Genomic DNA, 225418 nt, shown 5'->3' with positions numbered 1-225418 from the left:
GAACCTCCCGGAGTACGACAAGCTCGCCACGGGGAACCCCATCTTCAAGGCCCGCATGCAGGACATCGGCTACCTCGACCTGGCCGGCTGCATGGCCCTCGGCGCCACCGGCCCGATCCTGCGCTCCGCCGGTCTGCCCCACGACCTGCGCAAGGCACAGCCGTACTGCGGCTACGAGACGTACGACTTCGAGATCCCGACCGCCGACACCTGCGACGCCTACGGCCGCTTCCTGGTCCGCCTGGAGGAGATGCGCCAGTCGCTCGGGATCGTCGAGCAGTGCCTGGACCGGCTCCAGCCCGGACCGGTCATGGTCGCCGACAAGAAGATCGCCTGGCCCGCCCAGCTGGCCCTCGGGCCGGACGGACTCGGCAACTCCCTCGACCACATCAAGAAGATCATGGGCACCTCCATGGAGGCCCTGATCCACCACTTCAAGCTGGTCACCGAGGGCTTCCGGGTCCCGCCCGGGCAGGCCTACGTGGCCGTCGAGTCACCCAAGGGCGAACTCGGTGTGCACGCCGTGTCCGACGGCGGCACCCGCCCCTACCGGGTCCACTTCCGCGACCCGTCCTTCACCAACCTGCAGGCCATGGCGGCGATGTGCGAGGGCGGCCAGGTCGCCGACGTCATCGTCGCCGTCGCGTCCATCGACCCCGTGATGGGAGGCGTCGACCGGTGACCACCTCTTCTTCGGAGCGCGGTATCAGCCTGGGCATGCCCGAGCTGCCCGCGCCCGCGTACCCGGACGACGTCCGGGCCCGCCTGGAGACGGACGCGCGCGACATCATCGCCCGCTACCCCGACTCCCGGTCCGCCCTGCTGCCGCTGCTGCATCTGGTGCAGGCGGAGGAGGGCCATGTCACGCGCACCGGGATGCACTTCTGCGCGGACGTCCTGGAGCTGACCACGGCCGAGGTCACCGCCGTCGCCACCTTCTACACCATGTACCGGCGTAAGCCCTCCGGCGACTACCAGGTGGGCGTCTGCACCAACACGCTGTGCGCGGTCATGGGCGGCGACGCGATCTTCGAGACCCTCCAGGAACACCTCGGCGTCGGCAACGGCGAGACCACCGGCGACGGCAAGGTCACCCTGGAACACATCGAGTGCAACGCGGCCTGCGACTTCGCGCCGGTCGTGATGGTCAACTGGGAGTTCTTCGACAACCAGACCCCGGCCAGCGCCACACGCCTGGTCGACGACCTGCGCGCGGGCCGGGACGTCGAGCCCACGCGCGGTGCCCGGCTGTGCACCTTCAAGGAGACCGCCCGGATCCTGGCCGGTTTCCCCGACGAGCGCCCCGGGGCCGTCGAGGAGGGCGGCAGCGCGGGACCCGCCTCACTGGTGGGCCTCCGCCTGGCCAAGGGCGAGACCGCACCCGCGCGCGTGGTCCATCCGCGTGCCCAGGGATCCCAGGAAGCACCGCCCGCAGAGGAGGGGGAGTGATGACGGTGGCATCCGAACTGAAGGACACCAGCCCCGAGAAGCTGCTCGCACCCGTGCTGTCGGCCTTCTGGGACGAGGACCGCTCCTGGAGCCTGGACGTCTACCGAAGGCACGAGGGATACGAGGGGCTCCGCAAGGCGCTCGCGATGTCACCGGACGACCTGATCGCCTACGTCAAGGAGTCCGGACTGCGCGGCCGCGGCGGCGCGGGATTCCCCACCGGGATGAAGTGGCAGTTCATTCCGCAGGGAGACGGCAAACCGCACTATCTAGTTGTCAACGCCGACGAATCGGAGCCCGGGACCTGCAAGGACATCCCGCTCCTCTTCGCCAACCCGCACAGCCTCATCGAGGGCATCGTGATCGCGTGCTACGCCATCCGGTCGTCTCATGCCTTCATCTATCTGCGTGGTGAAGTCGTCCCCGTCCTGCGGCGGCTGCACGAGGCCGTGCGCGAGGCCTACGCGGCCGGCTACCTCGGCGAGAACATCCTCGGCAGCGGACTCGACCTCACCCTCACCGTGCACGCCGGCGCCGGCGCGTACATCTGCGGTGAGGAGACCGCACTGCTCGACTCGCTCGAAGGCCGCCGCGGCCAACCGCGGCTCCGTCCCCCCTTCCCTGCCGTCGAAGGGCTCTATGCCTGCCCGACTGTTGTGAACAACGTCGAGTCCATCGCCTCGGTTCCCGCCATCCTCCACAAGGGCAAGGAATGGTTCAGGTCGATGGGGAGCGAGAAGTCGCCCGGCTTCACGCTCTACTCCCTCAGCGGCCATGTGGCGAGCCCCGGCCAGTACGAGGCACCGCTCGGCATCACCCTGCGCCAGCTCCTCGACATGAGCGGCGGGATGCGCACCGGCCACCGCCTGAAGTTCTGGACCCCGGGTGGCTCCTCGACACCCATGTTCACCGACGAGCACCTGGACGTCCCCCTCGACTACGAAGGAGTGGGCGCCGCGGGTTCCATGCTCGGCACGAAAGCACTCCAGTGCTTCGACGAGACCACCTGCGTGGTGCGCGCCGTCACCCGCTGGACCGAGTTCTACGCCCACGAGTCCTGCGGCAAGTGCACTCCCTGCCGCGAAGGCACCTACTGGCTGGTGCAGCTGCTGCGTGACATCGAGGCGGGCAAGGGCGTGATGTCCGACCTCGACAAGCTGAACGACATCGCCGACAACATCAACGGCAAGTCCTTCTGCGCCCTCGGCGACGGCGCAGCGTCCCCGATCTTCTCCTCGCTGAAGTACTTCCGCGAGGAGTACGAACAGCACATCACGGGCCGGGGCTGCCCCTTCGACCCGGCCAAGTCGACGGCCTGGGCGGACCGCCCGGAGGTGAACGCATGACCGTGACCACGAGTTCCCCCTCCTCGGGGGGAACGGCGGCGGTCCCGCCGCAGGACCTCGTCACGCTGACGATCGACGGCATCGAGATCAGCGTGCCCAAGGGCACCCTTGTCATCCGCGCCGCCGAACAGCTCGGCATCGAGATCCCGCGCTTCTGCGACCACCCCCTGCTGGACCCGGCCGGCGCCTGCCGCCAGTGCATCGTCGAGGTCGAGGGCCAGCGCAAGCCCATGGCCTCCTGCACGATCACCTGTACGGACGGCATGGTGGTGAAGACTCACCTCACCTCGCCCGTGGCCGAGAAGGCCCAGCACGGGGTGATGGAGCTGCTGCTCATCAACCACCCGCTGGACTGCCCGGTCTGCGACAAGGGCGGCGAGTGCCCGCTGCAGAACCAGGCGATGTCGCACGGCAACGCCGAGTCCCGCTTCGACGGCCGCAAGCGCACCTACGAGAAGCCGGTCCCGATCTCCACCCAGGTGCTCCTCGACCGCGAGCGGTGCGTGCTGTGCGCCCGCTGCACCCGGTTCTCCGACCAGGTCGCCGGCGACCCGATGATCGAGCTCCTGGAACGCGGCGCGCTCCAGCAGGTCGGCACCGGCGAGGGCGACCCGTTCGAGTCGTACTTCTCCGGGAACACCATCCAGATCTGCCCGGTGGGCGCGCTGACCTCGGCGGCGTATCGCTTCCGCTCCCGGCCCTTCGACCTGATCTCCTCGCCGTCCGTGTGCGAGCACTGCTCCGGCGGCTGTGCCACCCGCACCGACCACCGGCGCGGTAAGGTCATGCGGCGGCTCGCCGCCAACGACCCCGAGGTCAACGAGGAGTGGATCTGCGACAAGGGACGCTTCGCGTTCCGGTACACGCAGCAGAAGGACCGCCTGGAGACCCCGCTGGTCCGCAACTCCCTGGGCGTGCTCGAACCCGCCTCCTGGCCGGAGGCCCTCGAAGCGGCCGCGCAGGGCCTGGCCGCCGCCCGCTCCCGGGCCGGCGTCCTCACCGGCGGCCGGCTCACCGTCGAGGACGCCTACGCGTACAGCAAGTTCGCGCGCGTGGCCCTCGACACCAACGACATCGACTTCCGCGCGCGCGTGCACAGCGGCGAGGAAGCCGACTTCCTGGCCGCCCGGGTCGCCGGGCGCGGCCGCGACCTCGACGGTACGGGCGTCACCTACACCTCCCTGGAGAAGGCGCCCGCCGTCCTGCTGGTCGGGTTCGAGTCGGAGGAGGAGGCACCCGGCGTCTTCCTGCGGCTGCGCAAGGCCTGGCGCAAGCACAAGCAGCAGGTGTTCTCCCTCGCCACGTACCCCACGCGCGGGCTGGAGAAGGCCGGCGGCACGCTGCTGCCGGCCGCGCCCGGCACCGAGACCGAGTGGCTGGACGCCCTCGCGAGCGGCGTCGGCCTGGAGGAGCCCGGCTCCCGGGCCGCCGAGGCGCTGCGCACCGACGGCGCGGTGATCGTCGTAGGCGAGCGGCTGGCGTCGGTCGCCGGCGGGCTCACCGCCGCCGTACGGGCCGCCACCGCCACCGGCGCCCAGCTGGTGTGGATCCCGCGCCGGGCCGGTGAGCGCGGCGCGGTCGAGGCCGGTGCGCTGCCCTCGCTGCTGCCGGGCGGCCGTCCGGCCACCGACCCACGCGCGCGTGAGGAGGTCGCCGCCGCCTGGGGCGTCTCCGAACTCCCGCTGCGCTACGGCCGCGACACCGGCCAGATCGCCGAGGCCGCCGCCCGCGGCGAACTCTCCGCCCTGCTGGTCGCCGGCGTCGAGGTCGCCGACCTGCCCGACCCGGCACGCGCGCGTGCGGCACTCGAAGCCGTCGGCTTCCTGGTCTCGCTGGAGCTGCGGCCCAGCGAGGTCACCGAGCACGCCGACGTCGTCCTGCCGGTCGCCGCGGTCGCCGAGAAGGCCGGCACCTTCCTCAACTGGGAAGGCCGGGCGCGTCTCTTCGAGGCCGCCCTCAAGCCCGAGCAGATGACCCGCCGGCTCCCGCCCACCGACGCGCGCGTGCTGCAGATGCTCGCCGACGCCATGGACGTCCACCTGGGCCTGCCCGACCTGCGCACCGCGCGGGCGGAGCTGGACCGGCTCGGCGCCTGGGACGGAACCAAGGCCTCCGACCCGCTGGAGTCGGCGGTATCGCTGCCCAGGCCCGCGGCCGGGGAGGCCGTGCTCGCCGGGCACCGGCTCCTCCTCGACCAGGGTGTCCTCCAGGAGGGCGACGAGGCACTGGCAGGCACCCGGCACGCCGCACACGCGCGCGTGTCCGCCGCGACCGCCGCCGAGGCGGGCGTCGAGAACGGCGGCCTCCTCGCTGTCACCGGAGGCTCCGGCACCGTCGAACTCCCGCTCCGTATCACCGAGATGCCCGACCGCGTGGTGTGGCTCCCGCTGAACTCGGTCGGCGGCGGCGTCGCCTCCGACACCGGGGCGCTGCCAGGCTCCCTCGTCCGCATCGGCCCGGCGGCCACCGCCGGCGAGGCTCCCAAGGAGGTGGAGGCATGAGCCCGTACCCGTACCTCGCCGCTGAAGACCTCTCCATGTTCGGCCGCGACCCCTGGTGGCTGGTCGTCCTCAAGGCGGTCTTCTGCTTCGCCTTCCTGATGGTGACCGTGCTGATCTCCATCGTCATGGAGCGCAAGGTCGTCGCCTGGATGCAGCTGCGCGTCGGCCCCAACCGGCACGGCCCCTGGGGCATGCTCCAGTCGCTCGCCGACGGCATCAAGCTGATGCTCAAGGAAGACGTCGTCGTCAAACGCGCGGACAAGGCCGTCTACATCCTTGCGCCGATCGTCGCGGCGATCCCGGCGTTCATGGCCATCGCGGTCATCCCGTTCGGCCCGGCCGACAACGAGATCTCCATCTTCGGCCACCGCACCACGATGCAGCTCACCGACCTGCCGATCGCGATGCTCTACATCCTCGCGGTCGCCTCCGTCGGCATCTACGGCATCGTTCTCGCCGGCTGGAGCTCCGGCTCCACCTACCCGCTCCTCGGCGGTCTGCGCTCCTGCGCCCAGATGATCTCCTACGAGATCGCCATGGGCGCCGCGTTCGCCTCCGTGTTCCTGTACTCCGGGTCGATGTCGACGTCCACGATCGTCGACCAGCAGCAGGGCCGCTGGTACATCCTGCTGCTGCCGGTCTCGTTCATCATCTACGTCGTCACCATGATCGGCGAGACCAACCGGGCCCCCTTCGACATGCCGGAGTCCGAGGGCGACCTGGTCGGCGGCTTCAACACCGAGTACTCGTCGATCAAGTTCGCGATGTTCATGCTCGCCGAGTACGTCAACATGGTGACGGTCTCGGCCGTGTCGACCACCCTGTTCCTCGGCGGCTGGCGGGCCCCGTGGCCGATCAGCACCGTCTGGGCGGGCGCCAACCACGGCTGGTGGCCGATGCTCTGGTTCGTCGCCAAGGTCGTACTGCTGCTGTTCGGCTTCGTCTGGGTGCGCGGCACACTCCCGCGCGTGCGCTACGACCAGCTGATGAAGCTCGGCTGGAAGGTCCTCATCCCGGTCTCCGTCGTCTGGCTGATGCTCGTCGCGACCGTCCGGACCCTGCGCAACCAGAACTACGGCTTCGCCGACATCGCCCTCTACGTCGGCGGCGGAGTCCTCGCCCTGCTGCTCCTGTCCTTCGTCGTCGACATCTTCCGCGACAAGGGCAAGGAAGCCCCGCAGCCGGCCGCCGGGCCGACCGCGTTCGACCCGATGGCGGGCGGCTTCCCCGTACCGCCGCTGCCCGGACAGGAACTGCCGCCGGTGCCCCGGCGCAGCCCCCGCCGGGAGCGGGAGCTGATTGTCAGTGGCGGGACCGACACTGTGAGTGACGGATCTACGGATGGAAAGGAGGCGTCCGATGGCTGAGGAGCCCAAGGAGACCAAGCCCGGTTTCCAGAACCCCGTGGCCGGCTTCGGCGTGACCTTCAAGGCCATGTTCAAGAAGCGGCTGACCGAGCAGTACCCGGAGCAGAAGAAGACCACGGCTCCGCGGTTCCACGGACGGCACCAGCTCAACCGCCATCCGGACGGCCTGGAGAAGTGCGTCGGCTGCGAGCTGTGCGCCTGGGCCTGCCCCGCCGACGCCATCTACGTGGAGGGCGCCGACAACACCGACGAGGAGCGCTACTCGCCGGGCGAGCGCTACGGCCGCGTCTACCAGATCAACTACGCCCGCTGCATCCTGTGCGGCCTGTGCATCGAGGCGTGCCCCACGCGCGCGCTGACGATGACCAACGAGTTCGAACTGGCCGACACCAGCCGCGCCAACCTCATCTACACCAAGGAGCAACTGCTCGCCGGTCTGGAGGAGGGCATGGTCGACACCCCGCACTCGATCTTCCCGGGGACCGACGAACAGGACTACTACCGGGGTCTGGTCACCGAGGCCGCGCCCGGGACCGTACGCCAGGTGGCCGTCTCCAAGGGCGAGAAGCCCGAGGACCAGGACCAGGACCAGGGGGTGGAGGCATGAGCCCGCAGCTCGCCGCCTACGCCACCTCCACCGGCGAGGCCTTCCAGTTCTGGGTTCTCGGCACCGTCGCGGTGATCGGCGCCCTGTCCACCGTCTTCATGAAGAAGGCCGTGCACAGCGCGTTGTCGCTCGCCGGAACCATGATCGTCCTGGCGGTGTTCTACCTCGCCAACGGCGCCTACTTCCTCGGCATCGTGCAGATCGTCGTCTACACCGGCGCGATCATGATGCTGTTCCTCTTCGTGGTGATGCTGGTCGGCGTGACCGCCGCCGACTCCCTGCAGGAGACCATCAAGGGCCAGCGCTGGCTGGCCGTGCTCTGCGGGGTCGGCTTCGGCGTCCTGCTCCTCGCGGGCATCGCCAACGCCTCCCTGAAGAACTTCGCAGGCACCGGCCAGGCCAACGCCAACGGCAACGTGGAGGGCCTCGCCGCCCTCATCTTCACCAAGTACGTCTTCGCCTTCGAAATCACCGGCGCCCTGCTCATCACCGCCGCCGTCGGCGCCATGGTGCTCACCCACCGGGAGCGCACCGAGCGCCCCAAGACCCAGCGCGAGCAGTCCGAGCAGCGCGTCCGCGACGGCAAGCACCTGCCGCCGCTGCCCGCCCCCGGCGTCTACGCCCGGCACAACGCCGTGGACATCGCCGGCCTGCTCCCGGACGGCACCCCGTCCGAGCTCACCGTCAGCAAGACGCTCCGCGACCGCGGCCAGGTCCGTGACGTGTCCGCGGAGGCGCTGGGCGACCTGAAGGCCCTGGAACAGCGCTCCGAGGAGCGGCTGGAGCGGACCCCGGTCGAGCCCGCGCACTTCAAGCGCAGCGAGGAGGCGTCGAAGTGAACCCCGTCTACTACCTCTACCTCGCCGCCCTGTTGTTCACGATCGGCGCCACCGGTGTGCTGATCAGACGGAACGCGATCGTCGTCTTCATGTGCATCGAGCTGATGCTGAATGCCTGCAACCTCGCGTTCGTCGTCTTCTCCCGGATGCACGGCAATCTCGACGGCCAGATCATCGCCTTCTTCACGATGGTCGTCGCCGCCGCGGAGGTCGTGGTCGGGCTCGCGATCATCGTGTCGCTGTTCCGTACCCGCCACTCGGCCTCGGTCGACGACGCCAGCCTGATGAAGCTGTAAGGGGCGCTGGACCGTATGAACGCAGAGAACCTGATTGCGCTGCTGATCGCGGCGCCCCTGCTCGGAGCGGCCGTCCTCCTGGTCGGCGGCCGCCGCCTGGACGCAGCAGGACACTGGATCGGCACCATCCTGTCGACGACGTCCTTCGTGTTCGGCGTGATCCTCTTCGCCGACCTGCTCGGCAGGAACGCCGACGACCGCACCCTGATGCAGCACCTGTACACCTGGGTCCCGGTGGCCGGCTTCCAGGCGGACGTCACCTTCCGCCTCGACCAGCTGTCGATGACGTTCGTCCTGCTGATCACCGGCGTCGGCTCGCTCATCCACCTGTACTCGGTCGGGTACATGGAGCACGACGAGCGCCGCCGCCGCTTCTTCGGCTACCTCAACCTGTTCCTAGCGGCGATGCTGCTGCTCGTCCTCGCCGACAACTACCTGCTGCTGTACGTCGGCTGGGAGGGCGTCGGCCTCGCCTCGTACCTGCTGATCGGCTTCTGGCAGCACAAGCCCAGCGCGGCGACGGCAGCCAAGAAGGCCTTCCTCGTCAACCGCGTCGGCGACATGGGCCTGTCGATCGCGATCATGCTGATGTTCACGACGTTCGGCACCTTCGCCTTCGGCCCGGTCCTCAGCCACGTGACCGACGCCTCCGAGGGCAGGCTCACCGCGATCGGCCTGCTGCTGCTGCTCGCCGCCTGCGGCAAGTCCGCCCAGGTGCCGCTGCAGTCCTGGCTCGGGGATGCCATGGAAGGCCCCACCCCGGTCTCCGCCCTCATCCACGCGGCGACCATGGTGACCGCGGGCGTCTACCTGATCGTCCGCTCCGGAGCGATCTTCAACGCGGCCCCCGACGCCCAGCTCGTCGTCACCGTCGTCGGCGCCGTCACCCTCCTCTTCGGTGCGATCGTCGGTTGTGCGAAGGACGACATCAAGAAGGCCCTCGCCGGCTCGACCATGTCGCAGATCGGCTACATGGTGCTCGCCGCCGGCCTCGGCCCGATCGGCTACGTCTTCGCGATCATGCACCTGGTGACGCACGGCTTCTTCAAGGCCGGGCTGTTCCTCGGCGCCGGCTCGGTCATGCACGGCATGAACGACGAGGTCGACATGCGCAAGTTCGGCGGCCTGCGCAAGTACATGCCGGTCACCTTCATCACCTTCGGCCTCGGCTACCTCGCCATCATCGGCTTCCCGGGACTGTCCGGCTTCTTCTCCAAGGACAAGATCATCGAGGCGGCGTTCGCCAAGGGCGGCACCGAGGGCTGGATCCTCGGCACCTGCGCCCTGGTCGGCGCGGCCATCACCGCGTTCTACATGACGCGCGTGATGCTGATGACGTTCTTCGGCGAGAAGCGCTGGCAGCCCGACGAGCACGGCCACGAGCCGCACCCGCACGAGTCCCCGAAGGTCATGACCATCCCGATGATCGTCCTGGCGATCGGCTCGGTCTTCGCCGGTGGCTTCTTCAGCATCGGCGACCGCTTCCTGCACTGGCTGGAGCCGATCACCGGCCACAGCGAGGGCGACTCCCCGATCAGCGCGGGCGTCGTCACCGGCGCCACCATGGTCTGCCTGGTCATCGGCGTAGGCATCGCCTACCTGCAGTACGGCCGCCGCCCCGTCCCCGCCGTCGCCCCGCGCGGTTCGCTGCTCACCCGCGCGGCCCGCCGCGACCTCCTCCAGGACGACTTCAACCACGTCGTCCTGGTCCGCGGCGGCGAACACCTCACCCGCTCCCTTGTATATGTCGACCACACCCTGGTTGACGGCGTCGTCAACGGCACGGCGGCGGGCTTCGGCGGGCTCTCCGGCCGACTGCGCAAGCTCCAGAACGGCTACGCGCGCTCGTACGCGGTCTCGATGTTCGGCGGCGCTGCCCTCCTGGTCGCCGCGACCCTGCTGATGAGGGCGGTCTGATACCGATGTCCTTTCCTCTGCTGACAGCGACGGCGGTCCTCCCGGCCGTCGGCGCGGTCGCCACGGCCGCCGTACCGGCCGCCCGGCGCACCGCCGCCAAATGGCTCGCGCTGCTGGTCTCGCTCGCCACGCTCGTCCTGGCGATCGTCGTCATGGTCCGCTTCGACCCCGGCGGCGCCCGCTACCAGCTCACCGAATCGCACGCCTGGATCAGTGACTTCGGCGTCCGCTACGAACTGGGCGTCGACGGCATCGCGGTCGCCCTGCTCGCCCTGACCGCCCTGCTGATGCCGTTCATCATCCTGGCCGGCTGGAACGACGCCGACCCGCTGGAGACCGGCAGCAAGCGGTGGCGGCCCACGCAGGGCTTCTTCGCCCTGATCCTGGCCGTCGAGGCGATGGTGATCATCTCCTTCGAGGCCACCGACGTCTTCCTCTTCTACATCTTCTTCGAAGCCATGCTCATCCCGATGTACTTCCTCATCGGCGGCTTCGGGGACCGCGCCCACGCACAGGGCGAGGAAGCGGCGTCCACGCAACGGTCGTACGCCGCCGTGAAGTTCCTCCTCTACAACCTGGTCGGCGGCCTGATCATGCTGGCCGCGGTGATCGGCCTGTACACGGTCTCCGGGAACTTCTCCCTCGCCGAGATCGCGCAGGCCCGCGCGAACGGCACCCTGCACATGGCGACCAGCACCGAACGCTGGCTGTTCCTCGGCTTCTTCTTCGCCTTCGCGGTGAAGGCCCCGCTGTGGCCGCTGCACACCTGGCTGCCCAACGCCATGCAGGAGTCCACCGCCCCCGTCGCCGTCCTCATCACCGCGGTCGTCGACAAGGTGGGCACGTTCGCGATGCTCCGCTTCTGCCTCCAGCTCTTCCCCGAGGCGTCGAAGTGGGCGACACCCACCATCCTGGTCCTCGCGCTGATCAGCATCATCTACGGCGCACTGCTCGCCGTCGGACAGCGCGACATCAAGCGGCTGGTCGCCTACGCGTCCATCTCGCACTTCGGGTTCATCATCCTGGGCATCTTCGCCATGACCAGCCAGGGCCAGTCCGGCGCCACCCTCTACATGGTCAACCACGGCATCTCCACCGCCGCGCTGATGCTGGTCGCCGGCTTCCTGATCTCCCGGCGCGGCTCCCGGCTCATCGCCGACTACGGCGGTGTGCAGAAGGTCGCCCCGGTCCTCGCCGGCACCTTCCTGATCGGCGGCCTGGCCACGCTCTCCCTGCCCGGCCTCGCCCCCTTCGTGAGCGAGTTCCTGGTCCTGGTCGGCACGTTCACGCGCTACCCGGCGATCGGGATCATCGCCACCTTCGGCATCGTCCTCGCCGCGCTCTACACCCTCGTCCTCTACCAGCGGACGATGACGGGCCCGGTGAAACCGGCGGTCGCCGCAATGCCCGACCTGAAGGCGCGCGAACTCCTCGTGGTCACCCCGCTGATCGTCCTGCTGATCTTCCTGGGCGTCTATCCGAAGCCCGTCACGGACATCGTCAACCCGGCGGTCAAGCAGACCATGTCGGACGTACACAAGACCGACCCCAAGCCCGCAGTGGAGGCGGCCAAGTGAGCACAGCAGCCGTCCACAGCCTGTGGACAACCGCGGCCGAGCCGATCTCCAAGATCCCGGCACCGAAGATCGAATACGGACAGCTGTCGCCCACCCTGATCGTCGTCGGCGCGGCCGTCGTCGGGGTGCTGGTCGAGGCGTTCGTCCCGCGCAAGTCCCGCTACTACGCCCAGGTGTTCGTCTCCGCCGTGGCCCTGTGCGCCGCCTTCGCGGCGGTCGTCGCCCTGGCCGCCGACGGATACGGCACCACCAAGGCGCACATCGCCGCCATGGGCGCCATCGCCGTCGACGGGCCCTCCCTGTTCCTCCAGGGAACGATCCTGCTGGCCGGCCTCGTCGGTCTGTTCACCTTCGCCGAACGCCGCCTCGACCCCGAGGCCCACGGCAACCGCGTCGACTCCTTCGCCGCCCAGGCCGCCTCCGTGCCCGGCAGCGACAGCGAGCAGGCCGCGGTGAAGGCCGGCTTCACCACCACCGAGGTCTTCCCGCTCCTGCTCTTCGCCGTCGCCGGCATGCTGGTGTTCCCCTCGGCCAACGACCTGCTGACACTCTTCGTGGCCCTGGAGGTCTTCTCCCTCCCGCTCTACCTGCTGTGCGCCCTGGCCCGCCGCAAGCGCCTCATGTCGCAGGAAGCCGCCGTCAAGTACTTCCTGCTCGGCGCCTTCGCCTCCGCGTTCACCCTGTTCGGCATCGCCCTGCTCTACGGCTACGCCGGCTCGGTGTCGTACGCCACCATCGCCCAGGTCGTCGACGGCACCGTCACCAGCGTCGACCCGGCCCTCGCCGACACCATGGGCAACGACGCGCTGCTCCTCATCGGCGCCGCGATGGTCGTCATGGGCCTGCTCTTCAAGGTCGGAGCCGTCCCCTTCCACATGTGGACACCCGACGTCTACCAGGGCGCGCCCACCCCGGTGACCGGTTTCATGGCGGCCGCCACCAAGGTCGCCGCGTTCGGTGCGCTGCTGCGTCTGCTGTACGTGGTCCTGCCCGGCATGCGCTGGGACTGGCGGCCGGTCATGTGGGGCGTCGCGATCATCACCATGCTGGGCGGCGCGATCGTCGCGATCACCCAGACCGACATCAAGCGGCTCCTCGCGTACTCGTCGATCGCGCACGCCGGATTCATCCTCGCAGGTGTCATCGCGACGTCGAAGGACGGCGTGTCGTCGGTCCTCTTCTACCTGGCCGCGTACTCCTTCGTGACCATCGGAGCGTTTGCCGTGGTCACCCTGGTGCGCGACGCGGGCGGCGAGGCGACCCACCTGTCCAAGTGGGCGGGGCTCGGCCGCCGCTCACCCCTCGTGGCAGCCGTCTTCGCCGTGTTCCTGCTGGCCTTCGCCGGTATCCCGCTCACTTCCGGCTTCGCCGGGAAGTTCGCCGTCTTCAAGGCGGCGGCGGAGGGCGGGGCGGTCCCGCTGGTCGTGATCGGTGTGATCTCGTCGGCGATCGCCGCGTTCTTCTACATCCGCGTGATCGTGCTGATGTTCTTCAGCGAGCCGAGGCCCGAGGGCCCGACGGTCGCGGTGCCGTCACCGCTCACCATGGCGGCGATCGGCGTCGGCGTGGCGGTCACCCTGGTGCTCGGCGTGGCACCGCAGTACTTCCTGAACCTGGCGAGCCAGGCGGGAGTGTTCGTGCGCTGACCCGCCGTCCCGTACGGCCATGGACCCCGGTTCCCGCGGAGGAGCCGGGGTCCACGCGTGCGTACGCGGCAAGGCGCTACCGGCACATCGGCACACCGGCACGGCGGATACGGCGGGTAGGGCTACGGGCACGTCACCGTCGGGTTCCACGGCGCGAACAGACCGCTCGGATTGTCCTTCCAGATCCAGGCGCGCAGCGTGTACACGGGCCCCATGACACCCGGAACCGTCGTCGGCCCCTGGAACGGCTGCCCGAACAGCGTCGGCGCGGCGGTCCCGCTGCCCGCCCGTACGATCCACTCCACCGCGACCAGGGCACGGCCGCCGCCGGCATCGGTCTCGTAGAGGAGACCCGCGGGCTCGGCCGGGTCCAGACTGCCGAGGCCGGCGGTCCTGACGTAGTGGTAGCCCGCGCCTCCCTGGCCGTTCCGGGTGTCCTTGTCGCAGGTGTCGGACCGGGCGTACCCGTCCGTGACCGCGAACGGCTCGTACTGGTAGTCCGCCGTCGCCGTGTACGTCGGGGTCAGATCCGTCCACACGAACGGGTCGGGATCGGGGACGGGATCCGCGTCGGCGGGCACCGCGGCCAGAGCGAACGGCACGGCAAGCGCCAGAGCGGCACCGGCAGTGCGGGACCTGAGAGACATCCTGATGCTCCTTGGGGCGGAAGAGGCACGCGATTGCGACGCCTCCGTACGACGCGGGCCTCCCCCGGTCCCGCCCGTGCAGCATGGCCCGCGCCGCTTCCGGGTCGCCACGCGAAGACCGCCAAAGGGCTGAGGGCACCGCCGGACGGGGGAACCCCGCGCCCGCACCCCTTCCGGGCGGCCAGCCTGTGGATAACTCCGGCGCTGTCGGTCCGGACCCCTATCGTGGTGGCAGTGGTCGACGGACGACGTACGGGGGACACGACGATGGGCGGGACGGGCGGAACCGACGAGATGCCAGGGACGACCGAGACCCCAGGGGCGCAACAGACGCCCGGACCGACGGACAGCGAGGCACTGGCCACGCTGCACCGGGTCTTCGGGTACGACGCCTTCCGGGGCGAGCAGCAAGCGATCATCGAGCATGTGGTGGCGGGTGGCGACGCCGTCGTCCTCATGCCGACCGGCGGCGGAAAATCACTCTGTTACCAGATCCCCGCCCTGGTCAGACCCGGTACGGGCATCGTGGTCTCACCGCTCATCGCCCTCATGCAGGACCAGGTGGACGCCCTGCGCGCCCTCGGCGTCAACGCCGGGTTCATCAACTCCACCCAGGATTTCGACGAGCGGCGCGTAGTAGAGGCCCAGTTCCTCGCGGGCGAACTCGACCTGCTCTACCTCGCCCCCGAGCGGCTCCGACTGGACTCCACACTCGACCTGTTCACCCGCGGCAAGATCGCCGTCTTCGCCATCGACGAGGCGCACTGCGTCTCCCAGTGGGGCCACGACTTCCGGCCCGACTACCTCGCCCTGTCCCTCCTCGGCGAGCGCTGGCCCGACGTCCCGCGCATCGCGCTCACGGCCACCGCCACCCACGCCACCCACGAGGAGATCACCCAGCGGCTGCACATGCCGGCCGCCCGGCACTTCGTGGCCAGCTTCGACCGGCCCAACATCCAGTACCGGATCGTCCCCAAGGCCGACCCCAAGAAACAGCTCCTCACCTTCCTCCGCCAGGAACACGAGGGCGACGCGGGCATCGTCTACTGCCTGTCCCGCAAGTCCGTCGAGTCCACGGCCGAATTCCTGACCCGCAACGGTATCGACGCCGTCCCCTACCACGCCGGCCTCGACGCGGGCACCCGCGCCGCCCACCAGTCCCGCTTCCTGCGCGAGGACGGCCTGGTCGTCGTCGCCACCATCGCCTTCGGCATGGGCATCGACAAACCCGACGTCCGCTTCGTCGCCCACCTCGACCTGCCCAAATCCGTCGAGGGCTACTACCAGGAGACCGGCCGCGCCGGCCGCGACAGCCTGCCCTCCACCGCCTGGATGGCCTACGGCCTCAACGACGTCATACAGCAGCGCAAACTCATCCAGTCCGGCGACGGGGACGAGGCCTTCCGCCGCCGCGCCCAGGCCCACCTCGACTCCATGCTCGCCCTGTGCGAGAGCGCCCAGTGCCGCCGCGGGCAGCTCCTGAACTACTTCGGCCAGGACCCCGACCCGGCGGGCTGCGGCAACTGCGACACCTGCCTCACCCCGCCCGAGACCTGGGACGGCACCGTCGCCGCCCAGAAGGTCCTCTCCACCGTGGTCCGGCTCCAGCGCGAACGCGGGCAGAAGTTCGGCGCCGTCCAGATCGTCGACATCCTGCTCGGCAAGCGCACGGCCAAGGTCATACAGTTCGACCACGACCAGCTGTCCGTCTTCGGTATCGGCACCGACCTCGACGAGGGCGAATGGCGGGGCGTCGTCCGGCAGCTGCTCGCCCAGGGGCTGCTCGCCGTCGAGGGCGAGTACGGCACCCTGGTGCTCACCGAGGCCAGCGGGACGGTACTGCGGCGCGAGCGGGAGGTCCCGCTGCGGAAGGAGCCGAAGAAGCCGGCGGTCTCACGGTCGGCCGGGGGCTCCGGTTCCTCCTCCGGCAAGAGCAAGGCGAAGGCGGCCGTGGCAGAGCTGCCCGAGGAACTGCTCCCCGCCTTCGAGGCCCTGCGCGCCTGGCGTGCCGAGCAGGCCCGCGAACAGGGCGTACCCGCCTACGTGATCTTCCACGACGCCACCCTGCGGGAGATCGTCAGCCGGTGGCCCGAGTCCATCGCCGAACTCGCCACCGTCGGCGGCGTCGGCGAGAAGAAGCTCATGACGTACGGAGAGGGCGTACTCGGAGCGCTGGCCGCCCTGAAGACGGCGCCCGCCTCGGCTCCGCCCGCCCCGGCTCCGTCCGCCTCGGCTTCACCCGCCCCGGCTTCGGCGGCGCCGCAGAGCAGGGACGAGGACTACTGGCCCGAGATGGACGCGGAGCCGGAACCGGAGGACTGGATGTAGGGCCCGCGGCGGCGGGGGAGCCGCTCACCGCCCCCTCGCCGATCCGGCCGAAGCGTCCTAACCGAGCGCGGTCAGCCCCGGTGCGAACATGATCAGGAGCGGCAGCAGGGGGACCAGGGCGGCCACCGTCGTCGTGAGGGCGCGCTGGCGGCGCAGCAGCCGTGGTGGTGGTTCCAGCAGGCGGTCGACCCGTTCGCCCAGCAGCCGGCGGCTCGACGCGCAGGACAGGACTCCGCGGTGCTGGTTCAGTTCGATCAGGGCCAGCGCGGTGGTGAGGTGGCCGCAACGGCGGGACGCGGTGTCGTCCGCGGCGAGTTCGACGAGCCGGTGGGTCTGGTCGCAGAAGTGGGAGAAGAGCGGCACGCGCGGGAAGCCCGTGGCCAGGGCACTGGACAGGTGGAGCAGCCAGTCGTGGTGGGCGCGGGCATGGCCCCGTTCATGGGTGAGCACGGCGTCGAGCTGGTGGTCGGTGAGGCGGTGCAGTGCCCCCGTGGTCACGACCAGCTGTGGCGGATGGCCCGGCATCCACCAGGCGTCCGGGTACTCGTCCTCAAGTACCAGCATCGGCCCGCGTGCCGCAGGCAGCCCCGCCGGCAGTTCGGGTGCCCGCTCGCGCAGGTGTGCGCGGGTCCGGTCGCGGCGCCGCCGGGCCTCGACGAGTTCGCGGGCGAGCATCGCCGTCGTCCACGCGGCCCCGCACGCCAGCAGCATGGTGAGGGCGACCGCCCACAGGGGCGCGACGGAGAGGTCGTACGCGGCGGTGACCGCCGGTGGCGCCGGCGCGAACACCCGGTCGCGCACGGTGTGGAAGACGGCCGCCGCGCCCAGGGTAAGCGCGGTCAGGCAGCACATCAGCACGGTGGCGACCAGGCACTGCCATACCCACAGCGCGACCACCGGTTCCCGCTCCGGCCACAGGGACCGCACCAGGGCGCGCGGCGCGGGTACGGCGGCCGTCAGGGCGACGGCGGTCAACAGGAGCAGGCAGACGGTCATGCCGGGGCTCCGTTTCCTGATCGGAGATATGTGCGGGTGGCAGGTGATGCGGGGTGATACGCCGTCGCGTGACATGGCGCGTGCGCCGGCGCGTCACGATGCGCGTGCGCCGACGCCTCGCATGGTGCGCGTGCGGGCGCATCGCATGGTGCGTGTCCCGTCAGTATGACGGTGCCGGGTGCCCCGAGTCAGGTGCCGACGACGATCCGGGCGCCCCGCTTCCCGGCCCGCCTCGGCGAGTCGGGCGGTACCTGCCGCCGTTCCCTCACCCCGTCACGATCCGCCCCCTGACCTCCCCGAGCCCGATCCGGCTGCCCCCCGGCCCGGGAGCCCACCCCGACAGCGTCACCACGTCGCCGTCCTCCAGGTACGTCCGCTTCCCGTCCGGGAGTTCGAGCGGATCGCGGCCGTTCCACGTCAGTTCCAGCAGCGACCCGCGTTCCCCGGGCTCCGCGCCGCTCACCGTGCCGGAGCCGTACAGGTCGCCGGTGCGCAGTGAGGCGCCGTTGACCGTCAGGTGGGCGAGTTGCTGGGCGGCGGTCCAGTACATGGTGGAGAACGGCGGCTCGGACACCGTGTGCCCGTTGATCGCGATCGAGATCCGCAGGTCGTAGCCGGCGGGCTCCTCCGCGGCGTCGTCGAGGTACGGCAGCAGCGGGTGCGTCCGCCCCGGCGGGGCGATCCGCGCGTCCTCCAGCGCGTCCAGCGGGGTGATCCACGCCGAGACCGAGGTGGCGAACGACTTGCCGAGGAACGGGCCGAGCGGGACGTACTCCCAGGCCTGGAGGTCCCGCGCCGACCAGTCGTTCAGCAGGCACAGGCCGAACACGTGCTCCCTGAAGTCGCCCAGCGCCACCGGCCTGCCCTGCTGTGAGGGCGTGCCGACGACGAAGCCGACCTCGGCCTCGATGTCCAGCCGTCCTGACGGGCCGAACACCGGTGCCGGGTCCGACGGCGCCTTCCGCTGTCCCGAGGGCCGTACGACATCCGTCCCGGACACCACGACCGTGCCCGCGCGGCCGTGGTAACCGATCGGCAGGTGCTTCCAGTTGGGGGTGAGCGGGTCGACGGCGTCGGGGCGGAAGATGCGGCCGGCGTTCCGGGCGTGGTTCTCGGAGGCGTAGAAGTCGACGTAGTCGGCGACCTCGAAGGGAAGGTGCAGGGTCACCTCGGGCAGCGGGTGCAGGAGAGGGGCGAGTGTCTCGCGGTGCCCGGGCACGGTCACCCAGGCGGTCAGGGCGCGCCGTACGTCCGACCAGGCGGTGCGGCCCGCGGCCAGCAGCGGGTTGAGGGTCGGGCGGGCGAGCAGGGAGGCGTACGGGGAGCCGAGTGCGAGGGCCGCTGCACCGGCGTCGAGGACGTGGTCGCCGAGGCGGACGCCGACCCTCCGTTCCGTGCTCCCGGAGGTCGAGAACACGCCATACGGAAGGTTGTGCGAGCCGAAGGGGTCACCCTCGGGGACCTCGAAGGGGGGCAAGGGGGGCATGGGGTGACTGCCTCGCTCTCATCCGTGCCGCGCGGGGGACGGCCATGTGGCGACGTCACTATGGCGTTGCGCGGCATTCCATGTGGTCGCGCCACACGTTACGGGTGAGTTGGCTGTCGTGGCAGTGTCTAAAGAGTTCGCAATGTCCTAATAGCCCTTGTCGGAGGGGGCAATTCCGGCTTAGCGTCCTTTGGGGGACACGGACGGGGTGGGTCCGGTCCGTAGAGGGGGACACGTGGGGGGACCCGTGGCCAGGAATGCCGTCAGCGTGCCGTTCGAGGCGGACCGCGACGTGCCGGGCCTGATCGTCAAGTTCGGCGACTATCCGCTGCATCACGGCGGAGTCGGCGCTATTCGCAGTCTGGGCCGCCTGGGCGTTCCCATGTACGCGATCACGGAGGACGCGTACACGCCGGCGGCCTCGTCCCGTTATCTCAGACGGGCGTTCGTGTGGCCGACAACCGGCGCCGAGGAACCGGACCATCTCGTCGAGGGACTGCTGCGCATCGGCCGCCGTATCGGTCGTCCGACCGTGCTGATCCCCACCGACGAGGAGGCCGCCGTCCTGATCGCCGAGCACCAAGACGCGCTCGGCGACCGCTTCCTCTTCCCGCGCGTGGACCCGGAACTGCCGCGCCGGCTGGCGAGCAAGCAGGGTTTGCACGAACTGTGCGTGGAACACGGCATCCCGAGCCCGGCGGCCGCCTTCCCGGACTCGTACGACGAGATCGTCGACTTCGCGGAGAAGGCCCGCTTCCCGATCGTGGCCAAGAACCGCGAGGCGTTCGTCCGGCGCAAGCAGCCCGCCGTCAACGGAACGACGCGGATCGCCACCCGGGAGGGACTGCTCACCCTCGCCCGTGACTGGGGCACCCATCCGGGTGTCATCCTCCAGGAGTACCTCCCGCGGGAGGAGGCCGAGGACTGGATCGTGCACGCCTACTTCGACGCCGACTCCAATCCGCGCGCGCTGTTCACCGGCGTCAAGGTCCGCTCCTGGCCGCCGCACGCCGGCATGACCGCGAACGCCTACGTCGTCGACAACCCGGAACTCGCCGACCTCGCCGCGCGTTTCATCAAGGAGATCGGCTTCACCGGCATCATCGATCTCGACCTGCGCTTCGACCGGCGCGACGGGCAGTACAAGCTGCTCGACTTCAACCCGCGCATGGGCGCCCAGTTCCGGCTCTTCGAGAGCGAGTCGGAGGTGGACGTCGTCCGGGCCATGCACCTCGACCTGACCGGGCGCCGCGTTCCGGAGGGGGAACAGCGCGCCGGCCACCGGTACGTCGTGGAGAACATCGACCTGCCCGCCCTCCTCGCCTACCGCCGCAGCGGCTATACGACGCCGCACGCGCCGAAGCGGCCGAGCGGGACCGAGCTGGCCTGGCTGGCGGGTGACGACCCGCTGCCGTTCGTCACGATGCTCGCGCGCTTCGTACGGCCGGGCGCGAAGCACCTCTATCAGCTGTGGCGCACCAACCGCCGCGGCTCCAGCACCGCCACGAAGTAGGACACCACGTTCCTGGGGGAGGAACTTCGTGATCGAGCCGGTAGCAGTCATAGGTGCCGGGCCCTTCGGCCTGTCCACCGCCGCCCATCTGCGGGCGCGCGGCATCCCCGTCCGGGTCTTCGGCGATCCCATGGTCAGCTGGCGCGACCACATGCCGGCCGGGATGATCCTGAAGTCCACCCCGGCCGCCTCCAGCCTGGACTGCCCGCAGCGCGGGCACACCCTCGCCGACTACTGCGACGCGGCGGGCGTCCGCCGGCTGGTCACCGACGAGGACGTCATCCCGGTGGAGACCTTCATCGGCTACGGCGAGTGGTTCCAGCAGAAACTGGTGCCCGAGCTGGAGCGGGTGCGGGTGGTCTCCGTGGACCGGCACAAGACGGATCAGCGCAAGGCGGGAGGCCCGGCGGGCTTCGAACTGAAGCTGGACTCGGGGGAGTCGTTGACGGCCCGCGCGGTCGTCGTCGCCACCGGCCTGTCCGGGCTCGCCCGCCTTCCCGCCGAGCTTGCCGGGGCGGGCGCGGACGGACCGGCGGGGCCGGTCTCGCACAGCTCCCAGCACCACGACCTGACCCGCTTCTCCGGCAAGGAGCTGATCGTCGTCGGTGCCGGGCAGTCCGCGCTGGAGACGGCGGCCCTCGCCGCCGAGGCCGGCGCCCGGGTGCGGGTGGTCTCGCGAGGGCGCGGCAGGGTGGCCTTCGGCGCCCCGCCCTGGGACCAGCCGAAGCTGCGCCCCGAGTCGCCGTTCGGCCGTGCCTGGTCCCTGTGGGCGCTCAGCTACTACCCGCACCCCTACCGCTACCTCCCGGCGGGGACCCGCCACTACCTGGTCCGCCGGGTGCTCGGCCCGCTCGGCGCCTGGTGGCTGCGCGACCGCTTCGAGGGCAAGGTCCAGGTCCGCGAGGTCGCCGCGGTGACCGGCGCCGACACCGCGGACGGCGCCCCGGTCCTCACCGTCCGCACCCACGAGGGCGGCACCGAGCGCCTCACCGCCGACCACGTCATAGCCGCCACCGGCTACCGCGTGGACATCGCCGCGATGGACTTCCTCGGCCCCGGGCTCCGCACCCGCGTCGCGGCCAGCCGGGGCGCCCCGAGACTCGGCGCCGGACACGTCTCCTCCGTGCCCGGCCTCTACTTCACAGGGCTCCCGGCGGCGGCATCGTACGGCCCGGTCATGCGCTTCGTGTGCGGTACGGAGTTCGCCTCACCGCGCCTGGCCGGGCACCTGGCGGCGGCCCACGCCTGACACGCCGGGGCCGGAGCGTCACCCGGCCCCGAGGCGCAGCCCCAACAGCTTGCGTGCCGCGTCCAGTTCGGCGCCGTCGCCGTCCCCGTCGAACCGGAGTCCGAGCCGCCGGACCTTCTCGGCGTACAGCGCACCGCCGGCCGGGTCCCCGGGGCCGTTGCCGAGCATCTCGAACCCGTCGAGGAGCCGGCGCGCGAAGTTCCAGCGGGCCTCGCCCGGGACCTCGGGGTGTCTTTCGGCCTCGTACCGGATCTCCGGGTTGTGGCCGATCGCCACATATGGTCCGCGGTCGTCGTCGTCCACCCGCCAGGTACGGAACGACAACCCGTGGATCTCCGGCCGCAGTTTCCCCGGGAGGCGCTCCGGCACTCCGGTCGCCGCCTCCTGCGGATACGTCCGGAAGTCCCCCCGTCCGTCCGTCACGACCAGCACCCCCGTCGGATCAGCGAAACCGGCTCACCCCAAACGTAACGCCCGCCACTGACAACGGCCCCATCACGGAGGCGGCGGGCGCCACTTGAGGCCGAAACGCACAGTGAGTCCCAGGGGCGTGCTGTCCGTATTCTCTGATCATGGTCGCACCCTCCCCGTACTCACTGATCGCCACCGACCTGGACGGCACGCTGCTGCGCGACGACGACACCCTCTCGGAACGGTCGCTCGCCGCGCTTGCGCGGGCCGTCCGGGCCGGTGCCCGGCACCTCGTGGTGACCGGCCGTCCCGCGCCGAGAGTGCGCCCGCTCCTCGACGACCTCGGCTGCACGGGACTCGCGGTCTGCGGCCAGGGCGCGCAGGTGTACGACGCCGGCGCGGACCGGCTGCTGTGGTCGGTCACCCTGGACCGGGAACTCGCGGAGACCGCGCTCGGCAAGATCGAGGCCGAGGTCGGCCAGGTGTACGCGGCGGTCGACCAGGACGGCGTGGACGGGCTCACGCTCATCGAGCCGGGCTATCTGATGCCCCACCCCACGCTGCCCGCTCTGCGCGTCGCCCGGCGTGACGACCTGTGGTGCGCGCCCATCAGCAAGGTGCTGCTGCGCCACCACACCCTGTCCGACGACGAACTGGCGGCGACCGCCCGTTCGGTGGTCGGGTCGCTGGCGACGGTCACCATGTCGGGGCCGGGGACCGTCGAACTCCAGCCCTGCGGGGTGACCAAGGCGACCGGGCTCGCGCTGGCCGCCGGCCATCTGGGGCTGAGCCCCGGACGGGCCATCGCCTTCGGTGACATGCCCAACGACATCCCGATGTTCGAGTGGGCGGCCTACGGGGTGGCGATGGCAAACGCTCACCCCGAACTCAAGGCGCTGGCCGACGAGATCACGACGTCGAACGAGGACGACGGCATCGCCGTCGTCCTCGAAAGACTCTTCGACTGACGTGGGACGTCGGTCAGTACGCGCCGTGGACGTTGTCCATCGAGCCGTACCGCGCGGCGGCGTAGTTGCAGGCGGCGGTGATGTTCGCGACCGGGTCGTAGATGTCGAACGACGTGCCGGCCACGTGGTAGGTCTTGAACGTCGGGTCGATGACCTGGAGCAGGCCCTTGGACGGGATGCCCTTGGCCGCGTTGGAGTCCCAGAGGTTGATGGCCCGCGGGTTGCCGGAGGACTCCCGAATGATGTTGCGGTAGATGCCGTGGTAGGTGCCCGGGATGCGCTTCTCCCTCATGATCGCGAGCGACTCGCGGATCCAGCCGTCGAGGTTGTTCGGGTACCCGGCGAGGGTGGTCGAGGCCGTCGAGGTGGAGGACCCGGCGGCGGAGGCGGCGGTCGCCCCGATGAGCGGGAGGGCGAGGACGGCGGCGCCGGTGCCGGCGACGACGAGCGTGCGGATGATGCGGTTACGGCGGGGAGTGCGGTGCTGGTCGGCAGCAAGCATGGCGTTGTTCCTCTCCGTCGCCTGCGAGGTGAGCTGTCGGGTTCGGGCCCGGGGAGTGCCCGGCCGCATCGCCCGAAGGCGATGCGACTTCACCCCTAGCCGTTCCGGAACGACGTCTGTCCGATGACGTCGGCCGCCCGGTCCGGCGACTTACCTGGGTCCCCCGCTCCTGCCGTGCGAATGAACTCGTCGATGGGTTACGACGGGCGGCGGCAGGATTCGGCGTCCGCCCGGCGAGCGGGAACGTATGCGAGGGCACATGTCCGGAACAAGTACCTGATTCACAGAACACACCGATTGACCTTGCGATGAGGCGTATGGGGTACTTGATCCTTTGCAGCTGCCAACCCTCAACTGGCCCACGGGGAAAGGGAAGGAAGGGTCCCCTTATGGACCTTGCGCCATCCAGGTCCACGTGACCTACTTCACGAAACCGCAATAACGGCAAATCGGGCATGAGGGATTCTTGGAATCCGCCTTTTTCCTGGTTCGACGGAAAACCGCCCCGCTTTCATTCGTGCGGATTGCCCCGGTCGGGGGCGGCGGAGTGGGTACTTATGGGGGTGATTTCAATGAGTAGTCCGAATTGTCTGACCAGGTGCTTCTCGGGGCGCCCTCCGTCGGCCTAGGAGGCTCCGGGTGTGCGCGTGCCACTGACCCGCCGGGGGTGGGAAGTTGGGTGCGCAGACGAAGCGCGTCGCGTCGAGGGAAGGGTGATGGGGCGTCGTTCCGTCGGTCGAGGGGGTGACGGCCGAGGGGGTGCCGATCGGGGGAATGCTGAGGAGCGGAGGAAGGGTGTACGGGTGTGCACGAGGTGCCGCCGTTCGTGCACCGGGTGTCCCCGGTGGAGTCGGCGGGTGGCGGAGGGGGTGCGCCCGGGCAGGTGATGTCGGCCGGGGGAGCTCTGGGGCCGTTTCCGGGCGGCGGCCGGGTGGAAGGTCTGCGGCCGGTACGGGACACGGCCTGTGCCCTGGTTCGGGACAAGTGCCCGTACTTCCTGTTAAGTCAGGGGATGTCAGGTCGTATCGGCTGATCAAAAACATAACGGTCGTGATCCGATAGCGCCCGGGGTGTAACCGTGGGCGCTATCGGTGATCGAAACCCGACCGGATACGCTGACTTGAGTGAGGGCAGCGACCTATCGACAAACCGCGTAATCGCCAGTAGACACCAGCAGACAGGAGACCCCTCGTGACCGTCGTCGGGCCGTTCGGGCTGAGCGTGCGGGACCAGGCTCTGGAAGCCGATGTCCAGGCCGGATTGACGGCTGTCGAGGAAGGCTTGCTAGAAGCCACCAAGAGCGAGGTCCCGTTCATCACGGAGGCCGCGCAGCACCTCGTGCGGGCCGGGGGCAAGCGGTTCCGCCCGCTGCTGGTGATGCTCGCCGCGCAGTTCGGCGACCCGTACGCGCCCGGTGTCGTGCCGTCGGCCGTCGTCGTCGAGCTCACCCACCTGGCCACGCTGTACCACGACGACGTCATGGACGAGGCGTCCGTGCGGCGCGGGGTCGACAGCGCCAACACCCGCTGGGGCAACTCGCTCGCCGTCCTCACCGGCGACTTCCTCTTCGCGCGCGCCTCCCAGATCCTCGCCGACCTCGGTCCCGAGGCGGTCCGGGTCCAGGCCCTCGCGTTCGAGCGCCTGGTGACCGGTCAGATCCTGGAGACGGCCGGCCCGTCGGACGGCCGTGACCCGGTCGACCACTACCTCGACGTGCTCAGCGGCAAGACCGGCTCGCTGGTCGCCGTCTCCTGCCGCTTCGGCGCGATGCTGTCCGGTGCCGACGAGACGGTCGTCGACGTCCTCACCCAGTACGGCGAACGGCTCGGTGTCGCCTTCCAGCTCGCCGACGACGTCCTGGACATCGCCTCCGACTCCCACGAGTCCGGGAAGACTCCGGGGACCGACCTCCGCGAGGGCGTGCCCACGCTTCCGGTGCTGCGGCTGCGGGAGCTGGCGGCCAGGTCGGGGCTGGCCGAGGACATCGCCCTGTGCGAGCTGCTGGACTCCGACCTCACGGACGACGCGCGGCACGCGGAGGCCCTGACGGCCCTGCGGGCGCACCCGGCGCTGGAGCTGGCCCGCCGGGACGCGGTCCGGTACGCGGAGGAGGCGCGCGCCGCGCTGGCTCCGCTGCCGGAGTGCGACCCCAAGGCCGCGCTGGTGGAGCTGTGCGACGCGGTGGTGCACCGGGCCGGATAGTCTCCGGCGGGTCGCGCTCATGTGATCCAGGTCGCATCATTGGACTGAGTCTAATCCAGGATCTGTTCCGTACTCCTCGCCAGAAGCCGACGCAGGGGGCGTCGGCTGACACAGGGGGAGAAAACGGAATCATGGTCATCGACGCAACGCGCCGCAAGAGCCTCGTCGCCGCAGCCATCACCGTCACCGCTCTCGGCGGTGCCGCCGTCCCGGCATCCGCCGCCACCAGCCACAGCTCCGCCACCAGCCACAGCTCCGCCGCCTCCGTCGTCCTCGCCGCCAGTCTGCGCGGTGCCAACGAGGTACCCGTCGCCGGTGGGCCCGCCGTCGGGGACAAGGACGGCGCCGCGCTGGAGTTCATCCAGGTCAAGGGGGACAAGGTGACCGTCGCCGTGACCTGGCGCGGCACCGCCGAGCCCACCGACCTGCACATCCACCAGGGCGCCAAGGGCACCAATGGCGGCGTCAAGATCGACTTCGGGAAGCTGCTGAAGAAGGCCGAGGGCCACAGCGTCACCGGCAGCGTCAAGGTCACCGACAAGGCCCTGCTCAAGCAGCTCACCACCGACCCCGGAGCCTTCTACGCCAACCTGCACACCGCCGAGTTCCCCGGCGGAGCCCTCCGCGGCCAGCTGCACGCCGTCACCACCGTCTCCGACCTCAGGGGCGGCTTCCAGGCCTCCGTCGTCACCGGCAAGCAGATCTACCAGTGCAAGCCCGCCGACGGCGGCGGCTACGCCTTCGCCCAGCGGGATGTCAGCGCCAAGCTCGGCGGCGGTATCCGCCACTCCTTCGTCGCGCCGAACTCCGGCACCCCGCAGTGGGTCGCACCCGACGGCACCGCGGTCACCGGAGCCGTCCTGACCAAGACGCCGAACGGCACCGGCAACATCCCCGAACTGGACCTCAAGACCACCCGGTCCGGCAAGAAGCACGGGCTGCTCGCCCACACCGGCGAGATCCTGCGCCTCAACACCGTCGGCGGCGTCGCCCCGGCCGGCTCCTGCACCCCGGGTGCCGTCGTCGGTGTCCCCTACTCGGCGGACTACGTGTTCGTGCAGCACTGAGCCGACACGGCACGTGACAGGAGGCGCCTTCGCCGCCCGACCCCTACGGGTCGGGGAAGGCGCCTCCACCCTTGTGTCATACCGCAGGTGTACACGGAGTTGGCTCCGTGGTCTGACGCTTCTCCGCCCCCGATTTGGTGAGATGGAAACCACGGAAATCACCACCACTCACCGATTCGGGTGAGAATGGCGGCTCAGGGTGGGACACGTGCGAGGACGGCCGCCGCCGACTACGGAGGTAGGGCACACATGGCACCGTACGAATCCGACGACAGCACGGGGGCCGCGCAGGCCGACGACGAGCTGCGCGCCGAGTTGCGCACCGAGCGGCGGCGCAAGGCCGCACGGTACGTCGTCCCGGTCGCGGTGGTGGGCGTGGCCGCGGCCACGATCGGCCTGGTCCCGGCACTCGCCGACTCCGGCGACCCCAACCTGCCGAAGATCACCGCGCAGGAACTCATCGACAAGATCGCCAAGTCGGACGTGCAGCAGCTGTCCGGCACCGTGAAGGTCAGCACCGACCTCGGCCTGCCCGACCTCGGCGGTCTGGAGAGCAGCCTGCTGTCCGGGGCCACCCAGGGCAGCGGCGACGGCTCGTCGGCCGACCCCACCAGCAAGCTCACCGAGCTGGCCTCCGGCACGCACACCCTGCGGGTGGCCGCCGACGGCCCCGAGAAGCAGAAGGTGTCGGTGCTGGAGAGCGGCGCCGAGTACAGCCTCATCCACAACGGCACCGACGTGTGGGGCTACGACAGCAAGTCCAACGAGGTTTACCACTCCACCGCCGCCGACTCCGGCAAGGCCGAGCAGCACGAGACCCCGGCCACGCCGAAGGACTTCGCCGACGAGGTCCTCAAGTCGGTCGACGACACCACGTCGGTGACGGTCGACGGCACCGCCCAGGTGGCCGGCCGGGACGCCTACCGCCTGGTCATCAAGCCCAAGCAGTCCGGTACGACGGTCGGTGCGATCAGCATCGCGGTGGACGCCAAGACCGGTACGCCGCTGAAGTTCACGCTCACCCCGTCGAGCGGCGGCGCTGCCGTGGTCGACGCCGGCTACACCCAGGTCAGCTTCGCGAAGCCGGCCGCCTCCACCTTCGACTTCACCCCGCCCAAGGGCGCCAAGGTCACCGAGGGCGACAAGGCCGGCAAGGACAGCAAGACCGACGGGTCGGACAAGGGCGGCAAGGCCTCCGAGACGCCCGGCCACGGCTCCGCCAAGGGCCTCGACAAGTCCGGCTTCGACGTCCTCGGCAAGGACTGGAACTCCATAGCCGTCCTCGACACCGGCAGCAAGGCCGGGCTGCCCACCGGCTCCGCCTCCGGCGGCGGCGACCTGAGCGGCTTCCTCGGCTCGCTCGGCGACCCCGTCTCCGGCAAGTTCGGCAAGGGCACCGTCTTCTCCACCCGGCTGATCAACGCCCTGATCACGGACAACGGCAAGGTGTACGTCGGCGCCGTGGACAAGGCGGCACTGCTGAAGGCGGCCAACGCGGGCTAGCCCGGGGTGGCACGGGTGCGGTAAGCAGCCTTTGCCGTACGACGAATCGAGGGAGCCGATGGACCGACCGTCCGCCACGGAACGGGAGCCGGAGGCCCCGGAGGACCCCGGATCCCCGGGAGATCCCGGGGATCCGGGGGAGCGCGCTCCGGTGGGAGCGGGTGTCATCGACACCCGCGGCCTCACCAAGCGCTACCGCGGCGGACAGCTCGCCGTGGACGGTCTCGACCTGTCCGTCCCCGCGGGCAGCGTCTTCGGCTTCCTCGGCCCGAACGGCTCCGGCAAGACCACCACCATCCGCATGCTGATGGGCCTGATCGCGCCCACCTCGGGCACCGCCCGCGTCCTCGGCCACCCGATGCCGCGCGCGTCCCGCGTCGTACTGCCCCAGGTCGGCGCCCTCATCGAGGGCCCGGCGCTGTACGGCTTCCTCTCCGGCCGCGACAACCTGCTGCGGTACGACGCCGCCGACCCGGCCGCCGACCCCCGCACCCGGCGCGCACGCGTCGAGGCCGCGCTGGACCGGGTCGGCCTCGCGGCCGCCGCGGCGAAGAAGGCGAAGGCCTACTCCCTCGGGATGAAGCAGCGCCTGGGCCTTGCCGCCGCGCTGCTCCAGCCCCGCAAGCTGCTGGTCCTGGACGAGCCGACCAACGGCCTCGACCCGCAGGGCATGCGGGAGATCCGCGCCCTGGTCCGGGAACTGGCCGGGGACGGCACGACCGTGTTCCTCTCCTCCCACCTCCTCGACGAGATCGAGCAGGTCTGCACCCACGCGGCCGTGATGGCGCAGGGCCGGCTGATCGCCCAGGGCGCGGTGGCCGACCTGGTGGCCGGGGCCCGCGGCCGGCTCGTGGTGACCACCCCGGACCCCCTGGAGGCGGCCCGGGTGCTCAAGGAACAGGGCGTCGCGGACGTCGTCGTCGCCGAGGACCGGGTGACCGGCGAGCCGCCCGAGCGCGACCTCGCCGAGGTGAACGCGGCGCTCGTCACGGCGGGCGTCCGGGTCCGCGGCTTCACCGTGGAACGGGCCTCGCTGGAGGACGCGTTCGTGGCACTGACCGGAGAGGGCTTCGATGTCGCAGGCTGACCTGGCCGTCGTCGAGACAGCGGCCGTGCGGCCGAACCCGCTGTGGAGCCTCGGTCTGCTGCGCAGCGAACTCGTCACCACGTTCCGGCGCTGGCGCACCCTCGTGCTGCTGGGCGTACTGGCGGCGGTGCCGATCCTCGTCGGCGTCTCCGTCAGGATCGAGACCCGGGGCGGCGGGCAGGCCGGCCGCGGCGGCGGCGAGGGCCCGGCGTTCATCGCCGAGGTCACCAACAACGGACTGTTCCTGGTGTTCACGGCGCTGGCCGCGACCCTCCCGTTCTTCCTGCCGATGGCCGTCGGGGTGGTGGCCGGGGACGCGGTCGCGGGCGAGGCCGACGCGGGCACACTGCGCTATCTGCTGGTCGCCCCGGCGGGCCGCACCCGCCTCCTGCTCGCCAAGTACGCGACGACGATGGCCTTCTGCCTGGTCGCGACCCTGGTGGTGGCCGCCTCCGCGCTCGCCGTCGGCGCGCTCCTCTTCCCGCTCGGTGACCTGACGACGATCTCCGGCACCCGGATATCCTTCGCCGACGGCCTCGGCCGCGCCCTGCTGATCGCCCTGGTGGTCGCCGTGTCCCTGGCCGGTATCGCCGCCCTCGGCCTGTTCGTGTCCACGCTGACCAACAGCGGCATCGCGGCGATGGCGACGACCGTGGGCCTGCTCATCACGGTCCAGATCCTCGACCAGATCCCCCAGCTGCACGCGCTCCAGCCGTACTTCTTCTCCCACTACTGGCTGTCCTTCGCCGACCTGATGCGCGACCCCGTCTACTGGGACGACCTGGTCAAGAACCTGGAGCTGCAGGCCCTGTACACGGCGGTGTTCGGATCGGCGGCCTGGGCGCGGTTCACGACGAGGGACATCACCGCCTAGCCCCGGGCGGGGAGGTACGTACGTTCGTACATGTTCGTACGTCCGTACGGTCCGGGTCCGCGGGCGCCCCGCCGGGTGTCCCTTCCTGGTGCGAGGCTGTGACGTCGCGGTGACGTGGGAGCCGCGCCGAGCGGCGAGACTGGACAGTACGCACGAGTACGACCGGACGCACGACCGGATGGTGACGCCGGGGGAATGAGGGCCGATGTCCCGACTCAGCCGCGAGGAGAAGCGGGAAGTCCAGCAGGAGGGGCGCCTGGTACCGGTCGACGTCCGGGTGGCGGGCGCGGCCGCGTCCGTGGACGGCGTACCGCTGCTCACGGGCCCCGGCGAGGAACCCCAGCAGGCGGTCCTCAACCACCTCCAGCGCCTCGCCCGCGCCACCGGCCGCCCGGTCCTCGCCACCGTCCACGACACCCGTATCGGTTACGTCGTCCCCCTCCAGGTGGACCTGGACGGCTCCAGCAGCTTCACCGGCGACCCGGTAAGGCTGGCCGCACCGGCCGCCGAACCCAAGGGGCAGTCCGCGCCGAGGGAAGCCGCGCCGAGGGAGCCCGCGCCGGAGGCGGCGCCGGCGTTCCCCCTGCGGGCGGTACCGCAGCCGCCCGCCGCCCCGCCGGCACCGTCCGTACCGCCGGCCCCGCCCCTGCCGCCCGCGCCGGGCACCGTCCAGCCCCCTACCGGCGTCTTCGGCCCGCCGCCAGTGATGAGCACCCCGGCCCCGGCCCCGGCCCCTGAGGCGGCCCCCGTTGCCGCCCTCGTAACCGAAGAGCCGCCCTCCGACCCGGACCTCGACCTTCGCTCCACCCCCACACCCACCCCCGCCCGAGGTTTCGACGCGGTCGCCGAGGAGGTGCTCGGGGACGAGCCCGTGACGCTGACGGCGGAAGGGGCCGCGCTGCTCACCGAGCCGGTGGCGCGGATCAACGAGGCAGTCCGGACGGGCCGTATCGAGGCGGCGGCCGAGCTCGCGGAGCGCACCGTCGCCGAGGCCGCCGCGGTCCTCGGCGACGACCACACCGAGGTGCTGCACCTGGGCGAGCTGACCGCGTACATCTCCTACCTGGCGGGCGATCCGGAGCGGGCCTTCCACCTCTCCCTCGACCTGGCCCGGCAGCGCCGGCAGGCGCGGGACGGCGAGGCGGCGTACGGGAATGTGCGGAGCGCGGCGACCGCCTGGCGCGCGGTGCGTGATCCCGAGCACGGGCTGAGCCTCGGCCGCGAGCTGATCGACCTGTGGTCGCGGCTCACCACCGAGGACGGCCCGGCGGCCGACGACATCGAGGAACTGGAGTCGGCCCGCGCCCGGATGGCCCGGCTCACGGAACGCGCCCGCCGAGCCGCCGCCCGGAACGCCTGAGCGCCGTCCTCACAACCCCGTCGTCACAGCACGCAGAACTCGTTGCCCTCCGGGTCGGCCATCACGGTCCACGCGCCGGCCGGCTCGGAGACGTGCCGCACCACGGTCGCGCCCAGCGCCTCAAGGCGTGCCACCTCGTCCGCCCGCTTCCCGTCCCCGGCGTGCAGGTCGATGTGGAGCCGGTTCTTCCCGGACTTCGCCTCCGGCACCCGCTGGAAGAGCAGCCGCCGCCCCAGCCCGGTCCCGCGCTCCTCGTCGTAGGGATCGTCCGGGTGCCGTACGGCGATCAGGTCACGGAAGGCGGCACGGCCGTGGTACTCCAGGGTGGCCGCGCCGGGCAGCGCGCCCAGCTCCAGGAGTCGTTCGACGAGCGCGCTGTTGTCCTCGGCCACGTAGTGCAGCGCGGCGGCCCAGAAGTCGGCCTGCGCGTGCGGGTCGCGGGCGTCGATGACGAGCTTCCAGTGCAGGGGTGCGGGCGTCTGCGTCATGCCGCCCACTTATAGCCGACGGCTCTGACAGTCACACCTGACTTGCGGGAGTCTCCGCGACCGGGGCCGCCGGCCGTGGTACGGGCGCCGCCGCGAGTGCCCGCGCGGCCCGGCGGGCGGTGCGCAGCGCGTCCCAGGTGAGCAGGGCGAGGGCGAGCCAGACCAGGGCGAAGCCGGCCCAGCGCTCGGCGGGCATCGCCTCGTGGAAGTAGAGGATGCCGAGCAGGAACTGGAAGACCGGCGCCAGGTACTGCAGCAGGCCGAGCGTGGAGAGCGGGACGCGGATCGCGGCGGCGCCGAAGCAGACCAGCGGGACGGCGGTGACGATGCCGGTGGAGGCCAGCAGGGCCGCGTGCCCGGCGCCGTCGTTGACGAAGCTGGACTCGCCGTGGCCGGCCAGCCACAGCAGATAGCCGAGCGCGGGCAGGAACTGGATCGCGGTCTCCGCGGCGAGTGACTCGATACCGCCGAGGTTGACCTTCTTCTTGACGAGCCCGTAGGTGGCGAAGGAGAAGGCGAGGACGAGGGAGATCCACGGCGGCTGCCCGTAGCCCACGGCCAGCACCACGACGGCGGCGAAACCGACGCCCACCGCCGCCCACTGCGCGGGCCGCAGCCGTTCCTTCAGCAGCAGCACGCCCATCGCGATGGTGACGAGCGGGTTGATGAAGTAGCCGAGCGAGGCCTCGACCACGTGCCCGGCGTTCACGGCCCAGATGTAGACGCCCCAGTTGACGGTGATCACGGCGGCGGCGACCGTCACCAGGGCCAGCCGGCGCGGCTGCCGCAGCAGTTCACCTGCCCAGGCCCAGCGCCGTACGAAGACGAGTGCGACGGCGACGAAGACCAGGGACCACACCATCCGGTGGGCCAGGATCTCGATCGACTCGGCGGGCTTCAGCAGCGGCCAGAACAGGGGGACCAGCCCCCACATCCCGTAGGCCGCGAAGCCGTTCACCAGTCCTGTCCGCCGCTCACCCTTCGATATGTCGGCCACCGGCCCTCCTCACGCCCAGCTTCTTCAGCACACCGGGATGAAGGTAGCGCCGAGCACCCCGCTCTGTCATGGCCGTATCGGTATACGGTCATGACAGAGCGGGGTGCGGTCTTCTCGGACCCGGGCGGCTTACTTGAGCGCGGCGGTGATCGCCTCGGAGATCGGGGAGGTCGGGCGGCCGGCCAGGCGGGAGAGGTCGCCGGAGTCGACGACCAGCTCGCCCTTGGCGATCGACGCGTCGACGTCGACCAGGATCGCGGCAAACGGCTCCGGCAGGCCGGCGCCCGTCAGGATGCCCTGGAGCACCTCGCCGGGCACGGAGTTGTAGGCGATCTCCTTGCCGGTCTGCTTCGTGAGCTCGGCCGCGTACTCGGCGAAGCTCCAGGCGACGTCGCCGCCCAGCTCGTACGTCTGGTTCTCGTGGTCCTCACCGGTCAGCACGGCGACCGCGGCGGCCGCGTAGTCGGCGCGGGAGGCCGAGGAGACCCGGCCCTCGCCGGCGGCCGTGACGACGGCGTCGTGCGCGAGGACCGGGGCGAGGTTCTCGGTGTAGTTCTCGTGGTACCAGCCGTTGCGCAGCAGGGCGTACGGCAGGCCGGAGGCGAGCAGCACCTCCTCGGTGGCGCGGTGGTCGTCCGCCAGCGAGGCGTGCAGGCTGCCCGGGGCGCTGGTGTACGCCAGCAGGGCCACGCCGGCCGCCTTGGCGGCGTCGATGACGACCTTGTGCTGGGCGGGGCGGCCCTTGTCGAACTCGTTGCCGGAGATCAGCAGCACCTTGTCGCCGGCGGCGAAGAGGCCGTCGAAGGTCTCGGGGGCGTTGTAGTCCGCGACGGCGATCTTCACGCCCGCGGCGGCGAAGTCGGCGGCCTTGGCCTCGTCGCGTACGACGGCGGTGATCTGCTCGGCCGGGACCTTCTCCAGCAGCTGCGTCACGACGTGACGGCCGAGGTGTCCGGTAGCTCCGGTGACAACGATGCTCATGGTGTGCGATCTCCTTGTGGGGTTCCGATATCACTAACCCTAGGGGGTGCGCTAACCAGAAGAAAGTACCCACTTTGAAGTAAGGTACCGGCATGACCGTAAGTGCCGCTGAAGTCGATCCGCCGAAGGCCGGGAAGTACGTCGTCGGCGCGGAGATGTGCCCGTACCGCCTGGTCCTGGAGCACGTCACCAGCCGCTGGGGCGTCCTGGTCCTGATCGAGCTCCTCGACCGCCCCCACCGCTTCAGCGAACTGCGCCGCGCGATCGGCCGGGTCAGCGAGAAGATGCTCACCCAGACCCTGCAGACCCTGGAACGCGACGGCCTCGTCCACCGGGACGCCAAGCCCGTCATCCCGCCCCGCGTCGACTACTCCCTCACCGACCTCGGCCGCGAGGCCGCCCAGCAGGTGCGGGACCTGGCGCTGTGGACCGAGCGGCGGATGGCGGACGTGGAGCGGGCCCGGACGGCGTACGACGACGCGAAGCGCGCCTGAGGCCGCTTGAACCCCGGGGACACGAGTGGGGCCCGGACGGCACGGTCCGGGCCCCACCCAGGGCTTCCTCGGGTCCTCGGGTCCTCGGGTCTTTGGGGCCTTGGGTCAGCCCGCGACCGTCCAGGTGTCCCCGCCGGCCAGCAGCGCCGCCAGGTCGCCCTTGCCGTGCTGTTCGACGGCGGTGTCCAGCTGCTCGGACATCCGGACGTCGTAGACGGGCCGTTCCACCGAGCGGAAGACGCCGAGGGGCGTGTGGTGCAGAGTGTCGGGGTCGGCCAGCCGGGACAGCGCGAAGGCCGTGGTGGGGGAGGGGGAGCGGGCGTCGTGCACGAGGACCTCGGACTCGTTCTCCGCGCTCACGTCGACCACTTTCAGATCGCCGGTGAGCCGGTCCCGTACGACACCGCGCGCACCGTCCGCGCCGAAGCGGACGGGCTGCCCGTGCTCCAGACGGATCACCGCCTCGTCCGCCGACTGCCTGTCCTTGAGAGCGTCGAAGGCGCCGTCGTTGAAGATGTTGCAGTTCTGGTAGATCTCGATCAGGGCCGTGCCCGGGTGGGCGGCGGCCGCGCGCAGCACCTCCGTCAGGTGCCTGCGGTCGGAGTCGATCGTGCGTGCCACGAAGGACGCCTCCGCGCCGATCGCCAGCGACACCGGGTTGAACGGGGCGTCCAGCGAGCCCATCGGCGTCGACTTGGTGATCTTGCCGACCTCGGACGTCGGCGAGTACTGCCCCTTCGTCAACCCGTAGATCCGGTTGTTGAACAGCAGGATCTTCAAGTTGACGTTGCGGCGCAGGGCATGGATCAGGTGATTGCCGCCGATGGACAGCGCGTCACCGTCACCGGTCACCACCCACACGGACAGGTCCCGCCGGCTGGTCGCCAGCCCGGTCGCGATCGCGGGAGCGCGGCCGTGGATGGAGTGCATTCCGTACGTGTTCATGTAGTACGGGAAACGTGACGAGCAGCCGATGCCCGAGACGAAGACGATGTTCTCCCTCGCCAGTCCCAGCTCCGGCATGAACCCCTGCACGGCCGCCAGGATCGCGTAGTCACCGCAGCCCGGGCACCAGCGCACCTCCTGGTCGGACTTGAAGTCCTTCATGGACTGCTTGGCCTCGGCCTTGGGGACGAGCTGCAGCAGTCCGTCGGTGGCGTCGGTCATGGCGTCAGTCATGGATGGCCTCCTTGAGCGCCGTGGCAAGCTGCTCGGCCTTGAACGGCATGCCGTTGACCTGGTTGTACGAATGCGCGTCCACCAGGTACTTCGCCCGGATGAGGGTGGCGAGCTGACCGAGGTTCATCTCGGGGATCACCACCTTGTCGTAACCCCTCAGCACAGAACCGAGATTCCTCGGGAACGGGTTGAGGTGGCGCAGATGCGCCTGCGCGATCGGCTCGCCGGCCGCCCGCAGCCGCCGTACCGCCGCCGTGATCGGCCCGTACGTCGACCCCCAGCCCAGCACCAGCGTGCGCGCCCCCTCCGGGTCGTCCACCTCCAGATCCGGTACGTCGATGCCGTCGATCTTGGCCTGCCGGGTGCGGACCATGAAATCGTGGTTGGCCGGGTCGTAGGAGATGCTGCCCGAGCCGTCCTGCTTCTCGATACCGCCGATCCGGTGCTCGAGACCCGGCGTGCCCGGGACCGCCCACGGCCGGGCCAGGGTCTGCGGATCCCGCTTGTACGGCCAGAAGACCTCAGTACCGTCCTCCAGGGTGTGGTTCGGTCCGCTCGCGAACTGCACCCGCAGATCCGGGAGCTCCTCCAGCTCCGGGATCCGCCAGGGCTCGGAGCCGTTGGCCAGATACCCGTCGGAGAGCAGCATCACGGGAGTCCGGTACGCCAGCGCGATCCGCGCCGCCTCCAGCGCCGCATCGAAACAGTCCGCCGGCGTCCGCGGCGCGATCACCGGGACCGGCGCCTCACCGTTACGCCCGAACATCGCCTGCAGCAGGTCGGCCTGCTCGGTCTTGGTCGGCAGCCCCGTCGACGGCCCGCCCCGCTGGACGTCGATCACCAGCAGCGGCAGCTCCAGCGAGACCGCCAAGCCGACCGTCTCCGCCTTCAACGCGATTCCCGGACCCGACGTCGTCGTCACGCCCAGCGCACCGCCGAACGCCGCGCCCAGCGCCGCACCGACACCGGCGATCTCGTCCTCCGCCTGGAACGTACGCACACCGAAATTCTTGTGCCTGGACAACTCATGCAGAATGTCCGACGCCGGGGTGATCGGGTACGACCCGAGGAACAACGGCAGACCCGCCAGCCGGGACGCGGCAACCAGCCCGTACGCCAGCGCCAGGTTCCCGGAAATGTTCCGGTACGTACCCACCGGGAAAGCGGTGGTCGCCGGGGCGACCTCGTAGGAGACGGCGAAGTCCTCGGTCGTCTCGCCGAAGTTCCAGCCCGCCCGGAAAGCCGCCAGATTCGCCTCGGCGATGGCCGGCTTCTTAGCGAACTTCCGCCGCAGGAAGGCCTCCGTGCCCTCGGTCGGCCGGTGGTACATCCATGACAAGAGGCCGAGCGCGAACATGTTCTTGCTGCGCTCGGCCTCCTTGCGGGTGAGGTCGAATTCCTTCAGTGCCTCCACGGTCAGCGTGGTCAGCGGCACCGGGTGGAGGCTGTAGCCGTCGAGTGACCCGTCCTCCAGGGGTGAGGTGTCGTAGCCGACCTTCTGCATCGCCCGTTTGGTGAACTCGTCCGTGTTGACGATGATCTCCGCCCCGCGCGGCAGGTCCCCGATGTTCGCCTTCAACGCGGCCGGGTTCATGGCCACCAGTACGTTCGGCGCATCGCCGGGGGTGAGGATGTCGTGGTCGGCGAAGTGCAACTGGAACGAGGAAACCCCCGGCAGAGTGCCTGCGGGGGCCCGGATCTCGGCCGGGAAATTCGGAAGGGTCGACAGATCGTTGCCGAAGGACGCGGTCTCCGACGTGAACCGGTCACCGGTGAGCTGCATACCGTCACCCGAGTCCCCCGCGAACCGGATGATCACCCGATCGAGGCGCCGGACGGCCTTCACGCCGCCCGGCTTGCGCTGCTCTCCAACGACGGTTCCGTCGGCCTGTTCCGTTGTCCTGCTGACCTGGCTGGTCACTGAACTGGACCTCCTTCGAGGCGGCTGTCCGGGAGCGGTCGTCCCACGGACCATCCCGTAATCAACCCTACGTCGGTTAGGGTCGCCTTCTCGTGCCCGCTCGCATGCTGGACGGGGATCTGAGACGACCTGTCGCCCTGACTTGTCATGATTTTCCCTCCCCCTGGCTGCCTTCCGGTGCCGACACGGTGCCGTCGGCCCGTCAGGAGTTCAGATACGTCAGAACGGCCAGAACACGACGGTGGTCACCGTCGCTCTGGGAGAGCCCGAGCTTGAGGAAGATGTTGCTGACGTGCTTCTCGACGGCTCCGTCGCTCACGACCAGCTGCCGCGCGATCGCCGAGTTCGTCCGCCCCTCGGCCATCAGCCCCAGCACCTCCCGCTCCCGCGGGGTGAGGCCCGCAAGGACGTCCTGCTTCCGGCTCCGGCCCAGCAGCTGTGCGACGACCTCCGGGTCCAGCGCCGTACCGCCCTCGGCGACCCGCACCACGGCGTCCACGAACTCCCGCACCTCGGCGACCCGGTCCTTCAGCAGATACCCCACGCCCCTGCTGGAACCGGCCAGCAGTTCGGTGGCGTAGCGCTCCTCCACGTACTGCGACAGCACCAGCACCCCGAGCCCCGGATGCGCCTTCCGCAGCCGTACGGCGGCCCGCACACCCTCGTCGGTGTGCGTCGGCGGCATCCGCACATCCGCGACGACGACGTCCGGCAGCGCGTCCTGCGCATCCAGCTCCGCGATGGTCTTGACCAGCGCCTCCGCGTCCCCGACGCCCGCTACGACGTCATGCCCCCGGTCGGTCAACAGCCGGGTCAGCCCCTCCCTGAGCAGCACGGAATCCTCGGCGATGACCACCCGCACCCTGTCCTCCACGATCTCCCGGCCCCCCACACCCCGTCCGGCGTACATGCCTGCCCTGTCCGAAAGTCCAGCATTCCAGCATTCGGATCGGAGCGCGTGCGGGTAACGAGAGGAGGCGAACCAAATCAGGCCGCCCGCAGAGTGAGACCGAGAGCCGGCCCGCACCCCGACCGGCCCGTTCGGCGTTTGAGACCGAGAGCCCGCCCGTACCCCGACCGGCCCGTTCGGCGTTTGATGACGAGAGCCGGTCTGCACCCCCGTCTGGCCCGTTCGGCGTTCGAGGACGAGGCCCGGCCGCACCCCCCACCCACCGGCCCGTCCGGCGTTTGAGGACGAGGCCGTTCAGGCCGATGCGGGGGTGCGGGGGCGGCAGCCCCCGGAACGGGCGGTCGAAGGGGGTCCACCCCCTGGAGGACGGGACGGGTAGGGGCGGCGGGGGCGAGAACCCGCCCTCAGCCACGCCAGGGCAGCTCCGCCGTCACCCGCGTAGGCCCACCCGCCGGCGAGTCCACCACCAGAATCCCGTCGACCGCGTCGAGCCGCTCGGCCAGCCCCGCCAGCCCCGACCCCCTCGCCGTGTCCGCACCCCCCACCCCGTCGTCCACGACCTGCAGCATCAACCGGTCCTCACTGCGCCACACATCCACGGCCGCCCCACTCGCCCGCGCATGCTTGCTGATGTTCTGCAGCAACTCGGACACCGTGAAGTAGGCGATCCCCTCGATCGCCGCCGCCGGCCGCTCCGCCAGATCGACCTCCACCCGCACCGGCACCGTGCACCGCGAGGCCACCGCGGACAGCGCCGCGTCCAGCCCCCGGTCGGTCAGCACGGCGGGATGGATCCCGCGGGCCAGGTCCCGCAGCTCCTGCAGCGCGGTCTTCACCTCACCGTGCGCCTCGTCCACCATCCGCGCCGCGGCCTGCGGATCCTCCTGCAGCTTCTCCTTCGCCAGCCCCAGATCCATGGCTAGCGCCACCAGCCGCGCCTGCGCCCCGTCGTGCAGATCCCGCTCGATCCGCCGCAGATCGGCGGCCGCCGCGTCCACGACGATCCCCCGGTCGGACTCCAGCTCCACCACCCGCGACGCCAGCTTCGACGGCCCCAGCAGCCCGTGCACCATCAGCCGGTCCACCAGCGTCAGCGCCCGTACGATCCACGGCGTGGCCAGCGTGAACAGCAGTCCCACCAGCGACGTCACCGTGATCTCGAACGGGTTGTCCAGGTAGACGCTGTGGTGCGCGTCGCCGTACAGCTGGAGCCCGCCCTGCCCGGCCCACACCGGGAACACCCAGAACCACAGCGGGTACGTCAGCAGGGCCCAGCCGTACGCCCAGAAGTTGAGGGCGACGACGAAGGAGAACATCGACCAGGGAAACTGGAGGACCGCGTACAGCAGATGACGCCAGGACGTGCCGCTCTTCAGCACCGCGCCGACCCAGGCGAAGAACCCGGGCTTGCGCATCCGCAGCGGCTCCGGGTCGGCCACCGTCAGCTTCAGCAGCCCACGCGCGCGTGCCCGTTCCAGCGCCCCGAAGCCACGGCATCCGGCGAGGGCCACCGCCAGCAGCGGGATCCCGATGAAGGTCACCAGCAGACCGACGCCGAGGGACAGCATCGTCACGGCCCAGACGAACAGCGTGACGCCGACCGGCAGACCCAGCAGGACATAGCCGAACTCACGCCAGCTGCGCGCCTCGAACGGCGCCCGCAGCACGGCCGGCACCCGATGCCGACGCTCACCGTACGGCTCGTACGGCTCGTACGGCTCGTACGGCTCGTACGGCTCGTACGGCTCGTCGCCGTACCCCTGCTCCTGCGCGTACCCGTGTCCGTACTCCGTGGCCATCGGCGTCGTCCCGTCCCGTCCTGTCCCAGTCTCACCGGCCCTGTCCTGCCGTACCTTCACTCTGCTGTGCCGCAGGTCGAGGGACCATGGAGGTCATCGGAGTCTTGAGAGGGGGGTTTTCCCCACCCCCTGCGCTACGCCCGGTCGCGCCAGGGCAGCTCCGCGGTGACCGTCGTGGGACCGCCGGCCGGTGAGTTCACGACGAACAGGCCGTCCACCGCGCCCAGCCGCTCCGCGAGCCCGCGCATCCCGGAGCCGCTGTCCAGGCTCGCCCCGCCGCGCCCGTCGTCCCGTACCTGGATCAGCAGCCGGTCGTCGGCCCGCCACACGTCCACCGAGGCGGTACGCGCCCCGCTGTGCTTGCTGATGTTCTGCAGCAGCTCGGAGACGGTGAAATAGGCGATGCCCTCGATCGCGGGTGCCGGTCTGGACGGCAGGTCGGCGGTCACCTGGACCGGCACCGTGCAGCGCGAGGCGACCGACGACAGCGCCGCGTCCAGCCCCCGGTCGGTCAGCACCGCCGGATGGATGCCCCGGGCGAGATCCCTGAGTTCCTGCAGCGCCAGCTTCACCTCGCCGTGCGCCTCCTCGACCATCGCGGCGGCCGCGTCGGGATCCTCCAGCAGTTTCTCCTTCGCCAGGCCGAGCCCCATCGCCAGATTGACGAGCCGGGCCTGCGCGCCGTCGTGCAGATCACGCTCGATGCGCCGCAGGTCGGCGGCGGCCGTGTCGACGACCACTCCCCGATCCGACTCCAGTTCGGCGATACGGCGTTCCAGCTCGTCGGAGGGCGACAGCAGGCCGCGCACCATCGCCCGGTCCACGTTCGCCAGCCCGCGCGCGACGAACGGCAGAACCGGCCACAGCACGAACAGCGAGACCAGCGTGACGCAGAAGGTGAGGACGCCCCACGGCAGCCGGATGAAGTCGTACAGCAGCGTCCGCCAGCCCACCGGGTCCTTCAACGTCATCCACAGCCGCTGGGTGCCCGCACCGCGCCTGGCCCACGGCAGTGGGGTCGGCTCCTCCACCCGCACCCCGAGCAGCGCACGCGCGCGTCCCCGCTCCAGCTTCCCCAGCTGCCGGGCGCCCAGCAGGGTCGCGGCGAGCAGGGGTATGCCGATCACCGTCAGCGTCAGGACACCGCTCACCCACACCGTCGTGGAGACGTACACGAAGCCGAAGAGCGACATCGGCAGGTTCAGCAGGAGGTGCGCGATCTCCTTCCAGGTGTGAACGTCGTAGGCGAAGCGCACGGGCGGCAGCCGCTCGCGGTCTTCTCCGCCGTCGGCGAGACTGAGGGATCGGGGTGCTGGTGCGGTCATATGCGCCAGCGTGCCGTGTGCCGTGGCGCGACGCCATGGAGTTCGCCGCCCGGGCCGTCCTGGGGAAAACCCCACCAGCCGGCCCCCGTCCCGTGCCCCACGCTGTCCCACCGTGTGACGGCCCGCTTACCGTGTCCTTATCAGGGCCTAGACTCCCGTGCGTACAGATCGTCGAATCAAGAGTTGACTGAGGTCACGGCACCGGGCCGGTCGGGCCTATGGTCTGTCGAGGGAGTGAGGGACGGGCGATGCGGGAGACGGTGGGCGGTGAACCGACCGCGGTCGTCGCCGCGGACTACTTCGCGTCCTACTCGGTCGTGGGACTGCTGATGCTCGTCGGCGTGCTCTTCGTCGCCGTCGCCTTCGGCGCCGGCCGGCTGCTGCGCCCGGTGGTCCCCACGCCCGAGAAACTCCTCACCTACGAGTGCGGTGTCGACCCCGTCGGCGAGGGCTGGGCCCATACCCAGGTCCGCTACTACGTCTACGCCTTCCTCTACGTCATCTTCGCCGTCGACTCGATCTTCCTGTTCCCCTGGGCGACGGTCTTCGCCGCCCCCGGCTACGGCGCTACCACGCTCGTGGAGATGTTCATCTTCCTCGGCTTCCTCGCCGTCGGCCTGCTGTACGCATACAAGAAGGGCGTCCTGACATGGACGTGACGCCGGAGCCCGTGCCGCTGCCGGAGCCGCAAAGGCTGGGCGCGCTCGCCCGCCTCGCCCCCGAACCGATGAAGGTCGTCCTCAACTGGGGCCGCCGCTACTCGCTCTGGGTCTTCAACTTCGGTCTCGCCTGCTGCGCGATCGAGTTCATCGCCGCGTCGATGGCCCGCCACGACTTCATCCGCCTCGGCGTGATCCCCTTCGCACCGGGCCCCCGCCAGGCCGACCTGATGGTGGTCTCGGGCACGGTCACGGACAAGATGGCCCCGGCGGTCAAGCGCCTGTACGAGCAGATGCCCGAACCGAAGTACGTCATCTCCTTCGGCGCCTGCTCGAACTGCGGCGGCCCCTACTGGGACTCCTACTCCGTCACCAAGGGCGTCGACCAGATCATCCCCGTCGACGTCTACGTCCCCGGCTGCCCGCCGCGCCCCGAGGCGCTCCTCCAGGGCATCCTCAAACTCCAGGAGAAGATCGCCGCGGAGTCCCTGAGCGAGCGCTACGGCACGCCCCGCCCCTCCGCCGCGGCCCTCCAGAGCGGCCTGGTCCGGCCCCCGGCCCCCACGGCGAACGACGGCGAGGGGGACACGCCATGACCGCCCCGACCGGCTGGCTGCCGGCCCCAGCCGAGGAACTCTTCGGCAGCGACGCCACCGCCGACGAGTCCTACGACGTCCTGACGGTCGACGTCCCTCCCTCCTCCTGGCTCGCCGCCCTGGAGATCGCCCGTACGACCCTCTCCTGCACCTACTTCGACTGGCTGAGCGCGGTCGACGAACCCGGCACCGGCTTCCGCGTCTCCGCCCACGTCGTCGCCCTCGCCCCGGTCCGCCGCCTGCTCCTGCGCACGACCGTCCCGCACTCCGCCCCCGAACTCCCGTCCGCCGTCGGCGTCTTCGCGGGCGCCCGCTGGCACGAACGCGAGACCCACGAGATGTTCGGCGTCCGCTTCACCGGCCACCCCGGCCTGGACCACCTCCTCCTCCCGGAGACCTTCGAAGGCCACCCCCTCCGCAAGGACTTCGTCCTCGCGGCCCGCGTCGCCAAGGCCTGGCCCGGTGCCAAGGAACCGGGCGAGTCCGACCACGGCGGCCCCAAGCGCCGCCAGATGCTCCCCCCAGGCGTCCCCGACCCCAATGAGTGGGGCCCCCTCAAGGGCCAGCTCCCGGCCGCCCCCGCCCGCCCGGCGCGAGCCGCAGCGGGCCGCGCCGCCGGCGACCGCCCGGCCCGTGTGACCGGCGACCGGCCGGTACGCCGCTCACGTACGGCCGGGGAGGGCTCGGCGAGCCAGACCGCCGGGGCGACCGAGCCGACCGAGGTGGCCGAGCCGGCCAAGGCGGCAGAGACGGCTGCCGAGGGCACTGCGGGACCGACGGCCACTCCACGCCGGGCACGGAGCGCGAGCGAGGGATCCGCTACCCAGCGGACGGTCTCCGGTACGGAGACAGCGCCTGCTGAGGGGAGCGCCGCGGAAGGCACCGGTGTGGAGGCGACCGCCCCTGCCGCCGGGCCGTCGGCTGCTCCCCGGGGGCCGCGCCGGGCACGTACTGCCTCGGGTGGCTCCGCTTCGCAGCGTGCGCAGGAGACCGAGACGCCGACGCCACCGGCCACCCCGGCCCGCCCCGCGACCTCCCGCAGCTCGGACGCGCCGTGGCACCACGCCCGTCCGGCCTTCGAGGAGCCGGGGACGGGGGAGCCGACGGCACCGGGGCCGGCCGAGTCGAGCCCTGCCGCACCCGAAGAGCCCGAATCGGCCCCGGCCGAACCTGAGGCATCCGAGAACGCCGAACCTTCGGCATCCGAGGACACCGGCCCTGAACCGTCCGGCGCTGAACCGTCCGGCTCCGAGGCCCCGGCTTCCGACGCCCCGCCCAACCCCGACGCCCCGAACCCCGCCGCCGGCCCCGAACACCCAGCCCCCCACGACGACCCACCAGGAGGTCCGCAGTGAACGTCGCCCTGCGACTCCTCGTCGTGTTCGTCGTCTTCCTCACCTTCCCTCTGATCGTCGGTCAGACCGAGCACAAGGTGATGGCCCATATGCAGGGCCGCCTCGGTCCGATGTACGCCGGTGGCTTCCACGGCTGGGCCCAGCTGATCGCCGACGGCGTGAAGTTCGCGCAGAAGGAGGACGTGGTCCCGGCGGGCGCGGACCGCCGTGTCTTCCAGCTGGCCCCCGCGGTGTCCCTCCTTCCGTATCTGCTCGTGCTGCTCGCCATCCCGATCGGCCCCGGGGAGGGCGCGGTCGGCCAGGTCCTGGACGCGGGTGTGTTCTTCGTGCTGGCCGTGATGGGCGTCGGCGTCCTCGGCTCGCTCATGGCCGGCTGGGCCAGCGCCAACAAGTTCTCCCTCCTCGGCGGCCTGCGCACGGCCGCCCAGCTCCTCGCCTACGAACTCCCGATGCTGCTCGCCGCCGCCTCCGTGGCGATGGCGGCCGGTACCGTCTCCCTGCCGGGCATCGTGGGCTCCTTCCACTGGTGGTGGCTGCCCTGGCAGCTCACCGGCGGCTTGGTCTTCTTCGTCGCCGGCCTCGCGGAACTCCAGCGGCCCCCGTTCGACATGCCCGTCGCCGACTCGGAGATCATCTTCGGCGCGTACACCGAGTACACCGGCCTGCGCTTCGCCCTGTTCCTGCTCGCCGAGTACGCCGGGATCGTCGTCTTGTGCGGCCTGACCACCGTTCTCTTCCTGGGCGGCTGGCACGGCCCGTGGGGTGCCGACGGCCTCGGCTGGCTGTGGACCCTCCTGAAGACGGCGCTCCTCGCCTTCGTCGTCATCTGGCTCCGCGTGACCTACCCCCGGCTGCGCGAGGACCAGTTGCAGAAGTTCTCCTGGACCCTCCTTGTCCCCCTTTCTCTCGCCCAGATCGCCCTCACCGGCATCGTCAAGGTGGTGATCTCCTAACCGTGGCTCCCATTCCCGGCAGTGGCCTCGCCAAGGGCCTGGCCGTCACCCTGCGCACGATGACCCGGAAGTCGGTCACCGAGCAGTACCCGGACGCCCTTCCCGACCTCCCGCCCCGCACCCGCGGTGTGATCGGGCTGTTCGAGGAGAACTGCACGGTCTGCATGCTCTGCGCCCGTGAGTGCCCCGATTGGTGCATCTACATCGACTCCCACAAGGAGACCGTCCCGGCGGCGGCCCCGGGCGGCCGCGAACGCAGCCGTAACGTCCTGGACCGCTTCGCCATCGACTTCTCCCTGTGCATGTACTGCGGTATCTGCATCGAGGTCTGTCCTTTCGACGCGCTGTTCTGGTCCCCGGAGTTCGAGTACGCCGAGACCGACATCCACGAACTCACCCACGAGCGCGACAAGCTCCGCGAGTGGATGTGGACGGTCCCGGCCCCGCCCGCCCTCGACCCCGGCGCGGAGGAACCGAAGGAGATCGCCGCCGCACGCAAGACCGCCGAGAAGCTCGCGGCCGCGCAGACCCCGCAGGCCGCGCAGACCCCGCAGGCCGCGCAGGACGAGTCGGCCGCCGCCCCGGCCGAGCCGCGGGAGGGGGAGCGGTGACTCCTCTCGCCCAAGCACCGCACGGCTTCCTGTCGCCGACCGGTGTCGAGATCGCCTTCCTCCTCGTCGGCCTGGTCACCTTCGGCGCCGCCCTTGTCACGGTCACCACCCGCCAGCTGGTGCACGCCGCCCTGTGGCTGGTGGTCGCCCTCGGCGGGCTCGCCGTCGAATACCTGCTGCTCACCGCCGAGTTCATCGCCTGGGTGCAGGTCCTCATCTATGTGGGTTCCGTCGTCGTCCTCCTTCTCTTCGGTCTGATGCTCACCAAGGCCCCGATCGGCCGCTCCCCGGACGCCGACTCCGGAAACCGCTGGGTCGCGCTGGTCGTGGCCGTCGCCGCCGCGGCCGCCCTGGTCTGGGTGGTCGTGGACGCCTTCCGCACCACCTGGATCAACCTGGACGGCGCCGCCGCCGGCTCGACGAAGGTCACCGGCGCGAGCCTCTTCCAGAACTGGGTCCTGCCCTTCGAGGCCCTCTCCGTCCTCCTCCTCGCGGCCCTGGTCGGCGCGATCGTCCTGTCCCGGAAGGCGAAGGCGGAGTCGGCCCCGCCCCCTGTGAACGGCCGGGCCGTCACGCAGAGTTCCCCATCCGTCACCGGTTCCGGGATTCACCCGATCGTGCAAAGGGCCGAGAAGAAAACCGAGAAGAAAACCGAGCAGGAATCCGAGCAGGAAGGCGCCCGCTGATGCACCTCGCCTATCCCGCCGTTCTCTCCGCTCTCCTCTTCTGCACCGGCCTGTACGGCGTCCTCGCCCGCCGCAACGCGATCCTGGTCCTGATGTCGGTCGAGCTGATGCTCAACGCCGTCAACCTCAACCTCGTCGCCTTCGACGTCTGGCTGAGCAAGACCGCCCGGGACACCCTGCACTCCGGCCAGGCCCTGACCCTGTTCACCATCGCCATCGCCGCCGCAGAGATCGGCATCGGCCTGGCGATCGTCCTCGCCGTCTACCGCAACCGCGGCACCTCCGACATCGACCGGCTCCGCGACACCGCCGAGGGCCACGAGGACGGCACGCCCCCGGACGAGGCGGCCGACGAGAAGGCTGAGGCCACCGCGTGACCACGACCACCCTCGCCGTCCTCGTCCCCCTCCTGCCGTTCCTCGGCGCCGCCGCCGGTCTGCTCCTGGGGCGCACCGCGCCTGGTTTCGTCCGCCCGCTCGCGGTCCTGCCGGCGCTCGCCGCGCTGGCCCTCGCCTGCACGGTCGCCGCCGACCAGGGCGGCGGCCAAGCCGTGGACGCCCACACCGAGCTCACTTCGACCGGCTCGGTCCCGATCGAACTCGCCCTGCACATCGACGGCTTCGCCGCCCTCGTCGCCGTCCTGGTCGCGTTCGTCGCCACCTGCGTGCAGATCTACTCGACCGGCTACCTGCGTGACGACCCGCGCTACCCCTCGTACGCGGCCCTCGTCTCCCTGTTCACCTCCGCGATGCTGCTGGTCGTCTACTCCGGCGACCTGATCGTGCTGCTGGTCGGCTGGGAAGTCATGGGCATCTGCTCCTACTTCCTGGTCGGGCACTACTGGGAGACCCCCGAGGCGCGCGCCGCCTCCGTCAAGGCCTTCCTGGTCACCAAACTCGGCGACGTACCGTTCCTGATCGGCCTGTTCGCGCTGGCCACCGACGCCGGGTCGTTCCGCATCACCACGGTCCTCGCCACCGTCGCGAACGGCGGGCTGCACCATCCCACCCTGATCGGCCTGCTGCTCCTGTGCGGTGTGGCCGGCAAGTCCGCGCAGTTCCCGCTGCACACCTGGCTCCCCGACGCCATGGCCGGCCCGACCCCCGTCTCCGCGCTGATCCACGCCGCGACGATGGTCGCCGCCGGCGTCTACTTCGTCGCCCGTCTCCTGCCGGTCTTCGAGGCCAGCGCGGCCGTGATGGTCGTCCTCGCCGTCATGGGTGCCGTCACGATGGTCGGTTCGGCCCTCGCCGCGCTCGCCCAGGACGACATCAAACGCGTCCTCGCCTACTCGACGATCGGCCAGCTCGGCTACATGACCGGCGCCCTCGCCGTCGGCGACCGCGGTGCCGCCGTCTTCCACCTCCTGTCCCACGGCGCCTTCAAGGCGCTGCTGTTCCTCGCGGCCGGCGTGATCATCCACGCCGCCGGCACCAACTCGCTGGCCGTCATGTCCCGTACCTCCGGCCTGCGCGACCGTGTCCCGGACGCCTACTGGACGATGACCGTGGCCCTGCTCGCGCTCGCCGCGATCCCTCCCTTCAGCGGCTTCTTCTCGAAGGAGTCCGTCCTCGGCGCCGCCGAGCACGTCGCCACCGGCCACACCGAGCACGCCCCCGGCAGCGCCGGCTGGATCGTCCTGGTCGCGGGCCTGGCCACCGCCCTGCTCACCGCCGCGTACGCGACCCGGCTGTGGCTGCTCACCTTCCGGGGCCGAGGGGCCGAGGCACCTGACCACGGCAGGCAGCCGCGGTCCATGACCGTGGTCCTGTGGGTCCTGGCCGTGCCCTCCCTTGCGTTCGGCGGGTTCGCCTACCGGTCGCTGCCCGACTGGTTCGACGGCCGCACCCTCACCCCGACCCTCACCACGTCGGTCCTCGGCACCGGCCTCGCGCTCGTCGGCGGACTCGTCACCTACGGTGCCTGGCAGCGCACCCGAGCACTGGCCGCCCGCACTCCGCTGGGTGCCGTCGCCGCCCACTCGGAGGCCGACGCCGGACTGGTCGAAGCCGAGGTCATCGCCGCCCACAAGCCCGTGTTCGGCGACGTGGCCTACGCACCCGACCCGGCGGATCCCGGCCGACTGCTGCTCGGTCCGCTGTACCGGCACGCGGCCGAAGGCTTCCACCTGGACGCCGTCTACGACGCGCTGTTCGTCCGCCCGGTACTGGCCGCCGCCACTCTCGTCCAGTTCCTCGACCGCGAGGTCGTCGACACCTACGTGCGTGGAGCGGGCGCTCTACCCCGCCTGCTCGGCGCCGCCGTACGGCGAACCCAGACAGGCAACGTCCAGACCTATGTGAGCGCGCTGCTCGCCGGCACCGTCGTCCTGGCGGTCGCCGTCCTCCTCGTCGCCACGGGAGTGTGAGCAGGCGTGATCGATATCAGCGAGTCCGTGATGCAGTTCCTTCTGGCATTGATCGTCGTCGGCCCGCTTCTCGGCGCCGTCGCCGCCCTGCTGCCCGCCCCGCCCGGGCTGAAGGGGAAGTCGCCCGAGCAGGCCGTGCTCCGCCACGGCGTGACCGTGACCGGCGCGATCCTCATCGCCGCGATCGTCCTCGCGCTCGGCTTCGACCAGGACCATCCGTCGAGGATGCAGGCCACGACCGACATCAGCTGGATCCCCGCACTCGACGTGCGCATCCACCTCGGCATCGACGGCATCTCCCTCCCCCTCGTGGTCCTGACCGCGCTGCTGACCTTCCTCTGCGCGCTCTACTCGTACTTCAACCCCCCCGCGGGCCCGTCCCCGAAGGCCTTCGTCGCACTGATCCTCGTCCTGGAGTCCGGCACCCTCGCGAGCTTCGCCGTCCTCGACCTGCTGCTGTTCTTCCTCGCGTTCGAGACCGTGCTCATCCCGATGTACTTCCTCATCGCCCGCTGGGGCGGCGCGGGGCGGACCCGGGCCGCCTGGAAGTTCATCCTCTTCACCCTGCTCGGGTCCGTCGTCATGCTGCTCGGCCTGCTCCTGATCGGAATCAAGGCGGGCACGTTCGACATGGTGGCACTCGCCACTGACAACGGCCGGTCGCTGACCACATCCGTGCAGGTCATCGCCGTTCTGGCGATCGGGATCGGGCTCGCGGTCAAGACCCCGATGTGGCCCCTGCACAGCTGGCTGCCGGACGCCCACACCGCCGCGCCGACCGTTGGCTCGGTCCTGCTCGCCGGTGTCATGCTCAAGATGGGCACGTACGGGTTCGTCAGGATCCTGCTGCCGGTCGCGCCGGACGGATTCCGCACCTTCGCGCCGTACCTCGCCGCCTTCGCGGTCGTCGGGATCATCTACGGGTCCCTGGCCTGCCTGAACCTGGCCAAGCGGGGCGCGAAGGGCGACCTCAAACGGCTGATCGCCTACTCCTCCGTCGGCCACATGGGCTTCGTCCTGCTCGGCATCGCCACCATGACCCCGACCGGCGTCAACGGCGCCCTGTTCGCCAACATCGCCCACGGCCTCATCACCGGCCTGCTGTTCTTCCTGGTCGGCGGCCTGAAGGACCGCACCGGCACCACCGACCTGGACACCCTGGCCGAGGAGACGGGAGCCGCGCTGTACGGCAAGGCACCGCGGCTCGGCGGACTGCTCGCGTTCGCCGCCGTCGCCTCGCTCGGCCTGCCCGGACTGGCCGGGTTCTGGGGCGAGATGCTGGCCCTCTTCGGCGCGTTCAAGCCCGCCGCCGGCCTCAGCCGCCCGGCCTTCCTGACCTTCATGGCGATCGCCGCCTTCGGCACCCTGCTGACGGCCGCCTACATGCTGGCCGTGGTCCGCCGCGTCTGCATGGGCGCCGTACCGCAGGACACGCCGGAACTCGCCGACGTCCGCACCTACGAGTTCGCGGCCTGGACCCCGCTCGTCGCCCTCACCGTCGTCGCCGGACTGTGGCCGAAGGCCCTGCTCGGTCTGACCGACCCGGCCGTGCAGCAACTCCTCGCAGGAGGCACCCGATGAGCGCCCTGGCCCAGCCGCTGGCCGCGAACCTCGTCCAGTCCGTCGACTGGCTCGCCATCGCCCCGCCCACCCTCACCGCGGTCGTCGGCCTGATCGTCCTGGTCGCCGACCTGTTCGTACCCGAGGCGAGGAAACCGCTCCTCGGCTGGGTCTCGGTCGCCGGACTCGCCGCGGCCGCCCTCCTGCTGCTCCCGCTCCTCGACCACGACCGCAGCACCTTCTGCCTGACCGGCACCACACGCGCGTGCAGCTACACGGCCGACCGCTTCACCCTGGTCGTGCAGTTCCTCGTCCTCGGCGGCGCACTGCTCACGGCCCTGCTGTCCGTCACCACCCTGAAGGACGGAAACCGCCGCTACCCCCAGGGCGAGTTCTGGTTCCTGCTGCTCTCCTCGGCCGCCGGCGCCGCCCTGCTGCCCGCCTCCCGCGACCTCGCCACCCTGATCGTCGCCCTGGAGGTCGCCTCCCTGCCCGCCTTCGCCCTCGTCGGCATCCGGCACGGCGACAAGAGGTCCTCCGAAGCGGCCCTGAAGTTCTTCCTGTCCTCGGTGACCGCGACCGCCGTCAGCCTCATGGGCGTCAGCTTCGTGTACGCCACCACCGGCAGCCTCTACCTCACCCAGGTCGCCGACCGGATCCAGCACGTCGACGGACAGCTGCACACGCTCGCCCAGACGGGTGTCGTCCTCACCCTCGTGGGTTTCGCGTTCAAGACGGCCGCCGTCCCGTTCCACTTCTGGGTGCCCGACACCTACGTCGGCGCCCCGCTCCCGATCGCCGCCTACCTGTCGGTCGTCGGCAAGGCCGTCGGCTTCTCGGGCCTGATCCTGGTCACTGTCGTCGCCTTCCCGTCGTACGCCGACGTCTGGGGACCCGCGCTCGCCGCCCTGGCCGCCCTCACCATGAGCGTCGGCAACGTGGCGGCCCTGCGCCAGCAGGCCACGCGCGCGTACAGCGCGGTACGACTGCTCGCCTGGTCGTCGGTGGGCCAGGCCGGCTATCTGCTGGTGCCGATCGCCGCCGCCGGATACACCGAGGACGCCCAGAAGGCCGTCGGCTCCACCGTCGCCTACGCCCTCATGTACGCGGCCGTGAACCTCGGGGCCTTCGCGGTGGCCGCCGTTGTCGCCCGTACCGCACGGCTCAACCGGATCTCCGACTACCGCGGCCTGTACGCCAGGAATCCGCTCACCGCGCTGCTCCTCACGTTCTTCCTGCTGTGCCTAGCCGGACTCCCGCCCGGCATCATCGGCCTGTTCGCGAAGGTCACCGTCTTCTCGACGGCCGTCGACGCCGGCCTCGGCTGGCTCGCCGTCGTCATGGCCGTCAACGTCGTGATCGCCCTCTACTACTACCTCCAGTGGACGGCCCTGCTGTTCCGCGCCCCCGAGGGTGAGCCCGCCAGGCACCGTCTCCCGGCCCCCCTCACGGCCGCGCTCGCCCTCACCGGCACCCTCGGCGTCGTCCTCTCCGGGGCACCACAGCTGGTGCTCCGCTTCGCCGCCACCGGCCTGTTCTGACGTTCGCCACGCGCGCCCGGTGCGGCTCTCACCCGGACGGCTCACCCGGCGCACAGCGGGCACAAGGGAACTAGTGGCCGTCGCCTGGCGTTGACCAGTGCGAAAGGGTCCACTGGACGTGACACCACGACACCGGTGGCATCGCAGATCGGAAGGCAGCACCGCAGGCAAAGGGTTCCCCTGCCGCACGACTTGGAGGGCGTACCGTGCACCGCCGGCACAACGGGCTCAGGACCGCAGTTCTCCTCGGGGGACTGTCGGCACTCATCATCGTCATCGGCAGCTTCTTCGGCCGAACGGGTCTGATCGTCGCGGTCCTCGTCGCCCTCGGGACGAACGCGTACGCGTACTGGAACAGCGACAAACTGGCGCTACGCGCGATGCGCGCGCGCCCGGTGAGCGAATTCGAGGCCCCGGCCCTGTACCGGATGGTCCGCGACCTCTCCACCCAGGCCCGCCAGCCCATGCCCCGCCTGTACATCTCCCCGACGGAGGCACCGAACGCCTTCGCCACGGGCCGCAATCCGCGCAACGCCGCCGTGTGCTGCACGGAGGGCATCCTGCGCATCCTGGACGAGCGTGAACTGCGCGGTGTCATCGGCCACGAACTCAGCCACGTCTACAACCGCGACATCCTCATCTCGTCGGTCGCCGGCGCCCTCGCCTCGGTGATCATGTTCCTGGTCAACTTCGCGTGGCTGATCCCGGTCGGCCGTTCGGACGACGACGACGGCCCCGGCTTCCTCGGCCTGCTGCTGATCATGATCCTGGGCCCGCTCGCCGCCAGCCTCATCCAGCTCGCCATCAGCCGCTCCCGGGAGTACGAGGCGGACGCCTCCGGCGCCCAGCTCACCGGGGACCCGCTCGCCCTCGCCAGCGCCCTGCGCAAGCTGGACGCCGGCACCAAGCAACTCCCGCTGCCCCCCGAGCCCCGGATCGAGACCGCGAGCCACATGATGATCGCGAACCCCTTCCGTCCGGGCCAGGGACTGTCCAAGATGTTCTCGACGCACCCGCCCATGGCGGAACGGATCGCCCGGCTAGAGAAGATGGCAGGTCGCCCGCAGTGAAGACCATCCTGAACATCATTTGGCTCGTCCTGAGCGGCTTCTGGCTGTTCCTCGGCTACCTGCTCGCGGGCGTGATCCTCTGCATCACGATCATCGGTATTCCATTTGGCATAGCGGCGTTCCGTATCGGCGTGTACGCCCTGTGGCCCTTCGGGTACACGACCGTGGAGCGACGCGACGCGGGTGCCCCGTCCTGCATCGGCAATGTCCTGTGGCTGGTCCTCGCGGGCTGGTGGCTGGCCCTCGCCCACATCGTCACCGGCATCGCCATGTGCCTGACGATCATCGGGATCCCGTTCGGCATCGCCAACTTCAAGCTGATCCCGGTCTCCCTGCTCCCGCTCGGACGCGAGATCGTTCCCACGGACCAGCCGTTCGCGACCCGCTGACCGCTCCTCGTCCCCCCAAAGAAAACCGACCTCATCCGACGTCTCCGGCCGAGGAGTTGTCCACAGGCCGGAGCGTCGGCGGGAGGTTGTCCACAGGCCGGCCCGGTTGTCAGTGGCGGCCTGCATCATGAAGCCATGACCGAGATCGAGCAGTTGCTGACACGGGTGACCGAGCAGGCCCGCAACTCCCGCCCGTGGGGCTGGCCTTCGCTCCCCGCGCCCGTCGACGCCGCCACGCTCGACCGCGCCGGTCAGGCCCTGGGCTTCCCTCTGCCGCCCCTCCTCGCCGCGCTCTACGAGCGAGTGGGCGACGGCGGCTTCGGCCCGTCGTACGGCCTGCTGCCCCTGCTCGACGCAGCGCCCTCGGGTGAACCGGCCGCCGTCGCCCAGTACCTCAGCAACCGTGAGTACGGCCGCAGGAACCCGGACTGGCCCTGGCCCGAGGGCATCCTGCCGATATCCCACTGGGGTTGCGGTATGTACGCGTGCGTGGACTGCCGGACCCCGCAGGCCACGGTCCTGCTCTACGAGCCGAACGCCGACGACGCCGACGGCGCCTGGTTCGTGGACGCGCCCAGCCTCACCGACTGGCTGTGCGTATGGCTGGAGGGCACGGGCTGGTACGAGGAGACCGACGAGGGCACGGACCTGGCGCCCTGGGCCGACTTCCGGATACGCACGGCCCCGCAGCAGACCTCCTGAGAGACGGGACCTTTCGAGCGCGGCCGCCACCGTCCTGCGCCGGAGGCCGCGGCAGCGGTAGCGGTCACCGTGGCTACCGGGCCGCAGTCCACCGCCGTACGGCGTACGCCGCCGCACCCACCGCCAGTACGGCCGCCCCCGTGGCCACCGACGTCACCGGCAGCGCGAACGCGAGGATCACGCACCCCAGCAGTCCCACCACCGGAACCAGCCGCGCCCGCGGCGCCGGATCCAGCGTCCACGCCGAGGCGTTGGCCACCGCGTAGTACGCCAGCACACCGAAGGAGGAGAACCCGATGGCCCCCCGGACGTCCGCGGTCGCCGCGACCACGGCGACCACCGCGCCGACGGCCAGTTCGGCGCGGTGCGGGACCTGGAAACGCGGGTGCACGGCGGCCAGCGCCGGAGGCAGATGACCGTCGCGGGCCATGGCCAGCGTCGTCCGCGACACGCCCAGGATCAGGGCCAGCAGCGAGCCGAGCGCGGCCACCGCGGCCCCCGCCCGCACCACGGGCACCAGCCCCGGCGCCCCGGCCGCCCGCACCGCGTCGGCCAGCGGCGCGGCCGCCCGCCCGAGCCCGTCCGTGCCCAGCACCGAGAGCGCGGCCACCGCCACCCACGCGTACACGACCAGCGTGATCCCCAGGGCCAGCGGGATCGCACGCGGGATGGTGTGCGCCGGATCCCGCACCTCCTCGCCGAGGGTCGCGATCCGCGCGTACCCGGCGAACGCGAAGAACAGCAGGCCGGCCGCCTGAAGCACCCCGCCCACGCCCGACGACAGCCCGATGTCCAGCCGCCCCGCGTCCGCCGCCCCGGACGTCAGGCACACGACCACCACGGAAGCGAGGACCGCCAGCACCACGGCCACGATCACCCGCGTCAGCCAGGCCGACTTCTGGATGCCGCCGTAGTTCACGGCGGTCAGCGCCACCACGGCCGCGACCGCCACCGCGTGCGCCTGCCCCGGCCAGACGTACGCGCCCACGGTGAGCGCCATCGCGGCGCAGGACGCCGTCTTGCCGACGACGAACGCCCAGCCAGCGAGATACCCCCAGAAGGCGCCGAGCCGCTCCCGCCCGTACACGTAGGTGCCGCCCGACTGCGGGTACCGCGCGGCCAGGCGCGCCGAGGACAGGGCGTTGCAGTAGGCGACCAGGGCGGCGACGGCCAGACCGGGAAGCAGCCCGGACCCGGCCGCGCGGGCCGCGGGACCCAGGGCGGAGAACACGCCGGCCCCGACCATCGAGCCGAGTCCGACGACCACGGCGTCGCGCACGCCCAGCGTGCGCCGCAGACCGGAAGAGGAGGAAACCACGAACCGCACCCTACTGATCACCGCAACCGCGCAGTGTCGCCCAGGCGTCCTCGTCATCGACAAGGCACGAACACACGCGCGACGGACACATATGGACGGCTCGGACAGCCCGTCCGGCGCAACCCGTCCGGCACAGCCGGCCCAGACCGAAGTCACAGGGCCGGAACAGTGCGAACACAGCGCGGAAGGGCAGGTTCAGGTCATGGGCATCATCAGCTGGATCATCCTGGGACTGTTGGCCGGCGCCATCGCCAAGGTCCTGCTGCCGGGACGCGACCCGGGCGGCTTCATCGGCACGACCCTCATCGGCATCGTGGGTGCGTTCCTCGGCGGCTGGATATCGGCCCGCTGGCTGGACCACCCGATCACCAAGAACTTCTACGACGGCGCGACCTGGGCGGCCGCGATCGGCGGCTCGCTGGTCCTGCTGATCGCCTATCGCATCCTGTTCGGCAACTCGCGCGACTGACCACCCCCGGCCGGAGCCGGCGCACGAGAGGGCACGGGAAGGGCGGGCACCACGAGGTACCCGCCCTTCTCGTGCTTCGACGGCGCTGCCTACCGGTAGTTCACGAACTGGAGCGCGAAGTCGAAGTCCTGGCCCTTCAGGAGCGCGATCACGACCTGGAGGTCGTCGCGGCTCTTGGAGCTGACACGCAGTTCGTCGCCCTGGACCTGGGCCTTGACACCCTTGGGGCCCTCGTCGCGGATGATCTTCGCGACCTTCTTCGCGTTCTCCTGGGAGATGCCCTCCTCGATCGACGCGAAGATCTTGTACTCCTTGCCGGAGAGCTGCGGCTCACCCGCGTCCAGCGCCTTCAGCGAGATGCCACGCTTGATCAGCTTCGACTGGAAGACGTCGAGGATCGCCTTGACCCGCTCCTCGGAGTTCGCCTGCATCAGGATCTTCTCGCCGGACCAGGCGATCGAGGCGTCCACACCCTTGAAGTCGTAGCGCTGCGAGACCTCCTTGGCGGCCTGGTTGAGGGCGTTGTCGACCTCCTGCCGCTCGACCTTCGAGACGATGTCGAAACTGGAGTCGGCCATGTCCTGTGGCTCCTTGTATCGGGGGGCGTAACGGGATGCGTTCCGGCGCGCGGCGGCAGCCGCCGAGCCCGGTGCGGGGACCGGGCCGCATCCTCACCAGCCTAGCCATCCCGCGTCCCGCGGGCGGCGATCAATCGGGTGGCGGAGCACCCCTGTGGATCGGGTATTGTTTACGTCGTTGCCAGGGAGCACCGCCAGAAAGCGGTTCGAGCTGGTGGCAAAACCCCGGCGGTGTGCCCGAGCGGCCAAAGGGAGCAGACTGTAAATCTGCCGGCTCAGCCTTCCCAGGTTCGAATCCTGGCGCCGCCACACGGGAACGAAGGGCCCGTGACCTGCTGTCGAGCAGGTCACGGGCCCTTCGTCATGTGTCCGTGTGTACGCCTTCACGGGGAACCGGGCCGCGTGGACGCGGGGGCATGCGAAGGCGTGATGAAGATCATGTAGGTGCTTCGGCGGTGCTGCGGCCGCGGGCCGGTGGACCGTCGTGTGGGCCACGCTCCGGGGCACACTGAACGCATGTCCTCCCTACGTAGAACCTGCCCGGTGTGCCGCCGTGAAATCGCCGTCGTGGCGGGCCGTTTCACGCGGCACGACCCGCCCGGGGCGCGTGAGAACGGGGAACTGGTCTCGTGCTCGGGCTCGCGGCAGCAGGCCCGGATCGATGCCGTACAGCCCGTGTTGGACGGTTACGTCGTGCCCGAGTTCCCCGGACAACTGCCGTTGTTCTGAGAACGGGAACTCAGTTCCCGGCCACCGACTTCACGGCCACCGTGACCGGCGTCGACCCGCCGATCAGCTCCAGGGTCAGGCCGGCCGTCGCCGAGGTGTCCACCAACTCCGCGAGTACGGCGGCCACGTCGTCGCGCGGGACCGCACCCCGGCCGGTGTGCGCCTCCAGACGTACCAGACCGGTGCCCGGCGTGTCCGTCAGCGCACCGGGACGCAGGATCGTCCAGTCCAGGGCACTCTGCCGGGTCACATGCGCGTCGGCCTCGCCCTTGGCCCGCAGGTACGCATCGAAGACCTCGTCACCCTGGTGCGCCGGGTCCGCGCCCATTCCGGAGACGACCACGAAACGGCGTACGCCCGCGCGCACGGCCGCGTCCGCGAACAGCACCGCCGCGCCCTTGTCGACCGTCTCCTTGCGGGCCGCACCGCTGCCCGGGCCCGCGCCCGCCGCGAACACCGCCGCGTCCGCTCCCTGCAGATGCGTCGCGACCTCCTCGACCGACGCCGACTCCAGGTCCAGCAGCACCGGTTCGGCACCGGCCGCCCGCAGGTCGTCGCCCTGCTCGGCTCTCCGGATGATCCCAGCGACCTCGTCTCCGCGCGCGGAGAGCAGCCGCTCCAGCCGCAGCGCGATCTGACCATGACCACCAGCGATGACAATGCGCATGTCTCAGACCGTACGCCCGAAGCCCCGCATCCGCCGCACGACTTCATGCGCCCCACACGCACGCGTGGTTCCACCGAGCGCGCCCGTCCGGTTCGAGCTTCCTGCGGGGGCGCCTCGCTCCGTGCCGCGCGCTCCCGTGCCCCACCTGCCCGCCGACGCCCGCGCTTCCGCCATGCGCCCGCGTCGCGCCCGCGTCCCTCAGGACAACTCGCCCCGCCCCTGCCGCGGCAGGCCCAGCTCCGCCGCCACCGCCGAGTTGCAGTACTCGCGGACTGCGCTCGTGCGTGCCACCACGCGCCCCCGGTGCACCACGATCCGGCTGTAGGCGAGGGAGAGCGCGCCGGCCAGGTGGTCGCCGCGTACGGCGAGGAGCTCGGCGGGGAAGCCGGCCTCCACGCGGACCTCGGGGAGGCCGAGGGCGGCGCGGGCGGCCGCGCTCACGGTGTCGTAGGCGTCCTCGGGGCGCAGGCCGTGGCGGGAGGCCAGGAGGTAGGCCGCCTCCAGCGGGTCGCCGCGGCCGACGGGGTTCGACAGGTCGCGCAGGGCGCCGCTGCCGGCGGCGACCCGCACCCCGGCCGCGCGCAACAGCCGTACCGGGGCCGTGCCGCGGCGGTCGACGGAGCCGCAGCCGCCCTGTGGCAGGCACACCACCGTGATGCCGGCCGCGGCGAGCTGGTCCGCGACCCGCGCGGCCACCTCGGCGGGCAGGCGTGCGAGCCCGGCGCACGGGCCGAGGACCACGCCGGGGCGCATTCCGCCGGCCATCGCCGCGAGCCTGGCCAGCCGGGCCGGATCGGCGGCGTCCGTGTGCAGGTCGACAGGGCAGCCGTGTTCGGAGGCCACCTCCAGGACGGCTTCCGCATAGCCCGTCGGATCGGGGTCCAGGTCCGGGCAGCCGCCCACCACGGACGCGCCCATCTTCGCGGCGTCCCGCAGTATCGCGAGCCCCTCGGCGCCGGCGATCCCGGTCAGCACGCGTGGCATGGCGACCGCCGTGAGCTCCGCGAGTCCGCGCAGCGAACGGCGCGCCTGGAGGACGGCGGCAAGGGCGCCGAGCCCCTGGACGTCGCCCATGCGCACGTGCGCGCGCACCGCCGTCGCGCCGTGCCCGAGTTGGAGCAGGGCCGCCTCGGTGGCGCGGCGCTGGACGTCCTCGGGTTCGTAGGAGACGGGGCCGCCGTGTTCGGCGGAGAGCGCGGTGTCGCCGTGGGCGTGCGGTTCGGCGGGGGCCGGGAGGAGCAGGTAGCCGGTCAGGTCCACACGCGTGCCGCCCGCGCGGGGCGGGCCCGGTGTCAGGCTGCCGGCCGTACCCACCGCCTCGATGCGTCCGCAGCCCAGCCGTACGTCCACGGTCCGGCCGTCGGTGAGCCGCGCCCCGCACAGCAGGAGCGCGGCCGGGTCGGACTGGCCCGAGGAACCCTGCGGGTCGGACGACGACGAGGGCGGCTGCGGCTGGCTGTCGGGCATCGCGCTCCATGAGGGTCGGTCCAGGCATGGGACTCAAGATCACGCAGAGTGAGTCGAGCCTAGGACGGCGAGCCGCGTGCGGCGGGGAGGAGCGCAATAGTCGTACCGCAGCCGTCGGACCTGCGGGGAACGGTTGGCCGCGCGCGTGCGGGGAGTTCCGGAAGGGGTCCGGGAGGCTGCCGTGAGCCGTGCGGAAGGGGCCTGGAAGGGCGGCGGGAAACGGATTTGGGTGAACGGCGGCCGAGCGTGTAATGTCTTCATCGCTCGCCCCAATAGCTCAGTCGGCAGAGCGTCTCCATGGTAAGGAGAAGGTCTACGGTTCGATTCCGTATTGGGGCTCTGGTGTGAGAGGTTCCCGTCGCGAGACGGGGGCCGATCTCATCAAAGCGGTGTAGCTCAGTCGGTAGAGCAAGCGGCTCATAATCGCTGTGTCACCGGTTCAAGTCCGGTCACCGCTACTGACAGTAGCCGATTGCGGGGTCGGTCCTTCGATCGGCTACTCTTTTATGCGTTAAACCATCCCACCCGTTCGTCAAGGAGCACTCACGTGGCTGCCACCGACGTCCGCCCGAAGATCACGCTGGCCTGCGTGGAGTGCAAGGAGCGGAACTACATCACCAAGAAGAACCGGCGTAACAACCCGGACCGTCTTGAGATGAAGAAGCACTGCCCGCGTTGCAATGCGCACACTGCGCACCGCGAGACGCGATAACAACAGGCTCGTTCGTGAGGCCGTCCCCACTCGGGGGCGGCCTCACGGCGTTTCGGGGGACGGCTTTCCCGCTAGTTTGTGGGGCATCACAGCAGACATCAGGAGGTACCGGGCCAATGGCGCTCGACCAGTCCTTCGTGGGACGGACCTACCCACCCACCGAGCCCTACGAGGTGGGGCGGGAGAAGATCCGTGAGTTCGCCGAGGCGGTGGGCGACGCCAACCCCGTGTACACGGACGCGGAGGCCGCCAAGGCGCTCGGCCATTCCGATGTGATCGCCCCGCCGACCTTTGTCTTCTCGATCACCTTCCGCGCGGCCGGACAGGTCGTCGAGGACCCGCAGCTCGGCCTGGACTACAGCCGGGTGGTGCACGGCGACCAGAAGTTCGCCTACCGGCGCCCGGTGCGCGCCGGCGACCGGCTGACGGTGACCTCGACCATCGAGGCCATCAAGTCCCTCGCGGGCAACGACGTCATCGACATCCGCGGCGACGTCCACGACGAGGCGGGCGAGCTCGTGGTGAGCGCCCTGACCAAGCTGGTGGCCCGCGCGGCGGACGTGGAAGAGGGGGCGTGAGGATCCGATGACGGCGAAGATCGCTTACGAGGACGTCGAGGTCGGCACCGAACTCCCGGCGCAGACCTTCCCCGTGACCCGCGCCACGCTGGTGCGGTACGCGGGCGCCTCCGGGGACTTCAACCCGATCCACTGGAACGAGAAGTTCGCCAAGGAGGTCGGCCTGCCGGACGTCATCGCGCACGGCATGTTCACCATGGCCGAGGCGATCCGGGTGGTGACCGACTGGACCGGCGACCCGGGCGCGGTCGTCGACTACGGCGTCCGCTTCACCAAGCCCGTCGTCGTCCCGAACGACGACCAGGGCGCCCTGATCGAGGTCAGCGGCAAGGTCGCGGCCAAGCTCGACGACAACACCGTGCGCGTCGACCTGACGGCGATGAGCGCCGGGCAGAAGGTGCTGGGCATGTCGCGTGCGGTCGTGCGGCTGGGCTGAGCCCGGCGACTCGGTAAGGGGCGCCCTCCATTGCGGGGCGCTCCTTACGCGTATGCGGTCCCCGTAGTGCAGCGGTCGGGACCCCCTTGACGTAGTTAGTGATTGAGTACTAACTTTCTCGCATGGTCAGGATGAGCGCAGAGGAGCGGCGCGAGAGCGTCATCCGCGCGGCGATCGCAGAGTTCGCACAGAGGGGCTACTACGGCACCTCCACCGAGGCGATCGCCAAGCGGGTCGGGGTCTCGCAGCCGTACCTCTTCCGGCTCTTCCCGGGCAAGAAGGCGATGTTCGCCGCGGCTTCGCAGCGCTGCATCGACGACATGCGCGAGGTCTTCGAGAAGACGGCCGAGGGGCTGAAGGGCGAGGAGGCCCTGCGCGCCATGGGCGAGGCGTATGTGCGGCTGATCCAGGAGAGGCCGGAGCGGCTCCAGATGCAGATGCAGACGTACATCACCGTCGCGGCCGCGGAGGCGGAGGGCGAGCACGAGTTCGGTGAGCTGGTGCGGGACGGCTGGATGCGGCTCTGGGACGCCGTCCATCTGCTCTCGGGGGTCGACGTCGACGCCACCACGGCCTTCCTGGCCAAGGGGATGCTCATCAACACCTACTCGGCCATGGGGTTTCCGCCCGAACACCGGGTCTGGCAGGGGATGTTCCCGGATGCCGGGGCCACGGGACGGCTGGAGAAGTGCAACGACGGGTGACGGGGCGGTCCGCCTTTCCCGACCAGGGCCTTTTCTTGGGCCAGAAATTTAGTGATCACTAACTAACCAACGCAGAGCATGCTCTGGGGGAGCGATGTCACAAGAGACCGCACGCCGCGGGGGCGCCGGATGGGCGCTCGTCATCACCAGCGTCGCCGGATTCATGGCGGCCCTCGACAACCTCGTCGTCACCACCGCCCTGCCCTCCATCCGCAAGGACCTCGGCGGAGCCCTGGACGACCTCGAATGGACCGTGAGCGCCTACACGCTCACCTTCGCCGTCCTGCTGATGTTCGGCGCCGCCCTGGGCGACCGCTTCGGCCGGCGCCGGCTCTTCCTCGCCGGGCTCACCGTCTTCACCGGCGCCTCCGCCGCCGCGGCCATGGCGCCCGGCATCGACTCCCTGATCGCCGCCCGCGCGGTGCAGGGCGTCGGCGCGGCGATCATGATGCCGCTCACCCTCACCCTGCTGACGGCGGCCGTGCCCGAGGCCAAACGCGGGATGGCGTACGGCATCTGGGGTGCCGTCAACGGGCTCGCGGTCGCCTCCGGGCCGCTCATCGGCGGCAGCCTCACCGAACACGTGTCCTGGCACTGGATCTTCTGGCTGAACGTGCCGCTCGGCCTCGCCCTGCTGCCGCTCGCCCGCCTCCGCCTCGCCGAGTCCCACGGCACCGGCGCCCCGCTCGACATACCCGGCACCCTGCTCGCCAGCGGCGGTCTCTTCGGGATCGTCTACGGCCTGGTGCGCGGCCCCGCCGACGGCTGGACCGGCCCGCTCGTGCTCACCGGGCTGTTCGCGGGCACCGCCCTGCTCGTCGGCTTCGTCTTCCACGGCAGCCGCGCCAAGAACCCCATGCTGCCGATGCGGCTCTTCCGCTCCCGCGCCTTCTCCGGGATCAACGCGGCCAGCCTGCTGATGTTCCTCGGGATGTTCGGGTCGATCTTCCTGCTCAGCCAGTACATGCAGGGCGTGCTCGGCTACTCGCCCACCGAGGCGGGCCTCAGGATGCTGCCCTGGACCGGCATGCCGATGATCGTCGCGCCGATCGCGGGCATCCTGTCCGACCGCGTAGGCGGCCGCCCGGTCGTCGCGGCCGGACTCTTCCTGCAGGCCGCCGGGCTCGGCTACCTGGCCTCCGTCGTCACCGCCGACGCCTCCTACGCCGCCCAGCTGCCCGGCCTGATCATCAGCGGCATCGGCATGGCCCTGTACTTCGCCCCGGCCGCCAACCTGGTGATGTCCGCCGTACGGCCGCAGGAACAGGGCATCGCCTCCGGCGCCAACAACGCGCTGCGCGAGGTCGGCGGCGCACTCGGCGTCGCGGTCATGTCGTCCATCTTCTCCGCCCAGGGCGGCTACGAGAGCGCCCAGAGCTTCGTGGACGGACTGAAGCCCGCCCTGTTCACCGGCTCGGCCGTGGTGGTCCTCGCCGGGATCGCGGCCCTGGCCATCCCCGGCCGGCGGCGCGCCGCGCGGCTCGTCGCCGAGGGGGAGCCGGCCCCGGCGCTGGAGACCGTCGGCGGCTGACGACGGCTGACGGCACGCGCGCGTGGGGCCCCGTTCTCGGCGGACGGGGCCCCACGCGCGCGTGCCGCTCTTGGCGGTGGGACTGTCGGTGGCGTCTCGTAGTCTTGGGCGCGTGCAGGAACTCCACGACGCCCCCCTCGCCCCCCTCACCACCTTCCGGCTCGGCGGCCCCGCCACCCGGCTGGTCACCGCCACCACCGACGCCGAGGTCGTCGCCGCCGTCCGCGCGGCCGACGACAGCGGGACCCCGCTGCTGGTCATCGGCGGCGGCTCGAACCTGGTCATCGGCGACAAGGGCTTCGACGGCACCGCCCTGCGCATCGCCACCACCGGCTTCGAACTGCGCGGCACGACGCTGGAGCTGGCGGCCGGCGAGGTGTGGACCGACGCGGTCGCCCGCACCGTAGAGGCCGGCCTCGCGGGCATCGAGTGCCTCGCCGGGATCCCGGGCTCCGCCGGGGCCACGCCCATCCAGAACGTGGGGGCGTACGGCCAGGAGGTCTCCGCGACCGTCACCGAGGTCGTCGCGTACGACCGGCGGAGCGGCGAGACGGTGACGCTGGCCAACGAGGAGTGCGCGTTTTCATACCGGCACAGCCGCTTCAAGGCCGACCCCGAGCGCTACGTCGTCCTGCGCGTCCGGTTCGGACTGGAGGACGCCGGCGGGCTGTCGGCGCCGGTGCGGTACGCGGAGGCCGCGCGAGCGCTCGGGGTGGAGCCGGGGGACCGGGCGCCGCTCGCCGAGGTCCGCGAGGCGGTGCTCAAGCTGCGCGCCGGGAAGGGGATGGTGCTGGATCCCGAGGACCACGACACCTGGTCGGCGGGGTCCTTCTTCACCAACCCGATCCTCACGGACGAGCAGTTCGCCGCCTTCCACGCGCGCGTGCGGGAGCGGCTGGGGGACACGGCCGAGCCACCCGCCTACCCGGCGGGGGACGGGCGTACCAAGACCTCGGCGGCCTGGCTGATCGACAAGGCCGGGTTCACCAAGGGGTACGGCAGTGGCGCGGCCAGGATCTCCACGAAGCACACGCTGGCGCTGACCAACCGGGGCGGGGCCACGACCGAGGATCTGCTGGCGCTGGCTCGGGAGGTCGTCGCCGGGGTCCGGGAGGCCTTCGGCGTGACCCTGGTCAACGAGCCGGTGACCGTCGGCGTGAGCCTCTAGAGAGGGCGTGAGCCTCCAGAGAGGCAGGAGCCGCGAGCCGGAGGCTCAGTACGCCACTCCCACCCCCTGCTTCACCGTCCCGGCGTCCTCGATCATCGCCAGCATCGCGTGGGCCACGTCCGCCCGCGCGATGAAGCGTCCCTTGCGCGGGAAGCCGCCCACCACCGTGCGGTAGGTACCGGTCAGCGGCTTGTCCTGCAGGCGCGGCGGGCGTACGGAGGTCCAGTCGGTGCCGCTGCGGGACAGTTCGGCCTCCATCTCGCGCAGGTCGTCGTAGACCGGCTTGAGGACGGTGGAGACCAGACCGCGCATGGAGCGGTCCAGGAGGCCGTCGTCCGGTTCCGGGCCCACCGGCGCGGCGCTGACCACCACCAGCCGTCGTACGGCCTCCGCCTCCATGGCGGCCAGGACCGTGCGGGTCAGCCGGGCGGCGACGCCGGCGTCGCCCCGGCCGCGCGGGCCCAGGCCGGACAGGACCGCGTTCCGGCCGCTCAGCGCCGGGCGGATCACCTCGGGGTCGGTGAGGTCCGCGCGGACCACCTCCAGGCCCGTACCGGTCACGGTCAGCCGGGCGGGGTCGCGGACCACCGCCGTGACCCGGTGGCCGGACGCCAGCGCCTGACGGACCAGCTCCCGGCCGATCCCGCCGGTCGCGCCGAACACAGTGAGATTCATGACTGCTCCCGTTCCAGGACAGCAAGAGTGGCGGCAAGAGTGGTGGGTGAGTGTTCACTCACCTCTGTCTCCTCCTAGAGTGGGTAAGTATTCACTCACCAGTCAAGGCCCTTCGGGGAAGTCCGTCGAAGCCGCAGGAAGGGGCATGTGATCCTTGGATGCCATGGAGCAGAAACCGGCCCGCGTCCGCATCCTCGACGCCGCTCACGAGCTGATGCGCACCGTCGGGCTCGCCCGTGCCACCACCAAGGAGATCGCCAGGGCGGCCGGCTGTTCCGAGGCGGCCCTCTACAAGTACTTCCCCAGCAAGGAAGAACTGTTCGTGCACGTCCTGACCGAGCGGCTGCCGCGGCTTCTCCCGCTCCTCGGCGAGCTCACCGTGGAACCCGGCCGGGGCAGCCTGGAGGACAACCTCACTCAGATCGCCCGTCAGGCCGCCCTCTTCTACGAGGCGAGCTTCCCGATCGCCGCCTCCCTCTACGCCGAGCAGCAGCTCAAGCGGAAGCTCGACGACAAACTGCGCACCATCGGCGCGGGACCGCATGTGCCGATGAGAGCCCTCGACGCCTACCTGTGCGCCGAGAAGGCGGTCGGCCGGATCCGCCCCGACGCCGACACCACCGCGGCCGCCGCCCTCCTCCTCGGCGCCTGTGTCCAGCGCGTCTTCGCCTACGAGGCGACCTCGACCGGCGAGCGCCCGCCGGTCGACACGTTCGCCGCCCGCATCGCCCGCACCCTGCTGGGCGGGCTCTCCGTCGCCGAGGAGCGCGCCCGCCCTGCCACCGGGGCGTGACCGGCAATCAGGACACCGGCGCGACCAGCCAGGCGTCGATGTCCGCCAGAAGCCCGGACTTCACGTCCTCCGGTGCAGCCGAGCCCCGGACCGACTGGCGGGCCAGTTCCGCCAGTTCGGCGTCCGTGAAGGCGTGGTGCACGCGCGCGATGTCGTACTGCGCGGCAAGCCGGGAGCCGAACAGGAGCGGGTCGTCGGCGCCCAGGGCCAGCGGCACGCCCGCCTCGAAGAGGGTGCGCAGCGGCACGTCCTCGGGCTTCTCGTAGACGCCCAGGGCCACGTTGGAGGCCGGGCACACCTCGCAGGTGATCTCCCGGTCCGCCAGGCGCTTGAGCAGCCTCGGGTCCTCCGCCGCCCGCACGCCGTGCCCGATCCGGGAGGCGTGCAGGTCGTCCAGGCAGTCCCGCACCGACGCCGGGCCGGTCAGCTCGCCGCCGTGCGGGGCCGCCAGCAGGCCGCCCTCGCGCGCGATGTGGAACGCCCGGTCGAAGTCCCGCGCCATGCCCCGTCGCTCGTCGTTCGACAGCCCGAAGCCGACCACGCCCCGGTCCGCGTACCGGACGGCGAGCCGGGCCAGCGTCCGCGCGTCCAAGGGGTGCTTCATACGGTTCGCGGCCACCAGGACACGCATGCCGAGGCCGGTCTCCCGGGAGGTCGTCTCGACCGCGTCCAGGATGATCTCCAGGGCCGGGATCAGACCGCCGAGCCGCGGGGCGTACGACGTCGGGTCCACCTGGATCTCCAGCCAGCGCGAGCCGTCCTTCAGATCCTCCTCGGCGGCCTCCCGGACCAGGCGCCGGATGTCCTCGGGCTCTCTCAGGCAGGAGCGAGCGGCGTCGTACAGCCGCTGGAAGCGGAACCAGCCCCGCTCGTCGGTGGCCCGTAGTCTCGGTGGTTCGCCGCTGGTCAGGGCGTCGGTGAGCGCCTCGGGGAGGCGCACGCCGTATTTGTCGGCCAGTTCCAGGACGGTTGCCGGCCGCATCGAACCGGTGAAGTGCAGATGCAGATGAGCTTTCGGCAGCTCAGAGACATCACGTACGTGCTCCATTCCAGGATCCTGCCGTACGCGGCTGTCCTACCGGTAGCGGATTCCCCGTTAGTGGCCTTGCTCGCACACGAGAGCGCACCGAGGACCGGACACGAGAACGGGCCGCCTCCCCGTGGGAGACGGCCCGTACGCGCGCGTGGAGCGTGCTTTCGCGGAGAGGGTCAGTCCTTGGCTTCCGACAGGAGCTTCTGCATCCGGCTCACGCCCTCGACGAGGTCCTCGTCACCCAGCGCGTACGACAGGCGCAGGTAGCCGGGCGTGCCGAAGGCCTCGCCGGGGACGACGGCGACCTCTGCCTCCTCCAGGATCAGCTCGGCCAGCTCCACCGAGGAGGCCGGGCGCTTGCCGCGGATCTCCTTGCCGAGCAGCGCCTTGACCGACGGGTAAGCGTAGAAGGCGCCCTCGGGCTCCGGGCAGAGCACGCCGTCGATCTCGTTGAGCATCCGCACGATCGTCTGGCGGCGCCGGTCGAAGGCCTCGCGCATCGTCGCCACGGCCTCCAGGTCGCCGGAGACGGCGGCCAGGGCGGCGACCTGCGCCACGTTGGAGACGTTGGAGGTGGCGTGCGACTGGAGGTTGGTGGCCGCCTTGACGACGTCCTTGGGGCCGATGACCCAGCCCACCCGCCAGCCGGTCATGGCGTACGTCTTCGCCACACCGTTGACCACGATGCACTTGTCGCGCAGCTCGGGCAGGATCGCCGGCAGCGAGGTGAACTTCGCGTCGCCGTAGACCAGGTGCTCGTAGATCTCGTCCGTGAGGACCCACAGACCGTGCTCCACGGCCCAGCGGCCGATCGCCTCGGTCTCGGCCTCGCTGTAGACCGCGCCGGTCGGGTTGGACGGGGAGACGAAGAGCACGACCTTCGTCTTCTCGGTGCGGGCCGCCTCCAGCTGCTCCACGGAGACGCGGTAGCCGGTGGTCTCGTCCGCGACGACCTCGACCGGGACACCGCCGGCCAGGCGGATGGACTCCGGGTACGTGGTCCAGTACGGGGCGGGGACGATGACCTCGTCGCCCGGGTCGAGGATCGCGGCGAAGGCCTCGTAGATGGCCTGCTTGCCGCCGTTGGTGACGAGGACCTGGGAGGCGTCCACCTCGTAGCCCGAGTCGCGCAGCGTCTTCGCGGCGATCGCGTTCTTCAGCTCGGGCAGACCGCCGGCCGGGGTGTAGCGGTGGTACTTCGGGTTCTTGCAGGCCTCGATGGCGGCCTCGACGATGTAGTCCGGCGTCGGGAAGTCGGGCTCACCGGCGCCGAAGCCGATCACCGGGCGCCCGGCGGCCTTGAGGGCCTTTGCCTTGGCGTCCACGGCGAGGGTGGCGGACTCGGAGATCGCGCCGACTCGGGCGGAGACCCGGCGCTCGGTGGGAGGGGTTGCAGCGCTCATGGGCCCCATCGTTTCAGACCGGAAACCTGCCCGGCACGCCGGTTTCACAGACTGAACAAGTACGGGCCGAACCATGAACAAGCGTGCGGATCCGGCCCCCGGCCAGGACGATCTTCCGTACGGTCGCCCCGACTGCCACTTTCTGTTCGACGCGGCGCCGCGGAGCACGTACACTCTCACCTCGTTGGCCTTCAACAGCCGTGCCTGAGCGGGTGCACACCGAGCACCCGGCCGGATGCGGTACGTTGGGGGACACACAAAGGGTCGTAGCTCAATTGGTAGAGCACCGGTCTCCAAAACCGGCGGTTGGGGGTTCAAGTCCCTCCGGCCCTGCTACACACACCGCCAGGATGTGTGCGCATGTACGTACAAGCATTGCACCGCCGTGCGGCTCCAGAAACCGGGCGCGGCACGGCCATGACCCGGGACCAGGTGAGGACGAATGACGGACGCCGTGGGCTCCATCGACACGCCTGATGCCGATGAGGTGCAGGAGTCCAAGAAGAAGGGCCGCAAGGGCGGCAAGCGTGCCAAGAAGGGCCCGCTGAAGCGCCTCGGTACCTTCTACCGCCAGATCATCGCGGAACTCCGCAAGGTCGTCTGGCCGACTCGTAACCAGCTGACGTCGTACACCACCGTGGTGATCTTCTTCGTCGCCATCATGATCGCTCTGGTGACCGTGATTGACTATGGACTCAACCACGCGGCCAAGTACGTCTTCGGCTGAGCACAGAGCGAAGGGCGCCGTGGTACCGGCGCCCGATTTCGCATGTTCCACCCCTATGTATCCAGGAAGAAGCAGCCATCGTGTCTGACCCGAACCTGAACGACGCCGTCGAGGCCGTCGAGCCCGAAGAGGCCGTCGAAGACGAGCTGGACATCGTCGAGGGCGCGGACGAGCAGGACGAGTTCGAGGCTGCCGAGGCCGAACTGGGGGAGCCGGCCGAGGAGACCGCGGTCCACGTCGAGGACGAGGACGAGCTCGCCGAGGATGCGGAAGACGAGGACGCCGAGGACGCCGAAGACGAGGCCGTCGAGGACGAGCTCGTCGAGGAGGAGCCCGCCGAGCCGGTCGACCCCGTCCAGGCGCTCCGCGAGGAGCTGCGCCTGCTGCCGGGCGAGTGGTACGTCATCCACACCTACGCCGGCTACGAGAACCGCGTGAAGACCAACCTGGAGCAGCGCGCCGTCTCGCTGAACGTCGAGGACTACATCTTCCAGGCCGAGGTGCCGCAGGAAGAGGTCGTCCAGATCAAGAACGGCGACCGCAAGACCATCAAGCAGAACAAGCTGCCCGGTTATGTGCTCGTCCGCATGGACCTGACCAACGAGTCGTGGGGTGTCGTCCGCAACACCCCCGGCGTCACCGGCTTCGTCGGCAACGCGTACGACCCCTACCCGCTGACCCTGGACGAGATCGTCAAGATGCTCGCGCCGGAGGCCGAGGAGAAGGCGGCACGCGAGGCGGCGGAGGCCGAGGGCAAGCCGGCGCCGCAGCGCAAGGTCGAGGTCCAGGTGCTGGACTTCGAGGTGGGCGACTCGGTGACGGTGACCGACGGTCCGTTCGCCACGTTGCAGGCCACGATCAACGAGATCAACCCGGACTCCAAGAAGGTCAAGGGTCTGGTGGAGATCTTCGGGCGTGAGACGCCGGTCGAGCTTTCGTTCGACCAGATTCAGAAGAACTGAGTCGGTCGTTCGTCGGCTGCGGGCCGGTGGGGGTTGTTCGCGCTCACGCGGCGGTAGCCGCAAATTGATACAGCCCCGCGCCCCTAGGTAAGTCAGGTCAGGTTGGCCTCAAGCGGGCCCCCTGACCTGCTTCGTTTTTGGCCGCGCATCTATACCCGTTATCGTTGTGCGGTATGCCTGCGTTCGGGTTGGTCCCCTCGCGCAGGCAGGACCCGAAATGAAAGGACCCGGAGAGCTATGCCTCCCAAGAAGAAGAAGGTCACGGGGCTCATCAAGCTCCAGATCAACGCCGGTGCGGCGAACCCGGCTCCGCCGGTCGGCCCCGCGCTCGGTCAGCACGGCGTCAACATCATGGAGTTCTGCAAGGCCTACAACGCCGCGACCGAGTCGCAGCGCGGTTGGGTCATCCCGGTGGAGATCACGGTCTACGACGACCGTTCCTTCACCTTCGTCACCAAGACCCCGCCGGCCGCCAAGATGATCCTCAAGGCCGCTGGTGTCGAGAAGGGCTCCGGCGAGCCGCACAAGACCAAGGTCGCCAAGATCACCGAGGCGCAGGTCCGCGAGATCGCCCAGACCAAGCTGCCCGACCTCAACGCCAACGACCTGGACGCCGCGTCGAAGATCATCGCCGGCACCGCCCGTTCCATGGGCATCACGGTCGAGGGCTGAACCCCACCTTCGTAGAACCACCGTGGTAGGGCCTGCTCGGCCCGTACACCACGACTCCTTCAGAACACACAGGAGCAAGTTGTGAGCAAGCGCAGCAAGGCCCTTCGCGCTGCGGACGAGAAGATCGACCGGGAGAAGCTGTACGCCCCGCTCGAGGCCGTCCGTCTCGCCAAGGAGACCTCCACGACCAAGTTCGACGGCACCGTCGAGGTCGCCTTCCGCCTGGGTGTCGACCCGCGCAAGGCCGACCAGATGGTCCGTGGCACCGTGAACCTCCCGCACGGCACCGGCAAGACCGCCCGGGTCCTGGTCTTCGCGACCGGTGACCGTGCCGAGGCCGCGCGTGCCGCGGGCGCCGACATCGTCGGCGCCGACGAACTGATCGACGAGGTGGCGAAGGGCCGTCTGGACTTCGACGCCGTCGTCGCCACCCCGGACCTCATGGGCAAGGTCGGCCGCCTCGGCCGCGTCCTCGGCCCGCGTGGTCTGATGCCGAACCCGAAGACCGGCACCGTGACCCCCGACACGGCCAAGGCCGTCACGGAGATCAAGGGCGGCAAGATCGAGTTCCGCGTCGACAAGCACTCGAACCTGCACTTCATCATCGGCAAGACGTCCTTCGAGGACGACAAGCTGGTGGAGAACTACGGCGCCGCGCTGGAGGAGATCCTCCGTCTGAAGCCGTCCGCCGCCAAGGGCCGTTACATCAAGAAGGCCGCCATCAGCACCACGATGGGCCCCGGCATTCCGGTCGACTCGAACCGCACCCGCAACCTCCTCGTCGAGGAGGACCCGGCCGCCGTCTGAGCCCCGCGCTCGCTCCGGTAGCCGCGTCAGGGACGCGACAGCACCAGGACGGGCCCCGCAACCGAAAGGGTTGCGGGGCCCGTCCTGCTGTTTGTGCGACTCCCGGCGCACTGTCAGTGCCCTGGGTTAGCGTCGGGGTACGGGACCTTCACGGGGGTGGGCGGGATGAAGAGCAGGCAGGTGCGTCGTACGGCCGTCTCGATCGCGGTGGCGGCCGCGCTGACCGGGGTGGCCGCCTGCAGCTCCGCGGGCGGTTCGGGAAGCTCGGGAGGCTCCGGCAAGGAGGACCGGGCCGGTTCCCGCGCCGCGACCCGGGTCAGCCCCGTCGCCGCGCTGCGCTCCGCGGAGAGGTCCACCGACAGCGCCGACTCCGCCCGGGTCCGCTCCACCACGACCATGGGCTCCCTGCTGTCCATGACGACGAACGGCAGCCTCGCCTGGGACGACGGCATAACCGGCACGGTCACCATCACCTACACCGGCGGCAGCACCGCCGAGCTGATGCGCCGGCTCGGTACGACGTCGATGGAGGCCCGCTATCTGCCCGACGCCTACTACGCGAAGATGAGCGACACGTTCGCCGCACAGACCGGCGGCAAGCACTGGATCCGGTACGGGTACGGCGACCTGGCCTCCGTCGCGGGCGGCTCGGGCGCGCTGCTCAAGGACCAGATGCAGAACACCACGCCCAACAAGTCCGTGCAGATGCTGCTGGCCTCCGGCGACGTGAAGAGGGTCGGCGAGGAGAAGGTCGACGGCCAGGCCACCACCCACTACGCGGGCACGGTGAACGTGGCCGACCTGGCCGGGCAGAGCAGCAGCCTCACGGCGAGCCAGCTGGCCGGCCTGAAGAAGCAGCTCACCCAGGCCGGCGTCAGCACCGAGACCGTCGACATCTGGGTCAACGCCCAGGACCTGCTGGTCAAGAAGACCGAGAAGGCCGACACGGCGAACGGCACGATGACCCAGACCGCGCACTACAGCGACTACGGCGTGAAGGTCAGCGCGCGGAAGCCCCCGGCCGGCGACACCGCGGACTTCAAGACGCTGCTCAAGACGCAGGGCGCGAGCGGGCTGACCTCCTGAGCCGCCGGGCCGATCCCCTGGTCCGCCGGTGACCGACCGGGGCCGATTTGCTCGACGGCGCACCGGTCCCGTACTCTCCTGGAGAAGCCAAAGACCGCTGGTCGTTGCCGTGTGCTCGTAAGAGTGTGCGGCGGCCGAAGGATCCGCTGAACCGCGGACGACCCGCGCAGGTGACTGTGGAAGTGCTCCCGGAGACGCATGCATCGCGTGTGTGACTTCGGTCGAGCTACGCCCCGTGCGCCTGCGCCGGGGCGTTTCGTTTTCCCCAGCCCCTTCTGAGCGGTCCTCATCACCCGGAAGGAGGCCGACGCTCTATGGCAAGGCCCGACAAGGCTGCCGCGGTAGCCGAGCTGACGGAGCAGTTCCGCAGCTCGAACGCCGCCGTGCTGACCGAGTACCGGGGTCTCACCGTGGCGCAGCTCAAGACGCTGCGCCGGTCGCTCGGTGAGAACGCCCAGTACGCCGTGGTGAAGAACACGCTGACCAAGATTGCGGCCAACGAGGCCGGGATCACGACGCTCGACGACCTGTTCAACGGTCCGACGGCGGTCGCCTTCGTCACCGGTGACCCGGTGGAGTCGGCGAAGGGTCTTCGTGACTTCGCCAAGGACAACCCGAACCTCGTCATCAAGGGCGGTGTCCTTGACGGCAAGGCGCTGTCCGCCGACGAGATCAAGAAGCTTGCGGACCTTGAGTCCCGCGAGGTTCTGCTCGCCAAGCTGGCGGGCGCCATGAAGGGCAAGCAGACGCAGGCTGCACAGCTCTTCCAGGCGCTCCCGTCGAAGTTCGTCCGCACCGTGGACGCGCTTCGCGCCAAGCAGGACGAGCAGGGCGGTGCCGAGTAACTCGGCTCGCGAAATGACCGCCGCCTGAGGCCCAGCGCCTGAGGCAGAGGTCGTAGCGGGCCGAACGTACGCCCGCCAGACATGTACATCCGGCACCAGCCGAATTAGTGGAAGGAAAGCCATCGTGGCTCTCACCCAGGACGAACTGCTCGCCGAGTTCGAGACGATGACCCTGATCCAGCTCTCCGAGTTCGTGAAGGCGTTCGAGGAGAAGTTCGACGTCACCGCCGCCGCCGCGGTCGCCGTTGCGGGCCCCGCCGCCCCGGGCGCCCCGGTCGAGGCCGCTGAGGAGCAGGACGAGTTCGACGTCGTCCTCACCGGCGCCGGCGACAAGAAGATCCAGGTCATCAAGGTCGTGCGTGAGCTGACCTCCCTCGGCCTGAAGGAGGCCAAGGACCTCGTGGACGGCGCCCCGAAGCCCGTTCTCGAGAAGGTCGCCAAGGAGGCCGCGGAGAAGGCCGCCGAGTCCCTCAAGGCCGCCGGCGCCTCCGTCGAGGTCAAGTAAGGCCTCTGAGGTCGAGCAGACCTCTGTGTGCTGAAACACCCCCTCGGGGGCTGTAACGCGCAGACCGCGAAGAGCGATCATCCATCCGGGTGGTCGCTCTTCGGCGTTCCTGGAAGGCCGACCACGGTTGCCTTGCACCTGTGACGGCGGGGGGTATGGTGATCTTCGTTGTGTCTCCGGCGCACCGGGTTTGCGCAGAGGGGCCTTGACGAACCGCACGCAGCGCGCAATTCTCAGGACGCGTCGCCAGAACGGTCCGAATCCGAGGCATGGATCGGCGACGAAGAGGGCAGTATCAACGTGCGTTGAGGGCAGGCATGACGCAGGCGTTGACGATGAAGAGGGTCTCAGAAAATGGAGACTGGACATCAGTGTGCCAAGTGGCTACACTGACCCTTTGCGCTGCCTGTTAGCCTTCCCCTGCCCGTCACCAGGGGTCTGCCCTCACCCGAACGCCGACGACCGAACCTCCTCTGAACTGGGGTTTCTGTCTCTGTGTCCGGGAAGGGACCGGGGAGCGCGTAGTGAGTCCGAGCCCTCGGAAGGACCCCCTCTTGGCCGCCTCGCGCACTGCCTCGAACGCGAATATGAACAACGGCGCCAGCACTGCCCCGCTGCGCATCTCTTTTGCAAAGATCAAGGAGCCTCTCGAGGTTCCCAACCTGCTCGCGCTGCAGACCGAGAGCTTTGACTGGCTGCTCGGGAACACCGCCTGGCAGAGTCGGGTCGAGGAGGCTCTGGAGTCCGGTCAGGACGTCCCCACCAAGTCCGGTCTGGAGGAGATCTTCGAGGAGATCTCCCCGATCGAGGACTTCTCCGGGTCGATGTCGCTGACGTTCCGCGACCACCGCTTCGAGCCGCCGAAGAACAGCATCGACGAGTGCAAGGAGCGCGACTTCACGTACGCCGCCCCGCTCTTCGTCACGGCCGAGTTCACCAACAACGAGACCGGCGAGATCAAGTCCCAGACGGTCTTCATGGGCGACTTCCCGCTCATGACGCACAAGGGCACCTTCGTCATCAACGGCACCGAGCGTGTCGTCGTGTCGCAGCTGGTCCGCTCGCCCGGTGTCTACTTCGACTCCTCCATCGACAAGACGTCCGACAAGGACATCTTCTCCGCCAAGATCATCCCGTCCCGGGGTGCCTGGCTGGAGATGGAGATCGACAAGCGCGACATGGTCGGTGTCCGTATCGACCGCAAGCGCAAGCAGTCCGTCACCGTCCTCCTGAAGGCGCTCGGCTGGACCACCGAGCAGATTCTCGAGGAGTTCGGCGAGTACGAGTCGATGCGCGCCACCCTGGAGAAGGACCACACCCAGGGCCAGGACGACGCGCTGCTCGACATCTACCGCAAGCTGCGTCCGGGCGAGCCCCCCACGCGTGAGGCCGCGCAGACGCTCCTGGAGAACCTGTACTTCAACCCCAAGCGCTACGACCTCGCCAAGGTCGGCCGCTACAAGGTCAACAAGAAGCTGGGTGCGGAGGCTCCGCTGGACGCGGGCGTCCTGACCGTCGAGGACGTCATCTCGACGATCAAGTACCTGGTGAAGCTGCACGCCGGCGAGACCGAGACCGTCGGTGACAGCGGCGTGAACATCGTCGTCGAGACCGACGACATCGACCACTTCGGCAACCGTCGTCTGCGCAGCGTCGGCGAGCTCATCCAGAACCAGGTCCGCACGGGTCTGGCCCGTATGGAGCGCGTCGTGCGTGAGCGCATGACGACCCAGGACGTCGAGGCGATCACGCCGCAGACCCTGATCAACATCCGGCCGGTCGTCGCCTCCATCAAGGAGTTCTTCGGCACCAGCCAGCTGTCCCAGTTCATGGACCAGAACAACCCGCTGTCGGGTCTCACCCACAAGCGCCGTCTGTCGGCTCTTGGCCCGGGTGGTCTCTCCCGTGAGCGGGCCGGCTTCGAGGTCCGTGACGTGCACCCGTCGCACTACGGCCGTATGTGCCCGATCGAGACCCCCGAAGGCCCGAACATCGGTCTGATCGGCTCGCTCGCCTCCTACGGTCGCGTCAACGCGTTCGGTTTCGTCGAGACCCCGTACCGCAAGGTCGTCGACGGCCAGGTCACCGACGAGGTGGACTACCTGACCGCCGACGAGGAGGACCGGTTCGTCATCGCGCAGGCCAACGCCGGCCTCAACGACGACATGCGCTTCTCCGAGGCCCGGGTGCTCGTCCGCCGTCGTGGCGGCGAGGTCGACTACGTCGCCGGTGACGACGTGGACTACATGGACGTCTCGCCGCGCCAGATGGTGTCGGTCGCGACCGCCATGATCCCGTTCCTCGAGCACGACGACGCCAACCGTGCCCTCATGGGCGCGAACATGATGCGGCAGGCCGTGCCGCTGATCAAGAGCGAGTCCCCGCTCGTCGGCACCGGCATGGAGTACCGCTCCGCCGTCGACGCCGGCGACGTGGTCAAGGCCGAGAAGGCGGGTGTGGTCCAGGAGGTCTCCGCGGACTACATCACCACCGCCAACGACGACGGCACGTACATCACGTACCGCCTGGCCAAGTTCGCCCGCTCCAACCAGGGCACCTCGGTCAACCAGAAGGTCATCGTCGACGAGGGCGACCGGATCATCGAGGGCCAGGTCCTGGCCGACGGCCCGGCCACCGAGAACGGCGAGATGGCCCTCGGCAAGAACCTGCTCGTGGCGTTCATGCCGTGGGAGGGTCACAACTACGAGGACGCGATCATCCTGTCGCAGCGCCTCGTGCAGGACGACGTCCTCTCCTCGATCCACATCGAGGAGCACGAGGTCGACGCCCGTGACACCAAGCTCGGCCCCGAGGAGATCACCCGGGACATCCCGAACGTCTCCGAGGAGGTCCTCGCCGACCTCGACGAGCGCGGCATCATCCGGATCGGTGCCGAGGTCGTCGCCGGTGACATCCTCGTCGGCAAGGTCACGCCCAAGGGCGAGACCGAGCTGACGCCGGAGGAGCGCCTGCTCCGCGCGATCTTCGGTGAGAAGGCCCGTGAGGTCCGCGACACCTCGCTGAAGGTGCCGCACGGCGAGATCGGCAAGATCATCGGCGTGCGCGTCTTCGACCGCGAGGAGGGCGACGAGCTGCCGCCGGGCGTGAACCAGCTGGTCCGCGTCTACGTCGCGCAGAAGCGCAAGATCACCGACGGTGACAAGCTCGCCGGCCGCCACGGCAACAAGGGTGTCATCTCGAAGATCCTTCCCATCGAGGACATGCCGTTCCTCGAGGACGGAACTCCGGTCGACATCATCCTCAACCCGCTCGGTGTCCCGTCCCGAATGAACCCGGGACAGGTCCTGGAGATCCACCTCGGCTGGCTCGCCAGCCGCGGCTGGGACGTCTCCGGCCTCGCCGACGACTGGGCCCAGCGGCTCCAGGTCATCGGCGCCGACCAGGTCGCCCCGCGCACCAACGTCGCCACCCCGGTCTTCGACGGTGCCCGCGAGGACGAGCTGGCGGGTCTGCTCCAGCACACCATCCCGAACCGCGACGGCGACCGCCTGGTGCAGCCGACCGGTAAGGCGCGGCTGTTCGACGGCCGTTCCGGTGAGCCGTTCCCGGACCCGATCTCCATCGGCTACATGTACATCCTCAAGCTCCACCACCTGGTCGACGACAAGCTGCACGCCCGTTCGACCGGCCCGTACTCGATGATCACCCAGCAGCCGCTGGGCGGTAAGGCCCAGTTCGGCGGCCAGCGGTTCGGCGAGATGGAGGTGTGGGCGCTGGAGGCGTACGGCGCCGCCTACGCCCTCCAGGAGCTGCTGACCATCAAGTCCGACGACGTCACCGGCCGCGTGAAGGTCTACGAGGCCATCGTCAAGGGCGAGAACATCCCCGAGCCCGGCATCCCCGAGTCCTTCAAGGTCCTCATCAAGGAGATGCAGTCGCTCTGCCTGAACGTGGAGGTGCTGTCCAGCGACGGTATGTCCATCGAGATGCGTGACACCGACGAGGACGTCTTCCGCGCTGCGGAGGAGCTCGGCATCGACCTGTCCCGGCGCGAGCCGAGCAGCGTCGAAGAGGTCTGACGGGAGTCCGGTAGGGGCCTCGCCACCGTGTGAGGCCCCCGCCGACCCCCAGGCCCCCGTTCAGACCAAAGACTCACAACCCTGAGAGGGATTGACGCATAGTGCTCGACGTCAACTTCTTCGACGAGCTCCGGATCGGCCTGGCCACCGCTGACGACATCCGTCAGTGGAGCCACGGCGAGGTCAAGAAGCCCGAGACCATCAACTACCGCACCCTCAAGCCGGAAAAGGACGGGCTCTTCTGCGAGAAGATCTTCGGCCCCACCCGGGACTGGGAGTGCTACTGCGGCAAGTACAAGCGCGTCCGCTTCAAGGGCATCATCTGTGAGCGCTGCGGCGTCGAGGTGACCCGCGCCAAGGTGCGCCGCGAGCGGATGGGCCACATCGAGCTGGCCGCTCCCGTCACGCACATCTGGTACTTCAAGGGTGTCCCGAGCCGGCTGGGCTACCTGCTCGACCTGGCTCCCAAGGACCTCGAGAAGGTCATCTACTTCGCGGCGTACATGATCACGTTCGTCGACGAGGAGCGTCGTACCCGCGACCTGCCCTCTCTGGAGGCGCATGTCTCCGTGGAGCGCCAGCAGGTCGAGAACCGCCGGGACGCCGACCTGGAGGCCCGTGCCAAGAAGCTGGAAAGCGACCTGGCCGAGCTGGAGGCCGAGGGCGCCAAGGCCGACGTGCGCCGCAAGGTGCGCGAGGGCGCCGAGCGTGAGATGAAGCAGCTGCGCGACCGTTCGCAGCGCGAGATCGACCGCCTCGACGAGGTGTGGACCCGCTTCAAGAACCTCAAGGTCCAGGACCTGGAGGGCGACGAGCTCCTCTACCGCGAGCTGCGTGACCGCTTCGGCACGTACTTCGACGGCTCGATGGGTGCCGCGGCGCTGCAGAAGCGCCTGGAGTCCTTCGACCTCGACGAGGAGGCCGAGAGGCTCCGCGAGATCATCCGTACCGGCAAGGGCCAGAAGAAGACCCGTGCGCTCAAGCGCCTGAAGGTCGTCTCCGCGTTCCTGCAGACCAGCAACAGCCCCAAGGGCATGGTGCTCGACTGCGTCCCGGTCATCCCGCCGGACCTTCGCCCGATGGTGCAGCTGGACGGTGGCCGCTTCGCGACCTCCGACCTGAACGACCTGTACCGCCGTGTGATCAACCGCAACAACCGCCTGAAGCGCCTTCTCGACCTCGGTGCGCCCGAGATCATCGTCAACAACGAGAAGCGCATGCTCCAGGAGGCCGTCGACGCGCTCTTCGACAACGGCCGTCGTGGCCGCCCGGTGACGGGCCCCGGCAACCGTCCGCTGAAGTCGCTGTCCGACATGCTCAAGGGCAAGCAGGGTCGCTTCCGTCAGAACCTGCTCGGCAAGCGTGTGGACTACTCCGCGCGTTCCGTGATCGTCGTCGGTCCGCAGCTGAAGCTGCACCAGTGCGGTCTGCCCAAGGCGATGGCGCTGGAGCTCTTCAAGCCGTTCGTGATGAAGCGGCTCGTGGACCTCAACCACGCGCAGAACATCAAGAGCGCCAAGCGCATGGTGGAGCGCGGCCGCACCGTCGTGTACGACGTCCTCGAAGAGGTCATCGCCGAGCACCCGGTGCTGCTGAACCGTGCGCCCACCCTGCACCGCCTCGGCATCCAGGCCTTCGAGCCGCAGCTGGTCGAGGGCAAGGCCATCCAGATCCACCCGCTCGTCTGCACCGCGTTCAACGCGGACTTCGACGGTGACCAGATGGCCGTGCACCTGCCGCTGTCCGCGGAGGCGCAGGCCGAGGCCCGCATCCTGATGCTGTCCTCGAACAACATCCTCAAGCCCGCCGACGGCCGTCCGGTGACGATGCCGACCCAGGACATGGTCCTCGGTCTGTTCTTCCTCACCACCGACGGCGAGCTGCGTGACACCAAGGGCGAGGGCCGGTCCTTCGGCTCCACGGCCGAGGCGATCATGGCGTTCGACGCAGGTGAGCTCGCGCTCCAGTCGCCGATCGACATCCGCTTCCCGGTGGGCACCATCCCGCCGCGCGGCTGGACCCCGCCGGTCGTCGAGGAGGGCGAGCCGGAGTACCAGACCGGTGACACCTTCCGGCTGCGCACCACCCTGGGCCGCGCGCTCTTCAACGAGCTGCTGCCCGAGGACTACCCGTTCGTGGACTACTCGGTGGGCAAGAAGCAGCTCTCCGAGATCGTCAACGACCTGGCCGAGCGCTACCCCAAGGTCATCGTGGCGGCGACGCTCGACAACCTGAAGGCGGCCGGCTTCTACTGGGCGACCCGTTCCGGTGTCACCGTGGCCATCTCCGACGTCGTCGTTCCCGAGGCGAAGAAGGAGATCGTCCGCGGCTACGAGGCGCAGGACGAGAAGGTCCAGAAGCAGTACGAGCGCGGTCTGATCACCAAGGAAGAGCGCACGCAGGAGCTCATCGCGATCTGGACCAAGGCGACCAACGAGGTCGCCGAGGCGATGAACGCGAACTTCCCCAAGACGAACCCCATCTTCATGATGGTTGACTCGGGTGCCCGAGGAAACATGATGCAGATGCGGCAGATCGCCGGTATGCGTGGTCTGGTGTCGAACGCGAAGAACGAGACCATCCCGCGTCCGATCAAGGCGTCCTTCCGCGAGGGCCTCTCCGTCCTTGAGTACTTCATCTCCACGCACGGTGCCCGTAAGGGTCTCGCCGACACCGCCCTGCGTACCGCCGACTCGGGTTACCTGACCCGTCGTCTGGTGGACGTCTCGCAGGACGTCATCATCCGCGAGGAGGACTGCGGCACCGAGCGCGGCCTCAAGCTGCACATCGCGGAGGTCGGCGCGGACGGCGTGCTGCGCAAGGCGGAGAACGTCGAGACCAGCGTGTACGCCCGTGCGCTGGCCGAGGACATCGTCGTGGACGGCGTGGTGCTGGCCCCGGCCAACACCGACCTCGGTGACGTCCTCATCGAGGAGCTCGTGGCCCGTGGCGTCTCCGAGGTCAAGACCCGCTCGGTCCTGACCTGCGAGTCCGCCGTCGGCACCTGCGCCATGTGCTACGGCCGCTCGCTGGCCACCGGCAAGCTGGTCGACATCGGTGAGGCGGTCGGCATCATCGCCGCCCAGTCCATCGGTGAGCCCGGTACCCAGCTGACGATGCGTACCTTCCACACCGGTGGTGTGGCCGGTGACGACATCACCCAGGGTCTGCCGCGTGTCGTCGAGCTCTTCGAGGCCCGTACCCCGAAGGGTGTCGCCCCGATCTCCGAGGCCCAGGGCCGCGTGCGGATCGAGGAGACCGAGAAGACCAAGAAGATCGTCATCACGCCGGACGACGGCAGCGACGAGACGGCGTTCCCGATCTCGAAGCGCGCCCGTCTCCTGGTCAGCGAGGGCGAGCACGTCGAGGTGGGCCAGAAGCTCACCGTGGGTGCCACCAACCCGCACGACGTGCTGCGCATCCTGGGTCAGCGTGCCGTCCAGGTCCACCTGGTCGGCGAGGTCCAGAAGGTGTACAACTCGCAGGGTGTGTCGATCCACGACAAGCACATCGAGATCATCATCCGGCAGATGCTGCGCCGCGTGACGATCATCGAGTCCGGCGACGCCGAGCTGCTGCCCGGCGAGCTGGTCGAGCGCTCGAAGTTCGAGCACGAGAACCGTCGTGTGGTCCAGGAGGGCGGTCACCCGGCTTCGGGTCGTCCGCAGCTCATGGGTATCACCAAGGCCTCGCTGGCGACGGAGTCCTGGCTGTCGGCCGCCTCCTTCCAGGAGACGACCCGAGTCCTGACGGATGCGGCGATCAACGCCAAGTCCGACAGCCTCATCGGCCTCAAGGAGAACGTCATCATCGGTAAGCTCATCCCGGCCGGTACGGGTCTGTCCCGCTACCGCAACATCCGGGTCGAGCCGACCGAGGAGGCGAAGGCCGCGATGTACTCGGCCGTCGGCTACGACGACATCGACTACTCGCCGTTCGGCACCGGCTCCGGCCAGGCCGTCCCGCTGGAGGACTACGACTACGGTCCGTACAACCAGTAGTAGTGGGTTCTGAAGGGCGGTCACCCCGTTTCGTACGGGGTGACCGCCCTTCGGCGTTGTCTCAGCGTGCGGTGATCTCCAGCGCCGTGACGACCACCGTCGCCACGGCGGCGAGCGCGCCGATGCTCGCCAGCGGCCACCGCGTCCGCTCCAGGGCGTCCAGCCGCTGCTCGTGGTCGGCGAGCTGCCGGTCGGTCTGGTCGCTGCGCTGGACGAGAAGCGCGAGCGAGCCGTCGACCCGGGCGAACCCGGCCTCCAGCGTGCCGCGCAGCCGCTCCAGTTCCAGGGCGACGGTGATCGGGTCGTTCGGATCAGGATCGGTCATCGGCACCTCCCGTCCGCAGCCACGAGGGCAGCAGCGCCTGTACGGCGGGCACGGCCATCACCCTGGTGACCGCGGCGGCGACGGCGAGCGCGCCGGCGGCCCAGGGCAGGGTGGCCGGGATGCCGGCGGCGTCGACGACCGCCGGCAGCAGGACACACAGGCCGACAGCGGTCTGTACGACGGTACGGAGGGTGTGCCTGGCGGCCTCTGACATCGTGCACCTCGTTTCTTCGAACAGCGTTCAGGAGCTGTGGGGGACCTTGAGCGCCGCCCAGGACTTCGCCCCCGGCCAGCCGTCGGCCGACGCGCCGGTGTAGCCGAGCTTGCGCTGCCACTTCGCGTACGACGCCCGGTCGGCGTCGGTCCACTGCGGGCCGGGGCCGTCGGCGTACGCGGAGCAGCCGTTGGCGACCAGCCGCCTGCCCATCGCGGTGACGATCGCCGACCGCGGGCTCTTCCTGAACCAGTCGGCGCCGGGGAAGGGCTGGTAGGCGGGCGTACCGGGCGAGGTCTTCGGCTGCAGCCTGGCGGCGACCCGGCTCCGGAAGTCGGCCATCGCGAAGCCCTTGGGGTCGATCTTGGTGTTCGTCCACTCCTTGTGGCCGATCACCGACCGCGCGCTCCAGCCGTGCGCCCGGCACAGCGCGGCCGACGCCCGGACCATGGCGTCCAGCTGGACGTCGGGCCAGGGGTCCTTGCCGTCGCCGAGGTTGACGCACTCGAAGCCGTAGAAGTGGACGTTGCCGTCGGTGTCGTTCCGGTTCGGCGCCGGCAGGGTGGCGCTCTCGGCGACGACGGCGGCGAGGACGTGGCCGTCGCCGCTGCCGGCGTGGTTGGCGCGGCCGTTGCCGACGAGGTGGACCGTGCCGTCCTTGGCGATGACGCCGTGGCAGAGCGGGCCGGGCAGGTCGGAGCGGCCGTTGAAGCACATGCTCACGGAGGTGGTGGTGCCGGAGGTGACGGTGTGGTGGATGATCACGCCGTTCACCGGGCCCCAGGCGCCGTGGCCCGCGCGGTTGTGGGTGCGCCAGCCGTCGTGCTCGACGACGGTGACGCCTTCGGCTTGGAGGGCGGTGAGGAGGGCGTCTGCGGAGAGGGGTGTGGCCATGGGCGGGTCCTTCTGGGCTTGGCGGGCATGAAAAAACCCGGGCCGGGGTGGGCGGCTCGGGTGGGGTTCGGGGTGCGGGTGGGTGGGGGCTGGTCGCGCCCACGCGGCGGAGCCGCATATCGATAGCAGCCCCGCGCCCCTAGAAGGCGGCTGCGCCGCCAGAACGAGCGGCTGCGCCGCCTTATGAGGCGTCGGTGTCGGTGGGGGTCCACGTCGTGCACAGGGTGCTGTAAGCCGCCCTGTTCTGGTCGAAGTTGGTGAGGGCCGCGGCCACCGCGCGCTGGATCGCGGTCTGGTCGGGGACCACCGGGTCCGTGCCGAGCGGCAGGACGGTGACGCGGCCGATGCCGCGCAGCACGGAGTTGTTCGTGCCGGCCTCGGCGAACTGGGCGGTGATGTTGACGGGCGAGTACGTGCCGGTGATCGGGTCCGGACCGATGATGTCGCTCAGGCTGCTGTCGGAGACGTTGACGTGGATGGTGTGACCGGCCTCGTCGACGGTGGCCCGGCCGGCGAAGTCGATGGCGAGGCCCCAGGGCTGGGTGGTGTCGATGTCCATGAGTTCCTCTCTCAGGTCTGGCGGCCGTGCATCAGCACGGGGTTGACGTAGACGGTGCCGCCGCTGGCGACCTGGGCCTGGACCTCGACCTTGAGCAGCGTGCCGAAGACCGCGTCGAAGTCCGAGCTGATCAGGCCCGTGTAGTCGAAGCCCAGGGTGGCGTCGACGGTGCTGCCCCACTGGGCGCCGTTGACGAGCACCTGGACCGAGCCGGCGTAGCCGGAGGTGACGCGGGTGTTCATCAGGAGCCGCATCTTCGGCTGCCAGGCGATGTTGTAGGACATCGCGATCGTGGTCATGCTGGCGGACGTGGTCTGCGGCCAGCGGGTGTACGTGGAGTCCTGCGGCGGGAGCATGCTCAGCCAGGGCCGGGAGAGGCCGCCCTGGCTGACGTCGTCCGAGACGATCTCGTTGCCGTGGGCGTCGTAGACACGCAGCGGTTGCAGCCCGGTGGCGGTCTGGTCGCCGTTGTACAGGCTGACGGCCAGCTCGCCGGTCTGGCGGCGCATCGCCAGGCCGTACTCGGCGCCGGTCCACTTGCCGACCGCGAAGATGGCGGGACCGCCGGAGGGCGGCCGGACGGCCAGCGAGCCGCCGCCGGTGATCTCCACGGCGCCGCCCGTGACCGTGTTCTGGGCGGGCCGGCTGTTGACTGCCGTGGACAGCTGCTGGATGCGGCGTTCCATCTGGGTCAGCCGGTCGATGATGTCTTCGGGGAGCTGGGGCATCAGGCGGCCTCCTCCAGGTAGAGCTCGGCGGTGTCGGGACGGCCGCGCTGGGCCGGGCTGACCTTGACGCCGATGATCCGGTAGCTGGTGTCGAGGCCCTCGGTGAACCACTCGTCGGTGATCCGGATGCGCGCGGTACGGCCGAGCAGCGCGGTCGGCACCAGGTCGTCGAGCCGCACGCTGATCTCGGGGATCACCACCGCGCCGGTGGCCGCGGCCAGTTCGGCACGGGCGAGGGCGTTCAGGGTGTTCTTGTCGGAGATGTCGTTGTGGTCGGAGGTCAGGTCGATGCGCGGATAGCCGCCGTGGCCTTCCGCGGTGCCGATCAGCCGGTCGGCGATCGCGACGTCGGAGGCCAGCGGCCGGGACTCGGTGGCCTGGTCGGTGTTGATGGACGCGCCGCGGGCCCGGGCGGTGGTGCCGCCGCGGGTGGCGTCGCGCGGGAAGGAGTACGACAGGATCGTGCCGGGCCGGTCCAGGACCAGGGGGGTGGAGCCGGTCTCGATCCTCGGATGGTCCAGCACCAGCCGGCGCACCCGGCTCCCGGAGACCGGGTCGGTGTAGACGGTGACGTGGTACTCGAAGCCGTCCTCCAGCGCGGCCAGCGAGTCGAGGGCGTCCAGGTAGGAGGTCTCGTCGCCGTCCTCATAGGTGACGGTGCGCCTCACACCGGAGGTCTCGGCACCGACGCTGACGAGGATGTCCCCGCCGTCCAGCGTGGTCTGCATGTCGGTCCACAGGCCCCGGGCGATCTCCAGCTGGTCCTTGTCGGAGAAGGCCAGCTTCGCGGGGACGTCGGGGTCGGGGTCGGTGTCGGTCTTCACGGGGCGGATCATCCGCCGCCCCGCGTACGACTCGAAGGTCGCCGCCTGGATGCCGAGGGTGAGGACGCCCTGGTCGTCGCTCTGCAGGGTGCTGGTCCAGATGATCCCGCCCCACCACAGGTCGGTGCCGCGCTGGAGGTAGACCGAGGTGCGGCCCTCCTCGATGCGGCGGACGCGGGCGGCCATCGCCGCGTTCGGGACGGGGACGGTGCCGGAGAGCGAGCCGGCCTTGCCGATGTAGTCGTCGACGGTGACGTCGCGCAGCGGCAGGATGTCGATGGTGCGGTCGGTGAGCAGGTCGCAGAAGATCGCCCGGTAGGGCGTGTCCGTGGTCATGGGCTGTCAGCTCCTCAGAGCACGAAGCAGGTGGAGACGCGCACGTTGTTGCCGACCTGGATCACGCCGCTGGTCGCCCAGGTGATGAGGTAGACGGAGCCGTCGGTGGTGATCCGGGCCGCACCGCTGGCGTATCCGTCGGTGACGACGGCGTAGCTGTCGACCGCCGGCCGCCAGCCGGCGGGCAGCGTGCCCATCAGTTCGTCGGTGACGTTGCCCGGGTTGGTGGTGCCGGCCGCGGTCGCGGTGAGGCTGCTCGTCGTGCGGCTGAAGGAGAGGGTGAACGAGCAGACACCGCGCGTGCGCCGGGCGGCGAAGGACGACAGGGTCCAGCTGCCGGTCGCGGTGGCGCCGGTCGTGGTGGTCTCCACCACGAGGGGCGGCTGGTAGTCGGCCCAGGCGGTGCCGGACCAGCGCTGGAGCACGCCGCCGGCGTCCCGGTACTGGCCCGGGTAGGCGCCGTTGCTGGTGTCGCTGGTGACCGGGAGGATGCCGCCGAGGCCGACGGTGGCGGTCCGCATGCCGGTGATCCCGGCGGTCCAGTCGATGGCGTTGGCGCCGGCGCTCGCGCCCTTGGGCACGGTGACCTGGTACAGCGGGACCGACAGGGCCGGTGTCGCGGGGACGGCCGGGGTGGCGGCGGGGGTGCCCTGGACGATCTCGACGGCGGCCTCGGCGCGGCCGGAGCCGTCGTAGGTGTCGTCGTAGACGCGCAGCACGACCAGGTCGACCCTGCCGTACTGGGCGTCGCCGGCGGCGAAGACGAGGGGCAGGTACTCGGTCAGGGCGACCGGGTAGGCGCCCTGGGCGTCGGAGCCCTGGACGACGGCCCGGCCGGGGCTGACGGTGGCGGTCATGGTGCCGGTGGCACCGGTGAGGGTGAATCCGGAGATCCGGTACTGGCCGTCGGGCGAGCCCGGCAGGATGCCGGAGCGGGTGGCCAGGGTGGAGGTCGGGGTGAGGGCGCCGAGTGAGACGAGCCGGGTGTCCTCACGGGTCTGGCTGTCCGAGGACAGCCAGCCGGAGCGTACGGGCATGGTGAACTCCTGTGCGGGGAGGGAAGGTCAGCAGGCCGGGTCGATCCGCCCGTACTGGGCGTCGCCCGCGGCGAAGACGAGGTCGACCTGTTCGGTGACGGTGACCGGGGTGAGCGCGCCGGCCTGGTTGGTACGGGTGTCCTCCCGGCCATGGCCGTCCGGGGACAGCCATGCGGTGCGTACGGTCACGAAGGCGACCCCCGTGGTCAGGAAGCGGATTCGTAGGTGCCGTGGATGGACAGCACGTCACCGGAGGCCCAGACGAAGGGCAGGGACTTGTCCCACAGACCGGTGCTGAACCCGAGGGTGTCGCGCAGCGAGCGGACGATGCCGCCGCTCGTCGTCGCGAGCAGGCCGGTGCCCTGGTAGAACAGCAAGGCGGAGGAGTCGAACGCCTCCGCGGTCAGCACCCGCCCGTCCAGCTTCCACGCGGTGGAGACCGGCGCGGCCGGCAGCGAGAACGTCCAGTTGCCGTCGGTGGCCTGGGCGGAGAGGTTGGTCGTCGACCCGATCTTCAGATAGATCCGGACGTGCACGACGGTGCCGGTCTTCACGTACGACCCGGCGAGCGTGCCGTTGCCGATCGTCGGCGCGGTACCGGACTCGGCGCCCCAGACCGGCGTGTAGTCGGTCCAGCTCGGCACCGGCTGGTACGACACCCACGCCGAGCCGTTCCAGCGCTGCAGCAGCCCGCCGGACGAGTCCCGGTACTGCCCGGTGTAGCTCGCGGTGGTGACCGCGCCGGCCGGTGCGATGCCGCCCAGCGCGCTCGGGTACGGCACCCACGCCGAGCCGTCCCAGCGCTGCAGCGCGCCGCCGGAGTCGCGGTACTGGCCCGGGTAGGCGCCGTCGCCGGTCTCCCCGTACACCGGCAGGATGCCGCCGACCGCCACGGTGGGGGTGCGCAGGTCGGTGAGGACAGCGGCCCAGTCGAGGCCGCCCTTGCCGGCGCTGGCCCCGGCGGGGACCTTGACCTGGTAGATCGGCAGCGCGATGGCCGGGGCGGCGGGCGCGACCGGGGTGGCGGCCGGGGTGCCCTGGACGATCTCCAGGGCCGGCTTGGTCTGCCCGGAGTTGTCGTACAGCGAGTCGTAGATCCGCACCACGACGAGGTCGATGCGCGGGTTGGCGGCGTCGCCGTCGGCGAAGGTGAGGCTCGCCGGCTCCGGCAGGGTGACCGGATAGGCGCCCTGGGTGGCGCCGGCCGCGATGACCGCCCGGCCCTCGTGGACGGTGGCCTTCATGGCCCCCGAGGTGCCCTCCATCCAGAAGCCGGACATCCGGTAGAGGCCGTCGTAGGACCCCGGCAGGATGCCGGAGCGGACTTCGATCGGGTTGACCGGGGTGGTCGCGCCCAGCTGGGTCAGCCGGGTGTCCTCGCGGGTCTGGCCGGTCTCGGCCACCCATGAGCTGCGCAGGTTCATATCCGGGTCTCCTGTGATCTCGTGGCTCGGGCGCGGGGGTCGGTCACCACTCCGCCGAGCGCCAGCGGACGGCGAGCCGGGCGCCGGTGTCGTAGGTGTCGGGGCGGAACGCCAGCTGGGCCTGGCCCGGTTCGAAGGCGAACAGTTCCTCGGGGCCGCTGTCGGCGGCGGCGGTGTGGCGGCGGGAGGCGGTGGCGTTGAGGGTGACGGTGCCCTCCGCGGTGTCGACGACCAGCTCGTCACCGGCCGCGAGTTCGATCTCGTAGCGCAGCCTGCGCCCCGAAGTCCGGTCGGTGACGGTCGGGTTGGCGCAGGGCCCGGTGAAGGTGAGGACCGGATGGGTCGGGGCCGAGCCGGTGTTGTCGGCGTTGACGTCACCGGTCGAATCCGCCTGCCCCCAGTACAGCGGCCAGGTCAGCGGCCACGTCAGCCCGCTCTCCGGCTGCGGTGCGCCGGTCACCGCCGCCTGCTCGTCGACGGCGTAGCGGCGCGGGTCGGTGGCGTACCACTGCACGGACGCCCTGGCGACGCCCTGGGTGGTGTACGTCCGGTCGGTGGCGAGCACCCGCTGGCTGACCCGGGCCCGCACGGCGAGGATCTCGCCGTGCAGCCGCACCGCGAGCCAGCGCTCCTGGTCACCGAGGAGCAGGGCCTGGCGCAGGGCGCGCGTCGCGGAGAGGTAGGAGGCGGTGTCGTCGGACGGCGGTACGGTCCACAACGTGCCGCCGACCCTGCGGGGCTTGGCGTACCGCGCGCCCGGCCAGGCGCCGTGCGCGGTGGGGTGGTCGGCGTCGGTGGTGTCGTAGTCCGGGAGGTCCTCCCAGCCGGTGAGCCCGTCACTGCCGATCTCGTACGGCGTACCGGGGCCCAGCAGCAGACCGGCCCACTGCATCTGCCCGTCGCGGGTGATGAGTGAGCCGGGGGGAACGTCGTCGGTGTATGCGGTTGTGGTCAGGTCGGCCATCGGCCTTCACCTCACTGTCGTCGGTGCTGTCATGCGCAGGCGTGTGCGGAGGCCAGGAAGAGCAGGTCGGTCGCGGTGGCGTGGGCGCCGGCGCCGTGGCTCTCGTGGAACTCCTCGATGCGGTGCGGGCGTTGGGCCGCCGGGGTGGGGTGTCTGCGGGCGAGGGCGGTGAGAGGGAGCACCTTGCCCGTCCGGGCCGCGCCGGGGACGGCGATCCCGCCCTCCGCCAGCATCGGGATCCTGCCGAGATGCACGCCGAACTTCTTGCCGAAGAAGCTGAAGCTGAGCTTGTTCAGCCCGTCGATCACCCAGTTGGCGAAGGCGATGAGCCCCTGGATCGGGCCCTTGATCACCCCGGCGACGGTCTGCGCACCGGTGGTGACGAACTGGCCCATCGCGGTGAGGGTGCGGGAGGTGGCGTCCTTGATCCGGGAGAAGCCGCGGGGGATGTCCCTCGTGATCCAGTCCAGCACGGGCTTCACGGCACTCCTGAACCCGTTCCAGACCGCCGACACCTTGCCGCTCAGCGCCCGGGTGTCGCCGGTGGTGAGGGCCTTGAGGACGGCGAAGCCGGTGCCGATGAGGGTGCCGAGGGCGGTGAGGACACCGGTGATGAGGGTGAGGTAGCCGGTGACGTACGTGTTCACCGCGCTCGCGATGGCCTTGATGATCGGGGTGAGGATGGTCAGGCAGCTCTGTACGTACTGGAGGATCAGCTCGGCAAGCTGGCCCGTCAGCCGCTGCCCGGTCTCGGAGTTGAGGGCGAGGCCGATCAGATAGCCGGCCAGCGGTACCAGCAGGGCGAGCACGAACCCGAACGGGTTGGCCCGCATGCCGACGTTGATGGCGTCCATGGCGATCGAGCCGACGGTCATGGCCACCCCGAGGGCGGTCATCAGCGTGGCCACCGGTCCGGTGACGGTGACGAGCCCGCCGAGCAGGGCCAGGGCACCGCCGACGCCCAGGGCCAGCTTTCCGAGGGAGTCCCTGCCGCCGCCGGCCTTGTCGGCCGCGGCCTTGACGCCGGTGGCGGCGCCGGCGGCGGCGCGGCCCGCCTCGGCCAGCGCCGTGTCGGCGGACCCGGCGCGGGCCTTGGCCTCGCGGAGTGCGGTGGTGTCCTCCTCGGCGGCCGAGCGGATCCGGTCGGCGGCGGTGGCGGCGTCCTTGAACGGGGCGACGGACGACGTGAGGGTCCGTGCGGTCGCCTCGGCCGCGCTCCGCATACGGCGCAGCGCCCCCGTGCTCCCTTCCAGCCCCGTGCGGTCTTCCGCGCCGCTCATCCGCGCGCCTTCGCCAGGAACATCAGCGCGTCGGCGGTGCGCTGCGGGCTGCTGGTCTCGGCCGCGTAGTAGTGCTCGATGTGCAGCGCGCCGCCGTCGGCGCCGGCGCTGCTCGCGGTACCCCGCGCGGCCGCGCGCTTCAGCAGCCGGTCGAGCTTGCTGAGCGGCAGCACGGCCTCGGCCTCACCGGCTTCGGCGAGCAGCGCCGGGACCCCGCCCGAGCGGGGCAGGACGACACCGCCGGTGGCCAGCGCGGGGATCCTCGGCAGGCTGACGCCGAAGGTCTTGCCGCCGACCATCGGCACCCAGCCCGGGATGGAGACGTGGATGCCGTTGAGGGCGCCGATCGCGGAGTTGATGATCCCGATGACTCCGTTGATCGGGCCGCGGACCGCGCCCTTGATGCCGTCGAAGGCGCGGCTCGCGATGCCCTTGAGGCTGCCCCAGACGCTGGACAGCCGGTCCTTGACGGCCTGGAAGGCGCTGGGGATCGCGGACCTGATCCAGCCGACCACCGGCGAGATGACGTTCTTGATGCCCTTCCACACCCCGGAGACGACCGAGCGGATCGCGTTGAGGGCGCCGCTGATGATCGTCTTCCACATGTTGACGTAGGTGCGGATGACGGTGGCGACGGCCTTCACGACGTTGGTGATCGCCGTCTTGACGCCGCTCCAGACCGACTTGATCAGCTTGCCGGCGTTCGTCATGATCGGCCCGACGGCCTTCATGACATTGCTGATCACGGTGTGGATGACCTCGAAGGCCTCCTTCATGATCTTCTGCATGGTTTTCGAACGGAGGGCCATGTCGACGACCATGCCGATCAGCGGGGAGAGGAGTCCGAGCAGCACGCCGATGACATTGCCCTTCATCGACTTGTTCAGCCCGTTCATTCCCGTCCCGGCCTTGTCGGCCCCGGACTTGAACCTGCCGAGCAGTCCGCCGCTCCGCTCTCCGGTCTTGCCGGCCTTGCCGACGGACCGTTCCGCCTGCTCGGCGGCGGTCCTGAGCCCCTTCAGCCCCTGGGACGAACCCTCGGCCGCGCCTTTGAGCCGGTTGAGGCCGCCCTCACTGGTCCGTGCCTTGTCCCCGATGCTCCTCGCGGCGCCTGCTGCGCCCTCGGCCTGCGTCCTGAACCGCTGGAGCGCGGTCGTGGATCTGCCGAACGCTGCGACAAGAGACATGTGTTGCTCCTCTTCTCGATGCTTTCGCCTGACGGCCCGAAAGGCGCGGATCAGGCGGTGCCGATCGTCCTTTCAAGGGCCTCGGCCCTCACCCTGATCTGCTCCAGCTCGCCAGTCAGCCTGTTCAGGTCCTCCGCGGTTTGGCGGTACCTTTCCGTGTTCTCGGCCTTGAAGCGGCCGTCGTGCGAACGCCGCTCCGCCTCATGGGCCTGTCCGGATGCGCTGACCCGGGCGGTCTCGGCGAGGTGCGCCTGCCCGTGCAGCAGCTCCCTGACCGAGCCTTCGAGGGTTCCGAGGCGCTCGCCGTGCCTGTCGCTCGTCTGTTTCAGTTCTTTTGTGTCGACGGATTCCCGGCCCAGCAACCGCTCGATGTGCTTGACCCAGGGAAACTGGATCTGGGCGCCCAGGATGCTGACGCCGCCTTCGGTGACCGCGATGGCGCTGGGATTCCATGTGAACCACTGATTGCTTGCGTAGATGGCCTGGTCGGTTGCGGAGATGTCCTTTCCGAAGAACGAGCTGAGAACCGACTCGAGATGGTCCACCGGGGATTGGTCGGCCTTTTTCGTCAAGTCCTTCTTGATCTCCGAGATCTGCCTGCTGAACTGGCTGTTCAGTGTTTTGGAGGCGTTCTCCGAGCTTTTCGAGATATCGGACTCGACGTCGGCCAGTCGGTGTTCCAGTTCCGCGTGCGTGACATACGTGCCCATCTGTTCACCTTCTTCTGGTGGGCGAAATGGAGCGGAAATCCATGCGAAGGCCGTCCTGGTGCTGTAGATTGCCGCTGTGAAACCCGGAACGATAGTCCTTAATGTCCTTCTTTTGGCGATTTGGGTTGTTGTGGCATGGGTGAGTTTTCTGCCGGCGTGGCGGATGTATCTGGTCGGCCGCAAAGGCGTGAAGAGTGACGGCGAGTGTGTCGGCCATGCCCGTGGGCAGGTGGGCAAGGTGTTCGCCGTCTACGAGTACGCGGATGCCGCCGGTGCGCGTCACCGGATGACTGCGGTGGACGGCTCGTCGGTCCGGACGGGGGATCGGCATGACGTCGTCTACAACCCGCGCAAGCCGAATACGGCTTTCCTGTGGCCGGTTTCGATGAAATCCGTCAGGAATCATGTGCTGGGCGGAGCGGCACTGACGCTCATGCTCTGCCTCACGTCCTACAGCATCTCCGGGGGAACGCTCTGAACCGCTTTCCCCGGGAAATCGGTTCACTTCGTCGTGCCGGGGAAAATGCGCCGTGAGCGGCAATGCCGCTGCGGTACACGCTCCTCGGGTGCGTCAGCGGCGGCTGCGGCGGGCCTCCGTGAGCGCGTCCGTCCAGCCGGCCGCGTAGGCGCGGGACTCACGGGTGAGCAGTTCCTCGTACAGCCGGTCGAGCAGTGCCTCGCGGTCGGGCGCGGGGGAGTGCAGGAGGTGAGCGAGACGGGAGTAGGTGTCGATCGGCTGCTGCGGGAAGTTGCTCGTGCCAGTCGCCATGTCTGTCGGCCTGCTTTCCGGTCTGTCCGCTGGGCTGGTGGTACAGGTGTGCGCTCCTGACGCGCTCGAAGCGTCCGTTCGAACTAGTGTACGAGTAATCTGTTGGTGTCGCTCCGTGTTTGGCGAACCCGATTTGTTTCACTCTCCGTTGCCGTCCGGTCCGGACCTGCGGTGTTGCGAGGGTGCAGTGGATGTTGTGTCAGATGCGTGGAGTAGGATCCGGCCGTTCTCCCGTCGGTGAATCGAAGGTGAACGGTGCGGCCTGGCAAGGGGCCTGAAGGCCTGTCATACGACGGTGGACGGCCACCGGGCGGCCGTCCTCGCGCGGGCCGCCGTACGGCGTGGTCAGCCGAAGAAGCGGGCCAGCTGTACGGCCGACGGTCTCGCATCGGAGGGGGCCGGCTCCGGAGCCGGTTCGGCCACCGGCGGTTCCCCGTCGTCGTACGACGGCCTCGGCACCGGCGCCGGGGGCTCCGGCTGGTCGCCCTCCTCCGAGTTGACGCTGGCGAACATCCAGTTCGCGGCCGCCAGATGGTCCACCGCGGCGGCGAGGAGATGGTCGGACACCGACCACTCGGCGGCCTCGCCGTGCAGCTCCCTGTTCAGCGCGCTGTCGTGCGGCAGGTGCTTGACGAGCAGCGCGAGACGCCGTGCGGACAGCGTCTCGCGGTGCCAGTCGAGCAGGTCGATGCCGTAGTAGCGGAGCAGGTCCGCTTCGAGGGCCTCGGCGTGTTCGTCCACGAACCCGACGAGGCTCAGCCTTCCCCCAGGCCGAGCCCCGTCTCCTTGCCGTAGGCCTCCAGGACGGCGGCGATGTCCTGCATGGTGACCTCGTGCTGTTCGAAGCGGCCGAACTGCTTCTCGCCGAGCAGCAGGCGCAGCAGCCCGTCCACGTCGTTGTCGTCGAGCTTGCGCAGGGCCTTCGCGGTCGCGCGGGTCAGCTCGGTGGGCAGGGTGTAGCTCTCGCCGTCGAGTTCGAACGACCAGGTACGGCCGAGGGCTTCGAGGCGCTGGGCGCGGGCGGCGTTGACGTCGAAACGGGCCATGGTGACTCCTTGAGCAGAGAAACAGGGACGCGGTGCGGGTCCGGGGTGGGGCGGACGGGCGCGTCCGCCCCACCCCGGCGGGTCAGGACGCGGCGTACGCCGCGTCCTTCATCACGAAGCTGGCCAGCGCCGAGCCGTCGGCGGCGGCCATCGCCGTGTAGGTGATGCCGAGCTGGGCCGCGGACTTGCGGGCCAGCTTGATGTCGTCGGCCGCGGTGACCTGGCCGCGCGGGATGCCGAAGCGGTAGGTGACGGTGGTGCCGTCGCTCGCCTTGACGTCCGTGAACTCCAGGCCGAGGGCGCGCACGTCGGCGAACGGGCGGTCGGCGATGTCGTACTTGTAGACACCGGTCGAACCCGTCACCGCGTCCACCGTGCCGCCGCCCATGAAGAACGGCAGCGTGTCCTTGTTGAACTGCATCAGCGAGAACTTCAGGGTCAGGTCGCGGTCCGAGTACACGAAGTGCACCGGGCTGACGGCCTGCCACACGTCGACCGGCTCCAGCTTGTCCTTCTTGGAGAAGGTGACGCCGTCACCGGAGGTGAAGCCGAGGTTCTTCCAGCTCGCCCAGTCGGTGGCGGTGTCGGTGGAGAAGGCCGTCGGCACCTTGGTGTCGGCGGTGGCGACGTAGAGGCGGCCTACGCCGGCGATGCGGATCTCGGAGGAGTTGGTTCCTGCCATGGTGGTTTCTCCTTGTCATCGGGGGTTGGTGCCGTATCCGGCGGTGTCCGGGTACGACGAAAGCCCCGCCGGGGTGGCGGGGCCTTCGGTCTGTGGGGTGGAGCGTCCGGCTGGTCGGTCAGTAGACGTCCACGTACACCTTCATCACGGTGACGTAGCGGTTGGCGGCCGAGTAGAGGTAGTCGGGCAGCCAGCGCGGGCCGTCCTGCTCCTCGACCTCCGTGACGAGGTTCGTGCCGTAGCGGTGGTCGGCCATCGACAGCAGGATCTGGCGGGCGTCGTTGGCCAGGACGTGCGCGGCCTGCTTCGTCGGGCCGTACACCTCCAGCTCGATCAGCGGCTGGTCGACGTGGCGTTCGCCGACCCAGGCGCCGCCGCGGCGGTTCACGAAGACGGCGGCGGTCGTGCCGTCGAAACCGGTCTGCGCCTGTACGGCGACGGTGGCGCCGGAGAGGCGGGAGTCGTCCTTCAGGACGTCGACGATCATGGCCTCCACGTCGGGGAATGACGCGGGCGGGGTGGGTGTGGTCATGCCGGATCACCTCGGGGCAGCGGGTGGGATGAGGGCGGCCGGCCTGCGGGCACAGCTCCGCCGCTGCACCAACTGTGACAGGGAGCGTGCTCGCACGCAACTAAATCTGGAGGTTCGTGCGCGGAGGCAGAGGCTGGAGCCTCGTGCGCGGAGAGGGAGGGGCTGAGGGTGGGGGTTCGCTGCGGGCGGGTGGGGGGCTGGTCGCGCAGTTCCCCGCGCCCCTTCGGGGCGCTCTGCGCCACCCCCGTGAAGAAACACCCGTCGGCCCACGGGTGTCCTCGATGGCGCGTCCGGCGATGGAGGGGTGGAGCTCAGTCCGCGGTCGTCGTTGCCGCGTCCGCCAGGGGGTGGGGGTCCTCCTGGTCCCGGGGGTCGTTCGGCAGGAACTGCTCCACCACCCGCACGAACATCTCCCGTCGGTCCGCCGGCACCCCCAGCAGGTCGGCCACCTCCTCCAGTGTGGGCCGCCGGGCGAACTCCGCACTCGGTGCCGGTGCGGCCAAGTAGTCGTGCGGGTCGGCGAGTTCCTCTGCCGTGAGGCGGCCGGACCGGATGAGCATCTCGCGGACCGGGACGCCCAGTACGCGGGCGAGCCTGCGTGTGGTCTCCAGGTCCGGCATGCTCTGGCGCTGCAGCAGGCGGGTGACGGCGGCCCGGTGGACCCCCGCCTCGTCCGCTATCCGCGACTTGCCGCCGCCGCGTGGACTGTCGATGTCGTAGCCGCGGTCGCGCATCAGGTCTTCGACCCACGCGGCGAACGCGTCCAGATCCTGGCTGGTCATCTGAGGGCTCGCTTCCTTTGGGGGAGGGCAGCAAGTTTAGCTTGCTTGCGCGCACGGAATTACGTGCTCTCGTGCAAGCACCGAGGAACGTTCGCGTGATGCGGGGAGGTCGGGTGGCGGCGGGTGTCCGGGTGGTCCCGATCTTTCCATGATCCTCCGAAAGGGCCCCTGGCATATTTGTTGCGAGCGCGCGCGCAATCTGTAAGTCTGGACGGCGCTCGCCTCACACCAGCCCCACCGGAGTCACCTTGGGAGGCCCCATGTCCGTCACCGGAAACCCATGCCCACCGCCCGCCTGGCAGGCCGCGGCCGCCTGCACCGGGCTCCCGCCCCGTGTCGTCTTCTCGAAGAAGGTCACGGAAGCCGCCCCCGCCCTGCGGGCCTGCACCCGCTGCCCGGTCCGGCGCGCCTGCGAGGAGGCCGTCGCCCCCGCCGACAACTGGTTCGACGGCGTCTGCGGTGGCCGGCTCTGGCGCCGGGGCCGCCCGGTCGAGATCCCCGCCCAGCTCCTCCCGGCCATGCAGAGCCCGGTCGTACAGGGCGCCCTGCGCCGCGGAGGCTCCGTTGCCTGACCGTCGTACGACCATCGCAAAGCCTCCTTCCACCCCGGTACGCCCGCCCTCCGAAGGCCGCCCCGCCGATCAGGCCGCCCTCTGGATCGGCCTGCTCCTCCAGCAGTTCCCCGAGCTGGCCGTCGAGCTCGCCCCCGGCCGCGGCACCTCCCCGGCCCGCCGTCCGACGCCGGCCCCGCCCGCCGCGGACCTCGCCGACCGGCTCCGCGCGGAGCGCGCCGAGGCCCTGCTCCTCCAGCAGGCCCAGGGGCTCGTCGCCCCCGGTCACAGCGCCGCACCTCTGCGGCTGCACATCTCCGACACCATCCGCGACATCACCGACGGCGTCGTCGAGCTGGAAGAAGCCGTCCGCGACCGGCTCGGGCTGCCCCGCGTCCGCCGTGCCTCCGTGCCCGAGCGGCTGCGCCGGATCGGCGGGCTCCTCGACGGCATCGCCGCAGACCCCGTACTCGCCGCCCACGTCCGGGACGAGACCCGCCGCATGGCCCGGCGCTGCGCCCGCGCCCTGGGCGACACCGAGACCGTCGTCCGCGTCACCGGGCGCTGCCCCTGGTGCGACTCCGTCTCCCTGCGCGCCTTCCCGGACCGCGCCGCCGTCCTCTGCGTCAACCCGGCCTGCCGGTGCGCCGATCCCGACTGCGGCTGCCACGACGACCCGGCCTACCGGCACACCTGGGACGAGGGGGAGTGGAGCCACCGATGACGTCCACGCCCGGTGGGCTGCCCACCCTCGTTCCCGGTCCCCTCGCCGCCCAGGAGGCCGGCGTCGCCCCGGCGACCATCCGGAAGTGGGTCCAGCTCGGCCGCCTCAAGGCCGCCGGCAGGGCGGGCCGGGCCGCGCTCTTCCGCCTGGAGGACGTGTTCGCGGCGGAACGCGCGGCCGCCCGCCGCCCATAGCGGACGGCACGGCCCAGGGGCGGGGCCACCCCGGCCTCCGGCCCTACGGCTCCCGGCCTCCGGCCCTACGGCTCCCGGCCTCCGGCCCTACGGCTCCCGGCCTCCGGCCTCCGGCTCCCGGCCTCCGGCCTCCGGCTCCCGGCCTCCGGCCTCCGGCTCCCGGCCTCCGGCCTCCGGCTCCCGGCCTCCGGCCCTACGGCTCCCGGCCTCCGGCCTCCGGCTCCCGGCCCCCGGCCTCCGGCCTCCGGCCTCCGGCCCTACGGAATCCCCAGCTCGAAGATCACGTAGTGCGCGTACCACCCCGACGCCACCGCGGCCGTCGCGAAGAAGACCACCAGGCTCGGCCACCTCAGCCGCGCCATCGCCGCCGCCGGGGCCAGGAGCAGCGGGAAGACGGGGAGCAGATAGCGCGGGGTGTTCCCGAACATCTGCTGGGTGCCGAGGATCGTGACGATCGAGGCGAGGGCGTATGCCGTCAGCACCAGCGGCGGCCGCTTCCGCAGCATGAGCGCGACCAGGAACGGCAGCGCCACCACCATCTGCACGGCGATCAGGTCCGGGACGGAGTAGGCGAAGAGATAGTCGCCGTGCCCCACCGCCACGTTCCGCAGCACGTCCAGGGTGTAGGCGCCGAAGTCGAAGTAATGGGCCCAGGCCTTGTGCTGGAGAGCGAAGTACGCGCCCGGGTCCCCCATCGACCAGCCCACCCAGGCGATGTAGGTGAGGAGGCCGAGGGGCGCCGCGACCGCCGCGTAGAGCGGGGCCGCGACGCCCTGCTCGCGCCGGCTGTCCCGGCGTACCAGCGTCACCAGGGCCGCCAGGCCGACCGCTCCGATCAGTACGGCCGCCGTCGGGCGGCTCAGGCCGGACAGGAAGGCGAGCAGGCCGGCCGTCACCCAGCGGCGCTTCAGCACGGCGTGGCAGGTCCAGGCGGCGATCGCCACGAACAGGGACTCCGTGTAGACCGCCCACTCGACGCCGGCGGCGGGGGCCACGGCCCACAGCCCGGCCGCGACGGTGCCGGCCCGGGTGCCCGCGAGCATCGAGGTCACCGCGTAGATGCCGGCCGCCGCCACGAACGAACACACCACCGAGACGAGGATCGCCGCGCCGTACAGGCCGAGGCCGGTGACTTCCGAGACGGCCCGGACCAGGCCGGGGTAGAGGGGGAAGAAGGCGACCGAGTTCTGTTCCGCCGTGAACTGGCCGCCCGGTGCGAGCGGCTTGAGCGGCCCGGGATGGTAGCCCTTCTGCGCCACCTGGAGGTACCACCAGCCGTCCCAGGTGGACAGGACGTCCCACCAGTGGGTGCCGCCGCCGAAGCGGGGGTCCTTGTGGCGGTAGTCGCCGGCGTACGCGAGGAGCCAGGCGAAGACCAGGAGGCCGGTGAGCTTGGCGGCGCCGTAGAGGGCGAGGGGCGGGAGGTAGGGGCGGGCGGCCGGGGGGAGACGGGGACGCGGCGCCGGCTCGGCCGTGGTCGCGGTGCTGCTCTGAGCTGTGCTCATGCGTGATTCCCCCTGAAGAACGCCGTGGAGTGCCTCGCGTGGTCGTCGGGCGGCCGCGGGTTCGTTGTGGCTGGTCGCGCCCACGCGGCGGAGCCGCAAATCTATACAGCCCCGCGCCCCCGAGGGGGCGCTGAAGGGGACCGGCGATCAGAAGATCTGATCAGCGTGGCACAGGCGCCGGACCGACCCCCGACACCCTGCGCCCTCTTCCGTTCGCGTGTCGTTCGTCTCCGTGGTATATCGGGAGGCGCCTCAAAATCGCAGCTCATGCCCCCCGCAACCGGTCCCCGTCCCTTTGTTTTGACCGGAGTGATTGCGCTAGGTACGCTCAGACCTTGTGCCTGGGGTGTGCCCTGACCCTCGTGCGTGCCTTCAAACCGCACCGGAGTGACGAGTGGCCACCGCGATCCGCGCCCCCTTCTGCCTTGCGGCAGGAGTCCACGGAATCCGACACACCCGACCGCGTGGGTCGGCGATGTTCCAGGTTAGCTTCACCATTCGGCACACAGAAACCGGAGAAGTAGTGCCTACGATCCAGCAGCTGGTCCGCAAGGGCCGGCAGGACAAGGTCGAGAAGAACAAGACGCCCGCACTCGAGGGTTCCCCTCAGCGTCGTGGCGTCTGCACGCGTGTGTTCACGACCACCCCGAAGAAGCCGAACTCGGCCCTGCGTAAGGTCGCGCGTGTGCGTCTGACCAGCGGTATCGAGGTCACTGCTTACATTCCGGGTGAGGGACACAACCTGCAGGAGCACTCCATCGTGCTCGTGCGCGGCGGCCGTGTGAAGGACCTGCCCGGTGTTCGCTACAAGATCATCCGCGGCTCGCTCGACACCCAGGGTGTCAAGAACCGCAAGCAGGCCCGCAGCCGCTACGGCGCCAAGAAGGAGAAGTAAGAATGCCTCGTAAGGGCCCTGCCCCGAAGCGCCCGGTCATCATCGACCCGGTCTACGGTTCTCCTCTTGTCACCTCGCTCATCAACAAGGTGCTGCTGAACGGCAAGCGCTCCACCGCCGAGCGCATCGTGTACGGCGCCATGGAGGGCCTGCGCGAGAAGACCAGCAACGACCCGGTCATCACGCTCAAGCGCGCGCTGGAGAACATCAAGCCCACGCTTGAGGTCAAGTCCCGCCGTGTCGGTGGCGCCACCTACCAGGTGCCGGTCGAGGTCAAGCCCGGCCGCGCCAACACCCTGGCGCTGCGCTGGCTGGTCGGCTACTCCCGCGCCCGTCGCGAGAAGACCATGACCGAGCGTCTGCTCAACGAGCTTCTCGACGCTTCGAACGGCCTCGGTGCGGCCGTCAAGAAGCGCGAGGACACGCACAAGATGGCCGAGTCCAACAAGGCCTTCGCGCACTACCGCTGGTAGTCGCAGTCCACATCGAGACCGAGAGAAGACTGAAGCCTTATGGCTACCACTTCGCTTGACCTGGCCAAGGTCCGCAACATTGGGATCATGGCCCACATCGACGCGGGCAAGACGACCACCACCGAGCGCATCCTGTTCTACACCGGTGTGTCGTACAAGATCGGTGAGGTCCACGACGGTGCTGCCACCATGGACTGGATGGAGCAGGAGCAGGAGCGTGGCATCACGATCACCTCTGCTGCCACCACCTGTCACTGGCCGCTCGAAGACGTCGACCACACGATCAACATCATCGACACCCCGGGTCACGTCGACTTCACCGTCGAGGTGGAGCGTTCGCTCCGCGTCCTCGACGGCGCCGTGACGGTGTTCGACGGCGTTGCCGGCGTGGAGCCCCAGTCCGAGACGGTTTGGCGTCAGGCGGACCGCTACGGCGTCCCGCGTATCTGCTTCGTCAACAAGCTCGACCGGACCGGTGCCGAGTTCCACCGCTGCGTGGACATGATCAAGGACCGTCTGGGCGCGCAGCCGATCGTGATGCAGCTCCCGATCGGTGCCGAGGCCGACTTCCAGGGCGTCGTGGACCTCGTCCGCATGAAGGCGCTCGTCTGGTCCGCCGAGGCCACCAAGGGCGAGATGTACGACGTCGTCGACATCCCGGCCACCCACACCGAGGCTGCCGAGGAGTACCGCGGCAAGCTTCTGGAGGCCGTGGCCGAGAACGACGAAGAGATCATGGAGCTGTACCTGGAGGGCGAGGAGCCCTCCGAGGAGCAGCTGTACGCCGCGATCCGTCGTATCACCATCGCGTCCGGCAAGTCCAAGGACATCACCGTCACCCCGGTGTTCTGCGGTACCGCGTTCAAGAACAAGGGCGTTCAGCCCCTGCTCGACGCGGTCGTGCGCTACCTCCCCTCCCCGCTTGACGTCGAGGCCATCGAGGGCCACGCCGTCAACAACCCGGAGGAGGTCGTCAAGCGCAGGCCGTCCGACGACGAGCCGCTGTCCGCGCTGGCGTTCAAGATCATGAGCGACCCGCACCTCGGCAAGCTCACCTTCGTCCGGGTCTACTCGGGCCGCCTGGAGTCCGGCACCGCCGTGCTGAACTCCGTCAAGGGCAAGAAGGAGCGCATCGGCAAGATCTACCGCATGCACGCGAACAAGCGTGAGGAGATCGAGTCGGTGGGCGCCGGCGACATCATCGCCGTCATGGGTCTGAAGCAGACCACGACCGGTGAGACGCTGTGCGACGACAAGGCCCCGGTGATCCTGGAGTCCATGGACTTCCCGGCGCCGGTCATCCAGGTCGCCATCGAGCCCAAGTCGAAGGGCGACCAGGAGAAGCTGGGCATCGCGATCCAGCGCCTGGCCGAGGAGGACCCGTCCTTCCAGGTCCACTCGGACGAGGAGACCGGCCAGACCATCATCGGTGGTATGGGCGAGCTGCACCTTGAGGTGCTGGTCGACCGTATGCGCCGTGAGTTCAAGGTCGAGGCCAACGTCGGCAAGCCGCAGGTCGCGTACCGCGAGACGATCCGCAAGGCCGTCGAGCGCGTCGACTACACCCACAAGAAGCAGACCGGTGGTACCGGTCAGTTCGCCAAGGTGCAGATCGCGATCGAGCCCCTTGAGGGTGGCGACACCTCGTACGAGTTCGTGAACAAGGTGACCGGTGGCCGTATCCCGAAGGAGTACATCCCTTCGGTGGACGCCGGTGCGCAGGAGGCCATGCAGTTCGGCATCCTCGCCGGCTACGAGATGACGGGCGTCCGCGTCACGCTTCTCGACGGCGCCTACCACGAGGTCGACTCCTCCGAGCTCGCCTTCAAGATCGCCGGTTCGCAGGCCTTCAAGGAGGCCGCGCGCAAGGCGTCCCCCGTGCTCCTTGAGCCGATGATGGCCGTCGAGGTCACCACGCCCGAGGACTACATGGGTGAGGTCATCGGCGACATCAACTCCCGCCGTGGCCAGATCCAGGCCATGGAGGAGCGGGCCGGTGCCCGCGTCGTGAAGGGCCTCGTGCCCCTCTCGGAGATGTTCGGTTACGTCGGCGACCTGCGCAGCAAGACGTCCGGCCGGGCCAGCTACTCCATGCAGTTCGACTCCTACGCCGAGGTTCCCCGGAACGTCGCCGAGGAGATCATCGCGAAGGCCAAGGGCGAGTAGCGCACCGCGTTCAACGCACCGCGCGCACACGCTTTAGGCTTGACCCCGGAGCCTCACGGGCCGTTCCTCCGCATTCGTGGCGGAATGGCCCGGGGCCCGGGACCTAACAGCAAAGATCACCTGGCGCCGATCGAGTCAAGGCGTACAGAACCACTTCCAGGAGGACCCCAGTGGCGAAGGCGAAGTTCGAGCGGACTAAGCCGCACGTCAACATCGGCACCATCGGTCACATCGACCACGGTAAGACGACCCTCACGGCCGCCATTACCAAGGTGCTGCACGACGCGTACCCGGACCTGAACGAGGCGACCGCGTTCGACAACATCGACAAGGCGCCCGAGGAGCGTCAGCGCGGTATCACCATCTCCATCGCGCACGTCGAGTACCAGACGGAGACCCGTCACTACGCCCACGTCGACTGCCCGGGTCACGCGGACTACATCAAGAACATGATCACCGGTGCCGCGCAGATGGACGGCGCGATCCTGGTCGTGGCCGCCACCGACGGCCCGATGCCGCAGACCAAGGAGCACGTGCTCCTGGCCCGCCAGGTCGGCGTTCCGTACATCGTTGTCGCCCTGAACAAGGCCGACATGGTGGACGACGAGGAGATCATGGAGCTCGTCGAGCTTGAGGTCCGTGAGCTGCTCTCCGAGTACGAGTTCCCGGGCGACGACCTCCCGGTCGTCCGCGTCTCCGCGCTGAAGGCGCTGGAGGGCGACGCCGAGTGGACGCAGTCCGTGCTCGACCTCATGAACGCTGTCGACGAGAACATCCCGCAGCCCGAGCGTGACGTCGACAAGCCGTTCCTGATGCCGATCGAGGACGTCTTCACGATCACCGGTCGTGGCACCGTCGTCACCGGTCGTATCGAGCGTGGTGTCCTCAAGGTCAACGAGACCGTCGACATCATCGGCATCAAGACCGAGAAGACCACCACCACGGTCACCGGCATCGAGATGTTCCGCAAGCTGCTCGACGAGGGCCAGGCCGGTGAGAACGTCGGTCTGCTGCTCCGTGGCATCAAGCGCGAGGACGTCGAGCGCGGCCAGGTCATCATCAAGCCGGGCTCGGTCACCCCGCACACCGAGTTCGAGGCGCAGGCCTACATCCTCTCCAAGGACGAGGGTGGCCGCCACACGCCGTTCTTCAACAACTACCGTCCGCAGTTCTACTTCCGTACGACGGACGTGACCGGCGTCGTGACCCTCCCCGAGGGCACCGAGATGGTCATGCCGGGTGACAACACCGAGATGAAGGTGGAGCTCATCCAGCCCGTCGCCATGGAAGAGGGCCTGAAGTTCGCCATCCGTGAGGGTGGCCGCACGGTCGGCGCCGGCCAGGTCACCAAGATCAACAAGTGATCTCGGCCCGCAAGGGCTGACCCGGTGGGTATCTGAAGGGGCCCGTACGACTTCGGTCGTACGGGCCCTTTCGGCATCCCCGGGGTGCGGTGCGGGGCGTCTCGGGGCCTCGAAACTATTCGGCGCGTACGACCCCTGGTTCCCCCGGGGCCGCTCACCCACCATTTGTCATGCCGCTGACCAAATTCGGGTGGAGTCGGGTGGAGGGGTGAGCCATGTCTGTCAGCCGGAGGGCTGTGCTGGGCGCAGGTGCCGCCGCGGTGCCGGTGCTGTCGTCGGGGATCGCGCGGGGTGCCCCGGATTCCGGGCTCCGCACGACGGACCCCGGCGCCTGCATCTCCTTCACCTCGGGGGCGTTCTCCCTGGTCGGCGCCCCGGTCGTGGTGAGCGCCGACGACCATCCCGGGGTCGTACGGGTGGCGGGCGACCTCCGCGACGACATCGGGCGGGTGACGGGGGTACGGCCGGCCGCGACGATCGCCCGGCGTGCGGTGCTGGTCGGCACGATCGGCCGCAGCCCGCTGATCGACGGCCTGGTGGCGTCCGGAAAGCTGGACGTGACGGGGATCCGGGACCGCTGGGAGACCTCGCTCCAGACGGTGGTCGACCACCCCCTGCCGGGTGTCGACCAGGCCTTCGTCATCGCGGGCAGCGACCCGCGCGGCACGATCTTCGGGGCGTACGACGTCTCGTACGGCATCGGGGTCTCGCCCTGGTACTGGTGGGACGACGTACCGCCGGTCCACCGCGACGAGGTCTGGGTGCTGCCGGGCCGCCACACGCAGGGCACCCCGGCGGTGAAGTACCGCGGCTTCTTCATCAACGACGAGAACCCGGCGCTCGGCACCTGGGCCCCGGCCCGCTTCGGCCCGGGCAAGGCCCCCGGCCATCCCGGCGGCTTCAACGCGGACTTCTACGCGAAGGTCTTCGAGGTCCTGCTGCGGCTGAAGGGCAACTACCTCTGGCCGGCCGTCTGGGGAAGGGCGTTCGCGGAGGACGACCCGGAGAACCACAGGCGGGCCGCCGAATACGGTGTTGTCATGGGCACGTCTCATGAGGCGCCCATGATGCGGGGCATCGAGGAGTGGAACCGCCACGCGGCGGGCGGCACCGACCCCTACGGGGGCACCGGCGAATGGTCCTACCTCCGCAACGCCGAGGCGATCCGGGCCTATTGGCGGGCCGGCATCCAGCGCATGGCCGACGAGGGGTTCGAGGGCGTGGTCACCCTCGGCATGCGCGGCAACGGCGACACCGGCCTCCCCGACGGCGACGGCATCGAGCTGATGCGGGAGATCATCGCGGCGCAACGGCAGATCATCGAGGAGGTGACGGGCAGGCCGGCCGCCGAGACCCCCCAGGTCTGGACCCTGTACAAGGAGGTCCAGCGCTACTGGGACCGCGGCCTGCGCGCACCGGACGACGTGACCGTGGTCCTCACGGACGACAACTGGGGCAACATCCGCAAGCACCCCTCCCCGCAGGAGCCGCGCACCGGCGGATACGGCCTCTACTACCACTTCGACTACGTGGGAGCCGGCCGCAACTACAAGTGGGTCGACACCGCCAACCTCCGCAACGTCTGGGACCAGCTCCACCAGGCGCACGCCTACGGCAACCACGGCCTGTGGGTGGCCAACGTGGGCGACCTGAAGGGCAACGAACTGCCGACCGAGTTCTTCCTGAACTACGCCTGGGATCCCGAGCGTTGGAGCTTCGACCGGTTGGGGGAGTGGGAACGGCGGTACGCCAGGCAGAACTTCGGCGCGGCGGCGGCGCCGGAGATCGCCGAACTGCTCGCGCGCTACGGCCAGTTGCAGGCGCGCCGCAAACCGGAGCTGCTGAACCGCCGGATCACGCTCGGGGACGACGGCCAGGTGGTGTACGACGACCGGCAGACGCCCTTCTCCTTCGGCCACGGTGAGCTGGAGCGGGTCACGGAGGAGTGGCGGGAGCTGGGAAGACGGGCGGCGCGGATCGCGCGCCGGCTGCCGGCGGCCGCCCAGGACGCGTGGTTCGAACTGGTCGGGTACGAAGTCGCGGCGACCGCCAACCTGTACGCGCTGCGGGAGGCCGAGTTCACGAACCTGCTCTACGCCCGCCAGGGCAGGGCGGCGACGAACGACCGCGCGGCGGAGGCTGAGCAGGGCCTGCTCCGGGACTTCGCCCTGGCCGACCGCTTCAACTCCCGGGTGGCGGACGGCAAGTGGCAGGGCTTCCAGACCCAGCCGCACATCGACTACGGGGACGTGGACCGCTACGGCCCCAACGCGCCCTGGCAGCAGCCGGAGAAGGACAACGTGGCGCTCCCGGACGTGCTCTTCCCGGCGGTACGGCGGATCGAGGTGCCGCGGGCGGCGGGGCTGGGGGTGTCGGTGGACCCCGACGAGGAGGGGGCCATGACCCTGCCGCCGTTCAGCCCCCACCAGACCCGGCCACAGCAGTACGTGGAGGTCTTCAACCGGGGTCGCACGCCCTTCGACTACCGGGTGGAGACATCGGCACCCTGGCTGACGGTGGACCGTCCCCGTGGCCGGGTGGCGCAGCAGGTCAGGGTGGAGGTGCGGGTGGACTGGTCCCGGGCGCCGGACGGCCGCGCGGAGGGGACGCTCACGGTGAGCGGGGCGGGGGAGTCGGTGACGGTGGCGTGCGTCGCGGAGAAGCCGTCGGCACGGGGGCTGAGGGGATTCGTCGAGGCGGGCGGCTGTGCGGCGATCGACGCGGAGCACTACGACCGGTCGGCCGGGGAGTGGCGCCGGCTGGCGGGGATCGGCCGCACCGGGGCGGGGATGACGGCATGGCCGGTCACGGGAGGCTGGGGCGACTCCCCGGACTCCTGGCCCCGGCTGGAGTACGAGGTGAGCCTGCTCTCGGCGGGGGAGGTGACGGTGTGGGCGTACCTGTCACCGCGGAATCCGACGCTGCCGACGGGCGCCGGCCTGCGCTACGCGCTGTCCTTCGACGACGACGAGCCCCAGCGGGTCGACATCACCGCGGGCGCCGACGACGGCCTGCTCAACGCGGTCTGGGCGCGCAACACCTCCGACAACGTCAACCGGACGGCGACCCGCCACACGCTGGCATCCGGGGTCCACCGCCTGAAGTTCTGGTCGGTGGACCCCACGGTGGTGCTGCAGCGGCTGGTGCTCGACACGGGCGGACTGACACCGACGTATCTGGGCCCGCCGGAGAGCCGGCGGCTCTAGGGCCTGTCTGACAATTCCCGTCTGCCTCGCGACGCCATGCACGCACTCTCGCCGCACCGGGCGCAGACCCAAGTACGTCCAGTACGAGGGCCTACGCCCGGCACGCCGAGAGCACGCACCTGACGCCGCGAGGCCGCCCTCCGGGCGACGACGGGAATTGTCAGACAGGCCCTAGGCGAGGGTCAGCGGGCGGACCGCAGCAGCGCCACCGCCCGGTCGAACGCGGAGTCCCGCCCCTTCGTGAACTCCTCGTCCGTGAAGACCGGTTCGCCGATCTGCGGCGGGATCCCGGTCCCGTCGAAGGTGTGGTCGTCCCGTGTCAGGTACTCCTCGTTCGGGAGCCAGACCGCCATGCCGTCGGGGAGGCCGCGGGTCATGACGTCCGAGAAGACGCCCTGGGTCGGCCGGCCGATGCGGACCGTACGGCCGGGGCGGTCGATCAGGGCCTGGGTGAAGGTCTCGCCGGCGCTGACGGTGGAGCCGCCGGTGAGCAGGGCGACCGGGCCGGTGGAGCGGGGCTTGGGCGAGGGGTTCACGGGGATCGGCTCGGGGCGGGTGTGCTCGGCCGGGTCGGCCGGGTCGTTGCGGGCGCGCTTGGAGTAGGCGACGTACGGCGTGTCCGTCAGGCGTGCGCCGCTCAGGCCTGCGGCGCGAAGAGCAGGTTGCGGGTGTGCGGCGGCCTGGGTTCCTTCCAGTGCACCAGCGAACCGTCGTGCTCGGCGATCCAGTGGACGTCGTAGCCGAGGGGTTCGAACTCGGCGACGAGGTCGTCGAGGGCGGCGTCGACCAGGGCCTCCATCACCAGGGTCGGCCGGTCGCGCCGCAGCACCCGCCGGGCCCCGCGCAGCACCGACATCTCGTGCCCCTCCACGTCGATCTTGACGAGGTCCAGCCTGGTCTCGGCGAACACCTCGTCCAGCGTGAGCAGCGGAATGCGCTTGAGCTGGGCGTCGGGTGCGGCGCCCTCCAAGGTGGAGCCGGTGGACAGCAGGTTCCCGGAGAACCGGACACTGATGTCGGCCCAGCCGGGCTCGCTCGACACGCCCGCCTGGTGGAGCTTGACGTTCTGGACGCCGTTGGAACGGACGTTCACCGACAGCCGGGCGTGGATCTGGTCGACCGGCTCGAAGGAGTGCACCTTCGCCTTCGGGTTGGCATGCGCGGCGATCATCGAGAAGTAGCCGACGTGCGCGCCGACATCGGCGATCGTCGTGCTCCGCGCGGCCAGCCGGGACCAGGAGGCGAGCGTGCCGGGCTCGTAGCCGAACGTCCCGTTCCACAGGGTGTCCATGGCCACCGCATCGTCGTTCACGCAGAACATCACGAACGGCGGACAGTACGGAGAGTCGATCTCGACGAAGCCCCGGTAGGGAAACTTCTTGCGGTGCACCCGGATGATGTCCCCGGTCGCAACGGGCCGGACCGATGGCGCGTGGGCCAGCATGCGGGCGTTGGCTGCTTCGACCTCGGAAATACGCATTGCGCGATGGTAAAGCCAAGGCCAGGTAATTCAAAGGGCTTGGAAATGATCTGAAAGGGTGGCTCACAGGCTTTCGTGATCGGCATTTCCAGAGGTTGTTCATTCCGAATAACCGGGAATTAACCTGCCCTTTTTCTCGGGCTGCTCACTCTTCCACGTCGGCGAAGAGCTCGGCCTTGGTGGTGGCCGTGGCGGCCCGGGTCAGCCAGGCGGTGAGGGTGTCGTGGTCGTCGCAGGAGGTGATGCGGTCGCGGGCTGCGTCGCTGATGTCGACGCCACGGCCGCTCAGAACGACGAGGAGGGCTTCGGAGAGACCTTCGGAGAGGCCTTCGGCGCGCAGGGCCTGGGCCGTCTGGGACTGGAAGATGGAGAGGCCGACGGCCATGAGGTGCCTCCAGAGATCCGCGGCCGGCGGCGTCTCGTCCAGGCCTTGTTCGGTGAGCTCGATGTAGATGCTCGCGGTGTCTTCGCCGTCGGCCTGCGGGCCCTTCAGGGCGGCTGCCAGTGACTTCAGTTTGGCACCGGCCTCCGGGGCACGGCTGTGCAGCGTGGAGGACAGCACCGCGAGCGGAATGTCCTTGGCGGCTGCTTCCGGGGTGTCGATGACGGGCACGGTGTCCGGACCCAGAACGAGGGGACGCAGGGTGAGGGTGGGCCACTGGGGTGGCCCGATACTGAACTGCTGCGTGGCCCACGTGGCCGTGTGCCTGTCCCGGCAGACGACGAGCAGGAAGCTGCCGTCGGCCGCCGTGTCCAGACGGAGAAGGGTGTCCACCCGGCGTTCCAGGGGGCGGATTTCCGTCAGGTCGGTGTAGGCAGGTGCTGGTCAGGAGGCCGTTGGCAGCGGCTGGGGCGCACGGCAGTCCCGGCAGCGTCCCGGTCCGGCTGCGCGGAACGGGCGGTCGCAGCCGTCGCAGTCCTGGAAGGGGAGCGGGCGGGGCGGCGCGGGAGGCAACGGCGGTGGCAGGTGCTCGGTGAGGCGGTGAGCCACCAGGCCCGCTGGGCGGAGGAGCGGCTCGGCCGGGAGGCCGGACGTCAGGGCGCGTCGTACGGCCTCGGGGGAGGCCCCGCGTTCGAGCCAGGCGTCGACGGCCGGGGCGAGCCGCACCACCTCGCGTTCGGCGAGGAGGAGGCGGGGGTCCTCGTGGTGGAGGCGGGAGAGGAGGTCGGTGGCCGTATGCCTGCGCGTCGGATCGGCTGGGGTGGTGGCGGGTTCCGGGAGCGGTGGCTTCGAGGGGCGCGGAGGCTGTGTCCGCTTCGGGCGGGGTGACGGTGGTGGTGGCGTAACCCCTCGTACGTCCTCCGCCCCCATCGGCTGGTTGTACGACACCGTCCGCGAGACCATCCGGCCGTTCGGCAGTCGCTCGCGTGTCCGGGACAGGTAGCCGTGGGCCTCCAGTTCGCGCAGCGCCGCCGCGATCCGCACCTCGCCTTCCGGGAAACGCGCGGTCAGCGACTTGATGTCCACGCGGGCGCCGGTCGGCAGCGACTGGATGTGGCCCGCGAGGCCGATCGCGGTGAGGGAGAGTCCGCGGTGCTGGAGGAGGCGGTTGTCGACCACCGTGTACCGCGTGGTGAGCCGGACGTTGACGTGGGTCACCCCGGACGAGGGGTTCGCCCCGGGAACGGCTGACCGGGCGCGCGAGGGCGCGCTAGTGTGCTGTGCATCCATCGGGAAGGTCTGACTTCCTAGGTGGTCAGGCCCTCGATCGGGATCGCTAGTCCCGGCCGGGGGCCGTCGTATGTGCGTCGCGGGTGACCGTGTGTTGCCCTGGCCGTCACCCGGTGTTGTCGCGGCGAGCATATGCCGGGCAACCGGCACCGAATCCAGCCCAGTTGGCCATGTTCACTCCGGAGAGTGACGGGCGGCGGCGGGGAGGCGGGTGGGGTTGGGGAGGGGGATTTCCCTGGGTTTCTTAACTACTTGGCGGCGGGCGTCACCGCCTCGCGGCGGACCGCGTGACGGTGACGCCGAAGACGCGGATCGGGCGGTCGGGGGGTGGAGATTCCCCAGTTCACGTCACTCCGCGTGGCCGCGCGCGCCTACCGTGAACAGTGACGGAGTCGTTGCGTACGGTCACTGTCCGCTGCTTGTCCGGCGCTGTCCGGGCTGTCGAATGCGGCCGTACGGGTAGGGCGTCGTCGTGGCACGGTCGTACGACGGAGGGGTGCGGGATGAGTGTGGACGGTGCGGTGGGGCGGCTCAAGAGCGAGGCGGACGAGCCGGGTTGGGAGGTGGATCCCGACGACGAGTGGGGCGTCGCGGTCATCGCGACCGTCGGGCGGCAGCTGAAGCTGCGGCGGGAGGCGGTGGGGATGCGGGCCGCCGAGTTCGGGGTGGCGGTCGGGTACGGGGAAGACATGGTCTACAAGATCGAGGGCGGGAAGCGGATTCCCCGGCCGGAGTATCTGGACAGGGCGGACGAGGTGCTGGGGGCGGATGGGCTGCTCTCGGCGATGAAGGAGGACGTACGGCGGGTTCGGTACCCCAAGAAGGTGCGTGACCTGGCGCAGCTGGAGGCGCGGGCGGTCGAGCTCCAGCTCTACGACCCGCTCCACATCCACGGGCTGTTGCAGACGCCCGAATACGCACGCGGGCTGCTCCTGATGCGTCGCCCGGCGTACAGCGGGGACGAGGTGGAGCGGTTCATCGCCGCGCGCGTGGCCCGTAAGGCCGTCTTCGAGCGGGACCCGGCGCCCGAACTCAGCTTCGTGCTGGAGGAATGGACGCTTCGGCGTCCGCTCGGCGGGCGGGCGGTGCTCCGTCAGCAGCTGGAACACCTGCTGGAGGCAGGCCACTTGCGGAACGTCGAGCTTCAGGTGATGCCGATGGATCGTGACGAGCACGCCGGGGTCGACGGCGGAATCGAGGTGCTGAAGTCCGAGGACGGCTCGGCGGTGGGGCGTTCGCCGGCAGTGGCCAACGGCCGACCGGTGTCCGATTCGAAGCAGCTCCGTATCCTTGAACTGCGGTATGGCATCATCCGGGCGCAGGCGCTCACGCCACGTGAGTCGACGGCCTTCATCGAACAACTGCTGGGGGAGACATGATCCGCAGGACCTCGGCCGAGGACGCCTCCGGTCTGACGTGGTTCAAGAGCAGTTACAGCAGTGGCAGTGAAGGCGACTCCTGCGTCGAAGTCGCCACCACCCCCGTCACCATCCATATCCGCGACTCCAAGAACACCGCGACTCCGTTCCGCGGCCCCCACCTCACCTTCCCGCCCGCCACCTGGACGGCTTTCCTCTCCCACGCGGCCGCCACCGGCGAGTGAGATACGCCCGCGAGCTGTTCGCACCGCTCGGGGCGGTCGTGGCCGTGGGCGCGCTGAACGCCACCGGCACCTGGTCGTTCGCCGATGTCTCGGTCGGCGAGTTCCTGGAGGGCAGGCGGCAACAGTGGGACGGCCTCTTCGCCGCCGTCTGCTCGCTCTGTGCCTTCGACGGCGACGAGGCCAGGGCGACCGCCGACGAGATGGGCTACTTCCGGGACTACGACCTGTACGCGCCGATCCTCGTCCTCTGGTCCGCCGGAGTGACGGGGACCGAGAGCCTCCACGACCCGTCGCCGTCGGTCGTACGCCGCATGTGCCGCATGGCGGCCGACCTCCAACTGACCGAGTTCCTGGACATGTTGGTGGCGGTCGCCCTCGACGCCGGTACGGACGCCGCCACGGGCGCATCCCAGGTCACCGAGGTCCTCGCCAACGCCTGCGACCTGGCGGACCCGACCGGGAACGTCACCCCGCACCACGTCCACCGCATGTGGCGAGTCGCCCGTCTGCCGTCGGTGCTCCGCCCGGACTCACCCACTCCGGACCACGTCAAGGCGGGACTCCGGTCGTACGACGGGACGCTGGAGGAACTGCTCGGCGAGGGCCCACCGGAGCGCGGCTACCGCTACGTCGGCCCCGCCGAACTCGCCGTCACGGCACGGCAATCCACGGCCACCGGAACCCGGATCGCGTCCGTGGTCGACTTCGAGTCGTGGGCCGGACGCCAGTCACAGGCTGAGCTGGCCGAACCGTTCACGTACGTCGTTGGCCTCGACGGGTTGCTACGGCTGGCCGCCCGCCGTAGCGAGCACGTGGCCTGCGCGGGCGGAGCGGCCGTACTCGGCGCCGGGGAGATCACCTTCGTATGCGTACGCGAGGCGGGTCGCTGGACGGTGGACGAGGTCAGCAACCAGTCGACGGGCTACTGCCCCGACGTCACGTCGTGGCCTGCGGTGGCCCGCGCACTCGACCGCATTCCGCTCCGCCGCCCCACCGCCTTCACACACGAGGTGGTGTTCCGCCGCTGCCCGGCCTGCGCGGAACACAACATCGTCCGAGAGGCCGACTTCGTCTGCGTCTTCTGCGGCGTCGAGCTGCCGCAGGCATGGAACATCGTGGACGAAGCCGGCCGTTCAGCTCGCGAGTGAGGCGTCGAAGCGGATCTCCGCCGCCGGAGCGACGGTGACCGACCTGCCCGCGTACTGGATGACCGAGAAGATTCCGTTGTGGTGCGCGACGATCTGTGCGGCCGTGGGCCGGGCGCCGGCCGGGCGTTCCATCGTGGTGTGGCCGTCGGCGACGAGGACGAGGTCGTAGCCGTGGGAGAGGGTGCTGCGGCTGATGGAGTCGACGCAGTAGTCGGAGGCGTAGCCGGTGACGACGAGACGGTGTACGGCCAGTTCGGCCAGGACCTCGCCGAGCGCCGTGCCGAGGAAGGAGTCCGCGCTGTCCTTGTCGAGGACGACGTCCCCCGGCTGAGGCGTCAGCGTCGGATGGACTTCCAGCCACTCCGCGGGCACCTGATCGAACTGCTGCCGTAGGTAGACGACCGGTACCCCCGCCGCGCGGGCCCGATCCGCAAGCTCGGCGACCCGCCCCAGGCAGACGTCACCGTCGTAGGCGTCCTTCAACAGGGCACGCTGCATGTCGATGACGAGCAGTGCGGTGTCCGGCATACCGTGAGCTTATCCGCAAGGAACGCGACTACTCGGACTATGCGGACTACACGGACTACACGGACTACTCCGCCTTGTTTCCGCCACCGCTCTGCGGTTGCTGCTGCCCCTCCGGCCGTACCGCGTCCTTCGCCTTCTTCGCGAGGTCGTCGTCCAGCTTCTTGAACTCGCGGACCACTGTGTCGGACATGTCGGCGAGCGAATCGATCTGCTTGGTGATGTCCTCGCGGCCGTCGTGCCAGTTGGACTCGAAGTCGTCGAGGGCGTCGTAGACCGTGCCGCTGCCGACGTCGTCCTTGTAGGACTCGAACATCTTCTTGGTGTGGTTGAGACGTTCCTTGATGGAGCGCAGCTTGCGGCCGTAGTCCTCAAGCTCGCTCAGCGGTATGGCGAGATCGCTCTTGCCGTTGCCCACGTGACCGTCCCCCGTTCGCGCGTCTCGTAGTCTGGGCCGCACCGTATATCAGATCATCGGGGGAGGGGTGGCGTACAGCATGGCCCGCTACATGGAGACGCTCACGATCGAGCGCGGCGGATTCCGGATCAAGGTGCCGGAGTCGTGGTGGGAGTTCGACGTGCGGCCGGAGTCGCGGGACGACTCGATCCGGCGGATGGTGAACGAGCGCATCGCCCAGTACCCGGAGCTGGCGCAGTACCGGGACACGTACGTCGGCTTCCTGCGCAGGTCCGCGGCCGACGCGTGGAAGTCGGGCGCGATGTACTGCGGCTGCATGGCGGAGAGCTTCGGCGGGGACACCCCGATCACCGGCTCGGTCACGGTGTCGCTGGTCGGCGGCCGTACCCGCGAGGGCGCGCCCCTCTCCAACGACCCGGCCGCCATCGCTGCCCAGCTCGCTCCCAAGGAGGCCCACCGGGAGGGCGACTCCTGGCGCAAGGTGACGACCGTCGACATCCCCGGCGTCGGCCCCGCCGCGCGCACCTATGGCATCGAGGACATCCCGATCCCGGAGGACAGCCTCAACCGCACGATCCGCGCGGTCCTGATGCAGACGTTCATCCCGGTCCCCGGCCAGGAGGGCAAGGTCGCCCTGGTCGCCGGCAGCAGCCAGGTCCTCGACCTTGCCGACTCCTTCTTCGACATCTTCGACGCGATCACGTCGACGTTCCGGTTCGCGGACTGATCCTTTGCGGTGGGAGACGGGCGAGGGGCTGCTGGGGCTCGCCGACCCTGCGGAATGGGACGCCGCGTTCGAACGCGGAGAGGACCACCTCGGCACGGCGGTGATCGGGCTGGCGTTCCACTGCCCGCTGGAGGAGGCGTCGCCCCGGATCGTCCAGGTGATGGGGTTCCCGGACGGCCTCCAGCGCATGAACGCCTTCGTCGCGGCCGGGCACGCGGCACGGCTCAACCAGCGCCTGACCCCGGAACTGTTCGCGGCCTTGCGCGCCGAAGGCCTCGGGGGCGTCGCCGAGCACCCGATCAGGGACACGCTGACCTTCGTGCCGTACCGGGACCTGCCGCCCTGGTTCAAACGCCGATGGGTGTACCTGACGGTGCGCAACAAGCTGGAGTACTGGTGGCTGAGCTCCGTGGACGCGATCGAAGACGGCCGTCGGGCCCTGCGTGGCCGCCGCCACCGCTGAATGCATGGAGACGCAGTGACGACGACCGCACGCGAAGAGCTGCTACGACTCGTACCGCCACCACCACCGTCCGCGGACGCGACCGTGGACGACACCGTCGACTGGGAGCGAGTGGAGGACGAACTCGGTGTCCCCCTGCCCGACGACTACAAGTGGCTGTCGGAGCGGTACGGGCCGGGCGGCTTCGAGGACTTCATGACCATCCTGCACCCGCGTTCGGAGTTCTGGCCGACACGCCTCGTCGACCCGCCGAACGCGCCGCCGAGTTGCTGGGGCAGATGCCGGAGAGCTTGCAGAAGGAAGTCCCGAGGATCGATCACCTACTCGCGGTCGGCAGGACCGACAACGGAGACACGATCTACTGGGTCACCGAACCCGAGGCAGCCCCGGACGAGTGGACCGTCACCGCGAAGGGGGCACGCAACACCAAGTGGCCTTGCTCCGACGGTGGAATCGTGGAGTTCCTCGTGTCCGTCCTGGCCGGCGCAACCCGCATGGACGTGTTCCCCGGCGACTTCCCCAGCGCCCGTCCCGCCTTCGCACCGGAGCCTGATCCGGAAACCGTCCGCCGTCGACCGAGGACGCGGCGCCCTGACCACTCGACGCCAGAAGGGGCACCGGGGTGAGAACCCAGGAATTTCTTGTGGAACTCGATGAAGGGATGCTCGAGTTCTTTCGGGCCATCGCCGAAGTGCTGGTGACCAGGTTCGGCATTTCTCCCCCAGAGGCGGTTGCGCGGGTCAACGCGGCCTATGAAGGCGCTGAGATAGAACCCTATCCGGATCTCATGTGCCATGAGTTTCCCGAGTTCTGGGCCTACCGGCTCTACTTTGAGCCCATTGAGTGGCGGACACCGGACGGAGATCCCGAAGAGGACCTGTCCGGCTGGAACGCGCGCCCGGCTCCGCCGAAGGATTCACGCTTCTGGACCATCAGCGACCGTCCCGGCGCCTGAGAGCCCGGCCCACGACCGGCCTGCGCGCCGGGCTTCACCTCGAACGACAGTTCCTTGTAAGTTCGCGTGTGCACAGGTGTGTTGACGGGTCGTACGCGACGGGGGTTGCGGGACATGGTGGGGTACCGACCGGCGGACTGGCATCCACTCGGCCTCGACAGGGACCCGACCCCCGGTGACCCGCAGCGCGTCCGCACCCTGGCCACCCAGCTGCACGATTTCGCCGACGACGTCTCCGACGCGCTCCGCCTGGTCAAGGGCATGGCCGGCGAGGACACCCTCCTCCAATGGGCCGGCAAGTCGGCAGAGGTGTTCAAGGAGCAGTTCAAGGACGTCCCGAAGAACCTGAAGAAGCTCAAGAAGTCCTACGAGATGTGCGGCGACGCCCTCGCGGACTACTGGCCGAAGCTGGAGCGGGCGCAGGCGCTGGCCGACAAGGCGCTCGCCAAGGCGAAGGAAGCCCAGGCCGACCTCTCCTCCGCCAAGTCCCGGCTGTCCTCCGCCGATTCGTGGGTCACGCGGGCGACGAAGGAAGCGGACAAGTACAAGGACGATCCCACCGGCAGCAAGTCCAGCGCCGACAAGCCGGACGAGGGGAAGGTGCGGGCCGCCACCCGGGACGTGCAGAGCGCCAAGTCCGCGCACACCCAGGCCCAGTCGGACGTCACCACCGCCCAGAACGCCCTCGATGCGGCGAAGAAGATGGCCGAGGACGCCCGCAAGATGCGGGACGACGCGGCGGGTGAGGCGAAGCGGAAGATCGACGAAGCGTCCGACGCCGGGATCCCGAACCGGCACTGGTGGCAGGACGTCGGTCACTGGTTCGAGGACAACTGGGACACCATCGTCACGGTCTGCAAGGTGGTCGTGGCGGTCGTCGGGATCATCGCGATGATCATCGGCGGGCCGATCCTCGGCGCGATCGTGCTGGTCGCGGCCCTCGTCGTGCTCGCGGACACGCTCTACAAATACTCCCAAGGGCAAGCGACCCTATGGGACGTGGCATTCGCCGCCCTGGACTGCATACCCGGCGGCAAGGGCATCACCAGCCTCGGCAAACTCGCCAAGGGCCTCAAGGAGATGAAGAACCTCCGCGGCGGCATGAAGGCGATGGCTGGAGGTCTACGGGGCCTCAAGTCCGCCCGAGGATTGCTCGCGGAAGGCTCAAAGGGCGCCTACAGCAGGCTGAAAGGCCTGATCAAAGGATGCGGCGACCCGGTCGACCCGGCTACGGGCCATATGTACCTGGCGCAGACCGATGTCGCGTTGCCGGGGACCCTGGCCTTCGACTTCACCCGCCGCGCTTCGTCGGGTGGTCGCTCGGGCCGGTGGTTCGGGCCCAGTTGGTCCTCCACTGTCGACCAGCGTCTCGAAATCGACGAGCAAGGGGTCGTGTTCGTCACCGAGGACGGCATGCTGCTGGCCTATCCGCACCCCGAGGGGCCCGCGGTTTCCGTATCTCCTGAGAGCGGCCCTCTCTGGCCTCTGACCCGGCTGGACACGGGTGGCTACCTCATCACCGAGCCGCTCACGGGCATCAGCCGCCGCTTCGCCGCTCCTGCCGGTGGCGTGGCACTCCTGGAGCGAATGGCCGACCGCAACGACAACACCGTCGACTTCGACTATGACGACGAGGGTGCCCCTCAGGCCATCCGCCACTCCGGTGGATACCACCTCAAGCTCACCGTCGAAGACGGGCGCGTCATCGCGCTGGGCCTGGCCGGCGCGGGCGAAGACGGGCGAGACGTCACGGTCAAGCGGTACGGCTACACCGCCGGGAACCTCACCGAAGTCGCCGACTCGGCAGCCACACCGACGCGATTCACCTACGACGAGCGGCAGCGCATCACGTCGTGGCAGGACACGAACCTCCGCCGTTATTCGTACACCTACGACGAGCAGGACCGGTGCATCGCCCAAGGCGGTGAGGCCGGGCACATGGCCAACACCTTCGCCTATGACCAGGCCGCCCCTGCCTGGCCTGACTGCCGTGTCACGGAGATCATCAGCGCGGACGGCGCCACCAGCCGTTTCGTCGTCGACGAGCGTTGCCTCGTCATCGCCGAGATCGACCCGCTGGGCGGCATGGTGCGCACCGACCATGACACCCACCAGCACGTCACCTCGACGACGGATCAGCTCGGCCACACCACGCGGATCAGCGTCAACGAACTGGGGCAGCCGGTCGCGATCACGGGGCCCGACGGTGTCACGGTCCGCTACGAGTACAACGATCTCCATCTCACTGCGTGCGTGAACCTGCCGGACGGGACCTCATGGCGGTACTCCTACGACGAACGCGGCAACTGCACATCGATCACTGATCCAAGCGGGGCAACATCTCGCAGCACCTACACACCGGAAGGTCATCCCCTTACCGTCACCGATCCTTTGGGCCGCCCGACCACCGTGCGTTGCGATCGTGCGGGCGTGCCTCTTGAGGTCACCGACCAGCTGGGTGCCACCGGCTGGGAACGAGACGCGTTCGGGAACCCCGTCACCATCACCGACGAGCTGGGGCACACCACGCGACTGGCCTGGTCGACGGAGGGCCGGCTTCTGCGCCGTGTCACACCGGACGGTGCTGTGGAGGAGTGGAGCTACGACGGCGAGGGCAACTGCACGAGCCACACCGATCAGTTGGGGCAGGTATCCCGTTCCGACTACACCCACTTCGACCTGCTCGCGGCCCGCACAGGTCCGGACGGGGCTCGCCACGAGTTCTCCTACGACGCGTCCCTGCGCCTCATCCGCGTCACCAACCCCCTGGGTATGGCCTGGAGCTACGACTACGACCAGGCCGGTCGACTGACATCGGAGACCGACTTCGACGGCAGCGTTCTCACGTATGTCCACGATGCCGCCGGGCGCCTCGTCTCCCGCACCGATGCACTCGACCAGACCATCACCTTCACCTACGACGTCCTTGGCCAGCTGATACGCAAGGACTCGTGCGGGACCGTCACCACCTGGGCGTACGACCAAGTCGGCAACCTCACGCACGCCGCCGGACCCGACTCCGCGCTCACCCTCGAGCGCGACAGCGTCGGCCGTCTCCTGGCCGAGACGGTCAACGGACGGACCGTGACCTATTCCTATGACGCGGCGGGGCAGCTCGTGGGCCGTGTCACTCCTTCCGGCGCCACCAGCAGCCGTACCTACGCCGAAGCAGGGCGGCTCACCCGTCTCGTCACCTCCGGGCGAGTCATCGAATTCGAGCACGATTCGGCGGGCCGAGAGGTGACGCGGCGCATCGGCACCGCCGCGACCCTGGCCCAGGCGTTCGACGATTTGGGGCGCCTGACGAGCCAGACGATCACGCGCACCGACGTCCGGCCCGTCCTGCACCGGTCTTTCGCCTACCGGGCCGACGGGAATCTGACCGGGGTCGACGCCTCGGTCCTCGGAAGCCGTCGTTTCGATCTGGACGCGGCCGGGCGGGTCACCGCGGTGCGGGCGGAGAACTGGACCGAGACCTACGCCTACGACAGCGCCGGTAACCAGACCCAGGCCGACTGGCCCCACACCCACCCCGGCCACGAAGCCACCGGAGACCGCGCCTACCGCGGCACTCGTCTCACGCGGGCCGGGAAGGTCCGCTACGAACATGACGACCTCGGCCGGGTGACCCTGCGGCAGAAGACACGTCTGTCCCGCAAGCCCGACACCTGGCGCTACACCTGGGACGCCGAGGACCGGCTCGTCTCGGTCGTCACACCCGACGGCACGCGCTGGCGGTACACGTATGACCCACTAGGGCGCAGGACGGCAAAACTGCGTCTTGCCGACGACGGTGTCACCGTGGTCGAACAGGTCGATTTCACCTGGGACGGCACCGCTCTCTGTGAACAGACCACCACGTCGACGTCGCTCGACACCTCGGTCACCCTCACCTGGGACCACTACGGCCTGGCGCCGATAGCCCAGACGGAGCGGAAGTCGGCCGCGGACGCACCTCAGGACGAGATCGATTCCCGCTTCTTCGCCATCGTCACCGACGTCGTCGGCACTCCCACCGAACTCGTCGACGAAACCGGGAACGTCGCCGGGCGGGCCCGCAGCGCCCTGTGGGGCGTCACCGCGTGGGCGGCGGACGGCACTGCTCACACACCGCTCCGCTTTCCAGGTCAGTACCACGACCTGGAAACGGGCCTGCACTACAACTTCTTTCGCCACTACGACCCTGAAACGGCCCTCTACCTCACCCAGGACCCGCTCGGACTGGAGCCCGCCCCAAACCCCGTTGCATATGTTCATAATCCGCATACATGGGGTGATCCTCTCGGTCTGACCCCCTGCGCGATCGCGGCCCGGAAGAGTGCGACGGAGCTTCGCAATTCTCCGGGCATGGTCACAGGAGGTGACCGGCTTCCGGATATCACCGGTAAGTGGTTGAGGGGGAGCCATGGAAATGCGGGGAGAATTCCAGGACAGGTGGCCCGAGGGCTGCAGGGGCGCGAGTTCAAGAGTTTTGACCACTTCAGGGCGGCGTTCTGGGAAGAGGTCTCGAAGAATCCGGAACTGGCCGGACAGTTCAAGAAGTCCGGCCAGACGGCTATGGCCGAGGGGAAGGCGCCTTTCACCGCTGTCGATCAGGCCATTCCGGGCCAGGGCCGTTACGTGCTGCATCACGTCCAGCCCATCGGGCGAGGCGGCGGTGTATACGACCTCGACAACCTTGTGGTCGTAACACCGCGATACCATAAGGAGGTGCTGGACGGTGGTTACCATTTCGGCAGTTAGCAGGATCAGGTCGAGAGGAAGTATTACGTGATCTCGAAAACGCGTGAAGAACTCATTCAGATGGTTCAGCAGCTCATTGACGCACGTCTGCCCGAGGCGGAGGAAGACGCGTTGGTGGAGGAGCTGAAGCGGAGTGTGCCGCATCCTCGGGTAACCGATCTGATCTACTACTCGGACCGGGATCTCACGGCTGAGGAAGTGGTGGATCAGGCACTGGCCTACCGGCCGATCGAGTTGTGAGCCGGGCGTTCTCCCGGCGGCGTGCGGAGCGACGGTGACCCTGGCCGACCCGGACACCCCACGGGGAACCATGGATCTCCAGTCCACCGTCACCGCGTTCCCGCGGGCCACGCCGATCGACGGCCTGGACCGTGCCTGGACGTGGCGGCTGAACCCGGTGCTGAACTTCGCGGGGGCGCCGACCGGCGACGGCACCCGGCTTCTCCAGATGAACCAGGTGCGCCGGCGCGACGATGCGCTGGCGCGTGCGGTCCTGGCCTTCGCCCGCGCGCACGAGCCGGAGCTGACCGCCGAGGGGCGCTTCCTGACCTTCGTCGGCGGCTTCGAGGCTCCCGGATACTCCTTCGACGCCGTCGCGGCCACCGTTCCCGGGGTGCACGGTCACCACCGGGTCCGCAACTCCGACCTCACGCCTCTGACCACCATCGTCTTTCCCGCGTACCGGTGCGAGTTCTCGGGGCGGGAGACGCTGGAGACCATCCTGCTGGAGACCGGCGAGCACGAGATGCATGCGGCCGCGCGCCGGTTCCTCGTGGAATTCGGTCAGGTCGGGATTGCCTGCCGCGCCCCTGCGGACACCATGCCGTGGACGGACTTCAGGCTGGACCCGCTCCTCGCGATGTGGGACGCCGAGATCCTCGACGACCTCGGGGAGCAGGCCGGAGCCGATCTCTACCCGGTCGGCATGGTCGACCGCCGGAACCGTTACCTGGCGATCGCGGCGGACGGCGCGGTCTACACGGGCATGGACTCGGTCTCCCTGTGGGCGACCACCCCCGACGAGGCCCTGGAAAAGCTCGCCAGGCCGGTCCGCCCCGAAGCGCTGTACTGATCACGGCCCGGACGCGGGGCGCGCCCGGCCACCCGCCGGCCGTACGAATCCACCCACGCCGACCGGTTCCCGGGAGCCGCGGAGCGTCGGGCGGCAGACCGACGGCGAGCCGGCCGGCGCCACGCACGCCGTGCCGGACACTGCCCACCGGACGGCATAAGGACGACTCCATGACCTCTGACCCGACCTCCGCACCGACCTCCGCACCGAGCCCCTCGGTCCCTTCGGCCGTGTACCGCCTCCTGGCCGGCACGCGGAGCCTGAGGACGCTGCGCCTGGGCGATTCGCTGATCGATCTGAAGCGCCGGCAGTTCCAGGGACCGCAGGTCGCTCTGCAGGACTCGTTCGAGGCCGAGTGGACGGGTGATCCCAAGGCGCGCAAGGTCGACTTCGCCTCCGACTATCCGGGCGCGCCGATGCTGAGCCGAGGCCTCGTCGACCGGGTCGGGCAGGAGCGGTTGGAGCGGGCCGGTCGGCTGGTCCCCGTCCGCACACCGGGCCCCGAGCCGGACGACTACGCCCTGTACGTGGTGGAGCCTCTCGTGGACTGCGTGGACACCCGCAGGTCGGCCCAGCCGAAGAAGGCCACCGGAGAGATGCGGAAGACGATCTTCCGCCCGGAGGCGGTGCCTGCCGAGCTGCCGGCGTTCCGGGTTCCGCAGTTTCCCGTCGGGGTGTGCTGGACCGGCTGGATGCGTGATCTGCTCGACGAGATCCTCGGCGGCGATCTGGAGGCCCGCCTACTGTGGTCACCGGAGCCGTCGGCCGCTCCGCACCCCGATCCGCGGGGGTTGTGATCCCGGCACGCGCGGCGCTCCCGATCGGCCGGTCCGCTGGCCCGCATGGATGGTGACGCGATGTCTGGCAGCGCCCGACCGGGCCCGGCGGTCTACCGGCTTCTGCCGAGCCTGAGCGGCTACGGGACGCTGCGTCTGAACGGCAAGGACGAGAGCCGGCTCATGCGCTGGCAGCGGCTGGGCGGCGAAGAGGGGCGACCCACCGGGGTGCGTGCCGAATGGCTGGACGACGACGGCACCCCCAAGAACGAGTTTCCCAGCGGCAGCCCCGGCGCCCCTGTGCTCAGCCTTCGGCTGGCCGAACGGTCCGGGGACGAGTTGTTGACGGCCGGAAGCCTGGTGCCTGTCCAGATCGACAAGGCCGAGGGCGACGACTACGTCCTCTACCTGGTCGACCAGGTGGTCGACTGTCTGGACCTGTACAGGTCGTCCAGGCCGAAGCGGAACGGTGAGGTCAAGAGGCCCGTGTACCGCCCCGAGGCACTGCCGGCTCGGCTGCCTGCCTGCCTTCCGCCTGCCGCAGCTCGTGCCGTCCAGTGGCACGGCTGGGCCGTCGATCGGCTGCTCGACCTCACGGGGGACCAGATCGAGGCCCGTCTGACCTGGTCGGAGGAGCCCGGGGTCAAGGTTCACCCTGAGCCATGGGGATTCTGAGCCCGACCGGCGAGGCGGTCCCGACGCGTTCACTCGAGCCTGTGTTTGACGTCTGCCCCCCTGGGGGTATCCTCTCCGGCCCCGATTGGCCAGCCCCCTGCCCTCTGTGGCAGACTGTCGGAGTTGCTCGGTCGAGTGTTGATGCTGTGCGCCTCCCGCCGGGAGGACCGGAAGCGAGTCCCACAGTACTCGTCGCCCTAACTGCCTGCTGGCAGCACTGGGGCGGACGTACGGGAATCTTTCGGGAAGTGCGGTGCGGCACCGGCCAGGCACCCGGTGGGCCTTCCGTCCCCGGCTTGCGGTTCCGGAAGGGCCGTGCTTTCCCAGCAGGGATGCTCGAACAAGGGGCATCTGTGTCGGCGAGAGCGCGACACACCCGACCGCGTGGGTCGGAGAAGAGAAGCAGTCACCGGGTTCCAGAGCGTGCAAAGACAGGACTACTGAGTAGCCATGGCGGGACAGAAGATCCGCATCCGGCTCAAGGCCTACGACCACGAGGTCATCGACTCCTCGGCGAAGAAGATCGTCGAGACGGTGACCCGCACTGGTGCGTCGGTCGCGGGCCCGGTGCCGCTGCCCACTGAGAAGAACGTGTACTGCGTCATCAAGTCGCCGCACAAGTACAAGGACTCGCGCGAGCACTTCGAGATGCGTACCCACAAGCGCCTGATCGACATTCTCGACCCCACCCCCAAGACCGTTGACTCTCTGATGCGACTCGACCTCCCGGCCGGTGTCGACATCGAGATCAAGCTCTGAGGGTCGGTGAGCTGAGAATGGCTAAGCAGATCAAGGGCATCCTGGGCGAGAAGCTCGGCATGACGCAGGTGTGGGACGAGAACAACCGTGTTGTTCCGGTCACCGTCGTCAAGGCCGGCCCCAACGTCGTCACCCAGGTCCGTACCAACGACGTCGACGGCTACGAGTCGGTCCAGATCGCCTTCGGCGAGATCGACCCGCGCAAGGTGAACAAGCCCCTCAAGGGCCACTTCGCCAAGGCCGACGTCACCCCCCGCCGTCACCTTGTCGAGATCCGTACGGCCGACGCCTCCGAGTACACCCTCGGCCAGGAAGTCACCGCCGAGGTCTTCGAGGCCGGCGTGAAGGTCGACGTCACCGGCAAGAGCAAGGGCAAGGGCTTCGCCGGTGTCATGAAGCGTCACAACTTCAAGGGCCTCGGCGCCGGTCACGGCACCCAGCGCAAGCACCGCTCGCCCGGTTCCATCGGTGGCTGCGCCACCCCGGGCCGCGTGTTCAAGGGCCTCCGCATGGCGGGTCGCATGGGCAACGAGCGTGTCACCACCCAGAACCTGACCGTCCACGCCGTTGACGCGGAGAAGGGTCTGCTGCTCATCAAGGGCGCGGTTCCCGGTCCGAACGGCGGCCTCGTCCTGGTCCGCACCGCGGCCAAGGGGGCCTGAGGTAACCGATGAGCACTGTTGACATCCTTTCGCCTGCCGGCGAGAAGACCGGTAGCGTCGAGCTCCCCGCGGAGATCTTCGGCGTGGAGAAGGTCAGCATCCCGCTGATCCACCAGGTCGTCGTCGCGCAGAACGCGGCCGCCCGCCAGGGCACGCACAAGACGAAGACCCGTGGCGAGGTCCGTGGTGGTGGCAAGAAGCCTTACCGCCAGAAGGGCACCGGCCGCGCCCGTCAGGGCTCGACCCGCGCGCCGCAGTTCGCCGGCGGTGGCGTCGTCCACGGCCCGCAGCCGCGTGACTACTCGCAGCGCACCCCGAAGAAGATGAAGGCTGCCGCTCTGCGTCACGCCCTCACCGACCGGGCGCGTCACAACCGCATCCACGTCGTCACCGGCGTGATCGAGGGCGAGACCCCCAGCACCAAGGCCGCTCGCACGCTGTTCGGCAAGATCTCGGAGCGCAAGAACCTGCTCCTGGTCATCGACCGTGCCGACGAGGCCGCGTGGCTGTCCGCCCGCAACCTGCCCCAGGTCCACATCCTGGAGCCGGGCCAGCTGAACACGTACGACGTGATCGTCTCGGACGACGTGGTCTTCACCCAGGCCGCCTTCGAGTCCTTCGTCGCCGGCCCGAAGGCCAACGACACCGAAGGGACCGAGGTCTGATGGCTACCCGTCACCCGAGCATCGCCTCGAAGGCTGCCAAGGCCGCCAAGGCCGCGCGCGTCGCCAAGGCGCGCCGCCACGCCACCGAGGGCAAGAACACCGTCGAGACCCCGCTCAGCAAGTCGTACACGGACCCCCGTGACGTGCTGCTGAAGCCGGTCGTCTCGGAGAAGAGCTACGCGCTCCTCGACGAGAACAAGTACACGTTCATCGTTGCCCCGGACGCCAACAAGACCCAGATCAAGCAGGCCGTCCAGGCGGTCTTCTCGGTCAAGGTCACCGGGGTCAACACCCTCAACCGCCAGGGCAAGCGCAAGCGCACCAAGACCGGTTTCGGTCAGCGCGCGGGCTCCAAGCGCGCGATCGTGACCCTCGCCGAGGGCGACCGTATCGACATCTTCGGCGGTCCGACCGCGTAAGCGGGTCGGATCGTCCGATATCGGACGAGGACTGAGAAATGGGAATCCGCAAGTACAAGCCGACTACGCCGGGCCGTCGTGGCGCCAGCGTCGCCGACTTCGTCGAGGTCACGCGGTCCACGCCGGAGAAGTCGCTGGTCCGCCCGCTGCACAGCAAGGGCGGCCGTAACAACGCCGGTCGTGTGACCGTTCGCCACCAGGGTGGCGGACACAAGCGCGCCTTCCGAGTGATCGACTTCCGTCGTCACGACAAGGACGGCGTGCCGGCGAAGGTCGCGCACATCGAGTACGACCCCAACCGCACCGCGCGCATCGCGCTGCTGCACTACGCGGACGGCGAGAAGCGCTACATCCTCGCCCCGCGCAACCTGCAGCAGGGCGACACCGTGGAGAACGGTCCCGGGGCCGACATCAAGCCGGGCAACAACCTGGCCCTCCGCAACATCCCGGTCGGTACCACGGTCCACGCGATCGAGCTCCGTCCCGGCGGTGGCGCCAAGTTCGCCCGCTCCGCGGGTGCCTCGGTGCAGCTGCTCGCCCGTGAGGGCGCCATGGCGACCCTCCGTATGCCGTCCGGCGAGATCCGCATGGTGGACGCGCGCTGCCGCGCCACCGTCGGTGAGGTCGGCAACGCCGAGCAGTCGAACATCAACTGGGGCAAGGCCGGCCGCAAGCGGTGGCTGGGCGTTCGCCCGACCGTCCGTGGTGTCGTCATGAACCCGGTCGACCACCCGCACGGTGGTGGTGAGGGCCGGACGTCCGGTGGTCGTCACCCCGTCTCCCCGTGGGGCAAGAAGGAAGGTCGTACTCGTTCGCCCAAGAAGGCGTCGAACAAGTACATCGTCCGCCGCCGCAAGACGAACAAGAAGCGTTAAGGACTGGTTGAGATGCCTCGTAGCTTGAAGAAGGGGCCCTTCGTCGACGACCACCTGATCAAGAAGGTGGACGCCCAGAACGAAGCCGGCACCAAGAACGTCATCAAGACCTGGTCCCGCCGCTCGATGATCGTCCCGGCCATGCTGGGGCACACCCTCGCGGTGCACAACGGCAAGACCCACATCCCGGTGTTCGTCACCGAGTCGATGGTCGGCCACAAGCTCGGCGAGTTCTCGCCGACCCGCACCTTCCGGGGCCACGTCAAGGACGACCGGAAGTCGAAGCGCCGCTAGTAGCGGATCGCATTCAGACACGTAAGTAACTGAGAGGGACAACCATGGAAGCCAGGGCCCAGGCGCGGTACATCCGCGTTACGCCCATGAAGGCCCGCCGCGTGGTGGACCTTATCCGTGGCATGGATGCCACGGAGGCTCAGGCTGTTCTGCGATTCGCTCCGCAGGCAGCCTCCGTGCCGGTCGGCAAGGTGCTCGACAGCGCCATCGCCAACGCCGCGCACAACTACGACCACACCGACGCCGACAGCCTCTTCATCTCCGAGGCGTACGTCGACGAGGGTCCGACCCTGAAGCGGTTCCGGCCGCGCGCCCAGGGCCGTGCCTACCGGATCCGCAAGCGGACCAGCCACATCACCGTGGTCGTCAGCAGCAAGGAAGGAACCCGGTAATGGGCCAGAAGGTAAACCCGCATGGGTTCCGGCTCGGCATCACCACGGACTTCAAGTCCCGGTGGTACGCCGACAAGCTGTACAAGGACTACGTCAAGGAAGACGTCGCCATCCGTCGGATGATGACGTCCGGCATGGAGCGCGCCGGTATCTCGAAGGTTGAGATCGAGCGCACCCGCGACCGTGTCCGCGTGGACATCCACACCGCGCGTCCGGGCATCGTCATCGGCCGCCGCGGCGCCGAGGCCGACCGCATCCGCGGTGACCTGGAGAAGCTGACCGGCAAGCAGGTCCAGCTGAACATCCTCGAGGTCAAGAACCCGGAGACGGACGCTCAGCTGGTGGCCCAGGCCGTCGCCGAGCAGCTCTCCTCCCGCGTCTCCTTCCGCCGTGCCATGCGCAAGAGCATGCAGTCGGCGATGAAGGCCGGCGCCAAGGGCATCAAGATCCAGTGCGGTGGCCGCCTCGGCGGCGCCGAGATGTCCCGCTCGGAGTTCTACCGCGAGGGCCGTGTGCCCCTGCACACGCTCCGCGCGAACGTGGACTACGGCTTCTTCGAGGCCAAGACGACCTTCGGCCGTATCGGTGTGAAGGTCTGGATCTACAAGGGCGACGTCAAGAACATCGCCGAGGTCCGCGCCGAGAACGCCGCAGCCCGTGCCGGCAACCGCCCGGCCCGTGGTGGCGGCGCTGCCGACCGTCCGGCCCGTGGTGGCCGCGGTGGCGAGCGGCGCGGTCGCAAGCCGCAGCAGGCTGCCGGCACCGAAGCCCCCAAGGCTGAGGCCCCCGCCGCCGCTCCGGCTGAGAGCACCGGAACGGAGGCCTGACCGACATGCTGATCCCCCGTAGGGTCAAGCACCGCAAGCAGCACCACCCGAAGCGTCGCGGTGAGGCCAAGGGCGGTACGACGGTCGCGTTCGGCGAGTACGGCATCCAGGCCCTCACGCCGGCGTACGTGACCAACCGCCAGATCGAGGCGGCCCGTATCGCGATGACCCGCCACATCAAGCGTGGCGGCAAGGTCTGGATCAACATCTACCCGGACCGCCCGCTCACGAAGAAGCCCGCCGAGACCCGCATGGGTTCCGGTAAGGGCTCTCCGGAGTGGTGGATCGCGAACGTGCACCCGGGCCGGGTCATGTTCGAGCTGTCCTACCCCAACGAGAAGATCGCCCGTGAGGCCCTGACTCGCGCAGCCCACAAGCTGCCGATGAAGTGCCGGATCGTCAAGCGCGAGGCAGGTGAAGCGTGATGTCGGCCGGTACCAAGGCGTCCGAGCTGCGCGAGCTGGGCAACGAGGAGCTTCTCGGCAAGCTCCGCGAGGCCAAGGAAGAGCTGTTCAACCTCCGCTTCCAGGCGGCGACGGGTCAGCTCGAGAACCACGGTCGGCTCAAGGCCGTCCGTAAGGACATCGCGCGGATCTACACCCTGATGCGTGAGCGCGAGCTGGGCATCGAGACGGTGGAGAGCGCCTGATGAGCGAGAGCAACGTGACTGAGAACACTGAGGCGCGCGACAGCTTCCGCAAGACCCGTGAGGGTCTCGTCGTCAGCGACAAGATGGACAAGACCGTCGTCGTCGCCGTCGAGGACCGCGTCAAGCACGCGCTGTACGGCAAGGTCATCCGCCGTACGAACAAGCTCAAGGCGCACGACGAGCAGAACGCCGCGGGTGTCGGCGACCGCGTCCTCCTCATGGAGACCCGGCCGCTGTCCGCGACGAAGCGCTGGCGCGTCGTCGAGATCCTCGAGAAGGCCAAGTAATTCCTGCGGGGCAGACCCCGCAGGACAGTTCCGCCAGGCTCGGGGCGGGTGAGTTGGTTACTTACTTACTCACCCGTCCCGGGAACCGGCAGACAAACAGGAGATAGACGTGATCCAGCAGGAGTCGCGACTGCGTGTCGCCGACAACACTGGTGCGAAGGAGATCCTTTGCATCCGTGTGCTCGGTGGCTCCGGTCGCCGCTACGCGGGCATCGGTGACGTCATCGTCGCCACCGTCAAGGACGCGATCCCCGGCGGCAACGTGAAGAAGGGTGACGTCATCAAGGCGGTCATCGTTCGCACCGTCAAGGAGCGCCGCCGTCCGGACGGCTCGTACATCCGCTTCGACGAGAACGCCGCTGTCATTCTGAAGAACGACGGCGACCCTCGTGGCACCCGTATCTTCGGCCCGGTCGGCCGTGAGCTGCGCGAGAAGAAGTTCATGAAGATCATCTCGCTGGCTCCGGAGGTGCTGTAAGCATGAAGATCAAGAAGGGCGACCTGGTCCAGGTCATCACCGGTAAGGACAAGGGCAAGCAGGGCAAGGTCATCGCGGCCTACCCCCGCGAGGACCGCGTCCTGGTCGAGGGTGTCAACCGGGTCAAGAAGCACACCAAGGCCGGCCCGACCGCTCGCGGTTCGCAGGCCGGCGGCATCGTCACGACCGAGGCGCCCGTCCACGTCTCCAACGTCCAGCTGGTCGTTGAGAAGGACGGCAACAAGGTCGTCACGCGTGTCGGTTACCGCTTCGACGACGAAGGCAACAAGATCCGCGTTGCCAAGCGGACGGGTGAGGACATCTGATGGCTACCACCACTGCTCCGCGTCTGAAGCTGAAGTACCGCGAGGAGATCGCGGGCAAGCTGCGTGACGAGTTCAAGTACGAGAACGTCATGCAGATCCCCGGCCTCGTCAAGATCGTGGTCAACATGGGTGTCGGCGACGCCGCCCGTGACTCGAAGCTGATCGATGGCGCGATCCGCGACCTGACCACGATCACCGGTCAGAAGCCGGCCGTCACCAAGGCCCGCAAGTCCATCGCGCAGTTCAAGCTGCGTGAGGGTCAGCCGATCGGTGCCCACGTCACGCTCCGTGGCGACCGCATGTGGGAGTTCCTGGACCGCACCCTGTCGCTCGCGCTCCCGCGCATCCGCGACTTCCGTGGTCTGTCCCCCAAGCAGTTCGACGGCCGTGGCAACTACACCTTCGGTCTCACGGAGCAGGTCATGTTCCACGAGATCGACCAGGACAAGATCGACCGTACCCGGGGTATGGACATCACCGTGGTCACCACGGCGACCAACGACGCTGAGGGCCGCGCGCTCCTTCGTCACCTCGGCTTCCCGTTCAAGGAGGCGTGAGCGAGATGGCGAAGAAGGCTCTGATTGCCAAGGCTGCTCGCAAGCCCAAGTTCGGTGTGCGTGGCTACACGCGCTGCCAGCGCTGCGGCCGTCCGCACTCCGTGTACCGCAAGTTCGGCCTGTGCCGCGTGTGCCTTCGTGAGATGGCTCACCGTGGCGAGCTGCCGGGCGTGACCAAGAGCTCCTGGTAATCCCCCTTTTAGGGATTCCGGAGGCTCTCGGTAAGCAATGGGCGTGTCAGGTGCCCACCCCTTCATGGCTTAGGCTTGGAGGGTTGGGCGCCTGACGGTCGCCCGTACGACTTACTACGCCGTAGGTCCACCGCGCCGCACCCGCCCCGTCTCGGATCGAGGAGAGGGATGGCGCACCAGGAAACCCCGGCGAGAGAGGCCACAGGCCAATTCATGACCATGACTGATCCGATCGCAGACATGCTGACGCGTCTGCGGAACGCGAACTCGGCGTACCACGACTCCGTGACGATGCCGGCGTCCAAGATCAAGTCTCACATCGCGGAGATCCTCCAGCAGGAGGGCTTCATCACGGGCTGGAAGGTCGAGGACGCCGAGGTCGGCAAGAACCTCGTCCTGGACCTGAAGTTCGGTCCCAACCGTGAGCGCTCCATCGCGGGCATCAAGCGGATCTCCAAGCCCGGTCTCCGGGTGTACGCGAAGTCCACCTCCCTGCCCAAGGTGCTGGGCGGCCTCGGCGTGGCGATCATCTCCACGTCGCACGGGCTCCTCACCGACAAGCAGGCCGGCAAGAAGGGCGTAGGCGGGGAAGTCCTCGCCTACGTCTGGTAGCAGAAGGGAACGGAGGAAACAGCTATGTCGCGTATCGGCAAGCTCCCCATCGCGGTTCCCGCCGGCGTGGACGTCACCATCGACGGCCGCACGGTGCAGGTCAAGGGCCCCAAGGGCGAGCTGACCCACACCATCGTGGCTCCGATCGACATCGCCAAGGGCGAGGACGGCACTCTCGCGGTGACCCGCCCCAACGACGAGCGTCAGAGCAAGGCCCTGCACGGCCTGTCCCGCACGCTGGTGGCGAACATGATCACCGGCGTGACCCAGGGTTACGTGAAGAAGCTCGAGATCAGCGGTGTCGGTTACCGCGTGACCGCCAAGGGCTCGAACCTCGAGTTCGCGCTCGGTTACAGCCACCCGATCCTGGTCGAGGCCCCCGAGGGCATCACCTTCAAGGTCGAGGCTCCGACCCGTTTCTCGGTCGAGGGCATCGACAAGCAGAAGGTCGGCGAGGTCGCGGCCAACATCCGCAAGCTGCGCAAGCCCGACCCGTACAAGGCCAAGGGCGTCAAGTACGAGGGCGAAGTCATCCGCCGCAAGGTCGGAAAGGCGGGTAAGTAAGCCATGGCATACGGACAGAAGATCCTCAAGGGCGACGCCTACAAGCGCGCCGCGATCAAGCGCCGTCACATCCGGATTCGTAAGAACATCTCCGGTACGGCGGAGCGTCCCCGTCTGGTCGTTACCCGCTCGAACCGCCACATCGTGGCCCAGGTGATCGACGACATCAAGGGTCACACCCTGGCGTCGGCGTCCACGCTGGACACCTCGGTGCGTGGTGGCGAGGGTGACAAGTCCGCGCAGGCCAAGCAGGTCGGCGCCCTGGTCGCCGAGCGTGCCAAGGCCGCCGGTGTCGAGGCCGTGGTGTTCGACCGTGGTGGTAACCAGTACGCCGGGCGCATCGCCGCCCTGGCGGACGCCGCCCGCGAGGCCGGGCTCAAGTTCTGAGCCGCTTGTAGCTAGCGGAAAGAGAGAGGTAATCCAATGGCTGGACCCCAGCGCCGCGGTGGCGGTGCCGGTGGCGGCGAGCGGCGGGACCGGAAGGGCCGTGACGGCGGCGCTGCTGCCGCCGAGAAGACCGCGTACGTTGAGCGCGTTGTCGCGATCAACCGCGTCGCCAAGGTTGTGAAGGGTGGTCGTCGCTTCAGCTTCACCGCGCTGGTCGTGGTGGGTGACGGTGACGGCACCGTGGGTGTCGGTTACGGCAAGGCCAAGGAGGTGCCGGCCGCCATCGCCAAGGGCGTTGAGGAGGCCAAGAAGCACTTCTTCAAGGTCCCGCGTATCCAGGGCACCATCCCGCACCCGATCCAGGGTGAGAAGGCTGCCGGCGTCGTTCTCCTCAAGCCGGCTTCGCCGGGTACCGGTGTGATCGCCGGTGGTCCCGTGCGTGCCGTCCTGGAGTGCGCCGGTATCCACGACGTGCTGTCGAAGTCGCTCGGCTCCGACAACGCGATCAACATCGTGCACGCGACCGTGGAGGCCCTGAAGGGCCTGCAGCGTCCCGAGGAGATCGCGGCCCGCCGTGGTCTGCCGCTTGAGGACGTCGCCCCCGCGGCTCTGCTTCGTGCGCGTGCGGGAGCGGGTGCGTAATGGCTCGCCTCAAGGTCACGCAGACGAAGTCGTACATCGGCAGCAAGCAGAACCACCGTGACACCCTGCGGTCCCTTGGTCTCAAGGGGATCAACACCGTGGTCGTCAAGGAGGACCGCCCCGAGTTCCGCGGCATGGTGCACACCGTCCGCCACCTCGTGACGGTTGAGGAGGTCGACTGATCATGGCGGAGAACAGCCCGCTCAAGATCCACAACCTCCGTCCCGCCCCGGGCGCCAAGACCGCCAAGACCCGTGTCGGTCGTGGTGAGGCGTCCAAGGGTAAGACGGCCGGTCGTGGTACCAAGGGTACGAAGGCCCGTTACCAGGTTCCGGAGCGCTTCGAGGGTGGCCAGATGCCCCTCCACATGCGTCTTCCGAAGCTGAAGGGCTTCAAGAACCCGTTCAAGACCGAGTACCAGGTCGTGAACCTCGACAAGCTGGCCGCGCTGTACCCGGAGGGTGGCGAGGTCACCGTCGAGGGTCTCGTCGCCAAGGGTGCCGTTCGCAAGAACAGCCTCGTCAAGGTCCTCGGCCAGGGTGAGGTCTCCGTGGCGCTGCAGGTGACGGTCGACGCCGTCTCCGGCTCCGCCAAGGAGAAGATCACCGCCGCCGGCGGCACCGTCACCGAGCTCGTCTGAGTTTTTCGGACGTCTCGATGACGTAAGCACCTCCCGACCGGGGATACCTCACAATGGGGTATCCCCGGTTGGTCGTTCCTAGGGGGGCAGTACGGCCGGTAAGGTGGCCAGCACTGTTCTTTTTCCCATTCGTCGAACCTCAAGACCGTCACCCTTGACGCAGTTGCGCGGGGGTCGCAGGAGGCACCGTGCTCACCGCGTTCGCCCGGGCGTTCAGGACGCCCGACCTGCGCAAGAAGCTGCTCTTCACGCTCGGCATCATCGTGGTGTACCGGGTCGGTACCCACATTCCGATCCCCGGCGTCAACTACAAAGCCGTTCAGACGTGTGTCGGCGAGGCGTCCGGCAACCAGGGCCTGTTCGGTCTCGTGAACATGTTCAGCGGTGGCGCGCTGCTCCAGATCACGATCTTCGCGCTCGGCATCATGCCGTACATCACGGCCAGCATCATCCTTCAGCTGCTGACCGTGGTCATCCCGCGTCTGGAAGCCCTGAAGAAGGAGGGCCAGGCGGGTACGGCGAAGATCACGCAGTACACCCGTTACCTGACGGTGGCGCTCGCGATCCTGCAGGGCACCGGCCTGGTGGCCACCGCCCGCAGCGGTGCGCTCTTCTCCGGCTGCACGGTCGCCTCCAGCATCGTCCCGGACCAGGCGATCTTCACCACCATCACCATGGTCATCTGCATGACCGCCGGTACGGCCGTCGTCATGTGGCTCGGCGAGCTGATCACCGACCGCGGCATCGGCAACGGCATGTCGATCCTGATGTTCATCTCGATCGCCGCGACCTTCCCGTCCGCGCTGTGGACGATCAAGAAGCAGGGCACCCTGGCCGGCGGCTGGATCGAGTTCGGCTCGGTCATCGCGGTGGGTCTGGTCATGGTCGCGCTGGTGGTCTTCGTCGAGCAGGCCCAGCGCCGCATCCCGGTGCAGTACGCGAAGCGCATGATCGGCCGCCGTTCCTACGGCGGTACGTCTACGTACATCCCGCTCAAGGTGAACCAGGCCGGTGTGATCCCGGTCATCTTCGCCTCTTCGCTGCTCTACATTCCGGCGCTCGTGGCGCAGTTCGCCGGCGGTAGCTCGGGCTGGAAGGACTGGATCACCCAGAACCTGACCAAGGGTGACCACCCGATTTACATCGTTTCGTACTTCTTGCTCATCGTTTTCTTCGCGTTCTTCTATGTGGCTATCTCCTTCAACCCCGAGGAAGTAGCCGACAACATGAAGAAGTATGGTGGCTTCATCCCGGGCATCCGGGCTGGCCGACCGACCGCTGAGTACCTGTCGTACGTGCTCAACCGGATCACCTGGCCGGGTTCGCTGTATCTGGGGCTGATCGCTCTCGTACCGACGATGGCGTTGGTTGGCTTTGGGGCAAGCAACAACTTCCCGTTCGGTGGTACCAGCATCCTCATCATCGTGGGTGTGGGCCTGGAGACGGTGAAGCAGATCGAGAGCCAGCTTCAGCAGCGCAATTACGAAGGGTTCCTCCGCTGATGCGAATCGTCCTCGTCGGGCCGCCTGGCGCCGGTAAGGGAACGCAAGCCGTTCGCCTTGCCAAGGAGCTGCAGATCCCGCACATCTCCACGGGCGACCTGTTCCGCGCCAACATCAGCCAGAAGACGGAGCTCGGGAAACTCGCGAAGTCCTACATGGACGCCGGCAATCTCGTCCCCGACGAGGTCACCATCGCCATGGCCAAGGACCGCATGGAGCAGGAGGACGCCGTGAACGGCTTCCTGCTGGACGGTTTCCCGCGCAACGTCTCGCAGGCCGAGGCGCTCGACGAACTGCTGAAGGCCGAGAAGATCAAGCTGGACGCCGTGCTCGACCTCGAAGTCCCCGAGGAAGAGGTCGTCAAGCGGATCGCCGGGCGGCGCCTGTGCCGCAACAAGGCGGACCACGTGTTCCACGTGACGTACAGCCCGCCGAAGGTCGAGGGTGTCTGCGACATCTGCGGCGGCGAGCTCTACCAGCGCGACGACGACTCCGAGGACACCGTCCGCACGCGGCTTGAGGTCTACCACACGCAGACCGAGCCGATCATCGACTACTACAAGGCGCAGGGCCTGGTCGCGACGATCTCCGCCCTGGGGCCGGTGGACGAGGTCACCAAGCGCGCGCTGGACGCGCTGGGGCGTGACGAGGACGACGAGAAGTAGTTCCCCGGCGGTTCTGGCCGCGGTGCCCCCACGGGTGCCGCGGCCGTACTGTTGTGTTCGTGTTCGGTTGACGCCGACGTTGACGTTGTCGTGAGTGATGGAGGCGCAGGCCACCCATGGTGCAGATCAAGACCCCCGAGCAGATCGCCAAGATGCGGGCGGCGGGCCTGGTCGTGGCGGCCATCCATGCGGCCACCCGCGAGGCGGCGGTCCCCGGTGCCAGCACCAAGGACCTCGACGAGGTGGCGCGCAAGGTCCTCGCGGAGCACAACGCGAAGCCGAACTTCCTCGGCTACGGCGGGTTCCCCGCCACCATCTGCACGTCCGTCAACGACGTGGTCGTCCACGGCATCCCCTCCGAGGACGTCGTTCTCAAGGACGGCGACATCATCTCCATCGACTGCGGCGCGATCATCGACGGCTGGCACGGCGACGCGGCCTACACCGCCTTCGTGGGCTCGGGCCACGCTCCGGAGCTGATCGAGCTCTCCCGGGTGACCGAGGAGTCGATGTGGGCCGGCATCGCGGCGATGAAGCAGGGCAACCGCCTGGTCGACGTCTCCCGGGCGATCGAGACGTACATCCGCCGCCAACCGAAGCCCGGCGGCGGCAAGTACGGGATCATCGAGGACTACGGCGGCCACGGCATCGGCACCGAGATGCACATGGACCCGCACCTGCTGAACTACGTCGACCGGCGGCGGGGCAAGGGGCCGAAGCTGGTGCCCGGGTTCTGCCTGGCCATCGAGCCGATGGTGTCGCTGGGGACGCCCCGCACCAAGGTCCTGTCGGACGACTGGACCGTGATCACGACGGACGGTACGTGGTCGTCGCACTGGGAGCACAGTGTTGCGCTGACCGAGGAGGGTCCGCTGGTGCTGACGTCTCCCGACGGGGGCAAGGCGAAGCTCGCCGAGCTTGGGATCACGGCTGCGCCGGATCCGCTGGGCTGAGCACGGCTCTGAGCCGCGGCCCCGGTGGGGGCTGGGCGCGCCCGCGCGGCGGAGCCGCACATGTATACAGCCCCGCGCCCCTATCGGGGCGCTGCAGACGGGGCGCCTCAGATAGGGCGCTCCAGAATGCTGCGCGCTTAATGATCTGTCTTCTGGGGCAGGCTTTCTCGATTCGTCTTTCCGGGTGCGCTGACGTAGACTGACTCGTCGGCTCTCGTGCACCCGCATGTCCGCATGCACCCGTAAGGGGAAGCATGGGAGTCGATCAAGGTAGTCGATTCGAAGGGCGAAGCGTGGCCAAGAAGCAAGGTGCCATCGAGATCGAGGGCACTGTCGTCGAGTCTCTTCCGAACGCCATGTTCAAGGTCGAGCTCCAGAACGGCCACCAGGTCCTGGCACACATCAGCGGCAAGATGCGTATGCACTACATCCGCATCCTCCCTGACGACCGGGTCGTGGTGGAGTTGTCTCCGTACGACCTGACGCGTGGCCGGATCGTCTACCGATACAAGTAGATCTTGCCCACGTCCCGCGTGAGCGGGGCCGCCGGCAACTGACCCGGAGAACCTCAATCCCATGAAGGTCAAGCCGAGCGTCAAGAAGATCTGCGACAAGTGCAGGGTGATCCGCCGTCACGGTCGGGTCATGGTCATCTGCGAGAACCCGCGCCACAAGCAGCGCCAGGGCTGACGCACGACCAATCCCTCTGCATCGACATCGCAGAGATTCGCGCGACGCGAGCTGAATATGTTCATACGCAGGACCCGGGCGCCGAAGGCGCCTGACACCCCCGGTTCGGAGGCCGGGGACCCAGTTCGTACCTGGTACGGCGGCTGGGAACCGGTTCTGCAGAAGACCTCCGACGATCACCAGGAGCCATTGAAGTGGCACGCGTTTCCGGTGTTGACATCCCGCGCGAAAAGCGTGTGGAGGTCGCGCTCACCTACGTGTTCGGCATCGGCCGGACGCTCTCCCAGCTGACGCTGGCCGAGACCGGTATCGACCCGAACACCCGCGTTCGCGACCTGACCGAAGAGCAGCTGGTCGCCATCCGCGAGTACGTCGACAACAACATCAAGACCGAGGGTGACCTCCGTCGCGAGATCCAGGCCGACATCCGCCGCAAGGTCGAGATCGGCTGCTACCAGGGTCTCCGTCACCGTCGCGGTCTGCCCGTCCGCGGTCAGCGCACCAGCACCAACGCCCGCACCCGCAAGGGCCCGCGTCGCGCCATCGCCGGTAAGAAGAAGCCGGGCAAGAAGTAGTCCGCAGCGGACAACGCTTCATCAGCGGTCTTCGCTGTAGGACCGACCACCTCCCCGTAGGAGTTAGTAGATGCCCCCCAAGGGTCGTCAGGGCGCTGCCAAGAAGGTGCGCCGCAAGGAAAAGAAGAACGTCGCTCACGGCCACGCGCACATCAAGAGCACGTTCAACAACACGATCGTCTCCATCACGGACCCGTCCGGCAACGTGATCTCCTGGGCCTCCGCCGGCCACGTCGGCTTCAAGGGCTCCCGGAAGTCCACGCCGTTCGCCGCGCAGATGGCCGCCGAGTCGGCTGCCCGCCGCGCTCAGGAGCACGGCATGCGCAAGGTCGACGTGTTCGTGAAGGGCCCGGGTTCCGGTCGTGAGACCGCGATCCGCTCCCTGCAGGCCACGGGCCTCGAGGTCGGCTCCATCCAGGACGTCACCCCGACCCCGCACAACGGCTGCCGTCCGCCGAAGCGTCGTCGCGTCTGACCTCGCTTCGCAGGGCTGCTCGGGCGGTACGGCTCCGTAGGGGACGTGCCGCCCGTACGCTTGCAATACCCGCACCTTTACGGGTGCGGTTCCGTCGGGCGTCAAATAGCGGGCGTCCACGAAAGAAGGATCTGATCCACACATGCTGATCGCTCAGCGTCCCTCGTTGACCGAAGAGGTCGTCGACGAGTTCCGTTCCCGGTTCGTGATCGAGCCGCTGGAGCCGGGCTTCGGCTACACCCTCGGCAACTCCCTTCGCCGTACCCTCCTGTCCTCGATCCCCGGCGCGGCTGTCACGTCGATCCGGATCGACGGCGTGCTGCACGAGTTCACCACCGTGCCGGGCGTCAAGGAGGACGTCACCGACCTGATCCTCAACATCAAGCAGCTCGTCGTGAGCAGCGAGCACGACGAGCCGGTCGTGATGTACCTGCGCAAGCAGGGTCCGGGTCTGGTCACCGCCGCCGACATCGCGCCTCCGGCCGGTGTCGAGGTGCACAACCCCGACCTCGTCCTGGCCACGCTCAACGGCAAGGGCAAGCTGGAGATGGAGCTGACGGTCGAGCGTGGCCGCGGTTATGTCTCCGCCGTGCAGAACAAGCAGGTGGGCCAGGAGATCGGCCGTATCCCGGTCGACTCCATCTACTCGCCGGTGCTGAAGGTCACGTACAAGGTCGAGGCGACCCGTGTCGAGCAGCGCACCGACTTCGACAAGCTGATCGTCGACGTCGAGACCAAGCAGGCGATGCGTCCGCGTGACGCCATGGCCTCCGCCGGCAAGACCCTGGTCGAGCTGTTCGGTCTCGCCCGCGAGCTGAACATCGACGCCGAGGGCATCGACATGGGCCCGTCCCCCACGGACGCCGCCCTCGCCGCCGACCTGGCGCTGCCGATCGAGGAGCTGGAGCTCACGGTCCGTTCCTACAACTGCCTCAAGCGTGAGGGCATCCACTCCGTGGGTGAGCTCGTGGCGCGCTCCGAGGCGGACCTCCTGGACATCCGCAACTTCGGTGCGAAGTCCATCGACGAGGTCAAGGCGAAGCTGGCCGGCATGGGCCTGGCCCTCAAGGACAGCCCGCCCGGATTCGACCCGACCGCTGCGGCTGACGCCTTCGGGGCCGATGACGATGCGGACGCGGGCTTCGTGGAGACTGAGCAGTACTAAGAGCTCGGGCCGCACGGTCCGTACTCGGGTGCGGGTGCGCTGTGCTTGATCGCGCAGTTCCCCGCGCCCCTTCCGGAGGCGCCCCTGCGGGGCTGCCTCCGGATCTCCGACAGACAACCGTCTGCTCGGATACTGACTCCGGTACCTGATACGGCCGGGGCAGACACACAGGAGAAGAACCATGCCGAAGCCCACCAAGGGTGCCCGTCTGGGCGGCAGCGCCGCGCACGAGAAGCTGCTCCTCGCGAACCTCGCGAAGTCGCTCTTCGAGCACGGTCGTATCACCACCACCGAGGCGAAGGCCCGCCGCCTGCGTCCGTACGCCGAGCGTCTGGTCACCAAGGCGAAGAAGGGCGACCTTCACAACCGCCGTCAGGTGCTCCAGGTCATCACGGACAAGAGCATCGTGCACACGCTCTTCACCGAGATCGGCCCGCGGTACGAGAACCGTCCCGGTGGCTACACCCGTATCACCAAGATCGGTAACCGTCGTGGCGACAACGCGCCCATGGCTGTCATCGAGCTTGTCGAGGCGCTGACGGTTGCCCAGCAGGCGACCGGTGAGGCCGAGGCCGCGACGAAGCGTGCGGTCAAGGAGGCCGAGGAGACCAAGGTCGAGGAGACCAAGGTCGACGAGGTCGTCGAGGACGCGAAGCCGGAGGCCGAGGAGGCGTAAGCCGTCCTTTGGCTGCCGGTCCGTTGTGGCTGGTCGCGCAGTTCCCCGCGCCCCTTATGGGGCGCGTCGGTGGGCCCGTTCCTTTCGAGGGACGGGCCCGCTTTTCTTGCCCTGAGAGGATTCTCCTGTGAGTGACGAAGTTCAGCCCGGCCAGGTGCGGGTCCGTCTCGACCTGTCCTACGACGGGACCCACTTCCACGGCTGGGCCAAGCAGGCCGGTGGGAAGCGGACCGTGCAGGGGGAGATCGAGGACGCGCTGCGGGTCGTCACGCGGTCGCAGGACACGGTGTACGAGCTGACCGTGGCCGGGCGGACGGATGCCGGGGTGCACGCGCGAGGGCAGGTGGCGCATGTCGATCTGCCGGCCGGGGTGTGGGAGGAGCAGCGGGAGAAGCTGCTGAAGCGGCTCGCGGGGCGGCTGCCGAAGGACGTGCGGGTGTGGTCGGTCGGCGAGGCGCCGGCGGGGTTCAACGCGCGGTTCGCGGCGCTGTGGCGGCGGTACGTGTACCGGGTCGGGGACCGGCCCGGAGGCGTGGACCCGCTGCTGCGCAACCACGTGCTGTGGCACGACTGGGAGCTGGACGTCGCCGTGATGGACGCGGCCGCGAAGTCGCTCGTCGGGGAGCACGACTTCGCCGCCTATGCGAAGAAGCGCGAAGGGGCGACGACGATCCGGGAGATCCTCGGCTTCGGGGTGAGCCGGCGCGCGGACGGGGTCGTCGAGATCGAGGTCAGGGCCGACGCCTTCTGCCACAACCAGGTGCGGTCGATGGTCGGCGCGCTGCTGTTCGTGGGGGACGGGCACCGGGGCGTGGAGTGGCCGCGGAAGGTGCTGGACGCGGGGGTGCGGGACAGCGCCGTGCATGTCGTACGGCCGCACGGGCTGACCCTGGAGGAGGTCGCGTACCCGGCGGCCGACCAGCTGCTGGAACGGCAGCGGCAGGCACGCCGGGTACGGGTGCGGACGGTCTGAGGGTCAGCCGGCGAGGGCCTTCCTGAAGGTCGGCTCCAGGAACGGTTCGAGGGACTTGGCGTAGCCGCCGGTCATGTGGCTGTTGTCCCAGTAGACGACGTGCCCGCCGATCACCGCCGGGCAGTAGCCGTTCGCGCAGAAGGCGGGGAGCGGGTTGATGACCGTGGCCCCGTACTCCTCGGCGACCTCGCGTTCCAGCTTGCGGAAGTCGGGCAGGTCGACGGCGGTCTCGGACTTCAGGGTGCACTCGGCGGGGTGGGCCGAGTTCTCCGCCAGGCAGTCCGGGATGTTGAAGGTCGGCTTCGGGGTGTCGGCCAGGTAGACCAGGTCCGAGCCCATGGCCTTGAGCTTCTTGAACGTGTCCACGGCGCCCTCGCGCACGGTCGTGTACTGCACGCGGTTGGCCACCACGATGACGTCCGGCTTGAGCTTCTTGATGTAGGCGAGGGCGGTCTTCCGCCACTGCGGGCACTCCGTGTACTCGCGTCCCAGGTCTTCGCGAGTGATCTTGTACACCTCGGGGGAGCAGCCGCTCTTGATGACCGTGACGACCTTGACGTGCAGCTTGAGGCCGAGCGTGTTGAAGGCGTTGCCCCACTGGTAGGCGTGCGAGTCGCCGAGCAGCACCATGGTCCGCTCCGACGTCTTGTCGCCGATCACGCAGTCGTCGTGCGGGGTGAAGCTGGTGACCAGCAGCTGGTCGATGCAGCCGTAGTCGCCCCGGTCGTTCGGCGACTTCAGCAGCGTGCTCTCGCTGACCTTGGGGGCGCTGCGTTCGCTCACCGCCTGCTCCACGGACTTGGTGCCGTCGAACCCGGTGAGGGCGGCGGCGGTGCCCGCGGTGCCGAAGGACAGGTTGAGCGGTACCTGGAGCGCGACCACCATGGCGACGGCGGAGGTGGCCGTGAGGGTGCCGCCGGTGAGGATGCCCCGCCAGGGGCGGACGACGAGCTTCACGTTCTCCCTGAACCGCTTCTCGACGACGTAGTGCGTCGCGATGGCGATGAGGAAGGAGAGGACCGCCACCCGGAAGCGGTCGGAGTAGCCGAACTCCCAGCCGATGATGTGCGGCCAGAGGATCAGCAGCGGCCAGTGCCACAGGTACCAGCCGTAGCTGACCTTGCCGATGAAGTCGAAGACCGGGTTGTCGAGGAGCCGCTCCACGCCGAGGCGGGGGTTGGCGCAGCCGCCGGCGATGATCAGCCACGCGCCGAGCACGGGACCGAGGACGGCGTATCCCGGCAGCGGGGTGTTCTCCGTGATCAGCAGGCCGGTGACCAGGGTGGTGGCCAGGCCGAGCCAGGAGACGACCGCGGCGAGCCCCCGCGGCATACGGGAGATGACCGGGGCCCAGAGGGCGAGCAGGACACCGAAGGCGAGTTCCCAGATGCGGGACTGGGTGCCGAAGTAAGCCAGTGGCTGGTTGGTGGTGGTCTCGGTGTAGCCCAGGTAGAACGAGCCGCCCACCACGGCCATCAGGACCACGCCGACCAGGATGCGGTTGCGGCGGAACACGAGCCGGCTGAGCCAGGCCACCACGACGAGCACGATCGGGGTGGCGAGGTAGAACTGCTCCTCGATGCCCAGCGACCAGAAGTGCTGGTACGGCGACTGGCTGCCGTCGTTGGCGAAGTAGTCGGTGCCGTTCTCGGCCAGCCGCCAGTTGATGACGCTCAGTGATGCGGCGAGTCCGTCGTCCATGTAGCCGCGGAAGCTGAACGGGCTCGCGTAGAGCCAGGACAGGACGCCGGTGACGACGATGGTGAGGGCGGCGCCCGGTGCCAGGCGGCGGAACCGGCGGGCCCAGAACTTGCTCAGGGACACCTTGCCGGTCTTGTCGATCTCGGCGAGCAGCTGGCTGCCGATGAGGAAGCCGCTGAGCACGAAGCTGACGTCCACACCGCCGTGGATGTCGAGGATGCCGGTGTGCATGCAGACGACCATGATGATGGCGACGGCACGCAGGCCCTGGATGTCCGGCCGGTACTTGCGAAGACGCTCTGTCTCCGCGGCCGTTGAACGATGGCTGGTCACGTCTCTCCAGTAATCCGGTAACTGTCCGGGCCGGGCGGCGGCTTCAGTGGACCGTCGGGCAGGCGTCAGCGGTACCGCTGACGCGCACGCCCTGAGCGGGGATGCGGATGCCGCACGACAGCCGCAGCTGGGCGGGCAGTTCGTTCTGGGCCCCGACGTGCGTGTGGCAGCCCACGACGACCTCACGAAGAATCGATTCGCTGCCGATCGTGGAGTCGTGGTCCACCACGGACTCGTGCACCCGGGCGCCCTCGGCGACGGTGACGTTGGCGCCGATGATGGAGCGGTCGACGACCACGCGCGGGCCGATGACGGCATGCGGGCCGACCGTCGAGCCGCCGGTCACGCGTGCGGTCGGAGCCACCACGGCCGTGGGATCGATCAGGGCCTCGGCAGGCCGTCCCACCAGGGGCGAGGCCGCCCTGCCGGTGATCAGGTCGGCGGAGCCGTGCACGAAGGCCAGCGGGGTGCCGAGGTCGCGCCAGTAGTCGTCGGTGGTGTGGCCGAAGACCCGCCCGCCGCCCGCGACGAGCCGAGGGAAGGTCTCCTGCTCGACGGAGACCTCCCGGTCGCCCGGGATGGCGTCCAGGACGGACCGGCGGAAGACGTAGCAGCCGGCGTTGATCTGGTCGGTGACGCACTCCTCCGGTGTCTTCGGCTTCTCCAGGAAGGAGAGCACCCGGCCCGCCTCGTCGGTGGGGACCAGGCCGAAGGCGCGCGGGTCGGCGACCCGGGTGAGATGCAGCGTCACGTCCGCGTCCCGGGCCTCGTGGCGGGCCAGCAGGGCGCGCAGGTCGGCGCCGGACAGGATGTCGCCGTTGAGGACGAGGACCGGGGCGTCCGGCGCGGTGCCGCGCAGCAGGCGGCCGGCGTTGCGGATCGCCCCGCCCGTGCCGAGGGGGACCTCCTCCACGGCGTACGAGATCGCCAGGTCCTGGGAGAAGTCCTTGAACTCCTCCTCGAAGAGGCTCGCGAGATACGAGGTCGCGAAGACCACGTGCTCGACGCCTGCGGCCGTCAGCTTGGCGATCTGGTGCCGGATGAAGGAGGCACCCGCGACCCGGAGCAGCGGCTTGGGGGTGTGGTTGGTCAGCGGTCGCAGGCGGGTTCCCTTGCCGCCCACGAGGATGATGGCTTCCTGCATGATTCCTCGCTCGGTCAGCTCGTGGTGCCGGTGCCGGGGCCCGCGTAGTCGGAGGCGAAACAGGTCTTGATGGCCTTCTCGCTGAGAGGGCGGCCGGCGAAGTCGAGCCGGGAGGCCGTCTTGTCGTCGGGCGGGGTGTTCGGGTCGTCCTCGAAGTGGATCGACCACCAGTACACGCCCTGCATGTGCCGCTCCTGGACGACCTGGCAGACGGCCGTGTACCAGTTGGCCTGCACCTTCGTGTTGACCTTGCGGTGGCTGTAGAAGTCGCCCGGGGCGTGGTAGGCCCCGTTCATGGCACCGATGCCGGACTCGGAGACGAGGATGTTCGGCAGCGAGCCCGTCGCCTTCCTGTCCAGCCACTTGTCCCAGCCGTCGACCAGGTCCTTGACGGGTGCGGTGTCCGGGACCTTGACGGGGAAGTAGGCGTCGACGCCGAGGTGGTTGACCGGCATGTTGATCCGGCCGGTGACGTAGTTGTCCCAGTTGGCGTCGTAGGCGATCTCGCCGGAGAAGGTCTTCTCGGCGGAGTCGACCAGGGTGCTCCAGCCCGGGTCGCCCTCCAGGGAGTTGAGTTCGGTGCCGATCACGAAGGTGTTCGTCCTCGCCTCGCCGGCGGCTTCGAGGTACGGGGTGACGAGGTTCTTGTACGAGGCGAACCAGGCGGAGCGGGAGGCGGGTTCGACGTCGCCGCGCCAGCCGTCCTCGGGCTTCAGGGACGACTCGTCCATGATCGGGCGCAGCCGGGTGCGGAAACCGGCGTCCTTGAACACCTTCAGGACCCGCTCCAGCCGCTGTGGGGTCGGGGTCTTGGCACCGGCCCACACCTCGTCGGACGTGCCGTTCTTGGTGTAGAAGGGGAAGGAGACCGACACCGAGTTGGCGCCCAGCCCGATCAGGTACTCGGCCTGCTTGCGGGCCTGCTTCTCGATGAAGTCGTCGGAGAGTTTCTTCCTGTCGTCCTCCCAGTAGATCTGCACGCCCCACTGCGGCATGCCCGCCTTCCAGGGCTTGGCGACCTGGAGGGCGTCGGCGGACGCGGAGGGGGAGGCGGATGTCGTACCGGGGCGGGTGCCGTCGTCCGAGGTGGTGGACTCGTCGGAGTCGCCGAGGGCGAGGCGGGGCAGGGCCGAGCCGGCTTCCCAGCGCACCGGGTGGTCGCCGAGAACGAACGGGGTGCCCAGCACGACGGTGAGGACGGCCACCGGGAAGATGGCGAGCAGGGGCAGTCGCGAACGCATGTCAGTGGGTGTCTTCCGAGAGGTCAGGCGGGCTTGGCGATCACGACGAACTTGTTCTCCTCGCGCCGGACGAACTTCATGAAGCCCTTGAAGCCGCCGAGCCCTTCCAGCACGGAGAAGACGGGGATGCAGGCGACCACGACGATCGGTTCCCACCACTTGCGTCGGCCGCTGACCGAGGCGAGCGCGTTCAGCCGCAGCCCCTCCCAGTACGTCCAGATCACGTAGGCGAAGTTCAGGGCCCAGAGAAGGATGATCGACTGGGTCACCGGTGAGGTGTTCATGTCGTTGAACAGCCAGCCCACGAGCAGCACGGCGCCGATGTGCTGGAGCGGACCGAGGATCCAGGTGGCCACGCAGATCGACAGGAACCAGCGGTAGCGCAGCGGCACCTTGCGGTTGAAGCAGAGGGCCACCAGGCCCCATGCCCAGCGTTCGCGCTGCTTGATGAAGTCGGCCGCGTTGGCGGGCGAGGCGCCGTAGCAGCGGCCGTTGAACCAGTCGCTGCGGCCCGGGTACTTGCGGCAGAAGGTCAGGGCGAGCCGGGCGTCCTCGACGATCTCCTTGGGGCCGAAGTCCCAGCCGATCTCGGCCTCGATGGACGCGCGTAGCACAAGCAGCTCGCCGTGTACACCGGCTGCGGGGGTGCCGAGGCCGGTCAGGGCCCGGAAGCGGGCGATGTCGTCGGCGGGGCGCACCGCGTCGGCGAGCCAGGTGAAGAGGCTCACCGCGTTCTCGCGGGGGTAGGTCAGGATGCCCTGGGCCATGTGCTTGGCCTCGTCGGGGTGGGCGCGGCGCTGCCGGTTGATGAACTGGGCGAGCGAGGCCGCGGTGTCCGGGCCGACGCCGGTGTCGTCGTCCATGTGCAGCACCCAGACGTATTCCAGGGCCTCGCCCTCCGCGATGCGCAGCTCGTGGGCGTAGTGGTTGGCACGGGCCTTGAAGCGGGTGCCGTTGGCCGGGACGTAGTCCTTGGGGACGGTGATCACCCGGATCAGCGGGTGGGAGTCGGCGAGCCGGTCGATGTCCGCCGCGGCCTCGCAGCCCTCCTCGGTGAGGATGTCGACCCGCATGTACGGGAAGAACTCCGGGAGGTGCTCGACGTAGGAGAGGATCGAGCGTTCCAGGGCCGGGTAGGTGTCGTGGCGGCCGATGGTCGGGCACAGCGCGATCAGGAAGTCCTGCTCGGCCGGGGCGGGCGGGGTCATCCGGTCGCTCTTGCGGACCCGGCGGCGGATCAGCAGGGCGCCCTGGAGACCGATCAGCACGCCGGCCGCCGGCAGGGACCAGACGATCGTCAGGATCCAGCTCATCAGCGAGGAGCTGGGCCGGTAGGACCACAGTCCGAAGACGACCAGCAGGACGAACGGCAGCAGGAACGGCAGGATGCCGGGTTTCCACGAGGCGGTGCGCTTGGCCAGCTTCGCGTTGTGTCGCGAATGCGGGGTTCCCCCGTCGACCACTGTCGATGCCATACGGCTACATGCTCTTCCGTGAGTTCGGCGGCTGCCGGACGGCATGGCTCGGTGACGGGTGCGGGTGACACGAGAAACCTCGTCTCATCCGCCCCGCTCCGGGCCGTGATGTTGCCCCCCGGCGCCTTCTTCGGCGTTCTGCGGCCGGCTCAGATGCCCCCCCGGGCGACCTGCGCCACCGGCCGAGTAAGAAAACAAATCCTGCCACGTAAGAATCAGCCATGAAGCATGGGTGAGCAAGATGTAGTGGGAAAGTAATAAACCTATGTCTTGTGCAACGAAGCCCAGTCGAAACCCGTCCGTCCGCTTCCGCCGCCGGTGATGACCTGCGAAGACGTGTAAGTCGCTTTCACGTCTTCTGCGGTGTTCTTTCCGGTCGGACTGGAGACGTTGGCGTATGTCAGGGCCTGCCCCCATACCGTCCAGAGCACCCAGGGGGTGTCCGAAAGTGTTCTGTGCTGAGCGGAGCCGAGCGGAACGTGGAAGGACTCGGCCATGACGCGGGGCCGGTCGTAGCGCTCCAGGCCCCGGTACCAGACCTCGGTCCAGGGCCTGCCCCGGAACGGCCGCTGCGGGGTGTCGGTGTAGTCGTCCACGCCCACGACGTCGACGTACCGCCCGCCCGGGTAGTAGTCGCCGGGCTCCCGGGCGAAGGTGCCCTCCCAGGCGCTGGGTGACCAGACGAAGAGGAGGTTGTGCAGGCCGCGGCTGCCCACGAGGTAGTCGTATGTGACATGCCACAGCTTCCGGTAGGCGGCCGGATCCTGCCCCGCCCACCAGAATCCGTGCCCCGGCCTGGCGTTCATCTCGTGGTACGGCCGCAGCAGGACCGGCACCCCGTGCGCCGCGAGGTACCCCAGGTGGTCGGCGAGATAGCCGAGGTCCAGCAGCAGGGCCTGGTGCTCGACGGTGCCCGGGGTGACCACCCGGCCGAACCAGCCGCTGTCCCGGACCGCGGGGGAGTTCTGGTACCGGGTCTGCTCGAAGCCCTTGACGGTGCTGCCCGGGTAGGGCTGGTGGAAGGAGAAGCCGACGATGCCCGCCGGGCCGCCCCCGTTGCCGGGCAGGCTCACCCGGGTCCCGGAGGCGCAGTCGACGTGTGTGCCCGAGGGGTGGTACGACCCGTCCGCCGGCCGGGGCAGCCCGGCCCAGACCCCGAGCGCCAGGTCCACCGCGTCGTCGACGTACCCCCAGCACCTGCGGCAGCTCGGCCACGAGGAGCGGGAGTATGAGCGCTGCTCGCCCACAGCCCAGCCCGGCTGCCCGTACCCGGGCCCCAGGTCCACCTCCACGAACCCCGGGAACCTGCCGGTGATGTCGTGGGCCTTCTTGTAGTAGTAGCCGGGCTGCTTGGTGCCCCGGTAGTCGCCGTACGACGCGTTGTAACGCTCGTTGTGCAGCTCGACGTGCTGGCCGATGACCGTCCGGGACGGCTCGCCGCGCCGCGCCCGGTTCTCCAGGCCGGCGAGCAGGGCGTAGACCCGGCGGGCGGCGGGAGTCGCGTGCGGGTCGCGGGTGCGCAGGTCGGCGGGGACCGGGCGCGGGCCGCCGGCGGCCTCGGGCCGGGTGGCCCACCATGTCAGGGGAGCGAGCAGTCCCGCCGCCACCCCGGCCCCGACGAGCCGGACCCGCCCGCGCATGTCCATCTCCCCGACCCCTCCCCGGCCAACCCTGTGCACGCCGATTCTGCCTCGCGGCGGAAAGGGCCTGCCGAGTCGTGCCTGTTCGGAGGGGGGGGCTGAGCACTCCGCTGGAAGTGCCGCGATATGCCGTCAGTCGACCGCGGCGCCGTCGTGGCTGGTCGCGCAGTTCCCCGCGCCCCTTACGGGGCGCTGCCGGATTAGCCCGGGGCTAGCCCTGGGCCGCCGCCGACGCCTGGGCCTCGCCGCGGCGGCGGATCTGGCGGAAGGTGAACTCGGCCAGGTCGTCACCGGTCTGGAAGACCTTGGTGTCCTTGGTGGTGACGTCCTTGCCGTTGAGGAAGCCGGCGGTGGTGAAGTAGGCGTAGCGGCCGTACGAATTGGTCGTCGTACGGCAGACGCCGGAGTCGCAGAAGGCCTTCACGCCGGAGCCGGCCAGGGTGCTGACGAAGCCCTTCTTGTCGGCCTCGGTCTTGGCCTTGCTCGCCTGCGCCTCGGTGTCGAAGACGGCCACACCGACCGTGACCGCGACGCCGTCCTTGAAGTAGGTGACGCGCAGCAGGCGGGTGCAGCCGTCCTTGGTGAGGATGCTCGGGAGGGTGCCCTTGGCGGCCGTGGCGCACTTCTTCGTGTCGGCCGTGGCGCCCTTCTTGTACACCGTCTCGCCCATGGTCAGCTGGGTGCCCGGGAAGAGGGTCTCGGCGCTGAGCGGCGCCGTGTCCTTCTTCACGTTGCCTATGAACTCCTCCGGGTCCAGCGGCGGCGGCGCGCTGGTCGGCGCGAAGGACGGCGCCGAGTCGGCCGAGTCGCTGGGCAGCGAGGCGCTCGCGGGCAGGTTGGTGGGCGTGCCGGAGGCGTTGTTGTCGCCGTTCGCGGACACCACGGCCATGGCGACGGCGGTGCCGATCGCCAGCGTGGCGACCACGCCGCCGCCGATGAAGAACACTCTGCGCCGCTTGTTCCGGGTTTCCGAGGCCTCGGCGAGCGATGCCCAGTCCGGAGTCTGCCCGGTGCTACTGCTCCAGGGCTGCTGAGACTGCGGTTTCCACGGATCCCACTGGGACTGAGGTCCCCCCTGCCCATAACTCATGGGGCGCATCTTAGACGGGGGCCGGGGGGTACCGGTGCGACTGTACGAACGGTGATAGGGGACCTTTGCGGGCAGGACGGCGCATCCCGGCCGCGCCGGGTGCCCCGGGTTCGCGCCAATGTCGACGACGGCTCGTCCGGATGTCGGCGGGAGCTCGTTTTGACCCGTCCGGGGGCAGCCTTGTAGGCTTGCTCTTCGTTGTGTATTGGCTCGCTCATTCTCACGGGAGTGGCCTCTACCTAGGTTCCCTGGAGCAGTTACCAGTGGGCGGCATACGGGCAGCGTCCCCGGCATTGTCGTCCCCAGCTGCACGATCGCTTCAGTGATGCCATGTGTCAGCACCCATCCACTGAAGAAGAAGGCTGCGAAGTGCGTACGTACAGCCCCAAGCCCGGCGATGTGACTCGCCAGTGGCACGTCATTGACGCCCAGGACGTCGTCCTGGGCCGTCTCGCCACCACCGCCGCGTCCCTTCTCCGCGGCAAGCACAAGCCGATCTACGCCCCCCACGTCGACACCGGTGACTTCGTCATCATCATCAACGCCGACAAGGTGCACCTGTCCGGCAACAAGCGGACCCAGAAGATGGCGTACCGCCACTCCGGCTACCCGGGTGGTCTGCGCTCCGTCCGCTACGACGAGCTGCTGGACAAGAACCCCGAGAAGGCCATCGAGAAGGCCGTCAAGGGCATGCTCCCGAAGAACACGCTGGGCCGTCAGATGCTCTCGAAGCTGAAGGTCTACAAGGGTGACGTGCACCCCCACGCTGCGCAGCAGCCGGTGCCGTTCGAGATCACCCAGGTCGCGCAGTAGTTCCGGCCACCCCCTAAGACTGAAGAGAATCTGAGGAGCATCGTGGCCGAGACCACTGCCGAGCAGCCGCTCGAAGAGCTTGACATCGACAGCTACACCACGGAGTCGGACGTCCCCGTCGAGGGCGAGTACACCTCCGAGTCCCTCGCGTCCCGCTTCGGCGAGCCGCAGCCGGCCGCCGGCCTGGGCCGTCGCAAGAACGCCATCGCCCGCGTCCGGATCGTCCCGGGCACCGGCAAGTGGAAGATCAACGGTCGCACCCTTGAGGACTACTTCCCCAACAAGGTGCACCAGCAGGAAGTCAACGAGCCCTTCAAGGTGCTGGAGCTCGAAGGCCGTTACGACGTCATCGCCCGTATCGCCGGTGGCGGTGTCTCCGGTCAGGCCGGTGCGCTCCGTCTCGGTGTCGCCCGCGCGCTGAACGAGGCCGACGTCGACAACAACCGCGGCCCGCTCAAGAAGGCCGGCTTCCTCAAGCGCGACGACCGTGCGGTCGAGCGCAAGAAGGCCGGTCTGAAGAAGGCCCGCAAGGCCCCGCAGTACAGCAAGCGCTAATCACCAGCTGCCTGCACGTACTCCGAACGCCCCGGCGGCACGCCACATGTGCCGTCGGGGCGTTCGTTTATCCCAGCCAAGGGCGTATAACGACACAAGACGCTCAAAGGCTGGTGTGATCGAGTGACTAAGCGCCTGCCATCATTTCCTGGCAGCAAGGACGCTTCTTCAGGAGGACAAGTGGGACGACTCTTCGGCACGGACGGCGTGCGCGGTGTCGCCAACGCGGACCTGACCGCCGAAATGGCGCTCGGGCTGTCCGTCGCGGCGGCGCACGTGCTGGCCGAGGCGGGGACGTTCGAGGGCCACCGGCCGACGGCGGTCGTCGGACGGGATCCGCGCGCGTCCGGGGAGTTCCTGGAGGCGGCCGTGGTCGCGGGCCTGGCCAGCGCCGGCGTCGACGTCCTGACCGTGGGGGTCCTCCCGACGCCCGCCGTCGCGTTCCTGACCGGCGCGCTCGGCGCCGACCTCGGTGTCATGCTCTCCGCCAGCCACAACGCCATGCCCGACAACGGCATCAAGTTCCTCGCCCGCGGCGGGCACAAGCTCGACGACGAGCTGGAGGAGCGGATCGAGGCGGTGTACGAGTCCCACCGGCACGGCGAGCCCTGGGAGCGGCCCACCGGCGCGGGCGTCGGCCGGGTCCGGCCGTACGACGAGGGCTCCGAGCAGTACGTCACCCATCTCCTCGGCGTGCTCCCGAACCGGCTCGACGGACTGAAGATCGTCCTGGACGAAGCGCACGGCGCGGCCGCGGGGGTCTCGCCGGAGGTGTTCCGCCGGGCCGGCGCCGAGATCGTCACCATCGGCGCGGAGCCGGACGGGCTCAACATCAACGACGGCTGCGGGTCGACCCACCTCGGTCCCCTGAAGGCCGCGGTCGTCGAGCACGGGGCCGACTTCGGTATCGCGCACGACGGGGACGCGGACCGGTGCCTGGCCGTCGACCACACCGGCGAGGAGGTCGACGGCGACCAGATCATGGCCGTACTCGCCCTCGCGATGCGGGAGCGGGGCGCGCTGCGCGCCGACACCGTCGTCGCCACCGTCATGTCCAACCTCGGCTTCAAGCTGGCGCTGGAGCGGGAGGGGCTGCACCTCGTGCAGACCGCGGTCGGCGACCGGTACGTCCTGGAGGAGATGAAGGAGCACGGGTACGCCCTCGGCGGCGAGCAGTCCGGCCACGTCATCATCCTCGACCACGCGACGACCGGTGACGGCACGCTGACCGGGCTGCTGCTGGCGGCGCGGGTCGCCGGGACCGGGCGGTCGCTGCGGGAGCTGGCCGGCGTGATGGAGCGGCTGCCGCAGGTGCTGATCAATGTGCCGGACGTGGACAGGTCACGGGTGAAGACGTCCGGGGACCTGGCGGCGGCCGTGGCCGAGGCGGAGCGGGAGCTGGGGGAGACGGGGCGGGTACTGCTTCGCCCTTCGGGCACCGAGCCGTTGGTGCGGGTGATGGTCGAGGCGGCCGACATCGAGCAGGCCCGGTCGGTGGCGGGGCGGTTGGCGGACGCCGTGAAGTCCGCGCTGGGGTAGTTGCTTTCGGGTTCGGGGTGCCGGGGAAGGCGCGTTGCGGGCTGACGGTTCGTCGTGGCTGGTCGCGCCGTTCCCCGCGCCCCTGACGGGGCGCTTTGCCGACCGGGGCCTTACAGCTTCCGCAGCCTCAGTCGCTGCACCTTGTGGTCCGGGCCCTTTCTGACGACCAGGGTGGCGCGGCCGCGGGTCGGGGCGATGTTCTCCACCAGGTTGGGCTTGTTGATGGTGCGCCAGAGACCGCGGGCGTAGTCGACGGCCTCCTCCTCGGACACCTGGGTGTACTTCGTGAAGTACGAGTCCGGGTTCTGGAAGGCGGTCGCACGCAGCTTGCGGAACCGGTTCAGATACCAGCGCTCGATGTCCTCGGTGCTCGCGTCGACGTACACGCTGAAGTCGAAGTAGTCGGCGAGGCCCACCCGGGTGCGGCCGTCCTGGCCGGGCAGGGCGGGCTGGAGGACGTTGAGGCCCTCGACGATCAGGATGTCCGGGCGGCGGACCGTGAGCCTGCGGTCCGGGACGATGTCGTAGATGAGGTGGGAGTAGACGGGGGCGGTGACCTCGTCCTTGCCGGCCTTGATGTCGGCGACGAAGCGGGTCAGGGCCCGGCGGTCGTACGACTCGGGGAAGCCCTTGCGCGACATCAGGCCGCGGGTTTCGAGTTCCCTGGTCGGCAGCAGGAAGCCGTCCGTCGTCACCAGCTCGACGCGGGGGTGCTCGGGCCAGCGCGAGAGCAGGGCCTGGAGGAGGCGGGCGACGGTGGACTTCCCGACGGCCACCGAGCCGGCGACGCCTATGACGAACGGGGTGCCGGACTGGGAGCCCTGCTCGCCGAGGAAGGTGTTCAGGGCGCTTCGCAGGCCGTCCGTGGCGCCGACGTACAGGTTGAGCAGGCGCGACAGCGGGAGATAGATGTCGCGGACCTCGTCGAGGTCGATGACGTCGCCGAGGCCGCGCAGCTTCTCGACCTCCTCGGCGGTGAGCGGCAGCGGCGTCTTGTCGCGCAGCGCGCTCCACTCGGAACGGGTGAGGTCGACGTAGGGAGTCGCCTCCGGCCTGTGCCGGTGGGCGCTCCGGGAGATCGGGGAGACCGGAGAGATCACATTCCATTGTTAACGGAGTTTGAACGGGGTGGGGGGTGGGGTCGGTCACGTGGGGTTGTGATCATGTGAAGTCGCATACGCGAGGTGGACGCCACAGACCCGGCACCGGCGGAGGTACACGGTCTCGGCTTCCGGACGGAGCGGGCAGGGTTCTGCGTCCAGAACGCCGAACCCTGCCATGTGTCGGTTCTCCGGAAGGTCAGCTCAGACTCTGCCGGCACTCATTGAGCGCGAACTCTCCGAAACTGTCCGCAAGTTTCTCCATGCGTCCACCATCTGGAATCCCGGGGTTCCACGCGTAAACCGGGTACTCGCCGTGCTGGTCCGGTTCGGAAGAGTCGAGGACGACCACGTCCCAGACGTCGTCGTGCTTGACGACCATGAAACGGCGCGGGAGCGCCATCCTTTCGCGGTCCTCCAGCGTGTAGGCGGGAGATCCCAGCAGTTTGTCCCCCCGGGCCGGCGTCCGGTACACGCCTGGGAACTCCGCAGGCGGCACCTCCCAGACTCCGAACTCCTCGATCAGGCGCCGGTACGAGGGAGGAAACGTAAGCCCCATCTCCGCCTCTGCCCTGGCGATCACCTCTGGGGGGCAGCCGTCACCATGATGCGCCACGTCCTCGTTGGCGCGTACCAGCCCGATCACCTGCTCGGCTGCCTGTAGACCGCTCGTCATTCGAAGTCCTTCGCCCTGTTCTGCCCGTATGCTTTCTTCCGCTTCTCGAACTCGGGCCGATCGATTCCGCTGGGAATCTTGGTGCCCGACTTCCAGTGAAGCTCGCCGTAGTTGTCGAAGTGCATCGCATCCGTCACCTCGGCGATCGGCCCGTCCCGCCACTCGCTGTCCTGCCCGGACCCATGGGGGCGATCCCCTGCTGCATGCGCTTCAGGTTGGTGCGACCGTAGGGATGGCGAGTGAAGTGGCATGAAGTCGCTCACTGTTGGGGGTGTGAGGTTGGCCGGTTCTAAACCCCGGTTTAATTTCCGATTTCGGGCATGCTGAGCCGTGTTCGGGCGGGGTTCGGCACTTAGGCTGCCGCCCATGTGCGGAATCGTGGGATACGTGGGGGCGCAGTCGGCGCTCGATGTGGTGGTCGCCGGACTCAAGCGGCTGGAGTACCGGGGGTACGACTCGGCGGGCGTCGCCGTGCTCGCGGACGGCGGGCTGGCCTCGGCGAAGAAGGCCGGGAAACTGGTGAACCTGGAGAAGGAACTGACGGAGCGGCCGCTGCCGGCCGGTGCCACCGGCATCGGGCACACCCGCTGGGCCACGCACGGCGGGCCGACGGACGCCAACGCCCATCCGCACCTCGACAACGCGGGCCGGGTCGCCGTCGTCCACAACGGGATCATCGAGAACTTCGCCGCGCTGCGCGGCGAGTTGGCGGAGCGCGGGCACGACCTCGCGTCCGAGACGGACACCGAGGTGGTCGCGCACCTGCTGGCGGAGGAGTTCTCCGGCACCGCCGATCTCGCCGAGGCGATGCGGCTGGTGTGCCGGCGCCTGGAGGGCGCGTTCACGCTGGTCGCGGTGCACGCCGACGAGCCGGACGTGGTCGTGGGCGCGCGCCGGAACTCCCCGCTCGTGGTGGGCGTTGGAGAGGGCGAGGCCTTTCTCGCCTCGGACGTCGCCGCGTTCATCGCCCACACGCGGTCGGCGGTCGAGCTGGGCCAGGACCAGGTGGTGGAGCTGCGCCGGGACGGCGTGACGGTGACGGGCTTCGACGGCGCCCCGGCGGACGTCCGCTCGTACCACGTCGACTGGGACGCGTCGGCAGCGGAAAAGGGGGGTTATGACTACTTCATGCTCAAGGAGATCGCCGAGCAGCCCAAGGCGGTCGCCGATACGCTCCTGGGCCGCATCGACACGAACGGCTCGCTGACGCTGGACGAGGTCCGGATCGGCGCCGCCGAGCTCCGGGAGATCGACAAGGTCGTCATCGTCGCGTGCGGTACGGCCTTCCACGCCGGCCTGATCGCCAAGTACGCCATCGAGCACTGGACGCGGATCCCGTGCGAGGTGGAGCTGGCGAGCGAATTCCGGTACCGGGACCCGATCCTGGACTCGCGCTCGCTGGTCATCGCCATCTCCCAGTCGGGCGAGACCATGGACACGCTCATGGCGCTCAGGCACGCCCGCGAGCAGGGCTCCAGGGTGCTGGCGATCTGCAACACCAACGGCTCGACGATCCCGCGCGAGTCGGACGCGGTGCTGTACACGCACGCCGGGCCGGAGGTCGCGGTCGCCTCGACGAAGGCGTTCCTGACCCAGCTGGTGGCCTGCTACCTGGTGGCGCTGTACCTCGGCCAGGTGCGGGGCACCAAGTGGGGCGACGAGATCAGCGCGGTGATCCGGGACCTCTCGCACATCTCCGGCGAGGTCGAGCGGGTGCTGGAGACCATGGAGCCGGTACGGGCGCTGGCGCGCTCCCTCGCCGACAAGAAGACGGTGCTGTTCCTCGGCCGGCACGTCGGATACCCGGTCGCCCTCGAAGGCGCCCTGAAGCTCAAGGAGCTGGCGTACATGCACGCCGAGGGCTTCGCGGCGGGCGAGCTGAAGCACGGGCCGATCGCGCTGATCGAGGAGGACCTGCCGGTGGTGGTCGTGGTCCCGTCCCCGCGCGGCCGGTCCGTCCTGCACGACAAGATCGTGTCCAACATCCAGGAGATCCGGGCCCGGGGCGCCCGCACCATCGTGATCGCGGAGGAGGGCGACGAGGCGGTCGTACCGTACGCCGACCACCTGATCCGGATCCCGGCCACCCCGACCCTGCTCCAGCCGCTGGTCGCCACGGTCCCGCTCCAGGTCTTCGCGTGCGAACTGGCCACGGCCCGGGGCAACGAGGTGGACCAGCCGCGCAACCTCGCCAAGTCGGTGACGGTGGAGTGAGGAGACCGGGCCGTCGGCGAGGACCTCGGCCTCGCCGACGGCCCGGCGAGGGTCACAGCCGTGTGGCCGTGCGGATCAGCGCGGCGAGGGCGAGGGAGCGGCTGTGCGCGGGCCACGCGATGTGGGTGACGACGGGCGGGGCGTCGGTCAGCGGGACGGCGGTGTGCTCGGCCCACAGCCACGCGCGGGCCGAGTCGGGCAGGACGGTCACGGTGCGTCCCAGGGCGATCAGCTGGGCCAGCTGTGTCTGGTCGTGGATCTCGGGGCCCGGGCCGGGTGGGTAGGTGCCGTGGCGGGGCCAGCGGGCGAGCGGAAGACCGGGGATGTCGCCGACGTCGGCCAGGGCCAGCGTCCTGCGTGCGGCGAGCGGGTGCCCGGCGGGCAGGACGGCGATCTGACCCTCGGTCGTCAGTTCCTCGCTGTCGAACCCGGCGAGGGAGTTGAACGGCGTGTGCATCAGCGCCACATCGGCGCGGCCGTCGCGCAGCATCCCTTCCTGCTCGCACAAACCGCTCGGCAGCACCTCGATCTCGGCGGCGCCCGGCTCGGCCGCGTAGGCGTCGAGGAGCTTGTGCAGCAGTTCGTGAGAGGCGCCGGCCTTCACCGCCAGCACCAGGCGGTCGCGGGGGCCGTCCGGGCTGCCGGCGGCACCGGCACGACGGGTGCGGCGAACGGCGGCGGTGGTCGCGTCGAGGGCTGCCCGGCCCTCGTGCAGCAGCACCTCTCCGGCGCCGGTCAGCGAGACGCCGCGGCGGTTGCGTTTCAGCAGACAGACGCCGAGGCGCCGCTCCAGCTGCTGGATCGCCCGGGACAACGGCGGCTGGGCCATGCCGAGGCGCTCGGCGGCGCGGCCGAAGTGCAGTTCCTCGGCGACGGCCAGGAAGTACCTCAGCTCGCGGGTCTCCAAGGTGTCCACGGCCACAACCTACCTCCGTGATACCCGCCGGGTATGACAGTGCACCGCGGCGGTATTGGATGCGCCGCCTGTCCGCGGGCGAACATCGACGGCATGACCGTGAACACACCCTCCGCGTCACTGCCCGGCGGTACCTGGACCCTGGGCGATCTGACCGTCACCCGCCTCGGCTACGGCGCCATGCAGCTCGCCGGCCCCGGAGTCATGGGTCCGCCCGCCGACCACGACGGCGCGCTCGCCGTCCTGCGCGAGGCCGCCCGCCTCGGCATCACCCACGTGGACACCGCCGGTGCATACGGGCCACGTGTCACCAACCGGTTGATCCGTGAAGCGCTGCACCCCTATACCGCGTCGCTGCACATCGTGACCAAGGTCGGCGCGGTCCGCGACCAGCAGGGCGGCTGGCTTCCCGCCCGGCAGCCCGAGGACCTGCGCCGCGCCGTTCACGAGAACCTGGAGGACCTCGGCCTCGACTCGCTCGACGTGGTCAACCTCCGGCTCGGCGACGCCCGGGGACTCCAGCCCGGCTCGCTCGCCGAGCCCTTCGAGGCCCTCGCCGAACTCCGGCGGCAGGGCCTGGTCAGGCACCTCGGAGTCAGCAATGTGACGGCGGAACAGATCGCCGAGGCGCAGACGATCGCGCCGATCGTGTGCGTCCAGAACATGTACAACCTCGCCTACCGCCAGGACGACGACCTGATCGACGATCTCGCCGCCCAGGGCATCGCCTACGTGCCCTTCTTCCCGCTCGGCGGCTTCACCCCGCTGCAGTCCACGGCACTCTCCGCCGTGGCCGCCAGGCTGGACGCGACGCCGATGTCGGTCGCCCTGGCCTGGCTGCTGCGGCGGTCGCCGAACATCCTGCTCATTCCCGGCACCTCGTCGGTGGCGCACCTGCGCGAGAACGCCGCCGGCGCGGGACTCCGGCTCTCCGACGCGGACCTCGCCGAGCTGGACAAGATCGGCCACTGGCGGGACACGGCCCGGCCCGCGGGTGCCTGACGGGTCGTAAGGTGCTTCGGTGAGCATCATCGGAGTGGGTATCGACGTCGCCGAGATCGACCGGTTCCGGGAGTCGCTGGAGCGGACCCCCGGGCTGGCCGGGCGGCTCTTCGTCGAGCGGGAGCTGTTCCTGCCGAGCGGGGAGCGGCGCGGTGTCGCCTCGCTGGCGGCGCGGTTCGCGGCCAAGGAGGCGTTGGCCAAGGCTTTGGGGGCGCCGCCCGGGCTGCTCTGGACGGACGCGGAGGTCGTCGTCGAGGACAACGGACGGCCGCGCCTGCAGGTGAAGGGGAGCGTGGCCGCCTGCGCGGCGGAACTCGGCGTGCGGTCGTGGCATGTGTCGCTCAGTCACGACGCCGGCGTGGCGTCGGCGGTGGTGATCGCGGAGGGGTGACACGGGCGGGGCGGGGCGGATGCGCGTCCCGCCGGTTCCGGGGGAGACTCGGGGCATGCGGACTGCTTACAGCGTGGAGACGGTACGGGCGGCCGAGCGGGAGTTGATGGCGCGGCTGCCGGAAGGGGCGCTGATGCAGCGGGCCGCCGCCGGGCTGGCCGCCGCCTGCGCCGACCTGCTCGGACGGGTGTACGGCAGCCGGGTGGTCCTGCTGGTCGGCAGCGGCGACAACGGCGGGGACGCGCTGTACGCCGGGGCGCGGCTGGCGCGGAGAGGCGCGGGGGTCGCGGCGGTGCTGCTCGCGCCGGAGCGCACGCACGCGGGCGGGCTGGTGGCGCTGCGCCGGGCCGGGGGGACCGTGGTACGGGACGGTGGCGCCGAGGAGTCGGTCCTGCGGGCCGATCTCGTCGTCGACGGGATCGTGGGGATCGGCGGGAAGGGCGGGCTGCGGCCCGACGCGGCGGGGCTGGTGGCGGTCGTGGAGCGGTCGCGGGCCGCCGTCGTCGCCGTGGACCTGCCGAGCGGGGTGGAGGCGGACACCGGCGAGGTGCGGGGGGCGGCCGTACGGGCCGACCTCACCGTGACGTTCGGGACGCACAAGCCGGGGCTGCTGATCGATCCGGCGCGGGAGTACGCCGGTTCGGTACGGCTGGTCGACATCGGTCTTGAACTGCCCGCCGAGGCCGAGCTGGAGGCGTTGCAGGACGTGGACGTGGCGCGGCTGCTGCCGGCGCCGTCGGCGGAGAGCGACAAGTACCGGCGGGGGGTGGTGGGCATCGTGGCCGGGTCGGCGCGGTATCCGGGGGCGGCCGTGCTGGCCGTCGCGGGGGCGTTGCGGGGCGGGGCCGGCGCCGTGCGGTACGTCGGGCCGGCCAAGGACGAGGTGCTGGCCCGCTTTCCCGAGACGCTGGTGTCGGACGGGGGGCCGCGCAAGGCCGGGCGGGTGCAGGCGTGGGTGGCAGGACCGGGGGTCGGGGACGACGCCGAGGCCGTCGCCGAGGCGCTGGCGGAGGAGGTGCCGGTGCTGGTCGACGCCGACGGGCTGCGGCTCGCCGACCGGGACGCGGTGCGCGGTCGTACGGCGCCGACGCTGATGACGCCGCACGCCGGGGAGGCGGCCGCCCTGTTGGGGGTACGACGGGACGAGGTCGAGGCCGGCCGGCTCGCGGCGGTGCGGGAGCTGGCGGCGGCCTATCGGGCCACCGTGCTGCTGAAGGGGTCGACGACGCTGGTGGCGGCGGACCGGGGAGGGGCGGCCGTTCGCGTGAACGCGACGGGGACGCCCTGGCTCGCCACCGCCGGGAGCGGGGACGTGCTGTCGGGGCTGGCGGGGTCGTTGCTGGCGTCAGGGCTTTCGGGGAGGGACGCGGGGAGTGTGGCGGCTTATCTGCACGGGCTCGCGGGGCGGTTCGCGGCGGAGGGGGCGCCGACGGTTGCGCACGCCGTGGCCGAGCAGGTGCCGGCGGCTTGGCGGGGAGTCTTCCCACCCGCCCACCCGACTCGGTAGGCCGGGCCCGCACCGGCACGGGGCTCCGCCCCGGACCCCGTAGGTCTGGGGTCCGGGTGCGGGTGGGTGGGGGCTGAGCGCGCCCACGCGGCGGCAGCCGCAAATCGATACAGCCCCGCGCCCCTTGCGGGGCGCTGCGCCCGCCCTGCATCCCCCGGGTGACCTCACCGCGCGGCACCCCTGGATCCCGGGCCCTGCGGGGTTGTCTGATCGCATGATCAGTGGACGAATCGTGTGCAAGCGGGGTGGTCTTGCGAGGGGTGCCGCAGGGACCCTCGTCGCCGCCGTGGCCGTTCTCTCGCTCGGCGCCGGAACGGGGGTCGCGGACACCGGCGCGCCCGAACCGACCGCCGCCGTCCCCGAGTCGGACCTGGTGCCGGGGGTCGCGCCCGGACCCTCGCAGCCCTGGCAGATCGACACCCCCGACCAGAGGCTGGCGCCCAAGGTGTACACGCCCAGCGCCAAGGAGGACGCCGTCGAGCCGAAGGCGGCGGCGCCGGGGACGTACGACCTCATCGAGTACGTGCCGCTCAGCGACGCCGTCTCCAAGGTGAGCTGCTCCAAGCTGACCGGGCCGTACCAGAAGCAGATCGAGCAGTGGCTGAAGCTGAAGGTGGACGGGAAGCAGTCCACCGCCGACTGCAAGGCCGTCCAGACGTTCCAGAAGCAGTACAAGATCCAGCCGGCGATCGGGTTCGCGGGGCCCGTGACCTGGTACCAGATGATGCTCCTCTCGGCGAAGAAGAACCCGAACGCCAAGAAGAGCTGCCCCGTGAAGTCGTACCGGGTCACCTGCGTCGATCTCAACCGGCAGGTCACCTGGGTGCAGAAGGGCAGCAAGGTGATCTACGGGCCCGTGCAGATGCGGAGCGGGCGGAAGGGGTACGCGACCCGGGCCGGGTGGCACGCCGTCTACTGGCGGCACAAGAACCACTGGTCGACCCTGTACAACTCGCCCATGCCGTACGCCCAGTTCTTCGACGGCGGACAGGCCTTCCACGCCGTCTACGGCTCCATCTACACCACCATCGGCTCCTGGGGCTGCGTGAACCTCAAGCTCGGCGACGCCAAGAAGCTGTGGAGCGTGCTGAAGAAGGGGGACAAGGTGTACGTGTGGGGTCACCGTACGGGCACCTGAGCCCTGTACCAGGGGCTGTGCCGGAGGGTTGTCGGAGGCCTCTGAGACACTGGGGGCGCGATGAGTGATACACCGACTGCGCAGACTGCACCGACGGCGCCCCTGCGCGCCCGCGCCGAGATCGATCTGGCCGCCCTGCGGGCCAACGCGCGGACCCTGCGTGCCCTCGCGCCGGACGCGGCCCTGATGGCCGTGGTGAAGTCCGACGCATACGGCCACGGGGCCGTCCGGTGTGCCCGCGCCGCCGTCGAGGCGGGCGCGAGCTGGCTCGGTACGGCCACCCCGGAGGAGGCCCTGGCGCTGCGCGCGGACCCCGGGCTGCCGGCGGACGTGCGGATCATGTGCTGGCTGTGGACGCCGGGCGGCCCGTGGCGGGAGGCGATCGAGGCCGGTCTCGACGTGTCGGTGAGCGGGATGTGGGCCCTGCGGGAGGTGACCGAGGCGGCCGGGGAAGCCGGTCGCCCCGCGCGCGTGCAGCTCAAGGCCGACACCGGGCTCGGGCGCAACGGCTGTCAGCCCGCCGACTGGCCCGAGCTGGTCCGCGAGGCGCTGCGCGCCGAGGCGGCGGGGCTGGTCCGGATCACCGGACTGTGGTCGCACTTCGCCTGCGCCGACGAGCCCGGCCATCCCTCCGTCGCCGCCCAGCTCACCCTCTTCCGCGAGCTGCTCGGGTACGCCGAGGAGCAGGGCGTGCGCCCCGAGGTGCGGCACATCGCCAACTCGCCGGCCACCCTCACCCTCCCCGAGGCCCACTTCGACCTGGTCCGTACGGGCATCGCGCTCTACGGCCTCTCGCCCAGCCCCGAGCTGGGCAGCGCGGCCGACTTCGGCCTGCGCCCCGTGATGACGCTGTCCGCCTCCCTCGCCCTGGTGAAGCACGTACCGGGCGGGCACGGGGTCAGCTATGGACACCACTACGTCACGCCCGGCGAGACCACCCTCGGACTCGTCCCCGTCGGCTACGCGGACGGCATCCCGCGCCACGCCTCCGGCAGCGGGCCCGTGCTGGTCGGCGGCAAGTGGCGGACGGCCGCCGGGCGCATCGCCATGGACCAGTTCGTCGTGGACCTCGGCGGCGACGAGCCCGAAGTCGGAGCGGAGGCCGTGCTGTTCGGTCCGGGCGACCGGGGCGAGCCCACCGCCGAGGACTGGGCCCAGGCCGCGGGCACGATCGCATACGAAATCGTCACCCGCATCGGAACCCGGGTTCCCCGCGTCTATGTGAACGAGGAACCGAGTGGGCAAGAACCAGGGGACGGCGCCTGACCCTCGGGGTTCGACGGCGGCACAACCCGGTTACACCTGTAACAGCAGTGACACCTGCAACAGCCATCTCGTCAGCATCACCCGTGTCACCGAAGCAGCGAACTGCAGTACGGCGAAGAGGAGCGGTACGTGAGCGAGAGCAGTGCGGAGGCCGTAGCGGACGCCGCCGCGGCGGCCGTCGTCGCCTCGGCCACGGGGGCGGCCTCCGGCAGCTGGCGCAAGGTGACGGGCGTCGCCGGAGCCGCCATAGGAGTGCTCGCCGCCGGCGCGGCCGCCGGGGTCGCCGTGGAGCGGATGACCGTAGGCCGCGGGATGCGCCGCAAGGCCCGCCTCGCACTGGACTCGGCGGGCCCCTACGGCACCCTGCGCGGCACGCCCGGCAAGGCGTACGCCGACGACGGCACCGAGCTGTACTACGAGGTCGACGAGGTGGAACCCGACCTCGGCCCCGCCGTCTCGCCGCGCCGCCGCCGGCTCTTCGGCCGCAAGGCGCCCGCGCCCGTGACCGTCGTCTTCAGCCACGGCTACTGCCTCAACCAGGACTCCTGGCACTTCCAGCGGGCGGCCCTGCGCGGGGTCGTCCGCACCGTGCACTGGGACCAGCGCAGCCACGGCCGCTCCGGGCGGGGCGTCGCCCAGCACGAGGACGGGGTGGAGCTCACCATCGACCAGCTGGGCCGGGACCTGAAGGCCGTCCTGGACGCGGCCGTGCCGGAGGGGCCGATCGTGCTGGTCGGGCACTCCATGGGCGGCATGACCGTGATGGCGCTGGCCGCGCAGTATCCCGAGCTGATCCGGGACCGGGTGGTCGCCACCGCCTTCGTCGGTACGTCGTCCGGGCGGCTCGGCGAGGTCAACTTCGGGCTGCCGGTCGCCGGCGTCAACGTGGTGCGCCGGGTGCTCCCCGGGGTGCTGAAGGCGCTGGGTACACAGGCCGCGCTGGTGGAGAAGGGGCGGCGGGTCACCGCCGATCTCTTCGCCGGGATCATCAAGCGGTACTCGTTCGCGTCCAAGGACGTCGACCCGGCCGTGGAGCGGTTCGCGGAGCGGATGATCGAGTCGACGCCGATCGACGTGGTCGCCGAGTTCTATCCGGCCTTCGTCGACCACGACAAGACGGCCGCGCTCGCCTACTTCCAGGATCTGCCGGTACTGGTGCTGGCCGGGGTGCAGGACCTCGTCACGCCCAGCGAGCACAGCGAGGTCATCGCCGACCTGCTGCCCGACGCCGAACTGGTGCTCGTCCCGGACGCCGGGCACCTCGTCATGCTGGAGCACCCGGAAGTGGTCACCGACCGCCTCGCCGACCTGCTCACCCGCGCGGGTGCCGTGCCGGCAGGGGCTACGGTAAGTGGCTATGGAAGCACCAGCAGCACGGCACAGCCAGGCTGAGACCGAGTTGATCGTGACCTCCCCCGAGCAGATGGGGGAGCTGGGCCGCCGCCTGGCGAAGTTGCTGCGCGCCGGTGACCTCGTGTTGCTCAGCGGGGAGCTCGGCGCCGGCAAGACGACGCTGACGCGGGGACTGGGCGAGGGGCTCGGTGTGCGCGGGGCCGTCACGTCGCCGACGTTCGTCATCGCCCGTGTGCATCCGTCCCTGGGGGGCGGGCCGCCGCTCGTCCACGTCGACGCGTACCGCCTGGGCGGCGGGCTGGACGAGATGGAGGACCTGGACCTCGACGTCTCGCTGCCCGAGTCCGTGATCGTCGTGGAGTGGGGCGAGGGCAAGGTCGAGGAGCTGACCGACGACCGGCTCGTGGTCCGGATCCACCGGGCGGTCGGGGACACCACGGACGAGGTACGGCACGTGACCCTGGCGGGGCTGGGGGCGCGGTGGGGCGCGGTGGACCTCGGGGTGGTGTCGGCCTGAGGGCCGTGTGAACGTTCCGACAAGGCGTCGGCAAGATATTGCGCCGGACGTATCGGGCGTGGTCACATGGTATCCAGTCCGTAGTTAGGTGTACCTAACTACGTCCGCCCCCGCACTTCAGGAGGCGCCAGTGTCCGTGTCCCAGTCCGAGGAGCGGCGACCGGTCGCGGTCGCCGGGGTTCCCGGGGTCTCCATGCGTGAGCTTCTGGCGTCCTGCGCGTGCGCTGACGCGGTGTCTCGGCCGCCGAGAGCGCCGGAGCTGCCGGTGAAGCCGGTTGAACAGGACCGTAAGGCTGCGTAGGCGGGGCCCTCGAAGCCCGCTGCGGCTCGGCAGCGCCCCGTAAGGGGCGCGGGGAACTGCGCGACCAGCCACGACGGCGCGGCAGTCGGCAGATCGCAGCGCTTCCCGCGGAGCGCTTGGGCCGGTTCGGCCGGTGGGTCCGTGCGAGTCGGTGGGGGCTGGTCGCGCCCACGCGGCGGTAGCCGCATATCAAACACAGCCCCGCGCCCCTGACGGGGCGCTTCCCTCGCGGCGTTTTCAAGATCCGCTCAGCGGATCACGATCACCTTTACGCCGATCGTCGCGAAGTTCCACATCGCGTTGCCGTCCGGGCGGGTTTCGCGGATGCCGCCCGTTTTCACCGTGGGGTCGGGGGGCGCGGCGGCGCGTTGTGCGGTGACCGCGCTGAAGCCGATGGCCGAGCCGTCCTTCGTGGTGGTGAAGCGGACCACGTGTTCGATGGGGAGGCCGTCCGTGCCCGTGATCGCCTTGGAGCGGGACGTCACCCAGTAGGCGCCCGTGGCCGGGTCGACGGTGCCGGGGTTCACCTTGAAGGTGCGCTCGACGCGGCCCCGCTCGTTGACGAGCCAGACCCGGTCGTCGTCCACCGAGTACACCACCCGTTCACCCGTGCCGGAACTGTTCGGCAGGGCCCTGGGGTGGCGGTGGTCCCGGGGTGCCTTGGTGGCCGGCGCTCCGGGCGCGGGGCTCGCCGCCGACCTGCCGCCGAGGCCGGGCGGGACGGTGGCCGAGGCCTGGTAGGCGAGGAAACCGACCACCCCGACGGCCGCAGCGGTGAGGCCGGCCACGACTCCCGAGCTGGTCCCTGCCACGTGCGCCACCTCTGCCTGCCGTAGAGCCTCACGTAGAGCCTCGCCGTATATGTCGTACTTCGTACAGACCGTAGCAGCCAGTGACCGTCGGTCCCCGGCGGCCGTGCTCGCGGCGCCGGAGCCGTAGGCTGTTCGCGTGCTCTTGCTCGCTCTGGATACCGCCACCCCCGCCGTCACCGTCGCCCTGCACGACGGTGCGGCCGTCATCGCCTCGTCGAGCCAGGTGGACGCGCGCCGGCACGGCGAGCTGCTGCTGCCGGCCGTCGACCGCGTCCTCGCCGAGGCAGGGGTCAAGCTGGACGCCGTCACCGGGATCGTCACAGGCATCGGTCCCGGCCCCTACACCGGCCTGCGGGTCGGTCTGATGACCGCGGACACCTTCGGGCTCGCGCTCGGCGTGCCCGTCCACGGCCTGTGCACGCTCGACGGGCTCGCCTACGCGGCCGACATCGAGAAGGGCCCGTTCGTCGTCGCGACCGACGCCCGCCGCAAAGAGGTCTACTGGGCGGTGTACGAGGACTCACGCACCCGGCGCACGGATCCCGCCGTCGACCGGCCCGCCGACATCGCCGAGCAGGTGGCCGGGCTGCCCGCCGTCGGCGCCGGGGCGCTCCTCTACCCCGACACCTTCCCGGTCGCGCACGAGCCCGAGCACGTCTCCGCCGCGGCCCTGGCGTCGCTCGCCGCCGAGAAGCTGGCCGCCGGGGAGGAACTGCCCGAGCCCCGGCCGCTGTATCTGCGCCGGCCGGACGCCCAGGTGCCCAAGAACTACAAGGTGGTCACGCCCAAGTGACCGCACAGCTGCGCGAGATGCGCTGGTGGGACATCGACCCGGTCCTGGAGCTGGAGAAGGACCTGTTCCCCGAGGACGCCTGGTCGCGGGGGATGTTCTGGTCCGAACTGGCGCATGCCAGGGGCCCCGAGGCGACCCGGCGGTACGTGGTGGCCCTGGAGGACGACCGGGTCGTCGGGTACGGGGGGCTCGCCGCCCAGGGCGGCACCGCCTCCGACACCGGCACCGCCTCCGACACCGGCACCGCCGCGGTGGGCGACATCCAGACCATCGCCGTACGCCGTGACCAGTGGGGCACCGGGCTCGGTGGGGAGCTGCTCACCGAGCTGCTGCGGGCCGCGACCGCCTTCGAGTGCGCCGAGGTCCTGCTCGAATGCCGGGTCGACAACATCCGCGCCCAGAAGCTCTACGAGCGGTTCGGCTTCGAGCCCATCGGGTTCAGACGCGGCTACTACCAGCCGGGGAACGTGGACGCCCTGGTGATGCGCCTGACGACCGGGCAGCCCGGCAGTGGCTCCGCCACCGGGCCCACCGACGAAGAAGGAACCGAGACCAATGGCTGACGAACCCCTGGTGCTGGGGATCGAGACCTCCTGCGACGAGACCGGCGTCGGCATCGTCCGGGGTACCACCCTGCTCGCCGACGCCGTCGCCTCCTCCGTCGACGAGCACGCCCGCTTCGGCGGGGTCGTCCCCGAGGTGGCGTCCAGGGCGCATCTGGAGGCGATGGTCCCGACCATCGAGCGGGCCCTGAAGGACGCCGGGGTGAGCGCCAGGGACCTCGACGGCATCGCGGTCACGGCCGGCCCCGGCCTGGCCGGCGCGCTGCTGGTCGGCGTCTCGGCGGCGAAGGCGTACGCGTACGCGCTCGGCAAGCCGCTCTACGGCGTCAACCACCTCGCCGCCCACATCTGCGTCGACCAGCTGGAACACGGTCCGCTGCCCGAGCCGACGATGGCGCTGCTGGTCTCCGGCGGCCACTCCTCCCTCCTCCTCTCCTCGGACATCACCTCCGACGTACGACCGCTCGGCGCGACCATCGACGACGCGGCCGGCGAGGCCTTCGACAAGATCGCGCGCGTGCTGAACCTGGGCTTCCCGGGCGGCCCGGTCATCGACCGGTACGCGAAGGAGGGCGACCCCTCGGCGATCGCCTTCCCGCGCGGCCTCACCGGCCCGCGCGACCCCGCCTACGACTTCTCCTTCTCCGGTCTCAAGACGGCGGTGGCCCGCTGGATCGAGGCCAAGCGGGCGGCCGGCGAGGAGGTCCCGGTCCGCGACGTGTCCGCTTCCTTCCAGGAGGCGGTCGTGGACGTCCTGACCCGCAAGGCCGTCCGGGCCTGCCGTGACGAGGGCGTCGACCACCTGATGATCGGCGGCGGCGTCGCCGCCAACTCCCGGCTGCGCGCCCTTGCGCAGGAGCGCTGCGAGGCGGCCGGCATCCAGCTCCGGGTGCCGCGCATGAAGTTGTGCACGGACAACGGCGCGATGGTGGCCGCGCTCGGCGCGGAGATGGTCGCGCGCAACCGGACCCCGTCCGGCTGGGACCTCTCGGCGGACAGCTCCCTGCCGGTGACCGACCCGCACGTCCCCGGCAACCACGACCATGACCACGACCATGTGCACGAGGTCAGCAAGGAGAACCTCTACTCGTGACGGTCGCGCTGATGTGGGAGGCGCGGGCGGCGGAGGACCGGGGCGCGGAACTGGTCGCGTGGGCGCGCGACCAGAAGCTCCCCGAGGCCCCGTTGCGCCGGGAGACCTTCCGGGCACCGCAGGACCGGGTGCTGGTCATCACGTGGTGGGAGGCGTCGTACGACGACTCGGACATCCCCGAACTCCCCGATCCGCCCGGTGACTTGGCCACCCGGCCGGTACACCGCTGGCGGTTCGAGTCGGTGGGCGACACCCCCTAGAGGGCAGCGGCGAGTTCTCGGACGGCTGTCACGCGGGCAGCGCCAAAAGGCTGAGCCGCACCCGACACGACGTCGGTCACCCGAGCGCCGGACGGGCGAGATGGATAACTGGATTTCCACACAACCAGTGAGCCGCCCGCCCTCGCAGTGTGGCTTCGCGACTTGGCCTAACGGGTCGGCTCACCGACCCGTTAGGAGGGTAGATGCACGTACCCCGCGCCTTGCGTCCGATCGTTGCCGTCGCCTCGGTGGGAGCGGCTCTGATGGCCTCCCCGGCGTGGTCCGCCACGCCGGCCGCCGGCACCGTACCCAAGCCCACCGTCCATACGGGGGCCACTCGGTCCCCTGACTCCGGCCCCGCGGTGCACCATGACACCTCGCCACCGCTGCGAGAGCTGTGGCAGAGATCCAGGACGTTTCGGTCCACCCCTCAGGTCGTGCCCCGCGGAAAGGCGTCGCGCCCGCCCCTCGCCAAGGCCGGCGGCCGGGACCGGATCCGGCTGGGCGTCAATTTCGAGGGCATCCGGGAAGGTGGCGGCACCCCACCCGACCCCAACGCCTCGGTGGGCTCCCGCCAGCTCGTGGAGATCACCAACTTCGAACTCGCGGTGTACTCCAAGTCCGGTGCCACGCTGCTGGGACCGCTCACGACCCAGACCCTGTTCAAAGGGTTCGGCGGACCGTGCGAGAACGCTTCGACCGAGGCCCTCGGGGACCCCGAAGTCCGCTGGGACTCCTTGGCCCACCGCTGGATCATCAACCAGTTCGCCAGCGACGTGGCGACCAACACGAACCGGCTGTGCGTGGCCGTGTCCCGCACCGAGGATGCGACCGGCCAGTACTACCGCTACGCCTTCGGGTACCGGAACCTCCCCGACCATCCGAAGTTCGCGGTGTGGCCGGACGCCTACTACGTGAACGCCACCGCGGCCGGTTCGCTCTTCGAGTCGTGCGCCTGGGACCGGAAGAGGATGCTGCGCGGAGCCGACGCCGACCAGCAGTGCTTCAACGTCCCGGCATCGACCATCCCGATCGGCTCGGACCTCGACGGCACGACCCCGCCCCCGCGGGGCGAGCCCAACCTGCTGATCAACCTCGGCCCCACGCACGACAGCCTGCAGTACTGGCGGTTCCACGTGGACTGGAAGAACCAGAACCGCACCACCCTCGCGGGACCGTACCGACTGCGGGTGGCCCCCTACACCCCGGCCTGCGCGAGCACCGATCCCACCCAGTGCGTCCCGCAGGCCGGCACCACCCAGAAACTGGACTCGCTCTCCTACTCGCCGATGTACCGGTTCGCGTACCGCAACTTCGGCGACCACGAGTCCCTGGTCGTCAACCACGCGGTCGACGCCCGCGGCGGCGTCGGCGTGCGCTGGTACGAACTGGGGCTGCGCAACGGCCGGCCGGTCGTCCGCCAGCAGAACACCTACGCCCCGGACTCCACCTACCGGTGGATGGGCTCCGCGGCCATGAACAGGAACGGCGACATCGCCCTCGGATACTCGCAGTCGTCCTCCCGGACGCATCCCTCGATCCGCATCACCGGACGTCTGGCGAACGACCCGCCGAACCTGATGACGTTCCGCGAAACCACCGTGTGGACCGGCGCGGGCTCCCAGACCGGGAGCAACCGCTGGGGCGACTACACCTCCATGGCGATCGACCCGGTGGACGACTGTACGTTCTGGTACACCAACCAGTACCAACCGGCCGACGGCACCGGAAACTGGAACACCAGGATCGCTTCCTTCCGGCTCTCCGACTGCCACGCACACAGCCGTCTGCACGGCCACGGGTGACAACCCCCTAGTCGGCCGGGAGCCGGGCCGAAGGACTGGGCCAGGTCAGGCGGATCTGGGCGTCGGTCATCGCGGACGTCCGGGCCGTCGGGGCCTGTTCCAGGCCGAAGCCGACCATCAGGACCTCGGCGTAGCGGCGCCAGGCGTCGGGGGCGATGTCGTGGGTGCGGTCGACGACGGCGCCGACCATGTACAGGTAGGCGTACACATCGGCGCTGGCGAAGTCCTCGCGCACTGCACCCGCGGCCACGGCCCGCTCCACCAGGCCGTCCACATGACGCCCGAGTTCGTCGCGCATCCCGGCGAGCGGGCGGGCGTCGAGGTCGGCATGGGCGAGGATGACGTCCAGCGCCCGGTCCCCGGCCCGCCACTGCGCCGCCTCCAGCAGGTAGTGGCGCAGCGCCTGACCGGGGTCCGCGTGCTCCTCGGCCGCCGCCGCGAGCGCGAGGAACGTGGTGAACCGCTCCGTGAACAGCGTGTCGACCAGTGCCTGGAGGTCGGGAAAGCGGCGGTACACGGTGCCGACCCCGACGCCCGCCTCGCGTGCGATCTCGTTGAGGGTGGCGACGGCCCCCCGCTCCGCGAACAGCCGGTCGGCGGTGTCCATGATGAGCCGACGGTTTCGTTCCGCGTCCGCGCGCAGCGGGCGTTGCTTGTCCGGGGTCACACCGGGACATTCTCCAGCACGGCCGGGCGGGGCAGGCGCCCGGCCAGGAGCAGGGTGCCGGTCACGGCGCTCCACAGCAGCCAGGAGTAGATCCCGCCGCGTTCGAACGCTCCGGCCGTACCGGTCGAGATGGCCACGCCCAGCTCGCTCAGCAGGCCCAGCACGCCGACCGTCACGCTGAAGACGCGGTACGGCCGCGCCAGGCCGAGGCTCCGCAGGCGTCCCGCCACGATCACCACCGTGTTGGCGCACAGGATGCCGGCAATGGCCGCGCCTACATGGATGACCAGGTTGTACTTCGGCCCCTCCGCGGAGCCGTGGAAGATGCCGACGAGCACGAAGGCCACTCCGTGGGTGACGCCGAGGACGGTCACGACGCGCCGCGCACGCCCCTCGATCAGGCTGGCCAGCAGGACGACCCCGGCCGCGAACAGGATCCCCTGGAGCGCGAACGACGCGTCCATCAGCGTGTGCGCGGGTGAGCAGATCTCCCGCCCCTGGAACCGCGCACCGCAGTCGGGCACGCCGAGGTCGCTTATGTAGTTCCGGGCGTAGCTGTAGGGCGGATCGTTCCAGGCGGCGGCGGTGACGGCTTCTGCGATCACCCATTGCAGGGCGTTCACCACCAGGATGACGGCGCCCAATGACAGCCGGCGACTGCGTGACATGGGGACTCCTCAGGGTTCGGACCACGTCGGCGGGCACCACCGTAACACTAAGCGGATAAATTTATCCGCTTGCGTGATGTGGCTGCGGGCCGCCTCGACGTCGGTCACTCTGAGTGCATGACTGGTGGCGTTGAGGTAGGTAGCGAGCCCGAGTCGTCGGACAGCATGAAGACGTTCGGGGCGTTCGTGCAGGGGCTGCGGGAGCATGCGGGGCTTAGCCGGGAGGAGTTCGGGGCGAGGGTGCACCTGTCCAAGCACACGGTCGCTTCGATTGAGTTGGGGCGAAGGTTGGCGGACTAGGGGTTTGTGGATGCGGCGGAGGGGGTGCTCGGGAACACCGGTGCGTTGCGGAAAGCGTTTGGGCGGGTGGCACGGCAACCCGGGTTCGCAGCGTGGTTCCGGAAGTGGGCGGATCTGGAGCGGCAGGCGATCAGCTTCGATACGTATGAGTGCAGGCTGGTGCCCGGACTGCTCCAACCCGAGCTTTACGTCCGTGCGGTGTACGAGAACGCGCTTCCGCCGCCTACTGATGGGGAGGTGGAGGCACAGGTGGCTCGCCGTATGGAGCGTCAGCAACTTTTGCAGGGTCGGCCGAATACGGCGTTCAGCTTCATCATCGAAGAGAGCGTTCTGCTTAGGGAGCTGGGTGGTCCCGAGGTGACGCGCTCCGTGCTAGACCAGATGTTGGAGTACGCAGACCTGCGGAACGTGGATCTGCAGATCATGCCGCTGCAACGCAAGCAACACGCCAGCCTGGCAGGCCCGTTGCAGATTGTGGAGACGGCTGAGGGGCGCCGATTTGCCTATGTGGAGGGGCACATGAGCGGCTGGCTGATCACCGAGCCGAAGGACGTGACTGCCCTCCACCAGCGCTATGCGAGACTGCGCTCGCCGGCCCTCACCCCCGAGGACTCCGCGAGCCTGCTGGAGCGACTGCGAGGAGACCTATGAGTACCCCCCGACTCGCCTGGTTCAAGTCCAGCTACAGCACGGATCAGGGCGACAGCTGCATAGAAGTCGCCCTGACCTGGCGTAAGTCCACCTACAGCAGCGCCCAAGGCGACAGCTGCATAGAAGTAGCCGCAGCCCCCACCACCATCCGCATCCGCGACTCCAAAGACCGCACCCGCCCCCACCTCGCCCTCACCCCCGCCGCCTGGGCCCCCTTCGTCGTGCACGTTGCCGCCGTCTGACGGTCAGTTCACGGTCGTCTCGCAGCGCAGCGCCCGGTCGGGGCCCAACCGGCGTACCGGGCCCGTCAGTTGGAGGCGGGTCACGGACCGTACCTCCGCGCTCGAAGCCGCCACCCGCAGCTCCAGGGCCCCCGGCTCCACCACCCGCGCCCCTTCCCGGTCCGTGAACGCTGACAGGTCCGCGTGGAAATGGAAGGTCAGCCTTTTCGACTCGCCCGGGGCCAGTGCCACGCGCTGGTAGCCGATCAGTCGGACGTCCGGGCGGGTCACCGACGCCACCGGGTCGTGCAGGTAGAGCTGTACGACCTCGGCACCCTCGCGGTCGCCGGTGTTGCGGACGGTGAGGGTCACGTCGTGGGAGCCGTCCGTGGGGAGTTCGGCCGATGAGGGCGATGCCGGCTCCCACGCGAAGCTCGTGTAGGAGCGGCCGTGCCCGAACGGGTACAGCGGGGTCGGGTCCAGGTTGCTGACCTCGCCCGCGAGGCCCAGCGGGGGCTGGAGATAGGTCCACGGCTGGCCCCCCGGCACGCGCGGCATGCTCACCGGCAGCCTTCCCGACGGGTTGACGCGGCCCGACAGCACTCCCGCCACCGCCGGGCCGCCCTCCTCCCCGGGGAAGAACGCCTGCACCACCGCGCCGAGCCGGCCGTGCCAGCGGCCCAGTGCGTACGGGCGGCCGGTGAGGAGGACGAGGACCACCGGGACGCCCGTCGCGAGCAGTGCGTCCAGCAGGCCGGCCTGGACGCCCGGCAGCTCCAGGTCCGTGACGTCGCAGCCCTCGCCCGACGTGCCCCGCCCGAAGAGGCCCGCCCGGTCGCCCAGTACCGCCACGCACACGTCCGCCTCGGAGGCGCGGGCCACCGCCTCCTCGAAGCCCGAGGTGTCGGGGTCCGAGACGTCGCAGCCCTCGGCGAACGTGACCTTCGCGTCCGGGAGTTCGGCGCGCAGGGAGTCGAGGACGGTCGGGATGGCGATGCCCAGGTCGACCTCGGGGTGGTGGGTCAGGACGTGGGACGGGAAGGAGTAGCAGCCGAGCATCGCCAGGGCGTCCGCGGCGCGCGGGCCCACCACCGCCATGCGGGTGTCGGGGGCGAGGGGGAGCGCGCCGTCCGGGTTGTCCAGGAGGACCACGGACTCCTCGGCCAGGCGGCGGGCCAGCGCGCGGTTCGCCGTCGAGTCGAGGTCGATCGGGCCTTCCCGCGCGGGCTCCGGGGTCCAGTCCTCGTCCAGCAGGCCCAGTTCGCACTTCTGGAGCAGGACCCGGCGGGCCGCGCGGTCGACGAGTGACTCCGGGATCGTGCCTTCCCTGACCGCCGCCACCAGTGGGCGGCCGTAGCACTTCAGCGTCGGCAGTTCGACGTCGATGCCGGCGGCCAGGGCGAGATGGGCCGCCTCCGCCTCCGTGCCGGCGACGCGGTGGAGTGTCTGGAGGAAGCCGATGCCGAAGTAGTCGGCGACGACCGTGCCGTCGAAGTCCCAGTCCGTGCGGAGGAGTTCGGTCAGCAGGCGGGGGTCGGCGGACGCGGGCACGCCGTCCGTCTCGTTGTACGCCGCCATCACCGAGCGGGCCCCGCCCTCCCGGAGCGCCATCTCGAACGGGGGCAGGGTGACGTCGGCGAACTCCCGTACCCCCGCCCGGACCGGGGCGAGGTTGCGGGCGCCGGTGGAGGAGGCGTAGCCGGCGAAGTGCTTGAGGGTGGCGATGACTCCCGCCGACTCCAGGCCCCGGACGTATGCGGCGCCGACCGTGCCGACCAGGTACGGGTCCTCTCCCATCGTCTCCTCGACCCGTCCCCAGCGCGGGTCGCGGACCACGTCCAGGACGGGGGCCAGGCCCTGGTGGACGCCGACCGAACGGAGGTCGTGGCCGATGTGCCGGCCCAGCTCCTCGACCAGCGGCGGATCGAAGGCGGCGCCCCAGGCGAGCGGAACCGGGTAGGCCGTTGCCTGCCAGGCCGTGAAGCCGGCCAGGCACTCCTCGTGGGCGATCGCCGGGATGCCGAAGCGGCCGGCCGCGGTGATCCGGCGCTGGGCGCGGGCCAGTGCTCGCGCGCCCAGCGCCGGGTCCACCGGGGCGGTGCCGAAGGAACGGGTCAGCTGGCCGAGGCCGAGAGTGATCAGCTCGTCCCAGTCGTAGTCCGCGGTCATCTCCCGCTGCAGCGGGGCGACTCCGTCGCCGTCCGTGGCGGCGCCCACCCACACCCCGTACAGCTGGGCGGTCTTCTCCTCCAGGGTCATCCGGGTGAGCAGGTCGTCGACGCGGGCGGCGGCGGGCAGTGCGGGGTCGCGCCAAGGAGCGGTGGTCATGAAACTCCCGTCTCTGCTCTCTGCGGGCTTCTCTGCTACGAACGCTGCTACGAATGTTTCGTACCACACACCGAATGTTCCGGGAACCTATGGCGTGCGAAGGTCTTCGTCAAGGGGGAGCGCAGGGATACGATCGCGGGCATGACGCCTCCGAAGCCCGCAGAAACGCAGACGGCGACGCTCGCCGAAATCGCCCGTGAGGCCGGCGTGTCCGCTCCGACTGTTTCGAAGGTCCTGAACGGGCGTGCCGACGTCGCCCCGGCGACCCGCACCCGGGTCGAGGAGCTGCTGCGCGCCTACGGCTACCGGCGCCGCCGCGCCGAGGCCTCCCGGTCGCCGCTGATCGACCTGGTCTTCCACGAGCTGGAGAGCGCGTGGGCGATGGAGGTCATCCGGGGGGTGGAGAACGTGGCCCGGGACGCCGGGCTGAGTGTCGTCCTGAGCGAGAGCGCCGGGCGGCTGACTCCCGGGCGGACCTGGGCGGACCAGGTGGCGGCGCGGCGGCCGCACGGGGTGGTGCTGGTGCTGTCGGGTCTTGACGAGTCGCAGCGGGCGCTGCTGATGAGCCGGTCGATCCCGTTCGTGGTGATGGACCCGGCGGGGGACCCGGGGCCGGACGTGCCGTCCATCGGGGCCACCAACTGGCAGGGCGGGCTCGCCGCCACCCGGCACCTGGTCGAGCTGGGGCACCGGCGCATCGGAGCGATCAGCGGGCCGTCCCGGATGATGTGCAGCCGGGCCCGGGTGGACGGGTACCGGGCCGCGCTGGAGACCGCCGGGCTTCCGGTGGACCAGGCTCTGATCAAGACCGGCGACTTCCACCACGACGCCGGCTACCGGCTCGGCCTGGAGCTGCTGCGCATGCCCGACCGGCCGACCGCGATCTTCACCGGCAACGACCTCCAGGCGCTCGGGCTCTACGAGGCCGCGCGCGAGCTGGGGCTGCGCATCCCGGAGGACGTGAGCATCGTCGGGTTCGACGATCTGCCGGTGGCCCGCTGGGTGGGGCCGCCGCTGACGACCGTACGGCAGCCGCTGACCGAGATGGCCGAGGCGGCGGCGCGGCTGGTCCTTGAGATGGGGCGGGCGGAGGAGGCCACGACGGCTACGCGGGTGGAGCTGGCGACGAGCCTGGTGGTGCGCAGCAGTACGGCGGCGCCCGCCGCTCCGTGAGGGGAGTGGCCGGATGTTGACGTATTGACGGGTGGTGCGGGCGTCTCCACACTCCTCCGAAGCCAATCGGTTGCACGACCGAATCTTTCGGAGGCACCCGCAATGAGATCTCTGAGGACAGGCTTATCGCTGGCCGCACTCGTCACCGGCGCCGCCCTGCTGTTCACGGCGCCCGCGGCGCACGCCGCCGACACCCCGCTGCGCGACCTCGCCGCCACCAAGGGCAAGGTCATCGGCACCGCGGTCACCGGCTCCAAGCTCACCGGCACCTACGGCGACCTGGCCGGCGGCCAGTTCAGCTCGCTGACCCCGGGCAACGCCATGAAGTGGGGGACGGTCGAGCCCACGCAGGGCACCTTCAACTGGAGCGAGGCCGACCAGATCGTCGCCTTCGCCCAGGCCCACAACCAGCAGGTGCGCGGCCACACCCTGGTCTGGCACAGCCAGAACCCGAGCTGGCTGACGAACGGCACCTGGACGTCCGCCCAGCTGAGCAGCCTCCTGCAGAACCACATCAGCACCGAGGTGGGCCGCTACAAGGGGAAGATCGCGGCCTGGGACGTCGTCAACGAACCCTTCAACGAGGACGGCACCTACCGCTCCACCCTCTGGTACAACGGCCTCGGTTCCGACTACATCGCCAATGCCCTGACCTGGGCCCACGCGGCCGACCCGGACGCCAAGCTGTACATCAACGACTACAACGTCGAGGGCGTCAACGCGAAGAGCACGGCCCTGTACAACCTGGTGAAGTCGCTCAAGGCGGCCGGCGTCCCGATCGACGGGGTCGGGCTCCAGGCCCACCTCATCCTCGGCCAGGTGCCGGCCACCCTCCAGCAGAACATCCAGCGCTTCGCCGACCTGGGCGTCGACGTGGCGATCACCGAGCTGGACATCCGGATGGCGCTGCCCTCCGACAGCACCAAGCTCGCCCAGCAGAAGGCCGACTTCAAGTCGGTGGTGGCCGCGTGCGTGGCGGTGAGCCGCTGCGTCAACGTCACCGTGTGGGGCTTCACCGACTCCGACTCGTGGGTGGACAGCACCTTCCCGGGCTACGGCGCGGCGACCCCGTACGACGCGAACTACGCGCCGAAACCGGCGTACTACGGCATCGCGGAGGCGCTCGGCGGGACCACGACCACCCCGCCGCCGACCGGTGCCTGCACCGCCGCCTACAGCGTGGGCAGCCAGTGGAACACCGGGTTCACCGGCCAGGTGACCATCTCCTGCTCGGGCGCCTCGCTCTCGTCCTGGCAGGTGAGCTGGACGTACGGCGCAGGGCAGCAGATCACGCAGGCCTGGAACGCAGTCTGCACCCAGTCGGGCGCGGCCGTGTCCTGCGCCAACGCCTCCTACAACGGGACGGTGGCGGACGGGAGTTCGGTGTCGTTCGGGTTCAACGCGTCCTGGAGCGGGAGCAATCCGGTGCCCGTCGTCACCCTGGGCTGAACCCGGACTGAGAAGGGTGAGATTTTCCGAAGAAAACCCCTTCGCGGCGCTCGCGCTAACAGTCCCCTAATAATTCGGACTTACGTTCCTGCCTTGTGACGGGACACGAGGAGCAAGGCGACGCGGTCAGACGGGTGGGCCGGCGGTCGAGAGTGCTGAAGATCGTCGGCCTCACCCTGGCGGGGGTCATGACGCTCGGCATCGCGGGCGCGGGGTGGGTCTACTGGCACCTCAACGACAACATCAAGAGCGTCGACATCAACAGCGCGCTCGGGGACGACCGCCCGGCGAAGGCGGTGACGACGCCGACGGCCGCCGCGTCCGCGTCCGCCTCCGCGTCGCCGCTGCCCACCGGCTCGGTGAACATCCTGGTGCTGGGCTCGGACTCGCGCAGCGGCAAGGAGAACAAGAAGCTCGGCGGCGGCAGCAGCTCGGGTGCCCGCTCCGACACCGCGATGGTCGTCCACATCGACGCCGGCCGGACCTCGGCCACCGTCGTCAGCATTCCGCGCGACACCCTGGTCACCCGGCCCTCCTGCCCGCTGTCCTCCGGCGGCTCGACGTCCGTCGCCTACAACGCGATGTTCAACAGCGCCTACTCGGTGGGCGGGGCGGTGTGCGCGGTCAAGACGGTCGAGTCGATCACCGGTGTCCGCATGGACCACTACCTGGAGATCGACTTCTCGGGCTTCGCGAAGCTGGTCGACGCGCTCGGCGGGGTGACCGTGACCACCGACCAGGACATCGACGACGACGACAGCCACCTGCACCTGAAGAAGGGCACCCACCACCTGAACGGCACCCAGGCCCTGGCGCTCGCCCGCACCCGGCACGGCATAGGCGACGGCAGCGACCTGGGCCGGATAGGCCTGCAGCAGAAGCTGGTGAAGGCCCTCCTCGACCAGATGGCCTCCAGCAGCCTGCTGACCAACCCGGCCAAGCTCTACGAGGTCGCCGACGCGGTCACCTCCAGCCTCACCACCGACACCGGCCTGGACTCGCTGAGCGAACTGATGCGGCTGGGCCAGAGCCTCAAGGGCCTCACCTCGGACAACGTCAAGACGGTGATGATGCCCGTGGTGACCGCGCCCTCCGACCACAACCGGGTGATCGCGAAGGAGCCGGCGGCGAGCGACCTGTGGGAGTCGTTGCGGTAGCGGACGGCCTTGAGAGCCGCCGACGCGCCTGATCCGGCGACAAGCCACGGAGCCATGGGGAGGCCGGGGCGCCCTGCGCGAAGGCGGCATCCGGGTTTCTGCCCTGAGACGGGGAGACAGCGGAAGGATGATGGTTTTGAGTTCCGGGGCGGCTCGGCAGCATGTTGCCGAGCTCCTGGGACCTCGGCGCCCCGCACGGCTCCGCCTTGTTCGTGACGTGTCGCCGGCCGGCGTGGCACTGGCCTCCGTCGGCCTGGCGGTCTGCATGCTGGTCGACCAGCAGAGCGCCATCAACGTGGCCACCATCGCCGGCCTGTTCCTGGGCATCCCGTACCTGCCGGGAGGCCGGTTGTGGCAACCGCAGGGCACTGGTTGGGCACCTCGGCCGTGGCCGCTGGGCGCGGTGCACCGGCGAGCCCATGGCTCCCCGCGAGGTGATGCTGCTCGTTGGCCATAACGCCTCCGTACTCACCGTTGACTTCAACTCGGACGGCAGCCGACTGGCAAGCGCCAGTGCCGATTGGACCGTTCGGCTGTGGGATGTCAGTGGCCTGCGGTGACTTCCCGTCCACGTCCGTGTCTCGAAGCTCAGTCTTCGGGGCGACGCTTCCGAGTTGACCGCGCTCCTGCTCCTCCCTGACGGAGTCCGTCGCGCACGTCGTCGCTTGAGCTTCGGAGGTCGGGATCCGAGACCCTTTTTGTAAGGAATGGGTGGGTGGTCTCACCTCACCCGCCCTCCCAAGTCGCCCGCTGGCCAGGCGAGATGACTTTTCGTGATCGGGTCGCGCCGCAGCGTCGCGGGCGTGTAGCGTGCGCCACGAAAGCATCGACCCCCGGCTGGCGTTGTCGGCCGGGGGGTGCGGCGCACTGGAGGAGAGCGCGGCGGAATGGTTCGCGCGGGGCGCGAGCGAGGCGCAGCTCGTGCAGGCGATGAGCGCCGGGCTGCCGGAACACGTGGCGCATGCGTACGGGTTCGTACGCGCCCGGCTCGACGTGAAGCTCCCGCCGGAGCCGGAGCCTCAACCGCCCACCCGGTACGAGGTCGTGTGCACCGCGTGCACCGCGTGCACCGCGTGCGCCGAGCCGGCGGCCGGGGCCTCGCTGCGCGGCGGGCTCTGCGAGGGCTGCCGGGGAGGGCGGTCCGGCCTCACTGCCGACCAGGTCCACGCGCACGTGGGGCGACTGCGTGCCGCCCTGCGCACCCGGCCTCGTACACGGAAAGGAGCAGACGCATGACGACCTTGCAGCACGGGCCGCCCGCGGCCGGGGCAGGATGGAGGGGAGGAGGCGACGCCATGACCCCCAGTACTGCCGACCGGCCCCAGATGCTCGTCGAGGAATTCGAGGAGCTCGCCCGCCATGCGCCGGAGTCGGCGCGCCTGGAGTTCCTGAACGGGAAGATCGGGGTCAAGCCCATGCCGGACGGCAACCACGGCGAGATCGTCGCCTGGCTCCTCAAACGGTGCATGCAGTACCGGCCCGAGTTGTTCCTCTATCCGGAACAGGGACTGAAGGTCGAGGCCTACCGCAAGGGGAGGGCCAAGCCGGACGGTGCCCTGGCGCCCGAGGAGTACTTCGTCGGCAAGGGCGAGTGGGCCGAGCCGGACGGTGTCCTGATGGTCGTCGAGGTCACCTCCCACGACCGGGACGCCGACAAGCGGGACCGGGTGGAGAAGCCCGACGGCTACGCGGCCGCCGGCATCCCCATGTACCTCCTCGTCGACCGGGACCTGACGAGCGTGATCGTCTACTCCGACCCGGAGGGCGGCGTCTATCGTTCCGTCACCAGCCGGGCCTTCGGCGCCGTGATCGAGCTCCCGGATCCCGTCGGTTTCAGCCTGGAGACGGAGAAGCTCAAGGACTTCACTGACTGATCTGACCTTGTCCGGCCTTGGCTGACCTGCGGAAACGCTCATTGGGAAATAATCTTCGAAGAGATTTCGCGAACGTGTCGATCCGCCCGTCCGCCGTTCGACGCATGGGTGAGCGGCGAGGAAAAGCCCCGCCGCATCGGAACGAGACCGAGGAGTCACCATGCCCCGTTACCTGTCGCTCGTGCGGATCGACGAGACCGCCGTCCCCGCCGAGGGGCCCAGCCAGGAGCTGATGCAGCGGATGGGCGAGCTGATCGAGGAGATCACCAAGGCCGGCGTGATGCTGGACACCGCAGGGCTCACGCCGACCTCCCAGGGCACTCGGGTGCACTGGGAGGGCGGCAAGATCTCCGTCACCGACGGGCCGTTCACCGAGTCCAAGGAGGTCATCGGCGGTTACGCGCTCATGCAGTGCAAGGACAAGGCCGAGGCCCTGGAGTGGACCAAGCGGTTCCTCAAGGTGCACGAGGAGTTCTGGACCGTGACCTGCGAGGTCCGGGAGATCGCGGAGGGCTGACCTTCGCCGGCCTTCGCCGACCTTCCTGGCGTGCGTCCTGCGGTGGGTGTTGCATGGGGGGCTGTGAGCACACAGCCCCCCGCCGAGGCCGACGCCCCCGCCGAGCCCGACCCCCGGCACGCCATCGAGACCGTCTTCCGGCTCGAATCGCCCCGCGTGATCGCCGGCGTCGCCCGGATCGTCCGGGACGTCGGCATCGCGGAGGAGCTGGCGCAGGACGCGCTCGTCGCCGCCCTGGAGCAGTGGCCCCGGGAGGGCGTGCCCGACAACCCGGGCGCCTGGCTCATGGCCACCGCCCGCCACCGCGCCGTCGACCTGGTCCGGCGCCGGGAGAACTACGCCCGCAAGCTCGCGGAGATCGGCCGCAGCACGGAGACGACGGCCCCGCCCGAGGAGCCCGCCGACCCGGACGACATCGACGACGACCTGCTCCGCCTGGTCTTCACCACCTGCCATCCGGTGCTGTCGCCCGAGGCCCGCACGGCCCTCACCCTGCGCCTCCTCGGCGGCCTGACCACGGCCGAGATCGCCCGCGCCTTCCTGGTCCCCGAACCGACGGTCGCCCAGCGCATCGTCCGCGCCAAGCGCACCCTCGCGACGAAGAACATCGCCTTCGAGGTGCCGTACGGCCCCGACCGCGAGGCCCGGCTCGGCTCGGTCCTGGACGTCATCTACCTGATCTACAACGAGGGCTACGCGGCCACGGCGGGCGACGACTGGCTGCGCCCCTCGCTGTGCGAGGACGCGCTGCGGCTGGCGCGCGTGCTCTCGGGGCTGATGCCGAAGGAGCCGGAGGTGCACGCCCTCGCCTCCCTCCTGGAGTTCCAGTCCTCCCGGACGGCCGCCCGTACCGGCCCCGAGGGCGAACCGGTCCTTCTCCGGGACCAGAACCGACGCCGCTGGAACCGCATGCTCATCGCCCGCGGCATCAGGGCCTTCGCCCGCGCGGACGCCACGGCGACCGGCGCCCCGGGGCCGTACGCCCTCCAGGCGGCCATCGCGGCCTGCCACGCGCACGCGTACACGTACGAGGAGACCGACTGGACCGCCATCGCCACCCTGTACGGCCTGCTGGCGGCCCGGTCCCCGTCCCCGGTGGTGGAGCTGAACCGGGCGGTGGCCGTGTCGATGGCGGACGGCCCGGCGGCGGCCCTGGCGATCGTGGACCCGCTGACCGCCGAACCCGCCCTGCGCGACTACCACCTGCTGCCGAGCGTGCGCGGCGACCTGCTGGCCCGCCTGGGGCGCAGTGCCGAGGCCCGCGCGGAGTTCGAACGGGCCGCGGGCCTGGCCCGCAACGAGCGGGAACGGGAGCTTCTGCTGCGGCGGGCGCGGGAGATCTGAGCACGTCGGTTCAACAGCGCCCCGAAGGGGCGCGGGGCAGTATCAATATGCGGCTCCGCCGGGCGGGCGCGACCAGCCACGACGGCGCGGCGGACGCTCGACGGCACATCGCGGCACATCCAGCGGAGCGCTCAGGGACGTGCCGGGTGGCCCAGCAGCATGGTCGGGGCGCCCGCCACCCGGGTCAGGAAGACGATCGCCGTGTTGCGTCCCTGCGGCTTCGGCAGGGCCTTCCTGCGCAGCTCCTCCGGCTCCACCGCCGACCCGCGCTTCTTGACGGTCAGGTTCCCGACCTCGCGCTCGCGCAGGAGTGCCTTCAGCTTCTTGACGTTGAAGGGGAGTTCGTCGGTGATCTCGTACGCCGTCGCGTAGGGGGTGGCGCTAAGCGTGTCGGCCGTGATGTACGCGATCGTCGGGTCGACCAGACCGCCGGCGAGCTCCTCGGCGACCTCGGCGACCAGGTGGGCGCGGATGACGGCGCCGTCCGGCTCGTAGAGGTAGCGGCCGACCGGCCGGACCGCGGGGTCGGGGAGGCCGCGGCCGAGCAGGGTGCGCGGGCCCGGGAGGAGGGTGGCGCGAACGGCTCCCGGGGCACCGGTGCCGAACCAGAGGACGGCCTCCTTCACGTCACCCGCGTCCGAGATCCACTCCGCCTCGGCGGCCGCCGGGACCGCCTCGTGCGGGATGCCGGGGGCGATCTTCAGCGCGGCCGCGCGGGCCGTCGACGCGGCCTCGACCGCCCAGGACAGGGGCGGTGAGTAGGCCTCCGGGTCGAAGATGCGGCCGCGGCCGCCGCGCCGGGCCGGGTCGACGAAGACGGCGTCGTGGCCGGCCGTGTCCACCTCCTGGACGTCCGCCTCCCTGACCTCGATCAGGCCGGCGAGCCCGAGCGCGTCGGCGTTCGCCCGCGCGGTGGCCGCCGTCACCGGATCCCGGTCCACGGCGAGGACGCGGATGCCGGCCCGCGCCAGCGCGATCGCGTCGCCCCCGATCCCGCAGCACAGGTCGGCCACCGAGGTCACCCCGAGCTCCTTCAGCCGCTGAGCCCGGTACGTGGCGACACTCGCCCGCGTCGACTGCTCGACCCCGTTCGGCGTGAAGAACATGCGGCCCGCGTCCGCCTCCCCGAACTTCGCCGCCGCCCGCTGCCGCAGCCGGGCCTGGGCCAGCGCCGCCGACACCAGCTCGGCGGGGTGCGCGCGGCGCAGCCGGGTGGCCACGGCGAGCTCGTCGGCGGGCGCGGTGCCGCGCACCTCGTCGAGGAGGGCGCGGCCCTCGGGGGTGAGGAGGGGGGAGAGGTGGTCGTTCACCGGGTCATTGTCGGCCAGTCGGTGGATGGTTCGCCTCCGGCCGAGGTGTCTGCCCGGGTTCGGGGGAGGTGCCTGGAAGGATCCGACGCCATGCGAGCAGTCGTACAAAATGACAAAAATAGGGCAGTGCTGGCCGTTGCCGCCCTCTCCGCCGTCGCCGTCGTCTCCGGCTGCGCCGGACCGGGGAGCGAGGCGGAGGTCCGCCCCGCCGCGGGCCAGCAGGCCCACCGGGGTGCTGCTCCCGACTCCCCCGCCGCCCTTGCCGCCGCCGCCCGGCGCTGGGGGCTGGACGCGGTCCCGCTGCGGCCCCCGGCTCCGCCGAAGTACAAGCCGAGGATCACCGCTCGCGACGGCTTCGAGGTGGACGGCCAGGTGGAGGACGACCTGCCCCCTGTCTTCACCACGATCCCGACCAGGAAGAAGGTCGTCTTCCTCACCATCGACGACGGCGCCGAGAAGGACCCGGACTTCCTGCGGATGATGAGCGAGCTGCGGATCCCCTACAGCGCGTTCCTCAGCAACTACCTGGTCAAGGACGACTACGGCTACTTCCGCCGGATGCAGGCCGAGGGCCACACCCTCAACAACCACACCCTCACCCACCCCTACCTGCCGGGCCTGACCTACGACGAGCAGAAGCGCGAGATCTGCGGCATGCAGGAGATCATGAAGAAGCAGTTCGGCAAGGCGCCGACGGTCTTCCGCCCGCCCTACGGCAACTACAACGGCGACACCCTGCGCGCCGCCAAGGCCTGCGGCATCAAGTACGCGCCGATCTGGGACGAGGAGGTGTTCGTCGACCACTGGGAGTACCGCGAGTGGGACCGCGGACTGCACCCCGGTGACATCGTCCTCACGCACTTCCGGGGCCGGAACGACTGGGACGGCACCATGGTCGACGACATGCGCCGCTTTCTGAACAAGGTCACCCGCGACGGCTATGCGGTGGCGCGCCTGGAGGACTACCTGTGAGCCGACCGAGGGCGACGGCCGCGCTGCTGGCCGCCGCCCTCCTCCTGTCGGCCTGCGCCCCGTCCGTCGACCCCATCGAACGGCTCGGCAGGAAGGCGGCCGACCGGGTACGCCCGCACGGCCCGGCCGGCGTGCCCGCGTACCGCCAGTGGGGCCTGGCCGCGCCCCTCTCCCCGGCTCCCCGCCCGCCGCTGCACCCGCTGGCCTTCCGCACCGCCCTGCCGCCGGTCGTCGACCACATCCCCACGTCCGACCGGGTCGTCTTCCTCACCTACGACGACGGTGCCGAGAAGGACCCCCGCTTCGTCGACATGGTCCGCGAACTGCGCCTGCCGGTGAGCATGTTCCTCACGGACAGCGTGGTCGGCCCCGGCTACGGCCACTTCGCCCGCCTCCAGTCGGTCGGCGCGAGCGTCCAGAACCACACCCTCGACCACCCGGCCATGCCCGGTCTGCCGTACGCGGGCCAGCGCGCCGAGATCTGCGGCCAGCAGGAGAAGCTGAAGTCCCGCTTCGGTATCCGCCCCCGCCTCTTCCGCCCGCCCTACGGCACCTACGACACCACCACCCTGCGCGCGGCCGCCGACTGCGGTGTCACCGCGGTGGTCCTGTGGCGGGCGGCGATGACACCCGACGGCATCACCTACCGGAACGGGGACAAGCAGCTCCGCCCCGGCGACATCATCCTGGTGGGCCCCGACGAGGCCCTCGGACCGAGCCTCAGAGAGCGCACCACCCGGCTGCTGCGCCGGGTGCAGGCGAGCGGGCTGACGGTGGGCCGTCTCGAGGACTACCTCTAGCTGTCTCTGGCTCCTTATAGCTTTAATCATCAAGTCAATGTCGGCGCTCTCGTCCACCAATTACGTGCAAGACGGATCCGTGTTAACTTGAATATTCACGTCAATGGATCCCCGCGCGGAGCAGGTGGCACAACATGAGCGCACTACTGACACCCGGTGTGGAGGTGCGGCGCGCTGACGCGCGGCTCGCGAGCCGGCTGTCCTGGCTCGACTCGAAGCACTCGTTCTCCCTCGGCACGCACCGGCCGGACCCGGCCAACACGCACCACGGGGTGCTGCTGGTCAACAACGAGGACGTGGTGCAGCCGGGCACGGGCTTCGAGACCCATCCGCACCGGGACATGGAGATCGTCACCTGGGTGCTCCAGGGCTCCCTGGTCCACCAGGACTCCGGCGGCCACTCCGGCGTGATCTACCCGGGCCTGGCCCAGCGGATGAGCGCCGGCACCGGCATCCTGCACTCGGAGAAGAACGACACCCACCGGGCCGCCGGCCGGCCGCCCGCCGACCCCGTGCACTTCGTCCAGATGTGGGTCGTCCCCGACGAGGCCGGCGTCACCCCGGGCTACGAACAGCTGGAGATCGACGCCGAACTGCTGTCCGGCGGGCTGGTCACGGTGGCGTCCGGAATGGACCGGCACAAGGACGCGAGCGCCATCCGGATCCGGAACCGGCACGCCGCGCTGTACGCGGCACGGCTGCGCCCCGGCGGGCAGGTGACCCTTCCCGAGGCGCCGTACCTGCACCTGTTCGTCGCCCGCGGTGCGGTGGACCTGGAGGGTGTCGGGGTGCTCGGCGAGGGGGACGCCGCTCGTTTCACGGCCACCGGCGGGCACCGGGTGACGGCCTCGGGGCCCGCCGAGATCCTGGTGTGGGAGATGCACGCCGCCGTCGCTCTGTGACGTCCGAGGGGGCCGATTCCGGCGGCGCGCCGACCGCAATTGGCACTCCGCTTGACCGAGTGCTAATCGCGGTCATAGTCTCGGCTCTGGCACTCGGCAGACGAGAGTGCCAACAACGCGACGGGCAGGTCCGGCACCCGCGACGACGGATCGACCTGGTCGCCACCTCAGACAGTTAACCCCGTGAGATCTCCGAAGGGGGAGGTCGGATCGTGACGACCGCCAGCTCCAAGGTTGCCATCAAGCCGCTTGAGGACCGCATCGTGGTCCAGCCGCTCGACGCCGAGCAGACCACGGCCTCCGGCCTGGTCATCCCGGACACCGCGAAGGAGAAGCCCCAGGAGGGCGCCGTCCTCGCCGTGGGCCCGGGCCGTTTCGAGAACGGCGAGCGCCTGCCGCTCGACGTCAAGGTCGGCGACGTCGTTCTGTACAGCAAGTACGGCGGCACCGAGGTGAAGTACAACGGCGACGAGTACCTCGTCCTCTCGGCTCGCGACGTGCTCGCGATCATCGAGAAGTAATTCACCCGAAGCACATTCTGCTTTGAGCTGCGCCCCTGGCCCCCGCGACCTTATGAAGCCGGGCGTCGGGGGCGCGGTTCGTTTCACCCACGCTTTCCGAGAGGGCTGAACCGCTCCCATGGCGAAGATCCTGAAGTTCGACGAGGACGCCCGTCGCGCCCTTGAGCGCGGCGTCAACAAGCTTGCCGACACGGTGAAGGTGACGATCGGCCCCAAGGGCCGCAACGTCGTCATCGACAAGAAGTTCGGCGCCCCCACCATCACCAACGACGGTGTCACCATCGCCCGCGAGGTCGAGCTCGACGACCCGTACGAGAACCTCGGCGCCCAGCTGGTGAAGGAGGTGGCGACCAAGACCAACGACATCGCGGGTGACGGTACGACCACCGCCACCGTGCTGGCCCAGGCGCTCGTCCGCGAGGGCCTGAAGAACGTCGCCGCGGGTGCCTCCCCGGCCGCCCTGAAGAAGGGCATCGACGCCGCCGTCGCCGCCGTCTCCGACGAGCTGCTCTCCTCCGCCCGTCCGATCGAGGACAAGGCCGACATCGCCGCCGTCGCCGCGCTGTCCGCCCAGGACACGCAGGTCGGCGAGCTCATCGCCGAGGCGATGGACAAGGTCGGCAAGGACGGTGTCATCACCGTCGAGGAGTCCAACACCTTCGGTCTGGAGCTGGACTTCACCGAGGGCATGGCCTTCGACAAGGGCTACCTGTCCCCGTACTTCGTGACGGACCAGGAGCGCATGGAGGCCGTCCTCGAGGACCCGTACATCCTCATCAACCAGGGCAAGGTCTCCTCCATCGCCGACCTGCTCCCGCTGCTGGAGAAGGTCATCCAGGCGGGTGCCTCCCGGCCGCTGCTGATCATCGCCGAGGACGTCGAGGGCGAGGCCCTCTCCACCCTCGTCGTCAACAAGATCCGCGGCACCTTCAACGCGGTCGCGGTCAAGGCCCCCGGCTTCGGCGACCGCCGTAAGGCGATGCTGGAGGACCTGGCCACCCTCACCGGCGGCACGGTCGTGTCCGAGGAGGTCGGCCTCAAGCTCGACCAGGTCGGCCTGGACGTGCTCGGCTCCGCCCGCCGTGTCACCGTCACCAAGGACGACACCACGGTCGTCGACGGTGCCGGCGACTCCTCGGCCGTCACGGGCCGCGTCGCCCAGATCAAGGCCGAGATCGAGAACACCGACTCCGACTGGGACCGCGAGAAGCTCCAGGAGCGCCTCGCGAAGCTGGCCGGCGGCGTGTGCGTGATCAAGGTCGGCGCCGCCACCGAGGTGGAGCTGAAGGAGAAGAAGCACCGTCTGGAGGACGCCATCTCCGCGACCCGCGCCGCGGTCGAGGAGGGCATCGTCTCCGGTGGCGGCTCCGCGCTCGTCCACGCCGCGAAGGTCCTGGAGGACGGCCTCGGCAAGACGGGCGACGAGGCGACCGGTGTGGCCGTCGTCCGCCGCGCCGTCGTCGAGCCGCTGCGCTGGATCGCCGAGAACGCCGGCCTGGAGGGCTACGTCATCACCTCCAAGGTCGCCGAGCTCGACAAGGGCCAGGGCTTCAACGCCGCCACCGGCGAGTACGGCGACCTGGTCAAGGCCGGCGTCATCGACCCGGTCAAGGTCACCCGCTCCGCCCTGGAGAACGCCGCCTCCATCGCCTCCCTGCTCCTGACGACCGAGACCCTGGTCGTCGAGAAGAAGGAAGAGGAAGAGGCCGCCGCCGCGGGCCACTCCCACGGCCACTCGCACTGAGGCAGCAGTCTCTGAGGAAGCCCCCGTCCCCGGTCGTCCGCCGGGCACGGGGGCTTCGCCCCTCGCGGGTACTTCGATGGTCGGCCTAGTTCTCCAGCGCGTCCAGCGCACCCAGCTGCGCCAGCAGTCCCATCCGGTCGTACTGCAGCCAGCCCTCGGCCATCTTCCCGCCGGCGTCGAAGCGGTGGACCGTCGTCCCGGCCATGGTGACCTGCCGGCCGGTGTTCGGCACCCCCATGAACTCCGCCTGCTGCACCCCCGTCCAGAGCCACCTGGTGCACACCCGGTCGCCCTGGGCGATCTGGTCCTCGATGAGGAACGAGAAGTCGAAGGCCCGCCGCCACATCTCCAGCTTGCGCCGCATCGCGTCCATGCCGATGGTGTCCTGGCCCTCGACCGGATCGTGGTCGTGGTAGTCCTCGGCGAGCAGACCGTCCAGCGGTGCCAGCGCGCCGGGCTCCGCGATCGTGTCGAAGAACCGCCGCGCGGTGTCCGCGTACAACCCCTCGTCACGCACCACGTCCAGATCGGTGAACGTCGGCGTCCCCTCGCAGAGCGCCAGCAGCTCGTGGAACACCTTGTCGGTCTCCGGGAGACGCGAGTTCCGCATCGCCTCCTCGTACGACGGGAACTCCACGATCTCCACGACGTGCTGCGCGTCGGTGCGGTCCTTGCCGACCAGCGTGTGCGTCGCCGTCCGCTTCCCCTTGGTCTGCTCGACCCACCTGTCCATCAGCCGGTCCATCTCGTCGAACCGCCTGGTCCTGCACTCGATGAGCTGCACGAACGTCATGAAACCGCCTCCGGCCCCCCTGCGGGCGCGACCGAACGACACCATCGTCTCACCGGCCCCGTTCCGGTGTGTCCCGATGTGTCCCGGCCGGCTCCCTACTGCGGCCCGTACTTGCGGCCCGTCTTCGAGGTGATCCCGCCCAGCAGACCGCGCGGTGCCACCTTCGCCAGACCCGTCAGCACCTTGTAGCGGGGATCCGGGACCGACAGCGTCTTCCCGCGCGCGAGGTCGGCCAGCGCCGCCGAGACCAGCTTGTCGGCGTCCAGCCACATCCAGCCCGGGATGTTGTCCGTGCCCATCCCGGCCCGCTCATGGAACTCCGTACGGACGAAACCCGGTGCCAGCGCCATCAGCCGGACCCCGCTGCCGGCGAGATCGCGCGCCGCGCCCTGGGTGAACTGCACGACCCACGCCTTGGAGGCGCCGTACGTCCCGCGCGGCACGAACGCCGCCACCGACGCCACGTTGACCACCCCACCGCGGCCGCGCTCCCGCATCGCGTCGGCCGCCGCAGCCGTCAGCCGCAGCACTGCCTCGCAGTGCACCTTGAGCATGCGCAGCTCGTCGGCCATCGGCACGTCGAGGAAATGGCCCTTGTTGCCGAAGCCGGCGTTGTTGACCAGCAGGTCGACCGGGTTCTTGCGGTCGGCGAGCCGGGCGGTGACCGACTCGATGCCGGCGTCCTCGGCCAGGTCGGCGGTGAGCACCTCCGCCTCGATGCCGTGCCGGTCGTGCAGCTCGGTCGCCTGCTCGCGCAGCCGCTTGGTGTCCCGGGCCACCAGGACGAGGTTGTGCCCGTCGGCCGCCAGCCGCCGCGCGAACGCGGCACCGATCCCCGCGGTCGATCCCGTAATCAGAGCCGTTGTCATGACCCAAGGGTAGTTACCCGGACTGACGGCGTCCGCTGTGCGCACCGGCTCTCCCGAAGGGTGAAGCACCGGTGAACGGCCTGCGTGTGACGGCCGGTCAGCCGCCCTGCGCCGCCACGTACTTCCGCGCCTGTGCCAGCGCCTCCGGGTGCAGCGCCGCGCCCGCCGCGAGCAACCGGGGCAGCAGCTCCCGCTCGGTCGTCGTCGCGCGGAACTCCATCGCCGCCGTCACCCCGTGCTCCGGCCGGAGCACGATCTCGATCGGGTCGCCGGCCCTGATCTCACCCGGTTCGATCACCCGGAGGTAGGCACCGCTGGCACCCTTCCGCGTGAACCTCTTCACCCATCCCCGCTCGCCCAGATGGCCCTGAAAAGTACGGCACGGGATGCGCCCGGAGGTGACCTCCAGTACGACCTCTGAGCCGATCCGCCAGCGCTCGCCGATCAGCGCGTCCGACACGTTCAGCCCGTTTGTCGTGAGGTTCTCACCGAAACAGCCGTTCGGCAGGGGGCGGCCGAGCTCCTTCTCCCAGTCGTCGAGGTCCTCGCGCGCGAACGCGTACACCGCCTGGTCGTCGCCGCCGTGATGGCGCAGATCGCACACCTTGTCCCCGGCCAGCCCGCTGCCCGCGACGCCCTTCGGCCCGGGCGCCGCCACCCGCACCGGCCCGTCCACCGGCCGCTTGTCGATACCGGTCACACCGTCGGCCTGGTCCGTGTGCGGAGACGGCGTCGCACGGCCGAGGTTCACCGAGAGAAGCTCCATGCTCCGACGGTACGGGACCGCCCTCAAAGCGTCGACGCGTTATTGGGTGCTCTGCCCAAGCCCGCCTTATGCTCCAGGGGTGATCGAGGCACGTCATCTCCGCGTCCTGCGCGCCGTCGCCACCACCGGTTCCTTCTCGGCGGCGGGGCGCGAACTGGGGTGCACGCAGCCCGCCGTCAGCCAGCAGATGAAGGCCCTGGAGACCTCCGTGGGCACCCCGCTGCTGGTCCGCAACGGCCGCGAGATGCGCCTGACCCAGGCCGGCGAGGCCCTGGTCCGGCATGCCTCCGGGATCCTCGCCGGGCTCACCGCCGCCGAGGAGGAGGTCGCCGCGATCGCCGGGCTGCGGGCCGGCCGGGTGCGCCTGGTCTCCTTCCCGAGCGGCAGCTCCACCCTGGTCCCGACGGCCCTCGCCGCCCTGCGCGCCGCCCACCCCGGCACCCGCGTCTCCCTGGAGGAGGCCGAGCCGCCGGAGTCCGTGGAGCTGCTGCGCGCGGGCGACTGCGACATCGCGCTCGCCTTCCGCTACGAGGGCGCGGCGGGGGCCGGGGAGTGGGACGACCTGGTGGTGCGGCCGCTGCTGAGCGACCGTCTCGTCGGCCTGGTGCCCGAGCGGCACCGGCTCGCCCGCGCGGAGTCCGTGGCCCTCGGCGAACTCGCCGACGAGTCCTGGATCGCGGGCTGCCCGCGCTGCCGGGGACAGCTCGTCCAGGCGTGCGAGAGCGCGGGCTTCACGCCCCGCATCGACTTCGCCACCGACGACTACCCGGCCGTGGTCGGCCTGGTCGGCGCGGGTCTGGGCGTCGCCGTGCTGCCCCGGCTGGCGATCGAGTCGGTACGGCCGAGAGGCGCGCGCACGGTGGTGCTGGAGCCCGCGGTGCGGCGGGAGATCGTCGCTCTCACCCTGCCCGACCTGGCACAGGTGCCGGCCGTGGCGGCGACGCTGGAACAGCTGGGCCGGGCGGCCCGGCGGGCATGACGAAAGGCGCCGGGCGCGCGTGAAGGCGCCGGGCACGCCCGCGTGCCCCGGCGGCTGCGGATCGCCAACGGATTGTCAACAGATTGAAGAAACGTTCTTTCACGTGTCGGAGGCGGAGTCGCCACTGGTTGTCGACGCCGACACCAGCCTGTTGCGCGCCCGCCCCATGAGCTCTTCGCGCTCGTCCTCGGTCAGGCCGCCCCACACGCCGTACGGCTCGCGGACCGCCAGCGCGTGCGCCGCGCACTCCGCGCGGACCGGGCACCTCATGCAGACTTCCTTGGCCGAGTTCTCACGGGCACTCCGAGCCGCCCCGCGCTCGCCCTCGGGATGGAAGAAGAGCGAGCTGTCGACCCCACGGCAGGCAGCCAGGAGCTGCCAGTCCCACAGGTCCGCGTTCGGTCCGGGAAGGCGGGAGAAATCTGCCATTACGTGACCCCTTGTAGCCGTTCTGGGCGGATACGGTGCCAACGACCGTACATCTCCGGTCTAGAGAGATGAAAATATGACTCATTGGCAATCTAGCCCCAGACACTGTGAAACAGGAAGAAAAAGGGCTAAATGGGGCATTGGTTGTGATGAAAAGTTGAGGGTCTGACGTCCATGTCTGCACCGTGTCCGCCCCCTCACGTAGAGTGCCGAAGACGGCATGCAGCCCCGTAACTCTTTCGAGTGACCGTCGTTGAGAGTGCGGTGGCGGTTGAAGCAACAAGCGCTCGGGCAGGCGTCCGAGACGTTCGACCGCACAGGTGACGATTCCGTACCAGCCTGGAGGCTCAAGGTGACGCGCATCAGCTGCGGAGGGCGGTCATGACATCCGTCCTCGTCTGCGACGACTCCCCGCTTGCCCGAGAGGCGCTGCGCCGCGCGGTGGCGACCGTGCCCGGCGTCGAGCGTGTGACGACGGCGGCCAACGGCGAGGAAGTCCTCCGCCGCTGGGGTGCCGACCGATCCGACCTGATCCTGATGGATGTGCGCATGCCCGGACTGGGCGGCGTCGAGACCGTGCGCCGGCTGCTGTCCGCCGACCCCGGCGCGCGCATCATCATGCTCACGGTCGCCGAGGACCTGGACGGCGTGGCCCTGGCCGTCGCCGCCGGCGCCCGCGGTTACCTGCACAAGGACGCCTCGCGCGCCGAACTGCGGGCCACCGTGACCCAGGCCCTCGCCGACCCGACCTGGCGGCTGGCCCCGCGCCGGCTGCGCTCGGCCGAGATGGGCGCCGCGCCCACGCTCACCGCGCGCGAGATCCAGGTTCTGGAGGGCATGAGCCACGGCCGCTCCAACGCCGAGATCGGCCGCGAGCTGTTCCTCTCCGAGGACACCGTGAAGACGCACGCCCGGCGCCTGTTCAAGAAGCTCGGAGCCTCCGACCGCGCCCACGCGGTTGCTCTCGGCTTCCGCTGGGGACTGGTTCGTTAGCAGGGCGGTGAGCTGCGCCGCAGCGGGGAAGCGGACCGACCGGACGCCCCCGCCTACCCCACGGTGGGCGGGGTCCGCAAGGCCGGGTGCCGGAGGCCCGCTGCTCGTTTCGGCGCGGATGCCGCATCCTTGAGGTGTGGAGTCTCTCGGGGACGAGTCGTTCGAGCGGAAGGGGAGGGCGCAGGAGATGAGTTCCGGCGCACCTGCTCATAACGCTTCGGTGCACAACGACGGACGCGATGCCACGCCGCCGACGGCAGCAGGGCACCATGGACCGATGCGCGACGACGAGGCGGTCACTGCCGTAGGGACGATCGGCGCTCTCGTCCATCGCGCCGTAGACGGGGACGAGCAGGCCACGCACGACCTGCTCGCCCATGTCCACCCCCTCGCGCTGCGCTACTGCCGTACCCGGCTGTCCCGCCTCCCGGGCGATGCCCGGCACTTCGTCGAGGACCTCGCCCAGGAAGTCTGCGTGGCGGTCCTGCTGGCCCTGCCCCGCTACCGCGACACCGGCCGCCCCTTCGAGGCCTTCGTCTTCGCGATCGCCTCCCACAAGGTCGCCGACCTGCAGCGCGCCGCGATGCGCCACCCGGGGTCCACGGCCGTCCCCTCGGACGAGATGCCGGAACGCCCCGACGACTCCCTCGGCCCCGAGGAGCGCGCGCTGCTCAGCAGCGACGCCGAATGGGCCAAGAAACTCCTGGCCAACCTCCCGGAGAACCAGCGCGAGCTGCTGCTGCTCCGGATCGCCGTGGGTCTCACGGCCGAGGAGACCGGCCAGATGTTGGGAATGTCACCGGGTGCGGTGCGAGTGGCCCAGCACCGGGCCCTGAGCCGGTTGCGGGCGCTGGCGGAGCAGTAGGCCGAGCCCTCTTCCGCTCCGGCCCGCCGGCCTGCGGCAGCTTCTTCCCAGCCGCCACGGCGCACGGCCACGACGGCGTTTTCCGGCGCTGCCGAACCCGCGCCCGCCCCTGCCACGGCCTCACACCTGCGCCCTAGATGAACAGGTGCACGCCCGTTTCCGTACGAACATACGAAGCCCGGAGCTGAGTCGTACCGTGGAATTTGGGACCCGTGCTTCCCGTTAGCATGGGCATCCGCACCGTTCAAGGCCATTTGGGGAAGGTGTCATGACTGCCAACGTCGACGGAGTGCCCGACAAATTCGCGACACTCGGGCTGACCTACGACGACGTGCTGCTGCTGCCGGGCGCATCCGAAGTGCTCCCCAACGCGGTCGACACCTCGTCCCGCATCTCCCGCAACGTCCGGGTCAACATCCCGCTGCTCTCCGCGGCGATGGACAAGGTGACCGAGTCCCGCATGGCCATCGCGATGGCCCGGCTCGGCGGTGTCGGCGTGCTGCACCGCAACCTCTCCGTCGAGGACCAGGTCAACCAGGTCGACCTCGTCAAGCGGTCCGAGTCCGGCATGGTCACCGACCCGATCACGGTGCACCCGGAGGCGACCCTCGCCGAGGCCGACGCGCTGTGCGCCAAGTTCCGCATCAGCGGCGTGCCCGTCACCGACCCGGCCGGCAAGCTGCTCGGCATCGTCACCAACCGTGACATGGCCTTCGAGTCCGACCGCACCCGTCAGGTGCGCGAGGTCATGACCCCGATGCCGCTGATCACCGCCAAGGTCGGCACCTCCGGCGTCGAGGCCATGGAGCTGCTGCGCAAGCACAAGATCGAGAAGCTTCCGCTGGTCGACGACGAGGGCGTCCTCAAGGGCCTGATCACGGTCAAGGACTTCGTCAAGGCCGAGAAGTACCCGAACGCCGCCAAGGACTCCGAGGGCCGCCTGCTCGTCGGTGCCGCCGTGGGCGCCAGCCCCGAGGCCCTGGAGCGGGCCCAGGCGCTCGCCGAGGCCGGCGTGGACTTCCTGGTCGTCGACACCTCGCACGGCCACAACAGCAACGCCCTCAGCTGGATGGCGAAGATCAAGTCCAGCGTGAACGTCGACGTGATCGGCGGCAACGTCGCCACCCGCGACGGCGCGCAGGCGCTGATCGACGCCGGCGTCGACGGCATCAAGGTCGGTGTGGGCCCCGGCTCGATCTGCACCACCCGCGTGGTCGCCGGTATCGGCGTCCCGCAGGTCACCGCCATCTACGAGGCGTCGCTCGCCGCCCGCCCGGCCGGCATCCCGCTCATCGGCGACGGCGGCCTGCAGTACTCCGGCGACATCGGCAAGGCCCTCGCGGCCGGTGCCGACACCGTGATGCTCGGCAGCCTGCTCGCGGGCTGCGAGGAGTCGCCCGGCGAACTGCTCTTCATCAACGGCAAGCAGTTCAAGTCGTACCGCGGCATGGGCTCGCTCGGCGCCATGCAGTCGCGCGGCCAGGGCCGCTCGTACTCCAAGGACCGCTACTTCCAGGCCGAGGTCTCCTCCGACGACAAGCTCGTCCCCGAGGGCGTCGAGGGCCAGGTGCCCTACCGCGGCCCGCTGGCCAACGTGCTGCACCAGCTGGTCGGCGGTCTGCGCCAGACCATGGGCTACGTGGGCGCGGCCACCATCGACGAGATGGAGTCCAAGGGCCGGTTCGTCCGGATCACCTCCGCGGGCCTCAAGGAGAGCCACCCGCACGACATCCAGATGACGGTCGAGGCGCCGAACTACAGCCGCAAGTAGTCGCCACGGCCTTTCCAGGGCGGTCCCGGGTGCACCGGGGCCGCCCTTGCCGTACCCGTCGGCGATACTGGAAGACGCTGAAACGCAGAGGGAAAGGCCACAGACGTGACTGAGATCGAGATCGGGCGCGGCAAGCGCGGCCGCCGGGCGTACGCCTTCGACGACATCGCCGTCGTCCCCAGCCGCCGTACGCGGGACCCGAAGGAGGTCTCGATCGCCTGGCAGATCGACGCCTACCGCTTCGAGCTGCCGTTCCTGGCCGCACCCATGGACTCGGTCGTCTCCCCGGCCACCGCGATCCGCATCGGCGAGCTCGGCGGCCTCGGCGTGCTGAACCTCGAAGGCCTGTGGACCCGGTACGAGGACCCGCAGCCCCTCCTCGACGAGATCGTCGAGCTGGACGCCGACACCGCCACCCGCCGCCTCCAGGAGATCTACTCCGCCCCCATCAAGGAGGAGCTGATCGGCGCGCGCATCAAGGAGGTGCGCGACTCCGGCGTGGTCACGGCGGCCGCGCTCTCCCCGCAGCGCACCGCGCAGTTCTCCAAGGCGGTCGTGGACGCGGGCGTGGACATCTTCGTCATCCGCGGTACGACGGTCTCCGCGGAGCACGTCTCGTCCTCGCACGAGCCGCTGAACCTGAAGCAGTTCATCTACGAGCTCGACGTCCCGGTGATCGTCGGCGGTTGCGCCACCTACACGGCGGCCCTGCACCTGATGCGCACGGGCGCGGCGGGCGTGCTCGTCGGCTTCGGCGGCGGCGCCGCCCACACCACGCGCAACGTGCTCGGCATCCAGGTCCCCATGGCCACCGCGGTCGCGGACGTGGCCGCCGCCCGCCGCGACTACATGGACGAGTCCGGCGGCCGCTACGTCCACGTGATCGCCGACGGCGGTGTCGGCTGGTCCGGCGACCTCCCCAAGGCGATCGCCTGCGGCGCCGACTCGGTGATGATGGGCTCCCCGCTGGCCCGCGCGACCGACGGTCCCGGCAAGGGCCACCACTGGGGCATGGAGGCCGTCAACGAGGAGCTCCCGCGCGGCAAGAAGGTCGACCTCGGCACGGTCGGCACCATCGAGGAGATCCTCACCGGCCCGTCCCACACCCCCGACGGTTCGATGAACCTCTTCGGCGCCCTGCGCCGGGCCATGGCCACGACCGGCTACAGCGAGCTGAAGGAGTTCCAGCGCGTCGAGGTGACGGTCGCGGACTCGCAGCACAAGCGGTAGCCCGTACGGCGAACGGAGGGCCGGTCACCCGGGGCGGGTGACCGGCCTTTTCGCGCACTGGCGCCGGGCCCTTTCGCACGCGGGCTCCGGGCCCGCTCAGAGCCGGTGCGCCGCCCCCGTCGGGGTCGCCCCGCGCGTGTCCAGCAGCAACTGGGCCTTCACCGAAAGGCCCTGAAGGTCGTACGTACGGTGCTGTTGGACCAGGATCGTCAGGTCGGCGTCGGCGGCCGCCTCGTAGAGGGAGTCCGCGCGCGGGACCGGGCGGTCCAGGACGCTCCAGGACGAGATGTGCGGGTCGTGGTAGCTGACCGAGGCGCCGAGCTCCATGAGGCGGATCGCGAGCTCCTGGGCGGGGCTGTTCTGCTGGTCGGCGAGGTCGGCCTTGTAGGTGACCCCGAGCAGCAGCACGCGCGCGCCGCGCGCCGACTTGCCGTGCTCGTTGAGGAGGGCGGCGGCGCGCTGGACGACGTACCCCGGCATCCGGCTGTTGACCTGCTGGGCCAGTTCCACCATGCGCAGGCCGCGGCTCGCGAGGCCGGACAGGTCCTGGGCGACGCCGTGCCCGCCGATGCCGGGGCCGGGGCGGAAGGCCTGGAAGCCGAACGGCTTGGTCTCCGCGCAGCGGATGACGTCCCACAGGTCGACGCCCAGGTCGTGGCAGAGGACGGCCATCTCGTTGACGAGGGCGATGTTGACGTGACGGAAGTTGGTCTCCAGGAGCTGCACGGTCTCGGCTTCGCGGGGGCCACGCGCGCGTACGACCTTGTCGGTGAGCCGGCTGTAGAACGTGGCGGCCGACTCCGTGCACGCGGGCGTGAAGCCGCCGATGACCTTCGGGGTGTTGGCCGGAGTGAAGTCGCGGTTGCCGGGATCCACCCGGCTGGGCGAATAGGCGAGGTGGAAGTCGCGGCCCGCGCGCAGGCCCGAGCCCTTCTCCAGCAGGGGCCGCAGGAAGTCCTCCGTCGTCCCCGGGTGGACCGGCGACTCCAGGATCACCGTCGTGTGCGGACGCAGCCGCGCGGCCAGGGTGCGCGCGGCGGCCTCCACCTGGCTCAGGTCGAGCCCGCCGTCGGCGCCGCGCGGGGTCGGCGCGCAGATCACCGCGGTCCGCACCCGCCCCAGCTGGGCCGGGTCCTCCACCACCCGGAAGCCTTTCGCGAGCATCCGGCGCAGCTCGGCGGGGCTGAGCGAGCCCGCCTCGGGGCCGGTGGCATAGCCGATCGTGGGCATGCCGGCGGCCACGGCGGCCTGGGCCAGGGGCAGGCCGTAGGGACCGAGTCCGATGACGGCGAGGTCTGCGGGCATGGCGTGGGCCGTCCTTCCCAGTAACCGAAGCGGGACAGGTGCGCAAGCCCTGTGGACAGGATGAGCGAGGCGCACTGTCAGACTAGGAGTAAATATGACCGTTATGCGGGATTGTGTTCATGTGTCTTCCGTGGGTTCGGTGACCGTTGTCCACAGGCTGGGGGTGAGTGGTGGCTGAAGTCGGGCAAGCCGGTCAGAATTTGGGCAGGGGCCACGCCCGCCGGGCGCGGCCGACGTGACCGACGACGACCGGTGACCCGCGGTGAGCGATGGCCGTGGCGAGCGATGGCCGATGGCGGCAGAGCGGGAGGCAGCGGTGAGGACAGCGACACTGGGGCCGGAGCAGCGTGCGGAGTCCCTGGCGGCCATGGCCGAGCGCGAGTTGGACGTGCTGGTGGTGGGCGGCGGAGTGGTCGGCGCGGGCACCGCGCTGGACGCGGCCACCCGGGGCCTGAACACCGGCATCGTGGAGGCCCGCGACTGGGCGTCCGGCACCTCCAGCAGGTCCAGCAAGCTGATCCACGGCGGCCTGCGCTATCTGGAGATGCTCGACTTCGCCCTGGTCCGCGAGGCCCTCAAGGAGCGCGGCCTGCTCCTGGAGCGCCTCGCCCCGCACCTGGTCAAGCCGGTGCCCTTCCTCTACCCGCTCCAGCACCAGGGCTGGGAGCGCCTGTACGCCGGCTCGGGCGTCGCGCTCTACGACGCGATGTCGATGGCCCGCGGCCACGGCCGGGGCCTGCCCGCCCACCGTCACCTGAGCCGCCGCCACGCCCTGCGGGTCGCGCCCGCGCTGCGCAAGGACGCCCTGGTCGGCGCCATCCAGTACTACGACGCCCAGATGGACGACGCCCGCTACACGGCGACCCTGGTGCGCACGGCGGTGTCCTACGGCGCCAAGGCGGCCAACCGCGCGCGGGTGACCGGGTTCCTGCGCGAGGGCGAGCGGGTCGTCGGGGCCCGGGTGCAGGACGTGGAGGGCGGCGGGGAGTACGAGATCCGCGCCCAGCAGGTCGTCAACGCGACCGGGGTGTGGACCGACGACACGCAGGCGATGGTCGGCGAGCGCGGCCAGTTCCACGTCCGTGCCTCCAAGGGCATCCACCTGGTCGTCCCCAGGGACCGCATCCACTCCACGACCGGCCTGATCCTGCGCACCGAGAAGTCGGTCCTGTTCGTCATCCCCTGGGGCCGGCACTGGATCGTCGGCACCACCGACACCGACTGGGACCTGGACAAGGCCCACCCGGCCGCCTCCAGCGCCGACATCGACTACCTCCTCAACCACGTCAACTCGGTGCTCGCGGTCCCGCTGTCGCGCGACGACGTCCAGGGCGTCTACGCCGGACTGCGTCCGCTGCTGGCCGGCGAGTCCGACGCCACCAGCAAGCTCTCGCGCGAGCACACGGTCGCGCATCCGGTGCCGGGGCTCGTGGTCGTCGCGGGCGGCAAGTACACGACGTACCGGGTGATGGCCAAGGACGCCGTCGACGAGGCGGTGCACGGGCTCGACATGCGGGTCGCGGAGTGCGTCACCGAGGACATCCCGCTGCTCGGCGCGGAGGGCTACCGGGCGATGTGGAACGCCCGGGCCCGGATCGCCGCCCGCACCGGCCTGCACGTGGTGCGCGTCGAGCACCTGCTCAACCGGTACGGCTCGATGGCGGACGAGGTGCTCGAACTCATCGCCGCCGACCCGGGCCTGGGCGAGCCGCTCTCGGCCGCCGACGACTACCTGCGCGCCGAGGTCGTGTACGCCGCCTCCCACGAGGGCGCCCGCCACCTCGACGACGTCCTGACCCGCCGCACCCGTATCTCCATCGAGACCTTCGACCGCGGCACCCGCAGCGCCCGCGAGGCCGCCGAGCTGATGGCACCGGTCCTCGGCTGGGACAAGGACCAGATCGAGCGGGAGGTCGAGCACTACGAGAAGCGCGTGGAGGCGGAACGCGAATCCCAGCTCCAGCCGGACGACCTGACGGCGGACGCGGCAAGGCTGGGAGCGCCGGACATCGTGCCGCGGTAGGTGGCGGTCGGGCGGGGGGCTATGGCCGCGGGGCCATGGCCGGGTGCAGTCTGCCGGGTGCCGGGTGCCGGGTGCCGGGTGCCGGGTGCCGGGTGCCGGGTGCCGGGTGCCGCCTGCCGGTGCCGGGCGCCGCAGCACGTGGTTCCCGGTCCTACTTGCCGGTCGGCCGCCGGAAACCCTTCTCCGCCGCAAGGGCGCCGAGTCACGACGCCGGTGTCCGGCGGTGCCGGACCGGCCGCGCCGCTCGGCCCTCGGGCCGCACCCGATCGAGTGACCCGGTGTCGGGATCTTCCTTCGGTCCCCGGCCGTTCTACCCGGTGCGAGGGCAGAACTCGGCGGCGAGCAGTGCGGGTTCGAGGTCAGGGTCCGCGATCGCCGTCGTGTTCACCCGGAACGTGAGGACGTGCCGGCCGCCGATCGAGGCAGCGCTGCGCACATAGCTGCCCGCGATCCGGCCGTTGTGCCCCCACACCGTGGTCCCGCACGGCAGCTTCACAGGAAAGATCCCCAGACCGTACGCGCCCTGTGCGGCACGGGTGTCGAGCATCTCGCGCAGCCGGCGCGGGGGCAGCAGCTCGCCATCCAGCAGCGCCGCGTAGAAGCGGTCCAGGTCGTCGAGCGTGGTCACCAGCTCGCCCGCCGCGCCGGCCACGCGCGGGTCGAGCTCGGTGACGTCGGAGCCGTCGGCCGCGTAGGCGCGGCCGTGCGGGAAGGGCAGGGTGGTGCGGGCGCCCGGGAGGGACGTGCCCGTCAGACGGAGGGGGGTGATGATGCGGCGCCGGACCTCGGTGGCGTACGAGCGGCCGGTGACCTGGCGGATGACCATGCCGAGTACGACGTAGCCGGTGCTGGAGTACGCGTAGCGACCCGGCCGGGTCGAAGGAAGGGAGAGCGAGACGCGTACGGCCTGAAGCGGGGTCAGGGGGACGGCACCCCGGGTGACCGCGGTGAAGTCGGCGAGCCCCGCGGTGTGGCTGAGCAGGGCCCGCAGGGTGATCCTGCGCCCGTCGACGCCGCGTGCGCGCAGCAGCCCCGGCAGGTACCGCTCCACGGGGTCGGACAGGGAGAGCCGGTGTTCCGCGGCCAGTTGCAGGACGACGGTGGCGATGAAGGTCTTCGTGATGCTGCCGGCGCGGAAGCGGTCGGCACGGGCGATGCCCCGGCCGGCGGCCGCATAGCGGACGTCGTCGCCGTCGCGGTCCAGGAGAGCGGCGGCGGGTGCTCCGCCTTTGGTGACGAACTGTGACAGGAGCGGGTCCGTGGCCTCCGTCGAGGATGCCGAACCGGCCGTCAGCGGGGCGAACAGCAGGGCAAGAGAGACCGGTATGGCCACCAGTGTCCGAAGCGACGGCATCCGGGTTCCTCCCTTCTGGCAGCCCATCATCCCGGCCCGCGTGACGCCCTCGTCACCGGGGGTTCCGGTCGGCCGGCCCCGATGCGCGGTCAGGGGGCCCCAGGGCGTTGGGCACTTGTCGGGTGAGGGACAATGAAGGCTCTGTCAGGGCGGGTTGTCATGAGGGGACGCATGTCGGAGGCGGAGCGGGCGGGGACTTCTCGTCAGGAGACTCGTCAGGGCAACAGCGAGCGTCTTCTCGCCGGGCGGTACCGGCTGGGAGGAGTGCTCGGCCGCGGCGGCATGGGCACGGTGTGGCGGGCCGAGGACGAGACCCTCGGCCGGACGGTGGCCGTCAAGGAGCTGCGGTTCCCGTCGAACATCGACGAGGAGGAGAAGCGGCGCCTGATCACGCGCACCCTGCGCGAGGCCAAGGCGATCGCCCGGATCCGCAACAACAGCGCGGTGACGGTCTTCGACGTGGTCGACGAGGACGACCGGCCCTGGATCGTGATGGAGCTGGTCGAGGGCAAGTCGCTGGCCGAGGTCATCCGGGAGGACGGCCTGCTGGACCCGAAGCGGGCGGCCGAGGTCGGGCTGGCGGTCCTGGACGTGCTGCGGTCGGCGCACCGCGAGGGCATCCTGCACCGGGACGTGAAGCCGTCCAACGTGCTGATCTCCGAGGGCGACGGCCGGGTCGTGCTCACCGACTTCGGCATCGCCCAGGTCGAGGGCGACCCGTCCATCACCTCCACCGGCATGCTCGTCGGCGCCCCCTCCTACATCTCCCCGGAGCGGGCCCGCGGTCACAAGCCCGGCCCGGCGGCCGACCTGTGGTCGCTGGGCGGCCTGCTGTACGCGGCGGTCGAGGGCGCACCGCCGTACGACAAGGGGTCGGCGATCGCCACGCTGACGGCCGTGATGACCGAGCAGCTGGAGGAGCCCAAGAACGCGGGACCGCTGAAGGACGTCATCTACGGGCTGCTCAACAAGGACCCGGCCAAGCGGCTGGACGACGCGGGCGCGCGGGCGATGCTCAACGCGGTCATCAACGCGCCGGAGGAGGCGCCCGCGGACGCCACCCGGGTCGTACCGCTGCCTCCGCAGCCCGACGCGCCGCAGGAGGAGAAGGGCGCCGGGACCAAGCGGGGCGAGGAGGCCGGGGAGAAGCTGCGCGGGGCGCTGCGGTCGGTGCGGAAGGCCGCGGGGGCGGCGGGTGCCGCGGCCGCGACCCGGACGAAGAGCGCAGGCGCGGGCGCCGAGGCGGGCGCCGCCGCGGCCCCGGTCGTCACCGGTTCGGCCTCGGAGCCGGTCGGAGGTGCGCGTCCGGCCGCTGCCGGCGGGTCCGGCGCTGCCACCGCCCCGGCGGGGACCAAGCCCACGGCAGGCAAGGCCAGTTCGGGGTGGCCCGTGATGCCGCCGCCGGATCTGGACCTGGCGCCCCGGCCCGTGCCCAAGGCGCCGCTCACCGATGTGGTGCCGAAGCGCACCCTGGTGATCATCGCCGTGGTGGTGGTGCTCGCGGTGCTCGGCACCGTGCTCGCCATCGTGCTGAACGGCGACGACGGGCAGAGCAAGGGGAGCGGCAAGAGCGGCGGTTCCAAGGCGGTGGCGACCTCCGGGGCGAGCGCGAGCGCCGGTTCCGGTTCTGGTTCGAAGTCCGGTTCCGGGAACTCCACCAAGGAGGACACGAGCGGCGGCACGGTGGCGGACGGGGACGCGTCGGCGGCCCAGACCGCCGGGAGCGACGGCTCGGACGAGTCCGGCGACGACGCGTCGGCGTCGAACTCCAGTGGCAGTGGCAGTGGCAGTGGCAGTGGCAGTGGCAGTGGCAGTGGCAGCGCGCCGGTGGTGCTGAAGTACAAGGGCGACCAGGGGTACTCCATCGGGCTGCCCAAGGGCTGGAAGTTCCAGACCAGCAGTTCCGCCGGGGACCGGTTCACCGGGCCCGACGGGCAGAAGCTGCTGATCGCCTGGACGAGCACGCCCAAGGACGACCCGGTGGCGGACTGGAAGAACCAGGAGCGCTACATGGTGCGCTCCCAGTACCAGAAGATCCGCATAGCCGCGGTGAGCTACCGGGGCTGGAACACGGCCGACTGGGAGTTCACTTACGTCGACGGCGGCACCAAGTACCACACGATCGACCGGGGGTTCGTCGTCAGCTCCACGCAGGGGTACGCGCTGATGTACACCGCGAAGGCCGACGACTGGAGCAGCGAGCTGCGCAAGGACACCTGGAAGACGCTGACGGCGTCCTTCGACCCGAAGTGACAAATTCGCATCCCCACAATGCGAATTGCCTCCGGCACGTATCGTGAGTGGTTGCGGACCGTACGCATCCAGGTATGCATACAGAACGGGCCGCGAAACGAACGGATTTGACCAACCGGGCGGCCGGGGGAGGCAACGTGGACGACTACGCGGGTCGGGTACTCGCCGACCGCTACCGCCTGCCGCTGCCCCCCTCCGACGAGTACGAACACACCGAGACGCGGGCCTTCGACACCTACAGCGGGCAGGAGGTGTTCGTCCGGCAGGTGCCGTTGCCGGAGGTCGTCGAGGCGGAGGTGCTGGACGCCGAGGGGTTGCCGGAGGGGTTCACGGCGCGTGACCGCGGCGCCCGCCGGCCGCCGACGGCACGGACCGCGACACGCCGGCCCAGCGACCCGGTGGTGCGGCGCGCCGTGGAGGCCGCGCAGGCCGCCGCCCGGATCCCCGACCATCCCCGGCTCGACCAGGTCTTCGACGTGTTCGCCGAGGGCGGTTCGCTGTGGATCGTCAGCGAGTCGGTCGCCGCGCGGTCGCTGGCGGCGGTCCTCGCCGAGCAGCCGCTGAGCCCGTACCGGGCGGCCGAGGTCGCCTCCGACGTGCTGATGGCGCTCCGGGTCCTGCACGCCCACGGCTGGGTGCACCGCAACATCACCGCCCGCACGGTCCTCGTCTGCGACGACGGCCGGGTGATGCTGACCGGCCTCGCGGTCGGGGCGGCGGAGGAGGCGCTGTGCGGGTACGACCCGGTGCCGCCGCAGGAGGGCGAGGGCGGCGAGGGTGGCGGGAGCGGCGTGGCGGCCGCCGCCGGTGGTCGGCGGGTCGGGGAGGCGGAAGGTTCCGCCACGCCCGGCAACCGGACCGACAACCGGGCCGGTAACCCGCTCGGCAACCCGCCCGGCACCCCGGCCGGTTCGCCCGGTTCGGGTGTTTCGGGCGGTTCGGCCGGCTCGGGTGCTGTCGCCGTCGGGGGCATCGGGAGCGTCGGTGGTACGGCCGGTGGTACGGGCGGCGCGCAGCGGGCGCCCGGCGCGCCGGAGGCCGATCCCGAGGCCGCTCGGCGTGCGGCGATTCAGGCGCGGGTGGCCGGCGGGCTGCCGGGGGCCGGTCCGGACGAGGGACCGGGCGGTTCCGGTCCGGCCGGTTCTGCTCCGGGCGGTGCCGGTACGGGTGCGGTGGAGCGGCGGGCGCTGGAGACCGGTGCGGACATCCGGGCCGCCAGGGCCGGGGCGATCGCCGCGTACCGGGCTGGCGCCAGGGCCGCCGCCCGGGTCCAGGAGGCCCAGCAGAACGGGCGGGCCGCGCTGCCCGGTGCCCGGCCGTCGGCCGAGGGCGAGACCGCGGCGCCCGCACCGCAGCCGCCGTACGGCCCCGGGGGCCCGGGGCATGCCAACGGGGCGGCCCAGCAGCCGTATGCCAACGGCGTGGCGCAACCGTCGTACGCGAACGGGCAGGCGCAGGCCCCGGGCGGGGAGCAGCAGGGAGCCGGGGTGCCGCCCGGCCGGATAGCCGACCCGTACGGGGTGGGCGGCGCGCCGTCGCCCTGGCACGGCGCCGCTCCCCGCCCCGGCACGCCCCCGGTGGCGGCCCCCGGCCAGGAACGCACCGTGCTCCCGGCCGCCGGACCCGGTGCGGGCACGCCCCTGGCCGGTACCGGCGCGACCGCCCCGCGGACCGGCGCCGAACTCCAGGGCGTCCAAGGACAGCCGCACGTCGTCGTGCCCGCGCAGGGCACCGGTCCCGCCGCCCGCTGGGGCGAGCCCGCCGCCGTCGTACCCGGGCGGCGGGGGCCCGCCACCGCGCTGGCCGCCGAACGGGCGCGGCAGGTGCGGATGACCGTGGTGGGGCCGGTGACCGAGCGCTGGGCGCCGGAGCAGGCCGTTCCCGTGCACGAGAACTGGCAGCTGGCGGCACCCATCGGCCCGGCCACCGACCTGTGGGCGCTGGGCGCGCTGCTGTTCCGGGCGGTGCAGGGGCACGCGCCGTATCCGGAGGAGTCGACGGCCGAGCTGGTGCAGCTGGTGTGCTCGGAGCCGCCCGCCTTCGCGGAGGAGTGCGGGTCGCTCCGGCCGGTCGTGGAGTCGTTGCTGCGTCAGGACCCCATCGAGCGGCTGGACTTCGAGGAGCTGCGCGGCTGGCTGCGCTCGCTGGTGCGGTCCGCGCCCGAGCCGGACGCCGGTACTTATGTCGTCGCCGCCCCGCCTGCCGACCCCAAACGGCTGCCGATCATCCGGCGCCGCGGTGAGCTGGTGCGCAGGCGCCGGGCCGGGCTGCCGGCGACGCACGGCCGGCACAAGCGGGCCCGGCAGGAGGCCAAGTCCCCGCGCAGACTGGGCCGTACGCTGCTTCTGCTGGTCCTGCTCCTGCTGGCCGCGGCGGTCGCGTACGCCATGCTGTTCCTGCCGAAGAAGGGCAGCGCGGACGACGGCGCGGCGTCCGGCGACCGGACGGGCGCGGCCGGCGAGGCGAGCCCCGCACCGGGCCGGAGTGCGAAGCCCACGCCGACACCGACGCCGACGCCCACCTCGACTCCGTCCACCGAGACCCAGACCACCGCCGGTTCGGCCGGAGGCGCCGACGCCGCCGACGGGTTCACCCTGCGCGACGACCCGAACGGCTTCCGGATCGCCGTCGCCAAGGGCTGGAGCCGCACCCCGAGGAACGGCAGCGGCCAGGTGATCTACTCGCACGGGAAGTTCGAGCTGATCGTCGTGGCCGGACGGGACAGCGCGGCGAGCTACGGCAGCGACCCGATGGCGTACCAGCGGGACAAGGAACCGGAGTTGCAGCCGTACCGGGACTCCAGCTGGGCCACGGCGGGCGGGCTGCGGACCATCACGGTGGGCCAGCAGGTGTCGGCGGAGGGGCAGTTCACCTGGACGGACAGCCAGGAGGGCGACCTGTTCGTGCGCAACATGGTCTTCCTGATCAACGGGAGGTACCACATCGTGCAGGTGCGCGGTCCGGAGGCGGACCGGGACGAGGTCACCACGCTGTACGAGCAGGCGTCGTCGACGTACAAGTACACGGGCTGAGCGGCGGTAACGCGTTCAGGGACGGTTGGTTCCATTTCAGGCGCGGGGATCGCGTTCACATCCGGTGCCGAAAGCGAAAACCGTCACAGTGCTGTCTCCGTGGGACCCCACCCGTTCCATGACCGCAGGCCGGTCCTTAGTCTGGCCCTGACAAGAGCATTGCGGGGCAACGTGAATCAGATGCAGGGCCTGCTCATCGCGGGCCGCTACCGGCTGGCCGACATCATCGGCAGCGGCGGCATGGGCCGGGTGTGGCGCGCCCACGACGAGGTGCTGCACCGGGCGGTCGCCATCAAGGAGTTGACGGCCGCGCTCTACGTTTCCGAGAGCGACCAGCCCATCCTGCTGGCCCGCACCCGGGCCGAGGCCCGGGCCGCGGCGCGCATCAACCACTCCGCCGTCGTCACCGTCCACGACGTACTCGAACACGACGGCCGCCCGTGGATCGTCATGGAGCTGGTCGAGGGCTACTCGCTGGCAGACGCGGTCAAGGAGCAGGGGCGCATCGAGCCGCGGGAGGCCGCGCGGATCGGGCTGTGGGTGCTGCGCGCGCTGCGCGCCGCGCACAGCGCCGGAGTGCTGCACCGGGACGTCAAGCCGGGCAACGTGCTGCTCGGCCGTGACGGCCGGGTCCTGCTCACCGACTTCGGCATCGCGCAGATCGAGGGCGACACGACCATCACCCGTACCGGCGAGGTCGTGGGATCCGTCGACTATCTCGCGCCGGAGCGCGTGCGCGGGCACGATCCGGGTCCCTCCTCCGACCTGTGGGCGCTGGGCGCCACGCTGTACACGGCGGTGGAGGGGCGCTCGCCGTTCCGCCGCACCTCGCCGCTGACCACCATGCAGGCGGTCGTCGAGGACGAGGCCGCCGAGCCGTTCAGCGCGGGCCCGCTGGAACCGGTCATCACCGGGCTGCTGCGCAAGGAACCGGCCGAGCGGCCCGGCCCCGAGGAACTGGAGCAGATGCTCGCCGAGGCGGCGGAGGGACGACGGCCGAGCGGGGCGCAGGCGTATGTGCCGACGGGGCGGTCGGGGTACGACATCACGGGGATGGGGACCGGTACCGGTACCCGGGTGCAGTCGGCCGCCGGCACGCCGTATCCGCCGGTGACGGTCGGGCCCGTGCCCGTGCCCGCGCCCGCGAAGCGGTTCCGCCTGCGTACGTTCGCCCTGGTCGTCGCCCTCGCGGCGGTCGGCGGCGGGGGCGTCGCGGTCGCGCTGCAGCAGTTCGGCACGGACAGCCCCGGCGGCTCCGTCTCCGCCTCGTCGACTCCGGGTGCCAGTGCCGGCGCCAGTGCTTCGCCGAGCGACGGGGGCGGTCAGGGGGCGGTTCCCGCCGGCTGGGAGCGGCGCAAGGACCCGGTGGGCTTCAGTATCTCCTTGCCCAAGGGGTGGAAGCGGTCTGTCTCCATCGACCAGGACGGCCTCCAGCAGGTCGACTACTCGCCCGACAAGGGCAAGCACCTCGTACGGGTCGCCGTCGACACCGCGCCGGACTTCAGCACCTCGTACGAGCACATGAAGGACCTGGACCAACGGGTCTCGGACCGGCTGCTCGACTACAAGAAGCTGAGCCTCAAGCAGGAGCTCTTCCGGGACCAGCCGGGCGTCCGCTGGGAGTACACCTGGAACGCGCTGGCCAAGGACGCGCCCCACTACTTCCCGGGGCCCTACCACGCGATCGACGTCGGGTACATGAACAGCGCCGGCACCGAGTACGCCATCTACGCGGCCTCGCCGGCCGACGACTGGGACACCACCAGCAAGCAGTTCGAGGTGATCCTGCGGGGCTTCCAGGAGGGCTGACCCGAGTGGAACAGCGCGCCGCCGTCCTTCCCGGGGCGGCGGCGCGCTCGGCCGCCCTCCGCGAAGGCTCAGGCGTAGTCGGTGCAGGAACGGACTATCGTGCTTCCTTCTATGACCGCCACCTGCGCGCCGATGTAGTCGAGCGAATCACCCGAGGGCGCCGCGTAAGTGGTGAAGCTGCTTTTCTGGTCGTTCCCGTCGTATTCGGAATGCCAGCCCCACTCCGTGACGTATCCAGTGCTGTCGTCTATGGAAACGAGGCGAATGGCCACATGGTGGCCATCGGCGGCGGTGTCCTTGATCCAACCGCTGATGTCCACGTAGTGGGCTGACCAGTTGGTGAACGTGAGACTCCCCGTGGCGCCCGTCACCGAGCACGCGGCTCCGCCGCTCGCCGCGCTGGCATTGGTGACCGTGCCCGCGGCGAATATCGCCACCGCCGCGACACCCGTTACGGAAAGGCGCTTCAATGTGTTTCCCATAAAGGAAAGATAAGGCTTCCATGATTCACTTGACAGCATGATTCCAGTCGTCCGATTCACCTTTTATGGGGCGTATGATCTTGCTGTTTGCCATGCTTTGCGTCCGTTTTGAAACCGGTCATGGCTGAAAACAATCGCCCCTGAAGTCGGGTGGCGGCGCACTTGGCCGGTCACCGCGCCGGAAGGGGTCCGTCCGGTGCGGCATCATGGGGCCATGGGGACCGACGGGGACGCCGTCCGTCTGATCGCGGGGCGTTATCGCCTGGGAACGCGGCTCGGGCGGGGTGGGATGGGTGTCGTATGGCGGGCGACCGACCAGTTACTGGGACGGCAGGTCGCCGTCAAGGAGCTCACCGTCGACGACTCCCGTTCGGACGACGACGCCCGGCTGCGCCGCGAACGCACCCTGCGTGAGGCGCAGGCCGTCGCCCAGTTGCACCACCCGCACATCATCGTCGTGCACGACGTGGTCGAGGACGGCGGACGGCCTTACATCGTCATGGAGTTGATCGACGGCGGTTCGCTCGCCGACCGGATCTCGCGGAGCGGGCCGGTGGACGTCGGTGAGGCCGCGCGGATCGGGATCGCCCTGCTGAGCGCGGTCCGGGCGGCGCACGGGGCGGGGGTGCTGCACCGGGACATCAAACCGGCGAACGTGCTCGTCGAGGCGGCCACCGGGCGTGTCGTGCTCACCGACTTCGGCATCGCCCAGGTCGCGGGCGCCACCACGCTCACCGAGACCGGTTCGTTCGTCGGCTCGCCCGAGTACACCGCGCCAGAGCGGATGTCCGGCTCGCGGTCCGGCCCGGCGGCCGACCTGTGGTCGCTGGGCGCGCTGCTGTGCGCGGCGCTCAGCGGCGAGTCGCCGTTCCGGCGCGACTCGCTCGGCGGGATCCTGCACGCCGTGGTCTCCGACGAGATCCGGCCACCTGCCCAGGCCGAGCCGCTGCTGCCGGTCGTACGGGGGCTGCTGGAGCGGGATCCCGAGCGGCGGCTGGGCGCGGCGGAGGCCGAGCGGATGCTGCGCGGGTTCCTGGAGACGGGGACCGTGGCGGACGCCGGTACGACGCAGGGCGCGGGCGCGGCGTCGTACACGCCGACCCAGCGGGACGTTCCGTTGCCGTCGGCTCCGGCCCCGGAACCGGCCGGGCCGCCCCGGCCCACCTCCACGCGCGGGGTGCTGGTCGCCGCGCTGCTCGTCGCCGCGATGACCGGGGCGGGCGTGTCGGCGGCCACGCTGCTGTTCAACGGCGGCGGGGGCGGCACCACCCCGGGCCCCGGGGGTACGACGGCCGTCTCCGCCTCGCACCCGGCGACCGCCTCGCCCACCGGGCTCCCCGCGACCGCCCTGCCCTCCGCCACCCTCACCCCCTCCTCGACCGCCCTGCCGCCCCCCACCGCCCACTCCAGCACCGCGCCCTCCGGCTACCGCCTCGCGCGGGACCCGGCCGGTTTCGCCCTCGCCGTACCGGAGGGCTTCACCCGCGACCCGCAGGGCGAGCGCGTCTTCTACATGTCGCCGGGGCAGACCTTCCGGCTCGGCATCAAGGTCTCCGAGCCGCAGACGGGCGGACCGGGCGGGGTGATGCGGCGGGCGGCGGCCGACGGGCCGAGCACCAACCCCGGGTACCACGACGGCCGGGTCACGGACACCACCCACTCCGGACACCCCGCCGCGTTCTGGGAGTTCACCTGGAAGGGCTTCAGCGCGACGGAGGGACCGCGGCACACCTACGACATCTGCTGGGAGGAGAGCGGGCAGATGTACGACGTGTGGGTGTCGGCGCCGGTCGGGAAGGTGCGGGAGGCGCGGGAGTACTTCGATGTCGCGGTGGACACGTTCACGGCCAACTCGGCCTGACACGCACCGACATGGGACGGCCGTGGGGCAGCCGTGGGGCAGCCGTGGGCACTTCCACAGGAAGGGGCCCGCGGCCGGCGGACCTCTGACCGCGCCGCTTCGACAAGGGCATGGTGCGCAAGGTACTCATGTGACATGAGTGAAGACGGCGAACAGCCGGTCGAGGGGCGTCTGATCGGCGGGCGCTATCGGCTCGCCGAGCGCATCGGCTCCGGGCCCACCAGCACGGTGTGGCGCGCCCGTGACGAGCAGGTCGCGCGGGACGGTCAGGGCGTGCGCGGCGGTCAGGGCGCGCTGGACGGCCGGGACTCGCTGGACGGCCGGGACCCGGCGGATCGTCCGGGCTCGGCGGACCGCCCTGACGCTCGGTACGTCGCCGTCAAGGAGCTGCGTCTGACCGGTGAGCCTGCGGACGAGGAGCGGCAACGGGCCGCGCACCGGCTGCTGCACGAGGCCCGCGCCGCCGCCCGCGTCGACCATCCGGCCGCCGTCGCCATCCACGACGTACTCCTGGACGGCGAACGCCCCTGGATCGTCATGGAGCTGGTGACGGGGGAGTCGCTGCAGGCCGCCCTCGCCGCCCGCGGCCCGTTGCCGTCCGCCGAGGCCGCCCGGATCGGGCTGGCCGTCCTCGGTGCCCTGCACGCCGCCCACTGCGTCGGCATCGTCCACCGCGACCTCAGGCCCTCCAACGTCCTCCTCGAAGCCGGCGGCGAGCGCGTCGTCGTCACCGACTTCGGCATCGGCGCGGCGCAGCAGGAGCCGTGCGGCGGCGACTTCGTGGCTCCGGAGTGCGGTGCGGGGCGCGGCGCCGGGCCCGCCTCCGACCTGTGGTCCCTGGGTGCCCTGCTCCGTGCGGTCACGGAGAGCACCGAGGGGCCCCTCGGCCCGCTGCTGCAGCGACTGCGCGCCCCCGAACCGGACGCCCGGCCGGCGGCCGCCGACGTCGCCGAGGCGCTGGCCGGGGCCGCCGGCGTGAGCCTGCCGGAGTGGGCGACCGCGCCCCCGGCCCCCGTCCCGTCCGCGCCCGTCCCGTCCGCGCCCGTCCCGTCCGCTCCCGCCTCGGCCATCCCCGCCGCCGCTGTCCCGCCCCCGACGGCCCCCGAACCCCGCCGCCTCACCCCGCTCGCCGCCCTCGGCCTGCTCCTCGCCAAAAAACCGGAACGCGGCTGACCGGCGCTGATCGTCCCCGTCCAACCTCCTGATCAGCACATTCTCTGCCAGTGATCACTGGCGGTGTGTGTGCGGTCCGTGAAACCGAGTTACCCACGGGTACCCAAAGGCCCCGCTCCCGAATACCCTGCGGCTCATGACGGACTCGCAGGCCCCGGCCCACGCACCGGCCCCCACCGGCACGAACCCGCTCGCCCCCGCCCCCGCAGGGGCTCGAACCGCTGCCGACGTGGTCACGCCCGAGGTGGTCGCCCAGCTCACCAAGGGCGTCGCCGGCTCCGGACGTACGGCCAACCACACGCCCTTCACCGGCGAGAAGCTGGCCGACCTGCCCGAGTCCACCCCCGAGGACGTGGCCAAGGCCTTCGACGCGGCCCGCGCCGCGCAGGCCGTGTGGGCGAAGGTGCCGGTACGGCAGCGCGCCGCCGTCCTGCTCCGCTTCCACGACCTGATCCTGGCCCGCCAGGCCGAGGTCCTCGACCTCATCCAGCTGGAGACCGGCAAGGCCCGCCTGCACGCCCACGAAGAGGTGCAGGCCGTCGCGGTCGCCGCCCGGCACTACGGCCGCAAGGCCCCCGCCTACCTCCGCCCCAAGCGGCACGCGGGCGCCATGCCCACCCTCACCCGCGTGACCGAACTGCGTCACCCGCGGGGCGTGGTCGGCCAGATAGCCCCCTGGAACTACCCCCTCGAACTCTCCGTCGGCGACGCGCTCCCCGCCTTCGCCGCGGGCAACGCGGTCGTCATGAAGCCGGACACCGAGACCTGCCTGACCGCCCTGTGGGCCCGCGATCTCCTCATCGAGGCGGGGCTGCCCGCCGACGTCTTCCAGGTCGTCCTCGGCGAGGGCCCGGTCGTCGGCCCCGAGGTCGTCCGGCACGCCGACTACGTCTCCTTCACCGGCTCCACCCGTACCGGGCGCGAGGTCGCGCAGGGCGCGGCGGCCCGCCTGGTCGGCGTCTCCCTCGAACTCGGCGGCAAGAACGCCATGCTGGTCCTGGACGACGCCGACATCGAGAAGGCGGCCGCCGGCGCGGTCCGCGCCTGCTTCTCCTCCGCCGGACAGCTCTGCATCTCCATCGAGCGGTTGTACGTCCACGAGTCGATCGCCGACGCCTTCGTCGAGCGGTTCGCCGCCCGCACCAAGGCCATGCGCCTCGGCAGGTCCCTCGCCTACGGCGCCGACATGGGGTCCCTGGTCGGGGAACGGCAGCTGGAGACCGTCACCCGGCATGTCGACGAGGCCGTGGAGAAGGGCGCGACCGTCGTCGCCGGCGGTACCGCCCGCCCGGACATCGGCCCCTACTTCTACGAGCCCACCATCCTCGACGGTGTCGAGGACGCGATGGCCGTCTGCACGGAGGAGACCTTCGGCCCGGTCGTCTCGATCTACCGTTTCAAGACGGAGGACGAGGCCGTCGAGCACGCCAACGGCACGCCGTACGGCCTCAATTCCTCGGTCTGGACGAAGAACGGCAGCCGCGGCCGCGCCGTCGCCGCCCGCCTGCGCACCGGCACCGTGAACGTCAACGAGGGCTACGCCCCCGCCTACGGCAGCGTCCAGTCCCCGATGGGCGGCATGAAGGACTCGGGCCTGGGCCGCCGACACGGCTCGGAGGGCATCCTCAAGTACACGGAGGCGCAGACCGTGGCACAGCAGAGGCTCCTTCCCATGGCCCCCTCACTGGGCATGGACGACGAGAAGTACGCGGCCTTCATGAGCACCAGCCTCCGGGTGATGAAGGCACTGAGGCTGCGATAGCCGACCCGTCTTTTTCGGGGGCGCGGGGAACTGCGCGATCAACCACACACGGCCCGCACGCGAAACTCAACGAGGAGCACCCGTGCCCCAGGACACCTACGACTACGACGTCATAGTCGTCGGATCAGGATTCGGCGGATCGGTAACCGCCCTGCGCCTGACAGAAAAGGGCTACACCGTAGGCGTCCTGGAAGCCGGCCGCCGCTTCACCCGAGAAGCCCTCCCCAAGAACTCCTGGGACATCAAGAACTACCTCTGGGCCCCGCAGCTCGGCTGCTACGGCATCCAGCGCATCCACCTCCTCGGCAACGTCATGGTGCTGGCCGGCGCGGGCGTCGGCGGCGGCTCGCTCAACTACGCCAACACCCTCTACGTCCCGCCGAAGCCCTTCTTCGACGACCCCCAGTGGCGTGACATCACGGACTGGCAGGACGAGCTGAAGCCGTACTACGACCAGGCGCAGCGCATGCTCGGCGTACGGCTCAACCCGACGATGACCCCGTCCGACGTGCACCTGAAGGCGGCGGCGCAACGCATGGGCGTCGGCGACACCTTCCACCTCGCCCCGGTCGGCGTCTTCTTCGGCGACGGCAAGGACGCCGACGGCGAGGCGAAGGCGGCCCCCGGCGACCAGGTCACCGACCCCTACTTCGGCGGCGCGGGCCCCGCCCGCAACGCCTGCACCGAGTGCGGCGAGTGCATGACCGGCTGCCGGCACGGCGCGAAGAACACCCTCAACGAGAACTACCTCCACCTCGCCGAGCAGGCGGGCGCGGTGGTGCACCCGATGACGACGGTCGTCTCCGTCACCGACGACTCGCAGGGCGGCTACGCCGTCGCGACCCTGCCCACGGACGACCGGAAGAAGGCCGAGGGCCGTGTCCTCAAGGCCCGCCGGGTCGTCATCGCCGCCGGCACCTACGGCACCCAGACCCTTCTGCACCGCATGAAGGCCGGCGGTCAACTGCCGTACCTCTCCGACCGTCTGGGTGACCTCACCCGCACCAACTCCGAGGCCCTGGTCGGCGCCCAGACCGACAACCGCCGCTACCGCAAGGCACACGGCACGCCCAAGGCCGACTTCACCCGGGGCGTCGCGATCACGTCCTCCGTCCACCCGGACGAGAACACGCACATCGAGCCGGTCCGCTACGGCAAGGGCTCCAACGCGATGGGCGGCCTGTCGATCCTCCAGGTCCCGTACGCGGAGGGCTCCTCCCGCGTCCTCGGCTGGCTGGCGAACGCGGCCCGCCACCCCCTCCTGGTGCTGCGCTCGCTCTCCAACCGGCGCTGGTCGGAGCGGACCATCATCGGCCTGGTCATGCAGTCGCTGGACAACTCCCTGACGACGTACCTGAAACCGGACGGCGTCGGCAAGGGCCTGCTCACCGCTCGGCAGGGCCACGGCGCCCCCAACCCCAAGCAGATCAAGGCAGCTTCGGAGGCGGCCACCGTGCTCGCCGAGGAGATCAACGGCTTCGCCGGCAGCAACGTCGGCGAGCTGATGGGCACCCCGCTCACCGCCCACTTCCTCGGCGGCTGCCCCATCGGCGACTCGCGCGAGACCGGGGTCATCGACCCGTACCACCGGCTCTACGGCCACCCGGGCATCTCGGTCGTGGACGGCGCCGCGGTCTCGGCGAACCTCGGTGTGAACCCGTCCCTCACCATCACGGCGCAGGCCGAGCGCGCGATGTCGTACTGGCCCAACAAGGGCGAGACGGACCCGCGGCCGCGGCAGGGCGAGCCGTACGAACGCCTCCGGCCGGTCGAGCCGCTCCGTCCGGCGGTCCCGGCCGAGGCCTTCGGCGCGCTGCGGCTGCCGTTCCTCGGGATTCCGGCCGTACCGCCGAAGAAGTAGGCCCGAGAAGCAGGCCGACAAGGTAAGCCGAAGAAGTGGCCGGACACCGAAGAGGGACCTGTGCCCCCCTCCGAGCCCAGGTCCCTCTTCGATCGGTGCGCGACCGCCGCCTTACGACGGTTCGCGCGACCTTGCTCTGTGCGGCTCAGGCGTCCGTGCCCGTGCCTGCCTTCCGCCGCCGTACCAGGACCACCGCGCCGGCGCCGACCACGACGGCGACCCCGCCGACCAGGCCGATGACCGGGAGCGCCGAGCTGGAGCCGGTGTCGGCGAGGTTGCCGGTGGGCAGGTCGGAGACGTTGCCCTGCGGCTTCTTCACGGAGTCCTTGCCGCCGTCGTCGCTCGGCGTGGCCGTACCCGGGTCCGGGTTGGACGAGCCGGCCTTGAGGACCGTGAAGTCGTACTGGGCCCAGCCCTCGGCGATGCAGTCCTGGCCGTCGACCTTGTCGAGGTAGGCGCCGGAGCCGAAGGAGTAGGCGTCACCGGCGGGCGCCTTGGCGTCGATGGAGACCCGCAGGTCGACCGACTTGCTCGCGCCGGACTTCAGCTTCGGCACGTAGAAGAAGTAGTCGCCGGCCCAGTCGTCGCTGCCGATCCGGTCCCAGGAACCGGTGTCGGGGTTCTTGAACTCCAGGTCGACGTACGGGCTGAGGTACTTCGACTCGTCGAGCTCGTAGTTCTCGATCTCGGCGTAGAAGGCGACGCCCTCGACATCCGTCTTGGACTCGTTCGTCACGACCAGCTCGAAGCCGTGGAAGCCGTCGCCCGCGACGATCTTGCCGGGCAGGCCCTTGATGTCGGCGGACACCTTGGCGTCGCCGAAGTTCTCGTCGAGGTCCTCGCAGTACGGCACGTCCGGGTCGGACGGGTCCTCGCTGGGCTCGGCCGACTCGGACGGCTCGGCAGAGGAGGACGCCGATGCCGACGCCGATGCGCCGGTGCTCGCGCTGTCGCTGGGCGAGGCGGAGGCCGGCGCGGACTCGGACGCCGACGCGCTGTCGCTCGGCGCGACGGAGTCGGACGGCGAGGCCGAGGCCGTGTCGCTCGGTATCTCGCTCGGTGCGCTCTCCGACGTCTCCGACGCCGACGGCGACTCGTCCGCGAACGCGGCCGGCGCGGACAGCAGGGCGACCGGCGCGATGACGGCCGTGACGGCCGCCGCGGCCATGACCCGGCGAAGCTTCATGAGGACCCCCGTGCATCAGCTGCGGTGGATGGATGTCACCGCTGGTTCCGCTGATGTGACCGGCAAGTCGTGTGAATGGTTGCCTCCACATTCACACATCTCCATGTGGCGTAGGTCACTCGATCTCGGGGGCGCCGCCGCTCGATACCAATTGCCGGGCATGGCATGGACACAGCCGATTCCAAGGCTATTCTCGCCCCCGTCGAACGGCCGAGCGAGAGAGTGTCATGTCTGACAGACGGTCCGAAGAATCGTCGGGGGACGAGCCGTCGTCCTCCTCCATATCCGACGAGGTGTGGGAGCAGTTCCTCCAGGACACCGAACGGGACATCCGCAAGTCCGCCCCCAAGGAGCCCTCCGCACGTGCCCGCGAGGTGACCGAGCGGCTCAAGGGGCGCAAGGGGGAGCCCGAGGGGTGGCGGACCGGGCCCGCCTGGCAGGAGATGAACGGGCGGGCCGCCCGCCGCCGCAGAGCATGGGCGGTCATCGGCGTTCCGCTGGCGATCGCCGTGGCCGTCGTGGCGATGCGGCCCTCCCTGATCCCCGGCGATCCCTTCGGCTCGACCGCCGGCACGGACACCGCCACCACGCCCCTGCCCGCCGAGACCACCACGCCGACCGCCGCGCCCTCCGCGGCCGCCCCCGGCACACCCACGCTCGCCCGTCCGTTCGCCGGTTCCCCGGCGCTGCGCTGGGCCGACGGCGCGGCCGGCATCGTGCTGCCGAAGGCCACCGCGCTCGGCGCCATCCCGAAGGACCGCGTCGAACTGGCCCTCCAGCAGACCAGGAAGCTGCTGGTCGACGCCAACCTCAGCCCCGACGTGGTGGCCGGCGGCCGTCCCGGGGCCGCCCTCTCGGTGCTCGACCCCAAGCAGCCCGACGTGCTCGACAACCTCGAGACCTCGCTGCGCAGCCCGAGCAAGACCCACGACCCGCTGTTCCTCTTCAGCCGCTTCGACCCGAAGGACGTGAAGCAGGCCGGGAAGGTCGTCAAGGTGCGCGGCCGGATCACCTTCGCGAAGGGCAAGTTCGGGGGCGTGGCCGTGCACGCCGACTACACCTTCGTCTACCCGGTCGTCCGCGCCGGCGGTTCCACCGAGGTCACCCGCACGATCGTGCGCCGCGTGATCGACGCCGAACTCCCCGACCCCACGCGGTACCAGGTCACTCCCGGCCGGCTGACCCTCCTGCGCTACGACGAGGACGCCGGCAACTCGGCCTGCGACATCAACGACGGCTATCTGCACCCGCAGTTCCCGTCCCAGGCCCCGACCGGCAGCGCCGCCCCGAGCGGCCCGTCCATCGACCCGTACGACCGCAGCCGCGACATCGGCAAGCAGGAGGCCTGCGGCACGGTCAGCCGTACGTAACTTTCTGCGACTTTCTGCGGCTTTGTGTGCAGACAGGCGAAGGGCCCCGCGGGTCGGAGCCGCGGGGCCCTTCTTTCGTCAGCACCGACGTCAGGGCAGCGTCGGTGCCTGGAAGCGGCGCCGGGGGGTTGCGCCGCTGGTCTCTGCGCCCTGTACCACCGTCCGAGCCTCGGGTCGGCGCCCCGGCGCGCTCGGGGCGTACGGCAGGTCTCGACCTTCGACGGACGGTCGGCACACGGCAATTCCGTTGCCTGAACTGGGACTTGGGAACTCCGAAGACCCTTGCGGGCCTTCTACGCATCGTGCTGGATGTACGCGGCCTCCGCAACCGTTTGACCCAGCCCTTGTGCATTTTTGCAATTTTCCGCCGGTCGGCCCCGGGCGTCCCCGGAGCCGGCCGTCTCTTGGGTGACCGGGCTGCTGTCCCCTGCCGTCCGGTCACTTGACTGGAGCGAGGTCCCACGACGCACGGCACGTTCCGTACGCCTCATCGCCCCAGCGAAGCCACGCGTGGTTCTTTCGGGCCCGCCCCTGGCTGACACGGACACCCCACCAACGAAGCGGTTCGCGGGCCGGTCACGCGCCGTACGGGTGAGAAGGACCCCGAACTCAGATCCGCCCGACTCAGATGCGACCCCGGCACAGCTCCAGGAGCGTCATGGCGAGGGCGGTGCCGGGCTTGCCGAGCGCCGTGCTGTAGTGGCCGAGGATCTCCATCTCCCGGGAGAGGTTCACCCGGCGGCCGCCGGAGGTGATCCGTGCCTCCTGGACAACGGCGGAGACGGCCATCCGTTCCTGGATCAGGCCGATGATCCGGTCGTCGAGCGCGTCGATGCGCTCCCGCGCACCGCTGATCACCTCGGCGGCCTCGGGGGTACGGGCACCGGTCACGTCGATCGCGTTCATGGGGGCTCCTCGTCGGAAGGGGTGCGGCGCCCCGAAGCGACAGGATCCGGAGAAACACCAGGCGCCCCGGACCTTGTCGGCCCGGGGCGCCTGGGGAAGTCGCTTGTCAGTAGCTCAAGCAGCACGACCATGGCAGCCGGTGGGCCGGTTGCCATAGGTAAAGAGGAAGGTCGTCTGGGTGAGCATGGGGGCGAGTATGCCACAGAACCGTCCCGGCGGACCGGGGGTCCGGGGGCGGAGCTCCCGGCGTACGGCGAGGTGCCCGACAGCCGCAACGTTAGAATCGGTGACACAGACCCCCGCCCGACCGCCGGAAGGCACCCCGTGTCATCAGCGACTCCCGCTGCCGCCGCTCCCGACACCGTCCTGGTCGTCGACTTCGGCGCGCAGTACGCCCAGCTCATCGCCCGCCGCGTCCGCGAGGCCCGGGTCTACAGCGAGATCGTGCCCAGCACCATGCCGGTCGCCGAGATGCTCGCCAAGAACCCGGCGGCGATCATCCTCTCCGGCGGCCCCTCGTCCGTGTACGAGGAGGGCGCCCCCCGCCTGGACCGCGAGCTCTTCGAGGCCGGCGTCCCCGTCTTCGGCATGTGCTACGGCTTCCAGCTGATGGCGCAGGTCCTCGGCGGCACCGTCGACAACACCGGCGCCCGCGAGTACGGCCGTACCGACCTGCACGTCTCCAAGACGGCCTCCACCCTGTTCGAGGGCACCCCCGCCGAGCAGCACGTGTGGATGTCGCACGGCGACGCCTGCTCCGCCGCCCCCGAGGGCTTCACCGTCAGCGCGTCCACGGACGTCGTCCCGGTCGCCGCCTTCGAGAACGACGAGAAGAAGCTCTACGGCGTCCAGTACCACCCCGAGGTCATGCACTCCACGCACGGCCAGCAGGTCCTGGAGCACTTCCTCTACCGGGGCGCGGGCCTGAAGCCCACCTGGACCACCGGCAACGTCATCGACGAGCAGGTCGCCGCGATCCGCGAGCTGGTCGGCGACAAGCGCGCCATCTGCGGCCTGTCCGGCGGCGTCGACTCCGCGGTGGCCGCGGCCCTCGTCCAGAAGGCCATCGGCTCCCAGCTGACCTGCGTGTACGTCGACCACGGCCTGATGCGCAAGGGCGAGACCGAGCAGGTCGAGAAGGACTTCGTGGCCGCGACCGGCGTCCAGCTGAAGGTCGTCGACGCGGAGGCCCGCTTCCTCGACGCCCTCGCCGGCGTCTCCGACCCGGAGCAGAAGCGGAAGATCATCGGCCGCGAGTTCATCCGGGTCTTCGAGCAGGCCCAGGCCGAGATCATCGCCGACGCCGGCCCGGCCGTGGAGTTCCTGGTCCAGGGCACCCTCTACCCGGACGTCGTGGAGTCCGGCGGCGGCACCGGCACCGCGAACATCAAGTCGCACCACAACGTCGGCGGCCTGCCGGAAGACCTTGAGTTCAAGCTGATCGAGCCGCTCCGCAAGCTGTTCAAGGACGAGGTCCGGATGGTCGGCCAGGAGCTCGGCCTGCCGGAGGAGATCGTCCAGCGCCAGCCGTTCCCGGGTCCGGGTCTCGGCATCCGGATCGTCGGCGAGGTCACCAAGGAGCGCCTGGACCTGCTCCGCGAGGCCGACGCGATCGCCCGCGAGGAGCTGACCGCGGCCGGCCTCGACCGCGACATCTGGCAGTGCCCGGTGGTCCTGCTCGCGGACGTCCGCAGCGTCGGCGTCCAGGGCGACGGCCGCACCTACGGCCACCCGATCGTCCTGCGCCCGGTCTCCTCCGAGGACGCCATGACGGCCGACTGGTCCCGCCTGCCGTACGAGGCCCTCGCGAAGATCTCCACCCGGATCACCAACGAGGTCCGGGACGTCAACCGGGTCGTCCTCGACGTCACCTCGAAGCCGCCGGGCACCATCGAGTGGGAGTAGTCCCGGGCGCGTCCGATCGCGCCCGGTGCGGAAGAAGAAGCTGAGGAAGAGATGGCACGGCTCCGGCGGTGCCGCCTCTTCGACGTGTGCCGTACGGGCCACTGAGCCGTCGAATCCCGACATCTTCTGTCGCGATCTGCTCGCGCGCGTCATCTTTACAGAACAGCTCTGTTTTCCTGCACTGACCGGCGGTAACTTCCGGCCGTAACACAAACCCAGTGCTGGAGGACCTATGCACGGGCCGACCCCGCCCCTTCCGCTGCCCACCGACCAGCTTCAGTTCGCGATGCCGCCGATGTACGACTCGCTCGACGACGAGCGCCGGCATCGCAAGGAGCGGCTCGCCGGCGCGCTGCGGATCTTCGGCCGGGCCGGACTGGAGGACGGGGTGTCGGGGCACATCACCACCCGCGACCCCGAATACTCGAACTGCTTCTGGGTCAACCCGTTCGGCATGCCGTTCAAGCACGTCACCGTCGGCGACCTGGTCCTGGCCAACCAGGACGGCCAGGTGATCGAGGGCCGCTACCACGTCAACCAGGCCGCCTTCACCGTCCACGTCCAGGTGCACGCGGCCCGCCCGGACGTCGTCGCCGTCGCTCACTGCCACTCCGTGCACGGCCGCGCCCTGTCCGCCCTCGGTGACCTGCTCGACCCGATCAGCCAGGAGAGCTGCGCCTTCTACGAGGACCACGCCCTCTACGACTCCTACACCGGCGTCGCCGTCGACGCCGAGGAGGGCAGCCGCATCGCCGCCGCCCTCGGCTCCCGCAAGGCGCTGGTGCTGCGCAACCACGGGCTGCTGACCGTCGGCGACTCGGTGGACGCGGCCGCCTGGTGGTTCCTCTCCATGGAGCGGTCCGCGCAGGTCCAGCTGACCGCGAAGGCGGCCGGCCGCCCGCTGCTCATCGACCACAAGCTCGCCGTCGCCACCCGGGAACAGCTCGGCGGCGACCTGGTGGCCTGGATCAACTACCAGCCCCTGTGGCAGGACATCAGCCGCAGCGAACCGGACCTGCTCAGCTAGGCGCTCCGCTGGAAGGGCCGCGATCTGTTCGTCTGCGGCGCCGTCGTGGCTGGTCGCGCAGTTCCTCCCCCAGCCTTCGGCTGGGGTACCCCCGGCGCCCCTTACGGGGCGCTGTCGAACCGCCGGCTCAGAAGCTCCGCAGCACCGCTGCCTTCGTCAGCGCGAACTCCTCGTCCGTGAGCACCCCGTCCCGGTGCAGTTCGCCCAGCTCCCGGAGCCGGCGCAGCAGGACGTCGTGGTGGTCGGCCGGCCGGCGCGGCACCGGCACCGCGGGCCGGTCCCGGTCGGTGTACTCCGTGCCCGGCCGGGTCGACGGATGCGGCAGCCGGGCCGTGACCGCCGCCGCGACCAGCGCCGTCAGCAGGTCGCGGCGGACGCTGCCCCACAGGTCGAGGGCGTACGGGTCGCGCTCGGCCGGCAGCTTCGAGAACACCGTCTCCCGGGTCACGAACCGCAGGAAGCCGTCCTCGTGACCGGAGTTGGGCAGCCACTCCACCTGCACCAGATCGCCGACGCCGATGATCCGGGGCCCGGTGGCCCGCTTGACCCGGTCGGAGGTGTCGGCCCAGTCGACGCGCACCTGCGTACCGTCGAACGACACCGTGCCGTCCGACGACCGCACCGACACCGGCACCGGCGGCCCCGGCAGCAGATACGTCTTCGTCGGCTCCTTCGGGACCTGGTCCAGCAGCAGCGACTGCCGGATCTCCGCCGCGACGTACTCGGCCACCCCGGACCGGTCCCCGTCCACCGTCAGCCGGTACGGATCTGCCGCCTCCGGCAACCGCCCGCCCGTCGCCTGCAACAACGGGTCCGCTCCCTCGCGCAGCCGCATCCTCAGCCGCCCCCGCTTGCGCTCCGGCTCGTACACCACCCCGGACACCGCTTCCAGGGGTACGGCGATCTCGCCGTAGGTCTGCCGGAACAGCGGCACGGAACGGTGGCGTCCAGGCGTGATCCGGACCGTGCTGCCGTCGAAGGCCCAGGTCCCGTCCCGCTGGATGATCTCGGCCATGGGGAAATTCTCGCAGTCGGGTCAACACGTCTGCCGTACCTTCACTCGTCGTGACCAACCTGCTGCTCGCGAATGGCGTGGCGTAGGGCACAATTCGCTCTCGACACAAGGGAGTTGCACGGCGTCGTCGGGCCCCGGGGAGGGCCCTGCGCGGCGTGCCCCGGGCGTGGGGAAGGCGGGCGTCGGGCGTGGCGGTGCAGGAGGCGAGGCAGGGCACCGGTTCGGGTGTCCACGGGGGTGGCTGCGCGTGCGGGGACTGTCCGCACGGGGCACGCGAGGGGCACCGGCGGGCGGTCGCCGAATTCCTCCTCAAACGCGACGAGTTCGCGGCCGGGCAGGGGCTGCCCGCGGCCGTGGCCCATTCGGCCTCCGCCTCCCGCCAGTGGGTGTCCGAGGAACTCACCCAGTCCGCCGAGGCGGTTGCCGAACGCGGCCGCGCCGAGGGCGAGGCCTGGCTCGCCCGCCTCTGGCTGCGCACCGCGTGCACCGTCTGGGCAGCCGTCGTGATCATGCTCCTCACCCAGTCCCTCACCGCCATCGGCGCGGGCTGGACCAGCGCCCGCACCGCCGGACTGCTCGCCGCCCTGGTCGTGGCCCTCGCTCTCACCGCCGCCTCCTGGTTCCACCGCTCTCGCGGCGGAGTGCTCGCCCCCGTCATCGGCGAGGACAACCGCATGTCCACCTCCCGCACCGTCGCCGCCTCCTGGGTCCTGTTCGTCGTGTATGCCGTCCTCGTCCTGGCCGGCCGCCTGGCCGCCGCCTCCTCTCCCGCCGAACGTGACGCCCTCATCTCCGGTCTCGACCTTG

The 225418-nt window shown here is 70.1% G+C and carries 221 protein-coding genes, 4 tRNA genes, 2 pseudogenes and 1 riboswitch (2 of these 228 running past the window's edge); of the genes and pseudogenes, 156 read left to right on the top strand and 71 right to left on the bottom strand.

From position 1 onward, the window contains the following. The 11 genes in view from SSP29_RS06970 to nuoN are tightly spaced (at most 15 nt apart) and all read left to right on the top strand, a layout consistent with a single transcriptional unit that may run on beyond the window. A protein-coding gene (locus SSP29_RS06970; RefSeq protein ID WP_089099537.1) for an NADH-quinone oxidoreductase subunit D crosses the window boundary here: on the top strand, positions 1-682 show its 3' portion. 641 nt of this gene lie to the left of the window's left edge; 682 of the gene's 1323 nt are visible here — the last part of the coding sequence; the start codon falls outside the window, past its left edge; the stop codon is at positions 680-682. Beyond that, complete coding sequence (nuoE, locus tag SSP29_RS06965) at positions 679-1449, top strand: NADH-quinone oxidoreductase subunit NuoE (protein ID WP_150133678.1); 771 nt, start codon at positions 679-681, stop codon at positions 1447-1449. Before SSP29_RS06970 ends, nuoE begins: the two co-directional genes overlap by 4 nt. Further along, complete coding sequence (gene nuoF, locus SSP29_RS06960; RefSeq protein WP_089099535.1) at positions 1446-2795, top strand: NADH-quinone oxidoreductase subunit NuoF; 1350 nt, start codon at positions 1446-1448, stop codon at positions 2793-2795. The genes nuoE and nuoF overlap by 4 nt, the downstream gene beginning before the upstream one ends. Beyond that, positions 2792-5296, top strand: coding sequence for an NADH-quinone oxidoreductase subunit G (locus SSP29_RS06955; RefSeq protein ID WP_089099534.1), 2505 nt, complete (start codon positions 2792-2794; stop codon positions 5294-5296). Before nuoF ends, SSP29_RS06955 begins: the two co-directional genes overlap by 4 nt. After that, positions 5293-6663, top strand: coding sequence for an NADH-quinone oxidoreductase subunit NuoH (gene nuoH, locus SSP29_RS06950; RefSeq protein WP_089099533.1), 1371 nt, complete (start codon positions 5293-5295; stop codon positions 6661-6663). Before SSP29_RS06955 ends, nuoH begins: the two co-directional genes overlap by 4 nt. Continuing rightward, complete coding sequence (gene nuoI, locus SSP29_RS06945; protein ID WP_089099532.1) at positions 6656-7270, top strand: NADH-quinone oxidoreductase subunit NuoI; 615 nt, start codon at positions 6656-6658, stop codon at positions 7268-7270. Before nuoH ends, nuoI begins: the two co-directional genes overlap by 8 nt. Continuing rightward, positions 7267-8109 (top strand): NADH-quinone oxidoreductase subunit J, encoded by an 843-nt coding sequence (locus tag SSP29_RS06940; RefSeq protein ID WP_089099531.1) that lies wholly within the window; start codon positions 7267-7269, stop codon positions 8107-8109. Before nuoI ends, SSP29_RS06940 begins: the two co-directional genes overlap by 4 nt. Continuing rightward, positions 8106-8405: an NADH-quinone oxidoreductase subunit NuoK gene (gene nuoK / locus SSP29_RS06935; protein WP_046726439.1), complete on the top strand. Its 300-nt coding sequence runs from the start codon at positions 8106-8108 to the stop codon at positions 8403-8405. Before SSP29_RS06940 ends, nuoK (SSP29_RS06935) begins: the two co-directional genes overlap by 4 nt. Positions 8406-8420: 15 nt before the next feature. Next, complete coding sequence (nuoL, locus tag SSP29_RS06930; RefSeq protein WP_089099530.1) at positions 8421-10322, top strand: NADH-quinone oxidoreductase subunit L; 1902 nt, start codon at positions 8421-8423, stop codon at positions 10320-10322. Positions 10323-10327: 5 nt separating this feature from the next. Next, on the top strand, positions 10328-11899 hold the full coding sequence (locus SSP29_RS06925) for an NADH-quinone oxidoreductase subunit M (protein WP_089099529.1): 1572 nt from the start codon (positions 10328-10330) through the stop codon (positions 11897-11899). Next, complete coding sequence (nuoN, locus tag SSP29_RS06920) at positions 11896-13545, top strand: NADH-quinone oxidoreductase subunit NuoN (protein WP_089099528.1); 1650 nt, start codon at positions 11896-11898, stop codon at positions 13543-13545. Before SSP29_RS06925 ends, nuoN begins: the two co-directional genes overlap by 4 nt. Positions 13546-13667: 122 nt before the next feature. Here the strand turns inward: nuoN and SSP29_RS06915 are convergent, their stop codons facing one another. Continuing rightward, complete coding sequence (locus SSP29_RS06915) at positions 13668-14192, bottom strand: hypothetical protein (protein WP_089099527.1); 525 nt, start codon at positions 14190-14192, stop codon at positions 13668-13670. A 267-nt stretch (positions 14193-14459) separates the two neighbouring features. Between SSP29_RS06915 and recQ the strand changes: the two genes are divergently transcribed. After that, complete coding sequence (recQ, locus tag SSP29_RS06910) at positions 14460-16520, top strand: DNA helicase RecQ (protein ID WP_089099526.1); 2061 nt, start codon at positions 14460-14462, stop codon at positions 16518-16520. Between the two features lie 57 nt (positions 16521-16577). Here the strand turns inward: recQ and SSP29_RS06905 are convergent, their stop codons facing one another. Together SSP29_RS06905 and fahA are read right to left on the bottom strand one after the other, a co-directional pair. Then, complete coding sequence (locus SSP29_RS06905) at positions 16578-17516, bottom strand: M56 family metallopeptidase (RefSeq protein ID WP_089099525.1); 939 nt, start codon at positions 17514-17516, stop codon at positions 16578-16580. Positions 17517-17781: 265 nt separating this feature from the next. Then, positions 17782-18993, bottom strand: coding sequence for a fumarylacetoacetase (fahA, locus tag SSP29_RS06900; protein ID WP_089099842.1), 1212 nt, complete (start codon positions 18991-18993; stop codon positions 17782-17784). Positions 18994-19270: 277 nt separating this feature from the next. Between fahA and SSP29_RS55090 the strand changes: the two genes are divergently transcribed. Both SSP29_RS55090 and SSP29_RS06890 read left to right on the top strand, forming a co-directional pair. Next, positions 19271-20515 carry a carboxylate--amine ligase gene (locus tag SSP29_RS55090; protein ID WP_089099524.1) on the top strand — a complete coding sequence of 415 codons (1245 nt, stop codon included), beginning with the start codon at positions 19271-19273 and terminating at the stop codon, positions 20513-20515. Between the two features lie 28 nt (positions 20516-20543). Further along, positions 20544-21764, top strand: a complete 1221-nt coding sequence (locus SSP29_RS06890; protein WP_089099523.1) for an FAD-dependent oxidoreductase — start codon at positions 20544-20546, stop codon at positions 21762-21764. 18 nt (positions 21765-21782) lie between these two features. Here SSP29_RS06890 and SSP29_RS06885 read toward each other — a convergent pair whose 3' ends face one another. Further along, complete coding sequence (locus SSP29_RS06885) at positions 21783-22187, bottom strand: hypothetical protein (protein ID WP_145968861.1); 405 nt, start codon at positions 22185-22187, stop codon at positions 21783-21785. 149 nt (positions 22188-22336) lie between these two features. On the opposite strand from SSP29_RS06885, the gene SSP29_RS06880 reads away from it, so the two are divergent. Continuing rightward, positions 22337-23143, top strand: coding sequence for an HAD family hydrolase (locus tag SSP29_RS06880; protein WP_089099521.1), 807 nt, complete (start codon positions 22337-22339; stop codon positions 23141-23143). Positions 23144-23156: 13 nt separating this feature from the next. On the opposite strand, the gene SSP29_RS06875 is transcribed toward SSP29_RS06880, so the two are convergent. Further along, complete coding sequence (locus tag SSP29_RS06875) at positions 23157-23645, bottom strand: transglycosylase SLT domain-containing protein (RefSeq protein WP_089099520.1); 489 nt, start codon at positions 23643-23645, stop codon at positions 23157-23159. Between the two features lie 3 nt (positions 23646-23648). After that, positions 23649-23847, bottom strand: a riboswitch (cyclic di-AMP (ydaO/yuaA leader). A gap of 989 nt (positions 23848-24836) precedes the next feature. Here SSP29_RS06875 and SSP29_RS06870 point away from each other — a divergent pair. The 6 genes from SSP29_RS06870 (at position 24837) to SSP29_RS06845 (ending at position 31738) form a co-directional block, all read left to right on the top strand. Then, complete coding sequence (locus tag SSP29_RS06870; RefSeq protein WP_089099519.1) at positions 24837-25847, top strand: polyprenyl synthetase family protein; 1011 nt, start codon at positions 24837-24839, stop codon at positions 25845-25847. 131 nt (positions 25848-25978) lie between these two features. After that, on the top strand, positions 25979-26914 hold the full coding sequence (locus tag SSP29_RS06865; protein ID WP_089099518.1) for a CHRD domain-containing protein: 936 nt from the start codon (positions 25979-25981) through the stop codon (positions 26912-26914). Positions 26915-27163: 249 nt separating this feature from the next. Further along, a complete protein-coding gene (locus tag SSP29_RS06860) occupies positions 27164-28417 on the top strand; it encodes a LolA family protein (protein WP_089099517.1) in 1254 nt (417 codons plus the stop codon). 58 nt (positions 28418-28475) lie between these two features. After that, positions 28476-29504, top strand: coding sequence for an ABC transporter ATP-binding protein (locus tag SSP29_RS06855; protein WP_089099516.1), 1029 nt, complete (start codon positions 28476-28478; stop codon positions 29502-29504). Next, complete coding sequence (locus SSP29_RS06850) at positions 29491-30378, top strand: ABC transporter permease (protein ID WP_089099515.1); 888 nt, start codon at positions 29491-29493, stop codon at positions 30376-30378. The genes SSP29_RS06855 and SSP29_RS06850 overlap by 14 nt, the downstream gene beginning before the upstream one ends. 205 nt (positions 30379-30583) lie before the next feature. Continuing rightward, positions 30584-31738 (top strand): hypothetical protein, encoded by a 1155-nt coding sequence (locus SSP29_RS06845; RefSeq protein WP_089099514.1) that lies wholly within the window; start codon positions 30584-30586, stop codon positions 31736-31738. Positions 31739-31761: 23 nt separating this feature from the next. Here the strand turns inward: SSP29_RS06845 and SSP29_RS06840 are convergent, their stop codons facing one another. The 3 genes from SSP29_RS06840 to SSP29_RS06830 form a co-directional block, all read right to left on the bottom strand. Next, positions 31762-32226, bottom strand: a complete 465-nt coding sequence (locus tag SSP29_RS06840) for a VOC family protein (protein WP_089099513.1) — start codon at positions 32224-32226, stop codon at positions 31762-31764. A 31-nt stretch (positions 32227-32257) separates the two neighbouring features. Continuing rightward, complete coding sequence (gene rarD / locus SSP29_RS06835) at positions 32258-33223, bottom strand: EamA family transporter RarD (protein WP_089099512.1); 966 nt, start codon at positions 33221-33223, stop codon at positions 32258-32260. 129 nt (positions 33224-33352) lie between these two features. Further along, entirely contained in the window at positions 33353-34204 is an 852-nt protein-coding gene (locus SSP29_RS06830) for an SDR family oxidoreductase (protein ID WP_089099511.1), read from the bottom strand. Positions 34205-34296: 92 nt separating this feature from the next. On the opposite strand from SSP29_RS06830, the gene SSP29_RS06825 reads away from it, so the two are divergent. Then, positions 34297-34698 (top strand): winged helix-turn-helix transcriptional regulator, encoded by a 402-nt coding sequence (locus tag SSP29_RS06825; protein WP_150133670.1) that lies wholly within the window; start codon positions 34297-34299, stop codon positions 34696-34698. A 105-nt stretch (positions 34699-34803) separates the two neighbouring features. Here SSP29_RS06825 and SSP29_RS06820 read toward each other — a convergent pair whose 3' ends face one another. The 5 genes from SSP29_RS06820 to SSP29_RS06800 all read right to left on the bottom strand — a co-directional run bounded on the left by SSP29_RS06820 (position 34804) and on the right by SSP29_RS06800 (position 41832). Next, entirely contained in the window at positions 34804-35865 is a 1062-nt protein-coding gene (locus SSP29_RS06820) for a 2-oxoacid:ferredoxin oxidoreductase subunit beta (RefSeq protein ID WP_089099510.1), read from the bottom strand. Positions 35866-35869: 4 nt separating this feature from the next. Further along, positions 35870-37798 (bottom strand): 2-oxoacid:acceptor oxidoreductase subunit alpha, encoded by a 1929-nt coding sequence (locus SSP29_RS06815; RefSeq protein WP_089099509.1) that lies wholly within the window; start codon positions 37796-37798, stop codon positions 35870-35872. A gap of 202 nt (positions 37799-38000) precedes the next feature. Beyond that, positions 38001-38708: a response regulator transcription factor gene (locus tag SSP29_RS06810; protein WP_150133667.1), complete on the bottom strand. Its 708-nt coding sequence runs from the start codon at positions 38706-38708 to the stop codon at positions 38001-38003. A 404-nt stretch (positions 38709-39112) separates the two neighbouring features. Next, positions 39113-40507, bottom strand: a complete 1395-nt coding sequence (locus SSP29_RS06805) for a sensor histidine kinase (RefSeq protein ID WP_089099508.1) — start codon at positions 40505-40507, stop codon at positions 39113-39115. Positions 40508-40641: 134 nt separating this feature from the next. Beyond that, positions 40642-41832: a sensor histidine kinase gene (locus SSP29_RS06800; RefSeq protein ID WP_089099507.1), complete on the bottom strand. Its 1191-nt coding sequence runs from the start codon at positions 41830-41832 to the stop codon at positions 40642-40644. A gap of 248 nt (positions 41833-42080) precedes the next feature. Between SSP29_RS06800 and SSP29_RS06795 the strand changes: the two genes are divergently transcribed. The 13 genes from SSP29_RS06795 (at position 42081) to SSP29_RS06735 (ending at position 54322) form a co-directional block, all read left to right on the top strand. Further along, positions 42081-42491, top strand: a complete 411-nt coding sequence (locus tag SSP29_RS06795; protein WP_089099506.1) for an NADH-quinone oxidoreductase subunit A — start codon at positions 42081-42083, stop codon at positions 42489-42491. Then, positions 42482-43087 carry an NADH-quinone oxidoreductase subunit B gene (locus SSP29_RS06790; RefSeq protein WP_089099505.1) on the top strand — a complete coding sequence of 202 codons (606 nt, stop codon included), beginning with the start codon at positions 42482-42484 and terminating at the stop codon, positions 43085-43087. The genes SSP29_RS06795 and SSP29_RS06790 overlap by 10 nt, the downstream gene beginning before the upstream one ends. Continuing rightward, complete coding sequence (locus tag SSP29_RS06785; RefSeq protein ID WP_089099504.1) at positions 43084-44442, top strand: NADH-quinone oxidoreductase subunit C; 1359 nt, start codon at positions 43084-43086, stop codon at positions 44440-44442. Before SSP29_RS06790 ends, SSP29_RS06785 begins: the two co-directional genes overlap by 4 nt. Further along, positions 44439-45395 (top strand): complex I subunit 1/NuoH family protein, encoded by a 957-nt coding sequence (locus tag SSP29_RS06780; protein WP_089099503.1) that lies wholly within the window; start codon positions 44439-44441, stop codon positions 45393-45395. The genes SSP29_RS06785 and SSP29_RS06780 overlap by 4 nt, the downstream gene beginning before the upstream one ends. A 2-nt stretch (positions 45396-45397) precedes the next feature. Next, a complete protein-coding gene (locus SSP29_RS06775; protein WP_089099502.1) occupies positions 45398-46006 on the top strand; it encodes a NuoI/complex I 23 kDa subunit family protein in 609 nt (202 codons plus the stop codon). Then, entirely contained in the window at positions 46003-46692 is a 690-nt protein-coding gene (locus SSP29_RS06770; RefSeq protein ID WP_089099501.1) for an NADH-quinone oxidoreductase subunit J family protein, read from the top strand. Before SSP29_RS06775 ends, SSP29_RS06770 begins: the two co-directional genes overlap by 4 nt. Beyond that, entirely contained in the window at positions 46692-47069 is a 378-nt protein-coding gene (gene nuoK, locus SSP29_RS06765; RefSeq protein ID WP_089099500.1) for an NADH-quinone oxidoreductase subunit NuoK, read from the top strand. Before SSP29_RS06770 ends, nuoK (SSP29_RS06765) begins: the two co-directional genes overlap by 1 nt. Then, positions 47066-49060, top strand: a complete 1995-nt coding sequence (locus SSP29_RS06760; RefSeq protein ID WP_089099499.1) for an NADH-quinone oxidoreductase subunit 5 family protein — start codon at positions 47066-47068, stop codon at positions 49058-49060. Before nuoK (SSP29_RS06765) ends, SSP29_RS06760 begins: the two co-directional genes overlap by 4 nt. A gap of 6 nt (positions 49061-49066) precedes the next feature. Continuing rightward, entirely contained in the window at positions 49067-50641 is a 1575-nt protein-coding gene (locus SSP29_RS06755; protein ID WP_089099498.1) for an NADH-quinone oxidoreductase subunit M, read from the top strand. Further along, a complete protein-coding gene (locus SSP29_RS06750; RefSeq protein WP_089099497.1) occupies positions 50638-52161 on the top strand; it encodes an NADH-quinone oxidoreductase subunit N in 1524 nt (507 codons plus the stop codon). The genes SSP29_RS06755 and SSP29_RS06750 overlap by 4 nt, the downstream gene beginning before the upstream one ends. A gap of 206 nt (positions 52162-52367) precedes the next feature. Next, entirely contained in the window at positions 52368-53231 is an 864-nt protein-coding gene (gene htpX, locus SSP29_RS06745) for a zinc metalloprotease HtpX (protein ID WP_089099496.1), read from the top strand. Next, positions 53228-53620, top strand: a complete 393-nt coding sequence (locus SSP29_RS06740; protein WP_089099495.1) for a YccF domain-containing protein — start codon at positions 53228-53230, stop codon at positions 53618-53620. The genes htpX and SSP29_RS06740 overlap by 4 nt, the downstream gene beginning before the upstream one ends. Positions 53621-53755: 135 nt before the next feature. After that, on the top strand, positions 53756-54322 hold the full coding sequence (locus SSP29_RS06735) for an SMI1/KNR4 family protein (RefSeq protein ID WP_089099494.1): 567 nt from the start codon (positions 53756-53758) through the stop codon (positions 54320-54322). A gap of 73 nt (positions 54323-54395) precedes the next feature. Here SSP29_RS06735 and SSP29_RS06730 read toward each other — a convergent pair whose 3' ends face one another. Next, complete coding sequence (locus SSP29_RS06730; protein WP_438363773.1) at positions 54396-55661, bottom strand: APC family permease; 1266 nt, start codon at positions 55659-55661, stop codon at positions 54396-54398. A 181-nt stretch (positions 55662-55842) separates the two neighbouring features. Between SSP29_RS06730 and SSP29_RS06725 the strand changes: the two genes are divergently transcribed. Further along, positions 55843-56109: a GlsB/YeaQ/YmgE family stress response membrane protein gene (locus SSP29_RS06725; protein WP_089099838.1), complete on the top strand. Its 267-nt coding sequence runs from the start codon at positions 55843-55845 to the stop codon at positions 56107-56109. Positions 56110-56198: 89 nt separating this feature from the next. On the opposite strand, the gene SSP29_RS06720 is transcribed toward SSP29_RS06725, so the two are convergent. Next, positions 56199-56687, bottom strand: a complete 489-nt coding sequence (locus tag SSP29_RS06720; protein ID WP_089099493.1) for a YajQ family cyclic di-GMP-binding protein — start codon at positions 56685-56687, stop codon at positions 56199-56201. A 227-nt stretch (positions 56688-56914) separates the two neighbouring features. Between SSP29_RS06720 and SSP29_RS06715 the strand changes: the two genes are divergently transcribed. Beyond that, positions 56915-56996, top strand: a tRNA-Tyr gene (locus SSP29_RS06715). Positions 56997-57203: 207 nt separating this feature from the next. Further along, the gene (locus tag SSP29_RS06710; RefSeq protein WP_089099492.1) at positions 57204-57416 is read left to right on the top strand and encodes a hypothetical protein; all 213 of its coding nucleotides are present in this window, start codon (positions 57204-57206) and stop codon (positions 57414-57416) included. 10 nt (positions 57417-57426) lie between these two features. On the opposite strand, the gene SSP29_RS06705 is transcribed toward SSP29_RS06710, so the two are convergent. Next, positions 57427-58083, bottom strand: coding sequence for an SDR family oxidoreductase (locus tag SSP29_RS06705; RefSeq protein WP_089099491.1), 657 nt, complete (start codon positions 58081-58083; stop codon positions 57427-57429). A 198-nt stretch (positions 58084-58281) separates the two neighbouring features. Further along, positions 58282-59550: an amidohydrolase family protein gene (locus SSP29_RS06700; protein WP_089099490.1), complete on the bottom strand. Its 1269-nt coding sequence runs from the start codon at positions 59548-59550 to the stop codon at positions 58282-58284. Between the two features lie 266 nt (positions 59551-59816). Between SSP29_RS06700 and SSP29_RS06695 the strand changes: the two genes are divergently transcribed. The 8 genes from SSP29_RS06695 (at position 59817) to SSP29_RS06660 (ending at position 64679) form a co-directional block, all read left to right on the top strand. Then, positions 59817-59889: transfer RNA gene (locus SSP29_RS06695), tRNA-Thr, on the top strand. Positions 59890-59935: 46 nt separating this feature from the next. Next, positions 59936-60008, top strand: a tRNA-Met gene (locus SSP29_RS06690). An 89-nt stretch (positions 60009-60097) separates the two neighbouring features. Continuing rightward, a complete protein-coding gene (gene rpmG, locus SSP29_RS06685) occupies positions 60098-60262 on the top strand; it encodes a 50S ribosomal protein L33 (protein WP_003948671.1) in 165 nt (54 codons plus the stop codon). A gap of 116 nt (positions 60263-60378) precedes the next feature. Further along, on the top strand, positions 60379-60840 hold the full coding sequence (locus tag SSP29_RS06680) for a MaoC family dehydratase N-terminal domain-containing protein (RefSeq protein ID WP_089099488.1): 462 nt from the start codon (positions 60379-60381) through the stop codon (positions 60838-60840). Positions 60841-60847: 7 nt separating this feature from the next. Then, the gene (locus SSP29_RS06675) at positions 60848-61276 is read left to right on the top strand and encodes a MaoC family dehydratase (protein WP_089099487.1); all 429 of its coding nucleotides are present in this window, start codon (positions 60848-60850) and stop codon (positions 61274-61276) included. Between the two features lie 122 nt (positions 61277-61398). Further along, complete coding sequence (locus SSP29_RS06670; protein WP_089099486.1) at positions 61399-61980, top strand: TetR/AcrR family transcriptional regulator; 582 nt, start codon at positions 61399-61401, stop codon at positions 61978-61980. Positions 61981-62074: 94 nt separating this feature from the next. Continuing rightward, positions 62075-63511 carry an MFS transporter gene (locus tag SSP29_RS06665; protein ID WP_089099485.1) on the top strand — a complete coding sequence of 479 codons (1437 nt, stop codon included), beginning with the start codon at positions 62075-62077 and terminating at the stop codon, positions 63509-63511. 112 nt (positions 63512-63623) lie between these two features. Next, complete coding sequence (locus SSP29_RS06660) at positions 63624-64679, top strand: UDP-N-acetylmuramate dehydrogenase (protein ID WP_089099484.1); 1056 nt, start codon at positions 63624-63626, stop codon at positions 64677-64679. Between the two features lie 45 nt (positions 64680-64724). On the opposite strand, the gene SSP29_RS06655 is transcribed toward SSP29_RS06660, so the two are convergent. Continuing rightward, the gene (locus tag SSP29_RS06655; protein WP_089099483.1) at positions 64725-65354 is read right to left on the bottom strand and encodes an NAD(P)-dependent oxidoreductase; all 630 of its coding nucleotides are present in this window, start codon (positions 65352-65354) and stop codon (positions 64725-64727) included. A gap of 163 nt (positions 65355-65517) precedes the next feature. Here SSP29_RS06655 and SSP29_RS06650 point away from each other — a divergent pair, with 163 nt between their 5' ends. Then, on the top strand, positions 65518-66147 hold the full coding sequence (locus tag SSP29_RS06650) for a TetR/AcrR family transcriptional regulator (RefSeq protein WP_089099482.1): 630 nt from the start codon (positions 65518-65520) through the stop codon (positions 66145-66147). Between the two features lie 7 nt (positions 66148-66154). On the opposite strand, the gene SSP29_RS06645 is transcribed toward SSP29_RS06650, so the two are convergent. Both SSP29_RS06645 and SSP29_RS06640 read right to left on the bottom strand, forming a co-directional pair. Then, positions 66155-67195 (bottom strand): adenosine deaminase, encoded by a 1041-nt coding sequence (locus SSP29_RS06645; protein WP_089099481.1) that lies wholly within the window; start codon positions 67193-67195, stop codon positions 66155-66157. 161 nt (positions 67196-67356) lie between these two features. After that, a complete protein-coding gene (locus tag SSP29_RS06640) occupies positions 67357-68583 on the bottom strand; it encodes a pyridoxal phosphate-dependent aminotransferase (RefSeq protein ID WP_167449856.1) in 1227 nt (408 codons plus the stop codon). A gap of 260 nt (positions 68584-68843) precedes the next feature. Here SSP29_RS06640 and SSP29_RS06635 point away from each other — a divergent pair. The 10 genes from SSP29_RS06635 to SSP29_RS06585 all read left to right on the top strand — a co-directional run bounded on the left by SSP29_RS06635 (position 68844) and on the right by SSP29_RS06585 (position 82228). Beyond that, positions 68844-68916 (top strand) — tRNA-Trp (locus SSP29_RS06635). Between the two features lie 109 nt (positions 68917-69025). Continuing rightward, a complete protein-coding gene (gene secE, locus SSP29_RS06630) occupies positions 69026-69310 on the top strand; it encodes a preprotein translocase subunit SecE (protein WP_089099479.1) in 285 nt (94 codons plus the stop codon). 80 nt (positions 69311-69390) lie between these two features. Beyond that, positions 69391-70272 (top strand): transcription termination/antitermination protein NusG, encoded by an 882-nt coding sequence (nusG, locus tag SSP29_RS06625; protein WP_089099478.1) that lies wholly within the window; start codon positions 69391-69393, stop codon positions 70270-70272. A gap of 237 nt (positions 70273-70509) precedes the next feature. Continuing rightward, on the top strand, positions 70510-70944 hold the full coding sequence (rplK, locus tag SSP29_RS06620; protein ID WP_089099477.1) for a 50S ribosomal protein L11: 435 nt from the start codon (positions 70510-70512) through the stop codon (positions 70942-70944). 81 nt (positions 70945-71025) lie between these two features. Then, a complete protein-coding gene (gene rplA, locus SSP29_RS06615) occupies positions 71026-71751 on the top strand; it encodes a 50S ribosomal protein L1 (RefSeq protein ID WP_046731102.1) in 726 nt (241 codons plus the stop codon). A 165-nt stretch (positions 71752-71916) separates the two neighbouring features. Then, the gene (locus SSP29_RS06610; RefSeq protein ID WP_089099476.1) at positions 71917-72837 is read left to right on the top strand and encodes an SCO4651 family lipoprotein; all 921 of its coding nucleotides are present in this window, start codon (positions 71917-71919) and stop codon (positions 72835-72837) included. A 314-nt stretch (positions 72838-73151) separates the two neighbouring features. After that, complete coding sequence (rplJ, locus tag SSP29_RS06605) at positions 73152-73682, top strand: 50S ribosomal protein L10 (protein ID WP_089099475.1); 531 nt, start codon at positions 73152-73154, stop codon at positions 73680-73682. A 121-nt stretch (positions 73683-73803) separates the two neighbouring features. Further along, positions 73804-74187 carry a 50S ribosomal protein L7/L12 gene (gene rplL, locus SSP29_RS06600; protein WP_089099474.1) on the top strand — a complete coding sequence of 128 codons (384 nt, stop codon included), beginning with the start codon at positions 73804-73806 and terminating at the stop codon, positions 74185-74187. Between the two features lie 554 nt (positions 74188-74741). Continuing rightward, positions 74742-78227: a DNA-directed RNA polymerase subunit beta gene (gene rpoB / locus SSP29_RS06590; RefSeq protein WP_089099473.1), complete on the top strand. Its 3486-nt coding sequence runs from the start codon at positions 74742-74744 to the stop codon at positions 78225-78227. Between the two features lie 101 nt (positions 78228-78328). Continuing rightward, a complete protein-coding gene (locus tag SSP29_RS06585) occupies positions 78329-82228 on the top strand; it encodes a DNA-directed RNA polymerase subunit beta' (RefSeq protein ID WP_089099472.1) in 3900 nt (1299 codons plus the stop codon). A 61-nt stretch (positions 82229-82289) separates the two neighbouring features. Here SSP29_RS06585 and SSP29_RS06580 read toward each other — a convergent pair whose 3' ends face one another. From SSP29_RS06580 to SSP29_RS06525, 13 genes are all read right to left on the bottom strand, one after another. Continuing rightward, positions 82290-82553 (bottom strand): hypothetical protein, encoded by a 264-nt coding sequence (locus tag SSP29_RS06580; protein WP_089099471.1) that lies wholly within the window; start codon positions 82551-82553, stop codon positions 82290-82292. After that, positions 82540-82767, bottom strand: a complete 228-nt coding sequence (locus SSP29_RS06575; protein WP_089099470.1) for a hypothetical protein — start codon at positions 82765-82767, stop codon at positions 82540-82542. The genes SSP29_RS06580 and SSP29_RS06575 overlap by 14 nt, the downstream gene beginning before the upstream one ends. Before the next feature lie 27 nt (positions 82768-82794). Then, positions 82795-83661 (bottom strand): peptidoglycan-binding protein, encoded by an 867-nt coding sequence (locus SSP29_RS06570; RefSeq protein WP_089099469.1) that lies wholly within the window; start codon positions 83659-83661, stop codon positions 82795-82797. A 181-nt stretch (positions 83662-83842) separates the two neighbouring features. Further along, entirely contained in the window at positions 83843-84220 is a 378-nt protein-coding gene (locus SSP29_RS06565) for a hypothetical protein (protein ID WP_089099468.1), read from the bottom strand. A gap of 11 nt (positions 84221-84231) precedes the next feature. Continuing rightward, the gene (locus SSP29_RS06560; RefSeq protein ID WP_089099467.1) at positions 84232-84948 is read right to left on the bottom strand and encodes a hypothetical protein; all 717 of its coding nucleotides are present in this window, start codon (positions 84946-84948) and stop codon (positions 84232-84234) included. Further along, entirely contained in the window at positions 84948-86108 is a 1161-nt protein-coding gene (locus SSP29_RS06555; RefSeq protein ID WP_089099466.1) for a hypothetical protein, read from the bottom strand. Before SSP29_RS06555 ends, SSP29_RS06560 begins: the two co-directional genes overlap by 1 nt. Positions 86109-86122: 14 nt before the next feature. Next, entirely contained in the window at positions 86123-87145 is a 1023-nt protein-coding gene (locus SSP29_RS06550) for a hypothetical protein (RefSeq protein ID WP_089099465.1), read from the bottom strand. A 27-nt stretch (positions 87146-87172) separates the two neighbouring features. Further along, positions 87173-87334, bottom strand: coding sequence for a hypothetical protein (locus tag SSP29_RS58335; RefSeq protein WP_167449855.1), 162 nt, complete (start codon positions 87332-87334; stop codon positions 87173-87175). Positions 87335-87351: 17 nt separating this feature from the next. Continuing rightward, positions 87352-88569, bottom strand: a complete 1218-nt coding sequence (locus SSP29_RS06545; RefSeq protein WP_089099464.1) for a hypothetical protein — start codon at positions 88567-88569, stop codon at positions 87352-87354. Positions 88570-88612: 43 nt separating this feature from the next. Then, entirely contained in the window at positions 88613-89533 is a 921-nt protein-coding gene (locus SSP29_RS06540) for a phage distal tail protein (RefSeq protein ID WP_089099463.1), read from the bottom strand. Positions 89534-89562: 29 nt separating this feature from the next. After that, the gene (locus SSP29_RS06535) at positions 89563-90813 is read right to left on the bottom strand and encodes a phage tail family protein (RefSeq protein WP_145968860.1); all 1251 of its coding nucleotides are present in this window, start codon (positions 90811-90813) and stop codon (positions 89563-89565) included. Beyond that, the gene (locus SSP29_RS06530; protein ID WP_089099461.1) at positions 90810-92000 is read right to left on the bottom strand and encodes a phage tail protein; all 1191 of its coding nucleotides are present in this window, start codon (positions 91998-92000) and stop codon (positions 90810-90812) included. The genes SSP29_RS06535 and SSP29_RS06530 overlap by 4 nt, the downstream gene beginning before the upstream one ends. A gap of 50 nt (positions 92001-92050) precedes the next feature. Next, complete coding sequence (locus SSP29_RS06525; RefSeq protein WP_089099460.1) at positions 92051-92710, bottom strand: hypothetical protein; 660 nt, start codon at positions 92708-92710, stop codon at positions 92051-92053. A 76-nt stretch (positions 92711-92786) separates the two neighbouring features. Between SSP29_RS06525 and SSP29_RS06520 the strand changes: the two genes are divergently transcribed. Further along, on the top strand, positions 92787-93188 hold the full coding sequence (locus SSP29_RS06520; protein ID WP_145968859.1) for a DUF3592 domain-containing protein: 402 nt from the start codon (positions 92787-92789) through the stop codon (positions 93186-93188). Between the two features lie 93 nt (positions 93189-93281). On the opposite strand, the gene SSP29_RS06515 is transcribed toward SSP29_RS06520, so the two are convergent. From SSP29_RS06515 to SSP29_RS06490, 6 genes are all read right to left on the bottom strand, one after another. Beyond that, the gene (locus SSP29_RS06515; protein WP_089099458.1) at positions 93282-93479 is read right to left on the bottom strand and encodes a hypothetical protein; all 198 of its coding nucleotides are present in this window, start codon (positions 93477-93479) and stop codon (positions 93282-93284) included. A 345-nt stretch (positions 93480-93824) separates the two neighbouring features. Further along, the gene (locus SSP29_RS06510) at positions 93825-94169 is read right to left on the bottom strand and encodes a hypothetical protein (RefSeq protein ID WP_089099836.1); all 345 of its coding nucleotides are present in this window, start codon (positions 94167-94169) and stop codon (positions 93825-93827) included. Between the two features lie 65 nt (positions 94170-94234). Beyond that, positions 94235-94525, bottom strand: a complete 291-nt coding sequence (locus SSP29_RS06505) for a hypothetical protein (protein WP_089099457.1) — start codon at positions 94523-94525, stop codon at positions 94235-94237. An 82-nt stretch (positions 94526-94607) separates the two neighbouring features. Further along, positions 94608-95207, bottom strand: coding sequence for a phage tail tube protein (locus SSP29_RS06500; RefSeq protein WP_089099456.1), 600 nt, complete (start codon positions 95205-95207; stop codon positions 94608-94610). Positions 95208-95325: 118 nt separating this feature from the next. Next, positions 95326-95739: a phage tail termination protein gene (locus tag SSP29_RS06495; RefSeq protein WP_089099455.1), complete on the bottom strand. Its 414-nt coding sequence runs from the start codon at positions 95737-95739 to the stop codon at positions 95326-95328. 311 nt (positions 95740-96050) lie between these two features. After that, on the bottom strand, positions 96051-96521 hold the full coding sequence (locus SSP29_RS06490) for a helix-turn-helix domain-containing protein (RefSeq protein ID WP_089099454.1): 471 nt from the start codon (positions 96519-96521) through the stop codon (positions 96051-96053). Between the two features lie 260 nt (positions 96522-96781). Here SSP29_RS06490 and SSP29_RS06485 point away from each other — a divergent pair, with 260 nt between their 5' ends. The 3 genes from SSP29_RS06485 to SSP29_RS06475 are packed head-to-tail and all read left to right on the top strand — an operon-like array spanning position 96782 to position 97990. Continuing rightward, positions 96782-97093: a WhiB family transcriptional regulator gene (locus tag SSP29_RS06485; protein ID WP_089099453.1), complete on the top strand. Its 312-nt coding sequence runs from the start codon at positions 96782-96784 to the stop codon at positions 97091-97093. Then, the gene (locus SSP29_RS06480) at positions 97086-97796 is read left to right on the top strand and encodes a hypothetical protein (RefSeq protein WP_150133655.1); all 711 of its coding nucleotides are present in this window, start codon (positions 97086-97088) and stop codon (positions 97794-97796) included. Before SSP29_RS06485 ends, SSP29_RS06480 begins: the two co-directional genes overlap by 8 nt. After that, a complete protein-coding gene (locus SSP29_RS06475; protein ID WP_089099452.1) occupies positions 97793-97990 on the top strand; it encodes a MerR family transcriptional regulator in 198 nt (65 codons plus the stop codon). The genes SSP29_RS06480 and SSP29_RS06475 overlap by 4 nt, the downstream gene beginning before the upstream one ends. A gap of 257 nt (positions 97991-98247) precedes the next feature. Here SSP29_RS06475 and SSP29_RS06470 read toward each other — a convergent pair whose 3' ends face one another. Next, positions 98248-99495, bottom strand: a complete 1248-nt coding sequence (locus SSP29_RS06470; RefSeq protein ID WP_089099451.1) for a putative hexosyltransferase — start codon at positions 99493-99495, stop codon at positions 98248-98250. Positions 99496-100018: 523 nt separating this feature from the next. Here SSP29_RS06470 and rpsL point away from each other — a divergent pair. The 5 genes from rpsL to SSP29_RS06445 all read left to right on the top strand — a co-directional run bounded on the left by rpsL (position 100019) and on the right by SSP29_RS06445 (position 107599). Beyond that, complete coding sequence (gene rpsL, locus SSP29_RS06465) at positions 100019-100390, top strand: 30S ribosomal protein S12 (RefSeq protein ID WP_003948652.1); 372 nt, start codon at positions 100019-100021, stop codon at positions 100388-100390. 2 nt (positions 100391-100392) lie between these two features. Continuing rightward, positions 100393-100863, top strand: coding sequence for a 30S ribosomal protein S7 (rpsG, locus tag SSP29_RS06460; protein ID WP_007384059.1), 471 nt, complete (start codon positions 100393-100395; stop codon positions 100861-100863). Between the two features lie 39 nt (positions 100864-100902). Next, entirely contained in the window at positions 100903-103029 is a 2127-nt protein-coding gene (fusA, locus tag SSP29_RS06455; protein WP_089099450.1) for an elongation factor G, read from the top strand. A 170-nt stretch (positions 103030-103199) separates the two neighbouring features. Beyond that, on the top strand, positions 103200-104393 hold the full coding sequence (tuf, locus tag SSP29_RS06450; RefSeq protein ID WP_089099449.1) for an elongation factor Tu: 1194 nt from the start codon (positions 103200-103202) through the stop codon (positions 104391-104393). 215 nt (positions 104394-104608) lie between these two features. Continuing rightward, entirely contained in the window at positions 104609-107599 is a 2991-nt protein-coding gene (locus SSP29_RS06445) for a glycosyl hydrolase 115 family protein (protein ID WP_089099448.1), read from the top strand. 182 nt (positions 107600-107781) lie between these two features. On the opposite strand, the pseudogene SSP29_RS06440 reads toward SSP29_RS06445, so the two are convergent. The 4 genes and pseudogenes from SSP29_RS06440 to SSP29_RS06425 all read right to left on the bottom strand — a co-directional run. Continuing rightward, positions 107782-108225, bottom strand: a pseudogene (locus SSP29_RS06440) (S41 family peptidase); the annotation flags it as partial. Positions 108226-108236: 11 nt separating this feature from the next. Further along, positions 108237-109079 carry an FkbM family methyltransferase gene (locus SSP29_RS59570; RefSeq protein WP_089099447.1) on the bottom strand — a complete coding sequence of 281 codons (843 nt, stop codon included), beginning with the start codon at positions 109077-109079 and terminating at the stop codon, positions 108237-108239. Between the two features lie 145 nt (positions 109080-109224). Further along, the gene (locus SSP29_RS06430) at positions 109225-109854 is read right to left on the bottom strand and encodes a hypothetical protein (protein WP_089099446.1); all 630 of its coding nucleotides are present in this window, start codon (positions 109852-109854) and stop codon (positions 109225-109227) included. Between the two features lie 51 nt (positions 109855-109905). After that, complete coding sequence (locus tag SSP29_RS06425; RefSeq protein ID WP_089099445.1) at positions 109906-110751, bottom strand: hypothetical protein; 846 nt, start codon at positions 110749-110751, stop codon at positions 109906-109908. A gap of 503 nt (positions 110752-111254) precedes the next feature. On the opposite strand from SSP29_RS06425, the gene SSP29_RS06420 reads away from it, so the two are divergent. The 3 genes from SSP29_RS06420 to SSP29_RS55070 all read left to right on the top strand — a co-directional run bounded on the left by SSP29_RS06420 (position 111255) and on the right by SSP29_RS55070 (position 113502). Further along, positions 111255-112130, top strand: coding sequence for a helix-turn-helix domain-containing protein (locus tag SSP29_RS06420; RefSeq protein ID WP_089099444.1), 876 nt, complete (start codon positions 111255-111257; stop codon positions 112128-112130). Beyond that, a complete protein-coding gene (locus SSP29_RS06415; protein ID WP_089099443.1) occupies positions 112127-112354 on the top strand; it encodes a DUF397 domain-containing protein in 228 nt (75 codons plus the stop codon). The genes SSP29_RS06420 and SSP29_RS06415 overlap by 4 nt, the downstream gene beginning before the upstream one ends. A gap of 590 nt (positions 112355-112944) precedes the next feature. Beyond that, the gene (locus SSP29_RS55070; protein WP_089099833.1) at positions 112945-113502 is read left to right on the top strand and encodes a hypothetical protein; all 558 of its coding nucleotides are present in this window, start codon (positions 112945-112947) and stop codon (positions 113500-113502) included. On the opposite strand, the gene SSP29_RS06405 is transcribed toward SSP29_RS55070, so the two are convergent. After that, on the bottom strand, positions 113488-114030 hold the full coding sequence (locus tag SSP29_RS06405) for an isochorismatase family protein (RefSeq protein WP_089099442.1): 543 nt from the start codon (positions 114028-114030) through the stop codon (positions 113488-113490). The two genes, SSP29_RS55070 and SSP29_RS06405, sit on opposite strands and share 15 nt — an antisense overlap. A 64-nt stretch (positions 114031-114094) precedes the next feature. Then, positions 114095-114445, bottom strand: a complete 351-nt coding sequence (locus SSP29_RS06400; RefSeq protein ID WP_089099441.1) for a hypothetical protein — start codon at positions 114443-114445, stop codon at positions 114095-114097. A 79-nt stretch (positions 114446-114524) separates the two neighbouring features. Here SSP29_RS06400 and SSP29_RS06395 point away from each other — a divergent pair, with 79 nt between their 5' ends. From SSP29_RS06395 to truA, 39 genes are all read left to right on the top strand, one after another. Then, positions 114525-115172 (top strand): hypothetical protein, encoded by a 648-nt coding sequence (locus SSP29_RS06395; RefSeq protein WP_089099440.1) that lies wholly within the window; start codon positions 114525-114527, stop codon positions 115170-115172. A 4-nt stretch (positions 115173-115176) separates the two neighbouring features. Further along, complete coding sequence (locus SSP29_RS06390) at positions 115177-115635, top strand: hypothetical protein (RefSeq protein ID WP_089099439.1); 459 nt, start codon at positions 115177-115179, stop codon at positions 115633-115635. A 622-nt stretch (positions 115636-116257) separates the two neighbouring features. Further along, a complete protein-coding gene (locus SSP29_RS06380) occupies positions 116258-116590 on the top strand; it encodes a hypothetical protein (protein ID WP_150133650.1) in 333 nt (110 codons plus the stop codon). A 114-nt stretch (positions 116591-116704) separates the two neighbouring features. Next, the gene (locus tag SSP29_RS06375; protein WP_089099437.1) at positions 116705-121333 is read left to right on the top strand and encodes a pyocin-S2/colicin E7-DNase domain-containing protein; all 4629 of its coding nucleotides are present in this window, start codon (positions 116705-116707) and stop codon (positions 121331-121333) included. Positions 121334-121360: 27 nt separating this feature from the next. Continuing rightward, positions 121361-121573 carry a bacteriocin immunity protein gene (locus SSP29_RS06370; RefSeq protein ID WP_150133649.1) on the top strand — a complete coding sequence of 71 codons (213 nt, stop codon included), beginning with the start codon at positions 121361-121363 and terminating at the stop codon, positions 121571-121573. Positions 121574-121643: 70 nt separating this feature from the next. Continuing rightward, positions 121644-122405 (top strand): SUKH-3 domain-containing protein, encoded by a 762-nt coding sequence (locus SSP29_RS06365; RefSeq protein ID WP_089099830.1) that lies wholly within the window; start codon positions 121644-121646, stop codon positions 122403-122405. A 170-nt stretch (positions 122406-122575) separates the two neighbouring features. After that, positions 122576-123202: a hypothetical protein gene (locus tag SSP29_RS06360; RefSeq protein ID WP_089099436.1), complete on the top strand. Its 627-nt coding sequence runs from the start codon at positions 122576-122578 to the stop codon at positions 123200-123202. A gap of 60 nt (positions 123203-123262) precedes the next feature. Then, positions 123263-123856: a hypothetical protein gene (locus SSP29_RS06355; RefSeq protein ID WP_089099435.1), complete on the top strand. Its 594-nt coding sequence runs from the start codon at positions 123263-123265 to the stop codon at positions 123854-123856. 450 nt (positions 123857-124306) lie between these two features. Next, a complete protein-coding gene (rpsJ, locus tag SSP29_RS06350) occupies positions 124307-124615 on the top strand; it encodes a 30S ribosomal protein S10 (RefSeq protein ID WP_003948644.1) in 309 nt (102 codons plus the stop codon). Between the two features lie 17 nt (positions 124616-124632). Beyond that, positions 124633-125277 carry a 50S ribosomal protein L3 gene (gene rplC / locus SSP29_RS06345; RefSeq protein ID WP_062706771.1) on the top strand — a complete coding sequence of 215 codons (645 nt, stop codon included), beginning with the start codon at positions 124633-124635 and terminating at the stop codon, positions 125275-125277. An 8-nt stretch (positions 125278-125285) separates the two neighbouring features. After that, positions 125286-125942, top strand: coding sequence for a 50S ribosomal protein L4 (rplD, locus tag SSP29_RS06340; RefSeq protein ID WP_089099434.1), 657 nt, complete (start codon positions 125286-125288; stop codon positions 125940-125942). Next, complete coding sequence (rplW, locus tag SSP29_RS06335) at positions 125942-126361, top strand: 50S ribosomal protein L23 (RefSeq protein WP_089099433.1); 420 nt, start codon at positions 125942-125944, stop codon at positions 126359-126361. The genes rplD and rplW overlap by 1 nt, the downstream gene beginning before the upstream one ends. Positions 126362-126399: 38 nt before the next feature. Next, a complete protein-coding gene (gene rplB / locus SSP29_RS06330; protein WP_089099432.1) occupies positions 126400-127236 on the top strand; it encodes a 50S ribosomal protein L2 in 837 nt (278 codons plus the stop codon). Between the two features lie 12 nt (positions 127237-127248). Further along, positions 127249-127530 (top strand): 30S ribosomal protein S19, encoded by a 282-nt coding sequence (gene rpsS / locus SSP29_RS06325; RefSeq protein WP_003992359.1) that lies wholly within the window; start codon positions 127249-127251, stop codon positions 127528-127530. Between the two features lie 44 nt (positions 127531-127574). Further along, complete coding sequence (gene rplV / locus SSP29_RS06320; protein ID WP_003974262.1) at positions 127575-127922, top strand: 50S ribosomal protein L22; 348 nt, start codon at positions 127575-127577, stop codon at positions 127920-127922. After that, positions 127922-128749 (top strand): 30S ribosomal protein S3, encoded by an 828-nt coding sequence (gene rpsC, locus SSP29_RS06315; protein ID WP_089099431.1) that lies wholly within the window; start codon positions 127922-127924, stop codon positions 128747-128749. Before rplV ends, rpsC begins: the two co-directional genes overlap by 1 nt. A gap of 5 nt (positions 128750-128754) precedes the next feature. After that, the gene (rplP, locus tag SSP29_RS06310) at positions 128755-129174 is read left to right on the top strand and encodes a 50S ribosomal protein L16 (protein ID WP_030788270.1); all 420 of its coding nucleotides are present in this window, start codon (positions 128755-128757) and stop codon (positions 129172-129174) included. Beyond that, complete coding sequence (rpmC, locus tag SSP29_RS06305; RefSeq protein ID WP_030174543.1) at positions 129174-129398, top strand: 50S ribosomal protein L29; 225 nt, start codon at positions 129174-129176, stop codon at positions 129396-129398. Before rplP ends, rpmC begins: the two co-directional genes overlap by 1 nt. Continuing rightward, entirely contained in the window at positions 129398-129685 is a 288-nt protein-coding gene (rpsQ, locus tag SSP29_RS06300) for a 30S ribosomal protein S17 (protein ID WP_089099430.1), read from the top strand. Before rpmC ends, rpsQ begins: the two co-directional genes overlap by 1 nt. 109 nt (positions 129686-129794) lie before the next feature. Continuing rightward, entirely contained in the window at positions 129795-130163 is a 369-nt protein-coding gene (rplN, locus tag SSP29_RS06295) for a 50S ribosomal protein L14 (RefSeq protein ID WP_003992364.1), read from the top strand. 2 nt (positions 130164-130165) lie between these two features. Next, the gene (gene rplX, locus SSP29_RS06290; RefSeq protein WP_030967306.1) at positions 130166-130489 is read left to right on the top strand and encodes a 50S ribosomal protein L24; all 324 of its coding nucleotides are present in this window, start codon (positions 130166-130168) and stop codon (positions 130487-130489) included. Continuing rightward, a complete protein-coding gene (rplE, locus tag SSP29_RS06285) occupies positions 130489-131046 on the top strand; it encodes a 50S ribosomal protein L5 (protein WP_089099429.1) in 558 nt (185 codons plus the stop codon). The genes rplX and rplE overlap by 1 nt, the downstream gene beginning before the upstream one ends. A gap of 5 nt (positions 131047-131051) precedes the next feature. Continuing rightward, entirely contained in the window at positions 131052-131237 is a 186-nt protein-coding gene (locus SSP29_RS06280; RefSeq protein ID WP_003948630.1) for a type Z 30S ribosomal protein S14, read from the top strand. 213 nt (positions 131238-131450) lie between these two features. Continuing rightward, complete coding sequence (rpsH, locus tag SSP29_RS06270; RefSeq protein WP_089099428.1) at positions 131451-131849, top strand: 30S ribosomal protein S8; 399 nt, start codon at positions 131451-131453, stop codon at positions 131847-131849. A 24-nt stretch (positions 131850-131873) separates the two neighbouring features. Beyond that, positions 131874-132413, top strand: a complete 540-nt coding sequence (gene rplF / locus SSP29_RS06265) for a 50S ribosomal protein L6 (RefSeq protein ID WP_089099427.1) — start codon at positions 131874-131876, stop codon at positions 132411-132413. Positions 132414-132416: 3 nt separating this feature from the next. Beyond that, the gene (gene rplR, locus SSP29_RS06260) at positions 132417-132800 is read left to right on the top strand and encodes a 50S ribosomal protein L18 (RefSeq protein ID WP_089099426.1); all 384 of its coding nucleotides are present in this window, start codon (positions 132417-132419) and stop codon (positions 132798-132800) included. Between the two features lie 36 nt (positions 132801-132836). Continuing rightward, positions 132837-133442, top strand: a complete 606-nt coding sequence (rpsE, locus tag SSP29_RS06255; protein WP_009190144.1) for a 30S ribosomal protein S5 — start codon at positions 132837-132839, stop codon at positions 133440-133442. Further along, positions 133442-133624: a 50S ribosomal protein L30 gene (gene rpmD / locus SSP29_RS06250; RefSeq protein ID WP_006376032.1), complete on the top strand. Its 183-nt coding sequence runs from the start codon at positions 133442-133444 to the stop codon at positions 133622-133624. The genes rpsE and rpmD overlap by 1 nt, the downstream gene beginning before the upstream one ends. A 2-nt stretch (positions 133625-133626) precedes the next feature. Continuing rightward, positions 133627-134082 (top strand): 50S ribosomal protein L15, encoded by a 456-nt coding sequence (gene rplO, locus SSP29_RS06245; RefSeq protein ID WP_089099425.1) that lies wholly within the window; start codon positions 133627-133629, stop codon positions 134080-134082. 188 nt (positions 134083-134270) lie between these two features. Then, on the top strand, positions 134271-135584 hold the full coding sequence (secY, locus tag SSP29_RS06240; RefSeq protein WP_089099424.1) for a preprotein translocase subunit SecY: 1314 nt from the start codon (positions 134271-134273) through the stop codon (positions 135582-135584). After that, complete coding sequence (locus tag SSP29_RS06235) at positions 135584-136249, top strand: adenylate kinase (RefSeq protein ID WP_089099423.1); 666 nt, start codon at positions 135584-135586, stop codon at positions 136247-136249. The genes secY and SSP29_RS06235 overlap by 1 nt, the downstream gene beginning before the upstream one ends. Before the next feature lie 116 nt (positions 136250-136365). Next, entirely contained in the window at positions 136366-137202 is an 837-nt protein-coding gene (gene map, locus SSP29_RS06230) for a type I methionyl aminopeptidase (protein ID WP_089099422.1), read from the top strand. A gap of 293 nt (positions 137203-137495) precedes the next feature. Beyond that, entirely contained in the window at positions 137496-137717 is a 222-nt protein-coding gene (gene infA, locus SSP29_RS06225) for a translation initiation factor IF-1 (RefSeq protein WP_003948620.1), read from the top strand. Between the two features lie 61 nt (positions 137718-137778). Continuing rightward, the gene (gene rpmJ / locus SSP29_RS06220; protein ID WP_003998809.1) at positions 137779-137892 is read left to right on the top strand and encodes a 50S ribosomal protein L36; all 114 of its coding nucleotides are present in this window, start codon (positions 137779-137781) and stop codon (positions 137890-137892) included. A 194-nt stretch (positions 137893-138086) separates the two neighbouring features. Continuing rightward, positions 138087-138467: a 30S ribosomal protein S13 gene (gene rpsM / locus SSP29_RS06215; RefSeq protein ID WP_020941684.1), complete on the top strand. Its 381-nt coding sequence runs from the start codon at positions 138087-138089 to the stop codon at positions 138465-138467. A 70-nt stretch (positions 138468-138537) separates the two neighbouring features. Beyond that, positions 138538-138942 carry a 30S ribosomal protein S11 gene (gene rpsK / locus SSP29_RS06210; protein ID WP_003956432.1) on the top strand — a complete coding sequence of 135 codons (405 nt, stop codon included), beginning with the start codon at positions 138538-138540 and terminating at the stop codon, positions 138940-138942. 142 nt (positions 138943-139084) lie between these two features. Beyond that, positions 139085-140107: a DNA-directed RNA polymerase subunit alpha gene (locus tag SSP29_RS06205; protein WP_003966937.1), complete on the top strand. Its 1023-nt coding sequence runs from the start codon at positions 139085-139087 to the stop codon at positions 140105-140107. A gap of 181 nt (positions 140108-140288) precedes the next feature. Next, positions 140289-140783 carry a 50S ribosomal protein L17 gene (rplQ, locus tag SSP29_RS06200; protein WP_089099421.1) on the top strand — a complete coding sequence of 165 codons (495 nt, stop codon included), beginning with the start codon at positions 140289-140291 and terminating at the stop codon, positions 140781-140783. A gap of 127 nt (positions 140784-140910) precedes the next feature. Then, positions 140911-141756, top strand: a complete 846-nt coding sequence (truA, locus tag SSP29_RS06195) for a tRNA pseudouridine(38-40) synthase TruA (RefSeq protein ID WP_089099420.1) — start codon at positions 140911-140913, stop codon at positions 141754-141756. Between the two features lie 3 nt (positions 141757-141759). Here truA and SSP29_RS06190 read toward each other — a convergent pair whose 3' ends face one another. From SSP29_RS06190 to SSP29_RS06165, 6 genes are all read right to left on the bottom strand, one after another. Further along, on the bottom strand, positions 141760-143790 hold the full coding sequence (locus tag SSP29_RS06190; protein WP_089099419.1) for an acyltransferase family protein: 2031 nt from the start codon (positions 143788-143790) through the stop codon (positions 141760-141762). A 43-nt stretch (positions 143791-143833) separates the two neighbouring features. Further along, a complete protein-coding gene (manB, locus tag SSP29_RS06185) occupies positions 143834-144934 on the bottom strand; it encodes a mannose-1-phosphate guanylyltransferase (RefSeq protein WP_089099418.1) in 1101 nt (366 codons plus the stop codon). 14 nt (positions 144935-144948) lie between these two features. After that, positions 144949-146175, bottom strand: coding sequence for a glycoside hydrolase family 113 (locus SSP29_RS06180; protein WP_150133643.1), 1227 nt, complete (start codon positions 146173-146175; stop codon positions 144949-144951). Between the two features lie 23 nt (positions 146176-146198). Next, positions 146199-147650 carry a glycosyltransferase family 2 protein gene (locus SSP29_RS06175; protein WP_089099417.1) on the bottom strand — a complete coding sequence of 484 codons (1452 nt, stop codon included), beginning with the start codon at positions 147648-147650 and terminating at the stop codon, positions 146199-146201. Between the two features lie 263 nt (positions 147651-147913). Further along, the gene (locus SSP29_RS06170) at positions 147914-149290 is read right to left on the bottom strand and encodes a glycoside hydrolase family 26 protein (RefSeq protein ID WP_145968858.1); all 1377 of its coding nucleotides are present in this window, start codon (positions 149288-149290) and stop codon (positions 147914-147916) included. A gap of 211 nt (positions 149291-149501) precedes the next feature. Then, a complete protein-coding gene (locus SSP29_RS06165; RefSeq protein ID WP_089099415.1) occupies positions 149502-150380 on the bottom strand; it encodes a hypothetical protein in 879 nt (292 codons plus the stop codon). 369 nt (positions 150381-150749) lie between these two features. Here SSP29_RS06165 and rplM point away from each other — a divergent pair, with 369 nt between their 5' ends. From rplM to glmM, 3 genes are all read left to right on the top strand, one after another. Then, positions 150750-151193: a 50S ribosomal protein L13 gene (gene rplM, locus SSP29_RS06160; protein WP_020941688.1), complete on the top strand. Its 444-nt coding sequence runs from the start codon at positions 150750-150752 to the stop codon at positions 151191-151193. A gap of 42 nt (positions 151194-151235) precedes the next feature. Beyond that, on the top strand, positions 151236-151748 hold the full coding sequence (rpsI, locus tag SSP29_RS06155) for a 30S ribosomal protein S9 (RefSeq protein WP_020941689.1): 513 nt from the start codon (positions 151236-151238) through the stop codon (positions 151746-151748). Between the two features lie 180 nt (positions 151749-151928). Further along, positions 151929-153287: a phosphoglucosamine mutase gene (gene glmM / locus SSP29_RS06150; RefSeq protein WP_089099414.1), complete on the top strand. Its 1359-nt coding sequence runs from the start codon at positions 151929-151931 to the stop codon at positions 153285-153287. 110 nt (positions 153288-153397) lie between these two features. Here glmM and coaA read toward each other — a convergent pair whose 3' ends face one another. The 3 genes from coaA to SSP29_RS06135 form a co-directional block, all read right to left on the bottom strand. Further along, a complete protein-coding gene (gene coaA / locus SSP29_RS06145; protein WP_089099413.1) occupies positions 153398-154387 on the bottom strand; it encodes a type I pantothenate kinase in 990 nt (329 codons plus the stop codon). A 199-nt stretch (positions 154388-154586) separates the two neighbouring features. Further along, positions 154587-155063: an SMI1/KNR4 family protein gene (locus SSP29_RS06140; protein ID WP_089099412.1), complete on the bottom strand. Its 477-nt coding sequence runs from the start codon at positions 155061-155063 to the stop codon at positions 154587-154589. After that, positions 155060-155326 carry an HNH/ENDO VII family nuclease gene (locus SSP29_RS06135; protein WP_167449854.1) on the bottom strand — a complete coding sequence of 89 codons (267 nt, stop codon included), beginning with the start codon at positions 155324-155326 and terminating at the stop codon, positions 155060-155062. Before SSP29_RS06135 ends, SSP29_RS06140 begins: the two co-directional genes overlap by 4 nt. A 103-nt stretch (positions 155327-155429) precedes the next feature. On the opposite strand from SSP29_RS06135, the gene glmS reads away from it, so the two are divergent. Next, positions 155430-157277 carry a glutamine--fructose-6-phosphate transaminase (isomerizing) gene (gene glmS, locus SSP29_RS06130; protein ID WP_089099410.1) on the top strand — a complete coding sequence of 616 codons (1848 nt, stop codon included), beginning with the start codon at positions 155430-155432 and terminating at the stop codon, positions 157275-157277. A gap of 52 nt (positions 157278-157329) precedes the next feature. Here glmS and SSP29_RS06125 read toward each other — a convergent pair whose 3' ends face one another. Beyond that, positions 157330-158193, bottom strand: coding sequence for a LysR family transcriptional regulator (locus tag SSP29_RS06125; protein WP_089099828.1), 864 nt, complete (start codon positions 158191-158193; stop codon positions 157330-157332). Positions 158194-158292: 99 nt separating this feature from the next. On the opposite strand from SSP29_RS06125, the gene SSP29_RS06120 reads away from it, so the two are divergent. The 7 genes from SSP29_RS06120 (at position 158293) to tsaE (ending at position 165367) form a co-directional block, all read left to right on the top strand. Further along, a complete protein-coding gene (locus tag SSP29_RS06120; RefSeq protein ID WP_167449877.1) occupies positions 158293-159195 on the top strand; it encodes an aldo/keto reductase family oxidoreductase in 903 nt (300 codons plus the stop codon). Positions 159196-159214: 19 nt separating this feature from the next. After that, complete coding sequence (locus SSP29_RS06115) at positions 159215-159586, top strand: holo-ACP synthase (protein ID WP_089099408.1); 372 nt, start codon at positions 159215-159217, stop codon at positions 159584-159586. A gap of 55 nt (positions 159587-159641) precedes the next feature. Beyond that, entirely contained in the window at positions 159642-161093 is a 1452-nt protein-coding gene (locus tag SSP29_RS06110) for an NAD(P)H-hydrate dehydratase (protein WP_174855922.1), read from the top strand. A gap of 286 nt (positions 161094-161379) precedes the next feature. Further along, positions 161380-162231, top strand: coding sequence for a L,D-transpeptidase family protein (locus SSP29_RS06105; protein WP_245883017.1), 852 nt, complete (start codon positions 161380-161382; stop codon positions 162229-162231). A 60-nt stretch (positions 162232-162291) separates the two neighbouring features. Then, positions 162292-163497, top strand: a complete 1206-nt coding sequence (gene alr, locus SSP29_RS06100) for an alanine racemase (protein ID WP_089099405.1) — start codon at positions 162292-162294, stop codon at positions 163495-163497. A gap of 129 nt (positions 163498-163626) precedes the next feature. Then, complete coding sequence (locus tag SSP29_RS06095; protein ID WP_089099404.1) at positions 163627-164889, top strand: alpha/beta fold hydrolase; 1263 nt, start codon at positions 163627-163629, stop codon at positions 164887-164889. Further along, positions 164855-165367, top strand: a complete 513-nt coding sequence (tsaE, locus tag SSP29_RS06090) for a tRNA (adenosine(37)-N6)-threonylcarbamoyltransferase complex ATPase subunit type 1 TsaE (RefSeq protein ID WP_089099403.1) — start codon at positions 164855-164857, stop codon at positions 165365-165367. Before SSP29_RS06095 ends, tsaE begins: the two co-directional genes overlap by 35 nt. Before the next feature lie 549 nt (positions 165368-165916). Here the strand turns inward: tsaE and SSP29_RS06085 are convergent. Further along, positions 165917-166480: a hypothetical protein gene (locus SSP29_RS06085; protein ID WP_089099402.1), complete on the bottom strand. Its 564-nt coding sequence runs from the start codon at positions 166478-166480 to the stop codon at positions 165917-165919. Between the two features lie 136 nt (positions 166481-166616). Between SSP29_RS06085 and tsaB the strand changes: the two genes are divergently transcribed. From tsaB to SSP29_RS06060, 5 genes are all read left to right on the top strand, one after another. Beyond that, a complete protein-coding gene (tsaB, locus tag SSP29_RS06080; RefSeq protein ID WP_089099401.1) occupies positions 166617-167273 on the top strand; it encodes a tRNA (adenosine(37)-N6)-threonylcarbamoyltransferase complex dimerization subunit type 1 TsaB in 657 nt (218 codons plus the stop codon). A gap of 17 nt (positions 167274-167290) precedes the next feature. Next, positions 167291-167836: a ribosomal protein S18-alanine N-acetyltransferase gene (gene rimI, locus SSP29_RS06075; protein WP_089099827.1), complete on the top strand. Its 546-nt coding sequence runs from the start codon at positions 167291-167293 to the stop codon at positions 167834-167836. After that, the gene (tsaD, locus tag SSP29_RS06070) at positions 167829-168929 is read left to right on the top strand and encodes a tRNA (adenosine(37)-N6)-threonylcarbamoyltransferase complex transferase subunit TsaD (RefSeq protein ID WP_089099400.1); all 1101 of its coding nucleotides are present in this window, start codon (positions 167829-167831) and stop codon (positions 168927-168929) included. Before rimI ends, tsaD begins: the two co-directional genes overlap by 8 nt. Continuing rightward, positions 168926-169189: a hypothetical protein gene (locus tag SSP29_RS06065; protein WP_089099399.1), complete on the top strand. Its 264-nt coding sequence runs from the start codon at positions 168926-168928 to the stop codon at positions 169187-169189. Before tsaD ends, SSP29_RS06065 begins: the two co-directional genes overlap by 4 nt. A 437-nt stretch (positions 169190-169626) precedes the next feature. Beyond that, positions 169627-170994 carry a hypothetical protein gene (locus SSP29_RS06060; RefSeq protein ID WP_089099398.1) on the top strand — a complete coding sequence of 456 codons (1368 nt, stop codon included), beginning with the start codon at positions 169627-169629 and terminating at the stop codon, positions 170992-170994. 7 nt (positions 170995-171001) lie between these two features. Here the strand turns inward: SSP29_RS06060 and SSP29_RS06055 are convergent, their stop codons facing one another. After that, complete coding sequence (locus SSP29_RS06055) at positions 171002-171661, bottom strand: TetR/AcrR family transcriptional regulator (RefSeq protein WP_150133634.1); 660 nt, start codon at positions 171659-171661, stop codon at positions 171002-171004. Next, entirely contained in the window at positions 171658-172329 is a 672-nt protein-coding gene (locus SSP29_RS06050; protein ID WP_089099397.1) for a DUF998 domain-containing protein, read from the bottom strand. The genes SSP29_RS06055 and SSP29_RS06050 overlap by 4 nt, the downstream gene beginning before the upstream one ends. A 117-nt stretch (positions 172330-172446) precedes the next feature. Between SSP29_RS06050 and SSP29_RS06045 the strand changes: the two are divergent. Both SSP29_RS06045 and SSP29_RS06040 read left to right on the top strand, forming a co-directional pair. Next, a pseudogene (locus tag SSP29_RS06045) lies at positions 172447-173280 on the top strand (helix-turn-helix domain-containing protein). Continuing rightward, positions 173277-173522, top strand: coding sequence for a DUF397 domain-containing protein (locus SSP29_RS06040; protein ID WP_089099396.1), 246 nt, complete (start codon positions 173277-173279; stop codon positions 173520-173522). Before SSP29_RS06045 ends, SSP29_RS06040 begins: the two are co-directional and overlap by 4 nt. 3 nt (positions 173523-173525) lie before the next feature. On the opposite strand, the gene SSP29_RS06035 is transcribed toward SSP29_RS06040, so the two are convergent. Then, positions 173526-175829, bottom strand: coding sequence for a beta-xylosidase/alpha-l-arabinosidase (locus SSP29_RS06035; protein ID WP_089099395.1), 2304 nt, complete (start codon positions 175827-175829; stop codon positions 173526-173528). Between the two features lie 141 nt (positions 175830-175970). On the opposite strand from SSP29_RS06035, the gene SSP29_RS06030 reads away from it, so the two are divergent. The 8 genes from SSP29_RS06030 to SSP29_RS05995 all read left to right on the top strand — a co-directional run bounded on the left by SSP29_RS06030 (position 175971) and on the right by SSP29_RS05995 (position 183343). Then, positions 175971-177002 carry a LacI family DNA-binding transcriptional regulator gene (locus tag SSP29_RS06030; RefSeq protein WP_089099394.1) on the top strand — a complete coding sequence of 344 codons (1032 nt, stop codon included), beginning with the start codon at positions 175971-175973 and terminating at the stop codon, positions 177000-177002. Between the two features lie 102 nt (positions 177003-177104). Further along, positions 177105-178451, top strand: coding sequence for an endo-1,4-beta-xylanase (locus SSP29_RS06025; RefSeq protein ID WP_089099393.1), 1347 nt, complete (start codon positions 177105-177107; stop codon positions 178449-178451). A gap of 152 nt (positions 178452-178603) precedes the next feature. Next, positions 178604-179608, top strand: a complete 1005-nt coding sequence (locus SSP29_RS06020) for an LCP family protein (protein ID WP_089099825.1) — start codon at positions 178604-178606, stop codon at positions 179606-179608. A 161-nt stretch (positions 179609-179769) separates the two neighbouring features. Further along, positions 179770-180168 (top strand): WD40 repeat domain-containing protein, encoded by a 399-nt coding sequence (locus SSP29_RS61140; RefSeq protein WP_089099392.1) that lies wholly within the window; start codon positions 179770-179772, stop codon positions 180166-180168. Between the two features lie 250 nt (positions 180169-180418). Continuing rightward, on the top strand, positions 180419-180844 hold the full coding sequence (locus tag SSP29_RS55060) for a hypothetical protein (RefSeq protein ID WP_089099391.1): 426 nt from the start codon (positions 180419-180421) through the stop codon (positions 180842-180844). A gap of 59 nt (positions 180845-180903) precedes the next feature. Beyond that, positions 180904-181482, top strand: coding sequence for a Uma2 family endonuclease (locus SSP29_RS55055; protein ID WP_089099390.1), 579 nt, complete (start codon positions 180904-180906; stop codon positions 181480-181482). 160 nt (positions 181483-181642) lie between these two features. Then, positions 181643-181999 (top strand): YciI family protein, encoded by a 357-nt coding sequence (locus SSP29_RS06000; RefSeq protein WP_089099389.1) that lies wholly within the window; start codon positions 181643-181645, stop codon positions 181997-181999. A gap of 63 nt (positions 182000-182062) precedes the next feature. Next, entirely contained in the window at positions 182063-183343 is a 1281-nt protein-coding gene (locus tag SSP29_RS05995) for an RNA polymerase sigma factor (protein ID WP_089099388.1), read from the top strand. A 131-nt stretch (positions 183344-183474) separates the two neighbouring features. On the opposite strand, the gene SSP29_RS05990 is transcribed toward SSP29_RS05995, so the two are convergent. After that, complete coding sequence (locus tag SSP29_RS05990; RefSeq protein WP_150133628.1) at positions 183475-184653, bottom strand: class I SAM-dependent methyltransferase; 1179 nt, start codon at positions 184651-184653, stop codon at positions 183475-183477. Between the two features lie 90 nt (positions 184654-184743). Here SSP29_RS05990 and SSP29_RS05985 point away from each other — a divergent pair, with 90 nt between their 5' ends. The 5 genes from SSP29_RS05985 (at position 184744) to groL (ending at position 189592) form a co-directional block, all read left to right on the top strand. Then, the gene (locus SSP29_RS05985) at positions 184744-185625 is read left to right on the top strand and encodes a polysaccharide deacetylase family protein (RefSeq protein WP_089099386.1); all 882 of its coding nucleotides are present in this window, start codon (positions 184744-184746) and stop codon (positions 185623-185625) included. Then, entirely contained in the window at positions 185622-186425 is an 804-nt protein-coding gene (locus SSP29_RS05980; protein WP_089099385.1) for a polysaccharide deacetylase family protein, read from the top strand. The genes SSP29_RS05985 and SSP29_RS05980 overlap by 4 nt, the downstream gene beginning before the upstream one ends. 134 nt (positions 186426-186559) lie before the next feature. Beyond that, positions 186560-187327, top strand: a complete 768-nt coding sequence (locus SSP29_RS05975) for a pirin family protein (protein WP_089099384.1) — start codon at positions 186560-186562, stop codon at positions 187325-187327. Between the two features lie 212 nt (positions 187328-187539). Then, positions 187540-187848: a co-chaperone GroES gene (gene groES, locus SSP29_RS05970; protein WP_004955293.1), complete on the top strand. Its 309-nt coding sequence runs from the start codon at positions 187540-187542 to the stop codon at positions 187846-187848. Between the two features lie 118 nt (positions 187849-187966). Then, complete coding sequence (gene groL / locus SSP29_RS05965; protein WP_089099383.1) at positions 187967-189592, top strand: chaperonin GroEL; 1626 nt, start codon at positions 187967-187969, stop codon at positions 189590-189592. 85 nt (positions 189593-189677) lie between these two features. On the opposite strand, the gene SSP29_RS05960 is transcribed toward groL, so the two are convergent. From SSP29_RS05960 to SSP29_RS05950, 3 genes are all read right to left on the bottom strand, one after another. Beyond that, positions 189678-190385 carry an ester cyclase gene (locus SSP29_RS05960; protein WP_089099382.1) on the bottom strand — a complete coding sequence of 236 codons (708 nt, stop codon included), beginning with the start codon at positions 190383-190385 and terminating at the stop codon, positions 189678-189680. 95 nt (positions 190386-190480) lie between these two features. Then, positions 190481-191254: an SDR family NAD(P)-dependent oxidoreductase gene (locus tag SSP29_RS05955; protein WP_089099381.1), complete on the bottom strand. Its 774-nt coding sequence runs from the start codon at positions 191252-191254 to the stop codon at positions 190481-190483. Between the two features lie 97 nt (positions 191255-191351). Then, the gene (locus tag SSP29_RS05950; protein ID WP_089099380.1) at positions 191352-192020 is read right to left on the bottom strand and encodes an MOSC domain-containing protein; all 669 of its coding nucleotides are present in this window, start codon (positions 192018-192020) and stop codon (positions 191352-191354) included. A 79-nt stretch (positions 192021-192099) separates the two neighbouring features. Between SSP29_RS05950 and SSP29_RS05945 the strand changes: the two genes are divergently transcribed. Further along, the gene (locus SSP29_RS05945; protein WP_089099379.1) at positions 192100-192999 is read left to right on the top strand and encodes a LysR family transcriptional regulator; all 900 of its coding nucleotides are present in this window, start codon (positions 192100-192102) and stop codon (positions 192997-192999) included. Positions 193000-193098: 99 nt separating this feature from the next. On the opposite strand, the gene SSP29_RS05940 is transcribed toward SSP29_RS05945, so the two are convergent. Next, positions 193099-193428, bottom strand: a complete 330-nt coding sequence (locus SSP29_RS05940; protein WP_046733109.1) for a WhiB family transcriptional regulator — start codon at positions 193426-193428, stop codon at positions 193099-193101. A 381-nt stretch (positions 193429-193809) separates the two neighbouring features. Between SSP29_RS05940 and SSP29_RS05935 the strand changes: the two genes are divergently transcribed. The 4 genes from SSP29_RS05935 (at position 193810) to SSP29_RS05920 (ending at position 198287) form a co-directional block, all read left to right on the top strand. Next, positions 193810-194421, top strand: a complete 612-nt coding sequence (locus SSP29_RS05935) for a response regulator transcription factor (RefSeq protein ID WP_003948568.1) — start codon at positions 193810-193812, stop codon at positions 194419-194421. A gap of 277 nt (positions 194422-194698) precedes the next feature. After that, positions 194699-195286 carry a sigma-70 family RNA polymerase sigma factor gene (locus SSP29_RS05930; protein WP_089099378.1) on the top strand — a complete coding sequence of 196 codons (588 nt, stop codon included), beginning with the start codon at positions 194699-194701 and terminating at the stop codon, positions 195284-195286. A gap of 268 nt (positions 195287-195554) precedes the next feature. After that, positions 195555-197057 carry an IMP dehydrogenase gene (guaB, locus tag SSP29_RS05925; RefSeq protein ID WP_089099377.1) on the top strand — a complete coding sequence of 501 codons (1503 nt, stop codon included), beginning with the start codon at positions 195555-195557 and terminating at the stop codon, positions 197055-197057. A gap of 105 nt (positions 197058-197162) precedes the next feature. Continuing rightward, positions 197163-198287: a GuaB3 family IMP dehydrogenase-related protein gene (locus SSP29_RS05920; RefSeq protein ID WP_089099376.1), complete on the top strand. Its 1125-nt coding sequence runs from the start codon at positions 197163-197165 to the stop codon at positions 198285-198287. Between the two features lie 96 nt (positions 198288-198383). Here SSP29_RS05920 and SSP29_RS05915 read toward each other — a convergent pair whose 3' ends face one another. Beyond that, positions 198384-199592 carry a nucleotide sugar dehydrogenase gene (locus tag SSP29_RS05915; protein ID WP_089099375.1) on the bottom strand — a complete coding sequence of 403 codons (1209 nt, stop codon included), beginning with the start codon at positions 199590-199592 and terminating at the stop codon, positions 198384-198386. A gap of 316 nt (positions 199593-199908) precedes the next feature. Between SSP29_RS05915 and SSP29_RS05910 the strand changes: the two genes are divergently transcribed. Beyond that, positions 199909-201615 (top strand): glycerol-3-phosphate dehydrogenase/oxidase, encoded by a 1707-nt coding sequence (locus tag SSP29_RS05910; protein ID WP_089099374.1) that lies wholly within the window; start codon positions 199909-199911, stop codon positions 201613-201615. Positions 201616-201925: 310 nt separating this feature from the next. On the opposite strand, the gene SSP29_RS05900 is transcribed toward SSP29_RS05910, so the two are convergent. Continuing rightward, positions 201926-202969 (bottom strand): serine hydrolase domain-containing protein, encoded by a 1044-nt coding sequence (locus tag SSP29_RS05900; protein ID WP_089099372.1) that lies wholly within the window; start codon positions 202967-202969, stop codon positions 201926-201928. A 171-nt stretch (positions 202970-203140) separates the two neighbouring features. On the opposite strand from SSP29_RS05900, the gene SSP29_RS05895 reads away from it, so the two are divergent. The 3 genes from SSP29_RS05895 (at position 203141) to SSP29_RS05885 (ending at position 210063) form a co-directional block, all read left to right on the top strand. Next, complete coding sequence (locus SSP29_RS05895; protein ID WP_174855934.1) at positions 203141-205222, top strand: serine/threonine-protein kinase; 2082 nt, start codon at positions 203141-203143, stop codon at positions 205220-205222. A 137-nt stretch (positions 205223-205359) separates the two neighbouring features. Next, positions 205360-208254, top strand: a complete 2895-nt coding sequence (locus SSP29_RS05890) for a serine/threonine kinase C-terminal domain-containing protein (protein ID WP_089099824.1) — start codon at positions 205360-205362, stop codon at positions 208252-208254. A 180-nt stretch (positions 208255-208434) separates the two neighbouring features. Next, positions 208435-210063 (top strand): serine/threonine-protein kinase, encoded by a 1629-nt coding sequence (locus SSP29_RS05885; protein WP_089099370.1) that lies wholly within the window; start codon positions 208435-208437, stop codon positions 210061-210063. A gap of 68 nt (positions 210064-210131) precedes the next feature. Here SSP29_RS05885 and SSP29_RS05880 read toward each other — a convergent pair whose 3' ends face one another. After that, complete coding sequence (locus SSP29_RS05880; RefSeq protein WP_145968856.1) at positions 210132-210545, bottom strand: hypothetical protein; 414 nt, start codon at positions 210543-210545, stop codon at positions 210132-210134. A gap of 214 nt (positions 210546-210759) precedes the next feature. On the opposite strand from SSP29_RS05880, the gene SSP29_RS05875 reads away from it, so the two are divergent. From SSP29_RS05875 to SSP29_RS05860, 4 genes are all read left to right on the top strand, one after another. After that, a complete protein-coding gene (locus SSP29_RS05875) occupies positions 210760-212406 on the top strand; it encodes a serine/threonine-protein kinase (RefSeq protein WP_089099368.1) in 1647 nt (548 codons plus the stop codon). Positions 212407-212541: 135 nt separating this feature from the next. After that, a complete protein-coding gene (locus tag SSP29_RS05870) occupies positions 212542-213579 on the top strand; it encodes a serine/threonine-protein kinase (RefSeq protein ID WP_089099367.1) in 1038 nt (345 codons plus the stop codon). Between the two features lie 136 nt (positions 213580-213715). Next, complete coding sequence (locus SSP29_RS05865; protein WP_089099366.1) at positions 213716-215341, top strand: succinic semialdehyde dehydrogenase; 1626 nt, start codon at positions 213716-213718, stop codon at positions 215339-215341. A gap of 82 nt (positions 215342-215423) precedes the next feature. Beyond that, positions 215424-217202: a GMC family oxidoreductase N-terminal domain-containing protein gene (locus SSP29_RS05860; RefSeq protein ID WP_089099365.1), complete on the top strand. Its 1779-nt coding sequence runs from the start codon at positions 215424-215426 to the stop codon at positions 217200-217202. A 145-nt stretch (positions 217203-217347) separates the two neighbouring features. Here the strand turns inward: SSP29_RS05860 and SSP29_RS05855 are convergent, their stop codons facing one another. After that, a complete protein-coding gene (locus tag SSP29_RS05855) occupies positions 217348-218388 on the bottom strand; it encodes an LAETG motif-containing sortase-dependent surface protein (protein WP_089099364.1) in 1041 nt (346 codons plus the stop codon). Between the two features lie 227 nt (positions 218389-218615). Here SSP29_RS05855 and SSP29_RS05850 point away from each other — a divergent pair, with 227 nt between their 5' ends. Beyond that, positions 218616-219758, top strand: coding sequence for a lipase chaperone (locus SSP29_RS05850; RefSeq protein ID WP_089099363.1), 1143 nt, complete (start codon positions 218616-218618; stop codon positions 219756-219758). 624 nt (positions 219759-220382) lie between these two features. Here SSP29_RS05850 and SSP29_RS05845 read toward each other — a convergent pair. Then, positions 220383-220664, bottom strand: a complete 282-nt coding sequence (locus SSP29_RS05845) for a chorismate mutase (RefSeq protein ID WP_089099362.1) — start codon at positions 220662-220664, stop codon at positions 220383-220385. A 324-nt stretch (positions 220665-220988) separates the two neighbouring features. On the opposite strand from SSP29_RS05845, the gene guaA reads away from it, so the two are divergent. Together guaA and SSP29_RS05835 are read left to right on the top strand one after the other, a co-directional pair. Continuing rightward, positions 220989-222569 carry a glutamine-hydrolyzing GMP synthase gene (gene guaA, locus SSP29_RS05840; protein WP_089099361.1) on the top strand — a complete coding sequence of 527 codons (1581 nt, stop codon included), beginning with the start codon at positions 220989-220991 and terminating at the stop codon, positions 222567-222569. Positions 222570-222801: 232 nt separating this feature from the next. Next, positions 222802-223596, top strand: coding sequence for a class II aldolase/adducin family protein (locus SSP29_RS05835; protein WP_089099360.1), 795 nt, complete (start codon positions 222802-222804; stop codon positions 223594-223596). A gap of 127 nt (positions 223597-223723) precedes the next feature. Here the strand turns inward: SSP29_RS05835 and SSP29_RS05830 are convergent, their stop codons facing one another. Continuing rightward, positions 223724-224611, bottom strand: coding sequence for a DUF4429 domain-containing protein (locus tag SSP29_RS05830; RefSeq protein ID WP_089099359.1), 888 nt, complete (start codon positions 224609-224611; stop codon positions 223724-223726). Between the two features lie 188 nt (positions 224612-224799). On the opposite strand from SSP29_RS05830, the gene SSP29_RS05825 reads away from it, so the two are divergent. Beyond that, on the top strand, positions 224800-225418 hold the 5' end (the start) of the coding sequence (locus tag SSP29_RS05825) for a hypothetical protein (protein ID WP_089099358.1). Its footprint extends 659 nt past the window's final position; the window shows 619 of its 1278 coding nt (coding positions 1-619); its start codon is at positions 224800-224802; its stop codon lies off the right edge, out of view.

This window comes from Streptomyces hyaluromycini, from assembly GCF_002217755.1.
GTDB lineage: Bacteria > Actinomycetota > Actinomycetes > Streptomycetales > Streptomycetaceae > Streptomyces > Streptomyces hyaluromycini.
This window is presented reverse-complemented; position numbering and strand designations above follow the sequence as displayed.

Bases quoted from the DNA above. Each gene is read 5' to 3' on its own strand.
- SSP29_RS06955 (WP_089099534.1), top strand. From the start codon at position 2,792: ATGACCGTGACCACGAGTTCCCCCTCCTCGGGGGGAACGGCGGCGGTC.
- nuoH (WP_089099533.1), top strand. From the start codon at position 5,293: ATGAGCCCGTACCCGTACCTCGCCGCTGAAGACCTCTCCATGTTCGGC.
- nuoI (WP_089099532.1), top strand. From the start codon at position 6,656: ATGGCTGAGGAGCCCAAGGAGACCAAGCCCGGTTTCCAGAACCCCGTG.
- SSP29_RS06940 (WP_089099531.1), top strand. From the start codon at position 7,267: ATGAGCCCGCAGCTCGCCGCCTACGCCACCTCCACCGGCGAGGCCTTC.
- nuoL (WP_089099530.1), top strand. From the start codon at position 8,421: ATGAACGCAGAGAACCTGATTGCGCTGCTGATCGCGGCGCCCCTGCTC.
- SSP29_RS06925 (WP_089099529.1), top strand. From the start codon at position 10,328: ATGTCCTTTCCTCTGCTGACAGCGACGGCGGTCCTCCCGGCCGTCGGC.
- SSP29_RS06915 (WP_089099527.1), bottom strand. From the start codon at position 14,192: ATGTCTCTCAGGTCCCGCACTGCCGGTGCCGCTCTGGCGCTTGCCGTG.
- recQ (WP_089099526.1), top strand. From the start codon at position 14,460: ATGGGCGGGACGGGCGGAACCGACGAGATGCCAGGGACGACCGAGACC.
- SSP29_RS06905 (WP_089099525.1), bottom strand. From the start codon at position 17,516: ATGACCGTCTGCCTGCTCCTGTTGACCGCCGTCGCCCTGACGGCCGCC.
- SSP29_RS06880 (WP_089099521.1), top strand. From the start codon at position 22,337: ATGGTCGCACCCTCCCCGTACTCACTGATCGCCACCGACCTGGACGGC.
- SSP29_RS06875 (WP_089099520.1), bottom strand. From the start codon at position 23,645: ATGCTTGCTGCCGACCAGCACCGCACTCCCCGCCGTAACCGCATCATC.
- SSP29_RS06865 (WP_089099518.1), top strand. From the start codon at position 25,979: ATGGTCATCGACGCAACGCGCCGCAAGAGCCTCGTCGCCGCAGCCATC.
- SSP29_RS06860 (WP_089099517.1), top strand. From the start codon at position 27,164: ATGGCACCGTACGAATCCGACGACAGCACGGGGGCCGCGCAGGCCGAC.
- SSP29_RS06855 (WP_089099516.1), top strand. From the start codon at position 28,476: ATGGACCGACCGTCCGCCACGGAACGGGAGCCGGAGGCCCCGGAGGAC.
- SSP29_RS06850 (WP_089099515.1), top strand. From the start codon at position 29,491: ATGTCGCAGGCTGACCTGGCCGTCGTCGAGACAGCGGCCGTGCGGCCG.
- SSP29_RS06845 (WP_089099514.1), top strand. From the start codon at position 30,584: ATGTCCCGACTCAGCCGCGAGGAGAAGCGGGAAGTCCAGCAGGAGGGG.
- SSP29_RS06840 (WP_089099513.1), bottom strand. From the start codon at position 32,226: ATGACGCAGACGCCCGCACCCCTGCACTGGAAGCTCGTCATCGACGCC.
- SSP29_RS06830 (WP_089099511.1), bottom strand. From the start codon at position 34,204: ATGAGCATCGTTGTCACCGGAGCTACCGGACACCTCGGCCGTCACGTC.
- SSP29_RS06825 (WP_150133670.1), top strand. From the start codon at position 34,297: ATGACCGTAAGTGCCGCTGAAGTCGATCCGCCGAAGGCCGGGAAGTAC.
- SSP29_RS06820 (WP_089099510.1), bottom strand. From the start codon at position 35,865: ATGACCGACGCCACCGACGGACTGCTGCAGCTCGTCCCCAAGGCCGAG.
- SSP29_RS06810 (WP_150133667.1), bottom strand. From the start codon at position 38,708: ATGTACGCCGGACGGGGTGTGGGGGGCCGGGAGATCGTGGAGGACAGG.
- SSP29_RS06805 (WP_089099508.1), bottom strand. From the start codon at position 40,507: ATGGCCACGGAGTACGGACACGGGTACGCGCAGGAGCAGGGGTACGGC.
- SSP29_RS06800 (WP_089099507.1), bottom strand. From the start codon at position 41,832: ATGACCGCACCAGCACCCCGATCCCTCAGTCTCGCCGACGGCGGAGAA.
- SSP29_RS06795 (WP_089099506.1), top strand. From the start codon at position 42,081: ATGCGGGAGACGGTGGGCGGTGAACCGACCGCGGTCGTCGCCGCGGAC.
- SSP29_RS06790 (WP_089099505.1), top strand. From the start codon at position 42,482: ATGGACGTGACGCCGGAGCCCGTGCCGCTGCCGGAGCCGCAAAGGCTG.
- SSP29_RS06785 (WP_089099504.1), top strand. From the start codon at position 43,084: ATGACCGCCCCGACCGGCTGGCTGCCGGCCCCAGCCGAGGAACTCTTC.
- nuoK (WP_089099500.1), top strand. From the start codon at position 46,692: ATGCACCTCGCCTATCCCGCCGTTCTCTCCGCTCTCCTCTTCTGCACC.
- SSP29_RS06750 (WP_089099497.1), top strand. From the start codon at position 50,638: ATGAGCGCCCTGGCCCAGCCGCTGGCCGCGAACCTCGTCCAGTCCGTC.
- SSP29_RS06735 (WP_089099494.1), top strand. From the start codon at position 53,756: ATGACCGAGATCGAGCAGTTGCTGACACGGGTGACCGAGCAGGCCCGC.
- SSP29_RS06725 (WP_089099838.1), top strand. From the start codon at position 55,843: ATGGGCATCATCAGCTGGATCATCCTGGGACTGTTGGCCGGCGCCATC.
- SSP29_RS06720 (WP_089099493.1), bottom strand. From the start codon at position 56,687: ATGGCCGACTCCAGTTTCGACATCGTCTCGAAGGTCGAGCGGCAGGAG.
- SSP29_RS06710 (WP_089099492.1), top strand. From the start codon at position 57,204: ATGTCCTCCCTACGTAGAACCTGCCCGGTGTGCCGCCGTGAAATCGCC.
- SSP29_RS06705 (WP_089099491.1), bottom strand. From the start codon at position 58,083: ATGCGCATTGTCATCGCTGGTGGTCATGGTCAGATCGCGCTGCGGCTG.
- SSP29_RS06700 (WP_089099490.1), bottom strand. From the start codon at position 59,550: ATGCCCGACAGCCAGCCGCAGCCGCCCTCGTCGTCGTCCGACCCGCAG.
- SSP29_RS06680 (WP_089099488.1), top strand. From the start codon at position 60,379: ATGGCGCTCGACCAGTCCTTCGTGGGACGGACCTACCCACCCACCGAG.
- SSP29_RS06675 (WP_089099487.1), top strand. From the start codon at position 60,848: ATGACGGCGAAGATCGCTTACGAGGACGTCGAGGTCGGCACCGAACTC.
- SSP29_RS06670 (WP_089099486.1), top strand. From the start codon at position 61,399: ATGGTCAGGATGAGCGCAGAGGAGCGGCGCGAGAGCGTCATCCGCGCG.
- SSP29_RS06665 (WP_089099485.1), top strand. From the start codon at position 62,075: ATGTCACAAGAGACCGCACGCCGCGGGGGCGCCGGATGGGCGCTCGTC.
- SSP29_RS06655 (WP_089099483.1), bottom strand. From the start codon at position 65,354: ATGAATCTCACTGTGTTCGGCGCGACCGGCGGGATCGGCCGGGAGCTG.
- SSP29_RS06650 (WP_089099482.1), top strand. From the start codon at position 65,518: ATGGAGCAGAAACCGGCCCGCGTCCGCATCCTCGACGCCGCTCACGAG.
- SSP29_RS06645 (WP_089099481.1), bottom strand. From the start codon at position 67,195: ATGGAGCACGTACGTGATGTCTCTGAGCTGCCGAAAGCTCATCTGCAT.
- SSP29_RS06640 (WP_167449856.1), bottom strand. From the start codon at position 68,583: ATGAGCGCTGCAACCCCTCCCACCGAGCGCCGGGTCTCCGCCCGAGTC.
- secE (WP_089099479.1), top strand. From the start codon at position 69,026: ATGACGGACGCCGTGGGCTCCATCGACACGCCTGATGCCGATGAGGTG.
- rplK (WP_089099477.1), top strand. From the start codon at position 70,510: ATGCCTCCCAAGAAGAAGAAGGTCACGGGGCTCATCAAGCTCCAGATC.
- SSP29_RS06610 (WP_089099476.1), top strand. From the start codon at position 71,917: ATGAAGAGCAGGCAGGTGCGTCGTACGGCCGTCTCGATCGCGGTGGCG.
- rplJ (WP_089099475.1), top strand. From the start codon at position 73,152: ATGGCAAGGCCCGACAAGGCTGCCGCGGTAGCCGAGCTGACGGAGCAG.
- SSP29_RS06580 (WP_089099471.1), bottom strand. From the start codon at position 82,553: ATGACCGATCCTGATCCGAACGACCCGATCACCGTCGCCCTGGAACTG.
- SSP29_RS06575 (WP_089099470.1), bottom strand. From the start codon at position 82,767: ATGTCAGAGGCCGCCAGGCACACCCTCCGTACCGTCGTACAGACCGCT.
- SSP29_RS06570 (WP_089099469.1), bottom strand. From the start codon at position 83,661: ATGGCCACACCCCTCTCCGCAGACGCCCTCCTCACCGCCCTCCAAGCC.
- SSP29_RS06565 (WP_089099468.1), bottom strand. From the start codon at position 84,220: ATGGACATCGACACCACCCAGCCCTGGGGCCTCGCCATCGACTTCGCC.
- SSP29_RS06560 (WP_089099467.1), bottom strand. From the start codon at position 84,948: ATGCCCCAGCTCCCCGAAGACATCATCGACCGGCTGACCCAGATGGAA.
- SSP29_RS06555 (WP_089099466.1), bottom strand. From the start codon at position 86,108: ATGACCACGGACACGCCCTACCGGGCGATCTTCTGCGACCTGCTCACC.
- SSP29_RS06550 (WP_089099465.1), bottom strand. From the start codon at position 87,145: ATGCCCGTACGCTCCGGCTGGCTGTCCTCGGACAGCCAGACCCGTGAG.
- SSP29_RS06545 (WP_089099464.1), bottom strand. From the start codon at position 88,569: ATGAACCTGCGCAGCTCATGGGTGGCCGAGACCGGCCAGACCCGCGAG.
- SSP29_RS06540 (WP_089099463.1), bottom strand. From the start codon at position 89,533: ATGGCCGACCTGACCACAACCGCATACACCGACGACGTTCCCCCCGGC.
- SSP29_RS06535 (WP_145968860.1), bottom strand. From the start codon at position 90,813: ATGAGCGGCGCGGAAGACCGCACGGGGCTGGAAGGGAGCACGGGGGCG.
- SSP29_RS06530 (WP_089099461.1), bottom strand. From the start codon at position 92,000: ATGTCTCTTGTCGCAGCGTTCGGCAGATCCACGACCGCGCTCCAGCGG.
- SSP29_RS06525 (WP_089099460.1), bottom strand. From the start codon at position 92,710: ATGGGCACGTATGTCACGCACGCGGAACTGGAACACCGACTGGCCGAC.
- SSP29_RS06515 (WP_089099458.1), bottom strand. From the start codon at position 93,479: ATGGCGACTGGCACGAGCAACTTCCCGCAGCAGCCGATCGACACCTAC.
- SSP29_RS06505 (WP_089099457.1), bottom strand. From the start codon at position 94,525: ATGGCCCGTTTCGACGTCAACGCCGCCCGCGCCCAGCGCCTCGAAGCC.
- SSP29_RS06500 (WP_089099456.1), bottom strand. From the start codon at position 95,207: ATGGCAGGAACCAACTCCTCCGAGATCCGCATCGCCGGCGTAGGCCGC.
- SSP29_RS06495 (WP_089099455.1), bottom strand. From the start codon at position 95,739: ATGACCACACCCACCCCGCCCGCGTCATTCCCCGACGTGGAGGCCATG.
- SSP29_RS06490 (WP_089099454.1), bottom strand. From the start codon at position 96,521: ATGACCAGCCAGGATCTGGACGCGTTCGCCGCGTGGGTCGAAGACCTG.
- SSP29_RS06485 (WP_089099453.1), top strand. From the start codon at position 96,782: ATGTCCGTCACCGGAAACCCATGCCCACCGCCCGCCTGGCAGGCCGCG.
- SSP29_RS06475 (WP_089099452.1), top strand. From the start codon at position 97,793: ATGACGTCCACGCCCGGTGGGCTGCCCACCCTCGTTCCCGGTCCCCTC.
- SSP29_RS06470 (WP_089099451.1), bottom strand. From the start codon at position 99,495: ATGAGCACAGCTCAGAGCAGCACCGCGACCACGGCCGAGCCGGCGCCG.
- rpsG (WP_007384059.1), top strand. From the start codon at position 100,393: ATGCCTCGTAAGGGCCCTGCCCCGAAGCGCCCGGTCATCATCGACCCG.
- fusA (WP_089099450.1), top strand. From the start codon at position 100,903: ATGGCTACCACTTCGCTTGACCTGGCCAAGGTCCGCAACATTGGGATC.
- SSP29_RS06445 (WP_089099448.1), top strand. From the start codon at position 104,609: ATGTCTGTCAGCCGGAGGGCTGTGCTGGGCGCAGGTGCCGCCGCGGTG.
- SSP29_RS59570 (WP_089099447.1), bottom strand. From the start codon at position 109,079: ATGCGTATTTCCGAGGTCGAAGCAGCCAACGCCCGCATGCTGGCCCAC.
- SSP29_RS06425 (WP_089099445.1), bottom strand. From the start codon at position 110,751: ATGGATGCACAGCACACTAGCGCGCCCTCGCGCGCCCGGTCAGCCGTT.
- SSP29_RS06420 (WP_089099444.1), top strand. From the start codon at position 111,255: ATGAGTGTGGACGGTGCGGTGGGGCGGCTCAAGAGCGAGGCGGACGAG.
- SSP29_RS06415 (WP_089099443.1), top strand. From the start codon at position 112,127: ATGATCCGCAGGACCTCGGCCGAGGACGCCTCCGGTCTGACGTGGTTC.
- SSP29_RS06405 (WP_089099442.1), bottom strand. From the start codon at position 114,030: ATGCCGGACACCGCACTGCTCGTCATCGACATGCAGCGTGCCCTGTTG.
- SSP29_RS06395 (WP_089099440.1), top strand. From the start codon at position 114,525: ATGGCCCGCTACATGGAGACGCTCACGATCGAGCGCGGCGGATTCCGG.
- SSP29_RS06375 (WP_089099437.1), top strand. From the start codon at position 116,705: ATGGTGGGGTACCGACCGGCGGACTGGCATCCACTCGGCCTCGACAGG.
- SSP29_RS06365 (WP_089099830.1), top strand. From the start codon at position 121,644: ATGGATCTCCAGTCCACCGTCACCGCGTTCCCGCGGGCCACGCCGATC.
- SSP29_RS06360 (WP_089099436.1), top strand. From the start codon at position 122,576: ATGACCTCTGACCCGACCTCCGCACCGACCTCCGCACCGAGCCCCTCG.
- SSP29_RS06355 (WP_089099435.1), top strand. From the start codon at position 123,263: ATGTCTGGCAGCGCCCGACCGGGCCCGGCGGTCTACCGGCTTCTGCCG.
- rpsJ (WP_003948644.1), top strand. From the start codon at position 124,307: ATGGCGGGACAGAAGATCCGCATCCGGCTCAAGGCCTACGACCACGAG.
- rplC (WP_062706771.1), top strand. From the start codon at position 124,633: ATGGCTAAGCAGATCAAGGGCATCCTGGGCGAGAAGCTCGGCATGACG.
- rplD (WP_089099434.1), top strand. From the start codon at position 125,286: ATGAGCACTGTTGACATCCTTTCGCCTGCCGGCGAGAAGACCGGTAGC.
- rplW (WP_089099433.1), top strand. From the start codon at position 125,942: ATGGCTACCCGTCACCCGAGCATCGCCTCGAAGGCTGCCAAGGCCGCC.
- rplB (WP_089099432.1), top strand. From the start codon at position 126,400: ATGGGAATCCGCAAGTACAAGCCGACTACGCCGGGCCGTCGTGGCGCC.
- rpsS (WP_003992359.1), top strand. From the start codon at position 127,249: ATGCCTCGTAGCTTGAAGAAGGGGCCCTTCGTCGACGACCACCTGATC.
- rplV (WP_003974262.1), top strand. From the start codon at position 127,575: ATGGAAGCCAGGGCCCAGGCGCGGTACATCCGCGTTACGCCCATGAAG.
- rpsC (WP_089099431.1), top strand. From the start codon at position 127,922: ATGGGCCAGAAGGTAAACCCGCATGGGTTCCGGCTCGGCATCACCACG.
- rplP (WP_030788270.1), top strand. From the start codon at position 128,755: ATGCTGATCCCCCGTAGGGTCAAGCACCGCAAGCAGCACCACCCGAAG.
- rpmC (WP_030174543.1), top strand. From the start codon at position 129,174: ATGTCGGCCGGTACCAAGGCGTCCGAGCTGCGCGAGCTGGGCAACGAG.
- rpsQ (WP_089099430.1), top strand. From the start codon at position 129,398: ATGAGCGAGAGCAACGTGACTGAGAACACTGAGGCGCGCGACAGCTTC.
- rplX (WP_030967306.1), top strand. From the start codon at position 130,166: ATGAAGATCAAGAAGGGCGACCTGGTCCAGGTCATCACCGGTAAGGAC.
- rplE (WP_089099429.1), top strand. From the start codon at position 130,489: ATGGCTACCACCACTGCTCCGCGTCTGAAGCTGAAGTACCGCGAGGAG.
- SSP29_RS06280 (WP_003948630.1), top strand. From the start codon at position 131,052: ATGGCGAAGAAGGCTCTGATTGCCAAGGCTGCTCGCAAGCCCAAGTTC.
- rpsH (WP_089099428.1), top strand. From the start codon at position 131,451: ATGACCATGACTGATCCGATCGCAGACATGCTGACGCGTCTGCGGAAC.
- rplF (WP_089099427.1), top strand. From the start codon at position 131,874: ATGTCGCGTATCGGCAAGCTCCCCATCGCGGTTCCCGCCGGCGTGGAC.
- rplR (WP_089099426.1), top strand. From the start codon at position 132,417: ATGGCATACGGACAGAAGATCCTCAAGGGCGACGCCTACAAGCGCGCC.
- rpsE (WP_009190144.1), top strand. From the start codon at position 132,837: ATGGCTGGACCCCAGCGCCGCGGTGGCGGTGCCGGTGGCGGCGAGCGG.
- rpmD (WP_006376032.1), top strand. From the start codon at position 133,442: ATGGCTCGCCTCAAGGTCACGCAGACGAAGTCGTACATCGGCAGCAAG.
- rplO (WP_089099425.1), top strand. From the start codon at position 133,627: ATGGCGGAGAACAGCCCGCTCAAGATCCACAACCTCCGTCCCGCCCCG.
- SSP29_RS06235 (WP_089099423.1), top strand. From the start codon at position 135,584: ATGCGAATCGTCCTCGTCGGGCCGCCTGGCGCCGGTAAGGGAACGCAA.
- map (WP_089099422.1), top strand. From the start codon at position 136,366: ATGGTGCAGATCAAGACCCCCGAGCAGATCGCCAAGATGCGGGCGGCG.
- rpmJ (WP_003998809.1), top strand. From the start codon at position 137,779: ATGAAGGTCAAGCCGAGCGTCAAGAAGATCTGCGACAAGTGCAGGGTG.
- rpsK (WP_003956432.1), top strand. From the start codon at position 138,538: ATGCCCCCCAAGGGTCGTCAGGGCGCTGCCAAGAAGGTGCGCCGCAAG.
- SSP29_RS06205 (WP_003966937.1), top strand. From the start codon at position 139,085: ATGCTGATCGCTCAGCGTCCCTCGTTGACCGAAGAGGTCGTCGACGAG.
- rplQ (WP_089099421.1), top strand. From the start codon at position 140,289: ATGCCGAAGCCCACCAAGGGTGCCCGTCTGGGCGGCAGCGCCGCGCAC.
- manB (WP_089099418.1), bottom strand. From the start codon at position 144,934: ATGCAGGAAGCCATCATCCTCGTGGGCGGCAAGGGAACCCGCCTGCGA.
- SSP29_RS06180 (WP_150133643.1), bottom strand. From the start codon at position 146,175: ATGCGTTCGCGACTGCCCCTGCTCGCCATCTTCCCGGTGGCCGTCCTC.
- SSP29_RS06175 (WP_089099417.1), bottom strand. From the start codon at position 147,650: ATGGCATCGACAGTGGTCGACGGGGGAACCCCGCATTCGCGACACAAC.
- SSP29_RS06170 (WP_145968858.1), bottom strand. From the start codon at position 149,290: ATGCGCGGGCGGGTCCGGCTCGTCGGGGCCGGGGTGGCGGCGGGACTG.
- SSP29_RS06165 (WP_089099415.1), bottom strand. From the start codon at position 150,380: ATGAGTTATGGGCAGGGGGGACCTCAGTCCCAGTGGGATCCGTGGAAA.
- SSP29_RS06140 (WP_089099412.1), bottom strand. From the start codon at position 155,063: ATGACGAGCGGTCTACAGGCAGCCGAGCAGGTGATCGGGCTGGTACGC.
- glmS (WP_089099410.1), top strand. From the start codon at position 155,430: ATGTGCGGAATCGTGGGATACGTGGGGGCGCAGTCGGCGCTCGATGTG.
- SSP29_RS06110 (WP_174855922.1), top strand. From the start codon at position 159,642: ATGCGGACTGCTTACAGCGTGGAGACGGTACGGGCGGCCGAGCGGGAG.
- alr (WP_089099405.1), top strand. From the start codon at position 162,292: ATGAGTGATACACCGACTGCGCAGACTGCACCGACGGCGCCCCTGCGC.
- tsaE (WP_089099403.1), top strand. From the start codon at position 164,855: ATGGAAGCACCAGCAGCACGGCACAGCCAGGCTGAGACCGAGTTGATC.
- rimI (WP_089099827.1), top strand. From the start codon at position 167,291: ATGCGCTGGTGGGACATCGACCCGGTCCTGGAGCTGGAGAAGGACCTG.
- tsaD (WP_089099400.1), top strand. From the start codon at position 167,829: ATGGCTGACGAACCCCTGGTGCTGGGGATCGAGACCTCCTGCGACGAG.
- SSP29_RS06050 (WP_089099397.1), bottom strand. From the start codon at position 172,329: ATGTCACGCAGTCGCCGGCTGTCATTGGGCGCCGTCATCCTGGTGGTG.
- SSP29_RS06040 (WP_089099396.1), top strand. From the start codon at position 173,277: ATGAGTACCCCCCGACTCGCCTGGTTCAAGTCCAGCTACAGCACGGAT.
- SSP29_RS06035 (WP_089099395.1), bottom strand. From the start codon at position 175,829: ATGACCACCGCTCCTTGGCGCGACCCCGCACTGCCCGCCGCCGCCCGC.
- SSP29_RS06030 (WP_089099394.1), top strand. From the start codon at position 175,971: ATGACGCCTCCGAAGCCCGCAGAAACGCAGACGGCGACGCTCGCCGAA.
- SSP29_RS06025 (WP_089099393.1), top strand. From the start codon at position 177,105: ATGAGATCTCTGAGGACAGGCTTATCGCTGGCCGCACTCGTCACCGGC.
- SSP29_RS61140 (WP_089099392.1), top strand. From the start codon at position 179,770: ATGTTGCCGAGCTCCTGGGACCTCGGCGCCCCGCACGGCTCCGCCTTG.
- SSP29_RS55055 (WP_089099390.1), top strand. From the start codon at position 180,904: ATGACCCCCAGTACTGCCGACCGGCCCCAGATGCTCGTCGAGGAATTC.
- SSP29_RS06000 (WP_089099389.1), top strand. From the start codon at position 181,643: ATGCCCCGTTACCTGTCGCTCGTGCGGATCGACGAGACCGCCGTCCCC.
- SSP29_RS05985 (WP_089099386.1), top strand. From the start codon at position 184,744: ATGCGAGCAGTCGTACAAAATGACAAAAATAGGGCAGTGCTGGCCGTT.
- SSP29_RS05975 (WP_089099384.1), top strand. From the start codon at position 186,560: ATGAGCGCACTACTGACACCCGGTGTGGAGGTGCGGCGCGCTGACGCG.
- groL (WP_089099383.1), top strand. From the start codon at position 187,967: ATGGCGAAGATCCTGAAGTTCGACGAGGACGCCCGTCGCGCCCTTGAG.
- SSP29_RS05960 (WP_089099382.1), bottom strand. From the start codon at position 190,385: ATGACGTTCGTGCAGCTCATCGAGTGCAGGACCAGGCGGTTCGACGAG.
- SSP29_RS05955 (WP_089099381.1), bottom strand. From the start codon at position 191,254: ATGACAACGGCTCTGATTACGGGATCGACCGCGGGGATCGGTGCCGCG.
- SSP29_RS05950 (WP_089099380.1), bottom strand. From the start codon at position 192,020: ATGGAGCTTCTCTCGGTGAACCTCGGCCGTGCGACGCCGTCTCCGCAC.
- SSP29_RS05940 (WP_046733109.1), bottom strand. From the start codon at position 193,428: ATGGCAGATTTCTCCCGCCTTCCCGGACCGAACGCGGACCTGTGGGAC.
- SSP29_RS05935 (WP_003948568.1), top strand. From the start codon at position 193,810: ATGACATCCGTCCTCGTCTGCGACGACTCCCCGCTTGCCCGAGAGGCG.
- SSP29_RS05930 (WP_089099378.1), top strand. From the start codon at position 194,699: ATGCGCGACGACGAGGCGGTCACTGCCGTAGGGACGATCGGCGCTCTC.
- guaB (WP_089099377.1), top strand. From the start codon at position 195,555: ATGACTGCCAACGTCGACGGAGTGCCCGACAAATTCGCGACACTCGGG.
- SSP29_RS05915 (WP_089099375.1), bottom strand. From the start codon at position 199,592: ATGCCCGCAGACCTCGCCGTCATCGGACTCGGTCCCTACGGCCTGCCC.
- SSP29_RS05900 (WP_089099372.1), bottom strand. From the start codon at position 202,969: ATGCCGTCGCTTCGGACACTGGTGGCCATACCGGTCTCTCTTGCCCTG.
- SSP29_RS05895 (WP_174855934.1), top strand. From the start codon at position 203,141: ATGTCGGAGGCGGAGCGGGCGGGGACTTCTCGTCAGGAGACTCGTCAG.
- SSP29_RS05885 (WP_089099370.1), top strand. From the start codon at position 208,435: ATGCAGGGCCTGCTCATCGCGGGCCGCTACCGGCTGGCCGACATCATC.
- SSP29_RS05880 (WP_145968856.1), bottom strand. From the start codon at position 210,545: ATGGGAAACACATTGAAGCGCCTTTCCGTAACGGGTGTCGCGGCGGTG.
- SSP29_RS05875 (WP_089099368.1), top strand. From the start codon at position 210,760: ATGGGGACCGACGGGGACGCCGTCCGTCTGATCGCGGGGCGTTATCGC.
- SSP29_RS05870 (WP_089099367.1), top strand. From the start codon at position 212,542: ATGAGTGAAGACGGCGAACAGCCGGTCGAGGGGCGTCTGATCGGCGGG.
- SSP29_RS05865 (WP_089099366.1), top strand. From the start codon at position 213,716: ATGACGGACTCGCAGGCCCCGGCCCACGCACCGGCCCCCACCGGCACG.
- SSP29_RS05855 (WP_089099364.1), bottom strand. From the start codon at position 218,388: ATGAAGCTTCGCCGGGTCATGGCCGCGGCGGCCGTCACGGCCGTCATC.
- SSP29_RS05850 (WP_089099363.1), top strand. From the start codon at position 218,616: ATGTCTGACAGACGGTCCGAAGAATCGTCGGGGGACGAGCCGTCGTCC.
- SSP29_RS05845 (WP_089099362.1), bottom strand. From the start codon at position 220,664: ATGAACGCGATCGACGTGACCGGTGCCCGTACCCCCGAGGCCGCCGAG.
- SSP29_RS05835 (WP_089099360.1), top strand. From the start codon at position 222,802: ATGCACGGGCCGACCCCGCCCCTTCCGCTGCCCACCGACCAGCTTCAG.
- SSP29_RS05830 (WP_089099359.1), bottom strand. From the start codon at position 224,611: ATGGCCGAGATCATCCAGCGGGACGGGACCTGGGCCTTCGACGGCAGC.